Annotated in this window: 198 protein-coding genes, 3 tRNA genes and 4 pseudogenes (1 of these 205 only partly in view); 73 read left to right on the top strand and 132 right to left on the bottom strand. The window is 71.6% G+C overall.

The genetic code is table 11. The annotated features are described in order from the left end of the window. The 4 genes from glmU to Q2K16_RS25180 all read right to left on the bottom strand — a co-directional run. Positions 1-693, bottom strand: the beginning of a protein-coding gene (glmU, locus tag Q2K16_RS25195) for a bifunctional UDP-N-acetylglucosamine diphosphorylase/glucosamine-1-phosphate N-acetyltransferase GlmU (protein ID WP_368052507.1). Its footprint begins 807 nt before the window's first position; the window shows 693 of its 1500 coding nt (coding positions 1-693); the start codon lies at positions 691-693; the stop codon falls past the left edge of the window. A 102-nt stretch (positions 694-795) separates the two neighbouring features. Beyond that, positions 796-867 (bottom strand) — tRNA-Gln (locus Q2K16_RS25190). Between the two features lie 46 nt (positions 868-913). Then, complete coding sequence (locus tag Q2K16_RS25185) at positions 914-1417, bottom strand: hypothetical protein (RefSeq protein WP_302740657.1); 504 nt, start codon at positions 1415-1417, stop codon at positions 914-916. Next, entirely contained in the window at positions 1377-1661 is a 285-nt protein-coding gene (locus tag Q2K16_RS25180) for a helix-turn-helix domain-containing protein (protein ID WP_302740656.1), read from the bottom strand. The genes Q2K16_RS25185 and Q2K16_RS25180 overlap by 41 nt, the downstream gene beginning before the upstream one ends. Positions 1662-2064: 403 nt before the next feature. Between Q2K16_RS25180 and Q2K16_RS25175 the strand changes: the two genes are divergently transcribed. Further along, positions 2065-2754, top strand: a complete 690-nt coding sequence (locus Q2K16_RS25175; protein WP_302740655.1) for a TetR/AcrR family transcriptional regulator — start codon at positions 2065-2067, stop codon at positions 2752-2754. 8 nt (positions 2755-2762) lie between these two features. Here Q2K16_RS25175 and Q2K16_RS25170 read toward each other — a convergent pair whose 3' ends face one another. From Q2K16_RS25170 to Q2K16_RS25140, 7 genes are all read right to left on the bottom strand, one after another. After that, positions 2763-3224 carry a DUF4383 domain-containing protein gene (locus Q2K16_RS25170; protein ID WP_302740654.1) on the bottom strand — a complete coding sequence of 154 codons (462 nt, stop codon included), beginning with the start codon at positions 3222-3224 and terminating at the stop codon, positions 2763-2765. 111 nt (positions 3225-3335) lie between these two features. Beyond that, complete coding sequence (locus Q2K16_RS25165) at positions 3336-3791, bottom strand: DUF4383 domain-containing protein (RefSeq protein ID WP_302740653.1); 456 nt, start codon at positions 3789-3791, stop codon at positions 3336-3338. A 90-nt stretch (positions 3792-3881) separates the two neighbouring features. Continuing rightward, a complete protein-coding gene (locus Q2K16_RS25160; protein ID WP_302740652.1) occupies positions 3882-5684 on the bottom strand; it encodes an ABC-F family ATP-binding cassette domain-containing protein in 1803 nt (600 codons plus the stop codon). A 240-nt stretch (positions 5685-5924) separates the two neighbouring features. Further along, positions 5925-6878, bottom strand: a complete 954-nt coding sequence (locus Q2K16_RS25155; protein WP_302740651.1) for a 4-(cytidine 5'-diphospho)-2-C-methyl-D-erythritol kinase — start codon at positions 6876-6878, stop codon at positions 5925-5927. Then, the gene (locus Q2K16_RS25150; protein ID WP_302740650.1) at positions 6875-7015 is read right to left on the bottom strand and encodes a hypothetical protein; all 141 of its coding nucleotides are present in this window, start codon (positions 7013-7015) and stop codon (positions 6875-6877) included. The genes Q2K16_RS25155 and Q2K16_RS25150 overlap by 4 nt, the downstream gene beginning before the upstream one ends. A 9-nt stretch (positions 7016-7024) precedes the next feature. Next, positions 7025-7894: a 16S rRNA (adenine(1518)-N(6)/adenine(1519)-N(6))-dimethyltransferase RsmA gene (rsmA, locus tag Q2K16_RS25145; protein WP_302740649.1), complete on the bottom strand. Its 870-nt coding sequence runs from the start codon at positions 7892-7894 to the stop codon at positions 7025-7027. Between the two features lie 32 nt (positions 7895-7926). Further along, a complete protein-coding gene (locus tag Q2K16_RS25140; RefSeq protein ID WP_302740648.1) occupies positions 7927-8826 on the bottom strand; it encodes a TatD family hydrolase in 900 nt (299 codons plus the stop codon). A 119-nt stretch (positions 8827-8945) separates the two neighbouring features. On the opposite strand from Q2K16_RS25140, the gene Q2K16_RS25135 reads away from it, so the two are divergent. Both Q2K16_RS25135 and Q2K16_RS25130 read left to right on the top strand, forming a co-directional pair. After that, positions 8946-10190, top strand: a complete 1245-nt coding sequence (locus Q2K16_RS25135; protein ID WP_302740647.1) for a hypothetical protein — start codon at positions 8946-8948, stop codon at positions 10188-10190. Between the two features lie 65 nt (positions 10191-10255). Then, entirely contained in the window at positions 10256-11107 is an 852-nt protein-coding gene (locus Q2K16_RS25130; RefSeq protein WP_302740646.1) for an alpha/beta fold hydrolase, read from the top strand. A 61-nt stretch (positions 11108-11168) separates the two neighbouring features. Here the strand turns inward: Q2K16_RS25130 and metG are convergent, their stop codons facing one another. Then, on the bottom strand, positions 11169-12971 hold the full coding sequence (gene metG, locus Q2K16_RS25125) for a methionine--tRNA ligase (protein ID WP_302740645.1): 1803 nt from the start codon (positions 12969-12971) through the stop codon (positions 11169-11171). Between the two features lie 143 nt (positions 12972-13114). On the opposite strand from metG, the gene Q2K16_RS25120 reads away from it, so the two are divergent. After that, positions 13115-13981 (top strand): hypothetical protein, encoded by an 867-nt coding sequence (locus Q2K16_RS25120; RefSeq protein ID WP_489671810.1) that lies wholly within the window; start codon positions 13115-13117, stop codon positions 13979-13981. 13 nt (positions 13982-13994) lie between these two features. Here Q2K16_RS25120 and rsmI read toward each other — a convergent pair whose 3' ends face one another. Continuing rightward, the gene (rsmI, locus tag Q2K16_RS25115) at positions 13995-14834 is read right to left on the bottom strand and encodes a 16S rRNA (cytidine(1402)-2'-O)-methyltransferase (RefSeq protein ID WP_489671809.1); all 840 of its coding nucleotides are present in this window, start codon (positions 14832-14834) and stop codon (positions 13995-13997) included. A 92-nt stretch (positions 14835-14926) separates the two neighbouring features. On the opposite strand from rsmI, the gene Q2K16_RS25110 reads away from it, so the two are divergent. The 6 genes from Q2K16_RS25110 to Q2K16_RS25085 all read left to right on the top strand — a co-directional run bounded on the left by Q2K16_RS25110 (position 14927) and on the right by Q2K16_RS25085 (position 22335). Beyond that, positions 14927-16729, top strand: coding sequence for a dolichyl-phosphate-mannose--protein mannosyltransferase (locus Q2K16_RS25110; protein ID WP_368052506.1), 1803 nt, complete (start codon positions 14927-14929; stop codon positions 16727-16729). Between the two features lie 586 nt (positions 16730-17315). Next, positions 17316-18596, top strand: a complete 1281-nt coding sequence (locus tag Q2K16_RS25105) for a VWA domain-containing protein (RefSeq protein ID WP_302740641.1) — start codon at positions 17316-17318, stop codon at positions 18594-18596. After that, complete coding sequence (locus tag Q2K16_RS25100; protein WP_302746602.1) at positions 18596-19375, top strand: peptidase; 780 nt, start codon at positions 18596-18598, stop codon at positions 19373-19375. Before Q2K16_RS25105 ends, Q2K16_RS25100 begins: the two co-directional genes overlap by 1 nt. 165 nt (positions 19376-19540) lie before the next feature. After that, positions 19541-20197 (top strand): 4'-phosphopantetheinyl transferase family protein, encoded by a 657-nt coding sequence (locus Q2K16_RS25095; protein WP_302740640.1) that lies wholly within the window; start codon positions 19541-19543, stop codon positions 20195-20197. Positions 20198-20250: 53 nt separating this feature from the next. Further along, the gene (locus tag Q2K16_RS25090; RefSeq protein WP_302740639.1) at positions 20251-21252 is read left to right on the top strand and encodes a DUF4352 domain-containing protein; all 1002 of its coding nucleotides are present in this window, start codon (positions 20251-20253) and stop codon (positions 21250-21252) included. Between the two features lie 183 nt (positions 21253-21435). Then, a complete protein-coding gene (locus Q2K16_RS25085; RefSeq protein ID WP_302740638.1) occupies positions 21436-22335 on the top strand; it encodes a S1 family peptidase in 900 nt (299 codons plus the stop codon). An 88-nt stretch (positions 22336-22423) separates the two neighbouring features. On the opposite strand, the gene Q2K16_RS25080 is transcribed toward Q2K16_RS25085, so the two are convergent. From Q2K16_RS25080 to Q2K16_RS25055, 6 genes are all read right to left on the bottom strand, one after another. Continuing rightward, positions 22424-22500 (bottom strand) — tRNA-Ala (locus Q2K16_RS25080). 251 nt (positions 22501-22751) lie between these two features. Next, on the bottom strand, positions 22752-23561 hold the full coding sequence (gene sepX / locus Q2K16_RS25075; RefSeq protein WP_302740637.1) for a divisome protein SepX/GlpR: 810 nt from the start codon (positions 23559-23561) through the stop codon (positions 22752-22754). A 178-nt stretch (positions 23562-23739) separates the two neighbouring features. Then, complete coding sequence (locus Q2K16_RS25070; protein ID WP_302746601.1) at positions 23740-24342, bottom strand: GNAT family N-acetyltransferase; 603 nt, start codon at positions 24340-24342, stop codon at positions 23740-23742. Positions 24343-24433: 91 nt separating this feature from the next. Continuing rightward, on the bottom strand, positions 24434-25726 hold the full coding sequence (locus tag Q2K16_RS25065; protein WP_302740636.1) for a molybdopterin molybdotransferase MoeA: 1293 nt from the start codon (positions 25724-25726) through the stop codon (positions 24434-24436). After that, a complete protein-coding gene (locus Q2K16_RS25060; RefSeq protein WP_302740635.1) occupies positions 25723-26724 on the bottom strand; it encodes a UTP--glucose-1-phosphate uridylyltransferase in 1002 nt (333 codons plus the stop codon). Before Q2K16_RS25060 ends, Q2K16_RS25065 begins: the two co-directional genes overlap by 4 nt. A 9-nt stretch (positions 26725-26733) precedes the next feature. Continuing rightward, positions 26734-29007, bottom strand: coding sequence for a sensor domain-containing diguanylate cyclase (locus Q2K16_RS25055; RefSeq protein ID WP_302740634.1), 2274 nt, complete (start codon positions 29005-29007; stop codon positions 26734-26736). An 85-nt stretch (positions 29008-29092) separates the two neighbouring features. On the opposite strand from Q2K16_RS25055, the gene Q2K16_RS25050 reads away from it, so the two are divergent. Both Q2K16_RS25050 and Q2K16_RS33115 read left to right on the top strand, forming a co-directional pair. After that, on the top strand, positions 29093-29737 hold the full coding sequence (locus Q2K16_RS25050; protein ID WP_302740633.1) for a 5-formyltetrahydrofolate cyclo-ligase: 645 nt from the start codon (positions 29093-29095) through the stop codon (positions 29735-29737). 55 nt (positions 29738-29792) lie between these two features. After that, a pseudogene (locus Q2K16_RS33115) lies at positions 29793-30068 on the top strand (FmdB family zinc ribbon protein); the annotation flags it as partial. Between the two features lie 62 nt (positions 30069-30130). Here the strand turns inward: Q2K16_RS33115 and Q2K16_RS25040 are convergent. Next, a complete protein-coding gene (locus Q2K16_RS25040) occupies positions 30131-30394 on the bottom strand; it encodes a hypothetical protein (protein WP_302746701.1) in 264 nt (87 codons plus the stop codon). Positions 30395-31153: 759 nt separating this feature from the next. Here Q2K16_RS25040 and Q2K16_RS25035 point away from each other — a divergent pair. Further along, a complete protein-coding gene (locus tag Q2K16_RS25035) occupies positions 31154-31411 on the top strand; it encodes a hypothetical protein (protein WP_302740632.1) in 258 nt (85 codons plus the stop codon). 110 nt (positions 31412-31521) lie between these two features. Here Q2K16_RS25035 and Q2K16_RS25030 read toward each other — a convergent pair whose 3' ends face one another. After that, positions 31522-31704 carry a hypothetical protein gene (locus Q2K16_RS25030; protein WP_368052505.1) on the bottom strand — a complete coding sequence of 61 codons (183 nt, stop codon included), beginning with the start codon at positions 31702-31704 and terminating at the stop codon, positions 31522-31524. A 319-nt stretch (positions 31705-32023) separates the two neighbouring features. Between Q2K16_RS25030 and Q2K16_RS25025 the strand changes: the two genes are divergently transcribed. Beyond that, positions 32024-32509: a hypothetical protein gene (locus tag Q2K16_RS25025; protein ID WP_302740631.1), complete on the top strand. Its 486-nt coding sequence runs from the start codon at positions 32024-32026 to the stop codon at positions 32507-32509. Between the two features lie 76 nt (positions 32510-32585). On the opposite strand, the gene Q2K16_RS25020 is transcribed toward Q2K16_RS25025, so the two are convergent. Continuing rightward, on the bottom strand, positions 32586-33068 hold the full coding sequence (locus Q2K16_RS25020) for a DUF2231 domain-containing protein (RefSeq protein WP_302740630.1): 483 nt from the start codon (positions 33066-33068) through the stop codon (positions 32586-32588). Between the two features lie 167 nt (positions 33069-33235). Here Q2K16_RS25020 and Q2K16_RS25015 point away from each other — a divergent pair, with 167 nt between their 5' ends. Next, the gene (locus Q2K16_RS25015; RefSeq protein ID WP_302740629.1) at positions 33236-34090 is read left to right on the top strand and encodes an oxygenase MpaB family protein; all 855 of its coding nucleotides are present in this window, start codon (positions 33236-33238) and stop codon (positions 34088-34090) included. A 42-nt stretch (positions 34091-34132) separates the two neighbouring features. On the opposite strand, the gene Q2K16_RS25010 is transcribed toward Q2K16_RS25015, so the two are convergent. The 10 genes from Q2K16_RS25010 to Q2K16_RS24965 all read right to left on the bottom strand — a co-directional run bounded on the left by Q2K16_RS25010 (position 34133) and on the right by Q2K16_RS24965 (position 42108). Then, on the bottom strand, positions 34133-34969 hold the full coding sequence (locus Q2K16_RS25010; RefSeq protein ID WP_302746599.1) for a RecB family exonuclease: 837 nt from the start codon (positions 34967-34969) through the stop codon (positions 34133-34135). Between the two features lie 125 nt (positions 34970-35094). Then, on the bottom strand, positions 35095-35709 hold the full coding sequence (locus Q2K16_RS25005) for a MarC family protein (RefSeq protein ID WP_145917769.1): 615 nt from the start codon (positions 35707-35709) through the stop codon (positions 35095-35097). A gap of 40 nt (positions 35710-35749) precedes the next feature. After that, on the bottom strand, positions 35750-36616 hold the full coding sequence (locus Q2K16_RS25000) for a PHP domain-containing protein (protein ID WP_302740628.1): 867 nt from the start codon (positions 36614-36616) through the stop codon (positions 35750-35752). 23 nt (positions 36617-36639) lie between these two features. Beyond that, complete coding sequence (locus tag Q2K16_RS24995) at positions 36640-37890, bottom strand: WD40 repeat domain-containing protein (protein WP_302740627.1); 1251 nt, start codon at positions 37888-37890, stop codon at positions 36640-36642. Continuing rightward, on the bottom strand, positions 37887-38795 hold the full coding sequence (locus Q2K16_RS24990; protein ID WP_302740626.1) for a SigE family RNA polymerase sigma factor: 909 nt from the start codon (positions 38793-38795) through the stop codon (positions 37887-37889). The genes Q2K16_RS24995 and Q2K16_RS24990 overlap by 4 nt, the downstream gene beginning before the upstream one ends. A 103-nt stretch (positions 38796-38898) precedes the next feature. After that, complete coding sequence (locus Q2K16_RS24985; RefSeq protein ID WP_302740625.1) at positions 38899-39765, bottom strand: PH domain-containing protein; 867 nt, start codon at positions 39763-39765, stop codon at positions 38899-38901. Positions 39766-39771: 6 nt separating this feature from the next. Continuing rightward, positions 39772-39930: a hypothetical protein gene (locus tag Q2K16_RS24980; protein WP_165942702.1), complete on the bottom strand. Its 159-nt coding sequence runs from the start codon at positions 39928-39930 to the stop codon at positions 39772-39774. A gap of 116 nt (positions 39931-40046) precedes the next feature. After that, positions 40047-40736, bottom strand: a complete 690-nt coding sequence (locus Q2K16_RS24975; RefSeq protein WP_368052504.1) for a DUF6758 family protein — start codon at positions 40734-40736, stop codon at positions 40047-40049. A gap of 159 nt (positions 40737-40895) precedes the next feature. Further along, positions 40896-41519, bottom strand: coding sequence for a TrmH family RNA methyltransferase (locus Q2K16_RS24970; RefSeq protein WP_145917764.1), 624 nt, complete (start codon positions 41517-41519; stop codon positions 40896-40898). A gap of 97 nt (positions 41520-41616) precedes the next feature. Next, positions 41617-42108 carry a hypothetical protein gene (locus Q2K16_RS24965; protein ID WP_302740624.1) on the bottom strand — a complete coding sequence of 164 codons (492 nt, stop codon included), beginning with the start codon at positions 42106-42108 and terminating at the stop codon, positions 41617-41619. A gap of 646 nt (positions 42109-42754) precedes the next feature. Here Q2K16_RS24965 and trxA point away from each other — a divergent pair. From trxA to Q2K16_RS24945, 4 genes are all read left to right on the top strand, one after another. Further along, entirely contained in the window at positions 42755-43117 is a 363-nt protein-coding gene (trxA, locus tag Q2K16_RS24960) for a thioredoxin (protein WP_302740623.1), read from the top strand. An 85-nt stretch (positions 43118-43202) separates the two neighbouring features. Beyond that, entirely contained in the window at positions 43203-44249 is a 1047-nt protein-coding gene (locus Q2K16_RS24955) for an Rv2578c family radical SAM protein (RefSeq protein ID WP_302740622.1), read from the top strand. Between the two features lie 109 nt (positions 44250-44358). Further along, positions 44359-44766, top strand: coding sequence for a CoA-binding protein (locus tag Q2K16_RS24950; RefSeq protein WP_302740621.1), 408 nt, complete (start codon positions 44359-44361; stop codon positions 44764-44766). 117 nt (positions 44767-44883) lie between these two features. After that, complete coding sequence (locus Q2K16_RS24945; RefSeq protein WP_302740620.1) at positions 44884-45555, top strand: DUF4190 domain-containing protein; 672 nt, start codon at positions 44884-44886, stop codon at positions 45553-45555. Here the strand turns inward: Q2K16_RS24945 and Q2K16_RS24940 are convergent, their stop codons facing one another. Beyond that, a complete protein-coding gene (locus Q2K16_RS24940; protein WP_302746598.1) occupies positions 45556-46392 on the bottom strand; it encodes an SDR family NAD(P)-dependent oxidoreductase in 837 nt (278 codons plus the stop codon). A gap of 185 nt (positions 46393-46577) precedes the next feature. Here Q2K16_RS24940 and Q2K16_RS24935 point away from each other — a divergent pair, with 185 nt between their 5' ends. Then, entirely contained in the window at positions 46578-47138 is a 561-nt protein-coding gene (locus Q2K16_RS24935) for a DUF4190 domain-containing protein (protein ID WP_302740619.1), read from the top strand. A 128-nt stretch (positions 47139-47266) separates the two neighbouring features. After that, positions 47267-48091, top strand: coding sequence for an SDR family NAD(P)-dependent oxidoreductase (locus Q2K16_RS24930; RefSeq protein ID WP_302746597.1), 825 nt, complete (start codon positions 47267-47269; stop codon positions 48089-48091). Between the two features lie 20 nt (positions 48092-48111). On the opposite strand, the gene Q2K16_RS24925 is transcribed toward Q2K16_RS24930, so the two are convergent. The 4 genes from Q2K16_RS24925 to Q2K16_RS24910 all read right to left on the bottom strand — a co-directional run bounded on the left by Q2K16_RS24925 (position 48112) and on the right by Q2K16_RS24910 (position 52995). Beyond that, the gene (locus Q2K16_RS24925) at positions 48112-50334 is read right to left on the bottom strand and encodes an APC family permease (RefSeq protein ID WP_302740618.1); all 2223 of its coding nucleotides are present in this window, start codon (positions 50332-50334) and stop codon (positions 48112-48114) included. 115 nt (positions 50335-50449) lie between these two features. Beyond that, a complete protein-coding gene (locus Q2K16_RS24920; protein WP_302740617.1) occupies positions 50450-51412 on the bottom strand; it encodes a DMT family transporter in 963 nt (320 codons plus the stop codon). 119 nt (positions 51413-51531) lie between these two features. After that, on the bottom strand, positions 51532-52065 hold the full coding sequence (locus Q2K16_RS24915; protein ID WP_489671935.1) for a hypothetical protein: 534 nt from the start codon (positions 52063-52065) through the stop codon (positions 51532-51534). 60 nt (positions 52066-52125) lie between these two features. Beyond that, positions 52126-52995, bottom strand: coding sequence for a PhzF family phenazine biosynthesis protein (locus Q2K16_RS24910; protein WP_302740615.1), 870 nt, complete (start codon positions 52993-52995; stop codon positions 52126-52128). A gap of 33 nt (positions 52996-53028) precedes the next feature. On the opposite strand from Q2K16_RS24910, the gene Q2K16_RS24905 reads away from it, so the two are divergent. The 3 genes from Q2K16_RS24905 (at position 53029) to Q2K16_RS24895 (ending at position 56229) form a co-directional block, all read left to right on the top strand. After that, positions 53029-54336 carry a magnesium transporter MgtE N-terminal domain-containing protein gene (locus Q2K16_RS24905; protein ID WP_302740614.1) on the top strand — a complete coding sequence of 436 codons (1308 nt, stop codon included), beginning with the start codon at positions 53029-53031 and terminating at the stop codon, positions 54334-54336. Then, positions 54329-54946: a DUF1003 domain-containing protein gene (locus Q2K16_RS24900; protein ID WP_302740613.1), complete on the top strand. Its 618-nt coding sequence runs from the start codon at positions 54329-54331 to the stop codon at positions 54944-54946. Before Q2K16_RS24905 ends, Q2K16_RS24900 begins: the two co-directional genes overlap by 8 nt. Positions 54947-55080: 134 nt before the next feature. Continuing rightward, positions 55081-56229 (top strand): P-loop NTPase, encoded by a 1149-nt coding sequence (locus Q2K16_RS24895; RefSeq protein WP_302740612.1) that lies wholly within the window; start codon positions 55081-55083, stop codon positions 56227-56229. A 116-nt stretch (positions 56230-56345) separates the two neighbouring features. On the opposite strand, the gene Q2K16_RS24890 is transcribed toward Q2K16_RS24895, so the two are convergent. Then, positions 56346-56771 carry a twin-arginine translocase TatA/TatE family subunit gene (locus Q2K16_RS24890; protein ID WP_302740611.1) on the bottom strand — a complete coding sequence of 142 codons (426 nt, stop codon included), beginning with the start codon at positions 56769-56771 and terminating at the stop codon, positions 56346-56348. Between the two features lie 73 nt (positions 56772-56844). Next, positions 56845-58173, bottom strand: a complete 1329-nt coding sequence (locus tag Q2K16_RS24885; protein WP_302746596.1) for a S1C family serine protease — start codon at positions 58171-58173, stop codon at positions 56845-56847. Positions 58174-58505: 332 nt separating this feature from the next. Between Q2K16_RS24885 and Q2K16_RS24880 the strand changes: the two genes are divergently transcribed. Beyond that, entirely contained in the window at positions 58506-59114 is a 609-nt protein-coding gene (locus Q2K16_RS24880) for an O-methyltransferase (protein ID WP_302740610.1), read from the top strand. A 72-nt stretch (positions 59115-59186) separates the two neighbouring features. Here the strand turns inward: Q2K16_RS24880 and Q2K16_RS24875 are convergent, their stop codons facing one another. Both Q2K16_RS24875 and Q2K16_RS24870 read right to left on the bottom strand, forming a co-directional pair. Then, entirely contained in the window at positions 59187-60656 is a 1470-nt protein-coding gene (locus tag Q2K16_RS24875) for a leucyl aminopeptidase family protein (RefSeq protein ID WP_302740609.1), read from the bottom strand. A 143-nt stretch (positions 60657-60799) separates the two neighbouring features. Continuing rightward, positions 60800-60967 carry a DUF3117 domain-containing protein gene (locus Q2K16_RS24870; RefSeq protein ID WP_007455245.1) on the bottom strand — a complete coding sequence of 56 codons (168 nt, stop codon included), beginning with the start codon at positions 60965-60967 and terminating at the stop codon, positions 60800-60802. 191 nt (positions 60968-61158) lie between these two features. Between Q2K16_RS24870 and Q2K16_RS24865 the strand changes: the two genes are divergently transcribed. Together Q2K16_RS24865 and Q2K16_RS24860 are read left to right on the top strand one after the other, a co-directional pair. After that, positions 61159-61977 (top strand): PaaX family transcriptional regulator, encoded by an 819-nt coding sequence (locus tag Q2K16_RS24865; RefSeq protein ID WP_088647021.1) that lies wholly within the window; start codon positions 61159-61161, stop codon positions 61975-61977. A 4-nt stretch (positions 61978-61981) separates the two neighbouring features. After that, positions 61982-62773 carry an enoyl-CoA hydratase/isomerase family protein gene (locus Q2K16_RS24860; protein WP_302740598.1) on the top strand — a complete coding sequence of 264 codons (792 nt, stop codon included), beginning with the start codon at positions 61982-61984 and terminating at the stop codon, positions 62771-62773. Positions 62774-62817: 44 nt separating this feature from the next. On the opposite strand, the gene Q2K16_RS24855 is transcribed toward Q2K16_RS24860, so the two are convergent. From Q2K16_RS24855 to Q2K16_RS24835, 5 genes are all read right to left on the bottom strand, one after another. Further along, positions 62818-63570: an SDR family NAD(P)-dependent oxidoreductase gene (locus Q2K16_RS24855; protein WP_302740597.1), complete on the bottom strand. Its 753-nt coding sequence runs from the start codon at positions 63568-63570 to the stop codon at positions 62818-62820. A 64-nt stretch (positions 63571-63634) separates the two neighbouring features. Next, positions 63635-64219: a hypothetical protein gene (locus tag Q2K16_RS24850; RefSeq protein WP_302740595.1), complete on the bottom strand. Its 585-nt coding sequence runs from the start codon at positions 64217-64219 to the stop codon at positions 63635-63637. Beyond that, a complete protein-coding gene (locus Q2K16_RS24845; protein WP_302740593.1) occupies positions 64216-64812 on the bottom strand; it encodes a DNA-3-methyladenine glycosylase I in 597 nt (198 codons plus the stop codon). Before Q2K16_RS24845 ends, Q2K16_RS24850 begins: the two co-directional genes overlap by 4 nt. 79 nt (positions 64813-64891) lie before the next feature. Further along, positions 64892-65410, bottom strand: coding sequence for an SRPBCC family protein (locus Q2K16_RS24840; protein WP_302740591.1), 519 nt, complete (start codon positions 65408-65410; stop codon positions 64892-64894). Then, positions 65407-66015, bottom strand: coding sequence for a DivIVA domain-containing protein (locus Q2K16_RS24835; RefSeq protein WP_302740589.1), 609 nt, complete (start codon positions 66013-66015; stop codon positions 65407-65409). The genes Q2K16_RS24840 and Q2K16_RS24835 overlap by 4 nt, the downstream gene beginning before the upstream one ends. A gap of 189 nt (positions 66016-66204) precedes the next feature. On the opposite strand from Q2K16_RS24835, the gene folP reads away from it, so the two are divergent. After that, a complete protein-coding gene (gene folP / locus Q2K16_RS24830; RefSeq protein WP_302740587.1) occupies positions 66205-67074 on the top strand; it encodes a dihydropteroate synthase in 870 nt (289 codons plus the stop codon). A gap of 65 nt (positions 67075-67139) precedes the next feature. Here folP and ndhC read toward each other — a convergent pair whose 3' ends face one another. Further along, the gene (gene ndhC, locus Q2K16_RS24825; RefSeq protein ID WP_302740586.1) at positions 67140-67517 is read right to left on the bottom strand and encodes an NADH-quinone oxidoreductase subunit A; all 378 of its coding nucleotides are present in this window, start codon (positions 67515-67517) and stop codon (positions 67140-67142) included. A gap of 142 nt (positions 67518-67659) precedes the next feature. Between ndhC and Q2K16_RS24820 the strand changes: the two genes are divergently transcribed. The 3 genes and pseudogenes from Q2K16_RS24820 (at position 67660) to Q2K16_RS24810 (ending at position 72236) form a co-directional block, all read left to right on the top strand. Continuing rightward, entirely contained in the window at positions 67660-69054 is a 1395-nt protein-coding gene (locus Q2K16_RS24820; protein WP_302740585.1) for a hypothetical protein, read from the top strand. Between the two features lie 308 nt (positions 69055-69362). Further along, a complete protein-coding gene (locus Q2K16_RS24815; RefSeq protein WP_302740584.1) occupies positions 69363-71210 on the top strand; it encodes a 2-oxoacid:acceptor oxidoreductase subunit alpha in 1848 nt (615 codons plus the stop codon). Next, a pseudogene (locus Q2K16_RS24810) lies at positions 71203-72236 on the top strand (2-oxoacid:ferredoxin oxidoreductase subunit beta). The gene Q2K16_RS24815 and the pseudogene Q2K16_RS24810 overlap by 8 nt, the downstream one beginning before the upstream one ends. Before the next feature lie 110 nt (positions 72237-72346). Here Q2K16_RS24810 and Q2K16_RS24805 read toward each other — a convergent pair. After that, positions 72347-73363 (bottom strand): potassium channel family protein, encoded by a 1017-nt coding sequence (locus Q2K16_RS24805; RefSeq protein ID WP_302740582.1) that lies wholly within the window; start codon positions 73361-73363, stop codon positions 72347-72349. 185 nt (positions 73364-73548) lie between these two features. On the opposite strand from Q2K16_RS24805, the gene Q2K16_RS24800 reads away from it, so the two are divergent. Both Q2K16_RS24800 and Q2K16_RS24795 read left to right on the top strand, forming a co-directional pair. After that, a complete protein-coding gene (locus Q2K16_RS24800) occupies positions 73549-74172 on the top strand; it encodes a helix-turn-helix domain-containing protein (protein ID WP_302746595.1) in 624 nt (207 codons plus the stop codon). A 137-nt stretch (positions 74173-74309) separates the two neighbouring features. After that, positions 74310-74906, top strand: a complete 597-nt coding sequence (locus Q2K16_RS24795) for an ATP-dependent Clp protease proteolytic subunit (protein WP_204928582.1) — start codon at positions 74310-74312, stop codon at positions 74904-74906. 462 nt (positions 74907-75368) lie between these two features. Here the strand turns inward: Q2K16_RS24795 and Q2K16_RS24790 are convergent, their stop codons facing one another. Beyond that, positions 75369-75839, bottom strand: a complete 471-nt coding sequence (locus Q2K16_RS24790; RefSeq protein ID WP_302740578.1) for an EVE domain-containing protein — start codon at positions 75837-75839, stop codon at positions 75369-75371. Between the two features lie 19 nt (positions 75840-75858). Beyond that, positions 75859-76485: a helix-turn-helix transcriptional regulator gene (locus Q2K16_RS24785; protein ID WP_208565759.1), complete on the bottom strand. Its 627-nt coding sequence runs from the start codon at positions 76483-76485 to the stop codon at positions 75859-75861. A gap of 480 nt (positions 76486-76965) precedes the next feature. On the opposite strand from Q2K16_RS24785, the gene Q2K16_RS24780 reads away from it, so the two are divergent. Beyond that, the gene (locus Q2K16_RS24780; protein ID WP_302740575.1) at positions 76966-80505 is read left to right on the top strand and encodes a BTAD domain-containing putative transcriptional regulator; all 3540 of its coding nucleotides are present in this window, start codon (positions 76966-76968) and stop codon (positions 80503-80505) included. On the opposite strand, the gene Q2K16_RS24775 is transcribed toward Q2K16_RS24780, so the two are convergent. The 15 genes from Q2K16_RS24775 to Q2K16_RS24705 all read right to left on the bottom strand — a co-directional run bounded on the left by Q2K16_RS24775 (position 80489) and on the right by Q2K16_RS24705 (position 100068). After that, positions 80489-81913, bottom strand: a complete 1425-nt coding sequence (locus tag Q2K16_RS24775; RefSeq protein WP_302740573.1) for a hypothetical protein — start codon at positions 81911-81913, stop codon at positions 80489-80491. The genes Q2K16_RS24780 and Q2K16_RS24775 overlap by 17 nt on opposite strands. A 10-nt stretch (positions 81914-81923) precedes the next feature. Beyond that, positions 81924-83249 (bottom strand): hypothetical protein, encoded by a 1326-nt coding sequence (locus Q2K16_RS24770; protein WP_302740571.1) that lies wholly within the window; start codon positions 83247-83249, stop codon positions 81924-81926. A 126-nt stretch (positions 83250-83375) separates the two neighbouring features. After that, a complete protein-coding gene (locus tag Q2K16_RS24765) occupies positions 83376-84131 on the bottom strand; it encodes a hypothetical protein (protein ID WP_302740569.1) in 756 nt (251 codons plus the stop codon). A 14-nt stretch (positions 84132-84145) separates the two neighbouring features. Beyond that, positions 84146-85567 carry a hypothetical protein gene (locus Q2K16_RS24760; protein ID WP_302740567.1) on the bottom strand — a complete coding sequence of 474 codons (1422 nt, stop codon included), beginning with the start codon at positions 85565-85567 and terminating at the stop codon, positions 84146-84148. 112 nt (positions 85568-85679) lie between these two features. Beyond that, positions 85680-87584 carry an NADase-type glycan-binding domain-containing protein gene (locus Q2K16_RS24755; RefSeq protein ID WP_302740565.1) on the bottom strand — a complete coding sequence of 635 codons (1905 nt, stop codon included), beginning with the start codon at positions 87582-87584 and terminating at the stop codon, positions 85680-85682. After that, the gene (locus Q2K16_RS24750; RefSeq protein WP_302740563.1) at positions 87568-88116 is read right to left on the bottom strand and encodes a phage tail protein; all 549 of its coding nucleotides are present in this window, start codon (positions 88114-88116) and stop codon (positions 87568-87570) included. Before Q2K16_RS24750 ends, Q2K16_RS24755 begins: the two co-directional genes overlap by 17 nt. Beyond that, positions 88116-90056 carry a putative baseplate assembly protein gene (locus tag Q2K16_RS24745; RefSeq protein WP_302740561.1) on the bottom strand — a complete coding sequence of 647 codons (1941 nt, stop codon included), beginning with the start codon at positions 90054-90056 and terminating at the stop codon, positions 88116-88118. The genes Q2K16_RS24750 and Q2K16_RS24745 overlap by 1 nt, the downstream gene beginning before the upstream one ends. Next, the gene (locus Q2K16_RS24740; RefSeq protein ID WP_302740559.1) at positions 90056-90484 is read right to left on the bottom strand and encodes a GPW/gp25 family protein; all 429 of its coding nucleotides are present in this window, start codon (positions 90482-90484) and stop codon (positions 90056-90058) included. The genes Q2K16_RS24745 and Q2K16_RS24740 overlap by 1 nt, the downstream gene beginning before the upstream one ends. 8 nt (positions 90485-90492) lie before the next feature. Then, on the bottom strand, positions 90493-92421 hold the full coding sequence (locus Q2K16_RS24735) for a phage baseplate assembly protein V (RefSeq protein ID WP_302740557.1): 1929 nt from the start codon (positions 92419-92421) through the stop codon (positions 90493-90495). Between the two features lie 13 nt (positions 92422-92434). Further along, on the bottom strand, positions 92435-93565 hold the full coding sequence (locus Q2K16_RS24730; RefSeq protein ID WP_302740555.1) for a phage tail protein: 1131 nt from the start codon (positions 93563-93565) through the stop codon (positions 92435-92437). Further along, entirely contained in the window at positions 93565-94050 is a 486-nt protein-coding gene (locus Q2K16_RS24725; RefSeq protein ID WP_088643770.1) for a phage tail protein, read from the bottom strand. Before Q2K16_RS24725 ends, Q2K16_RS24730 begins: the two co-directional genes overlap by 1 nt. Positions 94051-94152: 102 nt before the next feature. Next, entirely contained in the window at positions 94153-95136 is a 984-nt protein-coding gene (locus Q2K16_RS24720) for an eCIS core domain-containing protein (protein WP_302740553.1), read from the bottom strand. 2424 nt (positions 95137-97560) lie between these two features. Further along, positions 97561-97977, bottom strand: a complete 417-nt coding sequence (locus Q2K16_RS24715; protein ID WP_302740551.1) for a hypothetical protein — start codon at positions 97975-97977, stop codon at positions 97561-97563. Continuing rightward, positions 97964-98446: a phage tail protein gene (locus Q2K16_RS24710; RefSeq protein WP_088643766.1), complete on the bottom strand. Its 483-nt coding sequence runs from the start codon at positions 98444-98446 to the stop codon at positions 97964-97966. Before Q2K16_RS24710 ends, Q2K16_RS24715 begins: the two co-directional genes overlap by 14 nt. Positions 98447-98502: 56 nt before the next feature. Then, positions 98503-100068, bottom strand: coding sequence for a phage tail sheath family protein (locus Q2K16_RS24705; RefSeq protein WP_302740548.1), 1566 nt, complete (start codon positions 100066-100068; stop codon positions 98503-98505). 179 nt (positions 100069-100247) lie between these two features. Between Q2K16_RS24705 and Q2K16_RS24700 the strand changes: the two genes are divergently transcribed. The 4 genes from Q2K16_RS24700 (at position 100248) to Q2K16_RS24685 (ending at position 103545) form a co-directional block, all read left to right on the top strand. Further along, positions 100248-100865 (top strand): Pvc16 family protein, encoded by a 618-nt coding sequence (locus tag Q2K16_RS24700; protein ID WP_302740546.1) that lies wholly within the window; start codon positions 100248-100250, stop codon positions 100863-100865. Positions 100866-100978: 113 nt separating this feature from the next. Continuing rightward, positions 100979-102331: a COG1470 family protein gene (locus tag Q2K16_RS24695; RefSeq protein WP_302740544.1), complete on the top strand. Its 1353-nt coding sequence runs from the start codon at positions 100979-100981 to the stop codon at positions 102329-102331. Next, positions 102328-103119 carry a helix-turn-helix transcriptional regulator gene (locus tag Q2K16_RS24690; RefSeq protein ID WP_302740543.1) on the top strand — a complete coding sequence of 264 codons (792 nt, stop codon included), beginning with the start codon at positions 102328-102330 and terminating at the stop codon, positions 103117-103119. The genes Q2K16_RS24695 and Q2K16_RS24690 overlap by 4 nt, the downstream gene beginning before the upstream one ends. Positions 103120-103152: 33 nt before the next feature. Continuing rightward, a complete protein-coding gene (locus tag Q2K16_RS24685) occupies positions 103153-103545 on the top strand; it encodes a PAAR domain-containing protein (RefSeq protein ID WP_302740541.1) in 393 nt (130 codons plus the stop codon). A gap of 84 nt (positions 103546-103629) precedes the next feature. Here the strand turns inward: Q2K16_RS24685 and Q2K16_RS24680 are convergent, their stop codons facing one another. The 4 genes from Q2K16_RS24680 to Q2K16_RS24665 all read right to left on the bottom strand — a co-directional run bounded on the left by Q2K16_RS24680 (position 103630) and on the right by Q2K16_RS24665 (position 110214). Then, the gene (locus Q2K16_RS24680) at positions 103630-105321 is read right to left on the bottom strand and encodes a choice-of-anchor D domain-containing protein (protein WP_302740540.1); all 1692 of its coding nucleotides are present in this window, start codon (positions 105319-105321) and stop codon (positions 103630-103632) included. A 112-nt stretch (positions 105322-105433) separates the two neighbouring features. Further along, a complete protein-coding gene (locus Q2K16_RS24675; RefSeq protein ID WP_302740538.1) occupies positions 105434-106660 on the bottom strand; it encodes a hypothetical protein in 1227 nt (408 codons plus the stop codon). A 454-nt stretch (positions 106661-107114) separates the two neighbouring features. Next, positions 107115-109292 (bottom strand): S8 family serine peptidase, encoded by a 2178-nt coding sequence (locus Q2K16_RS24670; RefSeq protein ID WP_302740537.1) that lies wholly within the window; start codon positions 109290-109292, stop codon positions 107115-107117. A 247-nt stretch (positions 109293-109539) separates the two neighbouring features. Next, positions 109540-110214: a TetR/AcrR family transcriptional regulator gene (locus tag Q2K16_RS24665; protein WP_302740535.1), complete on the bottom strand. Its 675-nt coding sequence runs from the start codon at positions 110212-110214 to the stop codon at positions 109540-109542. Positions 110215-110268: 54 nt separating this feature from the next. On the opposite strand from Q2K16_RS24665, the gene Q2K16_RS24660 reads away from it, so the two are divergent. Then, complete coding sequence (locus Q2K16_RS24660) at positions 110269-111753, top strand: MFS transporter (RefSeq protein ID WP_302740533.1); 1485 nt, start codon at positions 110269-110271, stop codon at positions 111751-111753. Between the two features lie 393 nt (positions 111754-112146). Here Q2K16_RS24660 and Q2K16_RS24655 read toward each other — a convergent pair whose 3' ends face one another. The 10 genes from Q2K16_RS24655 to Q2K16_RS24610 all read right to left on the bottom strand — a co-directional run bounded on the left by Q2K16_RS24655 (position 112147) and on the right by Q2K16_RS24610 (position 125292). Next, entirely contained in the window at positions 112147-112428 is a 282-nt protein-coding gene (locus Q2K16_RS24655) for a GntR family transcriptional regulator (RefSeq protein WP_302746594.1), read from the bottom strand. Between the two features lie 517 nt (positions 112429-112945). Beyond that, positions 112946-114838, bottom strand: a complete 1893-nt coding sequence (locus tag Q2K16_RS24650; protein ID WP_302740531.1) for a recombinase family protein — start codon at positions 114836-114838, stop codon at positions 112946-112948. Further along, the gene (locus Q2K16_RS24645) at positions 114835-115332 is read right to left on the bottom strand and encodes a hypothetical protein (RefSeq protein WP_302740530.1); all 498 of its coding nucleotides are present in this window, start codon (positions 115330-115332) and stop codon (positions 114835-114837) included. Before Q2K16_RS24645 ends, Q2K16_RS24650 begins: the two co-directional genes overlap by 4 nt. After that, positions 115329-115484, bottom strand: a complete 156-nt coding sequence (locus tag Q2K16_RS24640) for a hypothetical protein (protein ID WP_302740528.1) — start codon at positions 115482-115484, stop codon at positions 115329-115331. The genes Q2K16_RS24645 and Q2K16_RS24640 overlap by 4 nt, the downstream gene beginning before the upstream one ends. A 170-nt stretch (positions 115485-115654) precedes the next feature. After that, the gene (locus Q2K16_RS24635) at positions 115655-115867 is read right to left on the bottom strand and encodes a hypothetical protein (RefSeq protein ID WP_302740526.1); all 213 of its coding nucleotides are present in this window, start codon (positions 115865-115867) and stop codon (positions 115655-115657) included. Between the two features lie 1544 nt (positions 115868-117411). After that, complete coding sequence (locus tag Q2K16_RS24630) at positions 117412-118536, bottom strand: hypothetical protein (protein WP_302740524.1); 1125 nt, start codon at positions 118534-118536, stop codon at positions 117412-117414. 123 nt (positions 118537-118659) lie between these two features. Further along, positions 118660-120744: a methyltransferase, FxLD system gene (fxlM, locus tag Q2K16_RS24625; RefSeq protein WP_302740523.1), complete on the bottom strand. Its 2085-nt coding sequence runs from the start codon at positions 120742-120744 to the stop codon at positions 118660-118662. Positions 120745-120758: 14 nt separating this feature from the next. Continuing rightward, positions 120759-122021: a lanthionine synthetase C family protein gene (locus Q2K16_RS24620; protein WP_302740521.1), complete on the bottom strand. Its 1263-nt coding sequence runs from the start codon at positions 122019-122021 to the stop codon at positions 120759-120761. Next, positions 122018-125044: a lantibiotic dehydratase gene (locus Q2K16_RS24615; protein WP_302740519.1), complete on the bottom strand. Its 3027-nt coding sequence runs from the start codon at positions 125042-125044 to the stop codon at positions 122018-122020. Before Q2K16_RS24615 ends, Q2K16_RS24620 begins: the two co-directional genes overlap by 4 nt. Before the next feature lie 113 nt (positions 125045-125157). Further along, positions 125158-125292: an FxLD family lanthipeptide gene (locus tag Q2K16_RS24610; RefSeq protein WP_302740517.1), complete on the bottom strand. Its 135-nt coding sequence runs from the start codon at positions 125290-125292 to the stop codon at positions 125158-125160. A 517-nt stretch (positions 125293-125809) separates the two neighbouring features. Between Q2K16_RS24610 and Q2K16_RS24605 the strand changes: the two genes are divergently transcribed. The 3 genes from Q2K16_RS24605 to Q2K16_RS24595 all read left to right on the top strand — a co-directional run bounded on the left by Q2K16_RS24605 (position 125810) and on the right by Q2K16_RS24595 (position 127954). Continuing rightward, the gene (locus tag Q2K16_RS24605) at positions 125810-126685 is read left to right on the top strand and encodes a helix-turn-helix domain-containing protein (RefSeq protein ID WP_302740516.1); all 876 of its coding nucleotides are present in this window, start codon (positions 125810-125812) and stop codon (positions 126683-126685) included. Beyond that, complete coding sequence (locus Q2K16_RS24600) at positions 126682-126891, top strand: DUF397 domain-containing protein (protein ID WP_302740514.1); 210 nt, start codon at positions 126682-126684, stop codon at positions 126889-126891. The genes Q2K16_RS24605 and Q2K16_RS24600 overlap by 4 nt, the downstream gene beginning before the upstream one ends. A 280-nt stretch (positions 126892-127171) precedes the next feature. Next, complete coding sequence (locus Q2K16_RS24595) at positions 127172-127954, top strand: transposase family protein (protein WP_302740512.1); 783 nt, start codon at positions 127172-127174, stop codon at positions 127952-127954. A 47-nt stretch (positions 127955-128001) separates the two neighbouring features. Here Q2K16_RS24595 and Q2K16_RS24590 read toward each other — a convergent pair whose 3' ends face one another. From Q2K16_RS24590 to Q2K16_RS24580, 3 genes are all read right to left on the bottom strand, one after another. Further along, a complete protein-coding gene (locus Q2K16_RS24590) occupies positions 128002-128397 on the bottom strand; it encodes a hypothetical protein (RefSeq protein ID WP_302740510.1) in 396 nt (131 codons plus the stop codon). Between the two features lies 1 nt (position 128398). Beyond that, positions 128399-129733, bottom strand: a complete 1335-nt coding sequence (locus Q2K16_RS24585) for an NsdA family TPR-like regulatory protein (RefSeq protein ID WP_302740508.1) — start codon at positions 129731-129733, stop codon at positions 128399-128401. Between the two features lie 520 nt (positions 129734-130253). Next, positions 130254-132674 (bottom strand): hypothetical protein, encoded by a 2421-nt coding sequence (locus tag Q2K16_RS24580; protein WP_302740507.1) that lies wholly within the window; start codon positions 132672-132674, stop codon positions 130254-130256. Positions 132675-133009: 335 nt separating this feature from the next. Between Q2K16_RS24580 and Q2K16_RS24575 the strand changes: the two genes are divergently transcribed. Then, positions 133010-135067, top strand: a complete 2058-nt coding sequence (locus tag Q2K16_RS24575) for a restriction endonuclease FokI C-terminal domain-containing protein (RefSeq protein ID WP_302740492.1) — start codon at positions 133010-133012, stop codon at positions 135065-135067. A 994-nt stretch (positions 135068-136061) separates the two neighbouring features. Here Q2K16_RS24575 and Q2K16_RS24570 read toward each other — a convergent pair. From Q2K16_RS24570 to Q2K16_RS24555, 4 genes are read right to left on the bottom strand one after another with little or no spacing between them, the layout of a single operon-like run. Further along, on the bottom strand, positions 136062-138791 hold the full coding sequence (locus tag Q2K16_RS24570; RefSeq protein WP_302740490.1) for a pPIWI_RE module domain-containing protein: 2730 nt from the start codon (positions 138789-138791) through the stop codon (positions 136062-136064). After that, positions 138788-142141, bottom strand: a complete 3354-nt coding sequence (locus Q2K16_RS24565; RefSeq protein WP_302740489.1) for a pPIWI_RE_Z domain-containing protein — start codon at positions 142139-142141, stop codon at positions 138788-138790. The genes Q2K16_RS24570 and Q2K16_RS24565 overlap by 4 nt, the downstream gene beginning before the upstream one ends. Then, positions 142134-143201 carry a pPIWI_RE_Y domain-containing protein gene (locus Q2K16_RS24560; RefSeq protein WP_302740488.1) on the bottom strand — a complete coding sequence of 356 codons (1068 nt, stop codon included), beginning with the start codon at positions 143199-143201 and terminating at the stop codon, positions 142134-142136. The genes Q2K16_RS24565 and Q2K16_RS24560 overlap by 8 nt, the downstream gene beginning before the upstream one ends. Continuing rightward, positions 143198-144766 (bottom strand): PD-(D/E)XK nuclease family protein, encoded by a 1569-nt coding sequence (locus tag Q2K16_RS24555; RefSeq protein WP_302740487.1) that lies wholly within the window; start codon positions 144764-144766, stop codon positions 143198-143200. Before Q2K16_RS24555 ends, Q2K16_RS24560 begins: the two co-directional genes overlap by 4 nt. A gap of 46 nt (positions 144767-144812) precedes the next feature. Between Q2K16_RS24555 and Q2K16_RS24550 the strand changes: the two genes are divergently transcribed. Continuing rightward, positions 144813-145691: a serine/threonine protein kinase gene (locus tag Q2K16_RS24550; protein WP_302740486.1), complete on the top strand. Its 879-nt coding sequence runs from the start codon at positions 144813-144815 to the stop codon at positions 145689-145691. Between the two features lie 38 nt (positions 145692-145729). On the opposite strand, the gene Q2K16_RS24545 is transcribed toward Q2K16_RS24550, so the two are convergent. After that, positions 145730-148444 (bottom strand): AfsR/SARP family transcriptional regulator, encoded by a 2715-nt coding sequence (locus Q2K16_RS24545; protein WP_302740485.1) that lies wholly within the window; start codon positions 148442-148444, stop codon positions 145730-145732. A gap of 564 nt (positions 148445-149008) precedes the next feature. Here Q2K16_RS24545 and Q2K16_RS24540 point away from each other — a divergent pair. Beyond that, positions 149009-149131 (top strand): hypothetical protein, encoded by a 123-nt coding sequence (locus Q2K16_RS24540; protein WP_302740483.1) that lies wholly within the window; start codon positions 149009-149011, stop codon positions 149129-149131. Positions 149132-150484: 1353 nt separating this feature from the next. Here the strand turns inward: Q2K16_RS24540 and Q2K16_RS24535 are convergent. After that, the gene (locus Q2K16_RS24535; RefSeq protein ID WP_302740481.1) at positions 150485-151804 is read right to left on the bottom strand and encodes a hypothetical protein; all 1320 of its coding nucleotides are present in this window, start codon (positions 151802-151804) and stop codon (positions 150485-150487) included. Between the two features lie 766 nt (positions 151805-152570). Between Q2K16_RS24535 and Q2K16_RS24530 the strand changes: the two genes are divergently transcribed. The 4 genes from Q2K16_RS24530 to Q2K16_RS24510 all read left to right on the top strand — a co-directional run bounded on the left by Q2K16_RS24530 (position 152571) and on the right by Q2K16_RS24510 (position 156850). After that, on the top strand, positions 152571-152756 hold the full coding sequence (locus Q2K16_RS24530) for a helix-turn-helix transcriptional regulator (RefSeq protein WP_302740480.1): 186 nt from the start codon (positions 152571-152573) through the stop codon (positions 152754-152756). Between the two features lie 1454 nt (positions 152757-154210). Then, complete coding sequence (locus tag Q2K16_RS24520) at positions 154211-155329, top strand: IS630 family transposase (RefSeq protein WP_302739705.1); 1119 nt, start codon at positions 154211-154213, stop codon at positions 155327-155329. Between the two features lie 280 nt (positions 155330-155609). After that, on the top strand, positions 155610-156119 hold the full coding sequence (locus Q2K16_RS24515) for a helix-turn-helix domain-containing protein (protein ID WP_302740478.1): 510 nt from the start codon (positions 155610-155612) through the stop codon (positions 156117-156119). 44 nt (positions 156120-156163) lie between these two features. Continuing rightward, on the top strand, positions 156164-156850 hold the full coding sequence (locus tag Q2K16_RS24510; RefSeq protein ID WP_302740477.1) for a PIN domain-containing protein: 687 nt from the start codon (positions 156164-156166) through the stop codon (positions 156848-156850). 184 nt (positions 156851-157034) lie between these two features. Here Q2K16_RS24510 and Q2K16_RS24505 read toward each other — a convergent pair. Continuing rightward, positions 157035-157107: transfer RNA gene (locus Q2K16_RS24505), tRNA-Arg, on the bottom strand. Positions 157108-157743: 636 nt separating this feature from the next. On the opposite strand from Q2K16_RS24505, the gene Q2K16_RS33110 reads away from it, so the two are divergent. Further along, positions 157744-158382: a phosphotransferase family protein gene (locus tag Q2K16_RS33110; RefSeq protein WP_368052503.1), complete on the top strand. Its 639-nt coding sequence runs from the start codon at positions 157744-157746 to the stop codon at positions 158380-158382. A gap of 164 nt (positions 158383-158546) precedes the next feature. Here Q2K16_RS33110 and Q2K16_RS24495 read toward each other — a convergent pair whose 3' ends face one another. From Q2K16_RS24495 to Q2K16_RS24485, 3 genes are all read right to left on the bottom strand, one after another. Beyond that, entirely contained in the window at positions 158547-160247 is a 1701-nt protein-coding gene (locus Q2K16_RS24495) for a S9 family peptidase (protein ID WP_302740475.1), read from the bottom strand. A gap of 98 nt (positions 160248-160345) precedes the next feature. Next, the gene (locus Q2K16_RS24490) at positions 160346-161224 is read right to left on the bottom strand and encodes a PfkB family carbohydrate kinase (RefSeq protein ID WP_302740474.1); all 879 of its coding nucleotides are present in this window, start codon (positions 161222-161224) and stop codon (positions 160346-160348) included. Further along, the gene (locus Q2K16_RS24485; protein WP_489671934.1) at positions 161221-162198 is read right to left on the bottom strand and encodes an NsdA family TPR-like regulatory protein; all 978 of its coding nucleotides are present in this window, start codon (positions 162196-162198) and stop codon (positions 161221-161223) included. The genes Q2K16_RS24490 and Q2K16_RS24485 overlap by 4 nt, the downstream gene beginning before the upstream one ends. Before the next feature lie 328 nt (positions 162199-162526). Here Q2K16_RS24485 and Q2K16_RS24480 point away from each other — a divergent pair, with 328 nt between their 5' ends. Further along, positions 162527-163369: a hypothetical protein gene (locus tag Q2K16_RS24480; protein ID WP_302740470.1), complete on the top strand. Its 843-nt coding sequence runs from the start codon at positions 162527-162529 to the stop codon at positions 163367-163369. Between the two features lie 40 nt (positions 163370-163409). Here the strand turns inward: Q2K16_RS24480 and Q2K16_RS24475 are convergent, their stop codons facing one another. The 4 genes from Q2K16_RS24475 to Q2K16_RS24460 all read right to left on the bottom strand — a co-directional run bounded on the left by Q2K16_RS24475 (position 163410) and on the right by Q2K16_RS24460 (position 166429). Beyond that, positions 163410-164504, bottom strand: a complete 1095-nt coding sequence (locus tag Q2K16_RS24475; RefSeq protein ID WP_302740468.1) for an XRE family transcriptional regulator — start codon at positions 164502-164504, stop codon at positions 163410-163412. A gap of 20 nt (positions 164505-164524) precedes the next feature. Continuing rightward, positions 164525-165226 (bottom strand): hypothetical protein, encoded by a 702-nt coding sequence (locus Q2K16_RS24470; RefSeq protein WP_302740467.1) that lies wholly within the window; start codon positions 165224-165226, stop codon positions 164525-164527. Between the two features lie 157 nt (positions 165227-165383). After that, the gene (locus tag Q2K16_RS24465) at positions 165384-166079 is read right to left on the bottom strand and encodes a pentapeptide repeat-containing protein (protein ID WP_302740465.1); all 696 of its coding nucleotides are present in this window, start codon (positions 166077-166079) and stop codon (positions 165384-165386) included. Continuing rightward, on the bottom strand, positions 165980-166429 hold the full coding sequence (locus Q2K16_RS24460; RefSeq protein WP_368052576.1) for a tyrosine-type recombinase/integrase: 450 nt from the start codon (positions 166427-166429) through the stop codon (positions 165980-165982). Before Q2K16_RS24460 ends, Q2K16_RS24465 begins: the two co-directional genes overlap by 100 nt. Between Q2K16_RS24460 and Q2K16_RS33105 the strand changes: the two genes are divergently transcribed. From Q2K16_RS33105 to Q2K16_RS24440, 5 genes and pseudogenes are all read left to right on the top strand, one after another. Continuing rightward, the gene (locus tag Q2K16_RS33105) at positions 166394-166735 is read left to right on the top strand and encodes a hypothetical protein (RefSeq protein WP_368052584.1); all 342 of its coding nucleotides are present in this window, start codon (positions 166394-166396) and stop codon (positions 166733-166735) included. The genes Q2K16_RS24460 and Q2K16_RS33105 overlap by 36 nt on opposite strands. Before the next feature lie 335 nt (positions 166736-167070). Then, positions 167071-167913, top strand: coding sequence for a DUF2397 family protein (locus tag Q2K16_RS24455; RefSeq protein WP_302740463.1), 843 nt, complete (start codon positions 167071-167073; stop codon positions 167911-167913). Next, positions 167813-168511 carry a DUF2399 domain-containing protein gene (locus tag Q2K16_RS24450; RefSeq protein ID WP_302740461.1) on the top strand — a complete coding sequence of 233 codons (699 nt, stop codon included), beginning with the start codon at positions 167813-167815 and terminating at the stop codon, positions 168509-168511. Before Q2K16_RS24455 ends, Q2K16_RS24450 begins: the two co-directional genes overlap by 101 nt. Positions 168512-168701: 190 nt before the next feature. After that, positions 168702-168779: pseudogene (locus Q2K16_RS33295) on the top strand (nucleotidyl transferase AbiEii/AbiGii toxin family protein); the annotation flags it as partial. 323 nt (positions 168780-169102) lie between these two features. Then, on the top strand, positions 169103-169990 hold the full coding sequence (locus tag Q2K16_RS24440; protein ID WP_302740460.1) for a TauD/TfdA dioxygenase family protein: 888 nt from the start codon (positions 169103-169105) through the stop codon (positions 169988-169990). A 116-nt stretch (positions 169991-170106) separates the two neighbouring features. Here Q2K16_RS24440 and Q2K16_RS24435 read toward each other — a convergent pair whose 3' ends face one another. Continuing rightward, positions 170107-170886, bottom strand: coding sequence for an NAD(P)H-dependent oxidoreductase (locus Q2K16_RS24435; RefSeq protein ID WP_302740458.1), 780 nt, complete (start codon positions 170884-170886; stop codon positions 170107-170109). Between the two features lie 145 nt (positions 170887-171031). Here Q2K16_RS24435 and Q2K16_RS24430 point away from each other — a divergent pair, with 145 nt between their 5' ends. After that, positions 171032-171913 (top strand): helix-turn-helix transcriptional regulator, encoded by an 882-nt coding sequence (locus Q2K16_RS24430; protein ID WP_302740456.1) that lies wholly within the window; start codon positions 171032-171034, stop codon positions 171911-171913. Here the strand turns inward: Q2K16_RS24430 and Q2K16_RS24425 are convergent. The 4 genes from Q2K16_RS24425 to Q2K16_RS24410 all read right to left on the bottom strand — a co-directional run bounded on the left by Q2K16_RS24425 (position 171894) and on the right by Q2K16_RS24410 (position 176763). Further along, the gene (locus Q2K16_RS24425) at positions 171894-173069 is read right to left on the bottom strand and encodes a metallophosphoesterase (protein WP_302740455.1); all 1176 of its coding nucleotides are present in this window, start codon (positions 173067-173069) and stop codon (positions 171894-171896) included. The two genes, Q2K16_RS24430 and Q2K16_RS24425, sit on opposite strands and share 20 nt — an antisense overlap. Positions 173070-173308: 239 nt before the next feature. Further along, the gene (locus tag Q2K16_RS24420; RefSeq protein ID WP_302740454.1) at positions 173309-174703 is read right to left on the bottom strand and encodes a glycoside hydrolase family 6 protein; all 1395 of its coding nucleotides are present in this window, start codon (positions 174701-174703) and stop codon (positions 173309-173311) included. Positions 174704-175001: 298 nt separating this feature from the next. Then, positions 175002-176243 carry a hypothetical protein gene (locus tag Q2K16_RS24415; RefSeq protein WP_302740453.1) on the bottom strand — a complete coding sequence of 414 codons (1242 nt, stop codon included), beginning with the start codon at positions 176241-176243 and terminating at the stop codon, positions 175002-175004. After that, complete coding sequence (locus Q2K16_RS24410; RefSeq protein ID WP_302740451.1) at positions 176230-176763, bottom strand: SigE family RNA polymerase sigma factor; 534 nt, start codon at positions 176761-176763, stop codon at positions 176230-176232. The genes Q2K16_RS24415 and Q2K16_RS24410 overlap by 14 nt, the downstream gene beginning before the upstream one ends. 78 nt (positions 176764-176841) lie before the next feature. On the opposite strand from Q2K16_RS24410, the pseudogene Q2K16_RS24405 reads away from it, so the two are divergent. Then, positions 176842-176922, top strand: a pseudogene (locus tag Q2K16_RS24405) (DNA-binding response regulator); the annotation flags it as partial. Here the strand turns inward: Q2K16_RS24405 and Q2K16_RS24400 are convergent. The 9 genes from Q2K16_RS24400 to Q2K16_RS24360 all read right to left on the bottom strand — a co-directional run bounded on the left by Q2K16_RS24400 (position 176889) and on the right by Q2K16_RS24360 (position 187666). Next, positions 176889-177611, bottom strand: a complete 723-nt coding sequence (locus tag Q2K16_RS24400) for an ABC transporter ATP-binding protein (protein ID WP_302740449.1) — start codon at positions 177609-177611, stop codon at positions 176889-176891. The pseudogene Q2K16_RS24405 and the gene Q2K16_RS24400 overlap by 34 nt on opposite strands. Beyond that, positions 177608-178615, bottom strand: a complete 1008-nt coding sequence (locus Q2K16_RS24395; RefSeq protein WP_302740448.1) for an ABC transporter ATP-binding protein — start codon at positions 178613-178615, stop codon at positions 177608-177610. Before Q2K16_RS24395 ends, Q2K16_RS24400 begins: the two co-directional genes overlap by 4 nt. Continuing rightward, positions 178612-179511 (bottom strand): ABC transporter permease, encoded by a 900-nt coding sequence (locus tag Q2K16_RS24390; RefSeq protein ID WP_302740447.1) that lies wholly within the window; start codon positions 179509-179511, stop codon positions 178612-178614. The genes Q2K16_RS24395 and Q2K16_RS24390 overlap by 4 nt, the downstream gene beginning before the upstream one ends. Further along, positions 179504-180517 carry an ABC transporter permease gene (locus Q2K16_RS24385; protein WP_302740445.1) on the bottom strand — a complete coding sequence of 338 codons (1014 nt, stop codon included), beginning with the start codon at positions 180515-180517 and terminating at the stop codon, positions 179504-179506. The genes Q2K16_RS24390 and Q2K16_RS24385 overlap by 8 nt, the downstream gene beginning before the upstream one ends. After that, on the bottom strand, positions 180514-182145 hold the full coding sequence (locus tag Q2K16_RS24380) for an ABC transporter substrate-binding protein (protein ID WP_302740443.1): 1632 nt from the start codon (positions 182143-182145) through the stop codon (positions 180514-180516). The genes Q2K16_RS24385 and Q2K16_RS24380 overlap by 4 nt, the downstream gene beginning before the upstream one ends. A gap of 218 nt (positions 182146-182363) precedes the next feature. Beyond that, complete coding sequence (locus Q2K16_RS24375; RefSeq protein ID WP_302740441.1) at positions 182364-183683, bottom strand: cellulose binding domain-containing protein; 1320 nt, start codon at positions 183681-183683, stop codon at positions 182364-182366. Between the two features lie 790 nt (positions 183684-184473). Continuing rightward, on the bottom strand, positions 184474-185733 hold the full coding sequence (locus Q2K16_RS24370; RefSeq protein ID WP_302740440.1) for an ABC transporter permease: 1260 nt from the start codon (positions 185731-185733) through the stop codon (positions 184474-184476). Then, positions 185730-186386: an ABC transporter ATP-binding protein gene (locus tag Q2K16_RS24365; protein WP_088643779.1), complete on the bottom strand. Its 657-nt coding sequence runs from the start codon at positions 186384-186386 to the stop codon at positions 185730-185732. Before Q2K16_RS24365 ends, Q2K16_RS24370 begins: the two co-directional genes overlap by 4 nt. 26 nt (positions 186387-186412) lie before the next feature. Continuing rightward, on the bottom strand, positions 186413-187666 hold the full coding sequence (locus Q2K16_RS24360) for an efflux RND transporter periplasmic adaptor subunit (protein ID WP_302740438.1): 1254 nt from the start codon (positions 187664-187666) through the stop codon (positions 186413-186415). Positions 187667-187755: 89 nt separating this feature from the next. On the opposite strand from Q2K16_RS24360, the gene Q2K16_RS24355 reads away from it, so the two are divergent. The 5 genes from Q2K16_RS24355 to Q2K16_RS24335 all read left to right on the top strand — a co-directional run bounded on the left by Q2K16_RS24355 (position 187756) and on the right by Q2K16_RS24335 (position 191261). Beyond that, positions 187756-188322, top strand: a complete 567-nt coding sequence (locus tag Q2K16_RS24355; RefSeq protein ID WP_302740436.1) for a hypothetical protein — start codon at positions 187756-187758, stop codon at positions 188320-188322. A gap of 211 nt (positions 188323-188533) precedes the next feature. After that, positions 188534-189313, top strand: coding sequence for a SigB/SigF/SigG family RNA polymerase sigma factor (locus Q2K16_RS24350; RefSeq protein ID WP_302740434.1), 780 nt, complete (start codon positions 188534-188536; stop codon positions 189311-189313). A gap of 32 nt (positions 189314-189345) precedes the next feature. Continuing rightward, on the top strand, positions 189346-189897 hold the full coding sequence (locus Q2K16_RS24345) for a hypothetical protein (protein ID WP_302740433.1): 552 nt from the start codon (positions 189346-189348) through the stop codon (positions 189895-189897). A 115-nt stretch (positions 189898-190012) separates the two neighbouring features. Further along, entirely contained in the window at positions 190013-190558 is a 546-nt protein-coding gene (locus Q2K16_RS24340) for a hypothetical protein (RefSeq protein ID WP_302740432.1), read from the top strand. Next, the gene (locus tag Q2K16_RS24335; RefSeq protein ID WP_302740431.1) at positions 190536-191261 is read left to right on the top strand and encodes a PP2C family protein-serine/threonine phosphatase; all 726 of its coding nucleotides are present in this window, start codon (positions 190536-190538) and stop codon (positions 191259-191261) included. The genes Q2K16_RS24340 and Q2K16_RS24335 overlap by 23 nt, the downstream gene beginning before the upstream one ends. Positions 191262-191267: 6 nt before the next feature. Here Q2K16_RS24335 and Q2K16_RS24330 read toward each other — a convergent pair whose 3' ends face one another. Then, positions 191268-191615 (bottom strand): STAS domain-containing protein, encoded by a 348-nt coding sequence (locus Q2K16_RS24330; protein WP_302740429.1) that lies wholly within the window; start codon positions 191613-191615, stop codon positions 191268-191270. A 349-nt stretch (positions 191616-191964) separates the two neighbouring features. On the opposite strand from Q2K16_RS24330, the gene Q2K16_RS24325 reads away from it, so the two are divergent. Beyond that, positions 191965-194514, top strand: coding sequence for an FIMAH domain-containing protein (locus tag Q2K16_RS24325; protein ID WP_302740428.1), 2550 nt, complete (start codon positions 191965-191967; stop codon positions 194512-194514). A 137-nt stretch (positions 194515-194651) separates the two neighbouring features. On the opposite strand, the gene Q2K16_RS24320 is transcribed toward Q2K16_RS24325, so the two are convergent. Further along, positions 194652-195290, bottom strand: coding sequence for a DUF305 domain-containing protein (locus Q2K16_RS24320; protein ID WP_302740427.1), 639 nt, complete (start codon positions 195288-195290; stop codon positions 194652-194654). A 294-nt stretch (positions 195291-195584) separates the two neighbouring features. On the opposite strand from Q2K16_RS24320, the gene Q2K16_RS24315 reads away from it, so the two are divergent. Beyond that, positions 195585-198578, top strand: a complete 2994-nt coding sequence (locus Q2K16_RS24315) for a 3-keto-alpha-glucoside-1,2-lyase-like domain-containing protein (RefSeq protein ID WP_302740426.1) — start codon at positions 195585-195587, stop codon at positions 198576-198578. A gap of 46 nt (positions 198579-198624) precedes the next feature. On the opposite strand, the gene Q2K16_RS24310 is transcribed toward Q2K16_RS24315, so the two are convergent. The 6 genes from Q2K16_RS24310 to Q2K16_RS24285 all read right to left on the bottom strand — a co-directional run bounded on the left by Q2K16_RS24310 (position 198625) and on the right by Q2K16_RS24285 (position 204796). Further along, positions 198625-199878: a histidine decarboxylase gene (locus Q2K16_RS24310; protein ID WP_302740425.1), complete on the bottom strand. Its 1254-nt coding sequence runs from the start codon at positions 199876-199878 to the stop codon at positions 198625-198627. Continuing rightward, positions 199875-200708, bottom strand: a complete 834-nt coding sequence (locus Q2K16_RS24305) for a hypothetical protein (RefSeq protein WP_302740423.1) — start codon at positions 200706-200708, stop codon at positions 199875-199877. The genes Q2K16_RS24310 and Q2K16_RS24305 overlap by 4 nt, the downstream gene beginning before the upstream one ends. 200 nt (positions 200709-200908) lie before the next feature. Beyond that, entirely contained in the window at positions 200909-202327 is a 1419-nt protein-coding gene (locus tag Q2K16_RS24300; RefSeq protein ID WP_489671933.1) for an APC family permease, read from the bottom strand. Positions 202328-202362: 35 nt separating this feature from the next. Then, the gene (locus Q2K16_RS24295) at positions 202363-202764 is read right to left on the bottom strand and encodes a hypothetical protein (protein ID WP_302740420.1); all 402 of its coding nucleotides are present in this window, start codon (positions 202762-202764) and stop codon (positions 202363-202365) included. Positions 202765-202877: 113 nt separating this feature from the next. After that, on the bottom strand, positions 202878-203534 hold the full coding sequence (locus tag Q2K16_RS24290) for an N-acetyltransferase (protein ID WP_302740419.1): 657 nt from the start codon (positions 203532-203534) through the stop codon (positions 202878-202880). 26 nt (positions 203535-203560) lie between these two features. Then, positions 203561-204796 carry an FAD-binding oxidoreductase gene (locus tag Q2K16_RS24285; RefSeq protein ID WP_302740417.1) on the bottom strand — a complete coding sequence of 412 codons (1236 nt, stop codon included), beginning with the start codon at positions 204794-204796 and terminating at the stop codon, positions 203561-203563. Positions 204797-205027: 231 nt separating this feature from the next. Here Q2K16_RS24285 and Q2K16_RS24280 point away from each other — a divergent pair, with 231 nt between their 5' ends. Further along, positions 205028-206698 carry a helix-turn-helix domain-containing protein gene (locus tag Q2K16_RS24280; protein ID WP_302740416.1) on the top strand — a complete coding sequence of 557 codons (1671 nt, stop codon included), beginning with the start codon at positions 205028-205030 and terminating at the stop codon, positions 206696-206698. On the opposite strand, the gene Q2K16_RS24275 is transcribed toward Q2K16_RS24280, so the two are convergent. The 4 genes from Q2K16_RS24275 to Q2K16_RS24260 all read right to left on the bottom strand — a co-directional run bounded on the left by Q2K16_RS24275 (position 206681) and on the right by Q2K16_RS24260 (position 212878). Then, the gene (locus Q2K16_RS24275) at positions 206681-207247 is read right to left on the bottom strand and encodes a GNAT family N-acetyltransferase (protein WP_302740415.1); all 567 of its coding nucleotides are present in this window, start codon (positions 207245-207247) and stop codon (positions 206681-206683) included. The two genes, Q2K16_RS24280 and Q2K16_RS24275, sit on opposite strands and share 18 nt — an antisense overlap. A gap of 145 nt (positions 207248-207392) precedes the next feature. Further along, positions 207393-209426, bottom strand: a complete 2034-nt coding sequence (locus tag Q2K16_RS24270) for an NACHT domain-containing protein (RefSeq protein ID WP_302746593.1) — start codon at positions 209424-209426, stop codon at positions 207393-207395. Beyond that, positions 209423-209839, bottom strand: coding sequence for an Imm1 family immunity protein (locus Q2K16_RS24265; protein WP_302740414.1), 417 nt, complete (start codon positions 209837-209839; stop codon positions 209423-209425). The genes Q2K16_RS24270 and Q2K16_RS24265 overlap by 4 nt, the downstream gene beginning before the upstream one ends. Before the next feature lie 168 nt (positions 209840-210007). Then, a complete protein-coding gene (locus Q2K16_RS24260) occupies positions 210008-212878 on the bottom strand; it encodes a restriction endonuclease (protein ID WP_302740413.1) in 2871 nt (956 codons plus the stop codon). 126 nt (positions 212879-213004) lie between these two features. On the opposite strand from Q2K16_RS24260, the gene Q2K16_RS24255 reads away from it, so the two are divergent. The 3 genes from Q2K16_RS24255 (at position 213005) to Q2K16_RS24250 (ending at position 214307) form a co-directional block, all read left to right on the top strand. Then, on the top strand, positions 213005-213361 hold the full coding sequence (locus Q2K16_RS24255) for a DUF6244 family protein (protein ID WP_302740412.1): 357 nt from the start codon (positions 213005-213007) through the stop codon (positions 213359-213361). Positions 213362-213447: 86 nt separating this feature from the next. After that, entirely contained in the window at positions 213448-213900 is a 453-nt protein-coding gene (locus Q2K16_RS33100) for a DddA-like double-stranded DNA deaminase toxin (protein WP_368052502.1), read from the top strand. Then, positions 213897-214307 carry an Imm1 family immunity protein gene (locus Q2K16_RS24250; RefSeq protein WP_302740410.1) on the top strand — a complete coding sequence of 137 codons (411 nt, stop codon included), beginning with the start codon at positions 213897-213899 and terminating at the stop codon, positions 214305-214307. The genes Q2K16_RS33100 and Q2K16_RS24250 overlap by 4 nt, the downstream gene beginning before the upstream one ends. A 54-nt stretch (positions 214308-214361) precedes the next feature. Here the strand turns inward: Q2K16_RS24250 and Q2K16_RS24245 are convergent, their stop codons facing one another. Beyond that, positions 214362-214922: a hypothetical protein gene (locus Q2K16_RS24245; protein WP_302740408.1), complete on the bottom strand. Its 561-nt coding sequence runs from the start codon at positions 214920-214922 to the stop codon at positions 214362-214364. Between the two features lie 350 nt (positions 214923-215272). Between Q2K16_RS24245 and Q2K16_RS24240 the strand changes: the two genes are divergently transcribed. Further along, complete coding sequence (locus Q2K16_RS24240) at positions 215273-215815, top strand: excalibur calcium-binding domain-containing protein (RefSeq protein ID WP_302740407.1); 543 nt, start codon at positions 215273-215275, stop codon at positions 215813-215815. Between the two features lie 44 nt (positions 215816-215859). Here the strand turns inward: Q2K16_RS24240 and Q2K16_RS24235 are convergent, their stop codons facing one another. Further along, positions 215860-217053, bottom strand: coding sequence for a PP2C family protein-serine/threonine phosphatase (locus Q2K16_RS24235; protein ID WP_302740406.1), 1194 nt, complete (start codon positions 217051-217053; stop codon positions 215860-215862). Positions 217054-217146: 93 nt separating this feature from the next. Here Q2K16_RS24235 and Q2K16_RS24230 point away from each other — a divergent pair, with 93 nt between their 5' ends. Then, entirely contained in the window at positions 217147-217578 is a 432-nt protein-coding gene (locus tag Q2K16_RS24230) for a DUF1304 domain-containing protein (protein ID WP_302740405.1), read from the top strand. A 35-nt stretch (positions 217579-217613) separates the two neighbouring features. On the opposite strand, the gene Q2K16_RS24225 is transcribed toward Q2K16_RS24230, so the two are convergent. From Q2K16_RS24225 to Q2K16_RS24195, 7 genes are all read right to left on the bottom strand, one after another. After that, on the bottom strand, positions 217614-218297 hold the full coding sequence (locus tag Q2K16_RS24225; RefSeq protein WP_302740404.1) for a response regulator: 684 nt from the start codon (positions 218295-218297) through the stop codon (positions 217614-217616). Then, positions 218294-220834, bottom strand: a complete 2541-nt coding sequence (locus Q2K16_RS24220) for a DUF4118 domain-containing protein (RefSeq protein ID WP_302740403.1) — start codon at positions 220832-220834, stop codon at positions 218294-218296. The genes Q2K16_RS24225 and Q2K16_RS24220 overlap by 4 nt, the downstream gene beginning before the upstream one ends. A gap of 84 nt (positions 220835-220918) precedes the next feature. Beyond that, positions 220919-221800 carry a potassium-transporting ATPase subunit C gene (locus tag Q2K16_RS24215; protein WP_302740402.1) on the bottom strand — a complete coding sequence of 294 codons (882 nt, stop codon included), beginning with the start codon at positions 221798-221800 and terminating at the stop codon, positions 220919-220921. Further along, positions 221800-223971, bottom strand: a complete 2172-nt coding sequence (kdpB, locus tag Q2K16_RS24210) for a potassium-transporting ATPase subunit KdpB (RefSeq protein ID WP_302740400.1) — start codon at positions 223969-223971, stop codon at positions 221800-221802. Before kdpB ends, Q2K16_RS24215 begins: the two co-directional genes overlap by 1 nt. Positions 223972-223991: 20 nt before the next feature. Further along, a complete protein-coding gene (gene kdpA / locus Q2K16_RS24205; RefSeq protein WP_302740399.1) occupies positions 223992-225647 on the bottom strand; it encodes a potassium-transporting ATPase subunit KdpA in 1656 nt (551 codons plus the stop codon). Continuing rightward, a complete protein-coding gene (kdpF, locus tag Q2K16_RS24200) occupies positions 225647-225736 on the bottom strand; it encodes a K(+)-transporting ATPase subunit F (RefSeq protein ID WP_067312053.1) in 90 nt (29 codons plus the stop codon). The genes kdpA and kdpF overlap by 1 nt, the downstream gene beginning before the upstream one ends. Positions 225737-226023: 287 nt before the next feature. After that, a complete protein-coding gene (locus Q2K16_RS24195; protein WP_302740394.1) occupies positions 226024-227559 on the bottom strand; it encodes a glycosyltransferase family A protein in 1536 nt (511 codons plus the stop codon). A gap of 330 nt (positions 227560-227889) precedes the next feature. Here Q2K16_RS24195 and Q2K16_RS24190 point away from each other — a divergent pair, with 330 nt between their 5' ends. Further along, entirely contained in the window at positions 227890-228318 is a 429-nt protein-coding gene (locus tag Q2K16_RS24190) for an ATP-binding protein (RefSeq protein WP_302740392.1), read from the top strand. A 20-nt stretch (positions 228319-228338) separates the two neighbouring features. Here Q2K16_RS24190 and Q2K16_RS24185 read toward each other — a convergent pair whose 3' ends face one another. Continuing rightward, complete coding sequence (locus Q2K16_RS24185) at positions 228339-229229, bottom strand: DUF3152 domain-containing protein (RefSeq protein ID WP_302740391.1); 891 nt, start codon at positions 229227-229229, stop codon at positions 228339-228341. 168 nt (positions 229230-229397) lie between these two features. On the opposite strand from Q2K16_RS24185, the gene Q2K16_RS24180 reads away from it, so the two are divergent. After that, the gene (locus tag Q2K16_RS24180) at positions 229398-230666 is read left to right on the top strand and encodes a DUF2786 domain-containing protein (protein WP_302740389.1); all 1269 of its coding nucleotides are present in this window, start codon (positions 229398-229400) and stop codon (positions 230664-230666) included. Positions 230667-230686: the final 20 nt, after the last annotated feature.

Genomic DNA, 230686 nt, shown 5'->3' with positions numbered 1-230686 from the left:
CAACGTCTCGACGTGGTCGGCGGCCACGTGCACACCCACCGGCTCGCCGGCCGAGACGAGCAGCCCGAAGACGTCGGTGAGGTACTCCTCGCCCTGGTCGTTGTCGGTGGAGAGCTTGCCCAACGCGGCCCGCAGCCGGGCCAGGTCGAAGGCGTAGATGCCGGCGTTGATCTCCCGCAGCGCCCGCTGGGCGGGGGTCGCGTCACGCTCCTCGACGATCTGCTCCAGCCGGCCGGCGGCGTCCCGGACGATCCGCCCCAGCCCGGTCGGGTCGGGCACCTCGGCGGCGAGCACCGTGGCCGCCGCGCCCTCACCCTCGTGCGCCGCGACCAGCGCGTCCACCGTCTCGGCACGCAGCAGCGGCACGTCCCCGTTGATCACCACGACGGTGCCGGTGGCGTCCGGCACCGCGTCCAGCGCGATCCGTACGGCGTGCCCGGTGCCGAGCTGCTCGGCCTGGAGCACGGCGGTGGCGTCCGGGGCGACCTCGGCCAGGTGGGCGCGGACCTGCTCGGCCCCGTGCCCGACCACCACCACGGTCCGGTCCGCGCGCAGCGGCCCGGCCGCGGCCAGCACGTGACCGAGCAGCGTCCGGCCGAGCAGTGGGTGCAACACCTTGGGCAGCGCCGACTTCATCCGCTTACCCTCCCCGGCGGCGAGCACGACGACGGTACGGCGGTGGGGCTGGGACACGGGTGGGCTCCCGTCGGGGAAGGCGACAGTCTCGCCGCCATGCTAGCCAGACTTCGGGGGCACTTCGTCCCTTACCCCGATCAGGGAGGAGGTGACGGACGGCTCGGCCGCCAGGGTTCGAACCTGAAACACGGGTACCAAAGACCCGGGTGTTGCCAATTACACCACGGCCGAATGTGACGCAAGACAGCTTAGCGCCTCCCTCGGCCGGCCCCCACCCCTATGTGATCTCCCCGGTGAGTGCCGCGACGACACCCTCGATCTTCCAGTACAGCTCCCGGCTTCTCGGCACGTCGACCACCAGGCAGCCGTGGTAATTCTCGCCGGTGTTGTGCCGCGTCGTCGGCTGGTGGCGCTTGAGGGTGGGCCGCCGGAACCGGTCCGGTGGCAGATCCAGCGTCTCGGCCCACCAACGCTGCGCTGCCGCCGCATCGGCCGACTCGTGGATGCTCACCCGGTAGGTGGGCACGTCCCGTTCGACCCCGCAGGCGGCGAGGAAGCGCAGGAACAGCCGGAGCAGCCCGGCATCGGTGTTGACGAACTGCACATGGTCGTGACGTCGCCAGGGCTTGGACTTGGTGCCCTCGCACCAGTAGAGGGCCGCGCCGAGCAGCAGCACCTCGCGGTCGGCGAGTCGCCCCACCGTCTCCCGCATCCGGCTGTGCACCTCGGCCTGCGCGGTGTCACGTGTCGCGCGGTGCGTCGCCCACCGGTCGTCGTTCATCGCCTTGGCCCGCGCCCGTCGTCGCGCCCTCCTCGTCCGGGTCGAGGGGGAGGTGGCGTACCCAGAGGTAGGCGGTGGACTTCGCGACGCCCAACCGGGCCGCGATGTCGCCGACCGAACGGCCCTCGCCGCGCAGCGCCACCGCCGCCGCGCGCAGGTCGTCGCGGGCGGCGGGGCTTCGGGTGCGGGCCGGAGGTGCACCGTCGCGGAGCCGGCGCACCTCCGCCGCTGTCGGATCGGTCATGGTCGGCAGGTTAGGACACCCGTATGACAGCGTACTCATTCACGTGCGCCACTGTGGACGGACCGCGGGTTACGGTGACGTAGGCGTATCCGATCGCTGCGAGGTGCCGTGTCGAGCACCCGCCGGCCCGAAGCCGCCCACCCAGGGTCCCCAGTCGCGGGGCATCCTGATCGCCCTCCGTTCGCGATGCGGCCGGGCGACCGGAGCGGGCCGGCGCGGTGCACGACGTGCGGTGGCCACGGCCGCAACGGGTGGCGGCGAAGCGGGTGCGGGAGCCGTTGCCGCGCTGAACCCGGCGGTGCCCCGGGGCGTCACCTGGCAGGATGGCCGGGTGACCGAGACAGACGGGCACGACCGGAGCATTCCACGACAGGGCGTCACCGAGCGCCGGCGAGGTGACGAGATGGCGCAGCCCCCGGGTGGGGAGAACACCGGCACACGACGGGCGGTGCCGGCGGCGGGCGCGAAGCCGGCGGCGCGGGTACGGATGTCGGCCGCGCAGCGGCGCGAGCAGTTGATCGCGATCGGCCGGCAGGTGTTCGCCGAGAAGGGGTTCGACGCGACCTCGATCGAGGAGGTGGCGGCGCGGGCCCGGGTCTCCAAGCCGGTGGTCTACGAGCACTTCGGCGGCAAGGAGGGCCTGTACGCGGTGGTCGTCGACCGGGAGGTGCGGGCACTGCTGGACCGGATCGCCACGGCGTTGACGGCCGGTCACCCGCGGGAGTTGCTGGAGCAGGCGGCGCTGGCGCTGCTGGGCTACATCGAGGAGGAGACCAGCGGGTTCCGGGTGCTGGTGCGGGAGTCGCCGTTGATGTCGGCGGCCGGCAACTTCAGCAGCGTGATGAACGACGTGGCGCACCAGGTGGAGCACATCCTGGGGGCCGAGTTCTCCAGCCGGGGTTACGACCCGAAGCTGGCCGAGCTGTACTCGCAGGCGCTGGTGGGGATGGTGGCGTTGACCGGGCGCTGGTGGTTGGAGGTCCGTCAGCCGCGTAAGGAGACGGTGGCGGCGCACCTGGTGAACCTGGCCTGGAACGGGTTGTCGCACCTGGAGGCCCGGCCGGGTCTGATCACCGGACGGCCGGGTGGCTGAGCGACGGGTCAGCGGGCCGGGTGGAGCCGGTCGGCGCGTTCCTGGGCGGCGTGCTCGTCGGTGCCGATCTTGTCGTACAGGCCGGTGGCGAGGAGCAGCAGGCCGAACAGCAGCGAGACGATCACCGTCGACATCGAGAAGTTGAGGAAGTTGGCGCGGGTCTGGAGCACGCTCATCATCGCGATGCCGGTGACCATGAATACCACCCCGGCGGTGAGGTTCATGACGTGCCCGAGATTGCCGCGCCGGGACGCCCCGATGATCAGGACGACCCCGAAGACGACCGACACCAGCGAGAACGCCAGGTTGGTCCGTAGGCCCAGGGCCCAGTGGCCGCCTCGGGCGAACAGCGGCTCACCCCAGGTCTGTACGACGCCGAGCACGCCGAACACCAGGATGTAGAGGCCGACGAGGCCGGCGAAGACCCGGTACAGCGGGCGGGCCGGGTGGTTGACCGGAAAGTGCGCCATGGCCCCTCCCTGCGCGGACGACGTGTCGGGACGATTGTCTCCCGTCGCGCCGTCGGGCGTCGGAGAAACGCCAGGTCGCGCCGTATCCCGGCCCGCGCGCCGCGGAGCGGGTCAGAGCACCAGGCGGGCCTTCTGCCAGGCCTCCTTCTCGTCCTCGGTGCCGACCTTGCCGTACATGCCGACCATCAGCAGGACGAGGCTGAGGGTCATCAGCACGATCACCGTGAGGATGCTGAAGTTGGCGACGTTGGCGTCGGTCTGGAGGAAGGCCAGGCCGGCGAGGCTGATCACCATCAGGGTGTAGGCCAGCCACTGGTTGATCGCCACGTCGAGGTTGCGGCCGATCACCGTGCCGACCAGGATGACCACCCCGAACAGCACGGACAGCAGCGAGAACCCGAGGTTGGTGCCCTGGCCGAGGACCTTGGTGTCGTCCTGGGCGAAGACGTCGTTGCCGGCGCTGGCGATGACGCCGAGCACGCCGAAGACCACGAGGTAGAGACCGATGAGCCCGCCGATCGCCCGGTAGACCGGCCGCGCGGGGTGGTTGACGGGGGTGTGGGCCATGACTGTGTCTCCAACGCCGTTCGGGTGAGGGTCGCCGACGATTGTCCCGTACGGCGGGGTGTGACGCCGCACACGGGGTCGTCCCTGGTCCTACAGGGGCGGGATCTCGTCGGCGAGGGTCAGCCAGGTCTCCTCGGTCCGCTCGCGTTCGGCGCGTACCTCCTTGAGCTGCGCGTCGAGGTCGGCGACCCGGGCGTAGTCGGTGGCGTGCGTGGCGAGCTGGTCGAGGAGGGTGGCCTCCTTCTGGTCGAGCTTGCCGATCTGCCGTTCCAGTCGGGTCAGCTCCTTGCGGGCCTGCCGGGCCTCGGCGGCGGACATGCCGACCCCGGCGGGGGCGTCGGGGGTGGGGGCGGGGCCGGTCGCCGTCCGGGCGGAGCCGGGGCCGGCGGCGCGGGCGAGGTATTCGTCGACCCCGCCGGGCAGGTGCACCAGCCGGCCGTCGCCGAACATCCCGTACGCGGCGTCGGTGACCCGTTCGATCAGGTACCGGTCGTGGCTGGCCACGATGATCGTGCCGGGCCAGGAGTCGAGCAGGTCCTCCAGGGCGGCGAGGGTGTCGGTGTCCAGGTCGTTGGTGGGCTCGTCGAACAGCAGCACGTTGGGTTCTCCGGCGAGCAGCCGGAGCATCTGCAACCGGCGGCGTTCCCCACCGGAGAGGTCGCCGACCGGGGTCCAGAGCCGCCGGTCGTCGAAGCCGAACACCTCGGCGAGCTGGGCGGCGGAGATCTCCCGGTCGCCGAGCTGCACCCGCCGGGCGACCTCCTCGACGGCCTCCAGGACGCGCAGGTGGCCGGGGAGTTCGGCGAGTTCCTGGGAGAGGAACGCGGGCTTGACGGTGGAGCCGGTGTGGAACCGGCCGCCGTCGGGGCGGGTGATGCCGGCGAGCATCCGCAGCAGGGTGGTCTTGCCGGCGCCGTTGCGCCCGAGGACGGCGATCCGGTCGCCGGGGCCGACCTGCCAGGTGGTGTCGTGCAGGATCTCCTTGGGGCCGGCGTGCAGCCGGACGTGCTCCAGGTCGTACACCTGCTTGCCGAGCCGGGCGGTCGCCATCCGCTGCAACGACATGGTGTCGCGCGGCGGCGGCACGTCGTCGATGAGCGCGTTGGCCGCGTCGATGCGGAACTTCGGCTTGGAGGTGCGGGCGGGCGGGCCGCGCCGCAGCCAGGCGATCTCCTTACGGAGCAGGTTCTGCCGGCGGGCCTCGGTGGCGGCGGCGACCCGTTCCCGTTCGGCGCGGGCCAGCGTCCAGGCGGCGAAGCCGCCCTCGTAGGCCCGGACGGTCTGGTCGGCGACCTCCCAGGTGGTGGTGCAGACCGCGTCGAGGAACCACCGGTCGTGGGTGACCACGACGAGCGCGCCCCGGCGGCCGACGAGGTGCCGGGCGAGCCAGTCGACGCCGCCGACGTCGAGGTGGTTGGTGGGTTCGTCGAGGATGAGCAGGTCGGATTCGCGGACCAGCAGGGCGGCCAACGCCACCCGGCGGCGCTCGCCGCCGGACATCGGGCCGACCGGCTGGTCGAGGCCGAGGTGGGGCATGCCGAGGCCGTCGAGGATCGCGCGGACCCCGGCGTCGCCGGCCCACTCGTGTTCGGCGCCCATCCCCTCGGCGAGCCAGGCGGTGCCGAGCACCACGTCCCGCACGGTGGCCTCGGGGGCCAGGGTGAGGGCCTGCGGCAGCCAGAGCACCCGCAGGTCGCGGCGGTGGGTGACCCGGCCGTCGTCGGGGTCCTCCTGCTTGGTGAGCATCCGCAGCAGGGTGGACTTGCCGGCGCCGTTGAGGCCGACCACGCCGATCCGGTCGGCGTCGTCGAGGCCGAGGGAGACGTCGGTGAGCAGCGGCCCGGCGGCGCCGTACCCCTTGGACACCCGGTCCAGGTTGACGATGTTGGCCACGGTCCCACCTTTCATGATCAAGGCGTCCCGGTGCCGGCGGGCACCTCGGGACGCCTGGGGCAAGGGTACGCGGACACCCGCGCCGCCCCACCCGCCCGTGCCGGAACCGGGGCCGGGCCGCCTCGAACAGCAGGTCGGGGCACGGTGATCAACTCATCGGGACTGATGTTGCGGGTTGCCGGTCGTCGGACACCGCAACACCGGCCCACGCGAGTCGATCTCGCCCTCCGGGGCGCGGGATCAGCCGACGCGGGCGCCGGGCACGGGTCCGTGCGCGACCCGGGTCTCCCGGCACACCCCGGCGGTCTGCACCTCGGCGGCGATCCGCTGCGCGTCGGTGGCGTCGCGGGCGAGGAAGACGCAGGTCGGGCCGGAGCCGGAGACGATGCCGGCGAGCGCCCCGGCGGCCTCCCCCGCCTTCAACGTGTCGGCCAGGGCCGGGCGCATCGACAGGGCGGCGTCCTGGAGGTCGTTGCCGAGGCAGCCGGCGAGCACCAGGGGGTCGCGTTGGCGCAGCGCGCCGAGCAGGCCGTCGGTGCTGCCCAGCGGGGTGCCGGCGGTGCCGGCGGCACGCAGCCGGTCGAGTTCCCGGTAGGCGGCGGGGGTGGACAGGCCACCGTCGGCGACGGCCACCACCCAGTGCCAGGAGGTGGGGCGGGCCAGCACCGGGCTGACCGCCTCGCCCCGGCCGGTGCCCAGCGCGGTGCCGCCGTGGATCAGGAACGGCACGTCGGAGCCGAGGTCGGCGGCGATCCCGGCCAGTTCGTCGCGGGACAGCCCGGTGCCCCACAGGGCGTCGCAGGCGACCAGCGCGGCGGCGGCGTCGGCGCTTCCCCCGGCCAGCCCACCGGCGAGCGGGATCTGCTTGCGCAGGTGCAGCCGGGCGTGCGGCAGCACCCCGGCGTAGCCGGCGAGGGCGTGTGCGGCGCGGATGGCCAGGTTGGAGTCGTCCAGGGCCAGCTCGCCGGTGCCCTCGCCCTCCATGGTCAGGGTGAGGGTGTCGCCCCGGCGGGCGGTCAGCTCGTCGTAGATCGAGATCGCGTGGTAGACGGTGTTCAGCTCGTGGTACCCGTCCCGGCGCAGCGGACCCACCCCGAGGTGCAGGTTGACCTTCGCGGGGACCCGGACCCGCACCGGGCCGCTGCTGCCCCGGCGCTGGTCGTCATCGTCGTCCGGTCGCCAGGCCTCGGTCACCGGGTGACGTCCCACCGGCACGGGCGGATGTCGAACGGCATCTCCACGGTCAGCTCCTCGGCGGCGTCGGCGGCCGGCGGCGTACCGGCCGGCAACCAGGTCGTACGCGCAGGTGCGGCGTGTCCCTCGGCGGGCACGGCGTCAGCCTACTGTGCGGTGGTGGCGACGGTCGGAGCCGACGCGGCGATCGCGGCGAACTGCTCGACGGTGAGTGACTCCCCGCGTGCGCCGGGGTCGACCCCGGCGGCGGTGAGCGCCGCGGCGGCCCGGTCGGGGCCACCCGCCCAGCCCGCCAGCGCGGCCCGCAACGTCTTGCGGCGCTGGGCGAAGGCGGCGTCGACGACGGCGAAGACGGCCTGCCGGGGCACGTCGTCGCGGGGTGGTTCGCGGCGGGTGAAGGCGACCAGTCCGGAGTCGACGTTCGGCACCGGCCAGAACACGTTCGGTGGCACCCGGCCGGCGGCGCGGGAGCGGGCGTACCAGGCGAGCTTGACCGACGGGATGCCGTACACCTTGGAGCCGGGGCCGGCGACCAGCCGGTCGGCGACCTCCTTCTGCACCATCACCAGACCGTGCCGCAGGGTGGGCAGTTCGGCGAGCAGGTGCAGCACCACGGGGACGGCCACGTTGTAGGGCAGGTTCGCCACCAGCGCGGTGGGCGGCGGGTCGGCCAGGGCGGCGGCGGTGATCCGCAGCGCGTCGGCCCGGTGCACGGTGAGCCGGGCGGCGTCCGGGCCGGCGTGGGTGGCAGCGGTCTGCGGCAGCGCGTCGGCCAGCACCTGGTCGATCTCCACCGCGTGCAGGTGCGCGGCGGCCGGTAGCAGGGCCAGGGTGAGCGAGCCGAGGCCGGGGCCGACCTCCAGCGCCACGTCGTCGGGGGTGAGCCCGGCGGCGGTGACGATCCGGCGGACGGTGTTCGGGTCGTGCACGAAGTTCTGGCCGAGCTTCTTGGTCGGGTTGACGCCGAGGCGCGCGGCGAGTTCCCGGATCTCCGCCGGGCCGAGCAGGCCGGTCACGCCCCGAAGCGTAGTCGCGGGTCGCGGGCCGGTCACCACGGCCCGAAGACCCGCTCGCCGGTGGCGGAGATGGCGGCGCACAGCTCGTCGAGGTCGGCCCCGGTGGTCTCGGCCAGCGACCGGACCGTCAACGGGATCAGGTACGACGCGTTGGGCCGGCCCCGGTGCGGCATCGGGGTCAGGTAGGGCGCGTCGGTCTCGACGAGGAGCTGGTCGATCGGGGTGAGCGCGGCGGCCTCGCGCAGCGCGGCGGCGCTGCCGAAGGTGACCGTGCCGGCGAAGCTGAGCAGGTGGCCCCGGCGGACGCACTCGCGGGCGAAGTCGGCGTCGCCGGAGAAGCAGTGCAGCACCACCGTGTCGGGGGCCCCCTCGTCGTCGAGGATGCGCAGCACGTCGGCGTGGGCGTCCCGGTCGTGGATGACCAGGGCCTTGCCGTACCGCTTGGCGATGGCGATGTGGGCCCGGAAGCTCTCCTCCTGGGCGGCCCGGCCGTCGTCGCCGGTGCGGAAGAAGTCCATCCCGGTCTCGCCGACGCCCCGGACCCGGTCCCGGGCGGCGAGCGTCTCGATCTCGCGCAGCGCGGCGTCCAGGTCGGCCAGCCGGGGTGCCTCGTTGGGGTGCAGCGCCACGGTGGCGAGCACCGCCGGGTACCGGTCGGCGACGTCGGCACCCCAGCGGGACGAGTCGACGTCCACGCCGACCTGCACGAGGCGGTCCACGCCGACGGTGGCGGCCACCTCGATCGCGGCGGCCACCGGGTCGGCGGCGTCGCCCCCGCCGGGCACCCCGGCCTCGCTGACGGTGATGTCGAGGTGGGTGTGGCTGTCCAGCACGGGGCGGGGCAGCGGCGGCGGGGCGGGCGGGAACTCGCCGGCCCGGCGGGCGGCACGCTGCTTGCGGGATTCGGTCCGTTCGGTCATCGCGGCCAGCATCACACACCGGGGGTGGCCGGTGGCACCGACCCGCAGCCGGCCCGCGCGGGCCGGGAGTGTTCCCGGGCGGCCACCGGATGTTCACCGGGGCGGAACCTGGCCGGCCTAGCCTCGCCGGGGTGAGCGTCACCGACCGGGCCAGCGGCGCGGCCTCCGGGCGGACCGCGTTGCGCGTGACGTACGGCGGGGTGGTCCACCCGGCGGAGAAGTTGGCCCGGGGCGCGGCCTACGAGCTGTTCAGCGCCGAGGCGGCACCCGGTTTCGAGTGGGCGCCCCGGCCGGGCGTCAGCTGGCCGTGGCGGCGGTTCGTGCACGTGACCGAGGTCACCGAGGTGAGCGGGGGCGCCGCGCCGGTCGAGGAGCCGGAGGCGGCGCTGCTGATGCCGGTGCACCGGGACCGGGGCTGGTCGTACGTGCACCAGCTCAGCCAGCAGCCGACGGCGGCCGGCGATCCGACGCTGACCGCGGTGCGCGCCTCGGCGGTGCTGCGGCGGGGCACCCGGATGGTCAAGGTGCTCTCCGCCCGGCAGCTCGCCGGGTACGTGCGGGGGTGGCTGCCGCACGGGTTCTGCTACCGCGAGCACGACGTGGCGCACCTGCGCACGCCTGCCGCGTTGGCGGTGCTGCGCGGCGACGGCACCAACGGCGACGGCACCGACGTCGGGTACGCGCTGCGGTGGCGGGTCGCCGACCCGGGCGACTACGACGTGCCGGTCGGCGGGGCGCACCGGGGCCTGCTGGAGCTGCCGCCCCGGGACCGGCTCGGCCCGCCGGTGCTGGGTACGGGGTTCGTGCCGAGTTCGGCGCAGTTGATCCCGGAGTTCGTCACCCGGGACTTCGCCGACCTGCCGATGCCCGCCAACGCCAGCCTGCTGGCGTACACCGCCGACGGGGCCGAGGTGGTGCTCTACAGCTACCAGGCGGAGCAGCGGGGCTGGCTGCGGATGGTGGGGCCGCAGTGGCGGCACCTGCTGGCCGCGGTGCCGGGGCTCTCCCCCGACCAGGAGTACGTGCCGACCGGCGAGGTGCCGCGCTCGACGCAGCTGGTCGGCGGGTTGGCCGGCGGCGAGTATGAGGCGGTGGCGGACCTGCCGGGCGGTTTCCGGGTGCTGGCGATGACCCGGGCGGCCCGCTATCCGGTGGAGTCGGTGGGCCGGCGGCTGCGGCACGCCCGGTGGCGGGGCGTGGCGTGCCTGGTTCTCCGGGAGGAGGCCGGCTGGCTGCGGTTGCGCCTGCGGCGGCCCGATCCGGACGCGGTGCTCGACACCGGGGCACAGTGCCACGAACGGGGCGTGTACGAGACGTGGGCGCCGACCGCCGAGGTGACCGACGACCGGGTGGTGGACCTGCCGTACGCGCTGTGAAGGCATGACGGTGGCCGGCCGGGGAAAGCGCGGGGCGTCCGACACCGACGGATCAGGAGAAGAGCATGCCCTTCATCACCGTGGGTACGGAGAACTCCGCCCCCATCGACCTGTACTACGAGGATCACGGGCAGGGTCAGCCGATCGTGTTGATCCACGGCTTCCCGTTCAACGGGGCGACCTGGGAGAAGATGTCGGGTCCGCTGCTCGCGGCGGGGTACCGGGTGATCACCTACGACCGGCGGGGTTTCGGCAGTTCGGCCCAGCCGGCCACGGGCTACGACTACGACACCTTCGCCGCCGACCTCGACGTGCTGATGACCGAGTTGGACCTGCGCAACGCGATCCTGGTGGGCCACTCGATGGGCACCGGTGAGGTGACCCGCTACCTCGGCACGTACGGGTCGAGCCGGGTGGACCGGGCGGTGCTGATGGCGCCGCTGGCGCCGTACCTGTTGCAGACGAAGGACAACCCGGAGGGCGTCGAGAAGAGCCTCTTCGAGGGGTTCCAACAGGCGATCCTCGCGGACCGGTTCGCCTACCTGACCCAGTTCTGCGACACGTTCTTCAACTACTCGGAGAACAGGGGCCGGTGGGTCAGCGAGGAGGCGTACCGGGCGCACTGGCAGATCGGCGCGCAGGCGTCGGCGAAGGGCACCCACGACTCGGTGGACGCCTGGCAGACCGACTTCCGGGGCGACGTGCCGAACCTGGACGTCCCGGTGCTGATCATCCAGGGCGACAAGGACAACGTGCTGCCGTTCCCGAAGACGGGCCAGCGGCTGGCGTCGATGCTGCCCAACGGCACGCTGGTCACCCTGGAGGGGGCGCCGCACGGTATCCCGTGGACGCACCCGACCGAGGTGAACCGGGCGCTGATGGAGTTCATCGGCGCGCCGGCGATGGCCCGCGCCTGACGTACCGCGGAACGCGGCCCCGGGGGGTTCCCCCGGGGCCGCCCCGTCGGGTGCCGGCCGGTCAGCTCTCCAGCCGGGCGAGTTCCTCGTCGACGATGGACGGGTCGAGCTTGCGGAAGACCGGCTTCGGCGCGGCGAGCGGCCGGCCGGCCGGCAGCGGTACGGACTCCCAGCGCGCGCCGACGGTGTAGTCCCCGGTGAGCACCGGGTAGCCGGGCCCGCCGTCGAGGTCGTCGACCTCTTCGAGGACCGGCATCGGGGCGTGCACGCCGGTGCCGCCGAGCAACTCGTGGATCTGCTGCGCGGAGTGCGGCAGGAACGGGGTGAGCAGGGTGTTGGCGTCGCTGACCACCTGGAGGGCGACGTGCAGGATGGTGCCCATCCGGGGCTTGTCCGCCTCGGCCTTGAGCTTCCAGGGCGCCTGCTCGGACAGGTATCTGTTGGCCTCGGCGACGACCTTCATCGCTTCGCCGATGGCCTGCTTCTGCCGGTGCCGGGCGATCAGGTCGCCCACCGTGGCGAAGCCGGCGCGGGCCACCGCGAGCAGCGCCTCGTCGGCCTCGGTGAGCCCGGCCGGGTCGACAGGTGGGATCGCGCCGAAGTTCTTCGCCGCCATGGAGACCGACCGGTTGACCAGGTTGCCCCAGCCGGCGACGAGTTCGTCGTTGTTGCGGCGGAGGAACTCGGCCCAGGTGAAGTCGGTGTCGTTGCTCTCCGGGCCGGCGACGGCGATGAAGTAGCGCAGCGCGTCGGCGTCGTAGCGTTCCAGGAAGTCCCGGACGTAGATGACGACCTTGCGGGAGGAGGAGAACTTGCGTCCCTCCATGGTGAGGTACTCGCTGGAGACGACCTCGGTGGGCAGGTTGAGCCGGCCGAGGTCGCCGGGCTGGCCGTCGCGGCTGCCCGCCCCGGAGTAGCCGCCGAGCAGGGCCGGCCAGATCACCGAGTGGAAGACGATGTTGTCCTTGCCCATGAAGTAGTAGCCCGGGGAGTCCTTGCCCTCCCCGTCGGCCGACCACCACCTGCGCCACGCTTCCGGGTCGCCGGTGCGTCGGGCCCACTCGATGGACGCGGAGAGGTAGCCGATCACCGCGTCGAACCAGACGTAGATCCGCTTGTCGCCGCGGTCCCGCCAGCCGTCCAGCGGGATCGGCACGCCCCATTCGAGGTCCCGGGTGATGGCCCGGGGCTGGAGGTCGTCGAGCAGGTTGCGGGAGAACCGCAGCACGTTGGGCCGCCAGCCCTCGCGGGTGTCGAGCCACTGGCGCAGCGCGTCGGCGAGGGCGGGCAGGTCGAGGAAGAAGTGCTCGGTCTCCACGAACTCCGGCGTCTCGCCGTTGATCCTGGACTTGGGGTTGATCAGGTCGATCGGGTCGAGCTGGTTGCCGCAGTTGTCACACTGGTCACCCCGGGCGCTGTCGTAGCCGCAGATCGGGCAGGTGCCCTCGATGTAGCGGTCGGGCAGGGTCCGACCGGTGGACGGGGAGATCGCCCCGGTGGTGACCTTGGGGACGATGTAGCCGTTGCGGTGCAGCCCGGTGAACAACTCCTGCACCACCGCGTAGTGGTTGCGGGTGGTGGTGCGGGTGAACAGGTCGTACGACAGCCCCAGCGCCAGCAGGTCCTCGGCGATCACCCGGTTGTACCGGTCGGCCAGCTCGCGCGGGGTGACCCCCTCGGCGTCGGCCTGCACCTGGATCGGGGTGCCGTGCTCGTCGGTGCCGGAGACCATGAGCACGTCGTGACCGGCCATCCGCATGTACCGGGCGAAGACGTCGGAGGGTACGCCGAAGCCGGACACGTGGCCGATGTGGCGCGGACCGTTGGCGTAGGGCCAGGCGACCGCGGCGAGAACGTGACTCATGACCAGCAAGCCTAGTGACCCCGGTCGGCGGCCGGCGAACCAATGGGGTCACCGCGCCACACCGACGCCGAATCGCCGTTCGTGGGAATTGCCCACCGACACGCGGAGTCAGCTCACCGACACCGACCGCCACCCGGTGTCCAATGGCTGACGTGACGGGCAGACGATCGGGGCACGACGAGTCGGCGGCGGGCACCCGGCGACCACCGCGCCCCGGCCCCGGGGACGGCCAGGTGGCGCGCGGTTCGGCCGTCGCGCCGCAGCCACGCCCCGGTCCCGGTCCGGACGCCGCGACCGTGGAGGTCGAGCCGACCACCGGCGCTCCGGTCGACGCGGTGCCCCGACGGGTGCCGGTCCGCCAGCCGCGGACCCTTCGGCGGGACGGCGAGAAGCCTGACGACGACGGGTTCTTCTGGGCGCCCATCGAGCAGGTGCACTGGGACGGCACCCCGCTGCGCAAGGAGCCGAAGCAGCGGTTGCGGGCCCGACGCCGACGTCGCCCCGCCCGCGCCCCCGCCGCCCCGGACCCGATCCGGGGGCTCGCCGTGCTGCTGGCGTTGAGCCTGGTCGCGGCATTCTTCGCCTGGGTGAGCGCGGGGCCGCTCTGGCTGGCCGTCGGGCACTCCACGGCGGGGACGGTGGTGGTCACCGACTGCTCGGGCGGTGGGCTGACCCAGCGCTGCCGGGGCATCTTCACCGCCGACGACGACCGGTTCCGCACCCACGGGGTACGGGTCAGCGGGGTGCCGGCCGAACGGACCGCCGCCGGCTCGGTCCTGCCGGCGCGGGTGACCGGGCCGGACGCGGACACCGCGTACGCCGACACCGGGGTGGGCCGGCACCTGCGGTGGTTGCTCGGCCTGCTGGCGGTGGTCGGCTGCGCGGCGGGGATCGTCAGGTGGACCGGGGCGACCCGGTTGGCCGACCCCCGGCAGCGCCGCTGGGCGACAGGCGGCGGCTGCGCCGGGCCGGTGCTGATCACCCTGGGTTTCCTGGCCTCCACCTGGTGAGCGCCGGCCCCGCTCAGCGGTGCACGACCGCGTAGACGTCCCGGCGGCGCAGCCCGTACCCGGTGGCGACGTCGCTGATCGCGTCCCGGCGGGACATGCCGGCGGCCTCCCGGTCGGCCACCCGGGCCCGCAGGGTGTCGTCGTCGGGGCGTTCGGCGGGTGTCTGCGGCGCTCCCGCGACGACGAGGGTGATCTCGCCGCGTGGCTCCTCCCGGGCGGCCCAGTCGGCCAGTTCGCCGAGCGGCCGACGGACGACCTCCTCGTAGGTCTTGGTCAGCTCCCGGCACAGGGCGGCCGGCCGGTCGGCGTCGAACGCGGCGGCCAGGTCGGTCAGCGCGGCGGCGATCCGGTGCGGGGCCTCGAAGAAGACGAGGGTGCGGGGTTCCGTGGCGAGGGCCCGCAGCCGGGCCCGCCGGCCGCCGGGCGAGCGGGGCAGGAAGCCCTCGAAGCAGAACCGGTCGCAGGGCAGCCCGGACAGGGCCAGGGCGGTGGTGACGGCGCTCGGGCCGGGCGCGGCGGTGACCGGCACCCCGGCGTCGAGGGCGGCGGTGACCAGCCGGTACCCGGGGTCGGAGACGCTGGGCATGCCGCCGTCGGTGACCAGCGCGACCCGGTGGCCGGCGCGGAGCACGTCGACCAGTTCCGAGGTACGCCGTTCCTCGTTGCCCTCGAAGTAGGAGACGATCCGTCCCTCGACGGTGACGTCGAGGTCGCGGGCGAGCCGGGCGAGCCGACGGGTGTCCTCGGCGGCGACCACGTCGGCGGTGGCGAGGACGTCACGCAGCCGGGCGGACGCGTCGGCGGGGTTGCCCAGCGGCGCGCCGAGCAGAATCAGGCGCCCGATATCGGACATTTCACCCACGTGACGCGCTCCTTCATCGATACTCGTACCAATCTCGGGGACGATGGGCGCCACCGGGCACCTTCGCAGCCTACGATCGCCGGGTGACGAGTGCGTCGACAGCACAGAGTGCGAGCGCGGACCGGACCGACCCGGAGGCACCACCTCCCGAGGGCGGAGGGGGCGGCGTGCCGGCGATCGTCAGGCGACGACTCGCCACCGTCGAGTCCCGGCTCGACGTGAACTCGTGGATCGCCACCGCCGTCGTGGTGACGATCGCCGCCGTCCTGCGGCTGCTCGGGCTGAGCAGCCCCAAGGGCAAGATCTTCGACGAGATCTACTACGCCCGCGACGGCTACGGCCTGATCGACAAGGGCGTCGAGTGGAACTACAAGGACAACGGCCCGTCGTACGTGGTCCACCCGCCGCTGGGCAAGTGGCTGATCGGGCTCGGCGAGTGGGCCTTCGGCTACCAGGACGCGGAAACCAACATCTCCGTGCCGGGCCACCTGATGACCACCGCCCCGGAGTTCGGCTGGCGGGTCGCCTCGGCGGTGGCCGGCATCCTCACGGTGCTGATGATCACCCGCATCGCCCGTCGGCTGTTCCGCTCCACCACGCTCGGCTGCGCCGCCGGCCTGCTGCTCGCCCTGGACGGCTTCCACCTGGTGCTCTCCCGCACCGCGCTGCTCGACATCTTCCTGCCGCTGTTCGTCCTGGCCGCCTTCGGCGCGCTGGTGCTCGACCGGGACGCCAGGCGACGGCGCTGGGCCCGCGCGCTGGACGCCGGCCTCGACCCGACCGCACCCGGCCGGGCCGGTCGCCCCGCCGGTGGCTGGCGGAACTGGCCCTGGTGGCGGCTGCTCGCCGGGGTGCTGCTCGGGTGCGCGTGCGCGGTGAAGTGGAGCGGGATCTGGTTCGTCCCGGCCTTCGGGCTGCTGGCCCTGCTCTGGGAGGTCGGCCTACGCCGGTCGGTAGGGGTCCGCCGGCCGTGGCGCGACGCGCTCCTGGACGAGCTGCCCTGGCTGGTGCTCGCCGGGCTGCTGGCGGTCGGCACCTACCTGGCCACCTGGTCGGGGTGGCTGCTCTCCGACGAGGGCTACTACCGGCTCGCGTCCAGGTATCCGAACGTGCCGGGGCTCAGCGACACCCCGGTCATCGGCGCGCTGACCAACCTGTTCCAGTACCACAAGGCGGCGTTCGAATTCCATACCGGCCTGGAGACCGCGCACAAGTACCAGTCGTGGCCCTGGCAGTGGTTGCTGCTCGGCCGGCCGGTGGCGTTCCACTGGTCCGGCGACGGCGCGTGCGGCGCGCCGACCTGCGCGTCGGAGATCCTGCTGCTGGGCACGCCGCTGCTCTGGTGGTCGTTCCTGCCGGCCCTGGTCGCCACGCTCTGGCTCGGCGTGGCCCGGCGCGACTGGCGGGCCGGGGCGTTCCTGGTGGCCGTGGCCGCCGGCCTGCTGCCCTGGTTCTGGTACGCCCTCGACGGCCGCACGATGTTCTCCTTCTACGCCGCCCCGGCGCTGCCGTTCCTGGTGCTGAGCGTGGTGTACGTGCTCGGCGCGATCGCCACCCCCACGGTCGGGGAGCGGGTCGTCCCGGCCGGTCGGGCCGGCCCCGGCAACGCCCCGGACGGCACGGCGCGCGACGGCACGGCACCGGACGGCAGCACACCGGACACCGGCGAGCCGGCCGACCCGAAGGCCACCGTGGTCGTCGCGGAGGCCGACACTGCGGCGGCGGAGCAGCTGGCCGACCGGCGACTGGTCGGCGGGGTCATCGTCGGCGCGTACGTGCTGCTGGTGGCGCTCTGCTTCGCCTACTTCTACCCGATCTTCGTGGGCAACATCCTGCCGTACGACGACTGGTCCGCCCGGATGTGGCTGGACGGCCGCTGGATCTGACCGGCCCCGCAAGCCTCTGCCCGCCCCACCGTCCCTCCCGCCCGGGTCCCGAGCCCGACGGCAGGAGCCGGTGGGGCGGGCGTCTTTATGGGCACCTTCCACCCCCGCCCGCCGGGGCTCCCCAGTGGACGTGACGCGGGTTGCGGGAGTGCTCCGGGGCCGGGGGCACGGGGAGCAGGAGCGACGCCGGCACGGGCTTACAGCGGGCCGCGCTGACGGGGGCGGAGGCCCGACCGTGGGCGGTGGGCATCGACGACGCCGGGAGGTGTCCCACGAGTGTGCCGGGACAGAAGGGCGCGCCCCGATCGCCTGCCACGGGGGAAGCGGGCGATTGGGGCGCGCAAGGAGAGCTTAACCACGTTGTGCCACCGGCACAACGGGTCGACTTGGGTCAGATTTCCGACCGATGCGTCGCGCGGCAAATGGTTTACATATAGCATCTAACGGACGGTCATCGGCCTGGGCCCGGGCGACCGCCCGCGCTCCCGCCGCCCCACCCGGCCCGCCGGGCGTGGAATCCCGTCGCCGAGACTCGCGCCGCGCACCCCGCTGAATCTCCACTATGGATCTCACTACACTTCGCCCGGTGATCAACACGAGACGACGATCGACGGCCGTCCTGATCGGAGTGTTGGCGGCGACCACGCTGACCGGCCCCGCACCCGCCCGCGCCGAAGGCGAGGAGCCCACCGAGCCGCCCAAGGTCGAGCTGGTGCTCGACGTCAGCGGATCGATGCGGGCCAACGACATCGACGGACGCAGCCGGATCTCCGTCGCCCAGCAGGCGTTCAACGAGGTGGTCGACGCGCTGCCCGAGGAGACCCAGCTCGGCATCCGGGTGCTCGGCGCGACCTACCGGGGCAAGGACAAGAAGCAGGGCTGCCTGGACACCCAGCAGATCGTCCCGGTCGGGCCGGTGGACCGGACGGCGGCCAAGGCGGCCGTGGCGACGCTGCGCCCGACCGGCTTCACCCCGGTCGGGCTGGCTCTGCGGTCCGCCGCCAGGGACCTCGGCACCGGCACGACCGCCCGCCGGATCGTGCTGATCACCGACGGCGAGGACACCTGCGCCCCGCCCGACCCGTGCGAGGTGGCCCGGGAACTGGCCGCCCAGGGCACCAAGCTGGTGGTCGACACGCTCGGCCTGGCCCCGGACGAGAAGGTCCGCCGGCAGCTGCTCTGCATCGCCACCGCCACCGGCGGCACCTACACGGCGGCGCAGAGCGCCGACGAGCTGACCGGCCGGATCAAGCAGCTCGTCGAACGGGCGAAGGACACCTACACCGCCGCCCCGACCGTCGTCGCCGGCCGGGGCGCATGCGCCGACGCGCCACTACTCGCCCCAGGCGTCTACGCCGACCGGGAGTCGTTCTCCGAGCACCGGTGGTACCGGGTGCCCGTCCGGCCGGGGCAGGAGTTGCGGGCGTCGGTCAGCGTGGCGTTGGACCGTCCGGTGAACCCCGACCACGCGGTGCTGCTGCGGGCCACCGCCACCGACGGGCGGGAACTGGTCCGGGGCGTCGACGCCGGCAGCGGCCGTACCGACGTGGTGTCGGCGGGGCTGCGCTGGTCGCAGACGGAGGACGGGACGTCGCCCAGCCCGTCGGCGACCGACGCGCCCGTTCCGGCCACCACGGTGTGCCTGGTGGTCAGCAACGCCTTCGCGCCGCGTCCGGGGACCCGGGCCGAGCCGGGCATGCCGGTCGAGCTGACCATCGACGTGGTCGCCTCGTCACCCGCACCGGCCGCGCCGGACCTGGGGCGCGGCTGGGTGCTGCTGCTCCTGCTCACCCTGGCCGGCCTGGTCACCGGCCTGGTCGTCGGACTGCTCACCCGCTGGTGGGTGGCGACGTGGAGGACGAACTGATGCGTACCCCGATCATCCGGGGCGGCGCGGCGCTGGCCGCCGTCGGCCTGACCCTGCTCGCCGCACCGGCCCCGGCCACGGCCGCGCCCACCCCCTCCCCCGGTGCCACCCCGGTCACCCGGGCCGGTACGTCGTTCCTGACCGCCACCGGCATCACGGCCGGCCAACCGGTCCGGGTCGACGCCTCCACAGGCGACTTCCTGTACTGGTCGTTCCCCGCCTCGGCCGGGCAACGGCACGAGATCACCGCGACGGTGTCGTTGCCCCGGGCCCGCACCGGCGCGTCCACCTGGACGGTGGAGGTGTTCGACGGGCTACGCCGCCGGCAGGCGTGCACGGCCGGGGCACAGACCCCGACGGTGGCCGCCTCGGCGGACAGCGTGGCGCTGGGCTGCACGCTGCGGCAGGTGCGCTCCTGGGCGGAGCCGTGGTCGGCCGACCCGCTGCCGGGCACCTACTACATCCGGCTGTCGGTGACCGACCTGCCCGAACCCGACCTGGGTCAGCCGGTCGACGTCGAACTGCTGCTCGCAGCCGACGGCGAGGGTTCCCGCGACGACGGCCAGCTGAAGGCGCCGCTGGTGCCGAACACCCGGGCCGGTGCGGTGCTGACCGGCGACCCGGCGGCGGAGCCCGCCGAGGCCGACGACGACTGGTTCGACGGCGACTGGCTGCCCGCGCTCGGCTCACGCTGGGCGTGGAGCACCGTCGGTGGCGCGCTCGCCGCCGTCGCCGGGGTGGTCGGTTTCGCGCTGACCCACCGGCCCCGCCGCCCCTGACCCACCCGGTGCCCGGTCCCGTCGGGCGTGGCCGCCGCCGCGCCGGAGGGGACCGGGCCGCCGCGGGACCCTGCGGTGTCGCCCGGTTGCGGTACGTTCACCAGCCATGGCCGTTGGTCCGCGCACCGCGCGGACCGCGTGGTCGTACCGGAAAGGGGTGGGTTGATGCGTGACCTGCTACCGGCGGCCGTCTCGGTGGCGGTCGCCGGGACCGCCGACTGGGTCGGTGAGCTGCTGCCGGAGGAACGGGCCGGGCTGGGCGAGCGGGCGGTGCAGAGCCGGCGGCGGGACTTCACCGCCGGTCGGGTCTGCGCCCGACGGGCGATGACCGCTCTCGGCCTGCCGGCCACACCGGTCCCCGCCGCGCCGAACCGGGCACCGGTCTGGCCGGCCGGGCTGATCGGCACCATCACCCACACCCGGGACTACTGTGCCGCCGCGGTCGCCCGCCGCGCCGACCTGCGCGCCGTCGGCATGGACGCCGAACGGCAACGCGACCTCAACCCGGGGGTACGCCGGATGATCCTGCGCCCCGAGGAGGAGGACCGGCTGGCCCGGCTCCCCGGCGGGGTGAACTGGCCGATCGTGGTGTTCAGCGCCAAGGAGACCGTCTACAAGGTCTGGCATCCGGTGGTGGGCTCCTGGCTGGACTTCCTGGACGCCACAGTCGACCTGGACCCGGACGCGGGGGTCTTCACCGCCCGGATCGACCCGGCCCGGGTGTCGGCGGCCACCGTGGCGGACCCGCCCACCGTGGTCACCGGCCGGTTCGCGGTCGAGGACGACCTCGTCCGCACCGCCGCCGTGCTGCACCTGCCCTGACCCGTTGCCGCCACCCAGCTTCCCCGAGTGCCGACCGTCGAACGAGGAGTACGGTGAACCAGCCCCAGCCCCCCTACGGGCCGCAGGACCCGCACCAGCCGCCCCCCGGGGCTCCGCCGCCGTTCCCGACGGCACCCGGGCAGCACTACCCGGTCGACCCGACCGCCCCGCCGCCCCCGGTCCCCGACCCGCCCTACTCCGACCCGTACGCCCCGCCGTCGCCGTACGCGCCGCCGCCGGTGTCGGGGGCACCGCAGCCGTCGTACCCGCCGCCCACGTCGGGTCAGCCCTACCCGTCGTACGAGCCCGGGGGTGCGCCGCCGGTGTCCGGCGCGGGCTACCCGCCGGTGCCGGGTGGGGGATATCCGCCGCCCGGTGGGGGCTATCCGCCACCGCCCGGCGGGCCCGGCTATCCGCTGGGTCCGGCGAAGTCGGGCGGTTCGTCGAGCAGGAACGTCTGGATCGTCATCGGCCTCGTGGTCGCCCTGGTGGTGCTGCTCTGCTGCGGCGGCATCATCGCCCTGGCGGTCGCCGGCGGCAGGCAGGCCGACGAGGCGTCCCGGGAGTTCGAGCCTTCGCTGCCCACCCCCGGTGTCACGGCGGCACCGGGGCTGCCCGGTGACCCGCCGTCGGCGGCGCCGTCGTCCACGGACGAGGCGTTCAACCTCAGGGCGGGTCAGACGCTGGTGATCAGCGACGACGACGGCACCATCGAGATCACCGTCCGCAGCTTCAGCACCTCGACCAAGGGCTGCCGCTCGTTCGCGCCGCCGCCGAACAAGGGCTTCTACCTGATCGCCGACGTCACCGCCACGGTGACCAAGGGGACCTCGTCGATCAACCCGTTCTACTTCCAGTGGGTGGCCGACGACGGGACCACGGTGAACGGCCTGGCCGGCGCGTTCTCCGGCTGCGGCGGCGACTTGCTCGACTCGGGCAGCGGCATCCCGGCCGGCAGCAAGCGTTCCGGTTCGGTGGTGTTCGACGTGGCCGACAAGAACGGCGTGGTCGAGTACCAGCACAAGTTCAAGGCGGCCGGCTCCTGGAAGCCCTGACCTCCCGGGTTCCCCGACGGGCCGGTCCCCTGCCGGGGGTCGGCCCGTTCTCCGTGACGCGAGGACGGGGCGCGTCCCGCCCGCCGGCGGCGGGGGCCGGGATCGCTGCCGTGCCTTGAATCGGGCCGGACACCGGCGGATGCTTGATGAATCGACCTTCAGCGATCGATTTGGAGGTGGGGGATGCGTCGTCTCTCGCTTGTCGCCCTGGCCCTGACCGTCGCCCTGCTGCCGGCGACCCCGGCCGCCGCGCACCCCGGTGTCGACCACCCGGCCGCCGCCCCACCCGGAGGCGGTGAACCGGCCCGCGTCGGCGTCACCGGCCCGACGGTCGCGTCGGGGTTGGCGCAGGTGCGGACGGCCGGCACCGCCTGGGGTCCGGACCCGACGACCGGGCGGCTGACGCTCACCGTCGACGACACCGTCGCACCGGACCAGCTACGCGCGCTGCGCGCCCTCGCCGCGCGGGCCGACGCCGACCTGCGTCGCGAGCCCGGCCGGCTGCGCCTCCTCATCGCCGGCGGGGAAGGCATCTACGGCGGCGGCGCCCGCTGCTCCCTCGGCGCGAACGTGCACAGCGGCAGCACCTACTACTTCCTCACCGCCGGGCACTGCACCGCCGCCGCGACCACCTGGTACGCCGACAGCGGCCAGACGAGCGTGCTGGGCACCCGTACCGGCAGCAGCTTCCCGGTCAACGACTACGGCCTGGTCCGCTACACCGGGCGGGTCAGCCACCCGAGCGCCATCTACACCTATCCCGGCCTGCTCACCGTCAAGGGTGTCGGCACCGCGTACGTCGGGCAGGCGGTCTGCCGCAGCGGTGCCACCACAGGCGTGCGGTGCGGCACCGTCACCGCCCTCAACCAGACCGTCAACTATGCCGAGGGCAGCGTCACCGGGCTGATCCGCACCAACATCTGCGCCGAGCCGGGTGACAGCGGCGGCCCGCTCTACGTCGCCGCGACCGGGTTGATCATCGGCATCCTCTCCGGCGGCAGCGGCAACTGCACCAGTGGAGGCACCTCCTACTACCAGCCGATCGCCGAGATCCTCGCCGCCTACGGCGTCACCCTCCCCTGAGCGGCCCCGTCGCCACGGACGCCGCCCCCGGGCTCACGATCAAGGGCGGGTCTCCCGCTCGGGAGACCCGCCCTTGATCTGAACTTCCTGGTGGAGCTGAGGGGATTCGAACCCCTGACCCCCTCGATGCGAACGAGGTGCGCTACCGGACTGCGCCACAGCCCCTCCGCCGGCGGACCGGCTTCGGTCCCACCCGGCTTTCACCGGGCGGGCCGGCGCCAAGACTAACAGCCCACCCGCCTCCCGGGCGAATCACCCCTCCCGCTGCGCAGGCCACCCGTTCGCCGACGGTCCGCCCGCACGGGTGAGCCCACGTTGCGGTATCCGGCCGCCCGGAACCCGCTACCTCGACACAAAGGAGTCGATCATCCGGGCGGGAGGGCCGGAGGGCCGGGCGGGTCGATCACCGGGGCGGGTCAGCGGGGGTCGCGGCCGGACTGGTAGGGGCGTCCGCGCAGGCCACCGGAGCGGCGGTAGGATACCGAGCCGCCGCCGCTGGCCGCCGCCGGCAGGTCGGTCGGCCGGTCCAGGCCCATCGCGGTACGGCGGACCGCCTCGCGTTGCGCGGCCAGGCGGCGCTGCGCCTCCCGGCGGGCCGCCGCCCGACGGGCCTGTTCCCGGCGCACCTCGGCCTGCCGGGCGGCCAGCCAGGCGGCCTCCCGGGCGCGCAGCCGCCGCCGACGCCGCTCGGCCAGCGCCCGCCGCCGCAGGTGTACGACGTACACCAGGAGCAGGCCGGCGGTGACCGAGAAACTGATCCAGAAGCCGGGGCTGACCACGATCACGCCCACCAGCTCGACGAAGTTGAGCAGCAGCAGCGCGGCGAGCACCCGACGCCGCCGGTAGACGGCCGGGGTGTGGTGCCGGGGCGGGCGGCGGCGGGCCTGCCGGGCGGCGGGCGGCACGGCCCGCAGGCGACCCGGACGGCGACCGGCGGGCGGGGCGGCGCGGCGGGCCGGGGCCGGCGGCGCGGAGACGGGGACGCCGAGGTTCCCGGTGGCGGCGTCCTCGGCCAGGGTGACGACGAGCGCCCGGGGCTGGTTGACCGGCCGTCGCCCGGGGACAGTACGACGCCGCCGGCGGCGCTGGAGCACCCGCGCCGTCGACTGCGCCCGCTCCGCCACCAGCCGCTCGGTGGCGTCGTACCGGCGGACCAGCGCCGGCGCGAGGGCGAGCAGGCCGGCGGCGGCGAGGACGGCGAGGAGCACCGAGGTCGGCACCCTCACCCCTCCCGTCACCGAATTCGGGGCAACCGCCGGTCGACAGCAGGATCTTCCCCGAAGTCTCGCTCTGGGCGCAGATCCTGCGGCCAGGCAGCGCTTGCCGCAGCTTGCAGTTACTTGAGGTTACGGGCCACCGACCGGGATGCCGACACGCCGCGCCGCATCCCGTGCGTGGGACGACTCACCCGGCGTCGTGACGCATCCGGTGCCAGCGGGCCAGCAGACCGCCCTCGGCGGCCACCTCCTCGCTGGTCATCGCGTATCCGATGTGGTCACGCCAGGCACCGTCGATGTGCATGTAGCGCACGTGGTACGCCTCCTCGCGGAAGCCCAGCTTCTCCACCACCCGCCGGGACGGCTTGTTCTCCGGCCGGATGTTCACCTCCACCCGGTGCAGCCCACCCGGGCCGAAGGCGTGGTCGACGGCGAGCGCCATCGCGGTGGGGATCACCCCGCGCCCGGCCACCCGGGAGTCCACCCAATAGCCGACGTACCCGGAGCAGAACGCCCGCCGGACGATGCTGCCCACGTTCAGGTGTCCCACCAGCCGCTCCTGGCCGTCCTCACGCAGGCAGACCGCGAACGGCATCCCCTCACCGGTACGCGCCGAGCGCCGCTGGTCGGCGTGCACGTAGCGGAACGCGGCGGGCGAGTTCGTCTCGTCCCAGCTGCCGGGCAGGTGCGACTCCCAGGGCGCCAGCCAGGCCCGGTTCGCCCGACGCACCGCCGACCAGGCGCCGGCGTCGGAACGTCGGTACGGCCGCAGCACCACCGGACCGTCCATCAGCACCACAGGCCACCCCGGTGCCCGCCCGAACCAGCTCACCGCGCCGCCCTCCCGTCCGCGCCCGGGGCGTCGACGCGCCCGGACCGGCTCACCGCCGCCGGTCCAGCAGCAGCACGTCCACGGTGGAGCCGGCCGCCGCGGTGGTCACCCGCTCGCCGAGCACCATCAGGCCGTTCGCCTCGGCCAGCCCGGACAGGGTGTACGGGCCACCGCTGAGCGGCTGCACCGTGTAGCCCCCGCCGCGCCGCTCGGCCACGTGCGCGGGCCGGAACTCCCGCAGCCCGCCGGGCGACGAGATGGTCTCCAGCAGGTGCGCCCGCACGCTCGGCCGGAACACCGGCTCCGCGCCGGCCAGCAGCTGGATCGCCGGCCGGGCCAGCACCTCGAAACCGATCAACGCCGCGCCGGGCTCACCGGGAAGACACACCACCGGCACCTCCTCGGCGCCGACGGTACCGAACCCGAGGGCCGTGCCGGGGTACAGCGCCACGTCGGTGAACGTCACCGGCCCGGCCCGGCCGCCCTCCCGGCGGGAGAGTATCCGCCGGACCATGTCGCCGGGGCCGGTGCCGGTGCCGCCCGTGGTGATGATCAGATCGGCCCGCAGGGTCTGGTCCTCCAACAGGCCGCGCAGCCCCTCTGGGTCGTCGTCGCAGATCCCCACCCGGTACGCCAACGCGCCCACCTCGGCGGCGGCGGCGGTCAACGCGTGCGAGTTGGCGTCCACCACCTGACCCGGCTGGCTGCCCCGGCCCACGTCGACCAGTTCGTCCCCGGTGGCCACGATGACCACCCGGGGGCTGGGCCGCACCACCACGTGCCCGATGCCGGTGGCGGCGAACACGGCCACCAGCGCCGGGGCGACGTACGTGCCGGCCCGGGCGAGGACGGTGCCGGCGGGCAGTTCCTCACCGGCGCGGCGGACGCCGTACCCACGCTTGGGGGTTCGGAAGATCTCCACCGCGGCCATGCCCTGGTCGGTCCACTCCACCGGCACCACCACGTCGGCGGCAATCGGCATGGGCGCACCGGCGGCCACCGAGAAGCACGAGCCGGGGGTGAGCCGGACCGGCCGCCAGCTCGCCGCCCCGAGGTCACCGACCACGTTGAGGCGTACCGGACGGCCCGGCCCCGGGGAGGGGACCGGGCCGTACCCGACGAGGTCCTCCCAGCGCGCGGCGTACCCGTCCACCGCCGCCTGGTCGAAGGCGGGGAACGAGTGCGGGGCGACGACGTCGGAGGCGAGGACGTTGCCGTACGCCTGGGTGAGGTCGAGGTCGAGCGGAGGCAGCGCGCGCAACCTGCGCAGCACGCTGCCCAGGTAGTCGGCGAGCGGCGTCAACTCGTTCGCGGCCGCCTCGGCGTCGGCCGTCGAGGTCATGTACCGGAGCCGCCCGCCGCGTCGCGTACGCCGTCGAGGACCGCCCCCGTGACCGTCTCGTCGCCGTTGTTGACGAACTCGGTCAGCCAGGCGCGGAACTCGACGCCGAGATCCTCCCGTTCGGCGGCGATCTGCACGACTGTCTGGAGGTAGCCCAGCGGCATACCGGTGTCGTAGCGGGTGCCCCGGTAGACGATCGCGTGCACCGGCACCCCCTCGCTGCGGAGCAGTTCCATCGCGTCGGTCAGCTGGATCTCCCCGCCGCTGCCCGGTTCGGTACGCCGGATCGCGTCGAAGATGCGCCCCGGCAGGACGTACCGGCCGAGGACGGCCAGGTTGCTCGGGGCGTCCTCCGGCCGGGGCTTCTCCACCATGCCGGTGACCCTGACGACCTCGCCGATGTCGGTCAGCTCGGCCTCGGCCGGCTCCACCGAGGCGATGCCGTACCGCTTGGTCTCGGCCGGGTCGACCTCGAAGAAGGCCAGCACCACCCCGCCGGTACGGGCCTGGAGTTCCAACATGGCCGGTAGCAGCGGCTCGGACGGCTTGACGAACTCGTCGCCGAGGAGCACCGCGAAGGGCTGGTCGCCGACGTGCGACTCGGCGTACCCGACGGCGTGGCCGAGACCGAGCTGTTCCGGCTGGCGGCAGGTGTAGATCTCGGCCAGTTCGCTGGGACGCCTGACCGCGGCGAGCCGGTCCGCGTCCCCCTTGGCCTCCAGCCGGGCCTCCAGGTCGGGACGACGGTCGAAGTGGTCGACCATCGACGTCTTGCCCCGCCCGGTGATCAGCAGCACGTCACCGATGCCGGCCTGGGCGGCCTCCTCGACGATGTACTGGAGCACCGGTCGGTCGATCACCGGTAGCAGCTCCTTGGGCACCGCCTTCGTGGCCGGCAGGAACCGGGTGGCCAGGCCGGCGGCCGGGATCACGGCCTTGACCGCGCGGACGCGACCGGTCGCGGCGGTCGTTGAGGGGTTCGCTGAGTGCTCCGACATGCCGCGAGACTATCGGCCACGGCTCTGCCGCGGCGGGTGAGGACCGGAAGACGCGCCGCCCGGCTGCGTCACACCGGGAGCGCCGACGGCGTGCCGACCTGTCGACCCGTCGGCCGGCAGGTCGTCGGCGGGACTCCGGTCGGGGGGCGGCCGGTGGGTGGGCGGCCGGTCGACGGGGGACGGACCGGAGGGCGGCCCGGCGCGGGGCAGGCCGTCGTCCGGGCTGGTCGCCCCCGCCGGCACGGCGATCCCGACGGCCGTACCGTCCCCGGGCGGGGCCGGGCGGGGCCGGGCGGTCGCCACCCGGTACCCGTCGCGGCCGGCGCCCTTGGCCGCGTACAACGCCTCGTCGGCGGCGTCCAGCACCTCCGCGCCGGTGCTGGCGTGATCGGGATAGACGGCGATGCCGATGGAGACCGACACCGCGATCGTCGTCGGGACCCCCGCGTGACCGGGCACCACGACCGGGGTTTCCCGCACCGCCGCGCCCAACCGCTCGGCCACGGTCTCCGCGCCCCGGGCGTCGGTCTCCGGCAGCAGCACCACGAACTCCTCGCCGCCCTGCCGGAAGGCGAGGTCCACCTCGCGGATCTCGCCGCGCACCCGGCGGGCGAACTCGGCGAGCACCGCGTCCCCGGCGGCGTGGCCGTAACTGTCGTTGACGGTCTTGAAGCGGTCCAGGTCGAGGACGAGGATGCTGAGCATCCGGCCGAACCGGCTGGCCCGCTCCACCTCCCGACGCAACGACTCACGCAGGTAGCGGTAGTTCCACAGCCCGGTCAACGGGTCGGTCAGCGACAACCGCTGCGCCTCCTCGTGCACCCGGACGTTCTCCACCGCCACCGCCGCGTGCCCGGCGAAGGTCCGCAGGGTGGCCAGGTCGTCGTCGTCGAACTCGTCGCCACCCAGCCGGTCGTAGAGGACCAGCACGCCGACCGCCGGGTCCCGACCGGTGGCGTCCCCGCCGGGTGCGGTGAACGGCACCGCCACGTACGTCTCGCACCACGGTTCGCCGGGCGGCGTCGCCCCGGGCGGCATCCGGCCCCGCTGCGGTTCCCCGGTGGCGGCGACCGCACCGACCACCCCCGCGCCGACCGGCACCCGAAGCTCCTCCGGTTCGGTGCCCGCCGGGCAGCGCCCGGCCAGCCCCTCGGCGCACTGCCCGACGAGCGTCGCCGTGTCGTCGTACAGCAGCACCGCCCCGGCCCGCGCCCCGGTCGCCGCGATGGCGCTGTGCAGGATCACCCGCAGGATGCGTTGCAGGTCATGGGTGCTGGCCAGGGTGTCCCCGAGCACTCCGAGATGCCCGCGCAGCTGGTCCCGGCTGCTGGTCAGCGCGGTCACGTACCCGGCGGTCTCCCGGATCATCCGGTTGAACGCGGCGGCGAGCCGGCCGATCTCGTCCCGGCTGCGCACCGGCACCCGGGCGGTCAGGTCGCCCCGGGCCACCCGGTCCACCGCCGCGGCCAACTCCACCAGCGGCCGGGTGGTGACCCGGGCCAGCCGCCACGCGGTCAGCACCGCCAGCACGGCGGCCAGCAGCACCGCACCCACCAGCGCCGCCGGCAGACCCGACGGCCGTTCACCGGCGACGGAGAGCACCAGCGGCAGCGGCTGCCCGGGGGCCGGCCCGAGCCGCCGCACGTACCGGCCGTCGGGGGTCGCGGTGACCCGGTCGCCGTCGAGGCCTGCGGCGGCGGCGAGCACCGCCTCGCGTACCCGACGGGTCTCGGTGGTGTGGGTGATCCGGTCGGGGCCGTCGGCGTCGTCGAGCAGGGTGACCGCGACGCCGGTCGTGGCGGCCAGCCGGGACACGAACGCCGGGTCGACCACCTCGGCGGCGGCCACCGTGCCCAGTGGCGTGCCGGTCGGGTCCCGCAGGTCCACCCGGGCGCTCAGCGCCCGCACCGGCCCGCCGGTCCGGGCCGTCCCCGTGCAGTCCCGCCAGGGGGTCGCCGGTCCACCCGGGGTGGCGTACGTGGTGCCGCCGGCCACGTCGGTGACCAGCACGGCGGCGGCCAGACCCCGGCTGACCACCTGGCCGGCCGCGCCCGCCCGGGTCGCAAGGTCGGGGCGCAGGGCCACCGCGTCGGCGGCGGCCCGCAACTGCTGGCAGAGCGCGTCGATCGAGGTACGCACGGCGGACGCGGCCAGGCCGAGGCGCTCGGCGGACCGGCTGCGGTCCACCGTCGACAGCGTGGTGCCGACGAACACCGCGCCGAGCAGCACCGGGCCGAGCACCACCGCGAGGAAGGCCGCCGTCAACCGCCCGCGTAGCGTCAACGCTGTCCCCCCGGAAGTTCCAGGCCCGTTCCTGCGATGCTGACACAGAGCGACCGTTTTGACAGCGTTGCGTCAGGAGTGTTGCGTGCCCGATTTTTCTGATGGAGCGGAAGTCGCCCACGCGGCCAAACGCGAGGCACGCACCGCGCTGCTCGCCCGCCGTCGGGCGCTCACCGCACCCCGGCGGGCCGCCGCCGCGACGCGCGTCCAGGCCGAACTGACCGCGCTGGTACGCCGGCTGCGGCCGACCCGGATGACCGGGTACGTGCCGGTCGGCTCCGAGCCGGGCGGCCCCGACCTGCCCGACGCGCTCCGGGCCGCCCTGCCGGCCGGGGCCGACCTGCTGCTGCCGGTGCTCCGCGACGACCTCGACCTGGACTGGGCCCCGTACGCCGGGCCGGGCACCCTGGTCGCCGCCGGCCGAGGCATGCGCGAGCCGGACGGTCCCCGGCTCGGCCGGACGGCGATCGTCGGGGCGACCCTGGTGGTGGTGCCCGCGCTGGCGGTGGACCGGCGCGGCCTTCGGCTGGGCCGGGGTGGCGGCTCCTACGACCGGGCCCTGGCCCGGGTGCCGGCGGCCACCCTGACCATGGCGCTGCTGCACGACGGCGAACTGCTCCCGGCGCTGCCCGCCCAGCCGCACGACCGGCCGGTGGGTGCCGCGCTCACCCCGTCGGACGGGCTGCTCACGCTTCCACTGCCCGCCTCCGTCGATCATGCGATGGGTTGATGCTGGGGTGCGGTTGATGCTGGGGTGCGGTTGATGCTGGGGTGCGGTTGATGCTGTGGTCCGGCTCGATGTCGTGGCCTGCGGTGGGGGTGCGGGTCGCGCCTGGCGGGTCCGGCGGCGGGGACGCCCGGTGGACGGATCACGATCACGTCCGCTGGACGAACCCGGGTCCGATGACGCACCATTGGCACTCGAATACGTCGAGTGCCAACCGGCCGTACCAGATCCGGAGGAGAACGTGCCCACGTACCAGTACGCCTGCACCGCGTGCGGCCACCAGCTCGAGGCGGTGCAGTCGTTCTCCGACGAGCCGCTGACCGAGTGCCCCGCGTGCGAGGGGCGGCTGCGCAAGGTCTTCAACTCGGTCGGGGTCGTGTTCAAGGGCTCCGGCTTCTACCGCACCGACTCCCGCGCCTCCGGCAGCGAGGGCAAGAGCGGCGCGGCGAAGCCGGCGAAGTCGGAGGGCTCCTCGTCCGGCGGAGACTCCTCCGGTTCCGGCTCGTCGTCCGGCTCGGGCTCGTCGTCCGGCTCGGGCGGGTCCTCGGCGTCCGGCTCGTCGTCCTCCGGCACCGGCTCGTCCAGCTCCAGCTCCAGCTCGTCCAGCCCCACCAAGTCCCCCGCCACCAGCACCTCCTCCTGACCCTCCCCACCGCCCACCTCCGCACCCCCGCCCCCGCCCACCCGCCAGCCCGGGTTGATCAAGAGATTCAGGTCAAGTGGATCTCTGCGGATGACGCAAACCTCTTGATCACCGGGGTGGACCCGGGAGCGGGCGGGCGGATGGGGTTTTCCACAGGGCGAGCCGTTGTCCACAGGCTGTGGACAACGGCTCGTGAGGTGTGTGGTTTCCACCTAGCCTGCTGAGCCGGGATGTCACCACGGCATCCCGGCGGACAGCGGAGGTGGGTCATGGCGGCCAGGGGCACGGACGGTGACGGCTCGCTACGACCGTTCCGCTGGCCGCGCCGACCGGCTGGGGCGACCCTGCTGCGCGCGGTACTGGTCGCCGTTCTGCTGGGGCTGGCGGTGATCGTCCTGGACGTCCCGGACGGCTGTGCCCCCGGCGCTGCCCCGACCGTGGTGTCCCCGGTCGCGGCAGAAATCTCCGACGTGGGACGCCCCGTCGGCTCACGGTGGCCTGCCGGTGTGAAGGAACCTGCCAGCGCAGCGGGAGCTGCCGATTCGGCAGGGCCCGCCGGCACGACGCTAGGCGCGATCGGCTGCCCCGCCGCACCGACCGGTGCAGCCGACGGTTCTGCCACTGCGGGCCGGCCCGCCCCCGCCACCTCCCACGGACGTACGGGTGCTGCCGGTCCGCACGGGCAGGACGACGACCGGTCTGCACCGGCCGATCGTGGTCGAGCCACCGACGCGGACGCTCCGCTTGCGCTGCCACTACCGAGCGGCTTCGTCGGAGTGCCCGTACGTCTGGCCGAGCCGGCTGCCCTCGCGGTCCTGCGCCCCGGCGCGCGGGTCGACCTGCTCGTGCTACCGGCGGGACGGAACGCCGGTGAGACGGTCCTGCTGGCAGCCGACGCGCTGGTGCTCGACGTGGTGGGTCGGGACGCTGTCGACGGCTCGTCCGCGCTCTACCTGGCGGTCCGGCCCGACCAGGCGCAGCGCTCCGTCGGCCAGCCGGAGGGCAGCCGCTTCAGCGTCGTCATCCGGGGGTGATCCGCTCTTCGGGGCCGAGGTTGCGGTATCACCTACCCCGGAAACCGCGACATCGCCGCCAATGAGCGGATCTTGCCGGAGGCCATGCCCGGTCGGGCGGACCCGGGTGGTCAGCTCCAGTGCGGGGGGCGTTCGGCGAGCAACCAGTCGTCGTTGCCGCCCCGGCGCTCACCCCAACCGAAGTCGGTGTCGTCGGAGGTCTGCTCGGGCAGCACCACGAAGTCGTCGCTGAGGTCGACCGTGCGGTCGTCGTCGCCGGGCACGCCATGCCCGGCCGGGTCCTCGGGGCTCACGATCGGCAACACTACCCCGCGCCGGCCCCGCCCCGGCGCACCACCGAACGGCACCCACCCGGACCGCGGCAGAACGGCCCGGACGCCACCCGGGCGGGCCAGACCACCAGGCGGGACATGAGCCGCCAGGCCGGAGACGAGGTTACGAGACCGGAGACGAGGCGACCGGGTCAGTAACGGGGGGCCACCGGACTGGAGGTGGGGCCGCCGGAGCAGGGATGAGGCCGACCGCACCGCCACCAACTCGCGGGGTGGACCGGTCGAAGATCGCCGCGTCGGACCGGCTGACGGGCTCGTCGCGTTGGTAGCGTCGGACGGCGTGACGACGCCCAGCGGTGCCAGCCCCGAGGACGAGTACTGGCGACGCCCACCCACCCAGCCCCCCACCCCCTCCGGACCGACGCCCCCGTCGAGCGGCGCGGATACGGCGGAACAGACGGACGCCGCCCCGCCGCCCGCTTCCTCCCAGTCCCACCCGCCCGTCCCGGACCGGTCGGGTGCGCCGGCGCGCGCCGACGCGACTTCCCCCACCCCGACCGCAGCAGAACGCGGTTCGGCAGCCGGCCGGACCGAAGCCGGCACGGAAGGTTACGCCGGGCCGCCGCCGACCACGCCCCCGCCGCCGGGCTGGCGTCCCCCCGTACACCTGGCGGCGCTCCCGGCCCGCACCCTGCCGGCGCAGGACATGGAGGCGATGGACGCCGCGGAGCAGCAGGCGCAACGGATCACCTGGAGCGTCGGCGCGGTGGTCGGGGTCGTGCTGCTGGTGCTGCTCTGCCTGCTCTGCTCCCGGGCGCTGTTCTGACCGCCGCCGGACGGTGGGGCAGACCCGACGCCACCAGCGAGGGACGAGACCCCCGACGACCCGGCCGGGTCACCGGTCAGAAGGTGTTACTCCACACCGAGGCGGCGCCGCTGTCCCCGGTGAGATAGACGTAGACCAGGGCGAAGACGGCCAGCACCACGGTGATCGCGGTCAGGGCCCAGGTCGTCCAGGCGGGCAGGTCCGGGGTACGCACCCGGTTGCTGGTCACGGCCAGCAGCAGCAACGCCGCCACGGCCAGGCCGACGGTGAACCATTGCAGCGTCTCGCCGTACTCGGAGTGCTCGTGGATCTTGGCGAGCAGTTCGGGCGAGTAGCCCTTCGCCCGCAGCGCCGCCTCGAACGCCTCCCCCGACTCGGTCGCCACCCAGGCGAGGACCGGGGTGACCACGGCCAGGACGGCCACCGCCCAGTCGAGGCGGGGCCGCCAGCGGGGCATCAGCCCGTACGCGCTGGCGAGCAGCGCGAGCAGCGGCACGAAGACCACCACGGCGTGGACCACCAGGACGTGACCGGGCAGACCGTTGATCTCCTTGAACACCGACACCTCCGAGCCTGGAATGCGGGTTGCGGCAGACAGCGTACGTCGCGACCTGCCCCGTAGGCGTACACGCGGCGGGGGCCGATCCGGTTCACCGCCTGCCGCCGCCCCCTCGGCCCACCTCCCGACGGCCGGCGGCACGACGCCGGGCGTGGCACTGTTGACGGGTGGACACCGACGATCTCGGCCTGTTCGGTCCCGGTTCGGTCACCTGGAAGGTGCACGACGAGCCGATCCTGATCGTCGCCGGCCTGCGTTCCCTCTACCTCCAGGCCCTGCACCCCCGGGCGATGGCCGGGGTGGCCCAGAACAGCAACTACCGGTCGGACGCCTGGGGCCGGCTGGTCCGCACCGGCACGTACGTCGACACGGTCGTCTACGGCACCACCGCCGAGGCCGAGCGGGCCGGTCGACGGTTGCGGGCCCTGCACGGCCGGCTGCGCGCCACCGACCTGTTCACCGGCGAGCAGTTCCGGATCGACGAGCCGGATCTGCTGCGCTGGGTGCACGTCACCGAGGTCGAGTCGTTCGTAAGCACCGCCCGCCGGGCCGGCCTGCCGCTGACCGATGGGGAGGTCGACGGGTACTACGCCGAGCAGCGGCGGGCCGCCGCGCTGGTGGGGTTGGACCCGGCCGGGGTGCCGGGCAGCGCCGCCGAGGTGGCCGACTACTACCGGGCGGTCCGGCCCGAGCTGCGGATGACGAAGGAGGCGGCGGAGACCGCCCTGTTCCTGACCGCCCCGCCGATTCCGTGGAAGCTCAGCCGACCGGCCCGTCTGGGGCTGAGCCTGGGGCCGCCACGCTGGGCGTACTTCGGGGTGGCCGGCACGGCGCTCGGACTGCTGCCGCCGTGGGCGCTGCGGCTCTACGGCGGCCTGGGGCTGCCCACCACCGCACTGTCGGCCGACCTGAGCGTCCGGACGCTGCGGCTGGCCCTGACGGCGCTGCCCCGCAACTGGCGGGAGAGCCCGCTCCAGCAGGCGGCGAAGGACCGTGTCGCCCGCCTCACCGCCGCCGCCTGACCACTCCGGACGGTCAGACCCACCCGGGCGCGGGGAGGCCTGTCAGTCGGCCACCGGAGCGGCGGGACGGTCGATCGCCGACCACGGCTCACGGCCGGGGGTCTGCGCGCCGACCGGGCAGGTACGGCGGTAGTCGCACCAGCCGCAGCGGGGCCCGGCCACGGCGGGGAACGCCTCGTCCGGGTCGGCCCCGTCGGTGACCGCCCGTTCGGCGGCCATGATGTCCCGGGCGGTGTCCTCGGCGCGGCTGAGCTGCCGGGCCAGTGACTCCTCGCTGTGGTCGTGCCCGGCGACGGTGCCCGTCGGCAGGTGGTGCAGCTCCACCCGCCGGCAGGGTCGGCGGAACGTCCGGGCGGCGGCGTACGCGTAGAGGGCCAGTGCCTGCGAGCCGCGTGCGTCGTCGGCGTCCAGCCCGCTACGGCCGGTCTTGTAGTCGACGATGACCAGTTCGGGGCCGTCCGGGCCGGGGCGGGAGTCGATCCGGTCGGCCCGCCCGTTGAAGGCCAGCACGGCGGTCTTCACGGCGACCACCCGTTCCACGCCCAGCGGGTCGTCGCCGGGGTCGAGGGTCGCGACGTAGCCCTCCAGCCACCCCAGCGCCCGCTGGTAGGCCGCTCGTTCCTGCTCGTCGTCGCGGTAGCCCTCGCGGACCCAGGTGCCCTTGAGCAGGGCGGGCAGCGCCTCGGGACGCCGCCGGTCGGTGGGCAGCGCATACCAGTTCTTCAGGGCGGTGTGCACGCTCGCGCCGAGCGAGTTGTGCGCCCACGGCGGGCCCTTCGGCGGGGCGGGCCGGTCCAGGTAGGCGTAGCGGTAGCGGCGGGGGCAGTCGGCGTACGCGCCGAGTTTGCTGGGTGTGCAGGTGAAGAGCCGTTCGGGCATGCCGGCGAAGCCGAGTTGCTCGGGTTGACCGGAGCGGGGCCGGGGGGTGCCGGCGGAGGAGGCTCGTCGCACCCCTGTGATCCTGCCAGCCCGGTACGACAGCCCGACGGCGGCACGACGGCGGATCAGCCCATGTTCACGTACTGGGTGACGAAGGCGGCCACCGCGTCGGCGATGAGCTGCACGGCTATGGCGGCCAGCAGCAGGCCGGCGATCCGGGTCAGCACCTCGATGCCGCCCGGTCGGAGGATCTTGACAATGCCGCCGGAGAACCGCAGCACGACCCAGACCGCCAACATCACCGCGACGATCGCGGCGGCGATCGCCGAGACCTGCCCGACGCCGTCGGCCTGCTGCACGAAGAGCATGGTCGCCACGATCGCGCCGGGCCCGGCCAGCAGCGGGGTGCCCAGCGGCACCAGGGCGATGTTGGAGGTGACCTGCTGGCTGGGGTCGTCGGCCTTGCCGGTGAGCAGTTCCAGCGCGACCAGGATCAGCAGCAGCCCACCGGCGGCCTGCAACGCCGGCAGGTCGACGTGCAGGTAGGCGAGGAGGGTCTGGCCGGCGACGGCGAAGACCACGATGACGCCGAGCGCCAGCGCGACCGCCTGCCAGGCGGCCCGGTTGCGGTCACGGGCCGGCAGCGGGCCGGTCAGGGCGAGGAAGATCGGCATCATGCCCGGCGGGTCGACGATGACCAGCAGGGTCACGAAGACCTCACCGAAGAGCTTGAGATCCACCGGACGAGGGTAGCGGTGCCGCTGGCAGGCGAAACGCGGATCACCCGGAAGCGACGCCTGTCACTCCGGAGGCCGCCGCGACGATCCGCTCGTACGCCTCCACGGCGGTGGTGTGTGCGCCCAGCCGGACGGTCTTGTGGCTGCCGTGGAAGTCCGACGAGCCGGTGACCAGCAGGCCCAGGTCGGTGGCGAGCCGCCGGACGTACGCCGCCTCTTCGGGGGTGTGGTCCTCGTGGTCGGCCTCCAGGCCGGCCAACCCCGCCTCGGCCAGGTCGGCGATCAGCGAGTCGGGGACGATCCGCCCCCGCCGGCTGGCCCGGGGGTGAGCGAACACCGGCACGCCGCCGGCCGCCCGGACCAGGGCGACGGCCCGGAACACGTCGATGTCCTCCTTGGGCAGCCGGTACCGCTGCCCCAGCCACTCGCGGCCGAACGCCTCGGTGGTGGTGGCGACCAGGCCGGCCCGGATCAGCGCGGCGGCGATGTGCGGGCGACCGACGGTGCCTCCGTCGGCGGCGGCCATGATCTCGGGCCAGCTCACGTCGATCCCGTCGGCGCGCAGCAGTTCGACGATCCGTTCCCCGCGCACCTCCCGGGCCTGCCGTACCCGGGCCAGCTCGGCGACCAGTTCGGGATGCTCCGGGTCGAACAGGTACGCCAGCAGGTGCAGCGGGAGCGCCGGTTCCGCGCCCTGCCAGCGGCAGGACAGTTCCGCGCCCCGGACGAGGCTGAGCCCGGCCGGCAACGCGTCGACCGCCGTCGTCCACCCTGCGGTGGTGTCGTGGTCGGTGATCGCCACCACGTCCAACCCGGCGTCGGCGGCGGCCCGGACCAGTTCGGCCGGGCCCAGCGTGCCGTCGCTGGCGGTGGAGTGGGCGTGCAGGTCGATCAACGGGCGCGCGGGCATGAGCCCGACGCTACCCGGGCAGGTCATCCCGGATCGGTGCCGGTCACCAGCACCGGCCGGACGCCGTCGCCGACCCCGGCGACCGGGGTCGAGGCGGCCCCCACCCCCGCCAGCGCCTCGACGGGACGCAGCCGGGCCACCGCGCCGTTCCGGTCGACGTACGCCGCCGTCCGGGTGTCCGTCCAGGTCACTGCGCCGTCGATCACCGGGCCGGCGGTCCGCGACGGCGGGGCGGTGCCGGCCAGGTCGACCAGGACCGCGCCGTCCACCCCGGCGAGCGTTGCGTTGACCAGCAGCCAGCGCCCGTCGGGGGAGACCGCACCCCGGCCGTCGGCGGCGGGCGTCGGCGCGCACCGGGTGGTGGCCGGGGTCAGGTCGGGGTCGAGCACGGCCAGGCAGCTCCGGGCCTCGGCGCGTACCCGGGCGACCAGCCGGCCGTCCGGCCTGCTCCCGTAGACGTCGAGGACGTCCGGGGCGACGGGCCCGGGTGATCCGCCCGGGGTCGGCCGCCACCACCGGTGGCCACCTGCGGAGGCGGCCCGCAGCAGCACCCGGTCGCCGACGAACCGGACCGGCACCGCGTCGGTGGGCGGTCCGGTCACGAGGGCGACGAGCTGACCGGCGACGATCCCGGCGGCGAAGAGCCGGCCGTCGTCGCGCCAGGTCACCTGTCGGCCGTCGGGCGACAGGGCGATCTCGTCCGCCCCGGCGAGCAACGCCCGGGGCTCACCGCCGGCGGGCACCACCCAGAGGGTACGGCCGGCCGCGGTGACCGCCCCGGTCAGCAGCCACCCGCCGTGTTCGGGCAGCCGTTGCGCGCGTTCGACCGGCCCGACGCCCAGGTCGTACCGCTGACCGGCGACGGTGACGAGGGTGCCGGCGACGATCAGGTCGACCCCGCCGTCGGTGGACGGCTGCGGTGGGGCGGGCGCGACCGGCCCGGCGGACAGGCTGGCCACGCCGCGCGGGTCGCCGAGCACGACGGTCGGTGTGGTGGGGCGGTGCGGCTGCTCGCCGAGCTGGGTCATCCCCCCGGTGACCAGGGCGGTCGCCACGCCGGCCAAAGCAAGCCCGGCGACGGTACGCCGTCGTCGCGCCCGACGGGCCCGCCCGAGCGCCGTTCCGGCCGGGTCGACGGGCAGCCGGTGCGGCACGGCGACCCGCTGGGCGAGGGTCTCCCGGAGCGCCTGCTCCAGCGGCTCGTCGGGGGGCACGGCGAATGGACGCTCGGGGGCGCCGGTCTGGTTGTCCGCCCGGGGTGAGGAGGGTTTCATCGGGTCTCCGCAGCGAGCGCGGTGGTCGGGTTGGGTCGGGTGCCCGCGCCGACCGGCTGGGCCGTCGCCGGGCCGTCGCCGGGCCCGGCCGACGCCGCTCCCGGTGGGAGGGCTCCGGCCCGGGTGGGCGGTCCACCGGCGGGGGTGAGGGCGGGCGGCGTGTCGGTGCGGTCGGGCAGCGCCCCGGCGTGCTCCGCAGCGGGCGGCCTGGTCGCCTCCGCCGACGGGCCGGCACGTCGGGCGGCCCCCCGGCCCCCACCGGCCGGGGCCCGGCCCGGCGGGGGTGTCCGGGCTCCGCCGGTGGTCCGGTCGGGCGACGGCGTACGGGCGGCGAGGAAGGGCCGGGCGGTGGTGGCCGGGCGGGCAGGCGGGGCGGGGCGGCCGGTCGGGTTGGCGGCGAGGTCGTGCAGCCCTTCGGCGGCGAGCCGGCGGCGCAGGGTGTTCAGGGCGCGTGACGTCTGGCTCTTCACCGTGCCCGGGGAGATCTCCAGCAGGGCCGCCGTCTGGGCCTCCGACAGGTCCTCGTAGTAGCGCAGCACCAGCACCGCCCGCTGCCGGGCCGGCAACGTGCGCAGGTGCCGCCAGAGGGCGTCCCGGTCGAGTTGCTGCTCGATCTCGTCCACCCCGGCCCGCTCGGGCAGCACCTCGGTGGGGCGCTCACCGTGCCACCGACGCCGCCACCAACTGGTGGACGTGTTGACCATCACCCGCCGGGCGTACGGCTCGACCGCCTCGATCCCGCCCAACCGCCGCCAGGCCAGGTACGTCTTGGTCAGCGCGGTCTGGAGCAGGTCCTCGGCGGTGGCCCAGTCCCCGGCGAGCAGGTACGCGGTACGCAGCAGGGCGCCGGAGCGCGCCGCGACGAAGTCGCGGAACTCGTCCTCCAGCGGATCCCGGTCGGCCACCGCTCACCTCCGCACCCCGTCCTGCCTGGCAGGCTGTCACGCCGGACAGGGTCCGGTCGACGGCGAAAGGTGGGCAGTCCGCCCGACGTACGGACGAAAACGTTCAGGCGCCGTCGTCGGCCTTCGCCTCGTCGGCCTCCTTGCCCAACCGGGCCTCGACCGCCTGCGGCTCGTACATCTCCTCGACGACCCGCAGGTAGAGCTCGTTCGGGTTGGGCAGGTTCTTGATCTCCCGCAGCGCCTGCTCCTGGCCGGCGGACTCCAGCACGAAGGTGCCGTAGTTGAGGGCCCGGCCGGTGGGGGTCTGCTCGTACTTCATGTCGGTGACCCGGGCCAGCGGCATCATGGCGACCTTGCGGGTGACGATGCCGTTGACCACCATGACCCGCTTGTTGGTCAGGATGAACCGGTCGTACCACCAGTCGGCGACCTTCCACGCGACCCAGCCCATCACCGCGAACCAGAGCAGCACGGCGATGGTGGTGAGGGCGCCGACGTCCTGCCCGGCGAGGAAGCCGGAGAGGTAGCCGAGGACGAAGGTGGCCGCCACGCCGACGACGATCGGGGTGCCGAGGTGGATCCAGTGCCGCTTCCACTCGCCCCGGTAGCGCTCGGTGGGGAAGAGGTAGCGGGCGACCAGGGAGCTGGGCTCGTCCTCCAGGGGCAGCACCCGGCGGGGTGTCATGCCCTGGGCGTCGGACCGCAGACCGGCCAGCTCCTCTTCGGAGATGACCGGCTGTTGGTAGCCCGCCTCCGGATCACGGACCCAGGTCCGTCCCTGACCGCCGAATCCCGGGGCGTCGCCGTAGCCGGCGTCGTCCGAGAAGGACGGTCCGCCGGTGGGCCCCGCCCCGGACCCGTAGACCGGCCCGTCGTCGGGTCGGTACCTCGGGATCGGCTCGGTGTCCCGCTCCCGGCGGTCCCGGCCGGGATCGTCCGGGTCGAACGGGGGTCCGGAGGGGCTGCCCATCGGTGGTTAAGCGACGAGGCTCGTGAAGAAGTCGCCGAAGCCCTGGGCGATGTCCACGATGCCACCGCCGAGCGACTTGAAGACGTCCGCTGCCGAGTTTGGCCGGTAGGCAACGAAGAAGATCAAGAATGCGATACCGGCCCAGGTGAGGACCTTCTTGACCATAGCGGGCCATCCTCTCGCGCGGCGCCGGGTCCGTTTACCGCAGCGGCACCCAGAGTATCAGCATGATGCCGTAGCGTGAATATCTGCGTCCCATCTCCGACTCCCCCGGAGGGCCGTCAAGCCCCTCCGTGCAGGTACGGGGACGGAGCGCCGTACACGAGCTCGGGCGGAGTCCACTCGGTGAGGTCGTGCAGGACGACATCTTCCGCGAGGAGGTGACCCGCGCTCGCCGGCCAGGCTATCGCATGGAGCCACATTCCCCGAGCCTCACCGGCGTACGCGCTTCGATCCGTTGCCGAATTGATTAACCACAGTGGAGTCGGATGACCCCCGACCCTGATCCGCGCCGGCTCGACATGTTCGGGATGACCAGGACCGGGACCGGGCCCGGCCAGCACCTCGGTCAACTCTGGACCGGGGTCCGGGCCGGCCACCCCGGCGAACCGGGTACCCAGCCCCACCCCCGGCTCCTCGGCCACCAGGACCAGTTCGGCAGGTCCGCCCCCGAGCGGCGCCGGCCCGGCGCACGCGACGGCCGTGGCCCGGACGCCACCGGCCTCGTCGCCGGCCCAGGCCACCCCGGTCACCGTCCACCCCGACGGCAACGGCCACGGGCACCACAGCGGCAGCGCGGGCCGCTGCGGGTCGCTCTCGGCCGCCACCCGGCCCACCACGCTCGCCACGATGTCGGCGTCGATGTGTTCGGGCACGTGCAGCGGGGCGACCGGTCCGCACCTGACGCACCGCGACTCACCGTGCATCAGGTCCGGTGGGCGCACCTGACCCGCACACCTCGGACAACTCACCACGACACTCACATCCCCACCGTGGCCCGGCGACGCTCCCCCGTCAAGCCGCCGCCACGGACGTGCCACCCCTTTCCCCACCTCAGCGCCCGTGCGGCGATTTTCTGCGGTCGGCCTGCGCCCCGGGATGCCGGTCCGGCGCGGGTCGGGCGGAAAGGGTCAGGCGGGCGGGGCGGCGGCGTGGGCGCGTACCCAGGCGTGCATGGCGATGCCGCTGGCCACCCCGGCGTTGATCGACCGGGTCGAGCCGTACTGGGCGATCGAGAAGAGCTGGTCGCAGGCGGTGCGGGCGGCGGCGGACAGCCCCGGCCCCTCCTGGCCGAAGAGCAGCACGCAGCGCCGGGGCAGGGTGGTGGTCTCCAACGGCCGGGAACCGGGCAGGTTGTCGATGCCGACCACCGGCAGCTCCCGCCCGGCGGCCCAGCCGACGAACTCCTCGATGGTCGGATGGTGCCGGACGTGCTGGTACCGGTCGGTGACCATGGCGCCCCGGCGGTTCCACCGGCGCAGCCCGACGATGTGCACCTCGGCGGCGAGGAAGGCGTTGGCGTTGCGGACCACCGTGCCGATGTTGAAGTCGTGCTGCCAGTTCTCGATGGCCACGTGGAAGTCGTGCCGCCGGGCGTCCAGATCGGCCACGACGGCCTCCCGCCGCCAGTAGCGGTAGCGGTCCACCACGTTGCGCCGGTCGCCGGCGGCGAGCAACTCCGGGTCGTAGCGCGGGTCGTCGGGCGGGTCGCCCGGCCACGGTCCGACACCCACGTCGAGCTGGTCCTCGGTCACGGTTCCAAGAGGGTACGGCCGCCGCCGCGACCCCCGTACGCCACCCCGACCGGCGTCGTCCGGGGCGTCCCTCCGGGTCTGCCGGACCGCGCCGCCCTCACCGCCCGCGCAGGCCCAACGCGTCGCCGAGGCGTTCCAGGAACCGCCTGTCGGTGGGGTCGGGGGCACCGGTCCGGCAGACCCGGACCGCCACCGACTCCACCCACTGCCGGTACGCGGCGGAGTCCGCGGGGTCGGCCCGTCGGCGCAGCACCCGGACGGCGGCCCGGCAGGCCGGTGGCAGGTCCGCCGGGCCGGTGGGGCCGCCGACCGGAGCGGTCGCGCCGTCGTGCCGGGCGTAGATCGCGGCGACCACGGCGCGGACGAGGTCACTGTCGGAGGCCCGGCCGGCGGCGAGGGCGTCCAGCCCGACGAGGCCGGCGGTGACGTCCCGGGGCGGGCGACCGGGGCCGGACGAGGCGGCGGCCACCAGCACCCGACCGGGCAGGGTGGTGAGCAGTTCCCACTCGGTGGCGGAGTAGACGGCGGTGGTCAGCGGTGCGGCACGCCGTCCGGCAGAGGGCGGCTCTCCGGCGAGGGAGTGGCTCATCAGGACCTCCGCCGTCAGCATAAGCCCGCCGGACGGGTGACGGGCGCGTCCCGACGCGATCCGCGCCGACCGGCCGCCGGTGTCGCGGTCCGGGTGCCCACGGGTCGCCGTCGGCGGGCGGCGGTGACTGCGGCTCGACACGCCTTACCGCTGGTTAAGGAGTCACCGGACGGCGGGTGACAGGGAAATGTCACTCCCGGACCCACCCGGGGGGGGAGACGCAATGAGCGGCGGGGCCCTCCCCGGCACCCGCCGCCCACGCTCTGATGTCGAAGATTCTGCCCCACCACGACGATGAACGAACAGAGACGGAGGTCACATTTATCTTTTCGTAACAATACCGAGAGTCACTAATGATCAACGAGAGAGCGATCTCCGCAGGTGAAGTCGTACCTTGTCAGGCGACGAGTTGACGCATGTTGGCTGCTCCTGGCGGCGATCTCCCTGGAAACGCTCCCATCACGGGCCGTCACGCAAATGCGTCATGCAAGTGCAGTCCGCATGCGCGCATCGACAGATGCAGCTCGATGAGCATGATCGGGGCTTGGGGACGGGCCGGTTTCGGCGTGCCCCACCCGGGAATTTGCCGGGGTACCACCTGGTTCTACGGGACGGAAAACGCAATCCGCGCTGATCGGAGAGTCCAATGGCAACCGTTGAGCTGACCACGGCCAACTTCGACGAGGTGACCGAGAGCAGCGGCATCGTGCTGGTCGACTTCTGGGCCGAGTGGTGTGGCCCGTGCAAGCGGTTCGGCCCGGTCTACGAGCGCTCGTCGGAGAAGCACCCCGACATCACCTTCGGCAAGGTCGACACCGAGGCGCAGCAGGAGCTGGGTGCCAAGTTCGACATCCGCTCGATCCCCACGATCATGGCGATCCGGGACGGCGTGATCGTCTTCGCCCAGCCCGGCGCGCTGCCCGAGTCGGCCCTGGAGAACCTGATCGAGCAGGTCCAGGCCCTGGACATGGACGACGTCCGCAAGCAGCTCGCCAACCACCAGCACTGACCACCCGCGCCGGCGGTCGGACCCCACGGTCCGGCCGCCGGCGTTTCACTTGCGCCACGCTCGCACACATGTTCGAATGAACGGCATGCGCTGGGACCACCTCTCCGCTCCCCCGGACGAGGAGCGTCCCGACCGGGCAGCGCCAGCGACGCCACCCCTGCCGCTGGCGCTGCCCGGAGCGGTCACCCGCACGTTCGACACTCCCGACTTCGCCGGCATGACCTTCTACGAGGTGCAGGCCAAGTCGATCATCAACCGGGTGCCGGGCGGGTCGCAGGTGCCGTTCAGCTGGACGATCAACCCGTACCGGGGCTGCACGCACGCCTGCGTCTACTGCTTCGCCCGCAACTCGCACACCTACCTCGACCTCGACGCGGGTGCGGACTTCGACCGCAAGGTGATCGTCAAGGTCAACGCCGGGGACCTGGTCCGCCGTGAGCTGGCCGCTCCGCGCTGGCGGGGCGCGGCCATCGCGATGGGCACCAACGTCGACTGCTACCAGCGGGCCGAGGGCCGCTACCGGCTGCTGCCGCCGATCATCACGGCGCTGCGGGACTTCGCCAACCCGTTCTCGATCCTCACCAAGGGCACCCTGATCCTGCGTGACCTGCCGCTGTTGCGCCAGGCCGCCGAGGTCACCCGGGTCAGCCTGTCGTTCTCGGTGGCCTTCGTCGACGAGGCCCTGTGGCGGGCGGTGGAGCCGGGCACCCCGAGCCCGCGCCGCCGGCTCGACGCGGTCCGTCGGCTCACCGACGCCGGCTTCGAGGTGGGGGTGCTGATGGCGCCGATCCTGCCCGGCCTCTGCGACGACGACGCGTCGATCGACACCACCCTCGCCGCCATCGCCGCCGCCGGTGCCGTCAGCGTCACCCCGCTGGCCCTGCACCTGCGTCCCGGCGCCCGCCAGTGGTACGCGCACTGGCTGGGCCGGGAGTTCCCGCACCTGGTCCCCCGCTACCGCGAGCTGTACCGGTCCGGGGCCTACCCGCCGCAGGCGTACCAGCGGGAGCTGACCGCCCGGGTGCGGATCGCGGCCCGCCGACACGGCCTGCACCGGGGCGAGCCCGGCGACACCCGTCGCGTGCCGGCCCCACCACCCGAACCCGCACCCGAACAGCTCGCGCTGCTGTGAGCGGGCCGCTCGGGCCGGTGACTGCCGGAACCACCGCACCCCGGTCCCCCACGCCGGTCCCGGCAGCAGGGCCGGCCCCGCCCGCCCGGAACCGGGCTAGGCTCGGCGGATGCGGACCGCCCAGCAACTCCTCACCGACTCCGCCGTGATCGCCGTCGTGGGCGCGTCCCGCGACCCGGGCAAGGCCGCGCACCGGGTGCCGGCGCAGATGCAGCGGTACGGCTGGCGGATCATTCCGGTCAACCCGACCGTGGACGAGTTGTTCGGTGAGCGGGCCTACCCGTCGCTCGCCGACATTCCGCACCCGGTCGACCTGGTGGACGTCTTCCGCCCGGCCCGGGACGCCGTCGAGGTGGTACGCCAGGCGGCGGCGATCGGCGCGCCGGCGGTCTGGCTCCAGCTCGGCATCGTCTCCGCCGAGGCGCGGCGGATCGCCGAGGCGGCCGGCATGGACTACGTCGAGGACCGGTGCCTGATCGTCGAGCGGGCCGCCGCCGGCCTATCCCGGCTGCCCTGACCGGTCCCCGGCCCGCCCCGACGAGGTGACCCGCCGTCAACCTGGTGAAAAGCCGCACCGCCTGCCGGTAGCGTCCGCCGGAGAGAGGCCACTGACCTGCGGCGGAGGGCGGGCACCGTGAGTACGCCACCGGGGGAGCCGGAGCAGCCACCGTCACCGTACGAGCCGCCCCATCGTCCGCCCGACGAGCCGGCCACCGCGCCCGTCCCGCCGGACGGACCGTGGAGCCCGACGGAGCCCGAGCCGTCGGCGTGGGCCCAACCACCCGAGCCGTCACCCTGGGCGCAGCCGTCCGAGCCGTCGGCCCAGGCCCGGCCGCCGGAGCCGGGTCGGACCGGTGAGTCCCCGCACGGCGGCCAGCCGGGCGGCTCGACCCCGCCGCCCGGGTCGCCCGGCTGGACCCGGCCGCCGTCGGGCGAGCAACAGGCGGTCACACCGCCGGGCGGGCCACCGTGGGAGCAGCCGCAACCGTGGGGGCAGCCGCCGCCGGGCGACCAGCAGTGGGGCTACCCGCCCCCCGGGCCGTACCCACCACCGGGTGTCGGCGGGACCAACGTGATGGCGATCCTGTCCCTGGTATTCGCCTTCGTCTTCGCCCCGGCCGGCATCGTCCTCGGCCACCTGGCGAAGCGGCAGATCGGCCGTACCGGCGAGGAAGGCGACCAGCTCGCCACCTGGGGGCTGGTCCTCAGCTACGCGTTCACCGCGATCGGGGTCCTCGTCTGCTGCGGCTGGCTCGCCCTCGTCGTGGTGGCAGGCGTCGGCAGCAGCAGCGGCACCGGCTACTGATCAGCGGAACTGCGCCTCGCGGACGCTGTTGCCACCGTCCACCACCAGCATCTGCCCGGTGATGTACGACGCCGCGGGCGAGCAGAGGAAGCTGATCGCGGCGGCCACCTCGTCGGGGGTGCCGGGGCGGCCTACCGGGGTGCCGAGCCCCTGCCTGATCTCCGCCACCGTGGAGGCCGCCGTGTAGATGGTGCCCGGGGCCACCGCGTTCACCGTCACCCCGTCGGCGATCATCTCCATCGCCAGGGCCCGGGTCAGCCCGACCACCCCCGCCTTGGCCGCCGCGTACGCCGCCTCGGTGGGCAGGGCGTTGACCGGCCCGGCGGTCGCCGAGAGGTTGACGATCCGCCCCCAGCCCCGCTCGGCCATCCCGCTGATGAAGGCCCGGCTGCACAGGAACGCGGTGGTCAGGTTCCGGTCGATCTCGCCGCGCCACTCCTCGTAGCTGAGCTGGGCCACCGGGCGGAGCACCTCGGGGCTGGCCCGGCTGGCCAGGCCGGCGTTGTTGACCAGCACCTCGACGTCACCGAGCTGCTCGGCGACCGCGTCGGCCAGCGCGCCGACCTCGGACTCGTCGGTCAGGTCGGCGACGAAACCGGTCACGCCCAGCTCACCGGCCCGCTCGTGGATGCGCCTGGTGGTGGAGACGATCGCCACCCGGGCGCCCAGGTCGGCCAGTCGGCGGGCGGTGGCGTACCCGATGCCGTCGGCGCTGCCCGCGCCGGTGACCAGGGCGACCCGGCCGTCCAGGCGCATGGTCACCGGGTCCGGCAGCGGCACCGGTTCGTCCTGGCCGGGCTGGCTGCCAGCGGTGGTGGCGCGGGTGCGCCGGGCCAGGCCGGGGCGGCTCACGTCCCGCCTCGGTCGGCTGCCGGATCGGTCGGCCCCACGCGCGTCGATAGCCATGCCGGCATCCTGCCCGCTCGACCGGACGGGGGCAACGAGCCACCACGGGGCCGACCTCGCCACTGTGCGGTCCTGGCTACCCTGACGGCGCACCTACATGCGACGGAGAAGATCAGATGACCTATCCCCCGCCCTCCGACGGCTGGTCGGACCCGGCCTGGTCGGCCCAGCAGCCCGACCCGACACTTCAGGCCAGTGGCCCGCCGATCTCGGCCCCACCGGTCGGCAAGGACCCGTACGCCCCGGCCGACCCGTACGCGGGCGCGCCGTACATCCCCGCCCAGGCCGCCCCGGTCGACCCGTACGCCGCCGCTGCCGCCTACCCGCAGCCCGGCTACCCGCAGCCGATGGGGTACGCCGGTTACGGCGGTTACCAGCCTCCGCCGCCGCAGAACGGCCTCGCCATCGCCTCGATGATCGTCTCGATCATCGGCGCGATCGGGCTGTGCGGTTACGGGCTCGGCGGCTACATCGGCCTCATCGGCGCGATCCTCGGCCACGTGGCCCAGCGGCAGATCCGGGAGCGGGGGGAGGGCGGTGCCGGCTTCGCCACCGCCGGCATCGTCATCGGGTGGATCTCCACCGTCGTCGCGGTGCTGGCCACCATCGCCATGGTGGTCTTCTTCGTCTGGCTGGCCAACCAGGAGTCGACGACCGGCTACGGCACCTCGTACTGAGCGGTGGGGCCGCCCCGGGCACCCTGGGCGGCCCACCCGGTCGCCCGCACGTCACGAGGAACCCGACGACCCCCGTGGACGTGGTGACGCCACGGTAACCTCGTGTCGTGACCGGGGTGGATGGACCTGTGGAAGACGTCACCGGGCGGCGGACCGTGGTGGTGACCGGGGCCAGTTCGGGCATCGGCCTGGCCGCCGCGGTGGCGCTGGCCCGGCGCGGCGACCGGGTGGCGCTGGTCGGCCGGGACCCGGCCCGCCTCCAGGCCGCCGGTGACCGGGTACGCGAGGCGTCCGGCGAACGCCCCGAACTCTTCCGCGCCGACTTCGCCGTGCTCGACGACGTACGCGGGCTCGCCGAGCGGCTGCGGGCGGCGTACGACCGGATCGACGTGCTGGCCAACAACGCCGGGGCGATCGTGTTGCAGCCGCTCACCACGGTCGACGGGTTCGAGCTGTCGATCCAGGCCAACCACCTCGCCCCGTTCCTGCTGAGCAACCTGCTGGCCGACCGGGTCGGCCGGCTGGTGGTGACCGCCTCCGGCGCGCACCGCAGCGGGACCCTCGACCCGGACGACCTCAACGCCGCGCTGCGCCGCTACCGGCCGATGCGCGCGTACGGCACCAGCAAGCAGGCCAACATCCTGTTCGCCGCCGAGGCCGCCCGGCGCTGGCCCGACGTGCCGGCGTACTCGTTCCACCCGGGGGTGGTGCGGACCCGGTTCGGCGCGGACAGCCGGCTGGTCGCCCTCGGCATGCGGGTGATGCCGTTCCGCAGCCCGGAGAAGGGCGCGGAGACGCTCGTCTGGCTGGCCAACCAGCCGGCGTCCCGGCTGGTCGACGGCGGCTACTACGCCGACCGGCGACTGCGCCGGCCCTGGCCGCGAGCCGCCGACCCGGCGCTGGCCGCGCGCCTCTGGACCGCCAGCGCCGCCGCCGTCGGCATCACCGCCTGAGCCGTCGGGGCCGGCAGGCGTCACTCGACGACGTGGACCGGGACGGTGGTGACCACCACGCCGGGCAGGGCGCGTAGGGCCCGGCGCAGCCGTTGGCCGGTACGGCTGTGCAGCAGGCGGTGCCACGGCCGACGCAGCACCACCTCCGGCACCACCACGGTCAGCACCAGTTCTGGCGCGGCGGCGTGCAGCGCCTCCAGGTAGTGCGCCAGCGGCCCGACCACCGCCCGGTACGGCGAGACGATCGTCTCCAGCCGGACGTGGTCCCCCCAGGCCCGCCACTGCTCCCGGAACCGGTCCGCCTCGGCGTCCTCCGGGGCGAGGTGCACCGCCAGCGTCGGCCGGCCCAGCGACACCGCGTACGCCAGGGCGCGCATCGAGGCGCGGTTGAGGCGTACCACCGGGACCACCACCAGGTGGCGCAGGTCCTGCGGCACCTCCTCGCCCTCGACGGGCCGGCCCGCCGGTGCGCCGGGTGGCCCGGCGGCGGGCCGGGACGAGCCGGCGGCGGGCCCGGGCACCGCAGGCGGCGGGGCCTGGTCCGGAGGGCGCAGGGCCAGGGCGGCGTGCAGGGTGCGGTAGTGCCGGTGGATCCGGTCGAAGAGCAGCACCAGCAGCGGTACGGCGACCACCACCACCCAGGCGCCCTCGGTGAACTTCGCCACCGCCGCGGTGAGCAGCACCAGACCGGACAGGGCGGCACCCACCCCGTTGACCAGCGCCCGCCGTCGCCAGCCGTCGCCCCGGTGCCGCCGCCAGTGCACCACCATGCCGCTCTGCGACAGGGTGAAGGCGAGGAACACCCCCACCGCATACAACGGGATCAGCTTCTCGGTGTGCCCGCCGAACGCCACGAACACGACGACCGCCGTCCCGGCCAGCACGACCAGGCCGTTGCCGAAGGCCAGCCGGTCGCCCAGGTGCAGGAAGCGGCGGGGGGCGTGACCGGCGCGGGCCATGAAGAACAGCAGCCGGGGGAAGTCGTTGAACGCGGTGTTCGCGGCCAGCAGCAGGATCAGCGCGGTGGTCACCTGGACGACGGCGTACCACGGGCCGGTGGGGAAGGTGAGCCGGGCGAGCTGGGACAGCAGCGTCTGGCCGGGGCGGGGCACCAGGCCGGCCAGGTGGATCAGCAGGGTCAGCCCGGCGAACAGGACCACCAGCATCGCCACCATCCAGGCCAGCGTGGTGCGCGCGTTGCGCCACTCCGGCGTACGGAACGCCGGCACCGCGTTGGAGACCGCCTCGATGCCGGTCATCGACACCGCACCGGAGGCGAACGCCCGCAGCACCAGCAGCAGCCCCAGCCCCTCCGTCGCCGGCACCACCGGCGGGGCCACCGGCGCGAAGCCCCGGCCCGCCGCCCGCAGGTAGCCGACGACGAGCAACCCCAGCACCGCGGCCACGAACGCGTACGTCGGGAGGACGAACAGGTTGCCGGCGGCGCGTACCCCGCGCAGGTTGCCGGCGAGCAGCAGCAGGATCACCAGCACCCCGAGCGGCACGGCGAACGGCGTCAGCCCCGGCAGCGCCGAGGTGATCGCGTGCACGCCAGCGGCGATCGACACCGACACGGTCAGCACGTAGTCGAGCATCAGCCCGGCGGCGGCGGTCAGCCCCGCGCCGACCCCCAGGTTGTCCCCCGCCACCAGGTACGACCCGGCCCCGTGCGAGTACGCCGGGATGGTCTGCCGGTACGAGATCCCGACGGCGACCATCAGCAGCACCAGCCCGGCCGACAGGGGCAGCGCCAGGCCCAGCGCCCCGCTGCCGGCGAGCACCAGCACGGTCAGCAACGCCTCCGGCCCGTACGCGACCGAGCTGAGCAGGTCGGAGGAGAGCACCGGCAGCGCCACCAGTTTGCGCATCCGCTCGTGCAGCACGGCCGCGCTGGCCAACGGCGGGCCGAGGAGCACCCGGCGGGCCCGGCCCAGCCGCCGGCCGAGGGGGGAGTCCGGTTGGTTGGCCGGTTCGGCGGCGACGAGCCCGTCCCGCCCGGCCGGTGCCCCCGGTGCCGGCCGGAACAGCGCGATCGGGGCCAGCCGGCTGAACCGGCCCGGGGTGGGGCGGTTCCGGTAGCGGCCCAGGGTCGGATCGACAGGCAGGGCGGGCGGCACGCCGACCCGCCAGTGCGCGCCCACCCGGCGCAGGGTGTCCACCTCGGCCGGCGTAAGCGGCGGGAACTCGGCCGACGGGGTGACCACGGTGCCGCCGCGGTCGTCGTCCGCGCTGCGCCCCGCCATCGCCCCACCTCCCCCCGCACTCTCACGTGCGAACGGGACCCGTGCCCGCCGTTCGGGCGGAATCGCGACGAACGGGCCCCCGGCGGGCGACCGGGCCGGGCGGACGGGCAGCCGGTCAGGGTGCCGGTGGGGCGGTGTCGGCGGGCAGCGCGGCCGGGGTGGCACGCCGGCCCGTACGGGCCCCGCCGAGCACCACCACGACCACCCCGGCGAGCAGCAGCGCCAACCCGGGCAGCGCGTGCGGGCGGGGCAACTGCCCCAGCCAGGCCCAGGCGATCAGCGCCGCACCGGGGGCCTCCAGCAGGATCAGCACGCTGATCGTGGTCGCCGACACCCGGCGCAGCGCGTGGTTGAACATCGAGTGGCCGAGCAGTTGGGCCCCCACCACCAGCCCGCCGACCGCCACCCAGGTGCTGGTGCCCCAGCCGTGCAGCCGTACCCCGGTGACCAGGCAGACCAGCAGCAGGATCGCCGCGCACACCCCGTAGCAGATGGTGGTGTAGGTGGTGGTGCTGATGGTGGCGCGGGCGCGTTCACCGAACGCGGTGTAGACCGCGGCGAACATCCCGCCGACCACCGCGAGCAGGTCACCGGCGAAGGCCCGGCCGGAGACCCCGACGTCCGTGCCGGTCGCCAGCACCGCGCCGGCCACCGCCACCCCGATGCCGACCCAGACGGGGTACGACAACCGCCGGCCCTGCCACCTGGCGATCAGCCCCTGCCAGACCGGTTGGGTGGCGCCCAGCGCGGTGGCCGCCGCGACCGAGGTGAGCTGGGCGCTCGGCATCCAGGTGGCGAAGTGCGCGGCCAGCGCCACCCCGGACAGCACGCAGTACCAGCCCTCCCGGCGGCCCGCCCCCACGGTCAGGGCACGCAGTTCGGCCCGGCGGCGGGCCAGCGTGAACGGGGCGAGCACGGTGACCGCGAGCAGGTTCCGCCAGCACGCCACGGCCAGCGCCGGTGCCGCCGCGAAGGCGATCAGCGGGGCCGACGACGAGACCGACGCGACGGCGAGCACGAGGACGCCCACGGTGAGCGGGTCGACGGGCGGACGCGACGGCGGTGCGGCGGAGGACACGGTGCGTCATCCTCACACGGGCGGCGGCGGCCGGGTGGACGCCGGGCGGCGGGTCGGCGCTGCCCGGGCGGCGACGGCGGGGCGCCGGTCAGCGGTGTCCGGCGGCGACGGCCGGTGGGTCAGCGGCGGCGGACCCGGTGCAGGCGGAACGGCTTGCGGGTGGCCCGGACCACGGCCGCGCCCCGGGGCTCGGCGGCCAGCGAGGTGTCCGGCAGGGCGTCCCCGGCGTCCGGCGGGCCGTCCGGGGCGAGCCGGGTCAGCGCGCAGCCGTCGGCCGCCCAGCGGGCCACCAGGTCGGCGGTCGGGCCGGAGGCGTTGAGCCGCTTCGCCGCGACCAGCGGCGCGGAGGTCTCCCACTCCGGGCTGCCCGGGGCCAGCCGGGTCACCCGCGCCGGCCAGGTCACGATGCGTCCGCCGTGGTCGCCGCGCAGGGTCACCCGGGCGGTGGCGGCGTCGGCAAGCCCCGGCGCGGTCTGCTCCCCCGGCCCGCTGACCACGAACAACGACCCCTCCAGGGGTACGCACCACAGCGCGACCGCCGGCCCGTCACCGACCCCCACCCAGGCCACGGCGGCCTTCTTGATCGCCTCGTCGACCAGTGGCGTCGACCGGGAGGCGTCCACCTCGTCCGTCACACCGGCATCCTCTCGCAGTTCCCACCCGGTCGGCACCCGACCGCCACCGCCGGCCCGGACGGTGACGGCGGTGACCCGTCACCCGACGAACGGCGGGACCAGGATCTCGCCCCGGGCGACCGGCATCACCTGACCGGTCACCGTCGTGCCGACCGCCGTCCCGTCCTCGGCGGTCACCGTGCAGGCCAGGGCGGACGGGCGGCCGATCTCCGCGCCCTGCCGGACGGCGTACCCGCTGCGGCCGGCACCGGGGAGCAGGCCGCTGGCGACCAGCCACACCCCCAGTCCGAGGGCGGCCGAGCCGGTGGCCGGGTCCTCGGGCACGCCGAGCCCCGGCACGAAGACCCGGGCGTGGGCGGTACGCGTGTCGGCGTCCCAGGAGAAGACGCTGACGTGCTCCACGCCGTACCGCTGGGCGGCCACCGTGTTGACCCGGGCGCGGGCCACCGCGTCGGGGTGCACCGGCAGGTAGGGGAACTCCAGCCCGCAGCCGGCCACCCGGGGGGCCGGGCCGGCGTGGTCGGCTGCGGTGAGCCCGGCCATCTCCAGCAACGGTTCCGGGTCGAGTTCCGGCCCGAGGGTGGGGGTGCCGCCGGTCAGGGTGGCACCGGTCGCGGTCACCTCGATCGGCAGCACCCCGGCGTGGCACTCCTGGCTGACCGACCCTTCGGGGAACAGGCCACGGCGGCTGGCGGTGACCGCCGCGCCGACGCTGGGGTGACCGGCGAAGGGCAACTCCCCGGTCGGGGTGAAGATCCGGGCCCGGTAGGTGGCGCCCACCTGGGTCGGCGGCAGCACGAACACCGTCTCCGACAGGTTGAACTCCATCGCCAGCATCTGCATCTGCTCGGTGGCCAGCGCTTCGGCGCCGAACACCACGGCCAGGGGGTTGCCGGCGAACGGGCGGTCGGTGAAGACGTCCACGATCTCGTAGGCCAGGGTCGACATGGTGATAAACATTAGGCGCTTAGGCTGGTGGCCGTGAGCACGCCGAACCGGGTCTACATCGCTCGACTCGCCGGAGTCGCCGTCTTCGACCCGAACGGCGACCAGGTGGGGCGGGTCCGCGACGCGGTCGCCCGGATCCGGCCGACCCAGCGTCCGCCCGAGGTGGTGGGTCTGGTGGCCGAGATGCCGATGCGCCGCCGGATCTTCCTGTCCATCAACCGGATCACCTCCATCGACGCCGACGCGGTGGTCCTCGGCAGCGGCACCCTCAACCTGCGCCGCTTCTCCAAACGCCCCAACGAGTTGCTCGTCCTCCAGGAGCTGCTGGACCGGCGGGTGCAGCTCGACCCGGGCGGCCAGCCCGGCGCGGTGGTGGACGTGGCGATGGAGCGCAGCCGGGGCGGCGAGTGGTCGTTGTCCCGGGTCGCCGTCCGCGAGCAGACCAGCAGGTTGACCCGCCGTGGCCACCTGCACCAGGTGGACTGGGACCGGGTACGCGGGCTGAGCGGCATCGCCGACAACCGGGGTACGGCCAACCTGCTGGCCGTGCTGGAGGACATGCGCCCCGCCGACCTGGCCAACGCGCTGCAGGATCTGCCCGACGCCCGGCGCAACGAGGTCGCGGCGGCCCTCGACGACGAACGGCTCGCCGACGTGCTCGGCGAGCTGCCCGAACGCGACCAGGTGGAGATCCTCGCCGCGCTGGACCGGGAACGGGCCGCCGACGTGCTGGAGGAGATGGACCCGGACGACGCCGCCGACCTGCTCAACGAGCTGCCCCCGCCGGAACAGGACGTGCTGCTCGACCTGATGGAGCCGGACGAGGCCGACCCGGTCCGTCAGCTGCTCAAGTACACCTCCGGTACGGCGGGCAGCGTGATGACCTCCGAGCCGGTGATCCTGCCGCCGGACGCCACGGTCGCCGAGGCGCTGGCCCGGATCAGGGAGGAGCAGCTCTCCCCGGCGATCGCCGCGCAGGTCTTCGTGACCCGTGCCCCGATGACCACGCCGACCGGCCGTTACCTGGGCATCGTGCACTTCCAGCGGCTGCTGCGCGAACCCCCGGCCGACCTGCTCGGCGGGGTGGTGATCAACGACATCGACCCGCTGCGGCCGACCACCCCGCTGCCGGAGATAACCCGTCGGATGGCCACCTACGACCTGGTCGCGATGCCTGTGGTCGACCGGAACAACCGGCTGGTGGGCGCGGTCACCGTCGACGACGTGCTCGACCACTCGCTGCCCCGGGACTGGCGGGACCGCGACGCCGTGTCCACCCCGGGCGCGGACGAGTCGACGGAACTGCCCACCGCGCCGGTAGGCGGTGACACCGATGGCTGACCAGCGGCGGACGGAGCGGCTGGACCAGCCGCGCGAGCCCCGGGGCGTCAAGCTGCCCCGGTTCGACCCGGAGGCGTTCGGCCGCTGGTCGGAGGGGATCGCCCGGGGCATGGGCACGGCGAACTTCATCGTCTACATGACGGTGGTGATCGCGCTGTGGTTCGGCTGGAACACCCTGGCCCCGGCGGACCTGCGCTTCGACCCGTACACGTTCACGTTCCTGACCCTGGTGCTGTCGTTGCAGGCGTCGTACGCGGCCCCGCTGATCCTGCTCGCGCAGAACCGGCAGACCGACCGGGACCGGGTGGCGCTGGAGGAGGACCGGCGCCGGGCGACCATGCAGAAGGCGGACACCGAGTACCTGGCCCGGGAGGTGGCCGCGCTGCGGATCGCCCTGGGTGAGGTGGCGACCCGGGACTTCCTCCGCTCGGAGCTGGCCCGGCTGGCCGAGGAGCTGGACGCGGCGGCGCAGCGGCGGCAGAAGCGGGAGTTGCGGCAGCCGGAACGGCCGCGCGTCGAGGGCCGGCCCGGGAGCGAACCGCCGCTCGACGAGCCGCGCGACGATCTGGACGGCGACTACGCCCGCGACGGTCACCGCCCGGAGGGCTGAACGGGCCGGGTTCTCGTACCCTATTGCCCGACTTTGTCCGGTAGGGCGGGGCGGCCCCGGCCGGTCGATCGATTCCCTCACACCCGGCCCCGCTGTTGGCGGACGCCCCGGCCGCCCGACGTAGCATTGCCCGCATGTCAGCTCCCGTCAGCACCCTCTCCGACGCGATCCAGGCCGCGCTGGCCACCGTCAACGATCCGGAGATCCGTCGGCCCATCACCGACCTCGGCATGGTCCGCTCCGCCGAGATCGGCGAGGACGGCGTGGTCCGGGTCGGGCTGCTGCTCACCGTGGCCGGCTGTCCGCTGAAGGACAAGCTGCGCGGGGACATCACCGCCGCCGTCGGCGCGGTGCCCGGGGTGAGCGGCGTGGAGATCGAGTTCGGGGTGATGAGCCCGGAGCAGCGGCAGGAGTTGCAGGGCAAGCTGCGCGGCGGGGCCGCCACCGACGAGCCGGTGATCCCGTTCGCCCAGCCGGGCTCCCGTACCCGGGTCTACGCGGTGGCCAGCGGCAAGGGCGGCGTCGGCAAGTCCAGCGTCACGGTCAACCTGGCCGCCGCGCTGGCCGCCCGGGGCCTGTCCGTCGGCGTGGTCGACGCCGACATCTACGGCCACTCGGTGCCCCGGATGCTCGGCGCGGAGGGCAAGCCGACCCGGGTGGAAGACATGATCATGCCGCCGCAGGCGAACGGCGTGAAGGTCATCTCGATCGGCATGTTCACCCCGGGCAACGCGGCCGTGGTGTGGCGCGGCCCGATGCTGCACCGGGCGTTGCAGCAGTTCCTCGGCGACGTCTACTGGGGTGAGCTGGACGTCCTTCTGCTCGACCTGCCCCCGGGCACCGGCGACATCGCCATCTCGGTCGCCCAACTGCTGCCCAACGCCGAGATCCTGGTGGTGACCACCCCGCAGGCGGCGGCGGCCGAGGTCGCCGAGCGGGCCGGCGCGATCTCGTTGCAGACCCACCAGCGGATCGTCGGCGTCATCGAGAACATGTCCTGGCTGGAGCTGCCGGACGGGTCCCGGATGGAGGTCTTCGGCTCCGGTGGCGGCGCGGCGGTGGCCGAGTCGTTGAGCCGGACGATCGGCGCGCAGGTGCCGCTGCTGGGCCAGATCCCGATGGACGGCCGGGTCCGTGAGGGCGGCGACGCCGGCACCCCGATCGTGCTGGCCGCACCGGACGCGCCCGCCGCGAAGGCGCTGCACCAGGTGGCCGACCGGCTGGCGGTACGCCGCGAGTCGCTGCTCGGCAAGTCGCTGGGCCTCAAGCCCGCCGGCCGCTGACCTCCGGGCCCGCGCCACGGGCCTGGTCCACTCACGTGAGCTGATGATGCGGTGTCCCCTGCCGGGGATACCGCCATTGGCGTGCCCAGCGGGGATCAGACCGGCCGGGCCGCCACTCAGGTGGCGTCGTCGTAGCTGGGGCGGGGGGCCGGGGCCGGCGTGGCGGCGGTGCTCGTCGCGGTGCTCTTGCGGGCGGCGGCGCGCGGGTCGATCCGGTCGGCGACGCCCTTGAGCTCCTCGTGCACCCCGGTGACGTCCGCCCGCAGGTCGTCGTAGACGCCCTGGAGGGGCTTGCGGATCGCCTGCTCGTCCTCCTCGCTGAGCAGGTGCTTGCGGATGAACGCCTTCGGGTGGAGGTCCTCCAGCTGGATGTCGGTGCCCAGCTCACGACTCAGGTCGCCGGTCGCGTTGCGGGCCATCGCGCGCAGGTTGCGCACCATCCGCAGGCCGTCGCTGATGACGTTGGGCAGCCGGTCCCCGAAGATCAGCAGTGCCAGGAGCAGCAGGACGCCGATCTCCCACCAGTTCAGGTTGTCGAGCACCGCGGGGCCTCCTCGTCACGTCGACCCAAGCCTACGCACGTCAGGGCCCGGTCCGGGAGGGGGTGAACGGCCCTCACTTGGCGTCCGCGGCGAGCGTCACCGAGGCGTTCTGCCGGGTCGAGCCGCGCCGGTACTCCACCGTCACCACCGACCCGGGGGCGAACTTGCGGACCAGGGCGATCAGGTCGGTCGGATCGTTGATCGGCCGACCGTTGAGCCGGAGCACGACGTCCCCCGTCCGTAGCCCCGCCCCGGCGGCCGGACCGGCCGGTTCCACGGCCGCCAGGCGGACCCCGACGCCGGCCCGGGTGGCCGTGCCGGTCCCGGCGACCTGGGCCCCGATCACGGTACGCCGGGCCTTGCCCGTGCCGATGATGTCCTGGGTGATCCGTTTCGCCTGGTTGATCGGGATGGCGAAGGCGAGCCCGATGTTCCCCGCCTCCTGCCCCTCCGCCACCAGCGACTTGATCGTCGAGTTCACCCCGATCACCCGGCCGGCGGAGTCGACGAGCGGGCCACCCGAGTTGCCGTGGTTGACCGCCGCGTCGGTCTGGATCGCCGCGTAGTAGCGGACCGGGCCGCCCGGCTCCCCCGCCTGCATGGTGCGGTCCAACGCGCTGATGATGCCGGCGGTGACCGTGTTCGCCAGGGACAGCGGCGAACCGATGGCCAGCACCGGGTCCCCCACCGCGAGCGTGTCCGAGTCGCCGAACTCGATCGGCCGCAGCCCCGTGCGGTTCACCTTGATCACCGCGATGTCCGACTCCGGGTCCTGGCCGACCACCGTCGCCGGGGAGCTGCTGCCGTCGTTGAAGGTCACCGACGCCCGGCCGGTGCCGTCGGCGACCACGTGGTCGTTGGTGACCACGTAGCCGTCGGTGCTGACGATGAACCCGGACCCCTCGCTGGTGCCGGCCGGGCCGGCCACCCGGATCGTCACCACGCTGGGCAGGACCCGGCCGGCGACCCCGGCCAGCGAGTCCGGGCGACGCTGGGCCAGCGCGGGACCCTCGGCCGGGCCGGCCCCCAGGGTGACCCCGCCGCCGACCCCGCCGCGCACCGCGAAGGCGTACCCGAGGGCGCCACCCAGGGTGCCGGCGAGCAACGCCACGATCAGCGGGACGAGCAGCAGTTGGCGCAGCCGTGGCCGGCCTGGCGCATCCGGGTCGGTGACCGGCTCCGGCGCGGCACCGGTGGCCGGCACGCTCGGCAGCACGACCGCCGCCGGGGCGTACGGGTCCCGCCACGGGTCGGCGAGCGCGTCGGACCACCAGGGTGAAGCCGACCCGCCGTACGGCGTCGTCGGGGCCGTCTGCGGCGGACCGGGCGGCGGCCCCGCCGAACCCGGAGTCCCGCCGGGCGCTCGCCAGTCCCAGCCGTCGGTCACGTCGGTGCCTCCCAGTCGTCCCCCGGCGCCCCGGACCACGACCGGGGGTGGCGGTCACGGCGCAGGGGGCACCCCATCCAGGATTGCACGGATGCGCCGGGCGGAGTCAGCTCTTCTCCGCCCGCACCCGCCCACCGCCCGGCCCCGCGCCACCCGGACCGGTGCCGTGCCCCGCCCATCGCCGCCGGCCGCCGCGTCGCCCGGACCGTCACGGGTGGACTCGCGGCTGCGCCGAAGGAGCCTCGCCTCTAGGCTCATAGCGCCCACCCGCTCCCCGCACCATCACCACCGCCCGGAGGTGTCCCATCGCCACGGTCGCCAGTTCCGGCAGCCCGACCGCGCAGTCGTTGCAGTTCGCCGAGTCGTACGTCGGAGAGGACATCGTGCTGGCCACCGCCCGGAGCCTCGCCCGGGAGGTCGGCCTCGACGCGGTCACCCCCGGCGCCGGGTCGGCGCTGCGTCTGCTCGCCGCCGCCGGCAACGCCCGCGCGGTGGTGGAGATCGGCACCGGCACCGGGGTCAGCGGCGTGTGGCTGCTGCGCGGGATGCGCGCCGACGGGGTGCTCACCACCATCGACGTCGAGGTCGAGCACCAGCGGATCGCCAGGCGGATCTTCGTCGAGGCGGGTTTCCCGTCCGGCCGTACCCGGATCATCACCGGCCGCGCGCTGGACGTGCTGCCCCGGCTCGCGGACGGCGCGTACGACCTGATCTTCGTCGACGGTGAGACGACAGGCTCCGCCGCGTACGTCGACGCGGCCCTGCGGCTGCTGCGCCCGGGTGGGGTGCTCGCCCTCAACGGCGGGTTCGCCGGTGGCCGGATCGGTGACCCGGCCGCCCGGGACGCCGAGACGGTGACCATGCGGGAGACGGTCAAGGCGATCCGGGAGGCCGAGCAGTGGATTCCGGCCCTGCTCCCGGTCGGCCACGGCCTGCTGGCCGCGGTCAAGTGCTGATCACCGGGCGCTGACGGCGACCGGGTGCCGGCCGCGCCGAGGCGCGGGACGGGCACCCGGCCCGGCGGCGGCTCAGTCCAGCGTCGCCAGCCAGCGCAGCAGGCCCCGCACGCCCCAGCCGGTCGCGCCCCGGGTCAGCTCCGCCTCGTCGCCGTCGGCCCAGGACGGCGCGGACATGTCGACGTGCAGCCAGCGGTCCCGCAGCTCGCCGGTGAACTCGCGCAGGTAGAGCGCGGCCATCACCGAGCCGGCCCCCCGGTCCGGGGAGCTGTGCCGGTCGGCCAGGTCGCTGCCGAGGTGTTCGAGGTAGTCGGCGGGCAGCGGCATCCGCCAGGCCGCCTCGCCCGCGTCGTCCACCGCGGCCAGCACGGCGGCGGCCAACTCGTCGTTGTCGCTGTACAGCGCGCCGGTCCGCTTGCCCAGCGCCACCGCGTTCGCGCCGGTCAGGGTGGCCAGGTCGATCAGCAGGTCGGGGCGGAGTTCCCGGGCCGCGTAGCCGAGCGCGTCGGCGAGCACCAGCCGCCCCTCGGCGTCGGAGTTGGTGGTCTCGCTTGTCGTCCCGTCGTAGTGCCGGATGATGTCGCCGGGGCGGAACGCCGACCCGCTGACCATGTTCTCGGCCAGCGGGGTCAGGGCGGTGACCCGGACGGGCAGCCGCAGCGCCGCCGCGCCGAGGGTGGCCGCGACCACCGCCGCCGCACCGGCCATGTCCTTGCGCATCAGCTTCATCGCCGGCACCGGCTTGATCGAGATGCCGCCGGTGTCGAAGGTGATCCCCTTGCCGACCAGGACGACGTGCTGCCGGGCGTCGGCGGGCCGCCAGTCCAGCTCGACCAGGCGGGGGCCGCTGGCCGAGCCGGCGCCGACGGCGAGGATGCCCCCGAAGCCCTCGTCCGCCAGCTCCTGCGGCCCGCGTACCCGCAGGTGCAGGTCGGGGTGGTCGGCGGCGGCGTCGGCGACCTGGGTGGCGAACCACTGCGGGGTCTTCACCGCCGAGGGGGTGTTGGTCAGGTCCCGGGCGAGGCGGGTCATCGCGGCGGTGGTGCGGGCCGTCCCGACGGCCTCGGTGTACGCCTGCGGCGTGGTGGTCAGCAGGGTCACCCCGGCCAGCGCGGGCGTCGTCCCCGCCCCGGTCAGCCGGAACCGGTACGAGGCGAGCAGCAGCCCCTCGACGACGGCCCGGACGACCCCGGCGGACGCGTCGACCGGCATCGCCAACGTGACATGTGTCTCAGCTACGGCGGCACGGGCCAGGGCGGCACCGGCCGTCCGCCAGGCCCGTTCCCCGCCGTCGCCCACGCCGAGCAGCAGCAGCCGGGCCGGGGAACCGCCGGGGCGCAGCTGGGTCAGCGTCTCGCCCGCCCGCCCGGTCAGCCGGGTGACCGGCAGTAGCGCCCGTGCCTGCGCCCGCACCTCGTCGGTGGGCGGCGACGCGGTGGCGACCAGCGCCGGTGCGGCGTCGTCCGGGTCGGTGGCGGCGCGGACGGGCAGGACGAGGACGTCCGACCCGTCGGGGGCGGCGGCGAGACTGATGGCGAGCACGCTGGACCGTACCTCCGGGAAAAGTTGGCGGTGCGGGACCTCGGCGACCCGCTGGGGACAGACGAGGTCCCTGAGTCACCGGCGGTGCCGGTGACTCAGGGACCAGGGACCTTCCGCGCGGCACCGCGCGGAGTGTCGGCCGATCAGCCGGCAGCCGCCTTCAGCGCGTCACCGAGTGCGTTGGCCTCGTCGGGAGTCATCTCGACGACGAGCCGGCCACCGCCCTCCAGCGGGACCCGCATGACGATGCCCCGACCCTCCTTGGTGACTTCCAGCGGACCGTCGCCCGTCCGCGGCTTCATCGCCGCCATGTTGTCTCCCCTCAGACCTAAACATCAGGGTCGGTGTACTGCCCCACAGCCACTTCGTGATGACCACCCGCAAGGTACGCGGGGGCGTCGACCACGATTTTCCCTGATGAACACCGCCGGACCCAAACCGGAGCAGCATTGATGTAACAGCATCTAGCTTATCTTGAGAAGGCCTGTCACAATGTGCGGTCATGCAGGCACGGTCGGCACTCTTCGACCTGTACGGCGACCATCTCCGCACGCGAGGTGGGCGCGCACCGGTCGCCGCCCTGGTGAAGTTGCTGGCCCCGCTCGGCGTCGCCCCGCCGGCCGTCCGGACCGCCGTGTCCCGGATGGTGCGCCAGGGCTGGCTGGAACCGCTGCGGCTCGCCTCCGGCCCCGGGTACTCGATCACACCGAAGGCGGTCCGCCGGCTCGACGAGGCCGCCGCCCGGATCTACCGCACCGGCCGGATCACCTGGGACGGGCGTTTCGACCTGCTCGTCCTGTCCACCCCGACCGCCAGGCGCGACCGGCAGCGGCTCGCCGCCAACCTCAGCTTCCTCGGCTACGGCACCCTCGACGAGCACACCTGGGTGGCGACCCGGGCCAGCGAGGACGTCGACCTGCTGCTGGAGGAGGCCGGGGTGCGCTACGAGCGGTTCACCGCCGCGCACGCCGCCGGCACCCCCGGGGCGATGGGCGTCGTCCGCCGCGCCTGGGACCTCGGCGAGATCGGGCACGCGTACGAACGGTTCGTCGCCGAGCAGCGCGCCCAACTCGCCGGGGTGACCGTACGCAGTGGCGACGAGGAGGCGTACGCGGCCCGGTTCCGGCTGGTGCACGCGTGGCGTACCTTCCTGTTCCAGGACCCTCAACTCCCTCCGGCACTGCTCCCCGAACGCTGGCCCGGCACCGCCGCCGCCAGCTTCTTCGACAGGCACGCCGCCCGGCTCCGGCCGGCCGCCGACCGGTACGTCGAGCAGTGCCTCGACGCCGGCAACCGGGTCCCCCGACAGAAGGGCCGTTAGAGACGTGACCGAGCCGCTGCTCGTCGACCGCACCGATGGTGTGGTCACCCTGACCATGAACCGCCCCACCGCGATGAACGCGCTCGACGTGGCGCTCAAGGAGGCGCTGCGGGACGCGCTGGCCGCGCTGGAGACCGACAGGTCCTGCCGGGCGGTGGTGCTGGCCGGGTCGGGTGGCTCGTTCAGCGCCGGCCAGGACCTGCGGGAGCACGTGCAGGTCCTGGAGTCGCCGGGCCGGGACCCGCTGGACACCGTGCGGGCGCACTACAACCCGATCGCCGCCCGGCTGGCCAACCTGCCCAAGCCGGTGGTCGCCGCCGTCCGGGGCATGGCCGCCGGGGCGGGCGCCTCGCTGGCGTACCTGGCCGACTTTCGGATCGGCGGGCCGAAGACGAAGTTCCTGATGGCGTTCGCCGGGGTGGGCCTCGCCGCCGACACCGGGGCGTCCTGGACGCTGCCCCGGCTGGTCGGCCACGCGAGGGCCGTCGAGCTGCTGATGCTCGCCGAGCCGGTCGCCGCCGACGAGGCGTACCGGCTCGGCCTGCTCACCCGGCTGGTCGACGACGACGAGCAGGTGCTGCCCACCGCGCACGAGCTGGCCGCCCGGCTCGCCGCCGGCCCGACCGTCGCGTACGGGGCGATCAAGCGGCAGCTCTCCATCGCCGACGCGGGCACCCTCGCCGACGCCCTCGCCGCCGAGGCGCAGGCGCAGTCGATCTGCGGGGGCACCGCCGACCACCGGGCCGCCACCATCGCCTTCGTCAACAAGCAGAAGCCGGTCTTCCAGGGCAACTGAGCCGGGTGGGCCGGCCGTGCGGGCGCGCGACGACATGCCGGCCGTCAGCGGGCCACGTACCCGCCGTCGATGGGCACCGTATGGCCGGTGATCCAGGCCGCGTCGTCGGAGCAGAGGAAGAGCACCACGCCGGCCACGTCGTCCGGGCTGGGGATGCCGGGTTTCGGGTTGAACGACTCCATCCGGGCCCGCATCTCCGCCGGGTCGGGCGCGCTGTCGATGAAATGCCGCACCAGCGGGGTCATCACCACCGTGGGGGCGACCGCGTTGACCCGGATGTTGCGGGCCGCGTACTCCACCGCCGCCGACCGGGTCAGCCCGACGATGCCGGCCTTGGTGAACGTGTACGGGGAGATGTTCTCCTGCGCCGCCAGGCCGGTGGTGGACGAGGTGTTGACGATCGCGCCCCCGCCGCCGCGCAGCATCGCCTCGATGCCGTACTTGAGCACGTGGAACACGCCGTCGCCGTTGATCCGGCGGACCTTCCGCCAGTTCTCGACGTCCATCTCGTGCAGGGGTTGCTGCCGGCCGTCGATACCGGCGTTGTTGAAGATCAGGTCGATCCGGCCGTAGCGCCGCACCGCGTCGGCGACGCCCTGCTCCACCGCGTCGGCGTCACCGGTGTCGACGGTGACCGCAAGGGCGTCGGGCAGGTCGGCGGCGAGGTGCTCGGCACCCTCGGTGTCGATGTCGGCGACCACGACCCGGGCCCCCTCGGCGGCGAACCGCCGGGCGGTGGCCTCGCCGAGCCCGGAGGCGCCACCGGTGACGAATGCGACCTTGTCCTGGAACCGCATCGGCCCTCCTCGACCGGCCGACCGCGCGCCGGCACCGGTGCGCCCATACCCGGTCGGCGGGCGGCTAGTCGTCCTCCTCCGGGTCCTGGTTGGCCTCGACGCCCAGCACGAACGCCTGCATGGCCAGCTCGTCGCCGCTGGGCGAGACGAAGGCGGGCAGCTCGGCCGGGCCCAACTCCTGCACGTACGACCAGAAGAGCCGGACCGCCTCGGCCCGCGACTCGGCCTCGATCGGCAGGTCGAGGCTGACCAGCCAGGTCCGGCGCGACGGCGGCGGACCGAGCCGGTCGACAAGCTCGCGGTAGGTGCCCGGGTCGAGCGGGGTGACCGGGCCGGCGACGGCGACCTGCCCGGCCGGCACCGGCGCGTCGAACGACCGCCTGGTGTAGGTCACCAGCAGCGCCCGCCCGTCGGTGCGGGCCACCCGGCCCAGCGCCACCAGCCGGGGCGGCCCGTCGGCCAGCACCGCCACCCGGTCGCCGGGGCGGGGGGCGGGCCCACCGGGCGGGACGGCCAGTTCCAGGGTGTCGTGGTGGACGAGGCGTTCGGCGTCGTGCCGCCCGGCCGGGAGCAGCACCGCCCAGGCGTCGCCGCCCGGCCCGCCGTCGACGTCCGTCGGGCCGGTGCTGCGGTGGTCGGTCACGGTCATGACCCCATCCCATCACGGGCCACCGTGGCACCGGCGTGGCAGCCCGCGAGATGGTCGTCGACCATGCCGGTGGCCTGCATCAGCGCGTACGCCGTGGTGGGGCCGACGAAGCGGAAGCCCTGCTTCTTGAGCGCCTTGGCCAGCGCGACGGACTCCGGGGTCGACGCCGGCACCTCGGCGAACGACCCGGGCCGGGCCGGCCGGGGCGGCGGCGCGTACGACCAGAGCAGGGTGGAGAGCCCGTCGGGCAGGGTCAGCGCGGCGCGGGCGTTGGCGATCGCCGCCTCGATCTTGGCGCGGTTGCGGACGATGCCCGCGTCGGCGAGCAGCCGGGCCACGTCCGGGTCGCCGAACGCGGCGACCCGCTCGATCCGGAAGTCGGCGAAGGCGAGCCGGAACGCCTGCCGTTTGCGCAGGATGGTCAGCCAGGACAGCCCGGACTGGAACGCCTCCAGGGTGAGCCGTTCGTAGAGGGCGTCGTCGCCGCGCAGCGGGCGGCCCCACTCGGTGTCGTGGTAGATCGCGTAGTCCGGGGTGCTCGCCCCCCAGGCGCAGCGGGGCAGGCCGTCGGGGCCGGTCACCAGGTCAGTCACCCGTCACACGCTAGGCCAGGGGCCTGACATGCGGCGTCGGGGCCGGGGTGCCGCGCCCCGGCCGGCCGCGCTCGGGGTGTCAGGGCGTGGACGGGCGGGGCAGCCGGCCGGACTCGACCAGGCGGGCGAAGCGTTTCAGGGCGAGCGTCAGGCTGGCCTTGGAACCCGGCCAGAGCAGCGGCCAGGCGACCCGGCCGGCCGTGCCGCCGGGCAGGTGGAACCACTCGTGCCAGACCACCTGGGTGCGGTCGTCGGCCAGCGGGGTGCAGCGCAGCACCCCCGGGCCGCGCAGGAGCTTGCCGCAGTGCACCACGCCCACCTCGTACGGGGCGTCGACCCGGACCACCCGCATCTCGTCGCGCAGCGCCGCCGGGCCGAGCGCGGTGACCGCCTCGACGAGGCTGCCCTCACCGCCGTCGCCCTCGACCACCCGGACCCGGGTCAGCGGAATCCAGTCGGACTGGCCCTCCCAGTCGGTGAGCGCGGCGAAGACCCGCTCGGCGGGGGCGTCGACGATCACCGTGGCGGTGAACTCGCCGGCACCGGGCTGGGCCGCCTCGTCGGCCAACCCGCCGCCGGCCGGATCGGGTCCGGTCACACCGGCTCCGGGCGGACCACCGCGCCGCCGGGACGGTCGGCGTCGGTCTCCCCGGCCGGCTCCCCCGCCCGGTCGTCCCCGGCGCGGCCGTCGGTCGGGGTGGCGTCGCCGGTGGCGGCAGCCGGCGGGCCGGCGTCGGCGGACGGGCGGACACCTTCGGCCGCCGGCTCCGTCGGCGCGGCCCCGCTGGCCGGCCCGTCCGGGTCGGCGGGGGCGTCGGCGGGCGTCGGGGAGGCGTCGGTCGCGGTGCGCGCGGCTTCCTCCCGGGTACGGCGCAGCGCGTCGGCGTCGGCGGTACGGCCCTCCCGCAGCGCGGCGATCTCGGCCTCCAACACCCCGATCAGCTCGGTCTTGTACCCGATGTCGTAGCCGGCCCGGCGCATCGCCTGGTCGACCTGGTCCATCCGGTAGCCGCGCAGGGCGGTGTCGAAGCGCAGCGCGCCGACGTCCGACTCCCGCAGCGGGCGGCCACCCGGCAGCGGGACGGCTCTGCCGTCGGGCTCGGCGGGCGCGAGGCCGTCCCGACCCGAGATCAGCACCGTCACGCCGAACACGACCGCCGCCACGGTCAACGCGACGACCAGAATGAGCAGAGTCTGACCCATGGAGAGATCGTGGCACGGGGACACCCTCCGGAGCGACCCCAACCACCATCATCGTCACCGATCTTCTGGCCGGAACGGCCCGGCGACGGGCCGGGTCGCCGGGGTCGTACCGCCCCGGGGGCGGGTCGGGCGACCGGATAGCGTCGGCGTCGGCCGGGTCGTCCGGCCGGTGACCTGCGGGAGGCGGAATTGGCCGGGGCGCTGCGACTCGGGGGGCGGACCTTCGCCCCGGGGCAGCCGGTGGTGATGGCGATCGTCAACCGGACGCCGGACTCGTTCTTCGACCGGGGTGCGACCTTCGCCCAGGACAGCGCCCTGCGCGCGGTGGAGCGGGCGGTCACCGAGGGCGCGGAGATCATCGACATCGGCGGGGTGAAGGCCGGGCCGGGCGACGAGGTCGACGTGGCCGAGGAGATCCGCCGGACGGTGGACACCATCGCCGCCGTCCGGGCCGCGTTCCCCGAGGTGGTCATCTCGATCGACACCTGGCGGGCCGAGGTGGCCGTCGAGGCGGTGGCAGCCGGCGCGGACCTGCTCAACGACACCTGGTCCGGGGCCGATCCGGCGCTCGCCCGGGTGGCCGCCGAGACCGGCGTCGGGCTGGTCTGCTCCCACGCCGGCGGGCTGACGCCCCGGACCCGGCCGCACCGGGCCGCCTTCACCGACGTGGTCGCCGACGTGGTCGCGACGGTGACCGGGCTCGCCGAACGGGCGGTGTCCCTGGGGGTACGCCCCGACGGCATCCTGGTCGACCCGGCGCACGACTTCGGCAAGAACACCAGGCACTCGTTGGAGATCACCCGCCGGTTGGCCGAACTGGCCGGCACCGGCTGGCCGCTGCTGGTGGCGTTGTCGAACAAGGACTTCATCGGAGAGACGCTGGACCTGCCGGTGCCGGAGCGGTTGGAGGGCACCCTGGCCGCGACGGCGGTGTCGGCCTGGCTCGGCGCGCGGGTGTTCCGCGCCCACCAGGTGCTGCCCACCCGGCGGGTGCTGGACATGGTGGCCTCGATCCGGGGCGACCGGCCGCCGACGCTCACCCGCCGCGGCCTGGCCTGACTGTCGCCGGGTGGCCCGGCCCGGCCGGCGGTGACCGGTCAGGCCCGGCCCGGCCGGTGCGGTGGTCAGGTCCAGTTCAGGATGCGTTTGCGCCAGGCGTAGAGGATGCCGAGGGCGACCACGGCCACGAAGACGCCCATCTCGGCGACCGTCACCGCGCCGAACCCGGGCCGGTCGAAGACCATCGCCCAGGGGAACAGGAAGACCGCCTCGACGGCGAAGAGCACGTAGAGGTACGCGTACACGTAGTAGCGGATCTGCATCTGCGCCCAGTCGCCGCCGACGGGGTCGAGGCCGCACTCGTACCCGGTCCGCTTGCCTACCGGGTCGGCCGGCCGGCCGGGACGTAACACCCGGTTGGCCGAGAACGCCGTGACGAAGAAGAGGGCGGCAGCGAGCAGCAGCAGCCCGAGCGTCGCGTACGAGCCCAGGTAACCGGTCACGGTGGCTGAGCCTACCGGGCGGCGGGCCGCACCGGACGAGGCGAGGGCGGCCCGGCCGGCACCGAACATTTTCCGCTGGTACTAGTGCCCCACCGCAACTGTTACCGAATAATGAACTCTCACCCAGAGTCACGGAGGTCAGATGCCCGGCGTGGACGCGCGCACCGTCCGGCGGTCCCTCGCCCGGCGTACCCCCGCTCTGGCCGTGGCGACCCTGGCGGCCGGGCTGGCGGTCGCGCTCGGGGTGACACCGGGCCTGGCGGCCTCACCCACGGTGACCCGTGCGGTGACCGACCCGACCGACGCCGGGACCCCCGGCGGCGACCCGACCGACTCGACCACGCCCCCGGTCGAGCCGACGGCCACCGGGGCGGACCCGACCGGCGCGCCGCCGACGCTGCCGCCGGACCCGGAGCCGACCACCGCCGCGCCGGAGCCGACCGGCACCCCACCGCCGACCACCGCACCCGCGCCGACGGCCACCACCGTGCCGACCGCCCGGCCGCCGCTGCCCGGCCGACCCACCCGCCCCGGCCAGCCGGGCGGCGACCGGATCGGGGTCCGGGTGGGCACCGGGGACGTGACCCTCGACGACGGTTACTGGGCAGCCGACGGCACGGTCACCGCGCTGCGGGTCACCGTCACCAACACCGGGTCCGTGCCGGCGCGGCTCCGGCTGGCCTACACGCTGCCGGCCGGGCTCACCGACGCCGGGACGCCGGGCTGCGGGGCCACCGGCGACGGAGGATGGCACTGCGGCGAATGGGCCACCGCGCCGGGCGACCAGTTCAGCAGCATGATCCGGGTACGGGTCAGCGGCACCGCCTGGCAGCGGATGCCCCTCAGCGGCGCGGTACGGGTCACCGCGACCGGCCCGGACGGCGGCACCGCGCAGGACGACCAGGGGTTCGCGGTGCTCTTCCCGCCCGGCCCGCCGGTGCCCGGGATACTGCTCGACGCCGACGAGGTGGCCTTCGACATCAGCGGCGGGCCCACCGTGCTGACCGCCCACCTGGGCAACACCGGCCGGGTGCCGGCGGCCGGACGGGTCGAGGTGACCCTGCCGGAGGGGGTGAGCGTGCTGGACCCGCCGGCCGGCTGTGCGCCGCTGGCCCCGACGCGCACCCGCTGCGACCTCGGCGTGCTGCCGGCGGGGCGGACGCAGACGCTCCGGTTCACGGTCGCCGCCACCCCGGACGCCCAGCGCGAGGCCCCGCTGGCCGGGGCGCTGACCGGCTGGTTGGACCCGGAGAGCGGGCCGGCCCGGCAGGTCCAGATGAGCTTCCGGATCACCGCCGCCGCGGCGCTGTCCACCCCGCCGGCGGGCGTCCCCGCGCCGACCGGTTCGCAGGGGTTGATCGCGGCGCAGGGCGGGACGGTCGCGCTGAGCGGGATGTCCTCCGCGCAGCGGACCGCGCTCGCGCTGATCACGGTCTCCGTCCTGCTGGTGGTGCTGGCCCTCGTGCTGGCGACCGGCGCGCTGCGTCGGCGCTCGGCCGAGGTGGCGGGGGACCCACCGCCCGGCCGGCCGACCTGACCTGCCGGCGGTCGGGGCGGGTGGAGGGGGCCGTCCGGACGGTCGCGGTGATATCGATTACGGCGTGCATGACAAAACACCGCATAGCCGTACAGATTTCGCCGATCCGGTTCCCAGGTGTCGGACCTCCACCAAGGATGCCCTAAGCCCGGGACGTAGGCTCGGAGGTGAGAGATGACAGCGGTCCGGCCCGCCACGGGCGGACCGGGCGCAGCGGCGCATCAGGGAGGTCGCGTGGCCGGGCAAGGCGAGGTCACCATCATGTGCAGCCGCACGCGCGGCGGGGCCGAGCGAAGCGAGGTGCAGGCGTGACCAAGCAGATCCGTCAGTTGGACCGGGTGGTGATCCGGTTTGCTGGTGACTCGGGTGATGGGATGCAGTTGACGGGGGACAGGTTCACCTCGGAGACGGCGCAGTTGGGTAATGATATTTCGACGTTGCCGAATTTCCCGGCGGAGATTCGGGCGCCTGCGGGGACGTTGCCGGGGGTGTCGAGTTTCCAGGTGCATTTCGCGGATTACGATATTTTGACGCCGGGGGACGCGCCGAACGTGTTGGTGGCGATGAATCCGGCGGCGTTGAAGGCGAATCTGGGTGATCTGCGTCGGGGTGCGGACATCATCGTGAACACCGACGAGTTCACGCGTCGGAACCTGGTGAAGGTCGGGTATGCGGTGAGCCCGTTGGAGGACGGGTCGTTGGACGGGTTCGTGGTGCATCCGGTGGCGTTGACGTCGATGACGGTGGGCGCGTTGGCGGAGTTGGCGGTGTCGAAGAAGGACGCCGAGCGGGCGAAGAACATGTTCGCTCTGGGGTTGTTGTCGTGGATGTACTCCCGCCCGTACGAGTCGACGCTACGGTTTTTGGAGCGGAAGTTCGTCAAGCGTCCGGATCTGGTGGCGGCGAACATCGCGGCGTTCAAGGCGGGCTGGAACTACGGCGAGACCACCGACAGTTTCTCGGTGCGGTACGAGGTGAAACCGGCGAGGATGGTGCCGGGCACCTACCGCAACATCACCGGTAACGCCGCTTTGTCGTTGGGGTTGGTCGCGGCGGGGGTGCGGTCGGGCCTGCCGGTGTTCCTCGGCGCGTACCCGATCACCCCGGCGTCGGACATCCTGCACGAGTTGTCGAAACACAAGCGGCTCGGTGTGGTCACGATGCAGGCCGAAGACGAGATCGCCGCGGTCGGCGCCGCGCTGGGCGCCTCCTACGGCGGCGCCCTGGGGGTGACCACGACCAGCGGCCCGGGTGTGGCGTTGAAGTCCGAGACGATCTCCCTGGCCGTCGCCCTGGAGTTGCCGTTGGTGATCGTGGACGTGCAACGCGCCGGCCCGTCCACGGGCCTGCCCACGAAAACCGAACAGGCCGACCTGAACATGGCCCTACACGGCCGCCACGGCGAGGCGCCGGTCGCGGTGATCGCCGCGAAGTCACCGTCGGACTGTTTCCACGCCGCCCTCGAAGCCGCCCGGATCGCCCTGACCTACCGCACCCCGGTGATCCTGCTGTCGGACAACTACGTCGCCAACGGCTCCGAACCCTGGCTGCTGCCCGCCGTCGACGACCTGCCCGACCTACGCGTCGAGTTCGCCACCACACCCAACGGCGACGACGGCGTCACGTTCCTGCCCTACCTCCGCGACCCCGACACCCTGGCCCGCCCCTGGGCCGTCCCCGGCACCCCCGGCCTGGAACACCGCATCGGCGGCCTGGAGAAAGCCGACAAGACCGGCGACATCTCCTACGACCCGGCCAACCACGACTACATGGTCCGCACCCGCGCCGCCCGCATCCAGGCCATCACCGTGCCCGACATCGACGTCGACGACCCCGACGGCACCGCCCGGACCCTCGTGCTCGGCTGGGGCTCCACCTACGGCCCGATCGGCGCCGCCTGCCGCACCCTGCGCCACCGCGGCCACCCCATCGCCCAAGCCCACCTACGCCACCTCAACCCCCTACCCGCCAACCTCGGCGACGTCCTCGCCGCCTACGACCGCGTCGTCATCCCCGAGATGAACCTCGGCCAACTCGCCCAGGTCATCCGCGCCCGCTACCTGACCGACGCGATCACCTACAACCAGGTCCGCGGCCTACCCTTCACCGCCGCCGAACTGGAGACGATGCTGGAAGAGGTCTGCAAAAATGCCTGAACCCGTCGCCGTGAAACTCACCACCAAAGACTTCAAATCCGACCAGGAAGTCCGCTGGTGCCCCGGCTGCGGCGACTACGCCATCCTCGCCGCCGTCCAACAATTCATGCCCGAACTGAACATCGGCCGCGAGAACACCGTCTTCATCTCCGGCATCGGCTGCTCATCCCGCTTCCCCTACTACATGAACACCTACGGGATGCACTCCATCCACGGCCGCGCCCCCGCCATCGCCACCGGACTGTCCATCACCCGCCCCGACCTGTCCGTCTGGGTCGTCACCGGCGACGGCGACGCCCTGTCCATCGGCGGCAACCACCTCATCCACGCCCTACGCCGCAACGTCAACCTCAAAATCCTGCTCTTCAACAACCGCATCTACGGCCTCACCAAAGGCCAATACTCCCCACCAGCGAAACCGGCAAAATCACCAAATCCACCCCCGCCGGCTCCGCCGACGCCCCCTTCAACCCGTTGTCGTTGGCACTAGGCGCCGAAGCCACCTTCGTCGCCCGCACCATCGACTCCGACCGCAAACACCTCCAAACCATCCTCCGCGCCGCCGCCGAACACCACGGCACCGCCTTCGTCGAGATCTACCAAAACTGCAACATCTTCAACGACGGCGCCTTCGACCAACTCAAACAACCCGACACCCGCGACGACTACCTCATCCCCCTCGAACACGGCCAACCCATCACCTTCGGCCGCAACAAACAACACTGCCTCGTCCACCCACCCCACAGCTTCAACCTCGAAATCCGCGACACCACCACCACCCCCCCGGAAGACATCCTCATCCACGACACCACCACCACCGACCCCACCTACGCCTTCGCCCTCACCCGCCTCCCCCAACACGACCACCGCCACACCCCCATCGGCATCCTCCGCCAAACCCAACGCCCCACCTACGACACCACCATCAACCACCAAATCACCACCGCCAAAAACACCACCACCGACACCCCCGAACAACAACTCACCACCCTCCTCCACACCGGCGACACCTGGACGATCGGCTAGTCGACCGGCCGGTGCGACGTGGCCGTGTCCCGGGGTCGGGGCACGGCCACGTCGGCGTCGGCGGGACCGCCGGATGGCGGTACGGAGGCGCGGGAGGCGCTACGGGTCGGTCAGGAGGGGGTGGCGGTGGCGGTCGGGCGGTCGTCGCGGACGTGCACCAGCATGTCGCCGGTCTCGATCACCGCGCCGGCCCGGTCGGCCAGGGTGACCACCTTGCCCCGCCGTACCAGGGCGATGACCAGGGACTCCAGCTCGCGGGGGGACTTGCCGACCTCGTGCCGCTCGGCGGAACGCATCGCCAGCGCCATGCCCTGCCCGGGGGTGAGCAGGTCCTCCACCACGTCGATCAGGGGCGGTGCGGAGGTCGAGAGGCCGAGCAGCCGACCTGCGGTCGCCGACGACACGATCACGTGGTGCGCGCCGCTCTGCCGCAGCAGCGGGGCGTTCTCGGCCTCCCGTACGGCGGCGATGATGCGTACCTGACCGGCGGTGAGCTGCCTGGTGGTCAGCGCCACCAGCACCGAGGCGTCGTCGCTGTCGGTGGCGATGATGACCGCCTTGGCGTTGCGGACGTGCGCCTCCTCCAGCACCGACGAGCGGGTGGCGGAACCCTCGATCGCGACCAGTCCGGCCGAGGTGGCCTGCCGCAGCGCCGTCCCGCTGCGCTCCACCACCACGATCCGGGACTTGTCCAGCCCGTTCTCCAGCAGGGCGGAGACCGCGCTGCGGCCCTTGGTGCCGTAGCCGCAGATGATGACGTGGTCCTTCACGGTTCTCCTCCACCGCCCCAGCCGACGGCCGGTCCGGTACTGCTCGGTCAGGACTTCCAGGGTGGTGCCGACCAGGATGATCAGGAAGATCACCCGGGCCGGGGTGATGAACAGGACGTTCACCAACCGGGCGGACTGGTCGTACGGGGTGATGTCGCCGTACCCGGTGGTGGAGAGGGTGACCACCGCGTAGTAGAAGCAGTCGAGCAGGGTCAGCCCGTTCTCGTCCACGTCGCGGTAGCCGCCACGGTCCAGGTAGACCACCGCGACGGTGAGCAGGACCAGGCCCAGGGCGGCGGCCAGGCGGAGACTCAAGGCGCTGAGCGGACCCCGCCGCTGCGCCGGGAAATGGATCACGGTCGGTCCTGCTCCCCCTGGGTCGCCTGCACGAGCACAACATAGCGGTTGGCAGGCGGACCGACCGGCCGGGTCGCCGACCCTACCAGCGGTGAACGCCCCCTCACCGCTGCCGCGGGCGGTGCCGGGCCCGGGAAACCGGCATGATGGGAGGGTCCCGGGAGACCGGCCACGAGGAGGCCCGCATGTCGCTGCTGCGTCGGGTGATCGGTGGCGTGCTGCGCCGGGTACGCCTGCGCCAGGGCCGCACCCTGCGCGAGGTGGCCGCCGCGGCCGGAGTGTCCCTGCCCTATCTCTCCGAGGTCGAGCGCGGGCGCAAGGAAGCCTCCTCCGAGGTGCTGGCGGCGATCTGCCGGGCGCTCGGGATCAACCTGTCCGACCTGCTCGAAGAGGCCCGCGACGAGCTACGCCGGGTCGAGCGTCGGGTGCCCGTGCCACCGGGCGGTGGCCTGGCCCGGCTGGACCGGGTGCCGGCCGCCCGCCGCGACGGCACCGCCGCCCACCTGGCGGCCGGTCGGCCCACCATCGGCTTCGGCCGCCCCGTCACGGGGTTCGGCCGCCCGGTCGCCGGCCGGCCCGCGACCCTCGGCGGCGGCACCGGGTCGATCCCCGGCGGCATGTTGTCGACCCGTGGCGGCGGCATGCCGTCGACCGTCGGGGGACGCGCGATCGGGTTCGCGGTGACGACGGTCGCCACGCCCGCCCGGGGGGCCGCCGTGGCGTCGACCGCCCGCCCCGCTGCGCGTACCGCCGGGGTGCCGGCGCGGCGGTGGACCCGGACGGGCCGGCGGCGGCTGCCGGTCGGGTAGGCCGGCCCGGTTCTGCCGAGGGCGGATCTGCCGGGGGCAGAAAGGCTGGGGCGGTGACCACCCGACGGCGCAGGCTGGACCCGCCGGTTCCCGGGGCGGAGCGAGGTCGCCCGCCGGCGACGCGGAGGGTGGTCACCATGATCGGGTACGACGTGCGGATGCTGGACGGCGGGCAGCCGGCCTTCGGCGACCAGGTCTTCGAGCGGCTGCTGCGGGAACGCATCATCTTCCTCGGCACCGAGGTCACCGACGCCTCGGCCAACCAGATCTGCGCACAGATCCTGCTGCTCGCCGCCGAGGACAGCGAGCGGGACATCTACCTCTACATCAACTCGCCAGGTGGTTCGGTCAGCGCCGGCATGGCCGTCTACGACACCATGCGGTACGTCCGCAACGACGTGGCCACCCTGGCGTTGGGGCTGGCCGGCTCGATGGGGCAGTTCCTGCTCTGCGCGGGGGCGGCCGGCAAGCGGTTCGCCCTGCCGCACGCGCGGATCATGATGCACCAGCCGTCCGGGGGGATGGGGGGCACCGCCGCCGACATCACCATCCAGGCGGAGAACATGCTGCACGTGAAGCGGACCATGCAGGAGCTGATCGCCCGGCACAGCGGGCGCACCCTCGACGAGATCCAGGCCGACTGGGACCGGGACCGGTGGTTCACCGCCGAGCAGGCCCGGGAGTACGGCCTGATCGACGAGGTGCTCACCCGGGTCGACCAGCTTCCCGGCTGACCACGTCTGGCCCGGGGCACCGCCGGCCCGGGTCGCGCACGTGCCGGCGGCTGGCGGCGGGTGCCGCCGGCCGCCGTCCGCGCGTCGGGTCGGGGCCCCCGGCGGAGGTCCGCCGGGAACCCCGCGCGCTGCCGCTAGCCCGCCGGGGCGGGTGGCCGTGGAGCCGACGGCGTCCACAGCCGTCGGACCCGCCCCCTCGCTCGGGTCCGACACCCGCCGGCCGTACCGGGACGGACGCTCGTCGATGCGGGAGAGCGTAAGCGGTACCGGAGTTCCCGTGCGGGCGAATACGGCGGAGCGCATTTCCCACAAATATCGTTACATCGGCGCGGCTCATCGGCCACCGCTGCCGCGAAGCGGGGCCGCGGGACCCCGCTCGCCGCCACCGTGATGCGCACCTGCCCGGGGCCGGGTGCCAGGTCGGTCAGGTCGTCGAGGACGAGGTTGGTGGGGGACCGCCGGTCAGGGGCAGGGCCCGGCGGTGAGGTGGTCGGTGAGCGCGGTGAACTGCGCCCGGGTCAGGTACGACGGGTTGGCCGCCTGCGGCTGGCGGAACACCTCCAGCCCGGCCAGCCGGGGGTCGGCGCGCAGGCGGTCCCGGTGCAGCCGGCGGGGTCCGGGCAGCACGGTCAGGTCCAGCGGCACCGTCCAGGGTGACCCGGGCTCCCCGCCGGGCACCGGCTCACCGGTGAGCCGGCCGATCCCCCAGACGCCGTACGGCAACCGCCCCCGGCTGCCGCTGGCCCAGAACACCACGGGCTGACCGGCCCGCATCAGCCGGGCCCGGTAGCCGGGGCGGACGCACCAGCCCGTCACCCGGGGGTCGCGGGCGAACCGGCCGGCGAGGTCGACCAGGTCGGCGTTGCCCTTGATCAGCCAGGCGCCCAGGTCGTCGTGGGTCACCCGCCGCCCGTCGGCGCGTCCCTCCGTCACGTCGGGTCCTCCTCGACAGTCAGATCAGCCCCTCCCGGACCGCGTACGCTACCGCGTGCGTACGGTTGCGCAGCTGGAACCGGCTGGTGATGTCGTGCAGCACGTTCTTGACGGTCCGCTCCGAGTAGCTCAACCGGGTCGCCACCTCCCGGGTGTCCATCCCGTCCGCCACCAGCCGCAGGATCTCGCTCTCCCGCACCGAGAGCCCGTTGACGTCGATGCCGCGCGGGGCGAGCACCGTCTGCTGGAGCCGGGTCACCTGCTTGACCAGCAGCCCGAGCACCTCCGGGGGCATCGCCGCGCCACCGGAGGCGGTGCTGACCACGAGCTGGGCCAGCCGGTGGCCTGTCGCCTCGGTGCGCGAGGCGAGGGCGCGTACCCCCAGCTCCACGGCGGGGATCAGCGCCGAGTCCGACTCGACGGCGGCGACCAGCACGAACCGTCGGCAGCCCAGCCGGCGTACGGCCCGGAGCACGTCGAGCGTGTCCCGGTCGAGGGTGTCGGCGGCGACCACGCCGACGGTCTCGGCGGTGATCATCTGCGCGGGCACGACCTCGATCTCGGCCCGGCCCCGCAACGCCGCGGTGATCCCGGCCGTGGAGATCGGATCGGGGGTACGGATATAGGTCTGGGCACGTCCGTTCATGGCGGTTCCTTAGCTTCCGGGCTGAGTCGAGCGTCAGCCGCCAGGCTGCCGTTCAGCAGGGGGACAGATCGGTGGTCCGGAGGCCGGTGCCGGGCGGTTCCGTGACCGGGTGCAAGTCGCTTCGCCGAGGTGGACACCGGCCAGCGGTGGTGGCGGTGTCCGTCGTCCACGGTAGAGACGGCGGCCGGCCGCGCACTGGAGGCCGACTGGACGCCATCGCATCGACATCCTTGCCAACCAGCAACGTTTTGAGCTGCCCAAATACACGACCGTCCAAAAGTGAGCCACGGGAGCACCGGCAGAACCGGCAGAACCGTTGCCCCGACGGGCGACCGCTGCTGCCCGATCGGCAGGTTTCGCCGGTGTGTCACCCGGTGAATGAGTGTCGAAGATCATGGTCATCCGACCGGTCAACCGGCAGAATCATGTGCTGGCCGCGCTGGTGGGAAGGACGCGCAGCCATGACAGGGAGGCCCGTTGATGGCCGACAGCGGTGGTGAGATCCGACGACGACGACTGGGTGCCGGGTTGACCCAGGAGCAGTTGGCCGAACGGGCAGGAATCAGTGTCCGGGCGGTGCGCGACATCGAACAGGGCCGGGTCCGCAACCCGCGCGCCGAATCCCTCCGGCGCATCGCCGACGCCGTCGGGCTGCCCCACCTCAAGCCGCCCGGCCCCGCACCACCCGCCGCGTCGGCACCCACCCTCCGCATCGACGTGCTCGGCCCGCTGCGCATCCAGATCGGGGCCGAACCGGTCGCGCTCGGCGCGAACCGGCAACGGATGCTGCTCGGCCTGCTCGCCCTGCACCCGGACACGATCGTGTCCCGCCACGAGATCGTCGACGTGCTCTGGGGCCACGACCCGCCGGACAGCTGCCTCAACCTCGTGCACACCTATGTCGCCCGGCTGCGCCGGGTGCTGGACCGGCCCGGGAACACCGGCACCACCATCACCCACGTCGGCGGCGGCTACCGGCTCAGGGTCGAACCCACCCAGCTCGACCTGAGCGAGTTCGCCACCGTGATCGAACGCGCCGAGGGCAGCGTCGCCGGCGACCTGGCCAGCCTGGACCGGCTGGCCGGCGCACTGGCGCTGTGGCGCGGGCCGGTCCTGGCCGACGCGGCGCCGAGCCTGGCCCAGCACCCGACCGCCGCCGCCCTGAACCGACGCCGCATCGCCACCGCCGTCACCTACGCGACGCTCGCCGTCGACCTGGGACTGCCCGACCGGGCGGTCCGGGAGCTGCACGCGGTGGCCCGCCACGAACCCCTGCACGAACAGGTGCACGCCCGGCTCATGCTCGCCCTCGCCGCCTGCGGCCAGCAGGCCCGGGCGCTGACGCTGCACCGCAAGCTGCGGGACCGCCTCGCCGAGCAGCTCGGCGTGGAACCCGGCCCGGAACTGCGCGAGGCGCAGCTGCGCATCCTGCGTCAGGATCTGCCCCGGGTGGTCGCCCGCCCGGCCGCCGGTGACGCCCCGGCCGTACGCCCCGGGGCCGCACCGCACCGGCCCGAGGGAGCGCCGCCGGCCCGCCCGCCCAGCCACCGCCCGCCGGCACAGCTACCCCCCGACGTCGCCTACTTCACCGGGCGCGGCACCCAGATGGCCGCGCTCGACGCGCTGCTCACCGGGGAGACGGCGGCCCGGGGGCCGGTGGTCATCTCCGCCATCACCGGGATGGCCGGGGTCGGCAAGACCGCCCTGGCGGTGCACTGGGCCCACCGGGTCCGTCGGCACTTCCCCGACGGGCAGCTCTACGTCAACCTGCGCGGCTACTCGACGGCCAGCCCGGTACGCGAGGAGGAGGCCCTGGCCGGGTTCCTGCACGCGCTCGGGGTGCCGGCCGAGCAGGTGCCCGTCGACGCCGGGCAGGCCGCCGCGCTGCTGCGTACCATGCTGGACGGCCGCCGGATGCTGGTGGTGCTGGACAACGCCGCCAGCGCCGACCAGGTGCGCCCGCTGCTGCCGGGCAGCGCCGGCTGCCTCGCGTTGATCACCAGCCGGGACCGGCTCAGCGGGCTCGTCGCTGTCGACGGCGCACGCCGCATCGACCTCGACGTGCTCACCGCCGCCGAGGCCAGCACCCTGCTCACCCGGATCATCCCGACCGAACGGGTCGCCCGCGCCACCGAGATCGCCGAGCTGGCGACGGTCTGCGCCCGGCTGCCGCTGGCCCTGCGGATCGCCGCCGCCAACCTGATCGACCAGCCGGACCAGTCGATCAGCGCGCACACCGCCCGGCTGACCGCCGGCAACCAGCTCGCCGGCCTGCGCATCGAGGGCGACGACCAGGCGGCCGTCCGGGCGGCGTTCGACCTGTCGTACGCCGCCCTGCCCGCCCCGGCGCGGCGGCTGTTCCGGCTGCTGGGCACGGCACCGGGGACGGACGTCACGGTGGCCGCCGCCGCCGCGCTGGCCGGGATCGACGAGCCGACGGCCTCCCGCGAGCTGGACCGGCTCGCCGCCGCGCACCTCGTCGGGCAGGTGGCACCCGGCCGGTACGCCTTCCACGACCTGCTGCGGCTCTACGCCGGGGAACGGGCCACCGCCGAGGACCCCGGGCCGGAGCTGCGGGCCGCCACGCAGCGCCTCTACGGCTGGTACCGCCAGCGCACCGACGCCGCCGCCGTCGCCGTCTACCCGCACCTGGTGCGGTTGCCGCCCGACGGGACCGGACCGGCGGCCGGGACGTCGCCGTTCCCCACCTCCGCCGGGGCGATGGCCTGGCTGGAGGAGGAGCACACCAACCTGATGCGGGTGATCGCGCACGCCGCCGAGAACAACGCCGACCCGGCCGCCTGGCGGATCCCGGACTCGCTGCGCGGCTACTTCCAGTTCCGTCCGCACAGCGACGGCCTGGTCGCCGCCACCAGCGCGCTGCGCGCCGCGCAGCAGGCCGGCGACCATGCCGGCGAGGCCGCGAGCCGGCTCGGGCTGGCCAGCCTGCACCTGCGTCGCGGCGAGTACGGGGTGGGCCTGTCCCACGCCACCGCGATGATCGACGCGGCGCACCGGGCGGCCTGGCCGGAGGGCCTGGCGGCGGCGTACGGCACCTGCGGGCTGGTGCACCTGCGGGCCGGCCGGCTGGCCGAGGGGGCCGAGCTGACCCGGCTCGCGGTGAGCATCCACGAACGTCTCGGCGGCCCGGAACGGCTCAGCACCAGCCTCGGCAACCTCGGGGTGATCTACCGCGACATGGGACGGCTCCGCGAGGCCGCCGAGGTGTTCCGGCAGGCGTTGGCGTTGACCCGCAGCACCGGGATGTGGATGAGCACCGGGATCAGCCTGAGCAACCTGGGCGAGGTGCAGCACGCCCTCGGCCAGCACGACGAGGCTCTCGACCACCTGCGGGAGGCGCTGGAGCTGAGCCGGCGCACCGGCTACCGGCCGACCGAGACGGAGAGTCTGCGCCGGCTGGCGGCGCTACGCGCGCAGACCGGTGACCTGGGCCCGGCGACCGAGCTGGCGAACGCCGCGCTGGCCCTCGCCGACCTGATCGGCGATCCCGCCCAGCAGGCCGCCGCCCGCAACGTGCTGGGCGCGATCCACCTACGCAACGGTGATCCGGCCGCGACCACCGAACACCGGTGGGCGCTCGAACTCGCCCGCGCCGGCGGGGCCCGGGGTGAGGAGGTCGAGGCGCTCATCGGACTGGCCGAGGTGCACCGGGACACCGATCCGACGGAGGCGGTCACGCTCGCCCGGCAGGCCCGCGCGGTGGCCCGCGCCGCCGGCTACCGGGTCTGGGAGGGGCACGCGCTGATGGTGGCGGCCGAGGCGCTGCGGGCCACCGGCCCGGCGACCGCCGCCCGCACCGCCGAGGAGGCGTTGGCGACCCACCGGGAGACCGGTCACCTGCTCGGCCAGGTCCGCGCGTTGCGGCTGCTGGTGGCGCTCGGCGCGGACGGTGGCGTCGACGCGGCCCAGCAGGCGACGTACCGACGGGAGATCGCCGAGTTGTCCCGACGGCTGCGGCCCGCCCGCGACGAGGACCTGCCGGTCAGCCCGTCACGGTGAACCGGCGGCGGCTCTCGTCGTCCAGCGGGGTCAGGGTCGGCCGGCCGGCCGCGTCCACGTCGAACGCCAGCCGGCCCTCGACCGGGACGGTGTCGTCCCGGTACGAGACGTGCCAGCCGATCCGTAGTCGCGGCGGGTGGTCGTCGCCGCCCGGTTCCCAGTCGGGGCTGAGGACCAGCCGCGTCCACGCGCCGGTGCTGTTGCGCACGGCGTCCGGGCCGGGCCCGCCGTCGGTGCCGGACACCAGGAGCGCGACCTGCCGCAGGCCGGTGTGCCGTCGCCCCCGGTGCCACAGCACCGGCCACGCCTCCCGGTTCGCCGTCGGGTCGTCGCCGTAGTAGGCGTCGACGTGCGCGTCGTCGTCCTCGGGGGGCCGGTGGACGCTGCCACGGTCGACCCCGGCCGGGGCGACCAGGAACCGGTGCATGGTGAACCGGAGCCCCAGCAACAGCCGGACGCCACCGGCCCGGCCCGGCCCCCGGTCGGCCCGGTAGGCGAGCAGCAACGCGCCGGGTTCCGGGGCCGCCGCGTCCAGCATCGCCGTCCGCTGTTCGCCGGCCGCGTCACGGACCGTCAGCGTCTGCGGGCCGTCCAGCCCGTCGAAGCCGGTCACCACGACGGTGTCGTCGGCGTACGGCGTCAGCCGGGGCGCGGCCAGCTCGGCCGGGGCGGCGGTGAGCCCGGTCGCGTGCCACACCGGGCGGGCCCCGCCGGGTCGCCGGGCGTCCGCCGGGGGCACCGGCGGCCGGTCGTGCACCCCGGCGTCGACAGGTGTGACGAGGAAGTGGGTCCGGGTCGCCAGGGACCGGTCGGCCACCTCGAACAGCCCGTCGCTGTGCACCAGGAACGACCCCACCTCGTCGTGTTCCGGGGTCAGCGGCACCCCGTCGACAGTGGTCCGCTCGTGGTGCACCCGGTAGCCGACCCGGACCGCCGGCATCGTCCCGTGGCCGGCCTCCAGCCGGGCGGTGAAGACCAGCGAACCCACCTCGTTGAACTTGTTGAACGGGTTGCGACCGCCCGTGACGGCGTGCGGCGACACGCTCAGGTCGGCGACGCCCCAGCAGGGGAAGGACACCAGCGCGGCCTGCCGGGACGACGCCGGGCCGGCCCCGACGTCGGCGGCCACGTAGTCGAAGGTGGTGAACCGGACCAGCAGGTCCACGCAGACCCGCTTCGGGCCGGTCGGACCGCCCCGCCGACGCAGGTAGCGCAGCCAGTACGAGTGCCGCCGCCGCTGGTCGCCCCGAACCATCCCGGTGCCGGCGAGGTAGGGCTGCGCCGGGGTGACCAGGTCCCGCAGCGTCGCCTGCTCGGGGAAACCCGCGCCGCCGAACCCGGTCACCGTGAAGGCGTCACCCACCGGCGGGTCGGGCCGGTAGCCGACCAGCCGCATCCGACTCGGCACGGTGTCCTCCTCAGTTCGTCACGGTCAGGTGCCGGAAGGTCTGCTCGTCGCCGAAGCGGACCAGTGGCCCGCCGGAGGCGTCCACGGTGATCAGGAACGCGCCGCCGAGCGGGGTGCCGGGGCCCGTGGCCGGGGCCACCGCCACCTCCGACCAGCGGACGAGCAGGCCCGGCACGTCGCCGTCCGGGCCGTCGTACCACTCGGGGACGAACCGCAGCCGCGAGCCGACCGCCCCGGGCGGGGTGGGGTCGGCGTCGTCGGGCAGCGGGCGCAGTGACACGTCGGCGAACCCGGGGTGCCGGCGGCCGTGGTGGAAGACCACGGCGTCGGCGAACTCGTTCGACTCGACCAGGTACGAGCAGGTGAGCAGGCGCAACGCGAGGCGGGCCCGGACCCGCCCGGCCCTCGGGCCCTCGGCCGGGTCGCCGGGCCGGGCGTACTCCACGATCATCCCGTCGTCCCGGGTGTCGACGCCCATCGACGCGCGGTGCCAGCGCGGATGCCCGTCGTGCCACACCTCGATCTGCGGCGGGCCGGCCACCCGCTCGAATCCCTGCACCTCGACCGCGCCCCGGCGGGCCCGGCCGGTCAGCACCCGCATCGCGGTCACCGGCGGCGGGACGGTGACGCCTGTCGCCCGGTAGACGGTGAGGCTGCGGGTGGGCGGCGGGTCGGCCCCGACCAGCGGTCGCCCGTGCACCGCGCCGCTGACCGGGACCAGCCGCCACGAGGACGGTCCGGACGCCGGTTCCAGCGTGATCCCGCCGTCGCTGTGCACGGTCAGCGCCCCGGTCTCCTGGTGACCGGGGGCGACCGCCGGACCGAGCACCTGGTTCTCCGCGTGCCGGACCCGGTACCCGACCCGGATCGCCGGCACCGGGGCCCCGGCGCCGGCGGCGGGGGCGAGCACCATCGTCGGCTCGAAGACGAGGTGGCCGGGGTCGTTGAACTTGTTGAACGGGTTCCGGCCGCCGGCCCCGGTGTCCCGTAGCGAGATACTGAGGTTCTCGATCCCCCACAGGCCCGGCAGCGGTGCCGCCGAACGGGGCGAGTACCGGTCGGTGCGGGGGCGGGGCTGGTAGGGGAAGGTGTCGAACCGGACCAGGAACTCCGCCGCGACCAGCTTGCGGCCCGCCGGCCCCCGGTAGCGGTAGCGCAGCCAGTAGCAGTGCCGGTGGGTCCGGGCGCCCCGGTCCAGCCACACCGCGCCGTCGAACTCGCCGGGCCACAGGTCGTCGGCGAGGAACTCCCCGACCGGCAGGCAGGCGTCCCGGAAGCCGGTCACGGCGAACCGGTTGCCGGACAGTTCCTCCGGCTCGTACTCGATGCTGGTCACGAGGTGACGTCCCTGCTCGACCGGTCGACGGGGCCCGGGCGCGACGATGGCCGGTCGGTCCATCGGGCCCGCCGGTGGCGGGCCGGGAGCCGCTGGCGGCGCGCTCCCGGCCCGGCACCGGTCGGGTCACACCAGGTCGTACTCGCGGGCCAGGTACTGGAACCTCTCGACGGTCAGCACCGTGGCCAGGACCCGCTGGTCGGCCACGGAGAGATCGTCCACCTCGTCGTCGACCACCCGGTCGAGCACCTCCCGGGCGGCGTCCGGGTCGAGGTCGACGAGCGGCTCCGGCGTCGGCCCGACCGGCTCGACCTGGTCGTCCGACCCGACCTGATCGGCCGGTTCCGACTGCCCGGTGGGGTACGCCGACCCGTCCGGCCCGTGGTCCTGCCGCCCGTAGCCGTCCTGGTCGTGGTCCTGCTGGTCGTAGCCGTGCTGGTCGTAGGCCGACCCGTCGTGGTCCTGCTGCCCGTAGTCGTGCCCGGCCTGGTCCTGCCCGGCCTGGTCGTAGCCGGCCTGGTCGTAGCCGTCGTGGGCGGCGGCCTGGTGGGCGGCGGCGATCCAGTTCTGGGTCACCGAGTCGATCACCCGGGCCATCTCCGTCGCCGGCTCCCCCAGCTCGTCGACGGCGAAGATCTGCACCGGTGGGTAGGAGCTGGCGTGGTGGTAGACGCTGTCGTAGAAGTCGGCCAGCCAGCCGTTGCGCTGGTACCACCCGGGGTCGCCCCAGCCCTGCCCGAGCAGGTCCGGCACCTGCTCCCAGCCGGCCTCCGGCTGCTCGGCGAGGATGCCGTGCGCGCTGACCGCCGCCCAGCTCAGATAGGCGTACGCGTCGTCGAGGCCGGTCGGGCCGGTGGTGTCGAAGGTCTCTGGATAGTTCATCGGTCGTCTCCCGCTCAGCCCGTGACGGTGAAGTACTTGTTGCTGTCGGCGTCGAGCAGGCGGAGCACCGGGCTGCCGGACGGGTCGATCCCGAGGCGGAACTGCCCCCTGTTGCTGTGCTGGCGGGACCGCCCGTCGGCACCGGCGTGTTCGGCCGTCCAGTCGATGCGTAGCTGCACCCCGACCTGCCCCGGCACCTCCTCGACGTACGGCCCGAAGAACAGCGTCGACTCCTCGTGGTGCCGGTTCTTGACCGCGTCGACGTCGTACTGCCGGCCCTTCTCGCCGACCACCACCGGATCGCCGCGCCCCACCTCCAGCACCCGCAGCGAGACGTTGCGGAAGGCGGTGTAACGCACCCCACCCACGTAGACGATCTGCCGGTGGCCGTGGTCGGGCGCGGTGACGTACGGGACCATGGTGAACCGCAGCAGCAGCAACGCTTTGATCTTGGTGCGGACCTTCCGGCCCAGCACCGCGCCGTCGCGGACGTACTCCAGCCGCAGCGACGCCTCGTGGCCCTCGCCGTCGGCCGCCGTGGCGACCACAGGCGGTTGACCGTCGTTGACGACGGTGACCGTGTTCGGGCCGTCCATCCGCTCGAAGCCGATCACCGTCATGCCCTTGTGCTCGTGCGGGTCGAGCATCCGGCCACCGTGGTCGATCCCACCCAGCTCGATGCGTTGGGCCCTGAGCACGCCGGTCGTGACCGGCTGGCCGTCCTCGTCGTCCGGCCCGACCCGGGTCGGGCGGTCGTGCACGCTGCCGCTGAGCGGGGTGATCCGGAAGTGCTTCTCGGTCCGCCCCTCCCCCGGGTTGATCTCGAAGCTGCCGTTGCTGTGCACCAGGAACGCGCCGACGTCGTTGTGGCTCAACCCGAGGGGCGCGCCCAGCAGGTTCTTCGCCTGGTGCTGCACCCGGTAGTTGATCCGCAGGTGGGGCATGCCGTCGTTGACGGCGGCCACGTCGAAGGTCAGGCTGCCGGACTCGTTGAACTTGTTGAACGGGTTGCGCCCCCGGCCCGTCGCCATCAGCGACACGCTCAGGTCGGTGATCCCCCAGATCGGGTAGTCGCGCAGGATCGCCCGCTCCTGCGCGGTCGGGCCACCCTCGCCGTCCTTCGGGACGTAGTCGAAGGTCGTGAAGCGCACCAACAGCTCCACGCAGACCCGCTTCTTGTCGGTGACCCCGATGCCCCGGCGCAGGTAGCGCAGCCAGTAGACGTGCTGCCGGGACTGGCCGCCCTGGACCATGACGAGTTGGCCGTGGGCGATCGGCACCGGTGAGACCAACTGGTTCAGCGGCACCTCGGTCCGGAACCCGGCGTTGCTGAACCCGTTGACCTGGAACACCCCGTCCGTCAGGCCCTTGGCCTGCCCCTGCGCGAACCCGATCATGTTCGCGGTGGTGTTCAGGGCGATGGCGACTTCTGTCACGGATACACCTCCGACGTGGGACCGTCGGGCCGGTCGGCCGACGGTGGTGGTGGTTGTCGGGTGCCGCCGCCGGGGCCCGGTGCCCCGACGTCACCCGCTGCCCGGCGACCGTTCACTCCCGGGCGAAGAACTCGAACTCGCTGACCGTGACGTCGGTGCCCTTCTCGGCCCGGTGCACGTCGGTGACCTGGATCTGCACGGTGGTGACCCCGTCGGCCCCGTCGAGGCTCAACGTCTGGGGCTCCCCGGTGTCCTCGACGGTGAGGGTGTCCGAGCGGTTGGTGGAGTAGACCAGGTGCAGGGTCATCGGCCGGTGGGTCGCGGTGTAGTCCTCGGCCGTGCCGGCGGTCACGATCAGCCGCTCCAGGTCGACCTTCGCCGCGAAGCGCAGGGTGACCGTCGGCGGTTTCTCCCTGTCCCAGCGCACCTGCCAGTGCGTGTTGCGGTACTGGTCGACGCTCAGCTCCGGCCCGTGGTCGCGGACCGACGCGCCGCCTGTCACCTCCACCGGCCGGACCGCCACGAACCGGGGGTTGATCTTCCGGTCGGCCCAGTCCCGCGCCCCGGTCACCGGCCCGGAGACCGCCCCGTTGATCCGCTCCCGCAGCGGCGGATAGACCAGGTACGCCACCCCGATCGCGAAGAGCAGCACCGCGGCGACCGCGTTCGACCGCTGGTAGATGGCGTGCAGCACGCCACCGACCCCACCCGGCCGGCCGCCGCCGGGCGCGCCCGGACGGGTCCCGGCCGCGGTGACCCGGGGGCCACGGCGCGGCAGCAGGCGCTGCCACCAGCGTCGACGCACCACCTGGGCGGTCCGCAGCGAGTCGCCGCACCGGCTACAGAACCGGCGGGTCGGCGCGTTGCCCTCGCCGCACTCGCCGCAGATGAGGTCACCTGGTTGCCGTCGCCGGGTGGCCGCCTTCGCGCCGACGGTGGCCACCCGGGGCCGGACCGCCTGCGGGCTGACCTCCTCGGGCTCGACGGTCGCGGCGGCGGTGGCCCGGGAGCCGACCCGCCCGCCGGTGGCCGGCGCGCCGGGCAGCACGGAGTCGACCGACCCGTCGGCGGCGACCAGGGCGCTGGTGTGCGGCGCGGCGCGCGTGTCGCGCCGGGGCGGGGACACCGGATTCCTCGGGGCGGTCGGCAGCTTCGCCCCGGCCACCCCCGGCGGCGGGGGCGGCAGCCGGCGCGGCGACCCGCTCGGGGCGGTGTCCGGCGGACCCGCGGGGGTGCCGTCGGCCGGCGACGACCCGCCGTCGGCCGCCCCGTCCGCCTCGGACGGGCCGGGCCGGGCACCCGGTGGCACGGTGCGGGCCGCCCGGTCCGGCAGCCGGGCCGCCGGCACCCCCGGCGGCGGCGGTGGCAGCCGGCGCGGCGGCGTCGACACCGCCGCCGGACCGCCGTCCGGTGCGGCCGACGCAACGGCGGCGGAGGACCCGGCCGGCGACGTCCCCGGCGGCGCGGACCGTGCCCCGGGAGCGCCGATCCCCGGCGGGCCGGACCGGACGCCCGGCGGGCCGGACCCCGGCGGACCCGGCCGCGACCCGGGCGGACCGGACCGGGTCCCCGGCGGCGTCGTCCCCGGCGGACCGGGACGCACGCCGGGCGGCACGGCACCGGGCGGGCCCGGGCGCGTCCCCGGCGGGCCCATCCCGGGCGGACCCGGGCGCGTCCCCGGCAGACCCACCCCGGGCGGACCCGGGCGCACCCCGGGCGGGCCGGGACGCAGACCCGGAGGGCCGCCGGGCAGGCCGGCCGCTCCCCGGCCCGTGCCGTCGCCGACCCGCACCACACCCTCGTTGACCGGCGAACCGCCCGGTGCGGGCGCGATCACCCCGGCGATACGTTGCAGCAGCGTGGGCTTCTGCCGAAGCTCCTGCTCCGCCTCCTGGACCGTCTCGACCGGGATCTTCGGCACGGTCTTCTCGCCGGTCCACTCCAGGAAACTGCCGCAGGAACCGCAGAACGTGTCCGCGTCACCGTTGTGGTTGCCGCACTCACGACAGATGATCACGGTGGAGCACCTCCAGGGTCGTCGTCACGTGCGCCGGTACGACCGCGCGGCACAGCTCGTCGAGGGCGTGCCGGGCCACCGCCGCCGGGTCGTCCACCCGCACCCGGACGTGCACCCGGGCCGGTGGCAGCGGGTCCGGCAGCGGCTCCGGGCGGGTCGACCAGGACACCCCGGTCGAGTCGAGGACCTCCACCTCGCCCCCGGTGGCCAGTTCCAGGGCCATCCGCAGCCCGGCGACCGTCCCGCGCAGCCGGTGCGCGGCGACCGCGCCGGCCACCATCGCGCGCTGCCGCTCCACCGGCCAGTTCTCGTCGAGCTGCGCGCCGACCCAGTGGCCGAGCCAGAGCAGGAAGTCCGGCGGGGTCAGCTCCGGGTCCAGGTACGCGTCGAGACAGTCGAGGGTGGACACCACAGGCGCGAGCACCTCGTCCAGCCCCTCGGTCCAGCGCACCAGCAGGTCGTCCTCCTGCAACAGGGCGGGCAGGAAACCGGCGATCGGGTACGGCATCACCACGTCGACCAGGCCGCGCATCAGTGCTCCTCCACCCGGAGCTGGTGGTCGAAGGAGAAGACCAGGCTGTCCGGCTCCAGGTCGATCCGGCCGGCCTCGGTGCCCCGCTCACCTGTCACCGGGTTCGCGGTGAACAGCCGCAGGTCCTCCACCAGTTCCACCCCGCGTACCCGCTGCAACACGGCGAAGAGTTCCCCGGCCTGCACCGGACGCCCGAACGGCCAGCCCCGACCGTCCGGGCCACCGCCGGCCAGCGGGCTGAGGAAGCCGTACAGGGCGGCCAGGCCCTCCTCGCGGACCCGCTCGACGACCACCCGGGGCCGGGCGACGACCCGGGCCACCACTGTCACGCCCCGGTAGCGGGGCGGCTCGACGACCACCCGGGTGCCGATCAGCCGCGTGGCGTCCAGCCGCCCGGCCACCCGGGCGAGGCTCGACTCGGCCGGGATCAGGTCCTCCAGCCGCAGCCGCCCGTCCTCGGCGGGCGCGGCCGGCACCACCAGCAGCCGCGCCACCGGCGGGCCGTCCCCGTTGCTCGGCACGCAGCGGACCCGGGCCAGTTCCGGGGCGGCCTCCCGGGCCAGCACCTCGTGGTCCTCGGCGGTCACCGCGCGACTGCGGCTGCGCAGGGTCAGCGGGCCCCGGCGACGCGCCTCGTCCAACGTCTCGCCGTCCACGCCGCCGCTGGCCGGGTGCCGGTTCTCCACCCCGGCGACGTACGGGATCGAGGTGCGCAGGGCGGTCACCGCGCCGACGCCGACGTTGCCCCGGCTGCCGCCGCCGACCGCGTACCGGCGCAGCCGCAGCCGACCGCCCCGGGGTGGCACCGCGCCGTAGCGGCGCAACATCCCGTCGGGTTGCCGGACCGCCGGGCCGAGGACCACCTCGCCGGCCACCCCGTCGAGCAGGAAGTGCCGGTCCTCGGGGCCGCTGCCGGCGAAGTGCTCGACCGGCGACCACCGCTGCCAGCCGTCGTCGGAACTGACCTCCAGCACCGGGTCACCGAAGCCGGCCAGCACCGGCCGGCGGGTCAGCGCGAACCGTTGACCGGGCACCCCCTCGGAGTCGCCGAGTTCCTCGTCGTCCACCAGGTCGGCGTGCACCGCCTCGGTGGTGCCGCCGACGGTGTTCGCGGCCAGCCCGAGGACCACCGGGGAGGCGCTGTAGCCGGGCTGCCCCTCCTGCGGGGTCACCACCCGGGCTCGCAGCCAACCGGCCAGCACCCCGTCGACCAGGCTGGTCTGGTGTCCGGCGGGCACGTGCAGCAGGATCGCGCCGGGCCGGTTCAGCGCCCCGGTCTCGTCCAGCCCGACCTCGCAGCCGAGCCAGCCGTCGGCACCGCGCGCCTCCCAGCGCAGCGGCGGGTGCAGCGGGTTGACCCCGACGCCGTCGACGCGTCCCTCGAACTCCAGCCGCACCGCGCAGCCGCCGACCGCCCGGTCCAGCCCGATCAGCAGTTCGTCGCCGGGCTGCGGCACCGGGGAGAACGCGGCCACCGGGCCGCCCAGTTCCAGGGCACCGGTCTGGTCGGTGATCCCGCCGGCGGTCCGGACCCGCAGGTGGGTCAGCGCGCAGGGCGGCACGGCGAGATCGGCGAGGGTGGCGAAGACCAGGGGGTCCCCGCCGTCGCCGACGGTCACCGCCCGCGTCCCCGCCGGCACGACCTGGGTGGCGCGAGCCGGGGTGGACAGCCAGAAGGTCAGCGTGGTCCGGGCGGCCGTGGGCGGCACCAGGCGTACCCCGATCAGCTCCAGGAACTTCACGTAGAGCCGGTCGGGCACCCGGTTGAGCCGGTAGATGAGCTGGTCGGTCAGCGACGCGAACGTCTCGATCAGGGTGATCCCCGGGTCGGCCGGGTGCAGGTCCGTCCACTCCGGGCAGCGGTCGGCGATCAACCGGCGGGCGTCACCGACCAGGTCGTCGAAGCCCCGGTCGTCGAGGTCGGGGGCGGGCAGCGCCATCAGCCGAGCACCCCCGTACCGGTCAGTTCCCGGTCGCCGGGCAGGGTCCGCAGGTTGAGCCCGAGGGTGCCGGGCTCGTCGGTGTCGCGTACCCGGTAGCGGATCTCGATGTGCAGCAGCCCGTCGCCGCCGGCCGGGTCCTCGATGACGGTGACGTCGTCGATCTCGGCCCGGGTCTCCCAGCGTTCCAGGGCGGCCCGCACCTCCACCGCCACCGCCCGCCGGGTCTGCCCGGTGACCGGCTCGAAGACGAAGTCCCGCAGCCGGGAGCCGAACTCCGGCCGCATCGGGCGCTCGCCCGGGTAGGTCGCCAGGATCACGCACATCGCCTGCTCCAGCAGGGCGGTGCCACTGATCGTGGCCAGTCGACCGTTGGGCTGCACCCGCAGCGGAAAGGCACACCCGGTGCCGATGACGTCGGCCTGCATGGCACTCCTCAGTTGAGCTGGATGGGTTTGCCCTTGATGGCGGTCGACGCGGTGCCGCTGATGTTGACCTGCGTACCGCTGATGTCGACCGTCTTGCCCTTGAGCTTCAGGCTGGTGCCGCCGTCGAGGGTGAGGCTGCCGCCCGGCCCGGCCTTGATCTCGACGGCGGTCTGTCCGGTGCACTCGATCAGCAACTTGCCGGGTTTGTCGGGCGCACAGCGCAGGGTCACCGTGCCGGCCACCTGGTCCATCGCCAGCGAGAGCTTGTCGCCCCGGGTGCCGAGCACCACGTCGGCGGCGGTCGGCTGCCCCTTGCCGCCGGGCGGCACCTCGTCGTGGAAGACCAGCCGGCTGCCCGACGGCGACAGCAGGCCGCGCCGGATCACCGAACTGGTCTGCCCCACCGACTTCACCCCGCTCGCCCCCGGTTTCGTCGACGACGACTGGCCGCCGTCCAGGCCGTAGCCGGTGTGCCGGCTGGGCAGGCTGCCGAGCACGTACGGGCGGCGTACGTCGCCGAACTCGAAGGCGACGAGCACCTGGTCACCCGGCTCCGGCACGAAGAACGCGCCACCGCTCGGGCCGGCGAAGAGCTGCCCCACCGGCGCCCAGTCGGTCTCGTGGTCCGGCGACAGCCAGGGCAGCGCCAGGGTGACCCGGCCCAGGTTCTGCGGGTCCTTGACGTTGCTGACCACCCCGCAGACCACCCCGTCGATCCGGGCCGGACCGCCCGGGTCACCGCCGCCGCCGACGTTCGCCAGTCCGAGCAGCGAACGGTCCTGCGTCCCGCCGACGGTGAACTCGGTGCGGTAGCCCTCCTCGGCCTCGTCGAAGACGTGCCGGGCGGCGCTGAGCGTCCAGGTGCCGGCGAACGGTGCGGGCACCCCGTCCACCCTGACGGCCTTGCCGGCGACCAGCCGGGCGTCGCCCAGCGCCTCCCCCTCCGCCTCGGCGAACCCGCCACCGATGCTGGCGGCGAGCCCCTTCGCGACCTGGGTGACCGCGCCGTCGGCCCGGCCGGGCACGGGCAGTCCCCGGCCGACCAGGACGTGCGCGCGGGGTCCGGGGGCCGGCCCGACGTCACCGACCGCGCTGTTACCGGCCCGTGGCGGTGCCGCCGCGCCCCGGGGGACGAACGTGTCGGCGGCGGCGGTCGGCGTCCGGCCGGAAAGGCTCACCCCGTCGGCGGTGGTCGCGGTACGGCTCGCCACCGCCGTCGCCGCGACCGGGTCCCAGGCGCGCACCTCGACCTCGGGGGCGAGGTTGCCGGCGCTGACCCGGGGCAGGAAGCGGCGCAGATTGCCCCGGAAGGTCAACGGCAGCGGGCTGCCGGCCCGGCGGGCGGTGGCCGCCCGCCGGAAGTGGAACCGGTCCCCGTCGGCGCCGATCTCGTAGCCGATCTCCCGGGCGCGGGCGCTGAGGAACTCCCAGTCGGTCTGGGCCACCTGGGACAGGTGGGCCAGCCGGCCGGTGGTGGCGTCGATCGTGCCGACCGACAGTTTCGCGGCGGTCGCCACCTGGCGGGCGACGTCGGCATCCGACTGGTTGAGGAAGGTACGGGTCCGCCGCACCCGGTGCAGCCGGTGGTCGTGGGTGTAGCCGCGCACCACCACGTGGGCGCTGAGGTCCACGAAGTGCCCCTCCACGGCGGTCACCTCGCCGCTGATCAGCCGGTGCTCGGCCGAGCCGTCCCCGGTCGGGCCGAAGACCTGCACGGCGGTGCCCAGCTCCAGCCCGGCCGTGCGCAGCACGCTGCCGTCGAGGTCGGCGAAGGTCAGCTCGAACATGTCAGGCAGGGCGGCCTGGGTGTCCACCACCACCCGTACCAGTTGGTCGGCGGCGGCCGTCGGCAGCGCCCGGCCGGCGGTGCCGACGGTGACCCGGGGGCGCAGGGTCGCCGTGCCCCAGAGCAGGCCGTGCCGGTCGATCGCGGTCATCGTCTCGCCCCCACTACCGCCGCGCCCCGACGGACGCGCCCCTGGCCTGCGCCCGCATCGGGTCGTCCAGCCCGCTGGCCAGCGCCCGCTGCCGCCACTGCGCCGGGTCGGTCCGCACCGACCGGGTGGGCACGGGGCCGCCCCGCTTGGGGAAGATCTCCCCCTCGATGACGATCAGGTCCAGGGTGGCCTGGGCCCGCACCGGCTGCCCCTCACCGTCGAACCGGGTCAGGTTGACGTTCAGGGTGCTCAGGTTGACCGCCATCGACAGCTTTCCCCAGGTGAACGTCAGCCGGGGCAGCTCGATGCTGGACGCGGTGCGGCTCTGCTCGTCGACGCTCGGCGGGCCGGAGAAGGCGATCAGCTTCTGCACGTCCTGGGCCACCCCGGCACCGACCAGCAGCACCTCGCCCGCCATCACCCGCAACGCGGTGTCGGAGGTGAGTTCCACGCCCCGACCCCGGCCGACGAGCTGACTGGCCCGGGAGGATCGGGTGATGCCCATCTTGGCCGGGTTGTAGGAGAACGTGACCCGACCGAGCGTCGGCGACGACAGGGTGGCCGTCTCCGCCTTGGCCTGGAGGTCGGGGAAGAACCCCTCGTGCACCAGCTCCAGCCGTTCCACCGCGACCTGGTTGCTGTCCGAGGAGAGGTCCGGACCCGTCCACGACGACGGCCGTACACCGTAGAGCAGCCAGCTGGTGGCCGGTTCCCCGTCGGCGTCGAGCAGGGTGATCCGGGCGGTGGTGCGGGTGTCGTCGCCGGTGCCGTCCTGCCACGAGCGCAGCACCCCGACCAGCCACTGTTGCAGTTGCGCGGAACTCTCCCGGTGCACCGCCCGTTCCAGCACGATCGGGGCGTAGCTGACCTCGCCGGGCAGGTGGTACTGGCCGACGTAGTCCCCGGTCACCCGGACCACCTCGGGCCGGAAGTCGGCCCGCAGGCCCCGGCAGGAACGCCACAGCCCGATCTGGACGTCACCGATGGTGACCTGGAAACGCATCGCCAGGCCGAGCTTGAGGGTCCGTCGGACCCCCGGCCCGTCCCGGAACATCTGGAGCAGGCCGCCGGAGGCGAGCCCCTGCGCGGTCTGGCTCGGGTCGCCCAGCATCCCGCCGAGCTGCCCTGCGGAGACGGCGGCCATCAGAGCGAGAACTTCACGTCGTCGTGCAGGAATCCGGTGTGCGCCAGTTCCAGCGTCTCGACCGCCACCCCGCTGTGGCTCGGGTCGAGTTCCGACACCGACCAGCCGACCGGGAAGAAGTGCTTCAGGTCCCAGCCGACGATCTTCAGGCCGACGCTGTCGACGAGCTGGATCGTGCCGCTGAGCGGTCGGTACCGGTTGGCCTGCTGGCAGAGCCACTCCTGGACGACCTGCGAGTCGAAGCAGACCGCCCGGCTGAGCCTGATCCGGCTGTAGGTCGGCTCACCCACGTACGTGAAGACGTCGTTGCTGTCCCCGGCCCGGTACTCGCAGACCTGCCAGGTCACCCCCAGCCCGGAGACCCGGGACCAGGAGCCGAGGTTGTACCGCTCGTCGTCGATGACCACGAGGTACCTGTGGTTGACGCCGGTGACCTCGAAGAAGCCGCCCATCAAGCGGGCCGCGGTGGAAAGACCGCCTGCCATCGTTTCGCCCTCCTCGTCGCCTCGTCCTGGCCCCGCGTCCGTGCGGTCGTGCCACCTGCCGTGCCTCGTGTCACCTGTCGTGCCTCGTGCCGCCCGGCGTGCTCAGCGGAACTGGGTCAGCCGTCCGCTGCGTTCCCGGTCGACCAGCAGTTCCTGCCGCAGCCGTCCGCGTAACCGCCCGTAGAGGCGGCCGGCCAGTTCCTCCAGGTCGTCGGGGTTCTCCAGGTCGACCGGCCGGCCCGGCGACCGGTCCTGCCCCCGGTCGGCGTCCCGGTCCGGCCGGGCCGCCGTCGCCCGTCCCCGGTCGGCCACCGTGCGCAGCTCGGCCCGGAGCCGCTCCACCGCGTCGCGTACCTCGGCGATCCGGCCCGCCCTCCGGTCGATCGCGGGTGCCGCCGTCGCGGCGGCCACCTCGGCCCGCAGGGCGTCCGGTGGCGGCCCGGCCGGCGGGGCGGCGGCCGGATCCTGCTGCTGGTCGAGTTCGCCCCGCACCAGCGCCCGCAGGTCGTCGAGGGTGGCCGCCGGTGCGTCCATCGACGCCCGCTGGAGCGGGTGGGCGGCGGCCGGCGGGCCAGTCGGCGCGGCCGGCGGTACGCCCCCCGCACCGGGCCTCGCCCGCCAGGTCAGCCCGCCACCGGGGGTGGTCCCCCAGGTGCCGGCGGCAGCCGGCGGTGTCGGCGCGGCACCCCCGCCGGCCGGCGGCGCGACGGGTGGCAGTGGACCTCCGACACCCGGCCCGCCACCGTCGCCGAAGGCGCGCTCGGCGGCGAGCGCCCGCGCCTCCAGGTCCCGGCCGACGCCTGTCGACTCGGCCGGCGGTGCCGTCCCGAACGCCCGCTGCTGCACCACGTGGGCCAGTTCGTGGGCGAGCAGCGCGCGGGCGGGCGGCGCGTCCAGCGGCCCGGCCGACGCCGGCAGCAGCACCTCGCCGCCCCGGGTCGCCGCCCGCGCCCCGGCCTGCTGCACCGCCTCCGTGGCCGCCGCGCCGCGCCACACCGGCACCGCCGCGACGTCCACGCCGTACTGGTGCCGGAAGCCGTCCACCAGTGCGGCCGGCACCTGCTCCGGCAGCTCGGGGTCACCCATCGGAGTGGTCGGCGGTCCCGCGCGGTGCGTCAGCGGCCCGCTCCGGTCCACCGTGGTCGGCGTCGGACCCGGCCGTCCGTCCGCCACCACCGGCACAGCGGGCACGACCCCGATGGGGTACGCCGGGACCTGCGCGTCGCTGGGTGGCACGGCCGGCGGCCGGTCGACCCACCCGGCCGACGGTACGGGCGGGTGCGGGACGCCGGACGGCACCGCTTCCGCCTGTCCCGGGCCGGCCGACGGCTCCTGACCGGCCCGGCCGTGATCCCGGTCCACTCCGGGCGCAGGCCCGGCCGGCGGGGACTGCTCCGGACGCCGGGTGAGGAAGAAGGACGACGGCGGGGACACCGGCTCGGGGCGGTACGTGTCACGCCCCGCCGCCGGACCGGGCCGACCATCCCCGGTGTCGTGCGCCGCCGCCGGACCCGGCCGATCGTCCGCGATGTCGCGCCCCGCCGTCGAACCCGGCCGGTCGTCCGCGATGTCGCGGCCCGCCGGGCCTGGCCGGCTCTCCGAGATCGGCCGTTGGTCGGGGTCTTCGACCGGCCGGTTCTCGGACACCGGCCGCTCGGCGGGGTCCGTGCCCCGGGTCGGTGCCGTGACGCCCGCGTCAGGCGAGGTCACGCCACCCGGAGTCCATCCGGCCGGCTGCGTCCGTTGTGCCGGGAAGGGCACCGATCCGCCCACGGCACCGGCCTCGTCGAGCGTCCCGTCCTGGTGGCCCGTCGGCCCGGTCGCCTGCGCCGGGTGCTCCGGACGGTTCTGCCCGACGCCCGCCGAGCCGTCCCGCCGACGGTCGGCGGGGACGCCCCGGTCGCTGCCGGTGGCATCGTCCGGGTAGACCCGGCTATCCGGGTCGGCCTGGTCCTGCGTGGCAGACCCGGCTTCCCGGGCGGCGGACCCGACGAGCCCCGTCACGGCAGCGGTGGGCGGGGCGGTCGTGCCACCCGGGTCGACTGGTCCCTGTTCCGCAGGGGACGCCGGCTCCGGACCCGATCGGGTGGTCCTCGGGCGGGCGGTGCGGCCCCGACGTCCGGCGAAGGCCACCTCGACCGGGCGCACCTCACCGGCCGACGGCGGAGCCCCCTCCGGGTCGCTCCGACCGTCGTGACCCGGGCCGGCGGTGGCCGCACGCAGGCCGGTGTCCGGCTGCGCCGGCCGGGCACGCCCGCCGCCGGCCGACGCTCGGGACTCCTCGGCTGCCCGGGTGGCCTCCGCCGCCAGGTAGGCGACCTCGAATCCCGGCGGCGGCCAGACCTGCGCGGTGGGCAGGCCGGCGGCGGCGAACTGCGCTGCGGTCCGGGCCGCTGCGGCATCCGCCCCGGCACCGTCGGATCGCCAGGCGGACGTTCGTCCCTGCGGATTCTCCGGCCCGCCCGGCGGACCCGATGCCGGGAAGGCAGCCGCTCCCCCGGGCCTGCCCACCGCCCCGCCCGGGCCACGTTGCACGGCCGGGCCCTGGTCCACGGCCGGACCACCGGCCACGTTCGGACCCGCGCCCGGCACCGGACCGCTGTCCCCAGCCGGACCCGGGACCGCCCGCGGCACCACCGCCGACCCGTGGCCGAGGGCCGGACCGTGGTCGGAAGCCAGGCCATGATCGAGGGCCGGACCGTGGCCGGGAATCAGGCCATGATCGAGGGCCGAACCGTTGCCGGGAGTCAGAGCGTGGTTCGGTGCCGGGTCCGGCATCGCGGTCGGGCCGTGCAGGTCGGTCGGGGCGCGAGACGCAGTCGGGTCCGGTGCCCGGGGCACGGCCTGCAACGGCCGGTCCGGCTCGCGGACGGCTCCCGGCGCGAGGCCGCCCCACCAGGTCGGATCGGCGGGCGACGGCATCCCGTTCGCCGGGCCGGCAGCCGGTTGCGGGACGCCCGAAACGTGGCCGCCCGAACGTGGAAACCACGACGCGTCGTTGCCCGTCGGCGGTGTCTGGTACGCCACCGGACCGACAGGCCGCACGTCACCCGACCCGGCTGCCGCCGCCCGGACCGGAGCGGAAGGCGTCCACCCGGTCGGAGCGGAAGGCGTCCACCCGACCGGACCGGTCGGCGGGCGGCGGGTCGCAGCGGTGTCGTACCGGATCGGGGTCGGGTCGGTGACCGCAGCCGGGCCGGCGAACGGGCGGACCTGGTGAGCGGCGGTGGTCGGGGGCAGCGACGGACCCGGCGTGGCCGTCCCCGGCGGTGGGATGGTCACCATCGCCGAGGCGGGTGCCACCGTCAGCAGGGGCAGGCCCGGCAGGACCGGGTACCCGTCGGCGGGCACCGGCGACGCGACCGGAACCGGCGCGACCGGCACAGCCGGCGGTGCCCCGACCGTCCGGCGGCGACGCGGCCAGAACTGCTGTCCGGGCCGTAACGACCAGGCCATGCCCACCTCCTTCAGGTTCCGGTACGGGTGTGCGGCGTCGCGCTGCCGGGCGGGTCAGGATTCGGCAGGTCGGCCGCCGGCCAGGTCCACCGCGAAGCGCCCCCCACAGCGGGGGCAGGCCACCTCGGCCCCGGTGTGCCCCTGCTGGTTGATCCGCCGGTAGAGGTCCTGGAGGAAGGCCAGGTCGGAGGCGAAGAGGTGCTCGATCACGTCGACGTCGACGGCCTGCACCCCGCCGATGCGGGTGACCGTCCGGGCGAGCAGCAGCACGGTGAGGAACGCCGGATTCTGGCGTACCCGGGGATCGCCCTGGGGGGTGATCTCGTCGCGGGCGGTGGCCAGCCGCATGGTGCCCTCGCGGTGCACCCCGCCCCGGTCGTCGACCAGCCCGCGCGGCAGCACGAACGGGTACTCGGTCCGCAGGCCCGCCGCCGGTCCGGCGGTGGGCTCGGCGAGGCTAGATCCGCGCATTGAAGTCGAACAGGTCGTCGCACATCAGCGTGACCGTCTGGTAGACGATGTCGGTGGCCCCGGCCTTGACCCCGCTGACCTCCACCCGCGACGGCCAGGCGTTGGTCATCATGTACGTCAGCCGGGCGTCGCCGTTGAGGTCGTCACCGGGGCCGTAGAGCTTCAACGCGCAGTCCCGGTAGGCGTCGTACATCATGTTGCGCACCTTCTGGTGCCAGAGCCACAGGTCGCCGTTGAGGTCGAGGCCCCGCTTGAGGGTGACCGTCGGCGGCTTGGTGCGACCGAAGTGCCGGGAGAAGATCGGCCCGGTCGTGCCGGCGGCCATGTACTCCGCGTTCTCCACCTCGCTGCTGATCCCGACCAGTTCGGCGAAGTTGATCGCCGACATGCCCGGCACCTCCAGCCGGAAGACGGCGGCACTGATGATCTGGGTGTTCTGCTTCGGGTCCTGGGTACCCTGACCGGCCATGCTCGTTTCTCCTGGTCTCGTCGTCGCTCAGGTCGGGTGCTCGCCGCCGGGGCCGGTCAGTCGCCGGAGCCCTGGGAGAGCTGGGAGAGTCGGAACACCACGAACTCGGCCGGCTTGACCGGGGCGATGCCGATGTCGACGGTGAGGATGCCCGCGTCGAGGTTCTCCGGCGGGTTGTTCTCGGCGTCGCACTTGACGAAGAACGCCTCGGACCAGGTGTCGCCCATCAGCGCGCCGCTGCGCCAGACCCGGCGCAGGAACATCGTGATGACCCGGCGCACCGCGTCCCAGAGGCGCGGGTCGTTGGGCTCGAAGACCACCCAGTTGGTGCCGAGCAGGATCGACTTCTCGATCCAGTTGAACAGCCGCCGGACGTTGAGGTAACGCCACTCGGCGTCGCTGGACAGGGTGCGCGCGCCCCAGATCCGGATGCCCTGCCCGGGGAAGGCCCGGATGCAGTTGACCCCGATCGGGTTGAGCTGGTCGTGTTCGCCCTTGGTCAGCCCGCTCTCCAGGGCGAGCGCGCCCCGGATGATCTCGTTGGCGGGTGCCTTGTGGACGCCCCGGGTGTCGTCGTTGCGGGCCCACACGCCCGCGACGTGCCCGCTGGGCGGCATGAAGACCGCCCGGCCCTGCGCCGGGTCCATCACCTTGACCCAGGGCCAGTAGAGGGTCGCGTACTTGGAGTCGTAGCCGGCGACGTCCATCCGCCACTCCTTGAGGCGCTGCGGGTGCAGGCCAGGCGGCGGGTCGAGGATGGCCACCCGGTCACCCATCAGTTCGCAGTGCGCGATCATCGCCAACTGGACGGCCTTGAACGCCTCGTCGTCGATGGCTCCCCTCTGGTGGGCGGCGGCCAGGTCGGGGACGCAGAGCATGGTGATGTCCTCGATCGCCTCCAGCCCGGCGAAGCCGGTCCGGTCGCTGACGTCACCGACGTAGTCCTCGGCGCGTACCCGCAGGTCGCCGGTGCCGGTCGTGGTGGCCGGCAGCGCGGGCGCGGCGAGGGTGATCTCGGTGCCGCGTCGGGGCGGGGCGAGGGTCGCGCCCTTCGCCTCCTCGATCTGGATCAGCTTGGACTGCTGGCGGACGGCGGTGACCACGTTGCCCGCGCCACGCTTGGTGGTCAGGTTGTCCAGCGTCTCGACCGGCTTGCCGGCCTGCTTGACGACGAGCTTGAACGCGTCGTCGCCGCCCTCGGAGGCGTCGGCGACCTCCACCGAGAGGTCCTGGCCGGGCGGGCCGGGCAGGGCCGCCCGGACGGTGAAGGAGAGCCGGCCGTTGTCGCCGGCCGCCGGTACGGCCGCAGCCGCGTACGACTCACCGGCGGCGGGGCCGTCAGCGGAGTCGGCGTCGGCACCACCACCCACCCGGACCACGTACGCGGAGCCGCCCCCGTTGAGGAAGTAGCCGTAGACCGACAGCGGCAGGAAGCTGCCCGCCACGAAACCACCGAAGGTGCGGGTGTACTGCGTCCAGTTCGTGATCAGCGTGGGCTCGTCGACGGGCCCCTTCTCGGCGAAGCCGACGAACGCGGCGACGGCCGTCCCGACCGCCTCGATCGGCCTCGACCCGGAGGAAACCTCCTCCACGTAGACGCCCGGCGACAGATACGTCGGCATCGAACCTCCTGTACGACTGTGTGATGGGGCCGAGCCTGCCAACGCCGACCGGTCGTCAGGGCTGCCCGCCGGGACGCCGCCGGGGTAGGCACCGCTGCCCCCAAGGGCAACCGATCCGCCCCGACGGCCTGCCCGGCCGCCGCCCGCAGTCCCGTTCGGGCAGCCGGCAGGGTGGACGGATGATCTGGGATGTCGACCTGTCGGTCCGGGCCTGGTTGGGCCACTACCTGCCGGCGGACGTGCCTGTCGTCTTCGACCCGCCGGACCGGTGCGCGCAGCGTGCCGACGGTGACCTGGTCTCGGCGTTCCTGCTGGACGTCGAGGAGGACTCCGCGGGCGTCTCGGCGACCTGGGACGAGCTGCGCGACGCCGACGGCCAGCTCGTGGGTCGTCGGCCGCCGGGCCGCCGGTACCGGTTCAGCTACCTGTTGACCGCCTGGGCCGCCGACACCGAGCGGGAGCACCGGCTGCTGGGTGACCTGCTGGTCGGCTGCGCGAGCTGTACCGCCCTGCCGTCGGGGTTCCTCACCGGTGCGGTCGCCCGCGCCAACCAGCCGGTGGTGGTGCGCAGCGCGCCCCGCCGGGAGGGGGACACCGGTTCCGCCTGGGTGGGGTACGGCGGGACCGCCCGGACCGGGCTGCACCTGCAACTGCTCGTGCCGTTCGTGCCGGAGACGCAGACCGACCTGGCTCCGCCCCCGCGCGAGGTCAGCGTCAACAGCGGTGGTGGCCGGCCCGCCGGTCCCGGTGCGGTGGCGGGCCGGCGGCCGAGGGGCGGGATCAGCGAGCCACGCTGACGGCCCGCTGCCCGATCCGGCGTTCCGCTGCCCGTTCAGGTAGCCACGGCTGCCCCTTGGTGTTCCTCGTTCGTGGTTCTGCCGGCTCCGCCCGCGCGGCGAGACTGCCCCGCATGAGTGTCGCTGTGGGACTTGTCGAGACCGACCTCACCGTCGCCGCGGGCGGCACGGTCGGCTGCACCGTCCGGGTGCGTAACACCGCCGCCGTCGTCGACCAGTTCACCCTGGACGTGGTCGGCGACGCCGCACCGTGGGCCGAGGTCGAGCCGGCGACGATGAACCTGCTGCCCGGCACCGAGCAGGAGGCGCGGGTGACGTTCACGCCGCCGCGTGCGGCGACCGTGCCGGCCGGCGGCGTCGACTTCGGGGTACGGGTCCGGGGGCGGGAGAATCCCGAGGGTTCGGTGGTGGAGGAGGGCACCGTCACCGTGCAGCCCTTCGTGGAGCTGGCGACGGAGCTGGTGCCGCGTACCTCCCGGGCGCGGCGCGCCGCCCGGCACCAGTTGGTGATCGACAACACCGGCAACGTCGAGACCACGGTCGAGGTGCTGCCCGCCGACCCCGACCGGTTGCTGACGTTCCGGGTGCTGCCTGCCGCGCCGGTGCTGCGGCCGGGTACTGCCACGTTCGTGAAGCTGCGGGTACGCCCCCGGCGGCGGTTCCTGCTCGGCCCGGACCGCAACCTGCCGTTCCAGGTGGCGGTGACCCGTCCCGACGCCGAACCGATCACCAGCGACGGCCTGCTGGTGCAGCGGTCCGTCCTGCCGGCCTGGTCGCCCCGGGTGGTGCTGGTGGCAGCCGCGGTGGCGGTGGCCCTGGTGGGGCTCTGGTTCGCGGTGCTCAAGCCCACCGTGCAGTCGACCGCCAAGGAGGCCGCCCAGGTGGAGACCAAGGAGTTGTCCCAGGAGGTCGCCGAGGTGAAGACCCAGGCCAGTGAGGCGGCGCAGACCGCCGAGAAGGCCGAGAAGGTGGCCAACGTCGCGGCCGGCGTCAGTCCGAAACCGAGCGCGTCACCGAGCCCGACGACCGACACCGGAAAGGGCAACGGCAACGGGCCGGGCGGCCAGGCCGGGACGCTTGACAACGCCGACCCGGAGACCGCCGCCGACTTCCGGGTGGCGACCAGCGCGTCGCCGACCACCGCCAACGAGTTCACCCTCTCCACCTACCGGCCGGCCGAGAAGAAGGTGCTCTGGGTGACCGACATCGTGTTGCAGAACCCGCACGGCGACGCCGGTCTGCTCCAGGTGCGGCGGGGCGACACGGTGCTGCTGGAGACCGGCCTGAACAACTTCCGGGACCTGGACTACCACTTCGTCCAGCCGCTGCGGTTCTCCGCCGGCCAGCCGGTGACGGTCGCGGTGAAATGCGCGAACCCGGGCACCACGGCGTGCACCCCGGCCGCCTACTTCGCCGGTCAACTCGTGCCGGTCGCGCCCACCCCGAGCCCCTCCCCGAGCCGATGAGCGACCCGCACCCCGCCGCCCGGCAGACCCCGGGCACGCGCCCCGCCGCCCGGCAGACCCCGGGACCGCACCGCGCCGCCCGGCACGCCCCCGCCCCGCATCCCGTCGACCCGGACGGCACCGTCGACCCGGCGGAGACCGTCCACCCGGAGCCGGTCCGCGCGGCGGTCCGCTCCCGCGACCCGATCTCCCAGGCCGGGGTGACGGCCCAACTCGGCACCGTCGGGGCGGACGAACCCGCCGGCGCGCGGCCGGTCGTGGTGGCCGGCCCCGACGACGCCCCGGACATCCTGGTGATCGTCGCCGACACGGTGGACGGGTGGCTGCTGGCCCAGCTCGACGCCCTGACCGGGCGGCCGTCCCCCCGACCGGTGCTGGTGGTGGGGCAGCTCGACGACACCGCCGGCCTCCAGGCGATCGAGGCGGGCGGCCTGAGCCTGGTACGCCGTTCGGAGAGCACCGCCACCCTGCTGCGCGAGGTGGTCCGGGCCGCCGCCCGGGGCGAGGCGCGGCTCCCCACCGACCTGCTCAGCTCGCTGCTGACCCGGGTCGGTCGGGCGCAGCGGCAGGTGTTGGCGCCCCGGGGGTTGACCATCCTACCGCTGTCCCCGCGCCAGCTCGCCGTGCTCCGGATGATCGCCGCCGGGGCGGACATCGCGACGATCGCCCGGGAACTGTCGTACTCGGAACGCAGCATCAAGAACATCGTGCACGAGATCACCACCCAGCTCGGTGTCCGTAACCGCACCCAGGCGGTCGCGCACGCCATCCGCGAGGGGCTGATCTGATCCCGTCCCGTCGGTCCAGGGGAGGTCGTGGTCGTGGGCGTACCCGCGGCGAAGCTCGGTGACAAGGTGGTCGGCACCGACACGCACATCGTCATGGTGCCCTCACCGACCGGGCCGGTGCCGACACCCACCCCGATGCCCTTCGCCGGAACGATCGCCAACGGGTGCAGCACCGACGTGCTGATCGAGGGCAAGCCGGCCGCCGTCGTCGGTAGCGTCGCGGTGAACGCCCCGCCGCACGTGCCGACCGGTGGGCCGTTCCAGAACCCGCCGAACAACCAGGGCACGATCATCGCCGGCAGCCCGCTGGTGCTGATCAACGGCAAGCCGGCGGCCCGGCACGGCGACAAGGTCAACACCTGCAACGATCCCGCGCCGCTGCCGGCCGGCAGCATCGTCGCCACCGGTCAGGTGCTGGTCGGCTGACCGGGCCGCGCGCCACCCGGGGGGCGGCCCGGGTCCAAGTCCGGGCGCCGGGTGCGGTCCGGGGCGCCCTGGCGGGTGGGCCGGTCAGCGGCGGCTGGTGAAGGGCCCCGGCTGGGCGGTCGCCGACTGCACCAGGAACGTGCCGCTTGTCACCTGGCCGACCGCCGGCACCGAGGCGAGCGCGGCCCGGGGGCCGGCGAGACCCTCCTCGAAGACCACCATCGGCACCGCGAACCGGCCGGACGCGTCGGCGACAGCCGTCACCGCGCCGGTGCCGTCGACCCAGGTGACCAGCACCTCGGCACCCGCCGGGAAGCCCTGGCCGAGCGCGGTGACCACCTGGCCGGGACGGCCGACACCCGGGTTGAACTGCAACGTCGGGCTGCGGCCAGAGACGCTCAGGGCCAGCGACTGGGCGGCGACCCCGCCGGTGTCGGTGGCGCTGGCGAGGCTGAGCACCGACGTGGCCGTGCCGATCGCCCGGGGGGTGGCGGTGAGCGCCATCGTGCAGGACCGGGCGACGGCCAGCACCCCGGCGCAGGTGGAGCCGGTGACCGCGAAGACCGCCGGGAGGGGTTGTTCGGCGAGGGCGGCGGCCACGGTCAGCGGGTAGTCGCCGGTGTTGGTGAGGGTCACCGTCCGGGCCGCCGAGGGCACCCCGAGCGGGGCCTCGCCGAGGTCGAGCGTGGCGGCGTCGGAGTGCAGCACCGGTACGTCGGGTGCCGCGCCGCTGACGGTCACGGTCAGGCGCTCCGGCTCGCCCTGCACGATGCCGTCCACGGACACGTCGAGCCGGCAGACGTACTCCCCGTTGCGGGCTGCGGGGTCGACCGCGACGGAGACGGTGAGGTCGACGGTGCCGCCGCTGTCGACGGTCTGCTCCGCCGGGGTGACGGAGGCCGTGAGCTGCGGGTCGCAGTCGGTGACGTGGGCGGCGACGGTGCTCTGGATGGCGCGGACGCCGGCCAGGATGGCGTTGGAGACCTCGGACGGGCCGGCGGCGTTGAGCAGCACGCCCCCGGTCCGCCTGGTGATCTCGGTGAACTGTCCGGACTGGTCGAGGGAGTAGCTGCCCGGGTTGCCGACGTCCACGGCCACCACCCGGACACCCCGGGTGGTCAACGCCCCGATGGTGCCGGCGAGGTCGTGGCCGACGCTCGGGTCGTGCGACGGCGCGTCCCCGAAGATCACCACAATCGGGCTGCTCTCGGCCCGCAGGGTCACCGCTCCGGTGGCGACGGCGTGCAGGGCGTTCAGCCCGGCCTCCGGGTCGTCGCCACCACCCTCGGCGGTCCAGACGTTCACCGCGTCCTGCACCTCGGACGGCACGGCGGTCAGGTCCCGGTTGAGCCGGAAGACGAACTCGTCGCCCTCGTCCCGGAACTCGGCGACTGCGAACCGGGCGTCGGGCTGCACGCCGCTGATGTCCTCGACGATCCGCTTCGCGTTGACCCGGACGTCGTTCAGCGCCGCCTGCATGCTGCCGGTCGTGTCGGCGAGCAGCACCACGTCGGGGCGGGGCGGGATGGTCGCGGTGGTCACCGTGCGGGTGACCACCGCCGAGCCGCCGGGGGTCAGCCCGAGGGTCGTCCCGGCCGGTTCGCCGACCAGGGGGGCGACGCCGTCACCCACGCTGATCCGCAACGCCGGGCCGCCTGCCGGTCGCGGTGCCGCGAACAACTCGGCGTACGCGGCCGGCGGTGCACCGGCCACCAGGAGTGCCACCACAGCGAACGCCGACGCGGCGCGCAGGGAACGGGACGCTGACGCTGCCATGGTGGACAGTGAACGCGGCCCGACCGGGTCGACCGCGACCGTGCGGGAAGTTCTGCGGGCAGTCCCGCCTGCCCGTTCGGGCACCGCCCCGGCACCCCCGCCGGCTGTCACCCTACTGCGGGCGGGCCGACAGCACCCGGACGTCAAGCCCGCCGGAGCAGCGCCGGACGACCGCCGCCACGCTCTGCTCGTGGCTGGTCTTCACCGGGTCGACGGTGAAGTACGCCTTGCGGCCCCGGCCGTGGCGCACCACGTAGCTCTCGGCCGTGCCGCCGGCCCACGGGTCCCCGAACGTCTTGAGCACGTTGTAGATCGGGGTGTCCATATCGCTCTCGTCGGTGTAGAACATGACCAGGTCCTTGAACTGCACGTAGTGCGCGTACGCCCCCTCGTCGGTCAGGGTGGCGATGATCCCGGTGTTGTGCGCGTTGAGGGCCGAGTCGATCGTCACCGTGATGAAGACGTACTGCGGGAAGACGTGGATGGTCACCCGGTCGTCCCGGTACATGCGGGGGATCCGGTTCATCGCCGTCCCGATCAGGGTGGCGAGTTCGTCCACGTCCACCCCCCACCGGCTGACGAGAGCCTGGGTCTGCGCCCAGGAGTAGTGGCCGGTGAGGTTGGAGTTGGCCTCCGGGTTCAGGGTGAAGGCCACCCCGATCCTGAACTCGCCGTGCTGCCACCCCGGCGCGTCCTCCCCCTCCACCAGCGGCTCCGCGAACCGGACCGACGTCTCCGGGCCGGGGGCCACCACCAGGTCGTCGTCGGACGCGATGTGGCCGAACGCCCGGTCGTACCCGGAGTGGTCGAAGCTCTCCTCCTCGCTCTCCTCCTCCTTGCCCCGGCCCTGGTGCCGGAGCGCCTCCTCGGCGAGGGCCTGGCAGGAGGTCACGAAGGCGGGCATCACCTCGGGGACGGACAGCGCCATGACGGCGGCCTGCTGCACCTCCTCCCGCCAGAGCGCGAACAGTTGCTCGTCGTCGCGCAGCAGCTCGGCCAGCGTGGCGAAGTCGTCGTCGTCCCGGAGTTCGACAGGCACGTCCGGGTACCGCCGGGCGGTCTCCGCCAGCGCGGTGCCCATCGCCCAGTCGTCCCACGGCCGGGGCAGTTGACGCTCGAACGTGTCGAGCGTCGCCCGCACGTCGTCGCCGTGCCGGTAGGTGACCAGCAGGTACTCCAGGCTGCGGATCAGGTCGTGGCGGTCCGGGTGCGTCTGCTCGATCCACCGGCCGAACATCCGGGTGCCGTAGTCGCCGTCGAGGACGGTGGCGAACTCGACAAGCTGGAAGTAGTCCGGGCTCTGCGTGGCATCGTCCCAGTAGTTCTCTTGCCAGGTCATGACCGCTCTTTTCGGATCGGCGACAGTCGACCCGGCCACCCTGCCCGGACCCCGGCCGCCGCGGTATGCGGCCACCGGCCGCCTTCGGGGCAGTCCCCCCTGCCCCCGCGGGCAAGCCGCCGGGGACCGGCGCGGCGGTGGGTCGGCGGCGCGCGGACGGCGGCCCGCTCACGTCGGCCGGCACGCCGTCGGTGACCGCGGCGAGTTCCCCGGTGCCCGGTGCCGGCAGGTCGGCACGAAGCCGGGCACCGTCGCGGTACGGTGCCGGCGCATCCATCGACGTAGGCGAAGGTCAACGGCCAGCCTGACGCATGAGCATCACCACCGTGGCCCGCCAACAGGCCGCGCCGCCATCAACAGCCGCTTGATCGCCCGAGTCGAGCGGGCCGTGCGTACGGCCAGCCGCCAGTAATGGCAACGCCGTCCGTCTCCTTCCTCCCGTCACCCGGCAACCTCAGCCGGGTGGCACCTCGGGGCCCAGCCCCAAGGCGGCGCGGACCGCCGCCGGGGCGTTCACCAGGCCGGCACCGGCCGCACCACAGTCGGTCGCAGGCCCGGTCACAGGCGTCGCCGTGGAGTTCAGCAGCGCCCGGGTCCGGGGCAGGTCGCCGATCAGCGCCGGGGCCGCCGACCACATCAGCGCCACCACCCCCGCCACCTGCGGTGCCGCCATCGACGTTCCCGACATCTCGCCGTACCCGCCGCCTGGCAACGCCGAACGGATCCGGGCGCCCGGTGCGACCAGGTCCGGCTTGGCACCGGGCCCCCGGCTGGAAAACGCCGCCACCGCACCCACGTGGTCGGTCGCGCCGACGGTGACCACGTCCGGGTACGGTCCCGGCGGTAGATCCACCGTCGCGCAGCCGGGCCCGCCGTTGCCGGCCGAGGCGACCACGAACGTCCCGGCGACAGCGAACGCGGCGGTGGCTGGGACGAACGTGGCGAGGTCGCAACCTTCGACCGCCGGGCAGTTCCACGAGTTGGTCAGTACCTGCGGACCACGGCCAGGCCGCCCGTCCGCGACCGGGTCGCCGCCGACCGGGAACGGCGCCATCATGAACTGCAGGCAGTCCAGGTAGCGGGCCGGGCTGCTCAGGTTGCGGTCCATGTTCACGCAACCGACCCACTGGGCGTCCGGCGCCACCCCGATGCCGCCACCTACCGCCGAGCCGAGCGTGTGGGTGCCGTGGCCGCTGTGATCGACCGGTGCCCGGGTGCCGTTCCACGGATCCAGCCAGGAGTCACCGCCGCCCCGAAAGTTCGCGGACAGCGCCGGATGGGTGCCGTCCACCCCGCTGTCGGAGGCGCCGATGACCACTCCGGCGCCCCGGACCCCCATCTCGGACCAGACCCGGTCAGCCCCGATCGCCGTGATGTTCCAGCCGTCGCCGGGCACCGGGTCGGCCGGGCCGCCGTCGGTGTCGACCGGCAGGGGCAGGGGCCGCAGGTGCGGGCTGAGCAGCACCCGGCCGACATCGGCTCGACGTTCCAGCCAGGGCCGCAGCCACGGACCAGCGTCCACCTCCAGCGCATTGATCAGATAATATCGGGTGTAGTCGATCCCGAGACGGTCCAGATCGTGGCGTAGACCGGCCTGGGTACGTTCGGCCTGCCTCACCAGCCGGTCGTGCACCTCGCTGGCCCGCGCGTCCCGGCCGGACGGGCCGATCCGCGAAGTATCGATATCGGACAGGTTGGCCTGGTCGGCGAGGATCACGAACAGCCGGTCGCCGTGGAACCCCGGCTGCCCGGCGCCGACGTACACCACCATGCCGACCAGCAGCAGCGCTGCCGCGTACCCTCGCCCGGGAATCATGAAGCGGAAGAGCACGCCAGCGGTGACCGCGATCGCGGCCGTCCCCACCCCGGCGATCGCGGTCCAGATCGGCACGTCCCGGCCGGTCAGCATCACGGTGACCTCCTCCGGACCGACGAACGCCAGCGGCCCGAGCACGCCGAACCCGGCCAGCACCCCGACCGCCACCCGGCCCCGCATCCGGGCGACCGCGAACCCGGCCGGTGCCAGCGCGAGCACCGCCAGGTTCGAACCTGGCTGACCAACACCGGCGGCGATCAGAACCAGACCGACACCGAGAACCAAGCCGTTCCCGGGGTACGCCGGGGCGAGCACCGCCGCGGCCAGCCACCCGACCGCGCCCGCCGCGATCACCGCAAGCGCCGTCTCGACGGGTCCGCCGAGCGCGCCCACCCACAGCCAGGGCAGCAGCAGCCCCACCCCGGCGACGATCCCGGCCGGAACGGTCCGGTGCTCGGCCGGCCGGCGGTTCCGCGCGATGAGCACGCCCAGCGCGGCCAGCACGGCGAGGACCGACAGATAGAGCTCGTGCTCGGGAATCGGCACGAACCGGGCCGTGCCGAGCAGCAGACCACCCGCTGCGGCCCACACCCAGACCCGGGCCACCGCGTCCCGTCCGCGGACCGCGAGCAGCACGGACGGCATCGCGGCCAGCACCGCGCCGAGCGCACCGTACGCGACCGCGGTCCCGCCGCCGGGCTGCTCCCCGGCCGTCTTGACCGTGTCCTGTCCGGCCTGCCACGCAAGCCACTGCGCCGTCACACTGATCGCGACCGCCCACACCCCGGCCCCGACCACCCGCCACGACTTCACCATCCGCGGAAGGTACAACATGGGTGGCTCACGTCGGCGCTGGCGGCGGTGACGATGACGGCGAGGAGCAGGGGCGAGGGTGCCGGTGATGATGCCCCGTTTGCGGCCGGTGAGTTGGTGGTTGAGTGCGGTGACGATGCCTTCTTGGCGTCGTTCTTTTCGCTGGGAGCTACGGGCGGCCCGGGGAGCCGAATGGCTCGTTTCCCGCCGGGCCTGACCAGGGGAGCTGACCCAGGGGGAAAGGGCGAGGTCAGGTGGTGGGTAGCCCGTCGATGATCGTGGAGAACGCCCACCGCAGGCGCTGCTGGCCGGTGCCGGAGAAGATCTCCTCCCGGACGCGGACCAGGTGTGGGTAGGTGTCCGCTTGCGCCTCGGCCACCGCGAGAACGAGGTCTTCTTGCTCGCCGTCGGACTCGGCGGACTCGGCGCGGCCGCTCTGTTCGGCGGCGGTCGCGGTGGCGTGCTGCAGGAGGAGGTCGACGCCCCATGCGGCCTGCCTGGCCGGTAGGCCGCCGGCGAGGAGTAGCCCGACGATCGTGTCGAGCAGGCGGAGGTAGTGGGGACCGGACGGGCGTAGCGTCAGCGCCGACCGGGCCAGGCTGGGCTGGGCGAACAGCAGCTCGGTGTAGGAGGACAGCACGCCGATCAACTGCTCCCGCCAGTCGCCCGGCCGCGGCGAGCCGTCCAGGTCCAGCCCGGCGACCAGGTCGTCGAGCATCGCCCCGTGCAGCTCGGCGGTGTTGCGTACGTAGACGTACAAGGACGCGGGGCCGGTGTCGAGTTCCGCGGCGAGCCGCCGCATCGTCAGCCGCTCCAGCCCCTCCTCCCGCATGATGCGCAACGCGACCGCCACCACGCCTTCGCGGCTCAACGCCGGCTTGGCGGGGCGGTCGCGGCGACTGACGGGAACACGGCGAGGACTCATAACGAGATCGTAGCGAACACGTTCGCGATTCGAGCGGCCTGTGAAATGACGAACATGTTCGTCATGTTCCTTGCTCGTAACGAACGCGTTCGTCACAGTGAAGGCATGACCTCAACCACCGCACCCACCGGTGCTCCCGCGGCTGGTTCCACGATGTCGACCAAGGCCATCTGGTTGACCCTGATCGTCATCCTCATCGCCGACGCGCTCGACCTGATCGACGCCACCATCACCAACGTCGCGGCCCCCAGCATCGTGCGCGACATCGGCGGGGGCGAAGCGCTGGTCAAATGGCTAGGCGCCTCCTACGCTCTCGCTCTGGGCTCTCTGCTGGTGCTCGGCGGGCGGATCGGTGACCGGTTCGGCCAGCGCCGCACCTTCCTGATCGGCATGACCGGCTTCGTCGCCGCCTCGGCGCTCGCCGGACTTGCGCCCGGCCCGGCAGTCCTGGTCACCGCCCGACTCATCCAAGGCGCCTTCGGTGCGTTGCTGATCCCGCAGGGCATGGCCATCATGACCCGGACCTTCCCCCGCGAAACCCTCACCAAGGCGTTCGGCGCGTTCGGCCCGATGCTGGCCATCTTCGGCGTGGGCGGCCCGATCCTGGCCGGCTTCCTCATCGACGCGAACCTGTTCGGCCTCGGCTGGCGTCCGGTCTTCCTGATCAACGTCCTCGTCGGCGGCCTCGGGCTGCTGCTAGCCGTCAAGACCCTGCCTCACGTCGCTCCCGACCCTACGACCCGCATCGACTGGACCGCCGCCGCGCTGCTGAGCGGCACCATGCTCACCCTGCTCTACGGGCTGATCGAGGGCTCCAGTGCGGGCTGGACCATCGTCCCGGTCAGCTGCATCGCCGCCGCGCTCGTGCTGTTCACCGCTTTCACACACCGTCAGCGCACCTCGGCCAGCCCGCTGATCAAGCCGAGTCTGCTGCGCAACCGCGGTTTCGCCTCCGGCCTGGTCCTCGGCCTGCTGGTATTCGCCGCGTTCAACGGCCTGACGTACGTGATCTCCCTGTTCTTCCAGTACGGCCTGCACTACACACCCACCCACACCTCGCTGAGCCTGCTCCCGCTGACGATCGGCATCATCATCGGCTCCGGCACCTGCATGGCACTGATCGCCAAACTCGGCCGCGTCCTCGTGCTCGCCGGCCTGCTCGTCACCGCCCTGGGCGCCGGTCTGTTCCTCGCCGCCGTCAACCACTACGGACTGCACACCAACGGCTGGCTCCTCGCTTCGATCACCCTCGTCATCGGCATCGGTGCCGGCATCTGCTTCGGCTCGATCTTCGACACCGCCCTCGGCGACATCGATCACGACGAAGCCGGCGCCGCCAGCGGCTCGCTCAGCGCCGTACAGCAGCTCGCCGCCGGCGTCGGCTCGGCCGTCGTCACCACCGTCTACTTCCACACCCTCGGCGGCGGCCAGGCCCACGCGATGATCACCAGCCTGGTCACCGTGCTCGGCCTGTGCCTGCTCTGCCTCGCTGCCGTGCCACTGCTGCCCAAGCGAGCCGCCGACCTCGAGCACCACTGACCGCACCCTCACCGATCTTAGACAGCCCAGAGACGCCTTGACACTCCCGGAAGATCAGCGGCGGTGACGGGACTGCACAAACAACGGCGGATATCGATCGTGAGGAGATACGCCACGATGACGACCGAGCCGAGTGCCGCGCAGGAGCCCGTGACCGGGCTGGGTAGGGACTGCGAAGTTGGGTTTTCGCCACACTCCCCGTGGTTGGCCGGATGCGTCACCACACCGTCCAGCCGCACCTCCTCGGGGCGTATCAGTGCGGTGGTTGCCGACGGTGAGGCCGCGGAGGATTCCACGGAATCCGTCACGATGGTGGTGCCCCTTCAGGGGAGTGCGGCGAGGCGGGCCTGGGGCTTTGGTCGGCTTCGGGGCCGCCTCGCGCTTGTCGGTCGGTCAGGTCAGGTGCTTCATGACGCGGTCGGGTGCGACCTGGGCATGCGCGAGGGCGGCGCGCAGGTCACCGAGTGCCTGCTTGAGGGTGGCCGGATCTCGCGGACTGGGCAACGCGACAACGAAGGTGCCTCGCCCCTGAACCGGTTCGAGCAGCCCGTCATCGACCAGCACACGCTGGGCCTGACGGATGGTGTTCAGCCCCGCGACGTTGTACTCCTCCTGCATCTCGCTGATCCCGGGCAGTGCTGGGCCGACCGGCCATTCACCGTCGGCGAGCCGGATCAGCGCCGGGATGGTCGCCGCAGCCGTGGACGCGGCGGTGACATGCCGGGCGACCGAAGGCCGGGACGGTGCTGCGTTCCGATCGTGGGGGTGAGTTCACCGGGTCGCTGACCGTGCGGGCGTGTGCCCGGCACGAGCTGCGGCGTTCCACGGGGCGAGGCCCGGATCTGCTGGGACAACAGCCCGGCCGGGTCGTTCTGGTCGACGTTCGAGCACGAGGACTACTACCGTCACACGTACGCCACCCGGACTGAACCTGCTGCTGCGGTTGACACCTGGGCCTGGCGGTTACCACCATGAGCGCCGCCACACGACACTCGGGATGTTGTCACCAATCCGGTACGAGCAGTCCCTGACAGGCACAGCGAATGCTGCTTGAAGACCTGTCCACTGTTCGGGGAACCTCAGAAGGGCTCAAGATCATTGCACGTACTCTGCACGGACGGCTGCAAACGGCGGCCCAGGGTGGCATCCGGCTGCACAGGTCGACCGATCGACGCGGTGACGTATCCGCTGGTCAGATGGAGTTTTGCTGATCTTCGAGGTGCCCCCGGCGGGGCATGTCACAGAACTGCAAATGGTCGCTGCCCCCGTCGTCGGCGGGGGCGGCGTCGTTTGTGCTGGTGTGGTGGTGGGTGGCGGGGCGGGGGCCGTCTGCCGTGGCGCGGGTTAGGCGGGCCAGGTGTGGGGCGGCGTGTTGGCTGACGGTGGCTCGGAACACGACCTGGTTGGTGCGGACGTCGTGGTGGATCTGAACGGCGAAGGCGTCCAGGAGGCGACGGAGACGGTCCGTGGGTAGCAGGCTGAGTTTGACTTCCATCTCGGGAAGGGCGGCGAGGATGTCGGCGCTGCCGGGGTCAGCCGGCATGGCTTCTTCGAGGTGGGCGAGTTCGGCGGTCTTGATCTCGCGGTCACGGTCGAGATGGGCTCGGCGTTCGGAGATTTCGGCGAAGACGGTGCCGTCGGGGTCGTCGTTCTCCTCGATGACCCGTAGGAGGCGTCGGCGGCGGGTGGTGATGTCGTCCAGGGTCCGCCGCAGTACCGCGATTTGTCGCCGTTGTTCGTCGGCTGCCTGTTGGGCGGTGATGTCGAGGCTGCGTTCGGCGAGTCGTACCCGGTCGGGGCCAAGGACGTAGGTGTTGAAGAACCGGTCGGCGAAGTCGAGTAGGACGTCTTCGGTCACCGAGATCATGCTCGGGTGTCCTTCGGGGATGGTCCTCTCTCGGGGTTGGCAGGAGTAGTAGGTGTATCCGGTGACGGTGCGGCCGAACATGCGTCGCTGGCACGGGGCGCACCAGACGTAGGAGCGCAGCGCGTAGACCCGTTTGGTCTGTCGGTGCCGGTTGGGGGTTCCGTGGTGGGCGTCGGCACGTGATCGTTCTCGGGATCGGCTCACGTTCTGTGCGGCGAGGAACGTCTCGATCGGCACGATGCCCGGGTGGGTGGGCTGGGCGGAGACGATCCACTGCTCGCGGGGGTTGACCTTGCCGGGGTGCAGTTTGTCTTTGGTCGAGCGCCGGTTCCAGACCATGTGGCCGGTGTACTTGGGGTTGACGAGGATCTCGCGGACGGCCGAGCCGGTCCATCGTCCGACCGCGCGGGCGGGGTCGACGGGTTGTGGGGGCGGGTAGCGGTCGAGGTCGGTGTTGAGCCGTTCGGCGATGGCCCGGTAGGACAGCTTCTCGTCGATGCGCCAGGCGTAGATCTGCTCGACCACCGGCCCCCGGTCGGGGTCGATCTTTAGCTTGGTCTTGTGCTTGCCTTCCGCCCGCTTGGCGGGGACCGGGTGTTTGTGCTTCTCGGCGAGGTAGCCGTATGGAGGCTTGCCGACGTTCCAGCCCTGGGTGGTGTGTTCCTCGAAGCCGTCCCACGACTTCTCCAGCATTTCGATCATGTACCACTCGGCCACGCCCTGCTTGGTGCGGCGCAGGAGGATCTGGGCGGCGCGTTTGCGGCTGTTCGACTGCATGACCGGCTCGTCGGCGGCCAGCAGAGGCACCCCGGCGAGTTCGAGATCGTGTTCGATTTTGGTGCCCTGGTGGGTCCAGCGGGCGATGCGGTCGATCGACTCGCAGATGACGACATCGAAGCGGCGATCGGGTGAGGTGGCCTCGTCGAGCATGTCGGCGAGGCCGCCGTCTCGTTGCACGGCGATGTCGAACTTTTGCCACGCGGTGCCCCGGCCACGCTGGCTGAGCTCCTTACGGGAGGATTCCACGTCCCAGAACCACGCCACGATGACCATGTTGGGCAGCAGAGCCCGCTCGGAGTTGGTCAACTGCCGGGGGATCGACAGCGTGGGGTCCTGCTGCTCCTCGGTCGAGGTACGCCCGAGAAACGCGACCCGTATCGTCCGCTTCGGGGCAGCGGTGGCGGGTGGGCGGAGCCAGTCGGGCAGGGTGCTCGTCACCGGTGGCCTCCATCGCGGATGAGTTGGGTCAGCACCTCGATGTAGTCGACGCTGCGCAGTCGCCAGGGCATGACCGGCAGCCGGTCACCGTCACGGATCTCGGGGGCGTGGAGGAACTCGATGCCGGCGACCGCGAACGCACGTAGCAGCGCGGTCCTTGTCAACGTGTTGCAGGACAGGCGGTGGACGTCGGTGCTGATCACGAAGTCGAACCGGCGTTCTGGCCGGACCGCCTCGGTGAGCAGGTCATCCAGACTACCGTCACGGCTGATCTCCCGCTCGTGGTCGAGAAAAAGGGTGGCGGGTAGCCGCCAGTAGTCGGGCCGGTTGCCCAGGTCGGAGAACACCGCCGTGATCGCGCCGTCGGGCAGCACCGAGACGCACTGCTGGTACTGACCGCCGAGCACGAGGGCCGCCGTGGCGAGGTCGCTGGCCTCGGCGGTCCGGCCGTAGAACGCCACACGCGGGAGCACTGTCGTGCGGTGGATGTTCATGCCTCGGCCAGGGTGCCGGTAGTGGGGTCAACGGCCCCCGGTGGGCAGATAGCGGCGGTGACTGCCCCATCGTTCGGCGCGATGGCCGGTGTGACGTGGGGGCCGTAGACGACGATGTGCCCGGTGTCGTCGCGGGTGACGGTGGCGTACATGACGCGCGTGCCTCCTGCGGTCAGTTGGTGTCTGGTCAGGCCATGGGCCGACCGCCGGTGCTGCCGGTCGACCCGTGGACGTCGATCACCGCTCAACTCCGTGAAGGGATCAAGACCGCCCCGAGGGCAACACCGGACACGGCACACCGAGTGGCCCGGAGGGCGACCGGTCAGGCGGGCTCGGCGTGGTGCTGCTGGTCGTGAAGCCAGGTCAGCACGTCGAGGATCACCTCGGCTTGCAGCACGGCCAGCCGCCGACCGGCCTCACCATCGAGCACGGTGACGTCGAACCGCACCTCCGGCGCATCACCGCGGGCAATCGTGCCCTCTGCCGACTTCCACTCACCGCGAGCCGAAGACTCGCCACCGGGCGGGGTCGACACCCCGCGATGTCTGCCGTCGTCCGCCTCCGGGGCGGACGGTCCGTGCCCGTCCGGTACTCCCGGATCGGGGGTGCGGGGGGCATGGATAGGGGGAAGGAGTAAACCGGCCGTTGCCGGCTGGGGCCGGCCTCCGGGGGTGGTGGAGCTGGGCTTCGGCATGGGCGTGTGGGCCACGTCCGCCGACAAGCGCTGACACTAAGGGATTACAAATTCGGGCCTCGGATTGGAAACCGCGAGCAACTCGGCATCGCCGCCGACGCCCGGTTGAACAAGATCCTCAACGGGTTGAACACACAGGTCAGGCTCGTGAGGTGCCGGCTTCAGGCGGCACGGGAGCGGTGTGGAACGCCGATGTGATCAGTGAAAGATTGCACAGAATCTTCACCCACTTGAACAAGATCACCTTTTGCTCGAACGTGCGACCTGGCTGAGCGCCTCGGGCCGTGGACGAGATCGCCAGGTGGTGCGGTGCGCCGACACGACCCGTCCGCCAACCCCGTCCGCCGTCCCGGGCGATCGGCGACCTCTTCTCCGCGCCTCGTACTGCGAGGCCGTCCGCACCAACCAGTGCGACCCCGCCGTCCCCGTCCGCCGTCCGCGCCGGACGGCTTTCGTCCCCGCCGCCTACTCACCCTGTCCGACCGTCCCCATCGCAGCGCGCTCGTCCCATGGAGAGGTGACCAGCGGTAAGCCCAAGCCCGAATCCTCGGCGCCCGCTGAGCTTGCATCGGTCGAGCCGATTGGCCGCGAGACACGTGCTGTTCAGGGGTGAGGGTTCTAACGAGAGGTCTAACGAGTGATCCAATGAGGAACGAAACGACCACGAACAGCCGGGTGAGAACGCCCCCTTCAGTACGTCGTACAAGCACGTCAACGGGGGTAAGGAGGGCCGATGGACCGGAACCGACTGATAAGAAATATCCCTTCTACCCGCACATCTGTCACCGGCAGTCTCCCGCCTGGCGGCGTCTGTCGTGGCCACCGAACTCGGCCGACCCACCCCCCGAGAACGTCCCCTGCTCGGCGCACTTCCAGCGGCCGAACTGCGGGATGCCCGTGCGCGCCTATGCCTCGGATCCCGTCCCGGTCAGCTCGTGACCGTCGCCGTCGGTCGCCGACGCGAACCATGAAGTCGGGGCAGCACCCACCGTGGCTGACGCGGTGCGGCGTACTCCTGAAGCACCCGGTCGACGGCGTGGCAGACGCCCATACTTGATGATCGTGGTGCCGGCCAATTGGCGTCCGGAGCACGGCTCAACCTCACCGCACGTCACACACTCTCCGGATGGTCGGACCGTCAGGTGGCGTTCAAGTTCTGCCTGGGCTCGTTCGACCTCTTCCAGTGCCACGCTGGCCAGATAGGTCGTGCTCACCACGGCCCCGACGATGGTGTAACGCCCAATGCGCGTATCCGCACGAGTGCCGGACGAGGGCTTGGGCCAAGCGGCGTGCCGTCTACCCGTAGCGCCAGACCATCCCCGTTCGACGGCCCATGGCCGTGCATCCAGACCTGGTCACCGACACGGGTGACGGGTGGAGTCAGATCACTGCGTCCGCGCACGTGGTCCTGCTCCCCGATCTCGATCACGTCGTCTAGCTATTACGGAGCCGGCCAGGTCGAGCGCTACGGAAAGTGGATCAATCGCCGTAGCCGGCAGGCAGCCCTGGTCTAACCCGCTCGCCTTTATCAACGGGCGTAGCGTCCCTTGGCGTTCGGCCGTGACAGCCGGGTGGTTGATGAGGTCGCGTGCAGCGTTGGCGTCCTCGTCGTGGATCACATCTGCCACCAGCTGTTGGGTCAGGCTGTCTACGACATCGATTGGCAAGCCCACCGAGAGGTCCAGGGCCGTCAGTCCGAGGCGAACGCGAAACACTGCGAGCCCAGGAGCTCTCGGTACGGCTGACACTCGATCGATGAGCTCAGCGTGGTCGACGGCGACCGTCCCCACGGCCAACTCCTGCCAGGTCTTGAGGAGCCCATGCACCGCTTGCTCCCACGGCGGTTCGATCTTGGTGGCCGCGAGGAGAGCCGCTGCTGACGGCCACTCGTCTTGCAGGAGATGGGCGACGATCGCGACTTGCCGTCCATCGAGGAGGGTCGGTCCGATCCCGTCGTATCGGCGCACATGGGTTACGGCTTCGTCCCACCGTCCGGCGAGGGTGAGGGCGCGGGTTCCGTCGGAGAGCAGGGTGCCGCGCAGCCAACTGATGATCTGATTGAGTTCTTCGGGATCGGCGGGAAGTTGTCGAGGATGTATTTCCAGGTCGTCCAGATGAGCGGGAGTGCCGCCGACGATGGCCGCGTACAGATCGGTGAGTAGGCGGTACGCACCGTCGCCGTCGCCTTCACGAATGCGCAGGCGAGCGAGGTTGACGACTGGTTCGAGAGCGAAGCGGGCCGCGTAGCCGTTCAGCGGGGCTTGGTTGAGGTAGAGGCTTGCGTGGCGTATGCACCAGGCGCGGGCAAGGTTGGGGTCTCCACAGTCGGAGGCGACGAGGGCCGCCCCGTTGAATACCATGGACGCCTTGTCCGGGTCGCTCTCGCAGTGTGCGGTTTCGGCGAGCCTGACGAGCCGGTCGACCCGAGCGTCCAGTGGTTTGGCGGGCGGTCGTTTGCGGGCGACGAGAGGGAAGCGGGCCGCGATGGTGGCTGCACGAGACGGAGTCATGGTGTCCTCATCCGCTGCGGAAGGGCCGCATGTGGGCAACGAGGTGCGTTCAGGTCGTACGTGACGGCTCAGCTGAGCTCGTCCACCGGGGCGGGACAGGACACCGCCCCGGCCTGGATGCGGTCAGAAGGAGATCGTGAGGGTGGTGTCGGATCGGCTGATGTCGCCGTGGTCGGCGGGCCGGGTTCCTGCGCGGTGGGCGGTGACGGTGGGCTGGTTGGGGCGGTTCGCCTCGTCCCATTGGTCGAGCAGGTTGGTCAGCTCGGTAGCGAGTGTGGTGGCATCCGGGCCGTGGGCGATTGCGCCGAGTTCGTGGTGGCCGTCGCCGGTTTCTTGGAAGGCGAGGTAGGCGATGGTGCCGCCGTGGTAGATGGCGGCACCGGCCCATCGGTAGGCGGGGGTGACCAGTCCGCTGGTGCGGGCGGTATCACCGACGCCGAGGCGGCCGAACGGCCTGCTGGCGTGCACGAGGAGCCACAGGTCGAGGTGGCCGATGGGGTCCGCGTCGCTGATCTGGATGCCGGTCCAGCGTTCGAGACGGGGGTGACTGAGGGCGTCGGCGAGGGCGACGCGGTCGGGTTGGTCGGTGGCGTCGAGTTTGAGGACGACGTCGGTGTCGAGGCGTACGTGGTGGTCGGTGTGTTCGGTGCTGCCGCGCATGGGTACGAATCCGCAGACCAGCGGCGTCGTGGTGCTGACGAGCTGGTGAGGGCTGGTGCGGTCGAAGGCGAAGCATCGGGTCAGGCCGCTTTCGTGTACGCGCAGGGGTACGACGATGCGGCCGTGGTCGGCGAGTTGTTCCCACCAGGCGGCGGAGATGTCCCAGGCTCCGGCGGCGACGATGATCCGGTCGTAGGGCGCGTGGTCGGGGTCGCCGAGGGCTCCGTCGCCGCAGATCACCTTCACGGTGTCGTAGCCGGCGCGGTCGAGGCCGGCGCGGGCGCCGTCGGCGAGGTCCTGGTCGAGTTCGATGGTGACGACTGTGCCGCCGGGGCTGGTCAGTTCGGCGAGTAGGGCGGCGTTGATGCCGGTGGCCGCGCCGATCTCCAGGACGCGGTGGCCGGGTTGTGGGGCGAGTTGTTCGAGCATGTCCGCGACGAGGCTGGGGCTCGACGCGGACGACAACGCGGCACCGCTGGGGTCTCGTTTGGTGACGATGTGGCGGCGGGTGTAGACGGTTTCCAGGTCGACGCCGGGGAGGAACTGCTCGCGGGGGACCGCACGGAATGCGTGCGCGACGGCGGCGGATCGGATGTGGCCGCGCTGTTCGAGCGTGCTGGCGAGTTGTTCGCGCAGCGTCGCGGCGCTCGACGGTCCCGGTGCGGTGGGGGAAGTGTTCACTGCGTTGACCCTACTTCCGATCTTGGCAGCGGGTTTATAGCCGGATGGGGTGTCGAACTGGTGGTGGAAGGTGACGGTCACTGCCGCCGTCGCGATTAGCCAGGTGTCAACGGCGGAGATGCCGAGCCGGTTGAACAGGAACAGGAGGTGGTGGGTCAGTACCTCGCGTAGGTCGCGGGTCAGCGTGCCGTGCCGGTCGAGGAACCCGAGGTTCGCGCCTGCCTGCTCGTGGGCTTTCGGCCATTGCGGGGTGACGGCCAGTGGGCTTGCGGCAGTGTCGTCGGCTGCGGTGATCAGGCGCTGCACCGCCGCGATGAGCCGTGGGCTCGGTGTGGGGGCGTTCGGCTGGTGCCGGCGGGAGGCGAGAAGCCGCCAGACGTCGCCCTGCTCGGAGAACTCCAGTCCGGCGGCGCGCATGAGCCGGGTGGCGAGCAGGACGCCGAGCTCGCGCCGATGGGTGCCGCCGGCGGTGGCGAGATGGCCGAGGATGTGGCGGCTGTCGGTGTGGAAGAGGGTGTGGGCGATCGTCATGGCCTGGTCCCCGCCGAAGGCGTACGCCTCGGGCCGGTAGACGGGCTCGGTGACACCGCGGATGCGGTCGTCGTCGATGATGGCGGCGAGGAGGGCGTAGAACTGGGCGAGCCGGTCGCCGGGCAGAAGCCGTAGCCGCCACGTCTCGCTCTTACGAATGAACCAGAAGGCGGTGATCGCCCGGTGGTCTTCCGCAGCGGTGAGCTCGGGGGCGAGCCGTGCTGCGGCGTAATCCTCAGCGGTCTGCCAGTCCGAGAAGGTCAGGTTGAGCTGGCGCCATCGGCTCACTGGTGCCACGTCTGGTGGCTCGGTGTCGCGTTCGGAATCGAGATCCACGACGCTCTCCTTGTCTAGTTGATCAGTAGGCTGGTGGCCCAGGGGATGTCGGTGCCGGTCGCGACGGTGTGCAGGGTGAGGGCGATTCCGGCGGGGCCGGTGATCAAGCCGGATCGTGCCGGGGTGGTGTCCGTGGCGTGCTGGATCAGCAGGCGCATGAGGTGGGGTAGGTGCGTGTGCAGGCTGGTGGTGCGGGCGTCGGCGGCGGCGTACCAGGCCGTAGCGGCAAGTCCTGCCCACCCGTGACACAGCGACGGATCGACGATCCGGCCGAGTTGGCGGGAATCGGCCAGGCAACGGATCAGGGCCTCTTCTGCCGCCTCTTGCCTGGCGGCGTCGTCGAGAGCGATCCCGGCCAACTGCTGGGCGCGGGCGACGCCGGGGGTGCCGTAGCACCAGGACGGCCGCGCCGGCCCGCTCACGGAGGGCCTCCCGGCGCGCAACTCCGCGACGGTGATCTTCTCCGGCCACCACGGTCCCGCAGGGCTCGCCTGCTGCCAGGAGTCGAGCCACGTGCAGATCCGGCGGATCGCCTCCACCTGCCCCGGCACCCGGATGTCCTGCCGCATCGCCAGGGCCAGGAAAGCCAATGGGCCGGCGATGCCGTGCGCCATGCCGCCGTTGGCATGTCCGCCCTGCTCCGGGCCGTCGCGTTCGGCGGGGTCTGCGCTCCACCACCCCGGCGCGAGTCGACCTGCGGCGTCGTCGGTGGGCACCGGCTCGGTGAGTTGGACCAGGTACGCCAGCACCCGCCGGAGCAGAGGTCCGTGCGGGGCGCGGCGCAGCAGGTAGGCTCCCAGGCCGGTCAGCCCGCGTACGAGATCGAACTCCGACAGCGTGGGCCGGGCACCCGCCGCGAGGCGTGCCGTGGCAGCGGCCAGGCGGCGTTCCACCAGGTCATCGAGGGCATGATCAAGCGCGTCCAGCGCTGCCGGGCGGGAGTGCGGCACGGCCATGGTCAGCGCGTGGGTGACAGCGGGTGCGCCGAACCAGAGTCCGGCTCCGCTGCCGCTGTTCAGCGCGTCAGCGGTCGCGCGTCGCAGCCAGGCATGGACCGGTTCCCACCCACCGTGTCCTGTCTGCGCTCGCACCCCGTGCAGGAGTGCCACCCCGGCGGCACCCCGGGACAGCGACTGGGCGTACCAGCGGCTACTGCGTGGCCCGTAGTCGTCCGCCGCGAAATCCGGGGGCGGCGGCTCGGTCAGGGTGTCGGTGATACATGCGGCCACCGCCTCGGCCGCCCGTAGCAACGGTGTCCTCAGCGGTGCTCCGGTCATCGGGATGCTCCTACGGCACGAACCCGGCGACGCACCGCCGCCAGCGCGACATGGCGTGCCAACCGATACGTGAGCTGCTCGGCGTCTTCGTCCGGGCCGAGAGCGCGAACGACATGCAGGTGCATCAGCGACGCGAGCACCGAGGCGGGGGTGAGCGGGCCGGCGACGGCGGACAGCTCGGCGGCGTACCGGATTGCGGCCCTGGCGCGTTCCTGCCATGCATGCTGGATGGGCTCGGGAAGTTCGCTCGGGTCGAGGGTGACCGCTTGGCGCAGCACGTCTTGCTGGATCGTTGCCTGCCCGGTCTGCTCGGGGCGCGTCACCAGCCACTCGCATCCGTCGGTGCGGCTGCCGAGCATCGAGGCGGCCAGGTCGACCATGCTCAGGGCGGTCAGTGCCTGCCGATTGATCCCAGACTCGGGCAGCGCTACCAGCTGTGCCAGGGCTGCGGTGGAGTCGGCGGCGAACAACTTCTCGGCCGCTGCCAGCGCGGGGCCGCAGCCGTAGCGACCGGACTCGGGATGGTAGGTGTCCAGGCTCCAATCGCCGGCAAGGCGCTGCTGTCGGAGCCCGGCGACCCACCGCCCGACCCGTACTGCCGCGTCGCCGTAGTCATCGGTGTGCAGTCGTAGTCGAAGATGCGGGGTGGGGCGTCGCATGCGCACGAACCACCACAGCGGCGGCTCGGGCCAGTCGGCGAACAGCGCGGGCAGCCCCCGCATCACCAGGTCCATCGTCGAAGGGTCGACGGCCACCGAAGCGGACAGCAGGCCACCGACACCAGGTAGGAGTGGCTCGGGGGGAACGGGCGGAGGCCACGCGCCTCGGCCGGTAACCGCAGCCGGCGCGGCAGCGGGCGCAACCGTCGAGGCGACTGGCACGACGATCTCGTGGGCGCGGCCGGAGAGCCAACCGAAGTCCTCCGGACTCGCCGCGTCCACCACGGTTACCGGTCCGGCGCTGGCGTCCAGGTGGGCACGCAGCAGGGCTCGATCCATGGCCTGATCGAGGTGGAGTCGAAGCCTCTGGTCACCGTTGCCGACCTGCACCCATGCCGGCAGCCGCAGCCTCGTCCGCAGCGCCTCCCAGGCGGTCAACCACTCACCATCGCTGGCGTCCGCACCGGGCAGAGCAGTCGGATCGACGCGCCACCGGGCCGCCGCCAGGAGGACGCGCCCGTACCTCAGCGCGGGTCGAAACGGCAAACAGGAAGCCGCACCCCAGTCGAACGGTCTCAGCCGGGCATCCATGGCTCGCGGCAACTCCAGGAGAAACCGGCCGAGCAACGGCATCGTGTGTACAGCGGCGGCATGCGCCACCGTCGGCTCCACCACCCGCCGCCGCGACATCGACACCAACACCAGCCGATCACGGCCGGCGGTCACACCGAGGTCGTCGAGGCCAATCACGTTCTCGGCCACGGGCCGGTGCTCGGCCAGGCTGACCAGCCACGGAAGAACCTGCCGAGAGCTGAGCACGTTCTGAGCGTGCAGCTTGCGCGGCGGGAAGCTCAGCTGCACCGACATGGCCCCGGCCACCGCGACAGGAAGACGGGCGAACTCCCGGCACATCAACTCCCGATCGGCGTAGGGCAGCCCGTCGAGGAAGCGCCCGCTCGTCGCCATCGCCGAGCGGCCCATGCCGGTCAGCGCGACAGTGAACCGTCCTTGTGTCAGCGCCTCCAGCGAGACCGCGCGGACCTCGGCCGAGACGTCGACGTGAGGGCTGGCGGGCCCCGTGACTCGGCTGGGACCGGCGAGCCATTCGATGGCCGCGTCGTCGAGAACCACCTCACGGGCACCGTCGATCACCGTCTGCTGAGCCATTGCGAGCAGGCGCTCGTCACGGCCGGACAGCAGAGCCGCAGGCGCGTCGGCCACGGTGCCGAAGTGTTCGGGGAAGCCCAACCCCACGAGTGGATCTACCAGCCGAGCGAGCGGCACCACTGCCGTCATCCCGTAGCGGTCGACGAACCGGGCACGGTACGCACGCCACTCTGGTCGTCCCGCCGGATCTGGCGTCAGCCGTCGTAGCACCTCCACCGATGCGGCGATCTCGGCGGCGACCTGCTCCGGCATTGCGACCTGATCCGCGAGCTGAAGATCCACCGCGAGCGGCTGGGTGGCCGGTGCCACGCTGCGCATGCGGTCGGCGAGCCCACGAAGGTACGTCGCGCTCCCTGCGCTGGTAACACCGAGACGACCAAGCAGCGAGCGCAGCTCGACCAGAAGGGTTCGCTGTCCCTCAGGATCACCGTCGAACGCCGCATCGAGGGTGTCCAGGACATGCCTGATCGGGTCCGTGCACGTCGATGGGGGTCGGAGAGCGGAGATCAACACGCCGTGGTCCACCAGGCCGGCGACCATCGTGTCAGCGGACGCGCGTGGGAAGCCGGGAAACGCAGCGGCGACCGTGTCGACCAGCTCAGCCCATGGCAACGGGGCAGGGGCGAGTGACACCGCCAGCCGTACCGCTGCGGTGTTCCTCACCGAGGTCGACTCCGTACATGCAGAGGCGTGCGGCCGGCGGGCCACGACGATCCGAGGCCCGTTCACCAGTGCCAGGTTGTTCGCCTGCACGGGCAGACGGCGGCGTACGTCGGGCTCAGCTTCCAGGCGCGCGATCAGGGACGCGAGCCAACTCGCGTCCGGCCGTACCCGGATCGCCGGCTGCCCTGCCGGCACCACCGCAGCCACCATGTCGAACCGCAGAGCCGCCACCCCCGAGAACAACCCGAAGGGCGTCGCACGCCGCTGCGCCCGGACCAGGTACCGCGCCAGCGCCAGCGCCATCCGCCACCCTCGGTCCGGAGCAGCGCTCCCTGTGGCGAGGACCGCTCCTACGCGAGCAGCGAACTCAGGGCTGGCGGCCCAGACAGATTCGGCCAGGCCGACCTTCCGCCACGTCGCTTGCAACCAGTACGCGATACCGGAGGCGTCGCTCCGGTCAGGCCAAGGCGCAGGGCCGTCGGGCCATGAGTGAGCGGCAATGCGGATGGTCGCGGCATCGACCGACCGAAACATGAGGCGTCCTCCTTCCGTTCCGAAGCGCTCCTCCGGGGGACTGGCTGGTTGTGGGGGTGCCGGTTCCGGCAGGCAACGGGGGATCGCCTGCCGGAACCAGCGGGGGTGTTCGGTCAGCAGTCGCTGCCCTTCACGGTGTCGCAGCCGTCGTCCGTGTCGGCCAGCAGAGCGGCGGCGACCGGACCGTTCGTGACGATCTGCACGTCGAGCTCGAACGGGTCGTTGCTGACGGCGAGCAAGCTGTTCATGGGAGCCTCCAATGGGACTGGGATGATGGGTGGGCAGGTAGCCCCCGCAGCTACCAGCACGTTGGCTGGCGGATCGATCCGCCTTCCTGGAACGAAGTCCCAAGAGAACTCGCGTCGTTCGGCCTGCCCGCCGCCACGCCCTCCTTGGCAGTGACAGCGGGCAGGGGCCCCAGGTATGCCGGATGGCGATCAGCGCTCGTGGCGTCCATGCCGCTCCTCCCGCACCTCGGACGTGGGGGTCCGCCGCGAAACTGTCGCCACGTGACCCCACTTCAAGCCGTATACACATCGCTTGTTGTGCTTCCACGATCGCGGTTCTTGCGTAACCCCGGGAACACCGACCAATGGGGAAAGTTAGGGGGAGACTTACCGGTCGTCGTGCCCTTGAACAGGGGTTTCTATGTAGAAAGCATGATCGGCACTAGCGATGATCGGTAAAACAGGCGTTACGCTCTCGCCGCCGGGGTCCAGGCAGGTTGGAGCACCGGGCTATTCGCGTCTCTCGCCGGAGGTATCGGTGATCAGTCCATATGTCCGTCGTCGCCGGCTCGCTACCGAACTCGTGCGACTACGGGAGGAACACGGCTACTCCGCCGAGCGGCTCTGCAAAGAGGCAAAGATCGCCAAGCAGAAACTGAGCCGTTTGGAAAACGCGAGAGTCCGACCAGATCAAGACGAGATCATGCGAATCCTCGACCACTTCCGGGTTGACGAGCAGCGCTGGGAAGAGATCATGGCCATCGCTCGCGAGTCCCAGGAGAACGGCTGGTGGGAGAAGTTCCGCGTCGAGATGGGACCACGGCAGGCCCTCTACGCGGACCTGGAAGCCGGTGCGGAGCACATCGCCGAGTACCACATCACCCTGCTGCCGGGCCTGTTGCAGATCCCGGCGTACACCGAGGTCCGCGCGGTGGCAGATCGTGCTGCCTACCCCCGGAGGTTCACGGTGGAGCGAGCACTGGAAGCCCGAGCTGCCCGGCAACGGGTCCTTGACAGACCCGGCGGACCCACCTACGAGGTGATTATCGATGAGCTCGCGATCCGTCGGCACGCCGCACCGCCGGAGGTCGTCCGCGCGCAGCTTGACCACCTGATCAACGTCGGTCACGAGAAGCAGAAGACCACGATCCGGGTACTGCGGCTGACCGCGCGAATCGCTGGCAACGCGGTACCCCGTTCGTCGTACTTCAGCTACCGATACCCCGACCCGAGCGATCCGGTGGTCGTCGCGGTCGACACCATCACCAGCGACCTCGTCCTCACCGACCCGGACGAGGTTGCCAACTACGCCTCCCTGTACGAGCGCCTGCGTTCCGCGGCCCTCAGCCCCGCCGACAGCCTCGACTTCCTCGCCAGCGTGGCGGAGGAACTGCCCGACTACACCAGGAGATGACCATGCACCCCGAGAAGTTCACCAACTGGCGGAAGTCCAGCCGCTCCGGCGGTGGCGACAACTGCATCGAGGTCACCTTCGCACTCGACGGCACCGTGGGCATGCGGGACTCGAAGGACCGGACGGGACCAGTGCTGGGTTTCACCCGAGGTGAGTGGACGGCATTCACTGACGGCATCCGCGACGGCGAGTTTGACGCACACTGAGCAGCTGTCTCGTCGGCGCGCCCGGGAAGCCGGGCGCGCCGCGCTGACCTCGGAGTGTCACCGCTTGCAGGGGCAGTTCATGCTGGCCGGCGTAGTGCCCTGCCCGCCAATCTCGCGCCGGCTCGGAAGAAGCCGGACCCCGATGCGAGCATGGAGTGAGCCCTTTCCAGGCTGATCTTGCAGCTCGGCGGGTGTGGCGGACCCGATGATCGATGGGCGCGAGGCTCCAGGTAGGACAGCAAATCGACCAAAACCCGATGCCCCGACCGGGCGCCTCGCCATGCTGTCCTACCCCGCCACGATTCCGTTGTCCAACCGGACCCTGAACCACCTTGCCGAACGCATCCGCTCCCACCGAAAGCAGCGCCGATCCCGCTGGCGGCGACTGAACCCAGGCCGGCAGTCGTTACTCGCCCTGGCCCATCTGCGCAACGGCGACACCTACACCCGCCTCGCCGCCGGCTTCGAGATCGGCGTGGCGACTGCCTGGCGCTACGTGCAGGAAGCGATCGCCCTGCTCAGCGCAGCCGCCGAAGAACTCGACACCGCCATGCGGCGCATCCGGCTGCTGGCATACGCGATCCTGGACGGCACCCTGATCCCGATCGACCGCGTCGCCGACCAGAAGCCGTACTACTCCGGCAAGCACAAGCGTCACGGCGTGAACGTACAGGTCATCGCCGATGCAGTCGGTCGACTCGTGTGGGCCTCACCAGCCCTGCCGGGTTCGACCCACGATCTGACCGCCGCCCGGGATCACGGCATCATCGAGACCCTGGCCAGCACGGATGTGATGACCTTCGCGGACAAGGGGTATCAGGGCGCGCGAGGTAGCCTGCGCACACCGTTCAAGCGGCGCCGCTTCCGGCCGAAGCTGTCACGCCGACAGAAGGCCGTGAACCGGGCGCACGCGAAGATCCGTGCTCGCGGTGAACGCGCGATCGCCACACTCAAGACCTGGAAGATCCTGGCCAAGCTGCGCTGCTGCCCACACCGCGCGACCGCGATCGTGCAGGCCATCCTCGTGCTGCACCACGTCGAAGCCAACCGCTACGCAGGATGAAAATGGCTCAGTGGGAGTTGCGCGCTCCTGTCGGCTTTGTTCTCAGCTCAGCGCATCGAGACCAACGTCTGCTCGATGTGTTCGAAGATGTCCGAGTCCGTCTCCTGCTGCCACTCCGGCATGTCTGACCAGTCGGCCACGTAGGAAGCCTTCGGGTTCGGAAAGTGTTTGAAGATCTGCGCAATCCAGCACAGGGCGACGAAGCGTCCTTTCTGTTCACGGGTCAGCTTCGCGGTTGCGCCGTCGGCTGCCTCGATGAACTGGCGGACCTGCTCATACACTGCGGCGGCACTGTCCCGTTCCCAGTCGGGCGTATCATCCCAGGGCGTGACGTAGCCCGGTTTCGGTTCGCCGGGGTAGTGCTTACGGACTCCCGCGATCCACGCCTCCCGGAACACACGCCCTGGTTCTTCGACCTGCACGCTGGTCCTCCCTCTGGTCATGTCAGTTCCCTGCCCCTATCAGGGCATTGATCTGGCTGTTGAGATGCCGCACGTGAGTGTCGGCAAGGAACGGCTGCAAGTGGTGGTGTAGTCGGTTGAGTTTGGAGCCGACCACGCCGGAGCCGCTTTGGCGGGCAGTATCGAGGGCGGCGCTGCCGTAGAGCACGATCTGGTGTACGTCGCTACGGTGAACTCCGACCAAGGCGAGGTCCGTCAGAACGGTTCCGCGTCGTCGCGTGGAGAGGCTCTGCGACAGAGCGCCGGACAGCACAGGTTCGGCCAGGTCTGGGCGCCTCAACTCGACGTAGCAGGCCCCGCGTTCCTCGGCGAGCCGGGAGCCGTCGAAGCGCAACCATCCGCCGTTGTGCACTTGGCCGGGCAGGTGGTTGACCTCTTCGGCTTGGTCGAGCACCTGCCGGCATCCGCTGAGGTCGCCGAGGCCCGCGAGAGCCTGTGCCCGCACAGTGTGTGCCCAGTGCCGGGTCGACAGCGCGCTGTCCCCGTTCTGAGCCAGGCTGGCGGCAACGTCCAGCATCGGTGCGGCGTGCCGGAAGTCACGCTCGTAGACGCTGATGAAGGCGTGACGGATCATCGCGCACGCCCAGAGATCGTAGGCAGCGGCTTCTCGGGCGGCGGTCGCTGCCAGGGTGTAGCAGTGCGCGGCCTCGCTGTACGCGTTCGCGTCGAAGGCGACCTCGCCGGCGAGCTGGAGCAGGTCGGCGGTGACCCCGCAGAGCCTGCGGTGCACGAGTGTCGTGTGGGAGCGACGTAGGTTGGCCGTGAGCGTCGTCAGCTGACGGTTGACCAGCGGTGATACTGCTGCCTTGGACTCGGCCGCGCCGAAGGCCGCCCACAGCTGAGCGTTCAGCCCCTCGTACTCGTCGAGGGTTGCTGGGTCTAGACGCTTGTTCCCGTCACTGGAGGACTCGATGCGCGCCCAGTCGAGCTGGCTGCCCGGGACGGGCGCGGCCAACAGCGCACCTGTCAGGCTCAGCAGGCGTAGCAACTCGCGGCGGTTCATGTCGCCAGTGTCCGTGATCTCCCTGCCTATCAGCGACCCGCCGGCGTGATCATCATCATGGGTAGGCATCGCGCCGAGGGGCATCTGGTGGGCAACGGGATCAGAATGGCGTTGGCCACGGGTGATGTAGAAGCCCAGGTCGGCGTCCCGCGACGCCTTCAGCACCGCACGGAATGCCTCCCGGGTTGTGGGCTTGGGCCAGCGATGTTCTCCTCGCTCAAGCTTCCCGACGTGGTTGGCATCCATGCTGGTTCTCGTACCGTAGGTGTCCCACAGGTAGTTGTTGACCGCCTCGGCGACCTCCTGCCGAGACATCCGTCGGCCTGAACCGCTCGGGGACAGAAGCCGGCGGCGGGCGTCACTGAGCAGGGTGTTGGGGCCATCTGACGCACCCGACTTCGGTGCCAACCCATCACCGCCCGTCGAAAACTCGCTGTCATCCTTACGGGTGGTCCTGCAAGATCGCTGCCACCCTCATCCCTGGCCCGCTCGACCTCGGGCCTCTGTTGCCGAACGAGGCGACCCGACGGGCTGATCTGGCGGAATGCCAGCCCAGCATGCCAGCGTAACTACCTGATCACAAGACGAACTACCAACGGAACGTCAGGCTGACCGCAATCGTCCGGGTGGCCTACTCACCCCTGACTAGCACGGCAGCGCCACCAGGGGTCGGCGACCAAACGGGTCTACTGATCTGGCTCCGCCTAGCGAGCGTTACGGTGAGTCCTGAAGTCGGGCGGAGATCGACGCGCAGTCGTAGCCGAGATGAGGGTGCCGCTCACCGGCAGCTCGATTTGCCATAGATGCGTCTCTGTATGCACTGTTCCTCGGCTTGTCAGCGGCGCTTGCGCTTTCTGTTACGCGTCCGCCTCGGTGGGCGGCGCGCCGGGGGGCGTGGTCGTTGACCGACCGGCTGGAGCTTCATCTCCTTGACGAGCCGGTCGAGCGTGGGGTCGCTTGGCGCGACCGAGCTGAAATAGAAGTTGTCCTCCAGCGAACCGTTCTCTTCGAATATCCAGCCGTAGGCGCGGTCTGCTTGCAACTGATATTGCTTGACTTTGGCGTAAAGCTGCAGTCGTTCCTTGACTGCGGCGACCGAGGTGCCAGTGGGGCGTGTGGCCATGAATACAGTCGCGAAACCCCACATGCCAGCGTAGGCATTCATCGCGTCGTGGTATTTGCCGTCCTTCCGTGTGGCACGGGCGCACGTCTTGATCGTCGACAGTAGGCGTAGCTGCCCTTCGCCGGAAAGCGCGAGAAGGTCGGCTCCGCAGCGGAACCAGCCGGGTTTGCCCGCCGCGCTTAGCCGGTCAATCAGCTCAAGCACCTCGGCCGGCGCATTCATGGATGGTTTGACGGGTTCGTCGCCTCGCGGGAGTTCGTCGCGGTTCATCCATGTAGTCAACTCGATGCAGCAGTCAGTAACCATGGTGCCGACGGCTGACCGTTTATGACGCCTACGTTCGCTTTTCGTCACCGGTGGTGCTGTTGGATGTTCGGCCTTGACCTCATCAGGGTCTTCTTCAACGTAGAGATCTCCTGCAAGAAACATCATGTAGAGGTCGAGTTCATCGAGCGCGCGGTAGTATGTGGTCACTGGGCTGTCGGTGCGCCGTCTCAGGTAGAGCAGAAACTCCGCTGGGCGTTCACCGATCTCGGCGATGACGGCGAGGTCGTGTAGCGACAAAACCAATGGCGGTCGATCCTCAGGGAGGATCCCGGCATGCTGAAGATCGGCGATATTGGTGCCGAGAGGGCCGATGTCGTCGAGCACTACCACCAAGGTCCGCACCTCGCGAATCTTCGACAGGTCAAGCCAGGTGCTTGAATTCTCCCAAATGCCGCGATTTCTCTCGATGAGCTCACGAATGCGTGTTGCCTGACGTGCGCCGTCTCCGAGGGTGGCCTTGAGGTCGTTGTTAAGGCGTCGCACGTCGCCGCGGCGAGCCTGCTCAGCTATCGACTTGCCCTTTACCTCCACGACGACGGCGACGTCGTCGATCAGGAAGAGCGCGTCGCCTTCCACATCCTCGGCGGCTTGACGAGGATTTGCACTATCGGGCCCGACTTGGTCCGCAGAGACACCTGCCTTGGGCGCAAGGTAGTGGTAACTCTCCCGAAAGACAGGACTCCCGAGAATGGTCTCGAGATATCTCCTCGCGAGTTCCTCGCTGATCGGCTGGCGGCCCTTCTGGTCATACCTGCGCACATCAGGCGAGTTGGGCGGAAGTGCGCGCTCGAGAATCCGCCGCAGTACATCCTGTCCGATCTCGTTCGATGTCAACGCGAAATTGTCCTCGCCATCGGACACCAAAGGGCGTGATAGGAATGGGTTGTTCCCCATTAGAAGGTCAAAAACACGCTTTCCAGGGCTTTCCGAGTCGTCGAACTGTTGCGCGAACGAGCTAAGTACTCTCCGCGACGTGGCAATGTCCAATCCCGAGGCGCTGGCGACGTCGGCCGTCGTAATGATTGACCTGTCGGCGGGAAGAAAAATAAACGGTATCATCCCGCTCATGAACTGTTCAATGACCTCGCGAGGTACTTCTTTGGGATCGAGGTGCTGATGCGTCATTAGCAGGTTACCAGTTTCGTCGCGGAGACGGGTCATCCGTTCGGCAGATATCTCATTCATTGCCGATCGTGCCGCCGATACATCGTGGTAGCTGAATCCGAGATGCTTCTGCATGAGTTCACTCGCGGCTGCCGTCTCGAAAAGCCTGCGGTCGTGTTCGTCACGAATATGGTCATATTGCAGGTTCCGGATGTTCAGCACAGCGCCTTGATACTCACTTGCAAGCCGACCGAGCGGCTCATTACGCAGTTGCCCTTCAACCAACTGGCGATAGCTTGCGACCCGGGACAACCTCATGCATCGCTCATGCAGTTCCGAGATCACCTCGTGTGGTCGTGTATCGTTTCGCGGAGTGGGGCCCGGTTTGCGTGATGGTCTCGCCAGTAGGACGGCTGCGATGATCTCCACCGGCAGTGATACACCGCCATGTGGGGCAAAGCGGGGGTCGGGAACGATAGAAAATTCCCGCATCCGCATCAACTCGATGACATCAAAGGCGTCGGCGTCTGCAATCAGGTCAAGGATCGCCGCGACATCCTTCTCAACGTTCTCGTGCAAGATTGCGCGAGCATCAGAAGTGCTCTTGCAGTTACGAAAAGGCAAGAGCTCATTCACCGGATCTCCAAGAGATTCCGGATGGAAATCACCAACGATTTTTCCCACCGGGTGAAAGGCTGACATACCACGCTCCAAGCTCGGGCTTACGAGCATAGAGCACGTCCAACTGTGTTTACGCAACCGGAAGGCGGAGCGAGTTAGGTGTGCGGGCCCTCGATCCTTGATGAGCGATGAGCGTGGATGTACCTATCCGCCGCCAGTCGTGCACGTCGGCCCGACGGTGAGCCGTCACGCCCAGCAAACTACGAGGCCGAGGTGCGCGATGCCGCCGGTGAGCCGGTGGACACCTGGTCGGGACAGGCCGGAAAGGCCAGCAGAGCTGGACGGTGCGCTGGCCGATGCTCGGACCGGCCGACAAAAGGGCCTGGTGTCGTACCCCACCCGTACGCTTCGTGCCCGTGGATCCCGTATCGTCGGAACGGAAGCCGTGGGCCGAGCGTTCCCATACCATCGGCGCTCTGCCGGGCAAGCGCGACAACCTCCTCGCTGTACTCCGCGTCGTCCTCGAAAGCCTTCCCGCCGGCCCCGGCACGCGGGTCAGCCTCGTACGGGCCGACGGGGCGAGTGTCGACGCGGATCTAGAAGAGGTCTGCAAGCGCCAACTGTCCGCCATGGGCATGGTGTCGCGACGTCGGGACGGCGTATGGGTGCCCACGGCGGCGGCCTCGTCATGGCTGGCTGACGAATCCTCCCAGTCGCTTGCGGTGTACCTGCAGGGCCGGGTGAAATTCTTCGGCGAGCTGCTCCAGGCGCTGCCGGAGACCCGCGCGCGGGCTGATCTGCTCGAACAGGCCAAATCTTTCGGCCTGTTCTGGACCAGCCCCGATCAGATCCATCGGCGGATCACCTGGTTCACCGCCCTGGGGCTGGTCGAGCGCTGGGGAAACAGATACGTGCTGACCACTTCCGGCGAAGCGTTCCTCGGCAAGGTCGTCTTGGCGTCTCCCGACGAAGCTGCGAAGACTTCGCCTTTCGCCCAGCTGGACGAGGTCGAGCTGCCGGAGCCAGCTGACTGGGTCGCCCGGCGGGTGCGCGAACTGACTCCCGTGGCCCTGCGTCGGCGCAAGTCGCTTATCGGATACATCCCGCGTGGCCGCAACGCTCGGGGCCGCGACGAAGCGGGCGCCGGTCAGTCGCTCATCGAGTCGGTCAAGGCGGTGTGTGACATCCTCGGCAGCGGTGCCAACGCCGAGGAGTTCTTCGAACGCTGCAATGCCAGGCTCGGAATGAAGAAGAGCTCGTTCAGCTCCACGTTGCACAGCTTCCGGCATCTCGGCGCCATCGACCTCGTCGCGTTCCAACGTTACGGCGTCTCCGCTGAGTTCGCCGGCCTCCTCGAGCTGGGAAACGAGATCGATCTGGTCCGCTATCTGCACACCCGCTACGCGTTCGTTGCCGAGATGCTCGGCCACGCCGATGCCGCGACGTCAGTCGGTGAACTGGTCCGCCTCGCCAAGGAGCAGTACGGACAACCCCTGTCCGACGCTGAGGTGCGGACCCGACTGGGTTTCCTGGGCGACGCAGGCCTAGTCGAGCGGATCGACTGGATGCGATATCGCACCACAGAGTTGGGTCGCTTGCTCGCCGCTGAGCTGCCGTTGTCGGAGCTGCTCGGCGAACGCGTCGATGGAGCGACCGACGAGCAGGCCGTCAACGCCGACGAACCGCCGGCCACTGCGGAGACGCTCGCGGGTCAACTACGCGCATGCGCATACCGTAGCGACGCGAGCGAGGAGTTCGAGGCAGCTGTGGCGACCACGTTCCGCTTCCTCGGGTTCCGCGCGGAGCATCTCGGCGGCAGCGGCCGGACGGACGTGCTGCTGACAGCCGAGCTGGCCGCAACCGAGCGGTACCAAGCCATCGTCGAGGTGAAGTCCTCGGCCACCGGGATGGTCGCGGAAAACAGCATCAAGTTTGACGCGCTCAAGGACCACCAGCGTAAGCACCTCGCCGACTACGGGTTGATCGTCGGTCCCGGCTTCGGCGGCCGCATCCGAGAATGGGCAGTCAACAACGGCTTCACGCTGCTGACCGTCGACGACCTCGCGGCCCTGCTCGGTAGGCATCAGATCAGTCCACTCACCCTAACCGAACTCCGCGTGCTGTTCGAGCGGACCGGTGACGACCTCACCGACATCGAGGAGCAGTACAACGGCGCCGAACGATCCATCGATCTGATCACCCGCCTGATGGATCTGCTGTACAACGAGGCCAACGACGAGGAACCGCTCAAGGGTGGCGCGATCAGCCGGGAGAACATCTCGTATGCGCTCAGGTCAATGAACCCCCGACCCACTAAAGCCGCGATCGACGAGTCTCTCCAACTGTTGACGCACGATCTTGTCCGCGGTGCCTTCCAGGACGGGCCGCACTACCGTCTGGCGGACGCCCCGTCCAATGTCATGCGGCGGCTTGCCGGCCTCGGCATGGCCTTGGGCCGGTTTCAGCGCGTGTGACGCGATTCCGAGCGCTTGACATGTGATCGGTCATGAGCTCGGCGAGGCACACGAGCGCGTCGAGCAATCCCTCCGTTGGCGAACGGGTCTGCCCTCGTTCATGTGGCAGACGCCTGAAGACGCGTGCCAGCCTTGAGGTGTCTCTGATTTCCATGCCCGGCACACTCTCATGCCGCGATCCAGGCGCGTTCGGCGCCCGTACGTCGAGCCAACGACCGATGCCCCGGCCGCTCGGCCGGGGCATCCTTGATCGTCTACTCGAACCCGAAACTGGCTTCCACGATCAGTGACTGACCGGTCGCGTTTCGCGTTTGCAGTTCTGTGACGTGCCCCCGGCAGGATTCGAACCTGCGACACACGGTTACCGAAAGCAACGATCCCAACCTTGTCATTGACTGTCAAAACTAAGCCCTGAGCTGCACAGACACGATCGAGTAATGATCGCTCGTTATCACTTCCTGTCACCCGCCGACAGGGGTTTTCGGGGGGTAAACGGGGGACACGGACAGTATGCCGCCGGGGCCCACTGCCCCCTTGGGCACCAGCGGCACCGGAACGACATATGCCTACTCAATCGCGACTCGCCTACCGATGGGCAGGAGTTCGTGTCCACGGCCCGAGTTGAACCTCAACTACATGATCAGAATAGCCGCCGACCTGCAGTTGACCTGATCATTGAAATTGGTTTGGAAACCGCCATTCACAATCTGCCCGCATTTGCCTCAACCAAGACGCCCCCGAGGCTGGAATTAATGGAGGCGGCCAAGTGCGACGGGAGGCTTCCACCGCACTTGGCCGATGATAGAATTTGGTGCACGGCCATCTCGGCCGACTGCCTTTCTTGCAGCTCCCGCATATTCCTTCGCAACCGCCTCGCGAGCATTGTCGATCTATACTTGTGCCCATGTGCCGGAAGCCGTGGTCTACGGCGACGGGAAGGAATCCAGCAATGTCAGGTCCATCGTTCTGGTGCTGTACAGGCAGCCTGCGGCGATCAGCTCACCGGAGCCGTTGGCAGCACGTACTCCTCAGCCAGTGCCGCCCAATGCAGTACAGCGGGTTGCGACAACGGCACATAGTCGTCGACGAGCCTGAGCTGATGAGCCAGCGCCGCCCAGTCAGCAGGGTCATCCGGTGCCACGTCCCCCCGGCCGCTCACGGCAAGCGCATCCTCGGAAAGGCACCCGGCAATGGTGATCTCGACGTAGCGCGGGTTCCACATCGCCTTACCCGGCGAGCGCGCCCACGCCGGCCCCGTCAGGATCTTCAACGCGGTGCGCTTGGTGGTCTTAGCGGACGCGGGCACGTCGGTAATGCTCGCGAAAACCCTGTTGCCAGGCCCGGCATCGCATTGTCGCCAGATCCCTGCGGCGAAACCCGCAGTTTCGTCGTCCGGCGCTGGGGCGTACCACTGAGGCACCTCGTCGCGACCACCCGCGTTGCGGATCAACACGAGCCTGAGGTCTGGTCCCCACGCGGCGAGCCGCTGCGGTGGATCGTCACCAAAGCCAATCATGTCTCGCACCAGTTCGCCGTTGGTAATCCACGACCACCACCAGCGGAGGTTCTCGGAGTTCGCCAGCAGCATCGTCGGCCGATTACGCAACTGGTACAGCACCGACCGCACCTGCCGCTCCACCACCGACCGCTGGTCGCGCAGCCCCTTTCGGCCTGGTGATCGCACCGCCGTCTTCTTCGGCAGCTCCACCAGGTATCGGCGGTATGGCAACCATTGCTTCTCCTCGTCATGCCACGCCTCGAGGTGGTAGTGCCCGCCCCGCGGCTCCAGCCGCACCGCCACCAGTTCGCGGTGCACGTGCCGAGTGGCGCCGTCGGAACGCCGGTTGGCCATCCACAGCGCGGCGACCTGCGTTCCGTCCGGCACCCCTTGGACGCGGTGGGCGGCCGTGGTGACCGCACCGAGTTGTCGCAGCCCATCCAGCCATGACGACCTCGCGCGGATCAACAGCTCCCGGTCGCCGTCATTCCGCTTGCCGATGAACTGGCTCAGCCGGCCAGAGTCGGCGCAGCCCAGCCGGATGGCTGTTTTCGGGTCGCTGTCTGCGGTGATAAACGCCTCGCGGTCGTGCAGTTCCACGAACACCAGGCCCGCCGTCGTCGCTGGATCGAGGTCGGTCTCGAACACCCCCCTCACTCGCTGGCGGCGTGCGTTGATCGCCTCGGTCACCAGCCGGATCCGCTCGGTTCCGGTCGCCTTCGGCACTGACAACGCCGAGGCCCCTGCACTGTCGAACTTCCGCGCGACGATCCGGATCCTTAGGTTGTCGTCGATGTCCCAGTGCCAGTTTTCCAGGGTCTCCACGTCGGGCTCGGGAAGATCGAAGAGTTCACACATCGCGGAGACCAGCTTGTCGCGGGTGCGTTCGGTCTGCCAGAGCAGATGAACTTCCAACGAGGCACCGTCGAGTGCCGCACCAAGCGCCGCGCGCCTCGCGCGCGCGGCCTCGCGGGCGGCCTCAGCGTATGCGCTCGCCTTGCGTGCCTCGGTCGCCGCGTCGTCCCCTTCGACCTTGGCCCAGCGAGGCTTCGATCGAATCCTGGGCTTGGCGTGGTGGCCGGTGCGTTCGAGATCCGCCACTCTCCTGAACCACGGTCGGAGCCCCAGATCGACCCAGCGGTCGAGCCGCGCTCGTTCGGTGGGGCCGATGCCCGCCTTCACTTCGTGGTCGGTCAGGCCGTTGCTGTGCACGATCGCGGCGGTCAGGCCGTCGACGCCCTCGAGCCACCGGTCAGGATCGGACACGAGTTCGAGCGCGCTGGGGTACGTGCGCACGATGTCGAGTTCTGGCAGCAGCTCGATCGTGCTACCGCTGCGCCACACATGCCGGTTGCCACGTTCGAAGTAGTCGATGAAGTTGTTCGACAGCCTTGGCGTGTGCTCATGACCCGTGGACCACGGTGGCGCGACCGCGAGGTAGGCGCCGACGCCGCGGTTGGCCGGGACATGGAACCGACCTCCGGTCACCCAGCGGCGCACACCGGTGCCGACGTGTAGGCGGAAGCGGGACGTGAACGGCACCGTCTGCACGGTCAGGGTGATAAGGCAGGAGTAGTACCATTGTCTGCCCTTTTTGGTGAACGGCCGGGGCGGCCAGGAGACCAGTTCCGCGCCCTGGTCCCTGGTCACGACCCGGAAGTGCAACTCCTCGTCGCCGTCGCGGTACGGGCGGCGGGCGAGTTCGGCCGCGAGTACCTCCGGCACCAGCTGGTACAGCTGCCGATCCGGCTGAGCAGTTCCTCCCGGCGACAGGCGGGCCGCGGTCAGGTTCACAGTGCTCTCGCTCCACGAAGGCGTGGAGCCGGCGAGCGATGCTTGGACCTTGTAGACCGATTCCTCTAGCTCGGCCTGCCGTTGGGGATCCGGGTCTGGTTTGCGCGGCCCCAGCGTGGCGACCCACGTGTTTACCAGCGCGGCGATGAGGTCGGTGGGCACCTCGTTGGTCGCATACAACAAGGGCGTGCTCGCGTAGGTGGCCGCACCTCGGCCGGTCGCGATCACACCTGGGGCCGCCGCGCGGAGCAGGTTGTTGAGCTGAGCGATGGGCAAGGTCAGCGGTGCGTCCGCTCCGCGCCGTGACAACGCGTACAGAGCGAGTGCCTCTTCCTTCCACTCGTCACTGAACTTGATTGTCCGGAACGTCTTGAGCCAGTCACCCGTGACGGGGTCCGCCTCGTAGGCGGCGACACGGACGAGAGGGTTCACCACGGCTTTCCTCCTGTGGTCGGCTGTTGGAGGCAACGGTCGATCGCCTGCCAGAACGGGTCGTATAAGGCTTTGGTAAGGTCGCGGTCCCGGCGACGGCTTTCGGCGACGTCGTCACCGAGGGAAAGGCATTCGCCGAGCACCTCGTGGATGCTCAGCAGCAGACTGGACTTCGGGGTGTCGTGATCATTGATCATGACTTGCGCCCCCGGCATCGGTTCCTTGCTCAACGCCTCGGCGGTCTTCGGCGCGAAAGCGGCGTCCACGAGCACCACGCGCGCTTCCACACCGCCACGCACGAGACGGCCGATCACTTGCCACATAAGCACGAGGAGATCCCAGGTGAGCGTCGTACGATCGGGATCGCTGAGTCGGCTCCACGCGAGGAACCTGCCGAGGACTCGGAACCACTCCCGGTAGGCACGGGACCGCACGTCCCGGCCCGCCGCACCGATCGTGGCGGCGTCGGACACCCATTTGCCGAACCCGCACTCAAGATCGTCGACGGCTCGGGTGATCCAGTCGTTGATCGCATGTATCGCGAGGCTCAGGTCGTCCGGCCGCGGATTCGGCCTAGCGAGGAAGTAGACGGTACCGATGGCCGCCTCGCCGCAGGCCATGATGTTGTGCCCGCGCTCGAGGGCGAGCAGCGGTGCCACGAGAACTCTAGCCTTCGTATCCGCAAGCCTGTCGACGTCGCCTCTGCGGAGCACTGGTGCTGACGACTCGTCGACGGCTGGGCCCCGCTCGTCGTCGGCGAGAAGTCGGAAGACACGTCCTTTCATCTTGGTGGAGTGCATGGCGTCCGCCACCACTTTGGCCTCCTCATAACTGCCGGTCAGCACCAACAGATGTCGGCGGTGTTCGCTGAGCTCGGCGAGTTCCAGCTCCAGCCGGCTCCGCTGACCTCCGTGGGGCGTTGTGAGGGCGAGTGCCATCGTGCGGAGGATCGCGGGCCGGTCTTCCTGGCGCGAACCGGAGAGTGTCAGAGGCTTGCCCTGATGCCAGACGAACTCGAGGCGAATGCTGCTGTGTTGAGCGATTTGGTTGATCCTTTTCTGCTCCGGCTTAAGGATGAGGCTCACAGGGGTCAGAACGTTATATCGACTCGACTTGCCCGCCCAGCTGCTGCCGGACAGCAGCAGGACGTGCGCGCCCGGCCGTCCGTCCACTTCGGCCAACCGAGGCAACGCGGTGAGCAGGCTCCTGCCCACTCCGCTGCAACGAAAGAACCGCAGTTCACCACTGCGAACTCCACCCTTGTCCGGGCTGTCGACCACGAACTCGAAGCCGAGGACGTTGCCCATGGGAGACTCGGGCACCATCGGCCCGTAGTCGAGCGGCCTGCGGTGTAGCTGGTTGAACCCGAGGTTGAGAGCTGCCTGAACTCGCGGCCACATGCTCGTCATCAACGCGAGTTTCGGCTCCAGCGCCGCCAGCAGGAGAGTGAGCTCGAACTTGTCGGTCAACTCGCCGGGCTGTGGGTACGCGGCGCGGCCGGCGGGTGCCAGCGCCAGTAGGGCATCATGCACGCGTGCACTCGTGGACTTCGATCGGCTGGTGTGCAACAGCTGGTTCGTGAACGCGACCAGCTTGCGCGTTGCGCCCCGAACCTTGTCCTGATCGTCGAACGGGTCCTTCCGGTATTCCTCCAGCACCTGGAGGAGGTCGTTCCGGTGAACCGCGTCTTGATCTGGTTCACCCTCGGCGGGGACAGGGAAGAGCTGCTCGGCCAACCGGCCGTGTAACTTCCACGCGTTGAAGTAGCTCCCGCTCACCCACTTCCGCAACTCCCAACTACTGACCAGCATCGCGTACAGGCGATCTGTGATCGTGGATGCGGTGTTCAGCGCGGTGGTCCAGTTCGCGACATCGCGATTGGACAGCTGTGTGCGTTGTCCGTTGACAAGTTCATTGATCTTGTGCTGGGCCACCTGGTCCAGCCACGATGTGGTCTCCTCGCCCGCAAGCGTGATCGCCGGAGCGAACATCTGGTCGAGCTGCATCTGCACACGGTCCGCCTCATCGATGATAATGAGATCGCTGCGTCGTGCCGCTAGTTCCAGGTATCGCAGGCGTTCGGGGTTCTGAGGCCACGGCACGGACGAGTCGAGCATCGCCTGCGGCGTAGCGACCCATATATCCGCATCCGCGAGCCGTCGTGCTCCATGGTGACGAGGACAGCGCCCCCAAAACGGGCACACGCGGCGGTCTCGAGTGAATGGCGGCAGCTCGCGATCGCGCGGCTTACGCTTGCGCTTCGGGTTCAGCCGAGTGCACGGCGCGTCCGCGTAGGTGAGCGGAGCGTCATCGTCGTCCAGGAGACCACTCACCGCACAGGCCGTACTCAGGTAGTCGAACGCGCCGTCGTCGTGGGTGAGGAGGTTGGGCTGCTCGCGTCCGGCGAGCCTGCGGTGCAGGCGTTGTGCGTGCTGCTCGCGGTTGGATGCACCGATGATCGGTGCGACACCGCAGTCCAGCGACTGGAACAGTTCGACGAGCTTGAGCACCTCGACGACGTCGCCGACAACGATCGAGACACGCATCTTCCTGTGCTTCACGAGGTGGTACGTCAGGACGTCGCGCATCGTGCTCTTGCCCGCGCCAGCGATGCCCAGCAGGTGGGAGATACGGTCGATGCTGAACGACTTCTTGCGTTTGAACCCACCGCTAGACGCCACGAAGAGGCGCACGGTCTTCAGCAAACCCGCCCGGTCCCTGGGCGCATTCCGGTCCATCTCCACGGCAGCTGCGACGAGCGCATCCCAGCTGATCTCGATCGGGCGGCCGCCGCCTGCCAGGGGGCGATTGAGGTCGTGTGACGGGAACGTGTGCACAGGCACGTCGGGGATCTGCACGGTGATCGGGGAGCGTCCGGCGAAAAACCGATAGAAACCTTCGGTGGCGAAGGTGCACGGGCCACCGGCGAACGGCGGGGCGAGACGGAGCGCCGAACGGTACTCGTCCCTGCGATCGGAGGCCGCTGTGACGGCTTGCCGTTGTGCGACATCCGAGCGGGCCGCCCAGACGTAGGCCCTCAGCCCGGATGGGAACTCTTCGTACAGGTCGAGCCCGTCTTCCCAGGCCCTCGACCGGCCGAAGTTCCACAGGGCGTAGCGGGCGACGCGGAGCAATGCCTCTCCGTCTGCGTCGACTAGTCCGCGAGCCTTTGCGAACGGGTACCCGCTGAACAGGGTCCACACGTCGGACACGGCAATGTTGGGGTCGACGGTTTCGGCCAGCAGAAAGCCCAGCTCCATCAGGCAGAGCTGCTCGGCCTCGCTCCGCTTCAACCCGTTCTGTTGCAACTCGGTGAGTACACCGGGGAGCAGCTGAAACACATCACGCACGAGGTTCGCCTCCGTCAGCCTGGTGTTGGTCGCTTGATGCCACGAGTTCGGCCGGTATCAGTTCCGCCGAGCCAGGTCGCCGGTGCCGCTCGAACACCTGGCGGTAATCAGGTCTGCGCTCCATGACGTAGCCGGGAACGGCGACGCAGACACGGCTGGCGTGGTCCGGCGTCCAGTGGCGGAGCCGGCGTGCGAGCAACGCGGGTTCGGCGCTGGTGGACACCACAACGAGCCACAGGTCGTCGGACGGCCAGGTGATGCGCAGGTGGTCGACCGCATCGGGCCTTAACTCGACGTGTGCTCCCGCAGCCAGGCAGGCGTTCCGGATATCGCGTTCCACCCGGCCCGAAGCCGATAACGGATGGCGCAATTCCGCCGGCAGCGCGCGGAGTGCGGTAACCGGCTCCGTCTGCTGCGCGGTGAAGCCGGGGCACACACCGCTCTCGCATCGGCTGGTCTTGTCGGGCAGCGTAACCGCAAGGCACCGGCAGGACGCGCAGCGGACGCACTGCCCGTCGCGCGCATAGGCGTGCGCGACAGGGCCGTACAGAGGCTGAACGCGTTTCCACGTCTCGGAACCACCTGGCGTGGAGTGGACAGCCCTCATGTTCTCCTGGTTCACCACGGGGTGGTCGATCAGGAAGCTGCGGCATCGTTCGTAAATCCCGGGCGACGGGCAGTTGCCCGCCAACTGACGGAGCAACTCGTTGATCGGGCCAACCCCAGACGAAAAGGCGTCACCGGACGCCCATTCGGCACACACGTGCGTGGGTAGGCCGGTCGCCTCGTCGACCAGCACCGCGTCAGGTCCTGTGTAGTCGGACGGGACCGTGATCGGCCACTTAGACAGGTGTGCGCGGCACAGTGCCAGCAGCGCTGGGACGCTCGCGGGCGCTTCAAGGCCCTCCAGAAGGCAAACGGCCGTAATCCGGTCCAGTGCGAGCTGCGCGGCGGGAGGGTAGGGGACTGCGAGGCCCGCGTCTTGGTGAGCCTGCACGGCAAGCACCGCAGTTGCGGTGAGACGAACTAAGTCCAGAGCGTCGTGGTGGGGGGTGGTCACGAGGCCAGCTCCGTTTCAGGTTTGGCTCGGCACCAGCTCGCCACCTCGCAGCGGGTGCAGCGATCACCGGGCCGAGGGAGGAACTCGTCGTCCGCACGCCAGCGAAGGACGAGGTCGCGCACGACCGTCTCGGCATTGCGGCGCACCGACGGCGTGTATGGGTCAATCACGTAAAGGTCGACGCCGGAGGGCCTCAGCACCTCAAGCTCGACCCTGCTGCGGGTACGTGATCCGCCGAGCTCTCCGCGAGCCAACACGAGCACCGCGAGGGCGAGTTGCGGGTACTCCGTCAAGAGTTCGTTCGCCCGGCGGCCGTCCGAGCTGCTCGTCTTCACCTCGCGCCATACCCACGAGTCGTGGTCACGATAAAGCAGATCGGGCTCAACGACGACCAGCACGTTCGCGTTCTGGTCGTCCCACGTCAGCTGCGGCTCGACGCGCACGTCCCGGTCGAATTGCGTGTGCTGCAACGGGCAGACCTCGGCGTGGTGGCGCACGAGGCGCCTCCCGAGACCGATGTCGTCAGGCGAGAGGCCGAAGTCGTCGCCCGTCCAGCGGTCGCCTATCGCGGGTGAGCAGCGGTGGCCCGTACGGTGATGATCGGCGAGCAGGGCGTGCACAGCCCGCCCCCGTTGCGCGGGCCCACCGCGCTCGACCTGCGCGTCCGTGGGAAGCCGGAGCTCACGCAGGTGCGCGCGGGCAGGGCACTCGCGGTACGCTCGTCCACTCGTCACCGACCACTGCCGACGTGGTCGCCCTTCACCGTCCACTCCGAGTAGTCCGGGGGCGCGGGCGAGCGCCGGGCATCTGGTGGCAAAGTCACACTTCACACACGCGCCACCAGGGCGGTACTCCTGGCCTCCTGCTACCTCGGTCAGCGCGGCCCTGCCATGCTTCTCGTACGCCAAGGTCGCGTCGGCCGGTGCGCCGTCGAACAACGTGCACACCCTCCCGTCCTCCACGCTGTAGTTGACGACGCGCACGTGCTCAACAGGTGGACTCCCGGCTTCCTGGTCGGCGCAGGCCAAGACGAACGCCGCGACGGCCACCTCGGCGTCGCTCCTCGTCGATGACCGGGATCGAATGTTGATCATGCGAATCTCGCGCGTGCGGCCGTCCACGGATTGGTAGCAACGGCCCCACGCGCTGATCCGGTACCGGGTTCGCCTGATCTCTCGCTCGTACGTCCACCTCTGCGGCACCAGGCGCAGCGGCGAACGGTTCAGCGGGTGCACTGGGAAAGCCCGGAGGTAGTCGCGTACGGCGTGAGCCGTCCACGTCTTCAGTCCGTCGTGGAGCCGAGCGTTGCGCTCGACGTCATCGAGAGCACCCTCCACCGACCTGAAGCCTCGTTCGACCTGGTCGAGCGCGGTCATGAACGGTCCGAGAGTGAAGTGCTCGAGCTTCTCATAGCGGCGCGGACCGGAACGGAGCCGCAGAGATGGGCGTGCCTTCAACGCTTCGGCCATCGGGCACTTGTATTTTTGCGCCCTGGGCGCGGCGGCCGACACGGCGATCGTGGTGACACGGTCGGCTACCCCTTCGGGCGGGCGCCAGGTGGACATGCTTCTCCTTCGCATAAGTCAGTGGCCAGGTGAAAGAAGGAATAGAGTGCAGCTGGGTCAAACCGTTCGCGACCGCTTCATACTGCGCAAGAAACTGGGCGAGGGAAATGGCGGCCACCTTTTCGAGGCGTTTGACATGAGCCACGGGAACTCCGTGGCCGTGAAGTTCCTGAGCCCTCGAACATTCGAAAGCGAGTCCTATTTCGATGAATTCGTGGAGGATATGGAGCGCGAGGCCGACTTGCTGAAAGAACTCAGCGAGGTGCGTGGCATTCCGGACTGGCTCGATCAGGGAGACCTGGACGGGACCTACTTCATCGCCATGCGGAAGGTCGAGGGAGACACATTAAAGGACTATGCCGAAAAGGGAAACAGCCCGATGGAGGTCTCGACAGCGGTCTCCCTCGTCGCACAGCTGAGCGAAATCCTCGCCGACATTCATGACCTCGGCTATGTCCACCGAGACGTGAAGCCCGAGAACGCCATGATCGACAGTTTCGGTAACGTTCACCTCATCGACCTCGGCTCGATGCTAAAGGTGGGTAAGGCGCCGGAAACTCAGGCCGGGACAAACAGATACGCGGCTCCTGAACAGGTACACTTGTTGCCGGTCGCGACCAGCGCCGACGTGTTTCCTCTCGGCTGCATGCTTGCCGAGATGACAACGCTCGCCCTGCCGTACCCGGAGAATTACCTGATGTTCGCGCACCGCGGCGACCCTCCTCCTGAACCGGCGCTGAGTTCGCTCGCGCCACAGCTCGCGCCCGTCGTCGCGAAAATGGCGGCATGGGATCCGGAACGGCGCCCCCAAGACGGACGGGAGGCGTTCCAGGACCTGCGGCCATTCCTGCCCGCCAAAGGTTCGCCGCAGGACTGCAAGGTGCACGGAGCTGACCCGACCGCCCGCTACCGGGCGAAGCATTAAAAACGAGACGCTAGTTTTCTTCGCGTTGCGTGAAAGGGTCATGCCAATTCCTCCAATCGCCTCGCCACGGCCTCTGCTTCTGGATCACGCAATTCGCGCAGCAACTGCAGGGCGCGAGACAACGTTTGCTGTGCCTCGCGACTGTCGCTGGCCTCGTGCTGGGCGATCGCGAGGCGCTGAAGTGTGCTCGCCTCCCTCTTGCGATACTCCAGCCGGTGGTACAACTCCACAGCCGCCTCGAAATCTCTGATCGCAGCCGTGATGTCGCCCATTGACAGCCGAATTCCAGCCAGACAGTCGAGCGTGTTCGCCTGCCCGTTCTCGTCTGTGGTCGCCTGGAACAGCTCCAGGGCTTCGGTGCAGTTTGCCAGCGCGTCGTCGTACTGGCCCCGGTCGGAGAGGGTGCAGCCGATGCCGTTGAGGACACCGGCTTGGCCCACGACGTTGCCGAGCCGCCGGTAGATTGCCAGCGCCGCGCGGAACCGCTCCTCTGCGTACGCGGGATCGCCGGTCTCGCGGTGCAGGACGGCCAGCCCGTGGCAACCGTGGGCAACTCCGAGCTCGTCGTCGTCGTTTTCGGCGAGGTCGATGACGGTGGCGAGCCTGATCTTCGCGAGATCGAGCTGGCCGAGCCCTCGGTCGGTACCTGCGGTCAGACGCAGGATCATCGCCTGGTCCGCCGGCGTGGCTACAACCTCGGCGGCGCGCAGCGAGATCTGCAGGGTGTACCGGGCGTCGAGGTACCGGTTGCTCCTCCACTGGAACGTCGTCAAGGTCAACGGAAGCAGCCACGCGTAGGTGCGTAGACCGTGCCGGACCGCGTGCTTGATCGCGGCCATGATCACGTCGTACTCCGCCGTGAACCACGCCATGGCCGCGCCAATGCCCTCGGGGGACACGAGCTTGAGCCCGGTGGGTGCAGTGCCGATCCGGAGGTTCCGGCCCGGCACGATCGCCTCGTCGCAGTCCCGAGCGTTGTACATGAGGTGATCCAGCAGTCGCTCGGACGTGAGGCGCCGTTCGGCGTCGCCAGCTTCCGTCGCTCTTTCCTCCGCGTACGCACGCACGAGGTCGTGGATCGCGAACCTGTTGTACGACACTTCCTCGATCAGGTGCGCGGTGCGCAGTTCGTTGAGCGCCTCCGCACCTGCGGTGGCGGATGTCACCAGGTCGATCGCGGCGTCACGGCTGATCGTCGGTCCGGGGTGTACGCCGAGGCGCCAGAAAAGGGCTGCTGCAGGGCCTGACAGCACACCGTGCGAGGTAGCCAGCACGGCGCGCAGATTTAGGTCCGCCTCCTCGTGAACAAAGGTGCTGAGCTTGTCCGTCGCGGACCTCAGCTCGTTCAGCACCTCCCCGAGGGACAGCGCGGGACGAGACAGCAGCCGAGCGGCGATCACAATCACGGCGAACGGCAGGCCGGCGCAGTGGCGAATGACCTCTGCGGCCGCGTCAGGCTCGGCTCGCACTCGTTGCTCGCCGATGATCGACGCGAGCAGCGCGACGCACTCGTCCAAAGGCAGGAGCGCGACAACAATCTGGTTCGCCCCGTATTTGGCAACCAGGCTCACCAGCGCGTTGCGGCTGGTCACCACCGCCGCGCTCGGCCCGGGACCGGGCAGCAGCGGGAGCACCTGTGTCAGGTCACGCGCGTTGTCCAGCACGACCAGAACGGCGCGCTGCGCCAAGGTCGAGCGGTAGGCCGCGCTCAGGCCGTCGAACGTGGGGGTCTGCGGTGGGACGCCGAGCTCGTCGAGGAACCTCGCGAGCACCTGCTCCGCCTTGTGCGGCTCATGCTCGGAGAAGCCCTGCAGGTCGGTGTACAGCACTCCGCCGGAGAAGTGCTCGCGGATGTTGTCCGCGCCGCGGAAGGCGAGCACACTCTTGCCCACGCCCGCGGTGCCCACCAACGCCGCGATCCGACTCGGCCGCTCTCCTACAAGGACCGCGCGCAGGGTTTCGAGATCGGCAGCGCGGCCGATGATGTTCATGCGATGTGCCGGCAGTTGCTGGGGAGCGTAGGACGTGATCGCGTTCACGCCGCGATGCGCGGGCTGGGGACCGCTCTCCAGCTCATCACGTATGGCATCGAGTTCCGACCGCACATGTTCTCTGACCTTCAGCCAGCACTCCTCGAAAGTCGAGCGGAACTTCGCGGTGCTGTCGTTTTGGTAGATGGTACGGAGGAGGAACCTGTAGAACCGCGAGTCGTCCGGCCACTTCTCGATAGCCCGCCAGCATTCTGCGATGGCGTTCGGCACTGCGCCAGCTTCGATCATGGCGTGGAGGTAGCCTTCCCAGGTCCGCTTCCACCTGTTGATCAGTGCCTTACGTTGTTCGCGGAACCACACCTCGTCGAGTGACCGGAGCGGGTCGTCCTTCCACTCTCGAAGCGCCGCGCCCAGGGCGTCAGCTCTATCCTTTGCGGTAGCAGCGACCCCTACCTCCTGCAGGCGGTCCTCGTACCGGAAGAGGTCCACCGCTTCACGGGCGACAGCTATTCGATATGACCCGGAATCGGCGTCCGGAACGACAGCGCGACCAAGCGCGGTGCGCAGGTCCGAGACCTGGCGATGGAGCAACCCCCGATCGGTTCTCACGCCATGCCAAAGGTGTTCCAGGATCGTCCTTTGGCTTGCGCTCTGATCCGGTGACAGGAGGAGAAAGGCCAGGACGGCGACTGCCTTTGGTTTGAGTGCAACGGGTTTGTCGTCCCGAAGCACCGTGACCTGTCCGAGGATCCGGTACTCCACTCGTGTTCCTCTCGTGGCGGTGGCCGGCAGTTCTGCCGGCGCTGTCGAATTTCACTCCGAACGAGGTGCCGATGTCCAGTTCTAGCGCGATCAGATTGCGCTCAGAACTCGGGAAGGGGAAAGAAGCGCGATCGGTGGCACACTTGATCGGGCCATCGGAGCGAGCCGTTCCGCTGTAGCGGAACCGGTGACACCCTATTCCAGGTCGTGTGCTTCGGTGGCGGTCCTACCCCACTACGAAAGGGAAGAATGTTCACCTTCGACTACCGTTCGTCCCGCTGCGTGACGCCGGGGCTCATGTCGTACCCGCCGCGACGGCGTCGACGGCCCCGTCCCCGTCCGCCGCGGCCGGCCGCCCCGTCGTCGAGGTATCCGCTCTCACACAGGGCCACGGCTCGCCGGATGGCCTACCGGGCCATGCGACGCCGTTGACGAGGAGGTGAGGTGAGCCGGGCGGCTCGTGTCTTCGGGCCGCCCCGCTCGCGTGAGAGGAAAACGGTCTCACACCGAGTCACCTCGTGCTCATCTGACGAGCCCGCGCCGGACGCAATAACCATGCGGCTGGTGTTCGACGAGCTGTGCGAGCGCAACGACGTCATGATGATCCTAACGGCGGTCGTGGTCGACGGGACCAGTGCGAAGTGCGGGCTGCGGCCGGCATGGCTGCGGGACGGGTGCCATCGGTGACAGCAGTGGGTTCGGGGCGGTCGCCGTGCCGGGCGGCACCCTGCGGATTTTCGGGGGGCGAATCGAAATTGCATAGATAAGTATCGAAGCCCTGGCCGGCTTTCTGCTGGTCAGGGCCTCGTTCTGGTGCCCCCGGCAGGATTCGAACCTGCGACACACGGTTTAGGAAACCACCCGTCGACAGTAGGCTTCGACTCCACTGACCTGCGGTGACGCGTCAGCCTCAAGCTAGCCCGGCGAAGGCCAGTCCGTGCATGGTCCGTGCATCGGCATATGCGCTGCGGCCTGGCCGAGGACGGCCGGAGGCCGCCCGCAGGGCGGGGCCGCAGCGCGGAAGGGCAAGCCCGTGGTGCCGAGCCCTGGCTTGCAAGGATCGAGACTTCTGTCGGTCAGCGTCGGCGACTGCCGCTGGCCTACTCGTCGTGAAGCCCATCGTCGGCCCTGAACCGTGTCCGCCAGCGGCCTTCGCTGTACGGATGGCTGTGCAGCCAGGGCCGTTGACCTTTCACGCTTGCTGCTGCCGCAGTATCCACCGGGGTTTGAGCCCCTCGTGCCTGTCGATGTGTTCGCACAAGTCGTGCTGTCGATACTCACCAGGCACTCCCTTACCGACGGCCAACCAGAAGGCAGCGGCGTCGCTCAGGTGCCCACTGCCCGTGTACCACGTCAGCCCTGGATTCTCCTCACGCAGTGCCCTCAAGGCCGCCGAAGCTAGACCATGCCTCTGAAGTTTCTCGGCGGTGTACGGCTTGTCTACCCAGGCCCTTCGGCAGTACGGGCAGACGATGTACTCGACGGCAAAGGCGAACTCTCCCCTGAGATTGGCCTGCCTACAGCGCCACCCGAAATACCTGCCGGAAAGGGTGTCTTGCCATGGCATGCCAAGGGAAGGCAACTGGCCCACCGTATATCGCGGCCGCCTGTCGATGCGGCCTCGCGTGAGGTGGTAAAGAGCAGACCGCAGAGGAGTTCGGCCAGAGGATCGACCCACGGAAGTCAACGCCTGCTCCCGAAGTTGCTGCACGTCACGCACGAGATGGTCCGCCACATTGGAATACTAGAGCTGCTGGGCCTGTAGGTCGATGGCGACAACCGTGCGTACGTAGACCTTGACCACTTCGGTGTGAACGCCAGTACGGCGGACCCCGGCCTGCCGTACTGGCGTCCCGTGCCGCCGAGCATCACCGCTTCACCGATCCACCTCAGACTTTGTCGTCAGCCAGCAGCGGTCTCGCTGCTCCTCTCCACCCCTTGCTGACGGCTGGCGGCACGGGCGCGGGACCCAGGTCGGCACGCATTAAGTATCCAGGCCTTCGTTTGCGACCCCCGCTAGCCAGCTAACCTAAACTCTATTCAGGATATCCATGACGCCGGCCGGCTTGATGCTATCAAAACCTTCCGAGCAAGAAACTTAACCAATTGGGTATCGTAGCGAAGCCTCTTGGATTCGCCCCCAAACGGCCACAGGGGAGCATTCAGCTCTGCGGACTCCTTCGCGTGAACTATCCGACATCGTAGATCATATATCCTATCAGCCACCTGGTCAGTCAGCTTCATATGAGTATTTGATAAATTGATAGCACGGACACCGGCAATGCGATCCTTATTGCCAAGCGCCTTCAGTCCGTTGGGATGCCTACTAAAGTAGTCGCGGATAATGTCATCATCCACACACTCTCGCATAACCACTCTTAACTGCTCCCGCTCGGAGAGGTAGCTTTTGCTGCCGCGAGTGAGAGACTCCACAACTTTTCCAAGCGCCGCATCATCAGCGAGATCAAAACGAGGATCCTTTAATGCATTACGCAAACGCCTAACCATGCCGGAAAAATTGTATGCGGGCATGAAGTACTCTACTACTTGGTAGTAGGCGAGATACTCCAGCAAAGGCGAAGAGAAGCCCATCGACCCTGCATACAGGTACTGCGCAACAGGCTCGTGCGGGTAGCGGAGCATCGGGAAGCGCGGGCTTCCACTGGGCTCTTCTCCAACATCCCAATCCTCCTTGACCCAGTCAGCGTCAAATGACCTCTGAAGCTGGCACGACAACCCGATCGACATCTCCAACTCAATGAAGAGGGATGTAGAGACCTCGATAAGTGTTTTGAGTGCAAGTTCCGAGGAATCCGAGTGAAGTCCAGATATCTTCAAGCTCCAGTCATATGCCGCCCCGGACACACCCACCAAAGACGGGTACGACGGAGTTCGCAACTCGATACTCAAAGGGGAAGCTGAATCGCTCATGCGGATACGCTTCGGCTCAACGTAGGCAGGGTATTCGAAGTTAACGTTATCGGCTTCACGAACTTGATCGTGCGTCAGAAACTCAACCGCCGAACGATCCTTTAATCGACTTGCAAGAGAGGTGCGAAGGGTAATGTTGGCGGCGATTTCGCGGCCTTTCCTATCGAAAAACGCGTCGTAATCGCCGAGAAACACCCAATCCTCGAACGTAAAGCACTCCAACACCTTCGCTTTTGGGGCATCTACTCGAACCTGCCTTAACGCCCCAGTGCATGGGAAATTGATTCTCAATCCCAGTGGGCCAACATACTCTCCAGTCCTGGGATCTTTGAATTGGGTAATCCAGGTTTCAAATTCAGCTGTAACCGCCCGGTCGGCAACCCGTTGGAGCGATGCCTCCAGTTGCGGCTTGTGACTATCCTCAGACATTACCAACCTCTTGCACCATCTACGAGTACCGGCACCAGAACCACAACTTGCCGAAGATCGGGGACTAAACTCTCCCTGTGTTGGCGGCAAAGGGACAGGATCTCAGACGCTGCCTATTTCTGCTATCCCGTCTGCCGCCGACCCACCGCAACCGTTCGGCAACTCCATCCCGGAGTCGTCTGGCCCCCGCCGGAGGCGCTCTGACCCCGCGTCCGCCGACCGCCTGCACAGTCCGTGGAGCCGTTCGGCAACTCCCACCTCGGACCAGCCCATCCACCGAATGACGACCCCGAAGCGCTCGGCACCCATTCGACCGGCGGAAGGAGTCACCTCGACCGGGCCGGCGGGCGACCACTCCTCCCGGTTCTTCAAGCCGTCGACCACCTGGCAGTGCAACGCGGGCAGCTCCCTACCCCGCACCCCTCTCCTACCCCGCCCCTCCTTCACCTCCTCTACCGCCCCGGACGCCCGAGCGGCCTCGTGTTCCCTTCGGCAACTCCACCGCGTGCGTCCCCGGTACGGCTTCGAGGGCTCGTCGGGTGGATGCGACCAGCGGTCGGCTTCGTCGTATCGACCTGGTCGAGCCAGGCTCGTCACCGGGTCACTCACTAACCCAGTGATGACGCGCGGGGCGTGGGTTTCGGGCCAGCTGAGCCGCCGCCCCGGCGCTGACCGCGCCGGGGCGGCGGCTCAGTAGGAACTGGTTGCCGCGCCCCGGCCAGCACCGCGCGGAGCGCGCTTGATCATCTGGAGGAAGGCACCCCTCATGGAAAGCGAGTTGTTGACCGTTCCGGAAGTCCTCGCCGTGCTCAACGGAGTGTCGCGGCGAACCTTCTACCGCTGGCGGGAGCTGGGCATCGCCCCGGAGTGCATCAAGCTGCCCAACGGTGAACTGCGGATCGAGCGGCGTGACCTGCGAACCTGGCTGGAACAGCACCGGGAGGCGGCATGAAGTCGCGGGCGGTCAGGGTCTGGGACATCCGCGTCAATCAGGGTGCCGCCAGGAAGAAGACGTACACCGTGCGCTGGATTGTCGGCGGGCGGGAGAAGTCGCGGAACTTCGCCACCCGGGCGCTGGCGGACAACTACCGGTCGGACCTGATGCAGGCGATCAACCGGGGCGAGGCGTTCGACGCTGCCACCGGCCTGCCTGACTCGATGGTGCAGAGCAAGGGCGCGGTGTCGTGGCTGGAGTTCATGCAGTCGTACGTCGATATCAAGTGGCCGGGCGCGGCGGCGAAGTCCCGGGGGAGCATGGTCGATGCGTTGGTGACAGTGGCTCCGGTGCTGGTGGGCGACCAGGCAGGACGGCCCTCGGCAGACCAACTGCGGCGGGTGCTGCGGGATCACCTGCTGCCGCCGGGCCTCCGGGAATCGGAGGTGCCAGCGGACCTGGCACCAGCGTCGCGGTGGTTACGTCGGGCCTCGCTGACGGTGAGCGAGGTGGGCGAGCCGGCCGTCATTCGCACTGCGCTCGACGCCTTGGCGTTGCGCCTCGACGGGCGGCCGGCAGCACCGACGACGGTGCGCCGGAAGCGGTCGGTCTTCTACAACGTGCTTCAGTACGCCGTAGAGCTGGGGGCGTTGGAGTTCAATCCGGTCGACAAGGTCCGGGTACGCGCACAGCGGGCGAAGATCGCCGAATCGGTCGACCGGCGTGTGGTTGTCAACGGCCGTCAGGCCCGGGAGTTGCTGACCGCCGTGTCCTACGACGGCGAGCGGGGCCGGGTCGGTCGCGGTGAGCGCCTGGTGGCGTTCTTCACGTGTCTGTACTTCGCGGCGCTGCGGCCGAGTGAGGCGTTGGCGCTGAGCGAGCAGGACTGTCACCTTCCGGCGACCGGGTGGGGCCGGCTGGTGCTGGTCGACAACCGGCCCCAGGCGGGCAAGCGGTGGACCGACAGCGGCGAGGTGCACGACCGGCGCGGGTTGAAGCACCGGGCGGCGGCGGAGTCTCGGGTAGTGCCGATTCCGCCCGAACTGGTGGGCACGCTGCGGCGGCACGTCGACCGGTTTGGCGTCGCCGACGACGGCCGGCTGTTCCGTAGCGGCAAGGGCAACGTGGTGGCCGCGTCGACGTACTCCCGGGTGTGGAAGGCGGCGCGGAACCTGGCGCTGACTCCTGCGCAGGTGGCGTCGCCACTGGCCGGTCGACCGTACGACCTGCGGCACGCGGCGGTGTCGCTCTGGCTGAACTCCGGTGTGCCAGCGACCGACGTTGCCGCCCGCGCCGGGCACTCCGTTGACGTCCTGCTAAAGGTGTACGCCAAGTGCATCGACGGCCAGGAGGCGACGGTCAACCAGCGGATTGAGGCGGCCCTAGTGCCGTGGCCACGAATGTTCGCGGTGTTGGGTGACACGCCGTCTGGCCTGTCGGCTGGGCGGGGTCGTGGCGGTCAGGCTGTGGCGGTGGCAGAACCCGTTCGCGTTCGGCGGCTCAGTGACCAGGAGGGTCAGCAGCTGCTGAGGATCACTCGTAGAGGTACCGGCTCGCCGATCCGCCTTCGGCGGGCGATGGTCGTGCTCGCCTCGGCCGGCGGGAACACGGTGCAGGCGATCGCCCGTCTCGTGCAGGCCGACGAGGACACGATCCGGCAGGTCATCCACCGGTTCAACGAGATGGGGATGGCCAGCCTGGACCCTCAGTGGGCGGGTGGCCGTCCCCGCCAGATCAGTCCCGATGACGAGGCGTTCATCGTCGAGACGGCCAACACCCGCCCCGAGAAGCTGGGGCGGCCCTTCACCCGGTGGAGTGTCCGCAAACTCGCCGAGCACCTGGGCTCGCATGCCGTTCGGCGGGTCCGGGTGGGGCGGGAGAGGTTGCGGCAGATCCTGCACCGGCATCGGATCACGTTCCAGCGGACGAAGACGTGGAAGGAGTCCACCGACCCCGACCGGGACGTCAAGCTCGCCCGGATCGAGCAGGTGAGCAGCCACTTCCCGCAGCGGGTGTTTGCCTTCGACGAGTTCGGGCCCCTGGTCATCCGCCCGCAGGCCGGCACCGGCTGGGCGCCCGCGGGCCATCCGCACCGGCTACCGGCGAACTACCACAAGCTGCACGGCGTGCGGCAGTTCCACGGCTGCTACTCCGTCGGTGACGACCAACTCTGGGGCGTCGTGCGGCGTCGCAAGAGCGCCGCGAACAGCCTCGCCGCCTTGAAGTCGATCCGCGCCGCCCGCCCGGACGGGGCACCGATCTACGTGATCCTGGACAACCTGTCCGCGCACAAAGGCCGCAAGATCCGCAGATGGGCGGCCCGGAACAAGGTCGAGCTCTGCTTCACCCCGACCTACGCCTCCTGGGCCAACCCGATCGAGGCCCAGTTCGGACCGCTACGCACCTTCGTCATCGCCGGCTCGAACCACCCGAACCACCCGACGCTGACCCGGAAACTGCACGCCTACCTGCGCTGGCGCAACGCCAACGCCCGCCACCCCGACGTCCTGGCCGCCCAACGCCGCGAACGCGCCCGCGTCCGCAGCGAACGCCAACGACGCTGGGGCCAACCCACCACCCGCGCAGCCTGACCCCAACACCGTCAACGTTCGTGGTCACGGCACTAGCTAGGATCTAAACCTCGCAGCGGGCTCAGAAGGATCAATACCGTTCATCCCAACACAGCCTGTAGCCGCAACCTCCAGGTTATGACAGGTCAACAGCTGGCGTATGGGCCTGTCGCTAGAGCTCGAGCAGCGAAGATCCGAAGTTCGCTCTGAGAAGAGTGCCCGCTTTGGCATTAATTCAAGATGACGAGCAGTATCCCTAGATCACGTTGCGTTTCTTGCGAATTGGACGCATGCTAGCCCCATGACAGCCGCAGCCCGCGTCATGGATGAGCAGACGATCCTCCCCGATGCCACCAACAGCGCGGAAGTCGTGGACCTTCTTCAGGTCCTACGCGACCGTGGCCACAACGTGCCCGAGGCGCGAGCGCGCCTGGTAAGCGCAGACGGCACTAGCACCATGCCCCTGCCCGACGGTCTGCACGACATCCTGGTCAAAGCTCTTGAAACCTTGGCCAGCGGATATGCCGTCACTATCGCCCCGCAGCACACAACACTCACTACCCAGCAAGCCGCAGACATGCTCGGCGTATCACGGCCAACCCTCACCAAGCTGCTGGACGAAGGGAAGATCCCGCACGAGCGGCCCAGCAGCCACCGCCGCATCAGGCTAGCCGACGTGCTCAAGTACCAAGAGCAGCGACGGCAGGAGCGGCGGCGTCTACTTCAGAGCATGACGACAGAGAGTCTTGCCATGGGGCTCTATGACTTGCCAGTCAGCGACCTTGAGGAAGGCGTCGACAACAGAACGTGAGGCCAGGGCTTCCGCCGAGCATCCCCACCACCTAGGCTCACTTGGTGCCGTTCTCTGTCCTACTCGATGCGAACGTCCTGGTTCCAAACGCGCTGCGCGACACCCTTCTACGAGTCGCGGAAGCGGACTTCTACCGTCCACTCTGGAGCCAGGACATCCTCGCGGAGACGCGACGGACAATCCTGCGACTGCGTCCCGGCGTCGACTCCGACAAGCTCGACAACATGTTCAGGAGCATGAATGCGGCGTTCAGCGACGCCCAGGTCACAGGCTACGAGCCCCTCGTCGAGGGAATGACGAACGACGCAGGTGACCGACATGTCCTAGCTGCCGCCGTCGCGGGCCGTGCGGACGTCATCGTAACCAACAACGTGAAACACTTTCCTCAGAATGCGGTGGCTCCCCTCCACATCGAAGTATTGAGGCCCGACCAGTTTCTATGCCTACAGTACGATCTGGCCCCGATTCCGGTTGTGGAGATCATCAAGAGGCAGAGCGACGACACGGGCCGCGTACCCGGAATGCCCCGCTTGGACGTCGATGAGCTGCTTGAGTGCCTCAGTAAGGGCGGCGCGCCTAGGTTTGTCGAGCACATCCGAGGGCATCTGGCAGCAGCGAGACACAGACCGCGCGCCCCGAAGGCGCTCACGCCTCACATGGTCGAGGCGAAGCACACACTAGACAGGTCACCCACCCCCGAGCGGGACGACCAGCACCGGCCGCAGAGCTGAGCAAGCAGGCTTCGCGCCCGCCCGCGTCCGCGGGACGCAAGCGGGCTCCCCACGTTCCAAGATCAATCCGTAAACAGTCCGCGAACAGTGACAGACAGCGACTCAGGGTGGCATGCGGCTGCATAGGTGACCATCGACGCGGGAGCATATCCCCAGCTCAGAGCCAGATCTAGCCAATCTTAAGTGCCCCCGGCAGGATTCGAACCTGCGACACACGGTTTAGGAAACCGATGCTCTATCCCCTGAGCTACGAGGGCGCGAGCGCCTAGTCTAGCGACCTGCGGGTTCACCTGGGGTGGCAGGGAGTGGTCCAGGCTCACCCGCAGCACCCGGACCCCCGTTCGCCCAGCCCAGGACCACAGCCCGAGCACACGAACCCCCGTTTGCGACCACGAGCGGCTGCGGTGGCCCGCGTCGGCACCGGGTGACCCGGGTTGGCATCCGCTGGCGAGCACACGTCGCGCACATCATCGAAGATCAACGACGTCCCGTCTGTATACCCACCTTCGGCGTCGCTGCGAAAGGAGCAAGGAGCGCTCACCTCGAGGTCGCTCGCTCCCCGCCGACATACCGACTATGAGGGCCTCCGTCGAGCGTCCGATCATGCCGATGTGCCCGCAAGAACCTCGACCTGCACCCCGATCACTTTCTGGCCACGTTCATGGCGCTCGCGGCTCTGCCGATGTGCGCGGGTCAGTCAGGTCGACTCCCTGTACGACTTAGCGCATTCGACTCGCTCGTAGTAAACGTAGTAACCCGTGGCGACCTTGATGATCAGCCCGCGATGATGGCCGGCGTGAAAGAGGTCTCGGTCGTCGTCGCCCATCACGAGCGCGCGACCCTGCGCGTCGGCGACGTGTTCCTGAAGGTCGACAGCGACCAGGCGCGCATCGATGTCGAAGTCGAGGCGATGCGGCTGGCGCCCGTCCCGACCCCCGAGGTCCTGTGGCGCAGGCCGCCCGTCCTCGCGATCGCCGCCGTCCCCGGCCAGGCACTCGGCTGTCTCGGCGAGCCGTCGCCCGCGTCACCGGCGGCGTGGGCCGCGGCGGGCGCTGCGATCCGGAAGCTGCACGAAGCGCTACCACCGCCGTGGGCAGGCAGGAAGCTCGTCGGGCTGGACGCGGAACTCGATCGCGAATGTGCCTGGCTCGTCGACAGCGGCGTCCTGCCGGCCGACCTGGTCGACCGCAACCGCGATAGCCGAGGCCGCGATTCGGCCGTGGACGCCGGTGTTCATGCACGGCGACCTGCAGATCACCCACATCTTCACCGACGGCGACGAGGTCACCGGCGTGATCGACTGGTCCGAGGCGGCACCCGGCGACGCACTGTTCGACCTCGCCATTCTGACCCTCGGGCACGAGGAACGGCTCGAGGATCTCCTCGCCGGTTACGGTGTCGACGTCGACCGGGACGTGATTCGCGCCTGGTGGTCGCTGCGTAGCCTGCTGGCGTCCCGCTGGCTGATCGAACACGGCTTCGACCCGTCCTTGCCGGGCTGCGAGTTCGACGTACTGAGATCCCGGATGTGAGGCTGCACGAGCCCGACGGCCACGGATGCATCACCGGCTACCGCTAGCCGCCGTGTAACCCCTGTTGATCATTGCCGGCACCCGCCACCAGCGAGCGGTAGTGGGCCAGTTCTGCCTCCAACGCCGCGCCCGCTCGACGGGACGACGCCACATAGTGGCCGACATCAGGAAGAAGCAACACCTTGGGTGCCATGCCGAGAGACGTCAACTCCTCGGCGAGTTTTTTGCACATCATCGGCTTCGGCTACCTCGTCGGCGGTGCCGTGGATGAGCAGCACCGGCCGTTGGATCTCGGCGGCACGGACCGCACCGGCACCCCCACGTAGCCGCATCGCGTGCGCCCGCTGGAACCGGGGCACCGTCCGCGCCCACCGGTCAGGATCCACGATCGCCGACACGGCGGTGGCGGCGGCGAACGGGCCGTCCTGTGCCACCGCGTGCAGAGCGGTGTATCCGCCGGCGCTGGCACCGCGGATGAACACCTGCCCCGGCAACGCCCGCCCCGCCGATAGCAGGTGCACCGCCACAGCAGCGCAGTCGTTGACGTCGTCCAGGCCCCACCGTCCGTAGAGCGACTCCCGGAACGTCCGGCCGTGCCCGGTGCTACCCAGGTAATCGACATCAACGACGGCGAACCCACGACTGGTGAAGAACTGCGCCTGCCAGTCCAGGCGCAGCAGACACGAGGCGGTAGGCCCGGGATGCGCGCGAACGATCACTGGTGCGAGCCAGTCCGCAGTCGAATTCGTCGGCGCATACACCAGGGCAATGACCTCCCGGCCACCGGCCACCCGTACGCGGAGCTCCATCGGCGTGGATACCCGCACGCCGTCGAGCGCGGCATGCTCCGGGCTGGCGAGCACCTCCACCTGAGGGGGATCGATATCAGCCACGTCTACGAGCGCGACCTGCGGGGCTGCGGTCGGCGACGAACCGATCAACGCCACCGTCGTCCCTCGGAGGGCGAGGTACGGCTTGATCGACGTGTACGGCAGGTCGACCGGACGGACAGCACCGCCGGGCTCGATGACGACAAGGCGGTGTCGCGGCCCCTCCTGCACAACCACGACGATCCGACCGTCGTCGAGGAAGCCGTACGACGCGTAGCCCAACTCCCAGGGCTCCGCAGCGCACTCACCCGCGATCGGTGCCACCGCCTCCACCGTGAGACCGTCCCACCGGTAGAGGTTCCACCAACCACCGCGGTCCGACACGAAGTACAACGCTCCGTCGGGTCCCCATCGCGGCTCCACCGCCGATTCCCCCGGACCACCGGCCAGCTTCACGGGATTCTCGACCTCACCGTGCGGCGAATAGGCGGCGGTCCACACCTCGCAGGCATCCCACGGCATGTCGTGCTCGCTCCAAGCGGTCCACGCCAACCGACCCGGGCCCGGCCGAGGCGCGCCGAGAAACCCCGGGGACGAGACCACAGTCCGCATCCGCGGAGCGCCGGTGAGGGGCACCGCCACGAGCTGGTCACCCTGCTCCGACTCCCGCACGGCCAGCAACTCACCGTCACCGATCGTCAGATCACCGAAGCACCCGTGACCGACCAATTCGAGTTCGTCGCCATCCAGGCGCCTCCGGTAAAGGCGATCTCCGCCGACACACCACAACGTTCCCTCGGCGACAACGAACGATCCGCCCCCGTACGCGTGCACTCCGCTGCCGACATCGAAGTTCTTCGGACTGACATCACGCTTGCCATCGCTTGCCCGCCAGCCCGTCACCGTCGTCCCCTGCTCCGCGTCGGGGCGGGTTTCCAACCAATACACGCCGTCGTCACCGGCACGTAGCTGGTCGTAGCTCACCGAGGCGCGGACGGCGTCATCGACCGACACTTCAGCGGTCCTGTCCGCCACCCTCACATGTCCTTCTCGAAGAACTCCCAGCAGGCTGGACTACAGCCGGCTCGCCAACCGGTCGGGGCATCGGCAAGGCTGGCGGCTGATCTTGGCTCTCAGTCGCCACCTACCACTGCCGTCGCAGCGTTGACCGCGTCGGTGATGGCTTGCCCCAGCGGAGTGTTCTGGGTGAGTAGGGCAGCGAGGGTACCGAGGAAGTGGTCACCTGCGCCGGTGGTGTCGATGGCGTGGACGTGTAGTGCGGGGACCAGCTTGGTGTGTTCGGCGGTGCTGTATGCGGCACCGCGAGCGCCTGCGGTTACCACGGCTGCCCGTGGTCCCAGCCCACGAAGCTCCTGAGCCGCGATCGTCGGATCGGCGTGGTGCCGGCCGAGGATCGCGGCGGCCTCGTGTTCGTTGCAGACGAAGAGGTCGAGGGCGGCGAGCACGGCTGACCCGAGCGTGGCGTGCGGTACGAGGTTCCCGATGAGTGTCTCGGCCCGGTGGTGCTGGAGGACAGCGCCGACGGCGTCGGGTGGAAGGTCGAGTTGGGTGAGCACGGTGGGTGCGTGCAGCCGCCGTAGCGTTTCGCGCACCTGGCTGGCGGTGAGTTCTGTGGCGGGAGACAGCGCGAGGACGATGTGGTTCTCGGCGTCGGGGGCGACTTCCACGATCGCCAGGCCGGTCGGCGCCGATGGTATGAGCTGGAAGAACGACACGTCGACGCCCGCGTCGGTGAGGGCGCGTCGCAGGAAGGTGCCCCATTCGTCGGTGCCGGCGTTGGCGACCAGGGCGGTCCGGGCACCTACGCCGGCAGCGGCCCTGGCCTGGTTGAGGCTCTTGCCGCCGGCTGTGGTGGTGGCGGGTGCCGAGGCGAATGTCGTGCGTCCCGGCTGTGGTCGTCGGGGGATCCGGACGGTGATGTCGATGTTGGCTCGGCCGACGACGATCACCTGTGGTGGCGATGGGGACATCTCGGGCTGGTGGTCGGTCATCCGGTGACGGCGACCCGGTCGAGGAGCTCCCGGACCTGCTGGTGCTGGGAGAAGGGCTTGAGCTGCCGAGCCAGGGCGAGAATGTCACGGTGGACGCGTGCTGAGCCGGTCGTGGTGGCCAGGGTCAGCGCTTCGTCGGCGGTGGTCGCGGCCTGCTCCGGTTCGGCGGCGGCCAGGTAGGCGTGTGCTGTCCGGGAGAGGTACATGCCGCGTTCGCGCCGATAGCGGTCAGGCCAGTGGTTGACGGCGGTGGTGAAGCTGGTGATGGCCCGGTGTGGTTGGTTGAGGCGGAGCCATCCCTCGCCCTCCTGGGCGGCCAGGTACGGCGGTGTGCAGAAGGACCCGAGTGCGTGCTCGTCGTCGATGGCCGCACCGGTCGCGACGAGCGTCTGGGCGCGCTCGATCGCGGTCTGGAAGCCGGCGGTGTCGTTGTCGAGGGTGCTGCCGTGTGCTTCCTGCACGGCGGCGAAGGCGTGGACGAGCGGGGGCACGTCGGGGCAGCTGGAGGCGGCGCGGGCCAGTCCGACGACGCGGTCGTCGTCACCGGTGCCGACCATACGTTGCGCCCTGCGTGCCAGCACGTAGGAGCTGAAATCCCGGTCGTCGGCCTCCTGGGCCATGCCGGACGCGCGGTCGAGCCAGCGGTCCCCGGCTGTACGGTCGCCGAGGTCGTCGCTGAGCCAGCCGCCGAACTCGCTCCAACGGGCCTCGGTGCTCAGCAGCCGGTCGCGAAGCTGCCCTCGGGCCTGTCGGCGGAGGGCGGCGATCTGCGTGATCTGCTGCTCGACGGTCGCCAGGATGGTGCGCCCGCCCAGCTTGTCGTCGGCCTGCACCAGGAGGGCGCGGAGTTCGGCGAAGTGGTCCACGACAGCGGGGTCGACGGCTGTCGGGCGGGCCGCTCCAGCAGGGCCGGCAGCTTCAGGGCGGTGAGACCGGCGGCGAGTTCCAGCAGTGTCCGCCGGGTCACCCGGAATGACATCGCCTGCCCGTCGGACATGACCTCAAGGGTAGCCGTGGCGACGCCGTCAGGGTGCTCCTCGTCAGGTGTGAGGGCGATGTTGGCAACAGCCGACAGCGGTGCCGCAGTGCCGGGCATGGTGCCCACGATCGCGTCCGCACCATCGTTCGACGTTGCAGGGTGAGCGCGCGGATCCGCAGCGCCGGCAGCGACCGCTGGCTGCCGCGGACTCGACAGTGGAGCATCGTCATCGATCCCGGTCGGCGGGTTCGGCCGCCTGCATCAGGTGGGTGCGGTCGGATCTCGCTCGACGGGCTGCCCCAGGGGTCGGGAGACTGGCGGTCGTGAGAGCCGAGATGGTGTTCCCGGACGGCGCGTGGCAGGAGGTCAGGTTCGGCCTGTTCGAGCCGACCCTCGACTACAGCGGCAGCGCATGGGATCGGGACGTCCTCGACCCTTGGGTTGCTACCCATTCGTCGGTCCTGGCGGCGTTGCGGCAGGTCGGTGAGCCGAGGATGGCCGCCGTCGCGTTGGCGCACGAGGACCTGTGGACGTTGTACGCGGTGAGCAGGGTGCTGGAGTTGCTGATCCTGCCCAGCCAGCCGCCCGCCACCGATCCCGGCGACCCCACGGACTGGCTTCCGGCTTCGGCGTACCGGCGGTTCGTCGCCGCGATCGGCGGCACGTTCCCAGCCGGGGAAGGGTTCCATCCGTTCCTGCACGAGATCGTCGAGGTCGAACCGGCAGACGATCCGCAGGCACCGCCGGTGCTGGCCGGGCAGTGGTGGCCGAGGTGCCTGGTCGGGTCGCTGCTGCTCATGCGCGGCGGCGTGAGCGTCCGCGCCGGTGCCCACCACCTGGATCCCGCGCTCACCGCGGCCTCGACGTTGTACTGGGCGTGGCGGCGGCGGTACCGGCAGGCGGCCGACCTGTCGCACGGTTGGGGCGGCAACTCGCAGTGGCGTACCGGCTTCCGCCGTGACTACCGACTGCCCGACCGGCTCGTCTACAACGCGGACGCGGCGCTGGACCCGACGCCTCCGCATCCCGGCGGCCCGGACCCGAGCACGGACGCCAACCTGCTGCGGTACCGGTGCAGCACCCTGCTCGACCACGGCGACGACCAGTGGGTCTGGGACAGCCACCACGTCGAACCGACAGCACCCACCGCCACACCGCCTGAGTAAGCGATGGGGATCGCCCTGGCAGGGAGGGTCCCGGCTCAGGTCAGGTGCCGGTCGGGGTGAGTCGTAGTTCGGGGAGGTGTTCGGTGGCAGCGGCGATCACGGTGCGGGCGAGGGCTGCCGGGAGGCCGGCCTGTGCGGCGAGGTCCTCGATGGTCGTGTGTTGTTGGCTGAGGAGGTCGACGGCTTTGCCGAGGAGGGAGGGTTGTTCTCGGGGGCCGAGGTCGCCGGGTTCGGGGTGGCCCCACTGGGCGAGCAGGCTCATGCCGCGTCGGTAGGTGTGGTCCCGGTAGATGCCGAGGTCGTGTCCCCGGTAGACGAGGGCTTTCAGGCTGATGCCCCAGCGGCGTTTCAGTTCGTGCAGCCGGTCGAAGTCCAGCCGGGCGGGAAGCTCGGCGGCCAGGGTGGTGCTGGGGGCGAGGAACTCGGAGGCGAAGGCGGTGGCCTCCCGTTCCAGGAGTTGGCTGCCCGGCTCGGCGTCGTGATGCAGCAGGAGGTGGCCGAGTTCGTGGGCGGCGTCCATCCGGGAGCGGGCCTTGTCGTTCTTGGCCGGGTTGAGGAAGACGAACGGCCGCTGGCCGTACCAGTGTGAGAACGCATCGACCCGTTCGGAGGCGTCCGGCAGGGACAACACGATCACCCCGTGCGCCTCCAGCAGCCGTACCATGTGCGGCACCGGCCCGTCGTCGAGCCCGAACTCGGCACGTGCCGCCGCGGCGACCGTACGGACGTCCTCGGCCCGCGCCGGTTCCGGCCAGTCGAGCTGCGGCAGCCGCAACTCCGGCAGCCGCAACTGCCGACCCACGGCCTCGACGACCCGCCAGGCGACCTCACCGAACGCCTCCGCCTGGTCCCGCTCCGCCTGACTGGTGGCCCGCAGGCTACGGAAGTGCGCCCGCCCCGGCGACGCCGGAGCCGGGACACCGGCGGCGAAGAACTCCACAGGCATCGCCAACGCCAACGCCAACCGCGCCAGCACCGCCGCCGACGGACGGGCCTGCCCCAACTCGTACTGGCTGACCGCCGCCGCCGTCACCCCGACCTGCCGGGCCAACTCGTTCTTCCGCATCCGCCGCCACCTACGCGCCAACCCCAACGCGTGCGGCTCGAACCCCGCCACGGCCACGGTGACCGGCACCGGCGGGCGAACCCCGCCCGTCACGCCCGTCGGCCGGCAACAGCACCGAGGGTACGACCGGCACCGGAGGCGGGCCGCAGCGTCCCGAGCGGCAGCTCCGGCACGGGCAGCTCGTCGTGGCGCTGCACCGGCACCCCGACCGGGTCACCGACGATCGGCAGCGGCGTCCCCACCGTAACGGCGTCACCGAACCACAGCGTCACCTCGAACCACGGCGACCCACCCTCACGGTTGTCACGGGGCAACCCGAGATACGCCGTCGCCTCACCCGTGGCGATGTCACCGGTGTGCGCGACCCGCAGATGCCGCTTCGGGGGCACCACCCCGGCGAAGACCTCCGGGAACTGCTCGGCGTCGTCGAAGGCCAACTGCCCGTCGCGGCTGTTCTCCACCGCCCCACCGAGGCGCGCCTCGCTGCCCTCCCACCGGATCGATTCGATCCCGCCCTGCAACGAGTACAGCCGCACCACGTACCCGGCGCAGAGGATCTCCAGGGAGTTGTCCTCCACCCGCACCCGCACCCCGTCGACCCCGTCGAAGGACGCCTTGCCCAGGTTCGTCAGGTTCCGCCACACCGTGGTGCCGAAGCTCATCGCGTCGTCGCCGAGTTCCGGCTCGTGCCGGTCCGCCGCGCGCCGGTACACCTGCCGGATCAACCCGCCCAGCGGCTCCAGCACGCCCCGCTCGTCCAGCACCGCCACCGCGTCATCCAGCAACCCCATGCCGCAGAATCTAGTCCATACCGCAGTTGATGTTGCGGAAATCAAGCAGCTGACACGCCCGACATCGAACATGGTGCCGCCGACGCGGGCCTCACCGGACGACGCCAGCGACGCGCGCCCGGCAGCCCTTCCCGAGGCGGCTTCGGGTGCGACAGGCCTACTTCTCGTCGGGGTCCTCGATGCGGACGCCCAGTGCACCGGCGAGGGCGTACGACAGGGCGATGAGGTCCTGGTGGGCGAGGATCGCGCCGGTCATGCTGGTCACGCCGCCGATCCCGGTGAGGTCGCAGCGGGCGAAACGGGTGCCGTCCATGCCCGCCTGGGAGAACTGCGCGCCGGTCAGGTCACAGTCGGTGAAGCGGGCGCCGCGCAGGTCCGCGTGCTGGAAGTCGGCCCGGGTCAGGTTGCAGCTCTCGAACGCCACGCTCGCGAAGGTGGTGAACCGCCACGACGACAGGTCCAGTCGGCAGTCCGAAACCGTGACGTCCCGCAGCGCCCCGTTGACCCACTGCAGGCCCGTCATCCGCGCCGTGGACAGCCGTACCCGGAGCATCGACGACCTGTCCGTCCGCAGGTTCGCCAGGTTCGTACCCTCGAACACGCAGTCGGTGAACCGCGCTGCCTCCAGCCGGGTACCGCTGAGGTCGGTGCGGGTGAAACGGCAGCGGGTGAACTCGGCCCCGTCCGCCGACCGCCCGGACAGGTCGAGATCGCCCAGGCCCAGCCGCTCGAACGTCGCCTCGTCGCCGATGGTCAGGTCCCCGGCGGAGGGCAGGTCCGGCGACGCCGGCAGTTTCGGTGCCGCCGGAGCCCGCCACCGGGCGGCACCACGAGCGGACGAACGGGCGACCATGCCGCGCACGCTAGCCGAGCCGGTGGAGACCGCCGACAGCGGCACGCGGACGGGCAGGCGGTTCTGGGCCGGTGCCGGCGGATCTTCTCCGCGACGGCGTCGGCGGCGTCGTGGTGCATCGCCCTGGTGACGCTCTGATACGTGTCACGGGTCAGGGTGGTGGTGGAGTGACCGAGCTGCTCGGAGACGACCTTGATGTCCACCCCGGCGGCCAGGGCGATGGTGGCCGCGCTGTGCCGCAGGTCGTGCAGACGGGTCGGCGGTAGCCCGGCCTGGCGTACGAGCCTGCGGAACCGCTGGGTGACCCCGCTGGGATGCCACGGCCGGCCGTCGGGGCGGACAAAGAACAGGCCGGTGTCGGGCCACGCCTCACCGGCGGCGAGGCGCCACTGGGCGCGGCGGGCCCGGTAGGCGGCGAGAACCCTGACCGTCTCGGCGTCGAGGGCGAGGTCACGGTTACCCGCCCTGCTCTTGGGCTTCTGTCGATCCGGGTCGAACTCGTCTCTGGGCGGGGCGAGGACTACTGGCCCCGGCCGGGCCGGATCCTCACCGCTGCCAGGTCGCACACGTTCGAGCAACTGGGCACGGCCATCGACCTGGCCTTCGCCCCCGCCAACCGGTCATGGCTGGTCTCCGCGCTCTGGGACGATGCCTGAACCTGCGTCGGCGGCCCGACACCACTGATCCACACCCTCGAACGCGACACCGTGGCCAACGCCCGCCAGGTCCGACCGACGAAGACGCGCTGCCACCAGGGTTGGCCCGCGAGTGACGGCTCACGCCCCGAGGGCCGCGGTCACCCTTCGACGACGACTACCCTGCCACTTCTCGGCAGGACGGCAGCTGCTGGTCGGCTTGCCGTAGATCGCTTCCCGTTCGGGCTGCGACCACGACCGCAGGACAGGCTGCCGCCGATCCCTGCGCGCCCAACCGCCGTGGTGGCTCTCCTGGGTAGGGTGGGTGGCTGTCCGCGTCCGGTGGGAGGTAGGTGATGACGGCGCAGCCATCTCGACCGACGTTCGGGCTGGACGACTTCGCGCTGGACGACCGGATGCGGCTGTTCGGCTACGTGACGGCGGAGAACCGGTTCGCCTACCTGTGGCTGCTCCGGGCGTTCGACTCGGCGCGGTCCAGCTACCACGTGGTGCTGCACACCTCCGACGTGGCCGCAGCGCTGGCGGCGTTGCACGACGCGGACGCCGACTGCCCGGATCCGGCGGGGCTGGAGTTGCCGCGGCTGCTCGATGCCCTGGTGGAGTGGGGGGTGCTCGACCGGGGGCAGGACGGTTCCCGGGCCACGACGCTGGCGGAGTACCGCAACCGGCACTCGGTGTACCAGTTCACCGAGGCCGGGTACCGGGCGCACCGCGCGGTGGAGGCGGTGCTGTCGGCGAGCATGGCCGACTCCACGCTGTCCCGGCTGGTCTTCGCCGACCTCCTGGCGGACCTCAACGCGCTCGCCGTAGCCAACGAGGCGGGGGACGCGGAGGAGGTCTACCGCAAGTTCAACCGGCTGGACCGGGCTTTGGCCGACATCGCCGAGCGAGCGGCCCGCTTCTATCACATGCTAGGCGATCTGGGCCGGACCAACGATGTACGGCCGGAGGTGTTCCTCGCGCACAAGGACGCCCTGCTGGCTCACCTGCGGGACTTCCACGACGAGTTGCAGCGGTACACGCCCCGGCTACGCGCGGCGGTGCACGAGGTCGAGACGACCGGTCTGGACCGACCGGGTGCTGGAGGACACGAAGGCCCTCACCGACGGGCCGCTCCGCGGACTCGTCCTCCGTGCCGTCGCCACCTGGCAGCAGGCGGCGCTCCCGGTCGACGGTGAGCGGGAACGGGCGTTGTGGGAATCGGTCGGTCTGGTCCCGGACGACCTCGCCAGCCAGGTGCTGGTGCTCAACGTGCCGGCCACCGGCGGCCTGCTCGGGCGGTGGCTCACCGAGGCCGCGCAGGCCGGCGTGCCGATCCGGGTCACCCTGCACCAACTGCGCCTGGCACCGCTGACGCTGAACTGTGACGAGGTCTACGTCTGCGAGAACCCTGCCGTGCTGCGCGCGGCCACCACCGCGCTCGGAGCCCAGGCCCCACCGCTGATCTGCACCGAAGGGGTGCCCTCGGTCGCCGTCCACACGCTGTTGTGGGCCGCTCAGGGGGCGGTGATCCGATGGCGCAACGACTTCGACTGGACCGGCGTACGACTGACTGCGGCGGCTCTCCAGCGGTATCCGGGCGCGGTCCCGTGGCGGATGACTGCGGCTGACTACCTGCCGGCGGCGGGCACCGGCACAGCACTGCTCGGCACGCCCACTCGGACGCCCTGGGACGAGTCGCTGAGCGAGTCGATGCGGCGTGCCGGCCGAGCGGTGATGGAGGAACGCCTGCTCGACCGGCTCATCGCCGACCTACGGGCGGCCGGAGCCAGATAGCGGCAGGCCGGTGTTGCTCGGTGGATGCCGCATCACCCCAGCCGCCGGCGGACTACCGGCCCCACGGTGACCGGAAGCCCTACGTGGTGGCCGAAACCCTTACCGCGCTGCACGGCCCGACTGAGGCAGGGTGACGCTTCCGCGTCATCTCGACTGGTCCGGGCACGGCGAGTACGACCTGAGCCGGGCGGCCATCGGGCCGGTCCTCCATCCCGACGACGCGGTCGCGAACAAGATGAGCGCCCTCTACGGACGAGCGTTCGCCCAGTCAGTTTCGGCGCGGCACACGCTGGTCTGGGCGTCGAACTGCCGGCAGCCACGCCACGAAGAGACCTACCCAACACGCGGGTGGCCGTGTCCCTGTCAGCGGTCCGCCAACGCCACCCGGGACGTGGTGGGTGCACTTTCCTTCGTGGTCCTTGCGACAGGTCCACGTCTTCGAGAGGGCTCCGGGCGACAGGCGTCACCAACAGAACTTGGACGCGGCAGCACTGGGTACCACCGTCCTGTCTGGACCTGAGGGTGGTGGCACCAAGCGCGCCTATTGGAAGGTTCTGGGTCATGTCAACCACTTCCCCTCCCGCCCTTGACATGAAGCGGATCACCGGGAACGTCGGTGTCGAGATTCGCGGCATCGACCTCGCGACCGACCTCTCGGCAGATACCGTCAGCGCCATCCGAGCCGCAGTGGTCCAGCACAAGGTCGTCTTCTTTCGAGGGCAGCACGGCTTCGACGACGCGTGGCAGGAACGCTTCGCCAGCCGCTTCGGCGCTCTCGCCCCCAGTCACGCCACCCTCAGTGGCTCCGCAGCCTCCCCCGCCATCCTCGAACTGGACTACTCGACCACACAGATTCGCACCGACCTCTGGCACACCGACGCCAGCTACCAACTACGTCCCCCACTCGGAACGATCCTGCGTGCGGTGAAGATGCCCCCGTACGGCGGGGACACGGCGTGGGCCAATACCGCCACGGCCTACCAGAGCATGCCGGAGGAGTTGCGCGCCCTGGCGGACAGCCTCTGGGTCGTCCACACCAACACCGGTGACAACGCCCCCTACGCGCTGAACGGCGAGGACGGTGCGGCCATCCGCGCGCAACGAAAGGAGTACCTCTCCCGGGAGTTCTTCACCAAGCACCCCGTCGTCCAACTCCATCCGGAATCCGGCGAACGGACGCTTCTGCTGGGCCAGTTCTTCCACCGGGTGGTGGGCTGGAGCATCGCAGCTTCCCGAGATGTCTACCGCCTTCTCCAGAGCTACGTCGTCACCCCGGAGAACGTCGTACGCTGGCGCTGGGCCGAAGGCGACGTCGCCTTCTGGGACAACCGCGCGACCCAGCACTATGCGGTCCGCGACTACGGCAGCCAGGGCCGCACGGTGCACAGGATCACCATTGCCGGCGACATCCCGCAGTCCATCTCCGGCACGCGAAGCGAGAGCGTGGGTGGCGACGAGTTCACCGTCGGCATCCACTAGGTGGGGCACGCCGATCCGTGCCGGCAGTCCTGGCGGTGGCAGCGCGCTCTGCTCGATCAGCAAGATCGAGGAGGCCGCCTCCACACACCGCTCGCCCCATCGCAGATCACCGGTCCTCATCCTCCTACATGCAGGCGGAAACCCGTACGGCCGGGAGCCTCCAGGCCGTCCTTCAGCCGTAGTGACGGGATCTCGTAGTCACCGTGGTTCTGCCGCCGGAACGCGATGGGCGCGGTCGTCTCCAGCGTCAGCAGTCGTTCCTTCCACCTTTTCGCGACGTCCTCGAAATCACCGTCGGAGATCCGGTCCGCGCCGTACACCACGAACGGCGGCAGCACCTCCATGCCCGGGTAGTAGAGGATGCCGTGGTGGATCGGGAACAGCAGATCCTCGATCGGGCCGTTGATCCCACGGTCGGTGTAGTGCGACTGCGGGCCGCCGACGGTCACCGAGAGGATCGCCCGCCGGCCGAGCAGCGTTCCCTCACCGTAACGCTCGCCGTAGCGGGTCTCGTCGTGCACGCCGACGCCGTAGGCGAAGTGGAAGGAGAACACCCGGTCCACCCAGCCCTTGAGGATGGCCGGCATCGTGTACCACCACATCGGGAACTGGAAGATCACCGTGTCGGCCCAGAGCAGTTTCTCCTGTTCGGCCGTCACGTCGGGGGTGAGCGCGCCGGCGTCGTACGCCCCGCCCGAACTCGGTACCACCCGCAGCGGGTCCGTGGCGTTCCCGCCGAAGTCGGCCGCGTCCACGACGGCCTTCCAGTTCATCGCGTACAGGTCACTCACCCGCACCTCGTGGCCGGCGGCCTCAAGGGTGGACACCGCGACGTCCTTCAGCGAGCCGTTCAGCGAACGCGGCTCCGGATGGGCGTACACGATGAGCGTCTTCATGGCTGATTCCCTCCGACGACGTCTGTCGCCACCCATGCTCGGCGGCCGGGAGCGCGCCGTTCAGGGGCGCGCGTTCCGTCGGACCGGACTTCCTGGTATTGGCAGGGCCACCCGCGCGCCTGCCGCCGGAGCGATACTTCAGGCCATGGACGATCTCGCGGGCTTCCTGCGTACCAGGCGTTCCCGGGTCGACCCGTCGGTCGCCGGCATCCCGACCGACAGCCGACGCCGCGTCGAGGGGTTGCGTCGCGAAGAGGTCGCCCACCTGTCCGGGGTCAGCGTCGACTACTACGTACGCCTGGAGCAGGGCCGCGCCACCCAGCCGTCGGAACAGGTCCTCGACGCGCTCGCCCGCGTCCTCGGACTCGACGAGACCGAACGCGGTCACCTGCACCGGCTGGCCCGGCAACGCCGCCGTCGCACCAGGTCGCCCAGCGGTCGCCCCCGGGCGGAGCTGCTGCGCGTACTCGACCTGATCGTCGACGCCCCCGCCCTGATCATGGACCACCGGATGGACGTGGTCGCCGGCAACCGCCTCGCGGGACTTCTCTACGGCCGGAGCACGACGGGCCTGAACACCGCCCGGCACATCTTCCTCGATGAAGCCGAGCGGGGCCTCTACGCGGACTGGGAGAAGTGCACCCTCGACGTGGTCGGGCACCTTCGCCTGGCCGCCGGCAAGTACCCCGACGATCCCCGCCTGACCTCGCTCGTCGGCGAACTGTCAATGGGCAGTGAGCGCTTCCGCCGGCTCTGGGCCCGCGCGGACGTGCGCGCCCGCACGCATGGCCGCAAGGCGTACCGGCATCCGCTGGTCGGACTGCTGGAACTGCACCAGGAGAACTTCGCTCTGCCGGACGGATCGGGCATGGAACTGATCGTCCTGGCGGCACCGCCGGAAAGCCCCGCCGAAGACGGGCTGCGCCTGCTGGCCGCACTCAACGACGGTGGGAACCCCCGGCCCCCTGCGGTGGCGGCGCACGCCGTTCGCCGGGTGCGGTCGGAGGCTAACCCGCCCGCAGGGTGAGCAGGGTGATCTCGCTCGGCGCGAAGATCCGGAACGGCGGGCCCCAGAAACCGGTCCCCCGGCTCGTGTAGAGCTGGGTCCGGCCGTGCCGGCTGAGGCCCTGCACGACCGGCTGGTCGAGCCGGACCAGGTAGTGGAACGGCCACATCTGGCCGCCGTGGGTGTGCCCGGACAGTTGCAGATCCACGCCGGCCGCGACCGCGTCGCCGATCTGCTTCGGCTGGTGCGCCAGCAGCAGCACGGGCAGTCGCGGGTCGGTGCCGGCGAGCGCCGCCGCGTGGTCGGCCCGGTGACCGGCGACGCCTGACGAGGCGGCGGTGACGTCGTCGACCCCGGCGACGACGAGCCGGTCGCCACCCCGCTCCACCACGAGGTGCCGGTTGTGCAGGGGCTCCCAGCCGAGGGCCCGCATGTGGTCGACCCAGCCCTGCGCCTGGCCGTAGTACTCGTGGTTGCCCGTCACGTACACCCGGGCCAGCCGGGCCTGCACGGTGCCCAGCGGGGCCGCCTGCGCCCGGCGCTGGTCGACGGTGCCGTCGGCGATGTCGCCGGTGTGGCAGACGATGTCGGGGGTCAGGCCGTTGACCACCTCGATGGTGCGGGCGGACCAGCGGGCCCGGTCGATCGGGCCGTAGTGGGTGTCGGTCAGCAGCACCACCCGGACCCCGTCGAGGCCGGCTCCCAGCCGGTCGACGGTGACGTCCACCCGCCGGACGCGGGGCACCCGCATCGCCTCGGCGTACCCCCAGACGGCCAGGACGACCGCGACGACCGCCGCACCGGCCGCCACGGCCCGGGACCGGACCGGATCGGCGACCCCTGCGGCGGCCAGCGGGAGCCGGGCCACGTTGCCGAGCAGCGCCCAGACGAAGAGGATCCACACCAGGCTGAGCAGGGTGTCCCCCACACGGGCCGCCGCGTCCAGCCGCCGACGGCCGTGCCCGAGATACATCAGTACGGGGAACGCGACGAGCGCGACGACGAACACGGTCGTGCCGGCGGCCTGCACCGGCGCCGGCCACCGCGCCGCCACCGTCAACGTCCACCACGGCAGCCCGAACAGCAAGGCCAGGACCGCGATCAGCGTCGCCCCGGACAGCAGCGGTCGCAGCGACCCTCGCGTCGGCCGCACCTGTACGGCATCGCCAGCAGTCATCGTCGTCCTCCCGTCGGGGCCCGTGCAGCATGACACGCTCCGGGCCGGTTCGCCGACACCCCGATGTTCGTCTCCGACGCGGCGATGAACCTGGTCGCCGTGACCGCCGGGGCCGCACCCGACGGTCATGGGGCCACTTGCCGGTTTGGCTCCCGGCGGGGCGGCAGCGGGGCCTGCCGGACGGCGACGGCCCGGCGCGGAGAGGGTCCTCCGCGCCGGGCCGTCGGGTGCCGGACGGGTCAGTTGGCCGCGCAGGTGGCCGTCGCACCGGGGCCGGTGCCGGTGCCCTGGAAGCCGAAGTTGGTCGACTGCCGGGCGCCGACCTGCCCGTTGTAGCTCACGTTGGTGAACCGGACGGTCCCGCTGGTGCCGCTGGACTGTGCGCTCCAGGTGCTGGTGACGGCGGCACCGCCGGGCAGGCTGATGCTGACGTTCCAGCCGTTGAGGGCGCTGTCACCGGCGGTGACCGTCACGCTCGCCGTGAAGCCGCCGTTCCACTGGTTGACCACCACCGACGCGGTGCAGCCGTTGCCGGCCGGCGGCGGCGTGGTGGGGGGAGCAGTGGTCGGCGGAGCCGTGGTGGGCGGCGGGGTCGTCGGCGGGGCCGTGGTGGGCGGCGCGGTGGTCGGCGGGGTCGTCACCGGCGGGTTGGGTGCGCCGTTGGCCAGGCTGAAGGCCAGGTCCGGCTGGAACGAGCCGGCGGTGTAGCGGCAGCCGTCGGCCTCGCCCGGCGGCTTCACCCAGAGGTACGCGTCGATGTTGTTGTCGCCGGTGTTGGTCGTCGGGTACTGCCCGATGCGGCGGTCGGTGTTGTCGTCGCCGCACCAGTCACCGCTGGCCCCACCGTTGCGGCTGGTGTCGATGACCTGGCGCTTGCCCGAGATGCCCATGCCGTTGAGGGCGGAGATGACGTTCCGGCCGAAGTTCGCCTCGCTGGCGGTGGGGTTGAAGTTCGACACGTTGGTGAAGAAGCCGTCGGCGTACTGCACGCCGGCCGCCCGCAGGCGGTTGGCCGTCTCGTTGGCGCTGTTCCAGGTGGAGTGGCCGCCGTCGAGGTAGACCTTGGCGTTGGGGTTGGCCGCCTTGAGGGTTCGGGTGGCCGTCGAGATCGCCTGGTTACGGGCGTTGATCTCGTTGCTGTTCAGGCAGGTCAGCAGGGCGAGCGAGTCGGTCTCCAGGATGATGATGACCGTCTGGTTGCCCAGCCCCCGGGCGAAGTTCGACACCCAGGTCTGGTACTGGTTGAGGTCGGGTGCGCCGCCGGCGCTGGCCCCGCCGCAGTCCCGGTTGGTGATCTCGTAGATCGAGAGCACCGGGATCTGCCCCGCGGAGTTGGCGGCGCCGACGAACGACGCGGCCTCGGACTGCGCGGTCGACGGGTTGAAGTTGGCGAACCACCGGGCCTGCGGCTGGCTGGCGATCTTGTCGCGGATGACGCCGACCCGCGAGTCGCCGGGGTTGGCGGCGACCCAGCGGACGACGGCCGTGGTCGGGTCGCGGTAGAGCGGTCCGGATATCGTCCCGGCGGAGGCGGTGCCACCGGCGAGGACTACGCCGGCGGCGGTGACGCCCGCGACGGCCGCCACGCTGAAGGCCGCCACCGATCTGCGGCGGAGCGAGGAGAGGGTAGCCACGACGTGTTGCCTCCTGATCACATAGATGTTTCTACATGGGAGCGTTCCCACGACGGTAGCCGAGGCGTGCGCCGCTGCCAAGACGTACGACCCACCCATTAAGACATCGACCGACTTCACCGGCCGGCCGGGCCGGGCGGCAGCGTACCGCCGGTGCGGTTGCCCGACGACGCAAACGGGAGGCGGCGGCACCCGGAAACGGCGACAGCGGCACCGCCGTCGTGCGCGGTGCCGCTGTCGCCGGGGGCGCTCGGCCCCGACCCCTGCCGGGTGCCGACCGCCGGAGTCGACGGTTCCGTTACGGCCGGAGGGCCTGCGCGGCCGGGGTCCAGGTCGACTCGTCCCTGACGTCGGCGACCCTGATCCCCCTGGCGATCTTCTCCAGCTCGGCCAGCGGCAGCCTGTTGCCCAGGCCCATCCCGCTGACCTGGAGGACGACCGAGCCGTCGGCGTTCCAGATGTTGCAGAAGCCGCCACCTGCGGCGTCGTCACCCGGCACCCGCCGGTCCGCGCCGGGGTAGCACTTCGTCACGCCCGGCTCCGGGGACTGGTTCGAGCTGCTGCCCGGCGTGACGAAGATGTGGAAGCCGTCCTTGATGCCGTTCTCGGCCGCGTCGTACGGCGCGGTCAGGCCCGAGGTGGGCGCGGCCGGCCGGGTGTACGTCGCGCCGCCGTAGTCACCGGCGCGGGCCGCGGCGATGCCGCTGAGGCCGGGCATGGCGTGCGTGCCGGACTGCAACGGGCGGTAGCCGCCCGGCACATAGCCCACGGTGAACGGCACCGTGGCCGGCTTCGGCCGGCTGGGCTTCAGGCCGCCGACCAGGCCGCCGAGTTCCTGGAAGCTGGGCGAGGCCACCGAGCTGGAGAACGACGTCACCGCCGCCCAGGCGTCGGGGGCGTACTCCCAGGCGAGCAGCTTGTTGCCCTCGTCGACCGGCTTGCTCGGATCGAGGCCGACCGGCAGGGTCGCCTGCACGGCCCGGTGCCCGGCCACGGTGACCTTCCGGCCGTTCCTGATCCCGGCCGGGTCGAAGACGCCCGGCCGGTACACGGTCAGGTACGCCCACAGGCTGGGCTTGCCCCCGGCGGCCCGCTTCTTGCGCTCGACGGCGTCGCCGCCCGCCTCGACCTCGTCGGCGGTGACCGGCTTGTCGTTCGAGGTGTGACCGTCGGAGTAGACCGAGGCGATCTGGTAGCCGACGGACGCGACGATCGGGTCCTGCACGTGCAGCGTGCCCGCGTCGTACCCCCGGAAGGAGAAGGTGAACGGCGGGGCGTCGGCCCAGCGGGCCTCGGCGGGGGCGGCGGCCGCCGCGCCCACCGGGGGCGGCGCGGCGGTGGTGTCCCGCCCCGCGCCCAGGGTCGGCAACGCGAACGCGCCGGCGACCGCGACCACGACCAGGCCGGCCGCGCCGGCCGAGGCGAACCCGGCCCGGCGACGCCGCTGCGCCCGCCGCCCCGCCGCGACGATGTCGTCGGCGGTACGGGTCATCGGTGGCTCGTGAGCGGTCACCGCGTCCACGAATTCATGCAACTGCACTGGTCCACTCCTCGATCGAATTCCCGGTGAGACTGATGCGTTCGGCGGCGAGCGACTCGCGCAGCTTCGCCAGGCCCCGGAAGACCTGGCTCTTGGCGGTGCCCACCGTGCAGTCGAGGACGCCGGCCGTGTCCTCCAGGCTCAGGCCCAGGTAGTGCCGGAGCACCACGGCGGCCCGCTGCCGGGCCGGTACGGCGTCGAGCGCCGCCCGCAGGCGCATCCGCTCGTCGGTCGCGTCGGCCGGGTCACCCAGCGCGACGTCCGGCATGGCGTCGCCGGACGACCGCTCCCGCCGCCAGGGCCGCCGGGTCTCGTCGACCGCGGCCCGGTAGACCATCGTCTTGACGTAGAGATCGGGCCGTTCCAGCTTCCGCCAGCGGGGATAGAGCTTGACCAGGGCGTTGGCCACGGCGTCCTCGGCCGCGTGCCAGTCGCCGCAGGTCATGTACGCCAACTTGCGTAACGACGCCATCTGCGACGTCACGAACTCGCGGAACGCCTGTTCGTCTTCGGCTCTCACGTCGACTGCCTCCTTGTGCCGGAGGTAGAACGGAGCCACCGGCCCGCGGAGTTGCACGGCCCGGTCAAATAGTTGCCGGACCACGCTGCGGCGCTGCTCGACAGCGGGGACCGACGCCGGGTCGGCTACCTGCTCAAGGACCGGGTCGCCGACGTCGCGTCGGGCACCGACGGCCCCGGCAGGTCCACCACCCGGGTCGCCCAGCGGGCCAGCAGCGCCGGATCGTGGGTGATCAGCAGCACGCCCGCGCGGTGCCGACGCTGGTAGTCGGTGACGACTGCCGCCACGTGGGCCTGGGTGGAGGCGTCGAGCATGGCGGTGGCCTCGTCGCAGAGCAGGTGGTCGGGGCGGTGCACGAGGGCACGGGCCAGGCAGGCGCGTTGCAGCTGCCCGTCGCTGACCGCGTGCGGACGCCGGGTGAGCAGGTCGGGGGTGAGCCCGACCAGGTCGGCCAGTTCGGCCGTCCGGGCGGTCACCTGCCCGACCGGTGTCCCGGTGGCGCGCAACGGTTCGGCGATCAGGTCGGCCAGGCTCAACCGGGGGTCGCTGGCGGCGCGGGGGCTCTGGAACAGGATCGCCACCCGGGTCCGTACGGCGGCGGGCAGCCGGTGCCGGACCCCCGCGACGGGTTCGCCGTCGAGGGTGACCCGGCCGCCGTCCGGGGCGTGCAGGAAGGCCAGCACCCGGGCGAGGGTGGACTTGCCGCTGCCGGAGGGGCCGCGCAGGCCGACCGTCTCCCCGGGGGCGACGTGCAGGTCGACGCGGTCGAGCACGCGCTGCCGGCCGTAGTGGACGGTGACCTGGTGCGCGGCGAGCCCGGCGGGCGGATGGTCGGCCGTGGTCGTCATGCCGCTGCCCCCGGCGTGAGCGGGTGGTGGCAGGCGACCTGCCCGCTGCCGTCGGCCGCCGGGCGGGGCGGGGTGCGGCAGGTGTCGGTGGCCCGGGGGCAGCGCGGGGCGAACGAGCAGCCGTGGGGCAGGTCGGTGAGCATCGGCGGGTGACCGGGCACCGGGGTGAACGCCCGGTCGGGCAGGGCGTCGAGCAGCCCGGCGGTGTAGGGGTGGGCGGGCCTGTCGAACAGGTCCGGGGTGGGCCGGTGTTCGACGACGCGGCTGGCGTACATGACGGCGACGGTGTCGGCGACGCGGCGGGCGGCGGCGAGGTCGTGGGTGATGAGCAGGACGGCGGCCCCGGCGTCGCAGCGGCGGCGCAGCAGGTCCAGGGTGTGCTCCACCAGCGGCCGGTCGAGGCCGGTGGTGGGTTCGTCGGCGAGCAGCAGCGGCGGGTCGGGAGCCAGCGCCAGGGCGGTCGCCAGCCGCTGGGCCATCCCCCCGGACAGCTCGTGCGGGTACCGGTCGAGGTCGGCGGGGTGCAGGCCGACGTCGGCGGCGGCCCGTCCGGCGGCGTCGGCGACGCTGCGGCGGGGGTGCCCGTGGGCGCGCAGGGTCTCCTCCAGCAGCCGCCGGCCGGTGCGCACCGGGGTGAGGGCGGTGGCCGGGCTCTGCGGGACGAGGCCGACGACCCGCCCCCGGACGTGCCGGGCGAGGTGCCGTTCGCCTGCCGCGACCAGGTCGACCGGGGTGCCGTCCGCCTGGTGCAGGTGGGCGTGCCCGGTGATGGTGGCGTTGCGGGGCAGCAGGCCGAGCAGGGCGTGCGCGAGGACGGACTTGCCGCAGCCCGACTCGCCGACCACGGCCAGCAGTTCGCCGGGGTGCAGGGCGAGGCGCAGGTCGGTGACGGCGTGCACGACGGCGTCGGGAAGGCGGAACCGGACGGTCAGCCCGTCGACGGTCAGCAACGCCGGCCGGCGGCCGGCGGCGGTGGGCACGGTGCCGGTCGCGCTCGCGGTCACAGCTGCAACTCCGCCCGTACGCGGGGGTCGAGGCGGTCCCGCCAGCGGCCGGTGAGCACGGCCAGGGCGAGGGTGACGGCGACCAGGGCGAGGCCGGGGACGATGCTGGCCCACCACGCGCCGGTGAGCAGGGACCGCTGGCCGTCGTTGATCATGTTGCCGATGGAGGCGAGGTGCGGCGGCAGGCCCAGGCCGAGGAAGGACAGCGCGGTCTCGTGCCAGACGGCGTGCGGCACCATCAGCGTGGTCGCCAGCGCGAGCCGGGGCAGCACGTGCGGCAGCAGGTGCCGGGTGAGCACCCGGGCGCGGCTCGCCCCGCCGGAGATCGCGGCGTCAACGAACGGGCGGGACCGCAGGCTGAGCAGTTCGGAGCGGACGATGCGGGCGGTGGAGAGCCAGTGCGTCAACGCGATCGAGGCGACGACCGCGCCGAGGCTCGGCCGCAGCATCGCCACGATGAAGATGCCCAGCAGCAGGTGCGGCAGGGCGGCGACGGTGTCGACGACCCGCATCAGCACCCGGTCGACGCGCCCACCGACGCTGCCGGCGACCGCGCCGACGAGACCACCGATGACGGTGGCGACCAGCGCGGCGACCACCCCGACGAGCAGCGAGACGCGCAGCCCGTAGAGGCTGCGCAGGGCCACGTCCCGGCCCAGGTCGTCGGTGCCGGCCAGGTGCGAGGGCGAGGGCGCGAGCCGGGTCCGGGCGAGGTCGACCGCGCTCTGGTCCAGCGGCCAGAGCAGGGGCGCGGCCAGGCAGGCGACGACCGCGACGACGAGCACGGCGGCGGCCACCCCTGCGCCGGCCCGTCCGCCCCGCAGCAGGGTGGACGGCCGGCGCGGCGGCAGGCGTCGGGCGGGTGGTGCGGCCGGTGGTGGGGCGAGGTCAGTCATCGAGGCGTACCCGGGGGTCGGCGGCGGCGTAGCCGAGGTCGGTGGCCAGGTTCGCGGCCAGCACCACCACGGTGGTGGCCAGGGTGGTGGCGGCCAGCAGCGGGAAGTCGGCGCCCAACGCCGCCGCAACGGTGACCGCGCCGAGGCCGGGCAGCGAGTACACGGTCTCCACCAGCACCGCGCCGCCGACGAGTTCGGGCAGGTGGGTGCCGACCAGGGTGAGGAAGGGCAGCAGCGCCGTCCGCAGCGCGTGGCCGAACAGGACGGTACGGCCGGGCAGCCCCCGGGCGCGGGCGGCCAGCACGTGGTCGTCGCGCAGGCTCTCGGCGACGGCATCCCGGACGAACAGCACGAACCACGGCGTCTGGGAGATCGCCAGCACGGTCACCGGCAGCACCAGGTGCCGGGCCACGTCGGCCGGGTCGGTGCCGGTCGCGGTGAGGTCGGTGAGCCCACCGGCGGGCAGCCAGCCCAGGGTGAGGGCGAACACGGCGATCGCGGCGAGCCCGAGCCAGAACACCGGCATCGACTGCACGGCGTACGCGACGGACCGCAGGGCGCGGTCGAAGACACCACCGCGCCGGTACGCGGCGAGGGTGCCCAGCAGCACGCTCGTCAGCAGGACGAGGGCGAGGGCGAGGCCGACGAGCAGCAGGGTCCAGCCGGCGCGGGCGGCCAGCACGGAGGTGACCGGTTCGTGGCGGCTGGTGGACCAGCCGAGGTCGCCGCGCAGCAGGTTGCCCACCCAGCGGGCGTACTGCACCGGCAGCGGGTCGTCGACGCCCCAGTTCGCGCGGAGCTGGTCGAGGTTCTCCTGGCTGGTGGTGAAGGCCGCCGCGCCCGCGTACTGCTGGGCCGGGTCGATCGGGGAGGCCGCGCCGAGGGCGAACATGCCCATGCTGGTCGCGGCGAGCACCGGTACGGCGACCAGCAGCCGGCGGCGGATCATGACCCCGGCCCCGGCGAGCCGTCGACGGCGGACCGGTGGTGGGGCCGGTGCCGTCACGACGTCTTCTCCCAGGTGTGCACGTTCCACCAGATGCTGTTGGCGACGTCGTGCTCGTGCGGCTCGACCCGGGGCGTCACCCCGGTCACGGTGTCGCGCACCACGTAGGTGTGTTGCAGGTAGGTGAGGAACACCCACGGCACGTCGGCGGCGAGCTGCTTCTGGAAGGTGGCGTACGCGGCCCGTCGGGCGGCCGGGTCGGCGGTGTCCCGGCCGGCCTGTAGGGCGGCGTCGACGGTGGCGGACCGGTAGGAGCCGGGGTTGAAGAAGCCCTGCCCGGCGAAGGTCGATCCGAACAGTTTGAACGAGACGAAGTCCGGGTCGTACGGCGTGCCGTACCCCATGACCAGCGCGTCGGTCCCCATCCGGGGGGTGATCGCGTCCCAGGTGAGGCCCTGCGGGGTGACCGCGACGCCGATCTTCCTGGCGTCGGCGGTGACCGCCAGGGCCAGTTCCTTGCGCAGGCTGTCGGTGGCCGGGTACATCAGCGTGAACGCGGCCTGCCGCCCGGCCTTGGCGCGGATGCCGTCCGGGCCGGGGGTCCAGCCGGCGGCGTCGAGGATGGCGGTGGCGGCGGCCCGGTCGGCGGTGGGCCGTCCGGTGACCGACGGCTCGGCGAACTCGGAGGTGGGCGGCACCGGGCCGAACGCCGGCTCCCCCGCCCCGCCGAGCACCCCGGTCACCATGGCCTGCCGGTCCACCGCCGTGCTCAGCGCCCGGCGGACCGCCAGGTCGCCCAGGACGGGGTTGCCCAGGGGCAGCATCACGCCCCGGTAGTCGGCGGTGGGGACCTTGCGCACCTGGTGACCGCGCTGGCCGTCGAATCCGGTCGCCAGCTTCGGCGGCAGTTCGGCCGCGTCGAACTCGCCGGCCCGCATCCGCTGTGCGCGGACGTTGTCGTCGGCGACGAACGCGACCACCACGCCCGGGTTCGCCGGCTTGCCACCCCAGTACCGCTCGTTCGCCGCCAGCACCAGCCGGTCTCCCGGCGTCCAGGACGTCATCCGGTACGGCCCGGTGCCGATCGGCCTGCGGTTGAACTCCGCCCGGTTGACGTCCTGCCCGGCGAACGCCTTCGCCGGCACGATGCCCAGCGCCAGCCGCTGCACGAACGGGGCGTACGGGTGTTTCAGGGTGAAGACCACGGTGGCCGGGTCGGGGGCGGCGACGGAGGCGAGCATGTCGAGGTCGGAGCGGAGCGTCGAGTCGACCTTCGGGTCCAGCACCGCCTGGTAGGTGAAGACGACGTCCTCGGCGGTGAGTGGGCTGCCGTCGTGGAACAGCACCCCCTCGCGCAGGGTGGCCGTGACCGTCCGGCCGTCCGCCGACACCGTCGGCAGTTGCCGCGCCAGGGCGGGCACGAGCTGGTTGCGGGCGTCCCGGGCGACCAGTCCGTCGAAGATCAGTGACGCGCCGTCGGGGCCGTAGTTGAGCACCGGGTTGAGGGTGTCGGGCTCACCCGCCGTGGCCACCACGACCGGGCCGTTCCCGGTGCGGCCGGTCGACGACGGCGTCGGGGAGGCACAGCCGGCGACGACGGCCAGGACGACGCCGAGCAACGCCGGCACGCGTACGGACCGGGACGTGGGGTGCTCCGACGGGATCGCGTCCGTGCGCCTGGGTCCCACCGGCAGCTCCCTCGGGTCGTGGATCGACGCAGGGGCGGGCACTCGGGCCAGCTCGGATCATCGCAGGCCCGGGTACCCGCCACTACTGCCACTATCGCGTAGTTGCCAGATCTTGGCAATAAGCCCCGCCCGGACGGCACGTCCGCGACACCGACCGGACCCGGAACGGACGGCGGGCCCGGAGCCGGGTGGCTCCGGGCCCTTGAGGGCGTCCGCGGTCAGGAGATGGCGCAGGTGACGTTGCCGGGCGGCGGGGTGCCGTTGCCGGTGGCGGTGAACCCGAAGGTGGTCGACCCGTTGGGCGCCAGCGCGCCGTTGTAGTCGGCGTTGCGGACGGTGACGTTGCCTGTGGTGCCGCTGTTGACGCCGTTCCAGACGCTGCTGATCGCCTGGCCGCTGCCCAGGCTCAGGCCCACGGCCCAGCCGGTGATCGCGCCGGAGCTGGTGTTGGCCACGGTGACCTCACCCTGGAAACCGCCGGGCCAGCTGTTGACCGCCTTGTAGGTGGCCGTGCAGCCGCCGGGCCCGCTGGTGGGCGGGGGCGTGGTCGGCGGAGGAGTGGTCGGCGGGGCGGTGGTGGGCGGCGGGGTCGTCGGCGGAGCGGTGGTCGGCGGGGCCGTGGTCGGCGGCGTGGTGGACTGGAACTGGCTGAAGAAGCGCCAGATCTCCCCCGACGTCCAGGTCCGCGAGTCGTTGGGGGTGCCCGACCCGTCGACCGGGCTGGGGGTGTGGTCACCGTCGAACGCGGCCCACTGCACCGGGAAGCCGGAACGGCAGCCCGAGTAGGTGGTGGTGATGTGGGTGAAGCTGTTCAGGGCCGGCTCGCGCGGGCTCTGTGCGGTGCACCCGTTGTTCCGGACGAACGTGTCGCGCAGCGACCGTCCCATCGAGATGTTCAGCACGCTGTCGTGGGTGCCGTGGATGCCGAAGTACGGCACCGGCTGGGTGCCGCCGTTGCAGCCGCTGAGCTGCGCGCCGGACAGCACGGCGACCGCGCGCACGACGGTGGGGCGGGCGCAGGCCACCGCGTAGCTCATCGCGCCGCCGTAGCTCCAGCCCAGCACGAACCGCTGGCTGGTGTCGACGCACAGGTCGTTCTCGACCTGGCGGAGGATGTCGTCGAAGAGGGTCAGGTCCCGGCCGTTGGTGTTGGCCCACCCGGCGTCGATGCCCTGCGGGGCGACGAAGATCGTGCTGTTGTTCGACAGCGGCAGCAGGCCGTAGTAGCCGGCCGAGGAGACGTTCTGCGCCGAGCCGTTCAACCAGTGGAAGCCGACGACCAGCCGGTACTGGCGGTTGCGGTCGTAGCCGTCCGGGATCCGCAGGATGTAGCTGCGGTTCTGGCCGCTGCTGGTGATCGTGCGCGTCCCGTTGCTCAACGTGGGGGCCTTGCCGCAGCCCGCCGTCGCCGCCAGGGTGCCGTTCGTCGCCGCCTCCGCCGTCGCGGAGAGGCCGCCGTTCAGCGCGCCGCCGACGGTCGCCGCGAGCAGGACGGCCGCGGCGGCGATGGTCGGGAGTAGGTGTCTGTGTCTGACCATTGCTTGGCTCCTTGCCATGGGTCTGGTGTCCCGGTGGTGGGTACGCGGAGTCGACCCGGCGGTGCCCGGCGGGGACGGCGGGATGCGGAGAGGGACCCGCACCCGTCTCCTCGCCCGGCGGGGCGACTCGGGTGGGCGGACGCGCCCGTTCGGCGCGGACGGCACGACGGCTCGGTGGAGCGGCCCGGACTTGGTCGTCGACCGGCAGGGCGGCGCGAGGGGTGCCCTCGTGTGCCGCTGCCGACGGACTGGGACGACGGGAAGCGTGCCCTTCGCTCCCGGCCGAAAGATAGCAGGTTATCGATAACATACTCAACCGGACGGGCGCTGCCGGCTGCCGGATCGGGTGTGTCGACGCACCACGACGCGACCTCCGCGCCCCGGCCGATCGACCCGGTGCGCCGGACCCGGTCGACCCGCGACGACCCGCCCACCGCCGCCCCGGCCGCACCGTCCTCACTGGTCAGCAGCCTTGTCGGGGAGCACCGCCAGCGGATCGGCGAGCACCGGACAGACCCTCGACCGACCCTCCGACGACCGGGGGCCTGCCCGCACCGGGACGGGTCGACCGGCCCCGGAACCGACAGCCGTTCTCGAAACTATCGGTCCGCGCAGGTCGCAACTTTCTGGATCTGGCCCGGCCGACGCATGTGACCGTTAACGCCGGCCGGCAGGACGCGGGCGAACCCGCAGCCACCCGCGGCACCCGCCGGTCGGGACGGACGCCCGACCGGCGGCGGGTCCGGCCCGTACGCCGGACCCGCCGCACCGGACCCGCCGCCGACCCGGCTCAGACGCTGGCGAGCGCCTCGGTCGGCGGCAGGGCGGCGGCCCGCATCGACGGATAGACGCCGGCCACCACGCCCACCACCGCCGCGCCGCCCAGCCCGGCCAGCGTCGAGGCGAGCGGGATCACCACCGGCCACTGGTGGTACGCGGCGTAGCCGGCGGTGACGGCCAGCCCGAGCAGCGTCCCGACGATCCCGCCCAGCGACGCCAGGGCCACCGACTCGGTGAGGAACTGGCCACGGATCTGGCCCCGGTGCGCGCCGAGCGCACGGCGCAGGCCGATCTCGGCCCGTCGTTCCAGCACCGAGATGACCATCGTGTTGGCCACCCCGATCCCACCCACCAGCAGCGCCACCGCGGCCAGGGCGAGGAACAGCGACGAGAAGGCGTTCTCGGTGGCGCGCTTCGCGGCCAGCGCGTCGGAGGGGCGGCTGACCAGTACGTCGGCCGGGCTCTGCGGGCTGACCGTCTCGGGCAGCACCGCCCGGACCTGCTCCACCGCCGGCTCCAGCGACCGGATGTAGAGCACCGTGGGATGCCCGTCGAAGCCCAGCTCGGACTGCGCGGCCGGCCAGCCGACCAGCACCGACCGGTCGATGTCCGGCAGCAGCGGTACGGCGGCCAGGATGCCGACCACGGTGAACCACCTGTCGCCGATCATCACCTGCTGGCCGGGCCCACCCCCGGCGGGCACGTCGAGTACCCCCAGCCGGGCCGCCGCGACCGCGCCGAGCACCACGGTGGGGAAGCGCTCCGTCGCCGGGGTGAGCCAGCTGCCGTGCTGGACCCGGGCGTTGATGATCGGGAGCAGGTCGAGCCGGCTGGCCAGCACCGTCAGACCGGAGCCGTCGTCGGGGTCGGTACGGTCGGAACGGCGGACCAGCCGGTGGGTGTTGGCGACCGCGCTGACGCCGGTCACCGGCCCCACCCGCCGGACCATGGCGGTCGACTCCGTCGGCAGCAGCGCCGGCGGGTCCTGGTCGGGCAGCGCCCGCACCTCCAGCATGTTCGTGCCGAGCGCGGAGAGTTCCCGCATCAGCTGGGCCTGGCTGGAGGCGGGGATGCCGGTCACCACGATCATCGTGGCGATCCCGATGGCGATGCCGAGCGCCGACAGCGCGGCCCGGGTGCGCCGGGTACGGATGCCGAGCAGCCCCAGCCCGAGCAGGTCGGTCACGGCCAGCCGGACCGGCCGGGCGGCGTCGCGGGCCGTGCCCGGATGCGCGCGGTGGGGCGTACCCCCGGTGGTGGGTGTGCTCATCGGGGCGTCACCACCCGGCCGGAGTCGGCGACCAGGTGGCCGTCGCGCAGCTCCACCCGGCGGGGCAGGCGGGCGGCGATGTCCCGGTCGTGGGTGATCACGGCGATGGTGGTGCCCTCGGCGTGCAGCCGGTACAGCAACTCCAGGACGGCCTGGCCGGTACGGGTGTCCAGCGCGCCGGTGGGTTCGTCGGCGAGCAGCAACGCCGGCTGGTGGACCAGGGCTCGGGCGATCGCCACCCGCTGCCGTTCCCCGCCGGAGAGCTGGTGCGGCAGGTGGGTGACGCGGTGCGCCAGGCCGACCCGGTCCAGCGCCGCGAGGGCCAGCGGTCGGCGGTCCCGGCGGGGCACCCCGGCGTAGAGCAGGCCGGTGGCGACGTTCTCGGCGGCGGTGAGCCCGGCGGTGAGGTGGAACTGCTGGAAGACGAAGCCCAGCCAGCGCCCGCGCAGCGCGGACAACTGCCGGTCGGAGAGCCCGGCGACGTCGAGGCCGCCGAGGTGCACCGTGCCGGAGGTCGGCCGGTCCAGCGTGCCCATGATGTGCAGCAGGGTCGACTTGCCGGAGCCGGACGGGCCGACGATGGCCAGCATCTCGCCCTCGGTGATGTCGAGCGAGACGCCGGCGAGGGCGGTGACCCCGCCCGGATAGCGCATGGCGGCGTCGCGTACGGCCAGCACGGTCACGAGGCGGTCACCACCGCGAGGTCCTCGGTGATCCCGTCGCCGGAGACCTCGACCATCCCCTTGGCGAACATGCCGGTGGTGACGGCGACGAACCGTCCACCGTCGGCCAGTTGCAGCGCGTAGCCGCCCTCGCTGAGCGCCACCAGCGCGCCGACCGGTACGGCGAGGACGCCCTCCCGGGTCTCGCCGGCCAGGTCGACCTGCACGTCGGCGGCGTCGATCCCGGTCAGGTCGTCGTCCACGGTCACCGTGACGGCCCGCTTCGGCGTGGCGGTCGGGCCGGGGGCGTCGTCCTGGGTGACGGCGGTGGCGACCGCCGAGACGGTGCCGTCGACGGTCTTGTCGCCCGGCAGCGTCACCGTCACCCGGTCGCCCCGCCGGATCGTGCCGGCCTCGGCCACGTCGGCCTGGACGGTGATCACCTTCGCGGTCGGCGTGACGGTCAACAGCGGCGTCTCGGCGGGGTCCCCGCGCAGCGCGGTGACGGCGTCGACCCGGACCGCGCCGGGCAGCACGGCCACGTCGCCGACGGCGATCCGGCCGGTCACCGGCAGTTCGGCGTCCTGCTGCCAGCGCTTGATGGCCCGCATCAGCGAGCCGGTCAGCACCCCCTCGCCCTTGCGGACGACGACCCGGGCCGGGGCGGCAGCCGTCGGCGTGGGTGCCGCGGCAGCACCCTGGCCGGACGTGCCCCTGTCCGGCTCCGGTGCCGCCTTCTGCTGCCCGGCGGGCGGTGCGGAGGTGCCGGACTTCACCGGCCGGGAGACCTTCTCCCCCGGTACGGGCTGGTAGCCGATCTCGTACCCCAGCGCCTTGAGGTTGGTGGCGACGATCCGCACGTCGCGGCCGACCGTGCCGGGTTCGGCCAGATCGCGGTAGAGCGGCAGGCCGCCGTAGAACAGCGGCACCGGCTGGTCGTCGATCCGGTAGAGCTGTTTGCCCCGGGTGACCGTCGCGCCGGCCGGCGGCAGCCAGGTGACCGTCCCGCTGCGGCCACCCTTCACCGGCTCCGGCCGCCCGTACCCGAGGGTGCCGGTCAGCGACACGGTGGTGGCGAGGTCGGTCCGCACGACGGTGGTGGTCTGCACCGGGACCGGCGGGTCCCCGCCGGTGGTGGCCGGAGCACGGTGGACGGACCAGACGACGCCGCTGGCGACGACCGCCACCACCAGGGTCAGCACGGCCGGGACGACGACGCGTCGACGGGTACGGCGCGGTGGGCTCTGCGCTGGTGACTGTTCTGTTGACACGCCGCGAGCATGGCGACGGTTCTTCAGAAACCTGTCAGGATCGGCGAATCCACACGGGTTCCTGACATCACGCCCCGACCGTGGGCAGCATGTCGCACACGTTTCTCACCACGGCCCGTCGCTCCGCCCTACCGGCGCTGGTGGTCGGTTGTCTGCTCGCCGGTTGTTCCGCCGCCCCGACGGACGACCGGGCCGACGGCTCACGGGTGGCCTCGGTGCAGAGTCCGACCGCCCGTGCCACCGGTCCCGCCGACGTGGAGGACCAGCGTCCGCTGATCCCCCTCGACGCCACGAACGACGAGATCGAGGCGCTGCGGGCGGCCTGGGGACGGTGTGTGGCGAAGGAGGGCGGCCCCGGCTACGAGGACGGCCGGAGCGTGATCTGGAAGGAGAGCCAGAACGACCCGAAGGCGAGGCGGGTACGGGCGGCGTGCCGGTCGACGGAGCCGGAGTTCTTCGAGGAGCGCCAGAAGCGTACGGACAACGCGGCGTTCCGGGACAACCAGCGCGAGTGGTACCGGTGCGCCAAGCAGGCCGGTTACCGGCTGACCGCGCCCGACGAGGACGGCGAGTTCGGCATCACCGAGGTCGGCCCGAACGGTGACTTCCAGTCGCCCAAGATGACGGCGTGCCGGCGGGAGGCGTTCCGCAGGTGACCGGGACGTCGGGCGGCCCGCCAGCCCAACATCCACCGTTCGGCTGGCAATTCACCATTCGTTCGGGTAGCGTCGCGTCCAACGAATGGATTACATGACGCGGTGACCATGCCCGTGATCGTGACCCTGCGACAGCGCGCAGCCCGTCCGCGTGCTCCGGCGTCAGCCGATGCGTCGCCTCCGATCAGCGGGCACCTGCGGAAGGTCCAGCATGCTCAGCACCTCCGAACCGATCCTCGCCCCGGACGGCACCGCCGCCGACGACCTGGTGGCCACGATGGCCGCCCTGCCTGTCGACGATCCGCGTCGCCCCGCGCTGCGGGCCCGCGCCATCGAGGCGTGGCTGCCGCTCGCCCGGCACCTGGCCCGCCGCTACGCCGGGCGCGGCGTCCAGGACGACGACCTCACCCAGACCGCGGCGGTCGGGCTGATCAAGGCGGTCGACCACTTCGACCCGGCCCGGGGCGTCGCCTTCACCGGGTACGCCGTGCCCACCGTCATCGGTGAGATCAAGCGGTACTTCCGGGACCGCACCTGGTCGGTGCGGGTCCCCCGCCGGCTCCAGGAGCTGCGCCTGGCGATCAGCGAGGCGAACGGCACCCTCGCCCACACGCTGGGGCGGTCGCCGACCGTCGCCGACATCGCCGGCTACCTCGACCTGTCCGAGGAGACCGTCCTGGAGGGGCTGGAGGGGGCCTGCGCCTACCGGGCGACCTCGCTGTCCACCCCCATCGGCACCGACGGCGGCATGGAACTCGCCGACACCCTCGGCACCGAGGACCACGACCTCGAACTCGTCGAGATCCACGTCGCCCTCGGCCCGGCCCTCGCCGCCCTGCCGGAACGGGAACGCCTGATCCTGACCCTGCGGTTCCACGGTAACCTGACCCAGTCGGAGATCGCCGACCGGGTCGGCATCTCCCAGATGCACGTCTCCCGGCTGATCAGCCGGGCGCTGGCCACCCTGCGCGGCCGGCTCACCGACGGGTGAGTACGGCGGGCGACCACGGGTAATCCGCGCCCATGGCGCGCTACACGAAACCCGAGCTGCGCGAGCAGCTCAAGGAGGAGATCCGGGCCGGCGACCGGGGCGGACGACCGGGCCAGTGGTCGGCCCGCAAGTCGCAGCTGCTGACCCGCGAGTACCAGCAGCGCGGCGGCGGCTACCAGGGCCCACGGGACGAGCGGCAGCAGTCCCTGCGCCGCTGGGGGGACCAGAAGTGGCGGACCAGACGGGGCACCACCCGGGCCCGGCACGACGGCGAGACCGACAGGTACCTGCCCGACGAGGCGTGGAAGCAGCTCTCCCCGCAGCAGCAACGGGCCACCGACGTGCGCAAGCGCCGGGCGTCGACCTCCGGCCGGCAGTACGTGGCCAACACCGGCCCGGCCAAACGCGCACGCCGCAGCGTCACCTCCGGTGGCTCGCTGACCGAGCTGACCGTCGCCGAGGCGACGAAACACGTCCGCGATCTCGACACCGCACAGCTCCGGGCCGCCCTGCGGGCCGAGCGCCGGGGCAAGGGCCGTACGACGCTGATCCGCCGGCTGGAGTCCGCGCTGGCCCGCCGCTGACCGGACCGACAGGCCGTGGCCGCCGGGCCCCCGCCCGTACGGCGGCCCGGGGCGGGACCGCTGCCGCCCGGTCGCCCGTGAGGCGGCGGGCACCGGGAGTGCCTATGCTCCACAGGTGGAGGACAGCGAGCAGGCCGTGCTGGCCGAGATGCTGCAGTCGGCCGAGGACGCCGCGCCGGTCGAGGCGGTCGAGGCGGTCACCGGGGCGATCGCCACGGCGTTGGACGCGCTCGGTGTCTCGTTGCTGATCGCCGATCTCAGCGGTCGGGCCCTGGTCCGGCTGACCCACCAGCCGGGCGTCGCCGGGCCGGGCCGCCGCCAGGGCGAGGAACTCGCCGAGGTGCTGCCCTTCGACGGCGGCCCCTACGAGCAGGTGGTACGTCACCAGGTTCCCCGGGTGCTTCCCGGCGACGGGCGGTGGACGCTGCTCGCCCCCGTCACCGAACGTGGCGAGGCCATCGGCCTGCTGGAGATCGACCTGCCCGCCGAGCCGGACGCCGAGGTGGTCGAGCGGGTCGCCCGTACCGCGCACGCGCTGGCGTTCGTGGTGATCGCCAACCGGCGGCACACCGACCTGTTCGAGTGGGGGCAGCGCAGCACCCCGTTCACCCTCTCCGCCGAGATCCAGCGTCGGCTGCTTGCCCGCCTCGTTCACCTGTGAGGCCGGGGCGTTCGCCCTGTCCGGCTGGTTGGAACCGGCCGCCAGCGTGGGCGGGGACACCTTCGACTACAGCGTGGCCCGGGACGTGCTGCACGTCAGCGTCACCGACGCGATGGGGCACGGGGTCGCCAGCGCGCTGACCGCCACCCTCGGGGTGGGCAGCCTGCGCAACACCCGCCGCCGGGGGTTGGGCCTCACCGGTCAGGCCGAGGAGGCGAACCGCGCCGTCGCCGAGAACGCCAACGTCCGTGGCGCGTACGTGACGGCGGTGCTGGGCCGGATCGACCTGCCCACCGGGCGCTGCGAGCTGCTCAACGCCGGGCACGTCCCACCGATGCTGGTCCGCGACGGCCGGGCCACGATGCTGGAGCTGCCCGGCAACTTTCCGCTTGGCATGTTTCCCGAGGCGGGGTTCCGCAGCGGGGAGATCGTCCTGCGGCCCGGTGACCGGCTGGTCGTGGTCACCGACGGGATGCGCGAACGCAACGCCGCCGATCTCGACCTGCCCGCCGCCCTGCACGACATCGCGTCGCTGCACCCCCGCGAGGCGGTCCGGGCGCTGTCGGACGCGGTGCTGGCCACCGCCGGCCCGGACCTGACCGACGACGCCACCCTCATGATCATCGACTGGTACGGCGACCACGGGCCGCGCCGCAGCACGGCCGGTGCGGACACCGACCGGGCCAGCGCCCCGTCCCGGTGAGGACGCTCACGCCGCCGGGGCCGCCGCCTCGGCGTCGCGCACCGTGTCGAAGATGGTGATGACCTGGTCGACCGAGGTGATCGACAACACCGTGCGGACCGACCGGCGCACCCCGGCCAGCCCCAGCCAGCCGTTGCGTTCCCGCAGTTCACGGTAGGCGACCACCAGCGCGCCGAGGCCGCTGGAGTCCATGAACCCGACGCCGGTCAGGTCGACCACCACCACCCGGGCGCCGCCCTCGACCACCTCGCGTAACCGTTCCCGCAGTTGGGGGGTGGTGCTCATGTCGAGGTCACCGGCGACTTCGACCACCGTGCCGGCCCCCTCCCGGCGGGTCGACAGCGTGAATTCCACCTGAACCCCCTTCGTCTAGGCGTACCGGACATCCGGTGACGCAGCGCGTCGTACCCCACGGTGCCAGAAACCGAACATGAGCGCTCGGAGACGTCCGCCGGGCGTCCGGCGCGGCCGGGGGTGTGGGCGGTGCCTCGACGAGTGGCGTAAGGACCGGGGCGGCGGCTCCTACGACTGTCGTGACCTGCGTGAGCGCCCGGGAGCAATTGCGTACGGCTTGCCGCGCAAACACGTACATAGCTCACCTGGGCGTCTTGACCAGCACCGCATCGTCGGTACGGTCCTTACTCACGCGACGCGTTTCTCCCTATGTGGACGTCGCGGCTGGTCTTCGATCGGAAGGCGACACATGACAACTCCCCCAACCACCAGGGCACGCCGGGGTCGACGGACCCTCGGCCTGATAGCCGCAGGGCTGCTGCTGGCCGGCGCGCTCCCCGGCACCGCGTCGGCGGCGGAGCCCGATCCGCGCGTCGGCCTCGGCGGCGGCTGGCTCGACGCACAGTCCGCGATCAGCAACCTCGAACACGTCGCGCACCGCGACAAGCCCGCCGGGTTCGTCGACCCGACGAACCCGGGCAACGGCGGGTACTACAACTCGGATCTCGCCTTCGGCGGCCGGTACGCCTTCCAGGGCAACTACAACGGGTTCACCGTCGTCGACGTCGCCGACCCGGCCGAGCCGACGCTCGTCACCAGCGTCGTGTGCCCCGGTGGGCAGGGCGACCTCTCCGTGCACGGCAACCTGCTGTTCATGTCGGTCGAGGAGAGCCGGGGCCGGGTCGACTGCGGCACCAACCCCAACGTCGGCACCCGGTTCCAGGGGGTGCGGGTCTTCGACATCAGCGACGTCCGCAACCCGGTGCAGGTGGCGGCCGTCCAACTCTGCCGTGGCTCGCACACGCACTCCGTGGTGACCGACCCCCGCGACGCCGACAACGTCTACGTCTACGTCTCCGGCACCACCTCGGTACGGCCGGCGACCACGATGGAGGGTTGCAACAACAACGCCGCCGACGGGGAGAACCCGTCGCGGTGGCGAATCGACGTCATCAAGGTGCCGGTGGCCGCGCCGCAGGACGCCGCCGTGGTGAACCAGCCGAGGCTGTTCCAGGACCCGGTCACCGGTCGGGTCGACGGCCTCCAGAACGGCCCGGTCACGCCCCGGCACCCGTCCGGGTCGACCTGGTCGCCGACGCCGAACACCAACGCCTGCCACGACATCACCGCGTACCCGGAGATCGGGCTGGCGGCCGGCGCGTGCCAGGGCAACGGCATCCTGATCGACATCTCGGACCCGGCGAACCCGAAGCGGATCGACGAGGTGGCCGACCCGAACTTCGCGTACTGGCACTCGGCGACGTTCAACAACGACGGCACCAAGGTGATCTTCACCGACGAGTGGGGCGGTGGCAGCGGCGCGCGTTGCCGGGACACCGACCTGCCGCAGTGGGGCGCCAACGCCATCTTCGACATCGTCGACCGGAAGATGACCTTCGCCAGCTACTACAAGCTGCCGGTGCCCCAGTCGTTGCAGGAGAACTGCGTCGCGCACAACGGCTCGCTGATCCCGGTGCCCGGCCGCGACGTCATGGTGCAGGCCTGGTACCAGGGCGGCATCTCGGTGTTCGACTTCACCGACTCGAAGAACCCGCACGAGATCGCGTACTTCGACCGGGGCCCGGTCAACCCGAGCGCGCTCGTGCTGGGTGGTTTCTGGTCGGCGTACTGGTACAACGGCAACCTGTACGGTAACGAGATCGCCCGGGGCTTCGACGTGTTCGCGCTGAAGCCCAGCGCCCACCTGTCGGCGGCGGAGATCGAGGCCGCCACCCAGGTGAAGCTCGCCGGGTTCAACGCCCAGGGGCAGCCGAAGATCAGTTGGACGCCGAGCTTCGCGCTCGTCCGCGCCTACCACGACCAGGGGGTACGGGCCGGCGCGATCGACCAGGCGTTGAGCGCGGAGGTCGACACGGCCCTGGGCCGGGCCAGCGGGTTCGCCGCCGAGGGCAAGCGGTTCGCCGCCGAGACGCAACTGCGGACGCTCGCCGACCGGCTGGACGCCGCGGCGTACGGGACGCTCCGCCAGGCCGTGGTGGACCTCGCGGACACCTTCAACCCCCGGGTCTCCGCCACGGTCGGCCCGGCCGAGCCGACCGGCAACAACGGCTGGTACACCGATGCCGTCACGCTCACCCTGACCGGCCTGATCCCCGGCATGTGGACCGGCCAGTACTCCGTCGACGACGGCGTGACCTGGGTGGACGTGCCGGCCAGCGGCGTCGCGACGATCAGCGCCGAGGTGAAGGGTCCGGTGCGCTACCGGGCGGTCGACGCGGCCGGCAACACCTCCCGGCAGGGCAGCCAGTGGCTCAAGATCGACCGGACCGCCCCCGAGGTGCAGGTGTCCGGGCTGACCGAGGGCACGACGTACGGCGACTCCGGCACGGTGACGGTGGACTGGACGGTCACCGACACCGGTTCCGGGCCCGGCATCAACCCCGACAGCGCGCTGCTGGACGGCAAGCGGGTCGCCCGGGGGGCGACGGTCACCCTGTCCGGCCTCCCGCTGGGCAGCCACACCCTGACGGTGACCGCGAAGGACAAGGCCGGTAACACCACCAACCGGTCCGTCACGTTCACCACCGCGACGTCCTTCGCCGACCTCCAGGCCCTCGTCGACGGCTACCGGTCCGCCGGCACCGTCAGCGCGGGCAACGCCGACAAGCTGACCACCAGCCTCGGCAAGGCCGGCGCGGCGGCCGGTAGCGGCCAGCCGGCGGAGGCGGTCACCCACCTGACCGCCTTCCTCGACCAGGCCCGCGCGCTCAACGCCATCGGGGCGCGCAACCTGCTGGTCCGCGACGCCCAGGCGCTGATCGACCAGTTCGACAGGTGACCCGCCCGGCCCGACCGGGCCGACGGACCGCCTGAACCCGGGGCCTGCCCAGTGACGCTGGGCAGGCCCCGGCCGTTCCGGCACGGGCCGGCGGCGGGGGCTGGCCCGGCGACCGGGTGCGGCCGGCGGACACCCGATCAGCCGAGCTTGGCCAGCATCTGCTGCATGCGCTGGATCTCGATGCCCTGGTCGGCGTTGACCTCCCGGGCGAACTGGTCGCTCGCCGGTTCCAGGCCACCGCCGGCGGCGTACAACTGCTCCACCATGGTCAGTGCGCCCTGGTGGTGACGGATCATCGCGGTGAGGAAGAGCCTGTCGAACTCCGTACCGCGCGCCTGCTTGAGCTGCTCGAACTGGGCGGCGGTGAGCATTCCCGGCATGAGCGCGTCGTGCGCCGCCCCGTCGTGCGGACCGGCGGACGGTACGTTGCGCTCGGCGAGCCAGGTGCGCATCCGGGCGATCTCGTCGCCCTGCGACACCTCGATCCGCTTGGCCAGCAGCGTCACGTCGGGGCTGGTGGTGCGCCCGGCCAGCAGCGCGGTCATCGCCAGGGCCTGGGTGTGGTGCGGGATCATGCCCTGCACGAAGCGGCTGTCGGCGGCGGTGAACCCGGGCGGCGAGACCTGCGCCAGGTCGGTGCCGGACAGTTGCCGGCCCGGCTGGCCGGGTGCGCCGGGCTGCACCACGCGTGACGTCGGTGGTTGGTACGCCGGGTCGTCCCGGCCGGCCCAGACGGCGACGCCCACCGCCGTGCCGAGGACGGCCGTGGCGATCACACCGGAAACGACCACGCGACGGGGCAGCGGCACGGTTCACCTACCAGTCCTGGCTTGAGCTGCGCGGATTCCATGGGCATAGTGCCTCACCCCCGACCCCGCCCACCAGCCCACGAGCCGGTGGATTCGACCCGCCCCCGGTCGACTTTTGCACAACCATCGAAAAGTTTCCCCGAATCGATCCAAAGTGCTAGTGTCTGCGATCAATCTTCGGTGTGACGCGTTCCATACCGAACCGTCAACGGAAGAAAGTGGCGCGGTCCCCCGGCCGGGCCCACCACCACTGGAGGCACCATGACCACCCCGCACCGGCGGCGCAGATCCGCGCTCGTGGCCGCCGGCACCGCCCTGGAGACCGCGCTCGCCACCGGGTCCGTCGCCCCGGCCACCGCCGCCCCCGCCGCCGACCTGCCACCCCAGGAGCCCGGCGTCACCCTGCGTACGTACGACATGGGCACCTCACTGTCGGCGCTGTGCACCCTCAAGCCCGCCCAGACGCCCAACGTCGACAAGCTGATGCCGCAGGTCGACTGGAGCAGCACCGACGACTTCGGGTTGTCCGACCGGTTCGTCAGCCACGTCACCGGCAACCTCGCCGCCCCCGTCGACGGCACCTACGCCTTCCGCCTCACCAGCGACGACGGCTCCCGGCTGAGCATCGGCGACACCGTCGTCGTCGACCACGACGGGCTGCACGGGGAAACCGCCAAGGAGGGGTCGATCACCCTCACCGCCGGCCGGCACCCGCTGCGGATCGAGCACTTCGACAACGGTGGCGGCCAGGTGCTCCGGTTGGCGTGGCGACCGCCCGGCAGCAGCGACTTCACCCTCGTCCCGAACTCCGCACTGAGCACCGACGCCGGGGTGGTCCGGGTCACCGCGCCGGGCTGGAAGTACTGCGAGGGGGCCACCGACTCGGCCGGCGACGGCCTGCCGCTCGACCGGGTGCACCCCGGCTACACCCTCACCGACATCCGCCCCGACGGGTTCCGGCCGCAGGTCACCGGGATGGCGTTCCGCCCCGACGGCGCGCTCGTGCTGAGCACCTGGGGCGGCACCGACAACGCCACCGGCGAGATCTGGGTGGGCGAGGGCGTCACCGGCGCGACCGGCCCGGAGCAGGCGACCTACCACCGGTTCGCCGACGGGCTGCGGGAGCCGCAGGGCGTCGCCGTGGTCGACGGCACCGTCTACGTCAGCCAGAAAGACGAACTGACCGCGCTGCGCGACACCGACGGCGACGGCGTCGCCGACGACCGGCGTACGGTCGCCACCTGGCCGTGGGGCGGCAACTTCCACGAGTTCGCGTTCGGCCTGCTCTACCGCGACGGGTTCTTCCACCTCAACCTGTCGGTCGCGATCAACCAGGGCGGTGCCACCACCGTGCCGCAGCCCGCACCGAACCGGGGCACCTCGATCAAGGTCAACGCCCGGACCGGCAAGATCACGTACGTGGCGGGCGGGCTGCGCACCCCGAACGGGATCGGCTGGGGGCCGCGCGGCGAGGTCCTCGTCACCGACAACCAGGGTGGCTGGCTACCCGCGTCCAAGCTGGTGCAGATCCAGCAGGGGGCTTTCTTCAACCACTACACCACCCCCGACGGGCCGTACGACGACAAGCCGGTGACCCGGCCGATCGTCTGGCTCCCGCAGAACGAGATCGGCAACTCCCCGTCCAGCCCGGTGCTGTTGACGCAGGGCCCGTACGCCGGGCAGCTCGTCGTCGGCGACGTCACCTACGGCGGCCTGCAACGGGTGTACCTCGACGAGGTCGAGGGGCAGTACCAGGGGGCGGTGTTCCGGCACACGCAGGGCCTGGAGGCCGGCGTCAACGAGGTCACCCTCGGCCCCGACGGCGCGCTCTACGTGGGCGGCGTGGGTGCCGGCGGCAACTGGGGCCAGGAGGGCAAGCTCAGCTACGGCCTCCAGAAACTCACCCCCAACGGCACCTCGACCTTCGAGGTCAAGCAGATGCGGGCCACCGCCAACGGGTTCGACCTGGAGTACACCGAGAAGCTGTCGCCGGAGACCGCGCAACGGCTCGCCGAGGCGTACCAGGTGACGCAGTGGCGCTACGGGGCGACCAGCCAGTACGGCGGTCCCAAGCTCGACCTGGAGAAGCTCACGGTCACCAGGGCGGTGCTGGCGGCCAACGGGCGGACCGTCAGGCTGCGCATCCCCGGCCTCAAGGAGAACCGGGTGGTGCACGTCCGCTCGCCGCGCCCGTTCTCCGCCGCCGACGGTGAGCAGCTGTGGAACACCGAGGCCTGGTACACGCTCAACGAGATCCCCGGCCGGGTGGCCCAGCCGCAGACGTTCTTCGAGGCCGAGGAGGGTCGCACCGTCGGCGTCGGGATGGCCACCGACCACGCCGCCTACTCAGGTGCCGGCTTCGCCGCCGGGTTCGCCGACGACGGCTCGTCCACCCGGATCTCCGTCGACGTCCCCGAGGCCGGCAACCACGACCTGGCGATGCGCTACAGCAACGGCCCCAACCCGTTCTCCGGCCCCAAGCAACTCAGCCTGTACGTCAACGGCAAGCGGATCGAACAGACCGTCTTCCCGTCCACCGTCACCTGGGAGGAGTGGGGCACCGTCACCACCAAGGCGCACCTGCGCCGGGGCCGCAACATCGTCGAGTACCGCAAGGAGAGCGCCGACTCCGGTCACGTCAACCTCGACGTGCTCGCCGTCCGGCCGCGCGGGGAACGGATCACCCTGTTCGACGGCGGTGACCTCACCGAGTGGCAGCACACCGACGGGCGTGAACCGGAGTGGACGCTCGACGGCAACACCATGACCGTACGCGGCGGCGACCTGCGTACCGTGCAGGCGTTCGGCGACTTCCGGCTGCACGTCGAGTTCAACCTGCCGCTCTACCCGCCGGAGGTGACCGGCCAGCAGCGCGCCAACAGCGGCGTCTACCTCCAGGACCGCTACGAGATCCAGGTGCTCGACTCGTTCGGCATCGACCCGCCGCAGAACAACGACGCCGCCGCCATCTACACCCAGAAGGCGCCCGACGTGAACGCCGCCCGCCCGCCGCAGACCTGGCAGACGTACGTCATCGAGTACCGGCAGGCCCGCTACGACGCGGCCGGCGTCAAGGTGGCGAACCCCCGGGTCACCGTGGTGTGGAACGGCGTCACCGTGCACGACGACGTGGAGATCCTCGGCCCGACCGGCGGCAGCCGGCCGGAGGGTCCGGCGGCCGGCGCGATCCGGCTCCAGGACCACGGCAACCCCGTCCAGTACCGCAACATCTGGATCAAGCCGCTCGACGGGTGACCCCGGCAGGAGACGCGGCCGGGACCGTTTCGACGGCCCCGGCCGCTCACTGTCGTCCCCTGCCGGTAGGCGCGGACCGGGGGCGGGGAATTGGCCCCAGACGGTGTGGATGGCCCGCACCCGGTCCGGTGGCGTCGGTGAGGTCGGTGACGAAGGCGTCGATCTGTCCGTGGGTGATGCCGGGCATGCAGATGAGGTGGCTGACGTCGGTGTCGGTGGCGAGGAGCCACTTCGCCCGTACTGCGGTGGGTGGGGTGGGGAGGACGACGGTGAAGGCGTGGGGGTGTCGCCAGGCGGGCCAGCCGGCGGTGGTGAGTTGGTCGACGGTGTAGGCGGCGAGGTGGCGTGCTTGGCTGACCCGCCATCGGTGTCCTTCGCGGCCGTGGGTGGCGATGGCGTGCCAGAGCAGTGCGGCGGCGAGTCCGCAGCGTGATCCGGTGACGGTGGAGTCGAGGGTTGCGGTGTAGGTGACCTGGGTGCTGTCGCGGCGGAGGCTGTTGCGGATGAGGACCACTCCGCACGGTGTGGGTACCCCGAGGAATTTGTGTCCGGACACGGTGATGCTGGCGATGCGGCTGTCGTCGTCGAGGCGGAGTCGTCCGTCGAGGGCGAGGGGGATGCCGGACAGGGCGGCGTCGACGTGTACGTGCCGGCCGGGCACCTGGTGGTGGTCGAGGATGGTGTGGATGTGGGTGGTGTCGTCGACGGCTTCGGTCATGGTGGTGCCGGCGGTGGCGACGACGATGGCCGGCCACCGGCGGTGGCGGTGTACCTGGGTGGCGAGGTGGTCGTAGTCCATCTCCCCGTCGCGGCCGGCGTCGACCAGCACGCCGCGTGCTCCGAGCATCTCGACGATCTTCGGGATGGAGTAGTGCGCGGCCGTCGAGTAGTAGATCCGTGCCGTCGGGAGGCGGCGGTGGGCGGTGTGGAGGGCGGAGAGGTTGCCTTCGGTGCCGCCGGTGGTGACGTAGCCCCACCGGTCGTGGGTGGGCATGTGGAGGGTGTCGGCGAGCCAGGTGATGACGGCTTGTTCGAGGATGCGGGTGTGGGGGGTGCCGGTGGTGTCGGTGGGGTCGCCGATGTTGTTCCACAGGCGGTGGCCGAGGCGGGCCATCACCTCCCGGTGGTCCAGGTCGACCGCGCCGGGGAAGCCGATGCAGGTCGGTGCGGTGGTGTCGGCCTCGGCGGCCAGGTGGTCCAGGACCGCGGTGACGTCGACGGGGGTACGGCCGAGGTCCGCGGCCTCGGCCAGACCACCCAGACGAGCGGACGCGGGGGTGGGGGTGGGGGTGTGGGTCATGCCGGACGTCCCGCGAGGAGGTGCCCGGCGAGGGCGCGGTGTAGCCGGGTGAGTTGGGTCCAGGTGTCGCGGGTGGTGGTGTCGCCCTGGTCGGTGAGGTGTTCGTGGGGGTTGTAGTAGGTGATCCGGTCGGGGTCGAGGGGTTTGGTGCAGCGGACGCCGTCGGTGCCGAGGGGTGCGTGGGGGTCGCGGTCGACGTGTAGGGCGGTGCCGTCGGTGAGCAGGGCGAAGCATTGGCCTTTGAGGTCGAACACGGAGCGGCGGTGGTGGTCGCCGGAGGCGCGTAGGGTGCGGGCGAGTTGCTGCCAGCGGCCCTGGTCGGAGTCGAGGGTGGTCACGCCCGCGCCGACGTAGACGGCCCCGGCGGGCAGGGTCATGTCGCCGCCGTTGACCATCGAGCCGTGTGGGCCGAGGGGATGCCATCGGCGGGCCGCCGCACCGGCCCGCGCGATGTTGTCGGTGACGACGTCGGTGAGGTCGGCGAGGAGGCGGGGCAGGTGTTGGGATTCGGGGGAGGCCAGCCACAGCCGGTAGGCGGTGTGCAACTGGTAGCCGTGGGGTTGGGTGGGGGCGTCGGAGACGAAGAACAGCATCACCCCGTGTGGGCTGAGGGCGTCGCGGTGTCCGTAGCGTTGATCGGCTTCGATCATGTGGCCGGTGTTCAGGCGTTTCGCCCGGTAGACGACCTGCTGCCGCAGATCGGCCCACCAGCGAGCCTCGACCGACACCCTGTCGTCGGGCTCCCCCGGCTGTGCGGAGGGTGACGGGATGTGCTCGGGCGGGGCCACGTGGACGGGGACGTCCCGGCGGTACGGTCGCTCGTCGGGCATCCGGTAGTCCGGCGGGGCCGGTTGGATCAGACGGGGTGCCGGTGGGGGCTGGTGGTCTGCTGGCCGGCGGGGGCCGGGCGGTGGTGGCGTCGGCCGGGGTTCGGGCCGCCAGGCCGGATCCAGCGGGTCACTACTGCGGTAGCCCGGTGCTGCTGGCGTGTGGGCGGTGTAGGTCGTCATGATCGGGTTGTCCTCGCCGGTCAGATGGAGATGTGCAGGGCGTCGGGAACGGCATGCGTCTTCGGGGTGCCGTGGCCGATGCCGGCATACACGTCGGGTCGGGTGCGGCGCAGATACCTCGCCCACATGCCGCCCGCGGCAGCGGTCGCGGCGAGGAGTGCCGGGAGCAGCAGCGGATACGGCGACCCCGGCACCGCCCCGAGCAGCGAGCCGACATTGCCGACCATCGCGACCAGGACCACCGACCCGCCGAACACCCCCAACACCGGCGCGACCTTCCACTGCCACACCCCGGCCCGTTCACCCCGCACGGCGGGTGGAGCGGCCAGCGCGGCGACCGAGGCGGCGAGCAGCAGGCAGAGCAGGCCCAACGCGCCGAGGGTCGACAGCCAGGTGAACATCACCGCCACCGGGTCGACCCCGGCGATGGCGAACGCGGCGACGACGAGGGCCGCCACCGACGTCTGAGCAAGGGAACCACCACGCGGGGCGCTGACCCGGGTCGCGCTGTCGGTGCGGGCGAGACCGGTCGGGAGGACACCTTCGCGGGCCATGGCGAACACGTACCGGGCGATCACGTTGTGAAACGCCAACATCGACGTGACGATCGCGAACACCAACACCACCCCGGCAACACCCACCCACCCCTGGCCGGCAGGTTCGAGGACCGTGAACGGCAGGCCGGACGACGGGTCGGCGGCGCGGACGGCGACGGTGTGCGGGCCGACGGCGACACCCATCGCCCACGCCGCAGCGGCATACACACCGCCCAAGGCCAGAACGGCGGTGATGGTGGCGCGGCTGATCGACCGGCGGTCGACGGCTTCCTCCACGAACGAACCAGGGGCGTCGACACCCATGAACGCCGCCACGCACAACGCCACCGCCCCACCGATCCCCCCCACCGCCAAACCGGAGACGTCAAACCCCTCCCACGACACGGCACCGTCAGCTGGAGAACCGAGACCCGCCACGACGAACAGGCCCACGATCAGCAGCGAAACCGCGAGAACCCCACCGAGGACCCAGGTCGACAAGGCGATCGCCCGCACCCCAAGCGCGCCGACAACGGCCCACGCGATACCGGCCCACACCCACCACGTCCCGCCGAGCTGGCCGGCGAGGATCGCCCCGAACAGCCCGTACAAGCTGGTCTGGATCGCCGTGTACGCGACCAGCGCGACCAGACCGGCGGCGACACCCCAACCACGGCTGACAGCCTGGGCGAGGATGCCGTAATACGCCGCCGGATGACCGACCTGCCGGGCCAACGCGGTGTAGCCGACCATCAACAACGCCACGACCCCGGCGACTAGGAGGAAGGTGAGGGGCAGGGCGGTCACCCGGGTCGTGGCGTAGGTGGTGACCAGACCACCGGCGAGAACCACCATCGGTGCCGACGCCGCCGCCCCAAAGATCGACAGACCGGTCGGGGTCATCGTCCGCCGGGCGAGAGCCACCTGCTCGTGCACGCTCACCGCCGCCCCCGCCTGGGAGCGTCCGGGCACGACGCCTTACGGCAGTCCCGTACCGGATGGGTGGTGACATCGGCGGCGTGCACCGGCACCAGATACACCGCCACAGGCCGCACCGGCCCCGTGCGCCAGTAGCCCCGGTCACGGTCGAGACGCCGCAACGCCACGTCGGCGCGGGGCGTGAACCCGAACAGGTCATGCGTGCCGTCCGGCCACTCCCGGCGGAGCGCGTACCCCCACAGGTGCGCCTGCGGCTCCGTGTCCGCGTCGGCCTGGCCGTCCGCGCGGTCGGAGGCGGCGGGCCGGGAGCGAGTAGGGGTCAGCCAGGGCGGCAACCACCAACCCGCCGCACGCCGACGCGGCGGGACCATGACCACGGGACGCTCGACAACGGTCGACATGAGACAAGCCCTCCTTCGGAAAGTGGGTGCACGGGTGGGACTGGCGGGCCACATGGCCTCCGCCAGCTACTGATCAGGGGTGACGCCCTACCGGGCGCGGTCAGAGAGAACGGTCAGGGAGAACGCGGCGGTACCGGGACGAGCCGGCCACGTACCGGGGTCACCCCACGGCGCAGCCGGACCCGAGGGGGAAGCCCGCCACACGCCCGGCCGCTGTCAGGGCCGGGTCGCCACATCCGCCACAGCGCGGGGCCGTCCGGCTCCAGCAGGATCGGTGACCTCGGCTCATACCCCAGCCCGGCCAACAAACCCTCCCTCGGACGACCACCCGAAACCTCCGCGTACGCGGGAAGACCTTCGCCGTCCAAGACCCGGTGGTGGGCGGTCAGCAACGCCCGCGCTGCCTCGTCGCCGCCGGGGCGGGCGGCGAGGTGCGCCAGGTAGGCGTGGGGGACCTGCGGGACCACGGCGTCGACGTAGGCGTGCCACAACGCGAACCGCGACGCGTGCCGACCGAGGACCCGGTGCAGGTCATACATCCACGCCGCCGACGACACCGGCACCTCCAACCGCCGATGCCACACCGCCACCACCGACCGGTCCCCCGTCGTACCGACCTCGCCGTGCTCCAACCCCCACGACACCAACAGCCGCGCATACCGGCCCAGCACCTCGGGTCGTTCGGTGACGTCGGGCACCAACCAGCCACCGACCGGCCCCGCCGACAACGACTCCGCCACCAGCGGCGACAACACGTCACGATCCACCACCGACGCACGACACACCACGACCCGCGTCACGGCACGTCCCCCACCCGGCGGTCCCCGCCCTCACCACCGGCCGCCTCGACGACCGCAGTGGTGTCGACGGAGCGTTGCCGCGACGCCCACAAGTCCACGTCGAAGCCCCGCTGGAACGTCACCGCCACATGCAGGTCGTCAGGCTTCACCCCACCGATCGGCAGCCACGTCCGCGCCTCCCGGACGAACTCCGGCGGACCACACACCAACACCGCCTGCCCCGCCTCATAGTGATGCAACACCGACCCCAGCAAACTCCCCCGAGCAACCGGATCAGCACCACCATCGCCCGAGAGCACCACCACCACCGTCAACCACTCACCATGCTCGCGCTGCAACTCGTCCAACGCCGCCGCGTCATACAGACCCCCCAACCTGCGAACACCCACCACCAACGTCACCCGCCGCCCACCCGGCGAGGCCGCAACCTGCTCCACCAACGCCCGCAACGGCGCAAGACCCGTACCCCCAGCAACCAGCAACAGATCGGCATCACCGGCCGCCGCCAACGACAAGCCCACCTCACACGGCGGCCCCAACCACAGCAACTCCCCCGCCACCACCTGCCTCACCAGCACCGGCGAGACGACACCACCAGGAACGACACTGACGTGGAACTCCACCGTCCCGTCCGGACGCGGCGCGTTCGCCGGAGACAACCACCGCCACCGCCCCGGCAACCGAGGCGAACACACCGGCACAGCGTCACCCGGCACATAAACCAGACGCCGCACCGGACGCACCGTCACCACCGCGACGCACCCGGACGCCGACACCACCGACTCCACCACACCGAACGACACCTGCGGACCATCACCCAGCATCTCGGCGGACTGCTCGGCCAGACGCAACACCCGGAAACAACCCTGCTCCCACACCCGCGCCGACTCCGGCCCCCACGACTCCCCCTCAAACCGCCGCACCGTAGCCACCACGGCCGCCCCGATTACCGTCCCGTGATACGAATGCAGACCGAACCGCCGGTACAACCGACCCAACACCACCAGCCCCGCCCGATAAGCAGCAGGATCAGCACCGTGCGCGATCAACTCCACCAACGTCGAGAAGAACACCGGCGCAAGCCGCTCCGGCAGAAACCGCACACTCCGATCCACCATGTACGACCAGAAGTACGCCGCCGCCCGCTCATGATCAGCGATAGCAGGGGTCAGCGACTGCTCAAGATCAGGCGCGGACATGAACCACTTCCTCCGGTGGATCGTCACGTCCACCCCTCTCGACACCGACATCGGACAACGCCTTCCGGGCATCACTGGTCCACATCCTTCGCAATGCGAAGAAGGCGCAGGAACGCGGTCGCCCGGCAACTGCGTCCACGATCATTGACGCGGCACCGACACCGCCACCTGTGATCATTGGGAGGTTTCCTTCCCCGCAATTCCCCGTGTCGCGGGGAAGTTACATAGACGGCCCGAATTGCGTACGGTGGTGCAGCACCATCGATGGACACGGCTGACGGGGAAGGGCCGCACATGACCGACGGGAATCCCGAGAGCCTGCGGCAGCAACAAACGCGCCTCGCCGCCGAACTACGGTCAGCGGGAAGAACATGGGTCGAGACCGCCGAGGTCTTCCGCGACAGGTTCCGCCTCAACCCCCGCGTCGCGCTCCGCGTCGTACGCGGATGGAGCCAGGCGAAGGCCGCCGAGGAATGGAACCAGCGCTGGCCCAACGAACCCAAGTCGTTCAAGAGCTTCTCGTACTGGGAGATCTGGCCCGGCAAGGGCGGCTACTCCCCCTCCCAGGACAACCTGGCCCGCCTCGCCGAACTCTACGAATGCAGCGTCGCCGACCTCCTGGCCGACCTACCCAGCTTCCGCCACCTCGACCCCGCCACCGCATCGACCCCCGTCACGCCCGAGGGGATGAAACCCGGCCTGCAAGGTGAAATCATGGTGCCAGGCGAGGCAGAGATCCTGCTTCGTGACCTGCTCGGTCGACGCCCCGGCCCCGACGCGGACACCCCGCCACAAGCGGAAACCGCCGGCCTGTACCGCCGACCCGAGGAGGTCAACTTCGCAGAGTTGGCGCAGGTCATCACCATGTGGATACAACGAGTACCCCACCCCCAGACCCGACGGGACCTCCTCGGCAAACTCACCGCCGCACTCGCCGTCGCCGCGAGCGCACCACTGACCGAGTTGACGGGCTTCACCGACAGCGCCACCGCCGCACCCACGCTCACCGACCCCGCACGGTTCGAACCGGCCACCCTCGCGCACTGCCAAGCCATGATCCCCAACCTCCGCAGACAGGGCGACGTCCTCGGCGCTGCCGCCACCCTGCCCACCGCCCTGGCCTACCGACGCATCGCCGAACAACAGGCCAAAGCCGCACCCCACGGCCCACACCGCGACCGCGCCATCGCCACCTACGCCGAACTCACCCAACTCGCCGGCTGGCTCTGCTTCAACACCGGCGACTACCACACCGCACAACGCCTCTACGACGACGCACGCACCGCCGCCCACGACGCCCGCGCCGTCGAACTCGTCACCTACATCCTCTGCACCATGAGCCACCTCGCCACCTGGCAAGGCAAACCCCGCATCGGCATCGACCACGCCGCCGCAGCCTCCGCCTGGGCCGACCAAACCGGCAGCCCCTACGCCCGCGCCTACGCCGCCGACGTAGCCGTCCGCGCCCTCACCGCCGACAACCAAAACCACCAATCCAAACAAACCCTCGACCGCGAATACACCGCCCTACAGGAAGCACTGGCCGACCAGAGCCCCAGCCAGTCCTGGTGGTACTTCTACGACGAATCCTTCTACTGGAGCACCAGCACCCAGAACGCGTTGAAGTTCGACGGAGTGGATCGAATCATGGCAGCTTCAGAGAAGGCGTTGAGGCTCAGCGACAACGGCAACATCCACGAACGGTCGTTCCGCCTTCTCTACCGCGCAGATGCCTTCGCGCGTCAGCAGAACATCGGCCTGGCCTGCCAAACCACCATCGAAGTCGTGGAACTGACATCGGTGAACTCGACTCGCCGCATCGAGCAGCGTTTACAGGAAATGCGTCGAGGGCTCGATCCCTGGAAGCGCACTCGCGCCGTCAAGCAGCTCGACCAGGCAATCGCCGCCTACCGGTCCTCAACGCCCGCCAGGTAACGGGAGCGGACGCACGAACATCGCGTACTCCCGGTAGTACGCCCCCGGCCGGCCCGGAATGCTGCCTACCCGCTGCCAACCCCACCCCTCGTACAGAGCATGGGTTGCCGTGGCAACCGGGTTGGCCGTCAAGGTCGCACGCTCCTCGCGCCGTCCCCTCAGGAACGAATCGTGCAGGCCCCGCCCGATCCCCCGACCCTGCCACGCCTTACGCACCTCGATCTCGGCCAGGACCACCGTGCGTTCACCACCCCGCTCGTCGGTGAACCCCTCCTCCGGAACCGGCCGAAGCCCCGCGAACCAGCCCCGATCCTGCCGCAGGCTGTACCCGAACACGAACCCCACCAGCCCATCCCCCACCCGCGCGGTGACCAGCTCGTAGTTCCGCGCACCCAACGCCCCCGTAGCCCGCCCCCGGAACGCATCGACCTTGACCGTCGCGTCCTCGCCAGGCACCTGCCCGTACGCATCCGCGTAGACCTCACACAGCTCATCCATCAACCCACCAGCAGCCTCCGCACCAAGGCGGGCGTACGTCACATCGCTCACGCCACCACCCTACGGACGCCCCCACACCCCATCCTTCCCCGTGCTACGGGGAATTACGCTGAGCAACCTCTTTGCAGAATTGATGCTCGGGACGGCACCGAGACTCCGCTATTCGGTCTACCCGAAACTCCGCAGTAAGGCGGCTTCAACGGTCCCCGCACGGAGGCGTCTCTGGTTCAGGGCTCGAGCGCGAACTCCAGGATGTGGCGTGGCGCGCGAGGTAGTCCTGCAACTCCCGGTGCCGGAATTGGTAACCCCTACCCGCGATGCGAATCAGGCCGGCCTGGTGACAGACGGCGAGGAATCGCCCCAGGCGCCAGGGCAGGGAGTTTCGGCTGGGCCATCGGGTACACAATAGTAGGGCGACGTAACGTGGCCCTGCCGCGCAGAATATGAAGATAGTCGTGAGGCTGAGGAAGATTCCGTACGTGAGTCCGACCGCCATCCCGCGGTAAACCCCGAAGATGAGCCCGAACGTTAGCCCGACCATCATGCCGAACGTGATCCCGAATACGAAGTCGTTGCGAATGATCGACTCCGGGCGGGGTGTGCCGATATCCCTACTCGTCGTTTGCCCGGAGGTAATGAAACCCACACTTCCCATCATGATGAAGCAAGCGATTCCGGTCAGAATTTGAAGAGCCGCTCCGGTCCTGTTTTTCACCATCCACGCACCTGCCAGTCCGGCCCAGGACCCGTAATTGAGAACGGCGCGGAAGTCGCTCTTCAGGGTGCGGCGCCCACCGAAGACCAGTCGGTGCGGTTGTGGCCAGGTCGACCACGCTGCGTATGCCATTACAGCAGCGAAACATGCCACGATCGCGGTCAGGACCCCGGGAACCCTGGACACTGTTTCCGCAATCACGATGGGAACGGTAACGAGTACAGCCGCCAGGAGGGCGATCACGGTGTGGACCATACGTGGGCGGCGGAAACCGGCCAGGGGCCACAGCTCTTGCAGCACGATGTCAGTACCTGACAGGACTCGCCCGCCGACCTGACGGCCGGTGGCAGCGTTGCGGTCCAGGTAGCTCGCCAACACCGCAAGCCAGGCTTGCGCCTGCGCCGACTCATACGGCTGCCGGGTGGCATAGGGTCGAAACGCCGCAGGGATGAACAGCCCGAGTAGGTGATCACGAATGGCTTCAGGTGTGTCCGTGGCGGGGCCGTTTAGGGCGCCCGGATTACGTAGGAACTTTCCGTCAGAATCGCGCTCTTCGTACACCGTCAACGCCAACGTCAGCCGCCACGGCGTGTCGAGCGCGAGCGCTAGCCGACCACGACGGTTACGCTTCATGCCGTCCAGCACCGCATTCCATCGATCAGCATCTACTGCTCGGGCGACGATAAAAGCCCTAGCCATTGCCGCGCTCACCGGGCGAATCTCCACGCGAGCAGCATCCTCGAGCCAAGCATAATCTGCAATGAGGGCAGAGTACTGCCTGCTGCTGCATGTCACGATCAATTCTGCCTTGCTACGCAGACGCTGGTAGCCGTTAAACACTCGAAGTACATGCCCAGCCCGGGAGGCGTATCCCGGGGTATCGGTGGCGTCCAACTCGTCGAGCCCATCGATGACCGGCAGAACTAGGCCAGCTTTCACTAAGGCCCAAGCCGACTTCCTGTTCAAACGATAGGTCCTTACCAGGTGGTCGACCAACCAACGTTCCATCTGCTGCGTGGCGGCCATTGGATCCACGTCGTCTTTGAAGTCTAGGTTCAAGATGGTCGCGGGTAGACGCACCGGGACCGGATCATCCTTCCCCCGGGACTCGATCAATGACAGGATCAATTCGATGGCCAGCACGGTCTTACCCGCTCCGGACGCTCCGGTGATTACCAACCGGCGCGGTCGCAGCCGTTGATAATAGGCCGCGATCTCACGCAGCCGGCCCTGACTGATTGCGCCCGCAGCATTATGTGTCGGCGCCGGCTGGAGGTCGAACTGCACATCGATTACCCGGTCGTGTCCACCCAACAACTGCTGACGGGCCCCCCGCTCTGCCTGCCCGATCGCAACGGCTAGCCGCTCCGCCACGTCGGGAGGAACGGTCTGCTGCCATCTCAATGCTCGCCGCGCAACTTCTAACCCGATAGCGGCTAACACAATCCCAATGAAGGCCAAAGAAGCGCTTGCCGGATCGATGTCTCCGATCATTGACCTCAATGTTTCGATCATGAGCACGGCCGCTGAGATAACGACGGGTACTGATCGGCGTGCCACCAGCGGATGTTGGTAGGACGCTGACCGGTGGTGACATACTCGACGACTGCGGTCCGGGCGGCAGCCGGGGCCACTCGCGCGATGTCCACAAGACCAGTGTCTGGCGACTCGTACACGGTGATGGGTGTGTCGGGTTGTCGCTCGGCGGCGTAGCTTCCGTCAGGTAGCCAACGTACCGCCGCCCGGTCGGCATCGATGTCGATGTCGATGCGGAGGGTGGGTTGGTCGTGGGTGCCGATGGTGAGGGTCTGTCCGCTGCCTTCGTGCGGCATGATCGTCGCGATCTGCTCGTCGAAGCGGCGTCCGGCGTCCTCGGCGTCGGCCGGCTCGAAGGCATGGCCGTGGTAGTCGCGCAGCAGCAGCGTCAACGGGTGATCCTCTCTCCGGTGCCGGTATAGACACCGTGCCACCATGTGGTTCCGCCGTCGCGGGTGACCCATACTCTCAGGCGGCTATTCTGCGGCAGGTTGGCGGGAAGTATCTTGTCGCAGGTCCAGGGGTAGGTCTGGTCTCGGTCTTTGCCGCCCGTCGCGGCATCACAGCCGGCCATAGCGGTTGCCTCCGTACATCCGCAACGCGCGAGCGACGAGATGCCGACGGGTATGAAGGATGTTGAGCGGGCAGATGCCGACGGCGTTCAGTTTGGGCAGAAAGCGGGGTCCCCAGCCGAGGTTGTCGGACTCCGGGAACAGTTCGGGGTTCGAACACCATGCGACCAGGTGGTAGCGGCCAGCCTCCAACCGCGTGATCTCGACTCGGTCGAGGGCTTGCCAGGGGAACCAGGAGGTTCCGCTGCGGCTGTAGACCTGGATTCCGGCTTTGCCGATCTCCAGCCGGGTGGGATTGCTCGCCAGCTTACCGAACCCGATGGTCACGAAGATGAGAAAGGCGTCGGTCAAGCCCAAGAGGACTTTGACGAAGGTAAGGATGCTCGTAGCGGCGATCACGATAGCCAGAATGATGATCAGGAGTGAGTTGAGGGCAACGACGGTCCAGTAGAGGCCACTGTGTGTGGCGAAGGTGGCATATTCGGCCGGCGGGTTGGCCCGGTCGGGGCGCGACACCACCCAGTCGGCGCGTTCGAGGACCGGTCCGGCTGGTGGCTCCGCCTGCGGCTTCATCGCGTCGGTACTGGGTGCGGGCTGTTCCGCTGGAGGGGACGGCGGTTGCGCATGGTGCTGCACCTGCGGTCGCCCGCCGTTGGCGACACGTCGAAGCTCCCAGATGGCGAACCAGAGGAGCCCGAGGAGCGGGACGCCGAAGCAGGCGTTGCCGATCACCGTGCTGCTGACGGTGTTCGGCTCCCATTCTCCGGCGACGGTGATACCGATCGCGGCGATCTCACCGAGGCAGAACATGCTCGTCAGCAGCCACAGGACACCGCGCCCAGTCCACTTCCAGATCGTCAGTCTGCGAGCCCTCTTCGCAGCCGCGCTGAGGCCGGCGATGGTCTGCAGGCCGGTAGGCAGACCTGGTCGTGGTGGCGGGGCCTGGATCCACTGCCTGAGCGTCACCGCGTCCGCGGGCACAATTCGACTGCGTACGGCATCCAGCCAGGCAGCCTTGGCGCCGTCTGCGAATCCAATGACGTAGAAGGCGGAGGGTGCGATTTGCCCATGCGCCACCCTGGGCGGCGCGGCATACACGCCGAGGCGGAGAGCGAGGGGTGGTAGCCAGTCAGCGAGGACCTCCCCGGCACCGGCGCGTCCGGAAGCAATGCGTTCCCATTGGTCGCGCCACGGTCTCAACCAACTTGCGACCTCGAAGTTGCACGCCAAGAGACCTTCCAGCGCATACAGGGGAAGTTCCTTAGCTGCGGTCAGGCCGTCGGCGTAGCCGCAGCGCTGGTCATCGAGCCGCTCTTCGGTCGATAGCCCTCCGTCGGCGCGGACACGGGTGATCGTCGCCGGGGGAGGCTCGGCGGGCAGCTGCGTCGTCGGCACGACGGTCGCTCTTGCCACCACTGCCGCTCTGGGCACCACAGGCGGAGTGACCACAACGGGAGGGACTTGAGCTCTGCTTCCGCCTGGCTCCGCCTGCCGCGCCGTGCCCCTCTGCGAGGGATGCTCGTGGGCTGGGCGGCGGCCGAGGATGTCGACCTCGGCGACGCCGAGATGACCTTCCTTGGCGAGATGATGGCCGAGAGCAAGGATGGAGCCTTCGGTGCGACGAACGACCACGACAGGTAGTCCGATCCGATTGATCCGCCCCAGAAATTGCGGCTCTGGAACGTCCGTGTCGACCAGTGCCACTGTCAGGTCGTCCATGAGCATGACGACCGTGTGTTCGTTGACGGCAGTCAACGCACGTATGTTCCCGGCCGGCCCGGACAGGCGCCGCTCCACGGTGAACCGGGACGAGAGTACGAGGAGATCTCCGCCATTCGCCACCACCAGCCTCGTGCTGGTCAGCCAAGTTGCCGCTGTCGCCGAGGTGGGCAGTCGGTACCTCTTCTCGTCGCCTACCTGCAGCCCGACTTTGATCAGGTGAGCCGGCGCAGCCTCGGGTGATCCTCGATCGAGGCACCAGATCGATCCGTCAGGTCTCATTAGGAGATGACTGTCGTGTGGCTTCGCTGACCCGCTGGACACCGTGGTCAGCTGTCCGGCCTTCCAACGCCCGATGCCGTTTCCTCTGGCCATGAAGACGCTGCCATCGGCAGCGGACAGTGAGCCGTTACTGCAGCCCGAGATGGGCACGGCCCAGTTGGCGCGCTTGCCTGCCAGATCCACGGCGAGGATGCCCTGCCCGAGCGTGAGCAGCGGCGTGCGACTCCCCTGGACTCCGAGACCGACGTAACGAAGGTCGTCCTGCGGGATGGGACCGATGGTGGTGACCCGGTCGTCGATCGGTCGCCCCGCAGGTTCGGTCGCCACCCTGGGCGTCGCCGTCGGGTGCTTGAGCAGTTCAGCGATCGGTGTATAGGCGCGGGCCTGGAACGATGCTGCGTCGGTGGCCAGGTCGAAGAGCTCCTGCGGTGACACGAACCCGCTGAGCATCGCCTCCCAGTGGGACTGGTCAAGCAACAGCACGTCGAGGCGTCGACCCCTGTCGATCTCGGCTATTGCCTCAGCGGTGAAGCCCTTCATCGCCAGAAAGATGCCGGTCACGCCCGCCATACGCTGCTCGACCCGCCGCTGGAGCTTCGCGATCGGGCCCGTGCCTGTTCTCCCCCGCTCCCACTTGGCCTCCAGGATGAAGCGCCGGCCGCCGTAGGTGAAGACAACATCCAACTCGCCGAGACTCCGTTGATCCGACTTTGCCCGCAGACCAAAGGCGGAGAGGAGCTCGGCGATCATCCCGTTGAACCGCTGGCCGCGCGCCTGCTGCGTCTGCCCGGAGCTCAGTTGGCGGAGTGCGTCGTACTCGGCAACAAGCTCGCGCCATTTAGTCGGGTCCTCAAGCACCGTTACATGCTGTCGCATCACGTTCACTGGTCAACAACCACCCGGACAAAGATCCGACCGGACAGGTTGAGCAGGGGTCCGGCTCACGCCCGCATGTCGCTTCGAGTCATAGCTGAAACAGTCCTGGTGCCCCTTGAGGTGGCCGCCCGTTCAGCCGCCGCCGGCTTCACCGTGATCGCTCAGCGTATGCGCGCGGTTCAGGCCGGGACTCAGGAGATCCGGGCACGCGTGGCGTCGGTTGGCGGCCACATTGCGCAGGCGCGAAGCGCGGTTGGTGCCGCCGCGAGCCAGGAGTCGCCGCAGCAGACGATTGCCGTGATGACTCAGGTCGTGGCCACCTTGGACGCGGCCAACGTCGCAGTCGCGGCCGCCATCGCCACGCTCGGCGAGGTTCAGCATCTCACCGCCGCCGTGCTGCAGGGCGGGCAGCAGGGTCCGATGCTGTCCAACTGGCGGCGATCAAGCAGGTCCTCGAACAGGTAGGGCAGCGTGGCCATGCTGCGAAGCACCTCGTCGAGGGCGCGTTGGGCGAGGCGCGGGCAGCCGGTGACGCGGGAAAACGACCGCGGGTGGCGACGTACCCGGGCAGGGATCGCCGTCACCCCAGCCACCCGTACACGTCGAAGAAACCGGTCGGAGCCTGCCGGTCCGCAACAAGCGGACGGACCCGACCACTGGGGTATTCAACGGCGAAACCATTGTCAGCCGGGACGATGACGCCTCTGTCGCGGACCTGCACCCGTTTCGCCGGCGGCGGGTGGCCACGCGTCCTGGTCAGCCACGTCGAGAGCCACGTCGCAGCGCGGATGCGCCGCGACGAACTCGACGAGGGTGAGCTGGTGCTGAACAACACCACATGCGGGACTCGGGATTTCGATCGGGACTGGCCGCTGACCTGCGACAAACTCCTTCCCCCGGTCCTGCCCGCCGGTGCCCGCCTGACTGTCTGGGCGACACAGGACGGCGGACGAACCTGGTGGACCACGACCTACACAGGCACGGGTGAGAGGATCAGGTCATGACATACCGCGTGGTGTTCGACATCTGCGAGCAGGAACTACCTGACGCGGAGGCCGCCCGGGTGTTCCTCGACAAGCAGACGCTGATGATCGGACCGCACGGCACCCGGGCGCACGCATTCTGGTTCGCACCGAGCGGGGCTGACGACGTCCTACGCCTCGACATCGACTACGACAACGCAAGGGCAGCGCTGCGCTGGCTGCCCGATGGCGGCCACGCGGTGGAACAGCCGCCGGCCGAGCCGATCGTGGTGCTGGAGTCGTCTGACTCCCCTCTGGTCACCATCCCCGCCGAGTTGGCAGTGCTGTCGGTGGAAACCGCCCACCGGGCAGTCATTGAATACATCGCCACCGGTCAACGCCCATCGCTCGTCCGATGGGCAGACCACACGGCATCGCATGAGAAGTAGGCTGCTGAGGGTTGGAGATGGCCGTGAAGCGGCAGCTGCCGTTTCGGCACACCGTCACTTCACGTTCAAGTCGACGATGACTCCCTGATCGGCGCATGCCGACTGCAACCCCGACAGGTGCGTTCCCAGCGGACCCATGAATGCCAGTCCCGCCAACCCGCTGTCGTCGTCCAGCCCCTGCATCTGCCACACCACGTCCACGATCGCCGTTCCGTGCTCGCGCAGCTTCTCGTACCGCGAGTCCTCGAAGATCGCCCGTGCCTTCCGGTATTCGGCCTCGGTCATCTTCTTCTCGACGGCGGTGTCACCGCCGGTGGTCTTGGGGCTGCCGTCCATCTTCTTCCCGGCGGCCATCGCCTTGCACGCGGCCACCCCCGAGTCCTCGCGGATGAACTGGTCGTACACGGCGTAACCGCCGAAGCCAAGCACGACGAACACGGCCAGGGCGACGACCCCGGCACGGAGGATCGGCCTCCCCGTCTTCCCCGCTGACGTGGGGGCCCAAGCCATGGTGGTCCCGGCGTCCGGGTAGTCGTGCTGCTGCCCGTCGGGGCTGGCCCACTGCTGCTGCGGGTTGGTTTCCTGCGGGCTGCCGGGGTACTGCGGCATGGTCACGATGGCTCCTTGGTCGGATACGCGGTCGATGCTGGCCGGTCGCATCGGCCCGATGGGGACGACGTCGGCTTGGCGACAGAGAGTGTGACCGGCTGAGGAACCCACCTCCGCTGCTCGGGCCAGGCATTCACCAATCCGAACCCGAAAGGCAAGCCGAAAAGCCACGCCATTCCGCCGATTCTCTGTGGGTCGATGCCGCAAGCGCAGAGATCGCCATGCTTTCGGATAGGGGCACATAGGTGGTGTGGCAAATCCTGCGGGGTGCCGCCGAAAGCGCAGTCGTCTATTCGACAGATCCCCGTCTGAAAGGACCATCCCGCCGCCTCGCCCACCGCCGGCACACTCGGCCGGTGACGAAAGCACTCACCGCCAAACAAACCATCGGCATCACCCTCGCCGGACTACTCGGCGTGTGCTGCTGCGGCAGCGGCCTTGCCGGCGCATTCGGTGACAACAATGAGACGAAGCCGGCATCGGCACCGACGGCATCCGCAGCGGTCGAGGCGCGGAAGCTCGGCGGGGCACTCGCCACCGTCACCCCCACCCCCGACGACACGCCAACCCCCACTCCGGGCCCCACCCCGAAAAAGACCAGCAAGCCGAAACCCGCCCCGTACTACAAGAACTGCGACGCGGTCAGGGCAGCCGGCGACGCCCCGTTGTTCGAGGGCGAGCCCGGCTACCGGCCCGGGTTGGACCGCGACGGCGACGGGGAAGCCTGCGAGCCGGGCGGCGGCAACGGCGACCTGGGCGGCTACGACGACACCAACGGCGACGTGTACTACGCCAACTGCGCAGCCGTGCGGGCGGCGGGTGCGGCCCCGATCCGACGCGGCGACCCCGGGTACTCACGGAAACTGGACCGCGACGGCGACGGGATCGGCTGCGAGTAGCCGCAGTCGTGCAGATGCGACCCCCAGTGGAGGCTCAGGCCCCTTCACCAGGTAGGGGCGAGCGGCGTCACAGGCGGACGCCACTCCAGCAGCAGCGCCGTCGCGTCGTCGTCGAGCTGCCCCTCCTGGTAGGCGACCACCGCGCGCACCAGCCGGCGCATCGTCTCCGGGGTCGCCAACCGGTCGTTGAGGGCCCGGTTGACGAAATCGACGAGCCGTGTCAACCCGAACCGTTCCCCGTCCAGGCCGCGCGCGTCGGTGATGCCGTCGGTGTAGGCGAGGATGCGGTCGCCGGGGTGCAGCTCCTCCTCGTACACCTCGGGGCGGTGGGTCGCCAGGTGGCCCAGGCCGAGCGGGAGGGCGGTCGGGCCCGGCAGTTCCCTGATCGCCTTGCCGTCGCGCAACAGCAGGGCCCCCGGGTGGCCGGCGTTGATCACCCGGAGCCGGCCGGTGCGGCGTTCCAGCTCGACCAGGAGTGCCGTGGCGAACAGGTGCGGGTGCTCGGAGCGCACCCACTTGTCGATGCTGAGGGCCGTGTCGACCAGGTCGAGGCCGCAGCGGCGGGCGTTGCGGTAGGCGCTGACCACGAGCGAGGCCAGGGTGCTGGCCTTGATGCCGTGCCCGCAGGTGTCGAAGAGGCCGACGCTGAGCACGTCGTCGTTGAGCGCGTAGTCGAAGACGTCGCCGCCGACGTCGTAGCACGGTTCGAGGATGGTGGTGAGCACCATGTCGTCGGTGGCGAAGGTCAGCGGCGGCAGCAGCCCCCAGAGGATCTCGGCGGCGACCTGCATGGGCAGCCGCCGTCGCAGCCGTTCGACCACGTCACCGTACGGTCGGCGGTTCACCACCAGCTGACCGACGCAGGTCGCCAACTCCCGGGCCGGCCCGTCCAGGGCGCGGTCACCGGCGACCGGCGAGACGATCTCCAGGACGCCCATCCGTTCGCACCCGACCAGCAGCGGAACCCAGACCCGGTCCGGGTTGTCGGCCGCCCGCTGCACGTCGAGACCGGTGAACGCCCTGCCCGCGAGGGTCGTCTCGATCGTCAGGCTCTCGCGGACCGGCCCGGCACCGGGCAGCGGCACCAGACTCGCCTGCTGGTAGTCCGCCAGGTAGATGACGATCTCGGTGGCGTCCACGGCCGGTGCGACGCGGTTCACCAGCAGCGGCAGGTCGTCCGGCCCGCCCCGGGGCGCGGCGAGCTGGAGCCAACGCACCGCGTCACCCGCGTCGAGCAACCTGAACCTCCCCCATGTCTCCCCCACCGTAGGAGGCCGACGGCAAACCGCCAACACCTGATTGGGGGAACACGGCGGGCAGGGAGAATGCCGGTGGCGGACATCTCCGTCCGCGCGAACGAGGGAGGCAGCGGCGTGGTCGTCGCGGGACTCGTCCTGGCCGGCATCGCCGGCCTCATCCACGTCTACATCTTCTACCTGGAGTCGGTGGTCTGGACCTCCGCCCGCGCCCGAGCGGTCTTCGGCACCAGCCGCCAGGAGGCGGAGATCACCAGGCAGCTCGCCTTCAACCAGGGCTTCTACAACCTCTTCCTGGCCGTCGCGGTGGTCGTCGGAATCGTCGCGTACGCCGTGGGCGCGCACCCGGTCGGCGCGACCCTGGTCTTCGTCGGCGCGGGGTCGATGGTCGCCGCCGGTCTGGTGCTGCTGATCTCGGCACCGTCGAAGGCCAGCGCCGCGCTCAAGCAACTCCTCCCCCCGCTGCTCGCCGTCGTCGCCCTGGCGGTCGGCCTCAACCTCGGCTGAGGCCGACCGGCCACGCCCGGCACCGGACCAGGCGGTCAGGGGCGGTAGCGGTAGCCCATGCCCGGCTCGGTGATCAGGTGCCGGGGCCGGGCCGGATCGTCCTCCAGCTTGCGCCGCAACTGCGCCAGGTACTGCCGCAGGTAGTTGGTCTCCTGCTGGTACTCCGGCCCCCACACCTCGTGCAGGAGCTGGCGTTGGCTGATCAGCTTCCCGGGGTGGCGCAGCAGCCGTTCCAACACCGCCCACTGGGTGGGGGTGAGCCGGATCTCGGCACCGTCGTCCCGGGTGACGGTGCGGGTGGCGAGGTCGACGGTGTGCCGGCCCACCCGGGCGGTCGCCGTCGCGTCGACGGGTGAGCTGGCGAGGCGGCGGGTGACGGCGCGGATACGGGCGAGGAGTTCGTCCACCCCGAACGGCTTGGTGACGTAGTCGTCGGCACCGGCGTCGAGGGCGGCCACCTTGTCCGCGCTGCCGGCCCGGCCGGACAGCACGATGATCGGGATCGTGGTCCAGCCACGCAGGCCCCGGATGACCTCCACCCCGTCGAGGTCGGGCAGGCCCAGGTCGAGCACCACCAGATCCGGCGGGTGGCCGGCGGCGGCCTTCAACGCGGCCGTGCCGGTCCCGGCGACCTCGACGTCGTACCCCCGGGCGCGCAGGTTGATCCGCAGCGCGCGGAGGATCTGCGGTTCGTCGTCGACGACCAGGATGCGGGTCACCGGTCCGGCCTCTCGTCGGCGGCGGGTAGCCGCAGCACCATGGTCAGCCCCCCGCCGGGGGTGGTCTCCGGGGTGATGCTGCCACCCATCGCCTCGGCCAGCCCCCGCGACAGGGCCAACCCGAGCCCCACCCCGGTCTGGTTGTCCCGGTCGCCGAGCCGCTGGAACGGCAGGAAGACGTGCTCCCAGCGGTCCTCGGGGATGCCCGGTCCGGTGTCGATGACCCGCAGCTCCACCTGCCCGGCGTGGGCGCTGGCGGTGACCGTGGGGGGCCGGCCGGCCGGGCTGTGCCGCAGCGCGTTGGCGACGACGTTGACCAGCACCCGTTCCAGCAGGCCCGGGTCGGCGTCGACAGCCGGCAGGTCGGCGGGGATGTCGGTGCGCACCTCGGCGGCGGCCGGCCCCAACTCGTCCAGGGCCAGCGGTACGGCGTCCTCCAGCCCGACCGCGGTGCGGGTGACGCCAAGCGCGCCGGCCTGCAACCGGCTCATGTCGAGCAGGTTCGCCACCAGCCGGCCGAGCCGGTCCAGTGACTCGTCGGCGGTGGCGAGCAGTTCCGCCCGGTCCTCCGGGTCGAACTCGACGTCGGGGCTGCGCAGGCTGCTCACCGCCGCCTTCGCCGACGCCAGCGGCGTACGCAGGTCGTGGCTGACGGCGGCGAGCAGCGCGGTGCGCAACCGGTCGGCCTCGGCGAGCGGCCGGGCGGTGGCGGCCTCCTCGGCGAGCCGTTCCTGACGCAGCGCCACGGCGGCCTGCGCGGCGAACGCCTCGACGATGCGCCGGTCGGCGGCCTCCAGCCGACGGCCGCTGAGCACCACGGTCAGCCGCTCGTCGACCGGCACCGTGGTCTCCCCCGCGCCGGGGCTGCCCGCCGGGTCCACCCCGACGCTGGCGACCCGACGCCACGAGCCCTCCTCGTGGGCCCGGCCGGGCCGGCCCTGCGCGTCGGGGGCGAGTTCCAGCACGCTGACCGCACGCAGCGCGAACGTCTCCCGCAGCCGGTCCAGCAGCGCCGGCAACGGTCGCTCGCCGCGCAGCACGCTGCCGGCGACGGTGGCCAGGGTCTGCGCGTCGGCGGCGGCGCGGGCCGCCTCCCGGGTACGCCGGGCCGCCACGTCCACCACCCCGCTCACCGCGACCGCCACCGCGACGAAGACGCCCAGCGCGAGCAGGTTGTCCGCCTCCGCGATGGTCAGCGTGCGGTACGGCGGGGTGAAGAACCAGTTCAGCAGCAGCGATCCGCCGAGCGCGGCGACCAGCGCCGGCCACAGGCCACCGACCAGCGCCACCCCGACCACCCCGGCCAGGAAGATCAGGATGTCGTTGGTCAGGGTGAGGTCCGGCAGCACCGACAGCAGCAGGGTGAGCAGCGGCAGGCCCAGCCCGGCGAGCGCGAACCCGAGCAGCCGACGCCGCCGGGACAGCGCCGCCGGCACCGCCGCACCGCGCCGGCCCCGCCCCGCCTGCGGGTGGGTCACCAAATGCACGTCGATCGCCCCGGAGCGGGCCGTGGTGGTGACGCCGACGCCCCGGGCGAACAGGTGGGCGAACCGGCCGCGCCGGCTCGCGCCGAGCACCAGTTGGGTGGCGTTGACCCCCCTGGCGAAGTCGAGCAGGGCGGCCGGGACGTCCCCGCCGAGCACCTGGTGGTAGCTGCCCCCGAGGCTCTCCACCAGGACCCGCTGCCGGGCGAGCTGGGCCGGGTCCGCCCCGGCCAGCCCGTCGTTGCGGGCCACGTGCACGGCGAGCAGGTCGGCGCCCTTGCTCCGGTCGGCGATCCGGGCGGCCCGACGGATCAGCGTCTCCCCCTCCGGGCCGCCGGTGAGGGCGACGACGACCCGTTCCCGGGCCTCCCAGGTGGCGGAGATGCCCTGCTGGGCCCGGTACCGGTCGAGCTGGTCGTCGACCTTGTCGGCCAGCCAGAGCAGGGCCAGCTCGCGCAGGGCGGTGAGGTTGCCGACCCGGAAGTAGTTGCCGAGCGCGGCGTCGATCCGGTCGGGCCGGTAGATGTTGCCGTGCGCCATCCGCCGACGCAGCGCCTCCGGGGTCATGTCGACCAGTTCGACCTGCTCGGCGGCGCGGACCACGGCGTCCGGGACGGTCTCCCGCTGGGTGGTGCCGGTGATCCGGGCGACCACGTCGTTGAGCGACTCCAGGTGCTGCACGTTGACCGTCGACAGCACCGAGATGCCCGCGTCGAGCAGCTCCTGGACGTCCTGCCAGCGTTTCTCGTGCCGGGAGCCGGGCACGTTGGTGTGGGCCAGTTCGTCGACCACGACGAGATCCGGACGGCGGGCCAGCACGGCGTCGAGGTCCAACTCGGTGAAGTCGGTGCCCCGGTAGCGCAGCGGGCGGCGGGACAGCACCGTCAGGTCGCCGATCATCGCGGCGGTCTGCGGCCGGCCGTGCGTCTCCACCAGGCCGACCACCACGTCGGTGCCCCGCTCGGCCCGCCGCCGGGCCTCCTCCAGCATCGCGTACGTCTTGCCGACGCCGGGGGCGGCGCCCAGGTAGATGCGCAGTTCACCTCGTGGCACGCGTCCATCCTCCCGCTGTGCGTACCGCCCCGGGGGCGCGACCGCCGGGCCGGCACCCCCGGGCGGGGGTGCCGGCGTCGGGGGTCAGCGGGCGGGCAGGTTCCGGTCCAGGGCCAGGTTGAGTTCCAGCACGTTCACCGCAGGGGCGCCCATGAAGCCGAGCGTCCGCCCGGTGGTGTGCTCCCGGACCAGCCGCCGCACCACCGCCGGGTCCGCGCCCCGCTCCCGCGCCACCCGGGCCACCTGGATCTCGGCGTACGCGGGGCTGATGTGCGGGTCGAGGCCGCTGCCGCTGGCGGTGACCGCGTCGGCGGGGACGGCGGGGCGCTCCGGAGCGTCCCCCCGGACGGGGGTGACCAGCCCACCGGCGGCCCGGTAGTCCTCCCCGGGCTGCGCCAGCTCCACCGGCACCCCCTGCCAGGAGGCGACGAACGGGGTGGCCGGGGCGGTCTGGTTGACGCTGACCACCCGGGTGATCCGGCCGGTCAGCCCGTCGGCGCGGAACACCGCCAGCACCGCGCCCACCCCGTCGGGCGTGCAGTACGGCCGCCGCCCGTCGACGCCGTCGAGCAGGCCGACCGCCAGGCTGCGCGCGCAGACCTGGCTGAGCAGGCTCCGGGTCGACTGCTGCGGGTCGGCGGCGAGGGTGTCCACCACGCTCTCCGGGCCGAGGTTCGAGGCGGCGGAGGCGGTCGGGTCGTAGCCGTCGCCGGCCGCCGACGGGCGGGACTGGAAGTAACGCGGGACGGGATCGCCGTCGGCGTCGGTGAAGGACTGCCCGATCAGGGCGCTGCCGACGGCCCGGCCGTCCACGGTCAGCAGCGAACCGTCGGCCTTCGCGTCGAGGCCGGGGAGCCGGCCGGCGGCGACCAGGGCGAGCGGGTAGGCGACGCCGAGCAGCACGGTGAACACGAGCAGGGCGCGCAGGGCGGCGAGGTGTTGGGCGAGCCAGGTGGGTAGGCGCATCACGAGATCCCTGGGACGTACTGGACGAGCAGGTCGATGAGCTTGATGCCGACGAACGGCGCGACGAGGCCGCCGACGCCGTAGACCAGCAGGTTGCGGCCGAGCAGCGTCGACGCGGCGGCCGGCCGGTACCGCACGCCGCGCAGGGCCAGCGGGATGAGCGCGACGATGACCAGGGCGTTGAAGATCACCGCGGCGAGGATCGCCGACTCGGGGCTGCCCAGCCGCATCACGTTGAGCCGGTCCAGGCCCGGGTAGAGGCCGGCGAACATGGCCGGGATGATCGCGAAGTACTTCGCCACGTCGTTGGCGATGCTGAACGTGGTCAACGCGCCCCGGGTGATCAGCAACTGCTTGCCGATCTCGACGATCTCGATCAGTTTCGTCGGGTCGGAGTCCAGGTCGACCATGTTGCCGGCCTCCTTCGCCGCCGACGTGCCGGTGTTCATCGCGACGCCGACGTCGGCCTGGGCCAGGGCGGGGGCGTCGTTGGTGCCGTCCCCGGTCATCGCGACCAGCCGGCCGCCCTCCTGCTCCCGGCGGATCAGGGCGAGCTTGTCCTCCGGGGTCGCCTCGGCGAGGAAGTCGTCCACCCCGGCCTCGTCCGCGATCGCCCGCGCGGTACGCGGGTTGTCGCCGGTGATCATCACCGTCCGGATGCCCATCCGGCGCAGCTCGGCGAACCGCTCCCGCATCCCGGTCTTCACCACGTCCTTGAGGTGGATGACGCCGAGCGTGCGGGCCGGCTCCCCGGCGACGTGTTCGGCCACCACCAGCGGGGTGCCGCCGTGTCCGCCGATGCCGTCGACGATCCGGTCGACCCCGGTGCCCGGCTCGCCGCCGTGCTCCCGTACCCAGGCCAGCACCGCCGTCGCCGCGCCCTTGCGGACCTTGCGGGCCGGCGCGTCAGGGGGCGTCAGGTCGACGCCGCTCATCCGGGTCTGCGCGGTGAACGGCACGAAGTCGGCGTACGGCAGCGGGTCCGGCCCCGGCGCACCCGGGTCGGACCCCCGCGCGGCCAGCGACACCACCGACCGCCCCTCGGGCGTCTCGTCGGCGAGGCTGGACAGCCGCGCGGCGGCGGCCACCTCGTCGGCGGTGACCCCCTCGACCGGCAGGAACGCGGTAGCCTGCCGGTTGCCCAGGGTGATCGTGCCGGTCTTGTCGAGCAGCAGGGTGCCGACGTCCCCCGCCGCCTCCACCGCCCGGCCGCTCATCGCGAGCACGTTGCGCTGCACGAGGCGGTCCATGCCGGCGATGCCGATCGCCGACAGCAGCGCCCCGATGGTGGTGGGGATCAGGCAGACCAGCAGGGACACCAGCACCACCCCGGTCACCCCGGTGCCGGTGATCGCCCCGGTGTCGGGGGCGGCGGCCTGCCAGCCCTTGGCGGAGATCGCCAACGGTTGGAGGGTGACCACGGCCAGCAGGAAGATCAGGGTGAGCGCGGCGAGCAGGATGTTCAACGCGATCTCGTTCGGGGTCTTCTGCCGGTCGGCCCCCTCGACCAGGGCGATCATCCGGTCGATGAAGCTCTCCCCGGGCCGCTGGGTGATCCGCACGACGATCCGGTCGGAGAGCACCCGGGTGCCGCCGGTGACGGCGCTGCGGTCGCCGCCGGACTCCCGGATCACCGGGGCGGACTCGCCGGTGATCGCGGACTCGTCGACGCTGGCGATGCCCTCGACGACGTCGCCGTCGCCGGGGATGATCCCGCCGGCGTCGACCAGGACGACGTCCCCCTGCCGCAGCTGCGGCGCCGGCACCACCTCGTCGGTGTACGCGTCGGCGGGCGCGCCCGGGGTCCAGCCGACCAGCCGGGTGGCGACGGTGTCCTGCCGGGCTCGGCGCAGCGTGGCGGCCTGTGCCTTGCCCCGGCCCTCGGCGACCGCCTCGGCGAGATTGGCGAAGATCACGGTGAGCCAGAGCCAGCCGGTGATCGCCCAGCCGAACACCGACGGGTCGGCGACCGCCAGGACGGTGGTGAAGACCGCGCCGATCGCCACGATCAGCAGCACCGGGCTGCGCCACAGGGTGCGCGGGTCGAGTTTGCGCAGCGCCCCGGGCAGGGACCTGACCAGTTGCCGGGGGTCGAGCAGGCCGCCGCCGGCCCGGGGAGGGGTGGTGTCGACGGCCGGCCGGTCGTCGGTGATCACGGACGCGACGGTCATGTCCTCGTTCCTCATGCGGGTCACAGCCCTTCGGCCAGCGGGCCGAGCGCGAGCGCGGGCAGGAAGGTGAGCGCCACCAGGATCACCGTGACGCCGACGACCATCCCGACGAAGAGCGGTCGGTGCGTCGGCAGGGTGCCCTCGGAGGCGGGGACGGGCGCCTGGCGGGCGAGCGAGCCGGCCAGGGCGAGCACGAAGATGATCGGCAGGAACCGGCCGAGCAACATGCACAACCCGAGCGCGGTGTTCCACCACGCGGTGTTCACGGTGATCCCGGCGAACGCCGAGCCGTTGTTGTTGCTCGCCGAGGTGAACGCGTAGAGCACCTCGGTCAGGCCGTGCGGGCCGGTGTTCAGCGCGGTCGCGTCGTTGCCGGTGGCGAAGGCGGTGGCGGTGCCGACCAGCACCAGGGCCGGGGTGACCAGGAAGTACAGCGAGGCGAACGTGATCTCCCGGGTGCCGATCTTCTTACCCAGGTACTCCGGGGTCCGGCCGACCATCAGTCCGGCGACGAACACCGTGATCACCGCGAGGACCAGCAGCCCGTACAGGCCGGCGCCGACGCCACCGGGGGCGACCTCGCCGAGCATCATGTTGCCCAACGTCATCATCCCGCCCAGCGCGGTGTACGAGTCGTGGAACGAGTTCACCGCACCGGTCGAGGTCAGCGTGGTGACGGCCCCGAACGTCGCCGAGTCCGACACGTCGAAGCGGACCTCCTTGCCCTCCAGCGCCGCGCCGACCGCCTGCGGCACGGTGCCGTGCCCGGCCAGCTCGAACCCGGTGGTGAGGGCGACGCTGCCCAGTGCCAGGACGGCCATCACCGCGACGACGGCGTAGCCCTGCCGCTGCTGGCCGACCATCCGGCCGAGGACCCGGGGCAGGCTGAACGGGATCAGCAGGATCAGGAGCAGCTCGACCCAGTTCGTCCAGGCGGTGGGGTTCTCGAACGGGTGGGCGCTGTTGGCGTTGTAGAAGCCGCCGCCGTTGGTGCCCAACTCCTTGATCACCTCCTGGCCGGCCACCGGCCCGCCGGGGAGGCTCTGGCCGCCGCCGGTCAGGGTGGTCACGTCGGTGCCGGCGGAGAGGTTCTGCACCACGCCGCCGAGCATCAGCACCAGCGCCCCGAGCACCGCGACCGGCAGCAGCACCCGCAGCACGATCCGCACCAGGTCGACCCAGAAGTTGCCCACCTCGCCGGTGCGGCTGCGGGCGAAGCCCCGGATCAGGGCCACCGCCACGGCGACGCCCACCGCGGCGGAGACGAAGTTCTGCACCGCCAGCCCGGCCATCTGCACCAGGTGCCCCATGGTCGACTCGCCCGAATACCACTGCCAGTTCGTGTTGGTCACGAAGGACACCGCGGTGTTCCAGGCCCCGTGCGGGACCACCGGGTCGAAGCCCAGCGACAGCCACAGGTGGTTCTGCCACCGCTGGAGGGCGTAGAGGAACAGGACCGAGACGGCGGAGAAGGCCAGCACGCTGCGGGCGTAGACGCCCCACGACTGTCCGACGGCCGGGTTCACCCCGACCAGCCGGAACACCCCGCGCTCCACCCGGGACTGGCGGGTGCCGGCGACCGACCGGTACAGGTGGTCGCCGACCGGGCGGTACGCGACGGCGAGCGCCACCACCAGGGACGACACGAAAACGACGCCGGCTGTCCCCGTGGTCATCAGAAACGCTCCGGGAACAGCAGCGCGACGACCATGAACACACCCAGACCGATCGCCAGCACCAGGCCGACGGCGTTGACGGCGTTCACCGCTTCTCCACGCCCCTCACCACGAGGGTGAGCGCCGCGAACAGCACCACCGTCACCAGCACGAACACCACGTCAGACACGCGGACTCCCCCAACCGGACGGGTACGCGTGACCGCCTACCGGCCACGCCGGGCAATCACAACGCGCCGTCGTCCGACCGGACAGGGGCCATAACGCGACCGTGACGGGGGGCCACGGTTTCTTGACGGGTTCTTCACGCCGGCCGCCCGACCGGTGACGGGGGTCACGGTGGTGCCGGTCCACGCCCCGCTACGGGGCGGGCGGGGTCAGCGGCGGATGGCCCGCCGGATCGACTCGGGCACCCGGCGGGCCACCGCCCGCCGCAGCCGGAAACGCAGGCTGCCCAGGTACGGCACGGAGACCGGCCGGGCCCCGTCGGTCGCGCAGCGGAACGCCACCGGGAGTACGGCGTCCTCGGTCCAGCCGCAGCAGGTGACCCGGGCCTTGAGGTCCCAGGTGCCCCTGCTCCGGCCGCCGTTGAGCGCCCCGACGTCGAGGCGGGCGGTGCCCCGCTGGACCAGCCGCAGGCTGCCGTCGGCGGCCGGGACCAGCTCGACCGTGCCGGTGACCGGCACGAAGAACTCCTCCCTGGTGTCCCGCCGCCGGGCGATGACGTCGAGCTTGGACTGCTTGATCCGGGTGGTGGCGTCCCGCAGGTCGGCCGGGACGTCGTCCACCGGCACCACCAGCAGCCGCTGCTCGCCGTCGGCGGTGAGGGTGAGCGGCTGCTCGCCGAAGAACAGCTCGGCGGTGAGCGTGACGGTCAGGGTGGTGGCGTCCCGCTCGACGCGCCGCACGGTGGGCACGGCCCGGACGGCCGCCTCCCACTCGGCGAGCCGGCGCAGGTCCGGGGTGCGTCCCTGCTCGACGAGCCGGGTGATGATCCGTTGCAGCGGCGGCAGGCCGGCGGCGACGCCCGGGGCGAACCGGTCCCGGATCGTCCGCTGCGCCTCGCCCACCAGCTGGTCCACCCAGTCGGCGGGCGCGTCGAGCAGCCGCCGGCCGCGCAACCGGGAGACCATCTCGTTGCGCAGCCACCGCCGGTGCAGCCGGTCGCGCAGCGGGCCGGGCGCGGTGTGCGCGTCGACGATGTCGAGCGCCTCGCGCAGGTTGACGAAGTAGCCGGCGGGCTCCAGCGCGGTGGCCGTGACGTTGCCGGCGTCGGCCCGCCGCTGGTGGTGGTAGCAGACGTAGTCGGCCAGCACGCAGGTGCGCCGGGACAGGAAGAAGGCTCGGGTGACGAAGACGTGGTCCTCCAGCCGGCGCTTGCCCTCGGGGAACCGCAGGTCGTGCTCGACGAGGAAGGACCGCCGGAACAGCTTGTGCGCGGTGAGACTGTCGATCAGCGGCGAGTTCTCCAGCGTGGCGTCGAACCGGTTGCGCCGGAACAGCTCACGCGGCACCGAACGGCGGTGCCCGGCCATCTTGCCGACCACCAGGTCCGCGTCGTGCTCGGTGGCGCAGGCGTGGAGGCGTTCCAGCGCCTCCTCGCCGAACCAGTCGTCGTCGTCGGCGAAGAAGACGTACTCGCCCCGGGCGTGCTCGACGCCGAGGTTGCGGGGCCGCGACGGCCAGCCGGAGTTGTCGATGTGCAGCACCCGGAAGTGCGGGTGGGCGGCGGCCAGCTCGTCGAGGCGGGGACCGGTCGAGTCGGTCGAGCCGTCGTCGACGAACATGACCTCGAACTCACCGGCGGGCAGCGACTGGCCCAGCAACGAGGTGACGAGCTTCTCGATGTGCGGCCCGGAGTTGTACGCCGGGACCACGACGGTCACCTTGGGGGTCTTCGTACTGGCGGTCATGGCTCTTCCTGAGGCGGTCCGCGAGCCGGCGCGGGGATGCGCCCAACCGAGCGGACGGGCACCCGTTAGCGGGGCGTTCCGTCGCCGACATGGCCCGTTCAGTTTGCGGACTTTACGCGACCGCAGGGGCTGACGCAGGCCCCGAATCGGATGATTTCCGCGACCCTCGGCGGGACGCCGGAACCCCCACCCGCCCCCGCCTGGCACACCACCCTGGACAGTGGCCCGAAGCACACCCCCCGCGCCCGGTCCGGGGCGGGGTGGCGGAGCGACGAATCCCCGACAGCCGGGGCTGGCATAGCAGACCGCTACGCAGGGTAAACCGGGATCATGGCACAGCTTCTCACCTCGCCGCCCCCGCCGCAGGCCGCCGAGTTGCGCCGGTGGGAACTGGCCGATCCCGCCGACCTGCGCACCCTGCGCGCCTCCCTGCACGAGGCCGTCACCGGTGAGCAGCTCCTCGACGGTCAACGGATGGACGAGGTTCCCGAGTTGATCGCCCTGGTTGCCACCGAACTCGCCACCAATGCCCTCAAACATGGCATTCCGCCGACGATTGTCCGGTTGCTGACCGTCGACGACTCGCTCATCCTCGACGTGGCCGACCACGATCTCAGCACCATTCCCGAGCTGTCCGACACCCGCCCGATGGGGGCCGGGGGGCGGGGACTCCAGATCGCCATGGCCGTCTCGCTGACGGTCGGCTGGTACGCCACCGACCGCACCAAGAACATCTGGGCGTCCTTCCCCCGCCGGTGAGCGGACGGGGGGCGGCCGGGTCAGTCGTCGGTGGGGATCGGGTCGTCGTACTCGCCGGCCGGGCCGGTGAGCAGGCTGCCGCCCACCATCGGCCAGGCGTTCGGCCGGCAGCCATGCAGGCCGAGGGTCTGCTGCTGCATCACCGGGGCCGGCCCGCCCGCCGCCGGACACCGTTCGTGCCCCCGGCCCAGCCGGTGCCCCACCTCGTGGTTGAGCACGTACGCCCGGTAGGTGCCGAGATCACCCCGGAAGTCGGGCACGCCCCGCGCCCAGCGCGCCACGTTGACCACCACCCGGTCGCCGTTGCGGCAGGAGGTGTACCTGTCGGAGGTGTCCCCGCACAGCTCACCCCGGGTGACCGGGGTGGTCAGCAGCACGGTGAAGTCGGCGGGGGTGTCGCCGCCGACCCGTTGCAGCCGCCACCGGCCGTCGGCGGTCCAGCCCCGGCGGTCGGCGAGCACCACCGCCACCTCCCGCCCGAACCGCTCCGGGTCGACGTCGTCGATGCCGCCCTCCACCGCCACCCGGTAGCGCAACAACTGCCCGCCGCGCCCGGCCACCGCACCCTGGGCGGTCGCCGTCCGCCAGGTGCCGGTGCCCCGCTGCGGATAGCGCAGCGCCACCGGGGTGGGCTTGGCGGCGGGGGGCACGGCGGAGGAGAGCGGGGCGGGCGCCTGCTCCCCGGGCGGCACCGGCGGTGCCGCCGCGTTGGCCGGCCGCAGCGGTTCCCGCCGTACGTCGCCGACGAGGGCACCCAGGTCGACGCCCTGCCGCTCGGCCACCACCGCACCGCCGGCGGCCAGCCCGGCCACCACCAGCACCGCCGTCAGGACACCGGCCGGGGTCACGCCCCGCCGTCGCCCCCGGTGCCGGCCACGGTCGACGGACTCGCTCACCGTCAGGGTGCTCACCGTTCGCCTCCTGCGTCCACCCGGGTCCACTCCGGGCAGGAGTACGGGCGCGGACGACGAACGGATGAGTGCCGGGGGCGGGCAATCCGGGCCCGGGTACCGTTGCCGGGCAGACACTCCCGACGATCCGGACACCCCCGGCCGTCGTCCCCCGAGGAAGGACCAAAGGTGCCGGACGCCGACGCCCTCATCACCGCCGCGGTCGCGGCGGTGCGCGGCACCGACGTACGCGACGCGGAGCGGAAGCTGGACCGGCTGGTGGTCGGCAGCGCCCCGGCGCGGGCCGGCGACGACGGCGGCCGGGGCGACACCGACGGGCCGGCGGCGGTGGACGCCGCGCTGCTGCGCCGGCTGGTCGCCGCCGTGCACCGGCTCTGGCCCCGGGGCTGGCAGCCGGCCGACGTGGCGCGGATCGTGGCCCGCCGGCTCGGCGCGCGCCCCGGCCGGCTGGTCGTCGGCGCCCTCGCCGCCGACCGGGCGGCGCAGCCCGGCCCGGTGCCGCAGTGGTGGGACGACCAGTTGGCCGACCTCGACGCCCGCCTCCACTGGGACGACGACGCCCACTGGCTGGGCGGGTGGGCGGCCCGTGAGGGCACGGACCGGATCGCCGCCCTGCGTGACGCGGTCGAGGTGCTGGCGCTGCTGGCCGGCCTGCCGCCGGTCGCGGTACTGCGCCCACCGCCCGGCGGCGTCGGTGCCGCGACGGTGACCGGGCCGCCGGGGCCGTCCGGCTCGCGGGTCCTCGACCGGGTACGGGCGCTGCTGGCCAAGGCGGAGTCCACCACGTTCCCCGCCGAGGCGGAGGCGTTCACCGGGAAGGCGCAGGAACTGATCGCCCGGCACAGCCTGGAACGGGCGCTGGTCGAGTCGGCCGCCGCCCACCCGGACCACCCCGGTGGGGTCCGGATCAGCACCGACGCCCCCTACGCGGGGGCGAAGGCGCTGCTGGTGCAGGAGGTGGCGGCGGCGAACCGGTGCGAGTCGGTCTGGTCCGACGATCTCGGTTTCGCCACCGTGCTCGGCTTCCCGGCCGATCTGGAGGCCGTCGAACTGCTGCACACCTCACTGCTGGTGCAGGCCACCGCCGCGATGCTGCGCGGCCGGCAGGAACGGCGCGGCGGCGGCCGGCGCACCAGGGCGTACGACGAGGCTTTCCTGCACGCCTTCGCCAGGCGGATCGGTGAGCGGCTGCGGGCCGCGACCGACGCGGCGGACCGGCAGGCGGCGCGGGACACCGGGGCGGACCGGCTGCTGCCGGTGCTCGCGGCCCGCTCCGGCGCGGTACGGGAGCGGATGGACACCCTCTTCCCCGGGGTCACCCGGGCCCGGCTGACCGTGCGGGACGCCGAGGGCTGGCAGTCCGGCACCTCGGCCGCCGACCGGGCCTCGCTCGCCGGCAGCGCGCCACCGTCCCGCCCGCTGCCCGGTCGACGCTGAGCCGTCGCCGGGGCGTCCCA

The sequence above is a fragment of the Micromonospora cynarisoli genome (assembly GCF_030518815.1).
GTDB lineage: Bacteria > Actinomycetota > Actinomycetes > Mycobacteriales > Micromonosporaceae > Micromonospora > Micromonospora wenchangensis.
The sequence above is the reverse complement of the archived record's forward strand: the minus strand, read 5'-3'. Positions and strand labels throughout refer to the sequence as shown.

Bases quoted from the DNA above. Each gene is read 5' to 3' on its own strand.
- Q2K16_RS25185 (WP_302740657.1), bottom strand. From the start codon at position 1,417: ATGAACGACGACCGGTGGGCGACGCACCGCGCGACACGTGACACCGCG.
- Q2K16_RS25180 (WP_302740656.1), bottom strand. From the start codon at position 1,661: ATGACCGATCCGACAGCGGCGGAGGTGCGCCGGCTCCGCGACGGTGCA.
- Q2K16_RS25175 (WP_302740655.1), top strand. From the start codon at position 2,065: ATGGCGCAGCCCCCGGGTGGGGAGAACACCGGCACACGACGGGCGGTG.
- Q2K16_RS25170 (WP_302740654.1), bottom strand. From the start codon at position 3,224: ATGGCGCACTTTCCGGTCAACCACCCGGCCCGCCCGCTGTACCGGGTC.
- Q2K16_RS25165 (WP_302740653.1), bottom strand. From the start codon at position 3,791: ATGGCCCACACCCCCGTCAACCACCCCGCGCGGCCGGTCTACCGGGCG.
- Q2K16_RS25140 (WP_302740648.1), bottom strand. From the start codon at position 8,826: ATGCTGGCCGCGATGACCGAACGGACCGAATCCCGCAAGCAGCGTGCC.
- Q2K16_RS25130 (WP_302740646.1), top strand. From the start codon at position 10,256: ATGCCCTTCATCACCGTGGGTACGGAGAACTCCGCCCCCATCGACCTG.
- metG (WP_302740645.1), bottom strand. From the start codon at position 12,971: ATGAGTCACGTTCTCGCCGCGGTCGCCTGGCCCTACGCCAACGGTCCG.
- Q2K16_RS25120 (WP_489671810.1), top strand. From the start codon at position 13,115: ATGGCTGACGTGACGGGCAGACGATCGGGGCACGACGAGTCGGCGGCG.
- rsmI (WP_489671809.1), bottom strand. From the start codon at position 14,834: ATGTCCGATATCGGGCGCCTGATTCTGCTCGGCGCGCCGCTGGGCAAC.
- Q2K16_RS25100 (WP_302746602.1), top strand. From the start codon at position 18,596: ATGCGTACCCCGATCATCCGGGGCGGCGCGGCGCTGGCCGCCGTCGGC.
- Q2K16_RS25095 (WP_302740640.1), top strand. From the start codon at position 19,541: ATGCGTGACCTGCTACCGGCGGCCGTCTCGGTGGCGGTCGCCGGGACC.
- Q2K16_RS25085 (WP_302740638.1), top strand. From the start codon at position 21,436: ATGCGTCGTCTCTCGCTTGTCGCCCTGGCCCTGACCGTCGCCCTGCTG.
- Q2K16_RS25070 (WP_302746601.1), bottom strand. From the start codon at position 24,342: ATGGACGGTCCGGTGGTGCTGCGGCCGTACCGACGTTCCGACGCCGGC.
- Q2K16_RS25065 (WP_302740636.1), bottom strand. From the start codon at position 25,726: ATGACCTCGACGGCCGACGCCGAGGCGGCCGCGAACGAGTTGACGCCG.
- Q2K16_RS25060 (WP_302740635.1), bottom strand. From the start codon at position 26,724: ATGTCGGAGCACTCAGCGAACCCCTCAACGACCGCCGCGACCGGTCGC.
- Q2K16_RS25010 (WP_302746599.1), bottom strand. From the start codon at position 34,969: ATGCCCGAACGGCTCTTCACCTGCACACCCAGCAAACTCGGCGCGTAC.
- Q2K16_RS25000 (WP_302740628.1), bottom strand. From the start codon at position 36,616: ATGCCCGCGCGCCCGTTGATCGACCTGCACGCCCACTCCACCGCCAGC.
- Q2K16_RS24995 (WP_302740627.1), bottom strand. From the start codon at position 37,890: ATGAAACCCTCCTCACCCCGGGCGGACAACCAGACCGGCGCCCCCGAG.
- Q2K16_RS24985 (WP_302740625.1), bottom strand. From the start codon at position 39,765: ATGGGCAGCCCCTCCGGACCCCCGTTCGACCCGGACGATCCCGGCCGG.
- Q2K16_RS24980 (WP_165942702.1), bottom strand. From the start codon at position 39,930: ATGGTCAAGAAGGTCCTCACCTGGGCCGGTATCGCATTCTTGATCTTC.
- Q2K16_RS24965 (WP_302740624.1), bottom strand. From the start codon at position 42,108: ATGAGCCACTCCCTCGCCGGAGAGCCGCCCTCTGCCGGACGGCGTGCC.
- trxA (WP_302740623.1), top strand. From the start codon at position 42,755: ATGGCAACCGTTGAGCTGACCACGGCCAACTTCGACGAGGTGACCGAG.
- Q2K16_RS24955 (WP_302740622.1), top strand. From the start codon at position 43,203: ATGCGCTGGGACCACCTCTCCGCTCCCCCGGACGAGGAGCGTCCCGAC.
- Q2K16_RS24950 (WP_302740621.1), top strand. From the start codon at position 44,359: ATGCGGACCGCCCAGCAACTCCTCACCGACTCCGCCGTGATCGCCGTC.
- Q2K16_RS24935 (WP_302740619.1), top strand. From the start codon at position 46,578: ATGACCTATCCCCCGCCCTCCGACGGCTGGTCGGACCCGGCCTGGTCG.
- Q2K16_RS24925 (WP_302740618.1), bottom strand. From the start codon at position 50,334: ATGGCGGGGCGCAGCGCGGACGACGACCGCGGCGGCACCGTGGTCACC.
- Q2K16_RS24910 (WP_302740615.1), bottom strand. From the start codon at position 52,995: ATGTCGACCCTGGCCTACGAGATCGTGGACGTCTTCACCGACCGCCCG.
- Q2K16_RS24900 (WP_302740613.1), top strand. From the start codon at position 54,329: ATGGCTGACCAGCGGCGGACGGAGCGGCTGGACCAGCCGCGCGAGCCC.
- Q2K16_RS24895 (WP_302740612.1), top strand. From the start codon at position 55,081: ATGTCAGCTCCCGTCAGCACCCTCTCCGACGCGATCCAGGCCGCGCTG.
- Q2K16_RS24870 (WP_007455245.1), bottom strand. From the start codon at position 60,967: ATGGCGGCGATGAAGCCGCGGACGGGCGACGGTCCGCTGGAAGTCACC.
- Q2K16_RS24865 (WP_088647021.1), top strand. From the start codon at position 61,159: ATGCAGGCACGGTCGGCACTCTTCGACCTGTACGGCGACCATCTCCGC.
- Q2K16_RS24855 (WP_302740597.1), bottom strand. From the start codon at position 63,570: ATGCGGTTCCAGGACAAGGTCGCATTCGTCACCGGTGGCGCCTCCGGG.
- Q2K16_RS24850 (WP_302740595.1), bottom strand. From the start codon at position 64,219: ATGACCGTGACCGACCACCGCAGCACCGGCCCGACGGACGTCGACGGC.
- Q2K16_RS24835 (WP_302740589.1), bottom strand. From the start codon at position 66,015: ATGGGTCAGACTCTGCTCATTCTGGTCGTCGCGTTGACCGTGGCGGCG.
- Q2K16_RS24820 (WP_302740585.1), top strand. From the start codon at position 67,660: ATGCCCGGCGTGGACGCGCGCACCGTCCGGCGGTCCCTCGCCCGGCGT.
- Q2K16_RS24800 (WP_302746595.1), top strand. From the start codon at position 73,549: ATGTCGCTGCTGCGTCGGGTGATCGGTGGCGTGCTGCGCCGGGTACGC.
- Q2K16_RS24795 (WP_204928582.1), top strand. From the start codon at position 74,310: ATGATCGGGTACGACGTGCGGATGCTGGACGGCGGGCAGCCGGCCTTC.
- Q2K16_RS24785 (WP_208565759.1), bottom strand. From the start codon at position 76,485: ATGAACGGACGTGCCCAGACCTATATCCGTACCCCCGATCCGATCTCC.
- Q2K16_RS24780 (WP_302740575.1), top strand. From the start codon at position 76,966: ATGGCCGACAGCGGTGGTGAGATCCGACGACGACGACTGGGTGCCGGG.
- Q2K16_RS24765 (WP_302740569.1), bottom strand. From the start codon at position 84,131: ATGAACTATCCAGAGACCTTCGACACCACCGGCCCGACCGGCCTCGAC.
- Q2K16_RS24750 (WP_302740563.1), bottom strand. From the start codon at position 88,116: ATGCGCGGCCTGGTCGACGTGGTGATGCCGTACCCGATCGCCGGTTTC.
- Q2K16_RS24745 (WP_302740561.1), bottom strand. From the start codon at position 90,056: ATGGCGCTGCCCGCCCCCGACCTCGACGACCGGGGCTTCGACGACCTG.
- Q2K16_RS24740 (WP_302740559.1), bottom strand. From the start codon at position 90,484: ATGCAGGCCGACGTCATCGGCACCGGGTGTGCCTTTCCGCTGCGGGTG.
- Q2K16_RS24735 (WP_302740557.1), bottom strand. From the start codon at position 92,421: ATGACCGCGATCGACCGGCACGGCCTGCTCTGGGGCACGGCGACCCTG.
- Q2K16_RS24730 (WP_302740555.1), bottom strand. From the start codon at position 93,565: ATGGCCGCCGTCTCCGCAGGGCAGCTCGGCGGGATGCTGGGCGACCCG.
- Q2K16_RS24725 (WP_088643770.1), bottom strand. From the start codon at position 94,050: ATGGCAGGCGGTCTTTCCACCGCGGCCCGCTTGATGGGCGGCTTCTTC.
- Q2K16_RS24720 (WP_302740553.1), bottom strand. From the start codon at position 95,136: ATGGGTGACCCCGAGCTGCCGGAGCAGGTGCCGGCCGCACTGGTGGAC.
- Q2K16_RS24715 (WP_302740551.1), bottom strand. From the start codon at position 97,977: ATGCGCGGATCTAGCCTCGCCGAGCCCACCGCCGGACCGGCGGCGGGC.
- Q2K16_RS24710 (WP_088643766.1), bottom strand. From the start codon at position 98,446: ATGGCCGGTCAGGGTACCCAGGACCCGAAGCAGAACACCCAGATCATC.
- Q2K16_RS24705 (WP_302740548.1), bottom strand. From the start codon at position 100,068: ATGCCGACGTATCTGTCGCCGGGCGTCTACGTGGAGGAGGTTTCCTCC.
- Q2K16_RS24700 (WP_302740546.1), top strand. From the start codon at position 100,248: ATGATCTGGGATGTCGACCTGTCGGTCCGGGCCTGGTTGGGCCACTAC.
- Q2K16_RS24695 (WP_302740544.1), top strand. From the start codon at position 100,979: ATGAGTGTCGCTGTGGGACTTGTCGAGACCGACCTCACCGTCGCCGCG.
- Q2K16_RS24690 (WP_302740543.1), top strand. From the start codon at position 102,328: ATGAGCGACCCGCACCCCGCCGCCCGGCAGACCCCGGGCACGCGCCCC.
- Q2K16_RS24680 (WP_302740540.1), bottom strand. From the start codon at position 105,321: ATGGCAGCGTCAGCGTCCCGTTCCCTGCGCGCCGCGTCGGCGTTCGCT.
- Q2K16_RS24675 (WP_302740538.1), bottom strand. From the start codon at position 106,660: ATGACCTGGCAAGAGAACTACTGGGACGATGCCACGCAGAGCCCGGAC.
- Q2K16_RS24670 (WP_302740537.1), bottom strand. From the start codon at position 109,292: ATGGTGAAGTCGTGGCGGGTGGTCGGGGCCGGGGTGTGGGCGGTCGCG.
- Q2K16_RS24665 (WP_302740535.1), bottom strand. From the start codon at position 110,214: ATGAGTCCTCGCCGTGTTCCCGTCAGTCGCCGCGACCGCCCCGCCAAG.
- Q2K16_RS24660 (WP_302740533.1), top strand. From the start codon at position 110,269: ATGTTCGTCATGTTCCTTGCTCGTAACGAACGCGTTCGTCACAGTGAA.
- Q2K16_RS24645 (WP_302740530.1), bottom strand. From the start codon at position 115,332: ATGAACATCCACCGCACGACAGTGCTCCCGCGTGTGGCGTTCTACGGC.
- Q2K16_RS24640 (WP_302740528.1), bottom strand. From the start codon at position 115,484: ATGTACGCCACCGTCACCCGCGACGACACCGGGCACATCGTCGTCTAC.
- Q2K16_RS24630 (WP_302740524.1), bottom strand. From the start codon at position 118,536: ATGACTCCGTCTCGTGCAGCCACCATCGCGGCCCGCTTCCCTCTCGTC.
- Q2K16_RS24620 (WP_302740521.1), bottom strand. From the start codon at position 122,021: ATGACCGGAGCACCGCTGAGGACACCGTTGCTACGGGCGGCCGAGGCG.
- Q2K16_RS24615 (WP_302740519.1), bottom strand. From the start codon at position 125,044: ATGTTTCGGTCGGTCGATGCCGCGACCATCCGCATTGCCGCTCACTCA.
- Q2K16_RS24610 (WP_302740517.1), bottom strand. From the start codon at position 125,292: ATGAACAGCTTGCTCGCCGTCAGCAACGACCCGTTCGAGCTCGACGTG.
- Q2K16_RS24600 (WP_302740514.1), top strand. From the start codon at position 126,682: ATGACCATGCACCCCGAGAAGTTCACCAACTGGCGGAAGTCCAGCCGC.
- Q2K16_RS24595 (WP_302740512.1), top strand. From the start codon at position 127,172: ATGCTGTCCTACCCCGCCACGATTCCGTTGTCCAACCGGACCCTGAAC.
- Q2K16_RS24590 (WP_302740510.1), bottom strand. From the start codon at position 128,397: ATGACCAGAGGGAGGACCAGCGTGCAGGTCGAAGAACCAGGGCGTGTG.
- Q2K16_RS24585 (WP_302740508.1), bottom strand. From the start codon at position 129,733: ATGTCTCGGCAGGAGGTCGCCGAGGCGGTCAACAACTACCTGTGGGAC.
- Q2K16_RS24580 (WP_302740507.1), bottom strand. From the start codon at position 132,674: ATGTCAGCCTTTCACCCGGTGGGAAAAATCGTTGGTGATTTCCATCCG.
- Q2K16_RS24555 (WP_302740487.1), bottom strand. From the start codon at position 144,766: ATGTCCACCTGGCGCCCGCCCGAAGGGGTAGCCGACCGTGTCACCACG.
- Q2K16_RS24535 (WP_302740481.1), bottom strand. From the start codon at position 151,804: ATGTCTGAGGATAGTCACAAGCCGCAACTGGAGGCATCGCTCCAACGG.
- Q2K16_RS24530 (WP_302740480.1), top strand. From the start codon at position 152,571: ATGGAAAGCGAGTTGTTGACCGTTCCGGAAGTCCTCGCCGTGCTCAAC.
- Q2K16_RS24515 (WP_302740478.1), top strand. From the start codon at position 155,610: ATGACAGCCGCAGCCCGCGTCATGGATGAGCAGACGATCCTCCCCGAT.
- Q2K16_RS33110 (WP_368052503.1), top strand. From the start codon at position 157,744: ATGTCGAAGTCGAGGCGATGCGGCTGGCGCCCGTCCCGACCCCCGAGG.
- Q2K16_RS24490 (WP_302740474.1), bottom strand. From the start codon at position 161,224: ATGACCGACCACCAGCCCGAGATGTCCCCATCGCCACCACAGGTGATC.
- Q2K16_RS24470 (WP_302740467.1), bottom strand. From the start codon at position 165,226: ATGGGGTTGCTGGATGACGCGGTGGCGGTGCTGGACGAGCGGGGCGTG.
- Q2K16_RS24465 (WP_302740465.1), bottom strand. From the start codon at position 166,079: ATGGTCGCCCGTTCGTCCGCTCGTGGTGCCGCCCGGTGGCGGGCTCCG.
- Q2K16_RS33105 (WP_368052584.1), top strand. From the start codon at position 166,394: ATGCCACGGCCGGCCGTCGGGGCGGACAAAGAACAGGCCGGTGTCGGG.
- Q2K16_RS24455 (WP_302740463.1), top strand. From the start codon at position 167,071: ATGACGGCGCAGCCATCTCGACCGACGTTCGGGCTGGACGACTTCGCG.
- Q2K16_RS24440 (WP_302740460.1), top strand. From the start codon at position 169,103: ATGAAGCGGATCACCGGGAACGTCGGTGTCGAGATTCGCGGCATCGAC.
- Q2K16_RS24435 (WP_302740458.1), bottom strand. From the start codon at position 170,886: ATGAAGACGCTCATCGTGTACGCCCATCCGGAGCCGCGTTCGCTGAAC.
- Q2K16_RS24430 (WP_302740456.1), top strand. From the start codon at position 171,032: ATGGACGATCTCGCGGGCTTCCTGCGTACCAGGCGTTCCCGGGTCGAC.
- Q2K16_RS24425 (WP_302740455.1), bottom strand. From the start codon at position 173,069: ATGACTGCTGGCGATGCCGTACAGGTGCGGCCGACGCGAGGGTCGCTG.
- Q2K16_RS24400 (WP_302740449.1), bottom strand. From the start codon at position 177,611: ATGACGACCACGGCCGACCATCCGCCCGCCGGGCTCGCCGCGCACCAG.
- Q2K16_RS24390 (WP_302740447.1), bottom strand. From the start codon at position 179,511: ATGACTGACCTCGCCCCACCACCGGCCGCACCACCCGCCCGACGCCTG.
- Q2K16_RS24375 (WP_302740441.1), bottom strand. From the start codon at position 183,683: ATGGTCAGACACAGACACCTACTCCCGACCATCGCCGCCGCGGCCGTC.
- Q2K16_RS24370 (WP_302740440.1), bottom strand. From the start codon at position 185,733: ATGAGCACACCCACCACCGGGGGTACGCCCCACCGCGCGCATCCGGGC.
- Q2K16_RS24365 (WP_088643779.1), bottom strand. From the start codon at position 186,386: ATGCGCTATCCGGGCGGGGTCACCGCCCTCGCCGGCGTCTCGCTCGAC.
- Q2K16_RS24355 (WP_302740436.1), top strand. From the start codon at position 187,756: ATGTCGCACACGTTTCTCACCACGGCCCGTCGCTCCGCCCTACCGGCG.
- Q2K16_RS24350 (WP_302740434.1), top strand. From the start codon at position 188,534: ATGCTCAGCACCTCCGAACCGATCCTCGCCCCGGACGGCACCGCCGCC.
- Q2K16_RS24345 (WP_302740433.1), top strand. From the start codon at position 189,346: ATGGCGCGCTACACGAAACCCGAGCTGCGCGAGCAGCTCAAGGAGGAG.
- Q2K16_RS24325 (WP_302740428.1), top strand. From the start codon at position 191,965: ATGACAACTCCCCCAACCACCAGGGCACGCCGGGGTCGACGGACCCTC.
- Q2K16_RS24315 (WP_302740426.1), top strand. From the start codon at position 195,585: ATGACCACCCCGCACCGGCGGCGCAGATCCGCGCTCGTGGCCGCCGGC.
- Q2K16_RS24310 (WP_302740425.1), bottom strand. From the start codon at position 199,878: ATGACCCACACCCCCACCCCCACCCCCGCGTCCGCTCGTCTGGGTGGT.
- Q2K16_RS24305 (WP_302740423.1), bottom strand. From the start codon at position 200,708: ATGCCCGACGAGCGACCGTACCGCCGGGACGTCCCCGTCCACGTGGCC.
- Q2K16_RS24300 (WP_489671933.1), bottom strand. From the start codon at position 202,327: ATGACCCCGACCGGTCTGTCGATCTTTGGGGCGGCGGCGTCGGCACCG.
- Q2K16_RS24295 (WP_302740420.1), bottom strand. From the start codon at position 202,764: ATGTCGACCGTTGTCGAGCGTCCCGTGGTCATGGTCCCGCCGCGTCGG.
- Q2K16_RS24280 (WP_302740416.1), top strand. From the start codon at position 205,028: ATGGACACGGCTGACGGGGAAGGGCCGCACATGACCGACGGGAATCCC.
- Q2K16_RS24270 (WP_302746593.1), bottom strand. From the start codon at position 209,426: ATGATCGAAACATTGAGGTCAATGATCGGAGACATCGATCCGGCAAGC.
- Q2K16_RS24250 (WP_302740410.1), top strand. From the start codon at position 213,897: ATGACATACCGCGTGGTGTTCGACATCTGCGAGCAGGAACTACCTGAC.
- Q2K16_RS24215 (WP_302740402.1), bottom strand. From the start codon at position 221,800: ATGCGCCTACCCACCTGGCTCGCCCAACACCTCGCCGCCCTGCGCGCC.
- kdpB (WP_302740400.1), bottom strand. From the start codon at position 223,971: ATGACCGTCGCGTCCGTGATCACCGACGACCGGCCGGCCGTCGACACC.
- kdpA (WP_302740399.1), bottom strand. From the start codon at position 225,647: ATGACCACGGGGACAGCCGGCGTCGTTTTCGTGTCGTCCCTGGTGGTG.
- Q2K16_RS24195 (WP_302740394.1), bottom strand. From the start codon at position 227,559: ATGACCGCCAGTACGAAGACCCCCAAGGTGACCGTCGTGGTCCCGGCG.
- Q2K16_RS24190 (WP_302740392.1), top strand. From the start codon at position 227,890: ATGGCACAGCTTCTCACCTCGCCGCCCCCGCCGCAGGCCGCCGAGTTG.